The organism is Pontibacter harenae, from assembly GCF_020907245.1.
GTDB lineage: Bacteria > Bacteroidota > Bacteroidia > Cytophagales > Hymenobacteraceae > Pontibacter > Pontibacter harenae.
This window is the reverse complement of record NZ_JAJJWH010000004.1, coordinates 1-188,426: the sequence shown is the minus strand read 5'-3', so window position 1 is coordinate 188,426 and position 188,426 is coordinate 1. Positions and strand designations below refer to the sequence as shown.

Genomic DNA, 188,426 nt, shown 5'->3' with positions numbered 1-188,426 from the left:
ACACCTGCTTTTTTATCCAAACAAATAAAAACAGCCTCTAAACCTTTAAAAGATAAACAGATTGAAAATTTAATATCTGCTTTCAAAAAGCACTTATCTCTTTACAAAAGAAGATAAAATATTACAGCTATATCTCCTCAGAAAACATAGCTAATTTCCTTAAAATCAAAGTGTTTGAGTTCTTTATCAATTTCCACGGCCAGTCGGCCATCTTCGGCAACTCCCGCTATACATCCTTTTACCCGCTGGTTTTCTACCTCGAACACATGCACCTCTTGGTAGCGGTACAGCGCCTGTAGGTACTCATATTTCAGCTTCGTCAGTTTGTTGTTGCGTAATTCCAGGTACCGCTTTTCTAATATTTCGAGCAGGCGCACAGTAACCCTTTCCAAACCAAGTGGATTTTTAAGAATCTTTGCCAGCGATGTTGCCGTAGTATAGCCGAAATCTTGTTGATTTACATTTAAACCAATCCCAACTATACTATGTTGTATGGATTGACTATTTATGGTGTTTTCTATTAGAATCCCACCAAGTTTCTTATCTTCAAAAAATATATCGTTCGGCCATTTTACCTTTGCCTTGTCTGCGCCAAATTCGTGCAGCAGGTCAAGTACAGCCAACGATACAGCCATGTTCAGGTAAAACTGTTGCCTGACAAGCAGAAAAGACGGTGACAGAATTACAGAAAGCGTAATGTTCATACCAGGCTCCGCCTCCCAAACGTTACCACGCTGTCCACGTCCTTTCGTTTGCTCCTTCGTTATGACGGTGCAACCTTCTGTGGCTTCATTTTTGTTAAGAAGCAAGTGGGCCTCTGTGTTCGTAGATTCACAAACTGGCAGAAAATATAGCTGCTGGCCTACAAAGAGCGTATTAGGCACCATACATTAATAGAGAATTTAATACTTTTGTACATCAAATTTAAAGATCACAAATGAAACAAAGCAAGGTTGAGGCAAATTCAGACATATTGGCAGAGCTTGTTGTAAAAGGCATGAAGGAAAGAAAAGCCACCGATATTGTCGTATTAAACCTTAAATCACTTAAAAACGCCGTCTCAGACTACTTTGTAATAGCTTCAGCCAGTTCCGATACTCAACTCGACGCCATAGCTACCTCTATAGAAGAAGAAGTTTTTAAAGCTATTCGCCAAAATCCTTGGCAGAGTGAAGGCCGCATGAACAAAGAATGGGTGTTGTTAGACTATGTAGACGTAGTAGCACATGTCTTTTTGAAAGAAAAAAGATCATTTTATGCGTTAGAAGAATTATGGGGCGATGCTAGCATCCAACACGTAGATTCTGAAACCGCACGATAAATCACACCCGAACATTTAGGGAGGGTTTATGTTTCTTATATGTTTGAAACTTAATTATACATGGCAGAAAATAAAAATAAAGGGAATAACAAGAAGAAAAAGCCAATGATCCCGACTACGCCTCCACGGCCAACTATGCAGTTGTGGATGCTAGCGGTGCTGATTCTGCTTATTTTCGGTTTAACCTGGTTAAACACCAATAATGCGTCTGTTAACATTACGCAGCCTCAGTTTGAGGAAATGTTGCTTAGCAACGATGTTAGGAGATTGTCGATTGTAAATGAAAAAACGGTGGAAGTGTACATGAAAGAGGACGCACTTCAGAATGATAAGTATAAGGGTCTGTTGGATAACCGTGGGTCTTTGACCATGGATAATGGTCCTCAGTTTCACTTTCAGATTATCTCTCCAGAAATTTTTAAAGAAGATTTAGACAGCCTGCAAGAGAATGTGCCGCGTGACCAGCGCGTAGCATACGAAGTAGTTTCGCGCACTGGCTTTGCAGATTTCTTCTTTCAGTGGGGCTTTCTGATTCTGTTGTTGTTTGGTTTCTGGTTCCTGATGCGCCGCGTGACATCAGGTGGTGCAGGTGGCCAAATCTTTAACATCGGCAAGTCTAAAGCAGCGCTTTTTGATGCTGAAAACAAGGTAAAAATCACGTTCAAAGATGTGGCTGGCCTTGAAGAAGCGAAAGAGGAAGTACAGGAAATTGTAGAATTTCTGAAGAACCCAACAAAGTTTACCATACTTGGTGGTAAAATTCCTAAGGGAGCTTTGCTTGTAGGCCCTCCAGGAACAGGTAAAACCTTGCTTGCTAAAGCAGTTGCAGGCGAAGCAGACGTGCCTTTCTTCTCGCTTTCAGGTTCTGACTTTGTGGAGATGTTTGTGGGTGTGGGTGCTGCCCGTGTACGTGACTTGTTTAAGCAGGCGAAAGCCAAGGCTCCATGTATTATCTTCATAGATGAGATTGATGCCATCGGTCGCCACCGTAGCCGTGGCCAACAGCCAGGCGGAAACGACGAACGTGAGAACACGCTGAACTCCCTGCTAGTGGAGATGGATGGTTTCGCAACGGATTCAGGTGTTATCATCTTAGCCGCTACTAACCGACCTGATACGCTTGACTCTGCCTTGCTTCGCCCAGGCCGTTTCGACCGCCAGGTAAGTATAGACAAGCCAGACATTAACGGACGTACCGAAATATTTAATGTGCACTTGGGCCCTATTACACTGGCTCCAGATGTAGATGCTAAGAAATTGGCAGCGCAGACTCCTGGTTTTGCAGGTGCCGAAATTGCTAACGTTTGTAACGAAGCTGCTCTGATAGCTGCTCGTAGAAACAAGAAAGCAGTTGACCAACAGGACTTCAACGATGCCATTGACCGTGTGATTGGTGGTCTAGAGAAGAAGAACAAGATCATTTCTCCAGGAGAGAAGAAGATTGTTGCTTACCACGAGGCTGGTCACGCCATTGCAGGCTGGTTCCTAGAGCATGCCGATCCGTTGGTAAAAGTAAGTATCGTGCCGCGTGGTGTAGCTGCGCTGGGTTATGCACAGTATCTGCCGAAAGAACAGTTTTTGTATACAACTGAGCAGTTGATTGATGAGATGTGTATGGCACTTGGTGGCCGTGCAGCCGAAGAACTAGTTTTCGGCAAAATCTCTACGGGTGCTTTAAGTGACCTGGAGCGTATTACAAAAATGGCTTACAGCATTGTAACCATGTATGGTATGAACTCTAAAATCGGTAACGTATCGTTCTACGACTCAAAGCAGTCTGATATGACGTTTAGTAAGCCTTATTCTGAGGCAACAGCCGAAACCATAGACCAGGAAGTAAGAAGCATTATTGAGGCGGCTTATATCCGCACCAAGCAACTGCTTACCGACAAACGTCATGAGTTAGAGCTTGTATCGCAGGAACTGCTTGATAAGGAAATTCTGTTCCAAAGTGATCTGGAGCGTTTAGTAGGTCCTCGCCCGTTTGAGGAGCTAACAACGTATCAGGCGCACACTGCAGGTACAGACCGAAGCAAAACAAAAAGTGAAGTAGATCCGCAGTTTCCAGTAGAGCGTGGCCTTACACAGCATCCTGAACAGCAGGAAGGCAACGTGCCAGGCACACCACTGGGCGGCGATACACCATCAGAACCAAATAATTCACCAAACTCTAGAATTGCCTAATTACACGTATGTACGAGGCCAAATCTAAAGAAATAGTATTAAGAAGAGTTAGAGAGGCGCTGGCTAAGTCAGCGCCTTTTCTGCCTCCTACTCCTGATTTTACCTCGCCGTTGCACCCCGAACTTACCGATGACATGTCTATCTTGTTCGCGGAAAGCTTTGTAAGAAACAGCGGCACTTTTATTTACTGTGAGAATGAAGAAGACTTCTTCGATCAGCTTTTTACATACAAGAAGGAGCAGAACCTGGAAAACCTTTTTGTGTGGGAGCAAAATCTGCAGAACATTTTATACCATGCAGGTATAGATTATAAAGCAGATGAAGAAAACTTTATACAAAAGGCTGATGCTGGTTTAACTACCTGCGAAGCACTTATTACACGCACTGGCAGCATCTTAATAAGTTCAGCTAATGCAGGAGGCCGCAGGTTAAGCATTTACCCCGCCACCCACATAGTGGTGGCCAAGGCAAGCCAGTTAGTACCCGATATAAAAGATGGACTACTGATTGTGAAAAACAGGCATAAAGAGCGTTACCCCTCTATGGTTTCGCTGGTGAGTGGCCCCAGCCGCACCGCCGATATTGAAAAAACGCTTGTAATGGGCGCACATGGCCCCCGACAGCTTGTATTATTCTTAATTGATGACCTTCCGCATTAACCAACTTGCACCAGGCAAGAAAGTATATTTTGCCTCCGATTTCCATTTAGGAGTACCCAATGCCGAAGTTAGCCGTGCCCGAGAACAGAAAATAGTCCGTTGGCTTGATATGGCCAAGCAAGATGCAGCTGCAATTTTATTGGTTGGCGATATTTTCGACTTTTGGTTCGAGTACAAACATGCTATTCCAAAAGGATATGTGAGGTTGATTGGGAAACTAGCAGAAATAACGGACGCAGGTATACCAGTACTATTTTTCACGGGAAACCATGACATGTGGATGTTCGATTACTTCACAGAAGAGCTTAACATCCCGATTCTGCGCCATCCTATTTCCACCACCATCAATGGGCAAAGCTTTTACATTGGCCACGGCGATGGCCTTGGCCCTGGCGACCATACCTATAAAGTACTAAAGAAAGTGTTTGCGAACAAAGCCTGCCAATGGCTCTTTGCACGTATCCACCCAAATTTAGGTATCGGCGTAGCAAATATGTGGTCAAGGAGAAGCCGCATCAGTAACCAGAAAAAGGATGAATCCTTTTTGGGAGAAGATGAGTGGCTGATGCAGTACAGCAAAGAAGTAGAAGCTAAGCAGCACCACGACTATTATATCTTCGGGCACCGCCACCTACCGCTCGATTTGCCCGTAGGAGGCAACAGCCGCTACATGAACCTGGGAGAATGGGTCAATTTTTGCACGTACGGGGTATACGACGGTGCAACCTTAAAATTAGAGACCTTTGAAGGCTAAGCAATACCTTTTATGCCTGCTGCTACTATGCCTGCTGCAGCCATTAGCAACAACTGTTGTGGCTCAGGAGCAAGCACAGTTAACTTATAGCCACAGCACTCCTATCACTTCCGCTTCAGCTATTTCACAAGACCGCAACGGTAATTTATACCTGCTAGACGCAAAGCGTAACCTCTTGCGCTTGGATGCACAGGGCCGCCCGCTGGATACCTATTCACCACGAACGCGTGGCAGAATAACAGCCATCGAAGCATGGAACCCTATGAAGATCATGCTGTTTTACCAAGACAGGCAGGAAGTAGCACTATTGGACCGTTTTCTGCGCCCAATTACCAGCACAAGGCTTTCAGACTACGACTATACAGGAATGGTAAGGGTCGCCTCTATTTCTTCTGACGATAACCTCTGGCTCTTTAACGAAACAGAGTTTACCCTCAGCAAGCTTGATATCCAGAGAGGTTCTAAAGCTATTGAGACTTCCTTAGAACTGATATTGGATAGGGAACAGTTTGATGTGCGCCAACTGCGTGAATACCAGAACATGCTTTATATGCTGGATGCCAACGCAGGCATTTATGTGTTCGATAACCTCGGCAACTATAAGCAAAAGCTTCCTTATGAAGGTATAAACTACATAGGCTTCAGCGACAACGAACTATACTTTGTAAAAGAAGATAAACTGCACTTCCGCAATCTCTATCAGCAACAGGAGCAGGTTATCAAACTCCCAGCGGCGAAACAATATACTGCAGCGTTAGTCAGCAATGAATATGCTTACCTATTTTCGCAGAAGCAGCTAGATGTGTACACCCTGAAGCGGTAGCCTAGTTTGCCTCCGAAAAGAACTTCAAGCCCACTACACCTGCTATAATCATCAGCAGGCAAAGTATACGCATCAGGTCTTTTGGCTCGTTCAGGAAAACAATACCCAAAATAGCTGTCCCTGCTGCCCCTATTCCCGTCCAAATAGCATAGGCTGTGCCCAAAGGCAGTACCTTCATGGCTTGCGACAGCAGCATAAAGCTCAAAATCATAACAATTACAGTAACTAAGCTTACCCATGGTTTACTAAAGCCTTCACTATACTTTAGCCCAAAAGCCCAGCCTATCTCACAAAGTCCTGCCAAAATCAGGTAAAACCACGCTGTATTCATTTTCTATTTTTGTCGTTTCAGGTATAATTTTTAGTCTAGCGGCAATAACATCTCGTACTGCTGCAGCACTTTTGTAAAATGTCGCCTTTCCAAAAAATTAATTAGGGTTGTTGACCTAACATCAACATTAATAAACAACATACTGGCAGACGCACTTAAGCGCATTGCCTCCTGCAACAGCACTGTTCCTACGCCCTCATTTCGTTTAGTTTGATCTACTGCAAACTGCACTACGGCACCATTGTGCGGAAAAAACGCAATGTATCCGACTAATTCCTGCTGCGCAACATGTGCCTCTAAAACAACCGTTCTTTCTATGCTTCTTTTGATAGACTGAGACGTGTTCTGCCACGTTGGCATCGCATCCCAAAAGCAATGGTAGGGATTCCAGTTGGGGCTAGCCACTTCCACTATAGTTATACCCTCTGGAAAAGCTTCTTTTGACAGTAAAATTTCCTCCTTCACACCACGGAAGCAGTCGAGCAACCGTGTTTGAGTGAAGCCTACTTTTTGGTAAGAACTAAGAGCTGGTTCATTCCCTTTTATTACCTCCAGTAAGCATTGCTCTACACCACTCTTGCGCAGCTTAGGTAACAAGAAGCTGTACATCTGCCGTGTTAGTGCCTGCCCACGGTAAGCAGGCAACACACCTGTACCTGCATTATAGGCAGTAGGCTTACCCTCCCACTCTCCTAAACCTGTCAGTATAAAACCGACAATCTCAGCACCTGCATACGCTGCTACACAGAAAGCAGGCTCAACACCTTCTCGCTTCAGCTTTGCCTTAAACTGCTCTCGGTTTAGCTTTATGGGCACTACATAATCTGCAAAAGCAGCCATAAAAGCATCGTGCAGAGCAGGTACCTCTTTTTCGCTTAAAAAGGAGAAATGAATCTTTTCCATAGTGTTAGGTTTGTATGTACAGTAGTTTATTGCCTGCAAAATTAGGAGTTACTGTAGCGTTTTCTCTATTTATTCTACGGTCAATTTAGAAATCGCGTCCATAGCAAGAAGTTACCTTAGAAAGGCTAAGCAGAAATAACCTATGCTGACTCTACCACCCTAACCTCTTTCTGTAAACTAAAAACACACCTACAGCTATAAGTCCTGCAGCAGCTGTTATGTTTACTTTATACCAAAACGCAATATCCATCAGCATATAAACTGAGCAAAGAGCCACGATAATAAGCACAAGCCACAGTCCTGGGTAATAAGGAGCCATTGCCAATTCTCTGTACTCCTTCAGCATGTACCCAGCAAAGCCCATGTACATAAGAGCAGCAAAAGTGGTAAAGGCCGCCGCCTCAATTCCCCATATGGGTACAAGTATAAAGTTCAATACAATGTTGCCCGCTGCCGCCACTCCTGATATTTTCCAGAGCTTTCCTGTAAACTCGTGGTAGGTAAGGAAATTAATGACGGCTGTATACAAAGGCCTGAAATTGTACCCCATCAAAATAATAATAGCTATAGGATATGCCTGCTGCAGTGCCTCGTTCCTGATCAGAAGCACGAAAATTTCCTTCATCCATAAACAGATGCCTGTAGTGGCTAGCAAAAAAAGCAACTGCATGGCAAAGGTCATGTTACGGGCCTGTATGGCCGCGCTCTTGGTGCGCTGTGCATAGTAACTAAAATAGAAAGGAGAAGCAGCCTGAACAATAGCACCAGAGGCAATCATAAAGTATCCGCCAAAGCTGGAGGCAACATTGTACAAACCAATCCTTCGCAGTGGCACACCCAGCACATCCATAACCAACCTGTCTGAGGTATCCAGAAAAATAAACGACAAGCTATGTGGCACTACAGGCAAAGACACCTTTAAAGAACTAACTATGCGATGCCACCTAAAATTAAAGATAGGCCAAAGCTTTTCCCTTACATAAACGTAGTAGCTGTTGAGTAAGAAACCAGATGCCAACGAGAAAAAATGGGCATAAAACCAGCCCATATAGCCCAGTTTTAGGTAAGCTATGGTATAAAGATTTAGACTTACGCCTACCGCGCCTACCACAAAAGAGCGAAGTGCTATAGGGAACGGCCGCTGCGACAACTGGTAAAAAAGACTTGCCTGTGTTTCGGTGCTGCTGAAGAACATAATGGGCAAACAGTACAGTAATGCAATCTGCAGGCGGTGCGCAGCAGCCTCTTCAGGAACAAGAAAGAAAATAACAACTCCCATCAGCACCCCATAAAGCAGCGCCCACACCGAGATAAACCCGTACAACTGCCGCCAGATCCATCGGAAACGGGTTGGGTAGCGAGAAAAGCTATTTACCAGCACTACCGAAAGCCCCAGCGACTGCAGCATGGCTAAAGCAGACACATAAGCGAGCACAACGCCAGCCACTCCGTAATCGGCAGGCGTTAGGTATTGGGTAATAATCGGAAGCACCAGCACGCCTGCCATCCGTGGCATTTGTGCCGCCAACCCATAAATAGCCGCATGCGATATTAACTTCCGAAGCATTGCCTAAAATTATACTTAAATTTTCAGCAATGCTCTACACCACTTGTTTTTATCGCGTTATGCATGTTTAGCCTCCGTTTTAACAATTATATCGCACTAAAAACGCAATTTGCGTGTTGCCACAAAACCTAGGCTACAGCAGAAGCCTAAAAAATTATTATATTTGTTAATTAACTAAATTGAAAACCAGACATTAGTCTAGCTATATAAGGAGATAAAACTGTGGGATGTAGTTCGTGTTCTAGTGGCGGATGTGGCACCAAACCTGGTGGCTGCAAAAGCAACGGCGGATGCAGCACGGGAGGCTGTAACCGTTTAAATGTATTCGACTGGCTCAGCGATATGGAATTACCCGTTTCGTTTGAGGAGTTTGATATAGTAGAAGTTCGTTTTAAAGGAGGTCGCAAAGACTTCTTTCGTAATATAAACAGGCTCGACCTGACAACTGGAGATGCCGTGGTGGTGGACGTGCCAAATGGACATCATATAGGCCATGTTTCCCTTAAGGGAGAGTTGGTGCGTTTGCAAATGCTTAAAAAGAAAGTAGATAACAACGAAGAGATTCGCACCATCTACCGCATTGCCAACGAAAAGGACATGGAGAAGTTTAACGAGGTGCGAGACCTTGAAAGCGGCACCATGTACCGTAGTCGAGAAATTGTACAGCAGCTCGGGCTTAGGATGAAGCTTTCGGATGTAGAGTATCAGGCCGATAAGTCGAAAGCTACGTTCTTTTACTCTGCCGATGACCGTGTTGACTTCAGGGAGTTGATTAAGAAACTGGCAGAAGAGTTTAAAGTGCGTATTGAAATGCGCCAGATAAGCCTGCGCCACGAAGCTGGACGATTAGGCGGTATAGGTTCATGCGGAAGAGAGCTTTGCTGCTCTACCTGGCTCACCGATTTTAAGAGCGTGTCTACCACAGCGGCCCGTTACCAGAACCTGTCGCTTAACCCGAGCAAGCTTTCGGGGCAGTGTGGCCGCCTGAAGTGCTGCCTGAACTATGAGTTGGAGACGTATATGGATGCGCTGAAGGACATACCAACCGTAAGCCGACCGCTGCAGACAAAGATGGGAGACGCTTTCCTGCAAAAAACCGACATCTTTAAGAGAATGATGTGGTTTGGCTTTAGGGGCGACAATAACTGGTACCCAGTACCAGTAGAGCGTGTGCAGGAAATTCTGGAGCAAAACACCAAAGGTGTAGCCGTAGAATCATTGGTATTGGAGGCCCCAGCTGAGCCAAAGCAGAATGAATTTGTAGCACAGGTAGAAGGAAGCTTAGAGCGACTCGACGACAAATTCAAGAAAAAGAAAAAGAAGAAAAAGAAGCCTAACGCAGGTGCTAATGCCCCCGCTCAGCAACCTGCACAGCAGGCTAGAGAAAACAAGGCAGCAGCCACTGCTACAGAAGCTAGGCCGCAGGAACAAAGGCCGAGAAAGCCAAAGCCTTTCAAAAATAAAAATAAGGAGGGCAACGCTAACGCAGGTTCTAGGCCAGCACAACCAGCAACGGCAGCAGTAAGCCAGGCACAACCTAATAATAGCACTGCGGAGGCTGGAGGCGCACAGCAAGGGCCTAAGAAAAACAAGTCGCGCAGACCATTTAAAGGGAAAAAGCCTGACCAGACAAAGCCACGGAACGATGCTTAGAAGTGTAGTAATGCTGGCAGTGGCTTTGCTACTGCTTACCAGTTGCGATCCTCAACGCATTTTTGAAGAAAATGTAGATTTAGAAGAAGGGAATTGGGCTGTAGATAATGCGCCCGTGTTCTCTTTCGAGATACAGGATACGACGCAACAGTATAATATTTATTTTAATGTGCGCTACAACCTGGAGTACGAGTTCTATAACCTATACATGCGGCACCAACTCATAGGCCCAGACGGCAATGTAATGTCCTCTCAGCTGCATGAGTTAGATCTGATGGATTCTAAAACAGGTAAACCCCTCGGGAAGGGCTCTAGCGATATTTTCGATTTACAGGCACTTGCTTTAAAAAATGTGACGTTTCCCAAAACAGGTACTTACCAACTAAAGCTTACGCAGTACATGCGCCGCGATCCGCTTGCAAACATATTGTCGGTAGGTGTGCGAGTGGCCACGCCTGAATAAGCTTCAGTTATATTTATAAACAAAAGCCCCGCCTTCACAAAGAAGGCGGGGCTTTTGTTTATAAATATAATTTTTCACCTACAGCCTATCTTTTACGTAGCTATAGATAATTCAAACGGCTTGGTTATCTCGGCACCCTAGCCTAAGCCATTCATATTATTTGTAGTTAATTATAGCATGAAGTTCACCCTCATCATATTAGGTTTTGTACTAACCGTTTTTTCATTCTTGCCTCTGATAAAATCGCCACAGTGGTGGATCAGGGTTCTGGATTTTCCGCGTTTTCATGTTGCGCTTATCTTAACAGCTGTTCTTGTGGCATATGTGGCCTTGTTTAGTGCTGGCAGTACCCTTGAGGTTGCCATGCTTGTATTATGGGCTTTGGCTATCCTCAACGAGGTTAGGTTCATCATTAATTTCACACCTATTGTTAAAGTAGAGGCGCTACGAACAAAGCAGCAGAAGCCTGCCAACGCATTTACTTTAATGATTGCGAACGTAAGGATGTCGAACAAAAAACATGAGAAGTTCCTGAACCTGGTGCTGCAGGAAAACCCTGACATGCTTGTGATGAACGAGCCGAATGAAGCATGGCATCAGAGCGTAAGAAAAAAGCTAGATAACCTTTACCCGTACGCCATTAAGAAGCCGCAGGAAAACACCTACGGCATGATGCTCTACAGCAAGTTTAAATTAATAAACAGCGAGATACACAACTTGATTGAGGATGGTATTCCCTCCTTTTACACCATAGTAGAACTACCAAGTGGTAAAAAGTTCGATCTTTTTACGGTACACCCGCAGCCGCCAAGGCTAATGCAGAACACCGAGACAAGAGAAGCAGAACTTTTGCTTGTGGCTAAAAAAGCCAAGGAAACGCCTTATGCCAGTGTTGTAGCAGGCGACCTGAACGATGTAGCCTGGTCTAAAACAACAAAGCTGTTTAAGCAGATCAGCTGTATGATAGACCCACGCGTGGGTCGTGGCTTTTACAATACCTATAATGCCTTTGTTCCAATCTTCCGCTATCCGTTAGACCATGTTTTCTATGAAGCAGAATTCCGTTTAGTAAGTCTTCGGCGCTTGCCAAAGTTCGGGTCAGATCATTTTCCGATAGCTATAACCCTTAATTATGAGCCGCTGCACGAGAGAGAGCAAAAACACCCAATGGCTGATAAAGAAAGCTATGAGGAGGCTGAGGAACTGATTGAAGAAGGGATGGAAAAAGGAGAAGAGAAAAATAAAGAAAAGACCGAGGATGATATAAAGTAAAAAAACCCGCTCTGGGCAGAGCGGGTTAAAATAGAAGGAATGAGTACCTGGCGGTAACTTATATCTTGAACAAAAGAAATTAGATTTTCTCTACGTTGATAGCATTCAATCCTTTTTTGCCATCTTTCACTTCGAAAGACACACGGTCATTCTCACGTATCTCGTGGATCAAACCAGTCTGGTGAACAAAGATGTCTTGGTTTGTATCGTCAGCTACGATGAAGCCGAAGCCTTTAGATACGTTGTAGAATTTTACTTTACCTGTTTTCATGATAATGAATTTATAATAACTAAAGCAAAGGTAATAATTACTTTGGAATAAACTCATTATCACATAAAATAGTGAAAATAAACCTAAAAAAATTAAATTTAACCTCTAAAAACAGCTTTCAACTTGCTTTATATCAAGGATATAGGCAAGTTGAAAGCCCCCAAGTAAGCTCTACAAGCAACAGCCTCAGGCACCTCTTACACCCTCGCATTTTACCAGATTCAGAACTTAAGGCTCTAGCTGTTTTTCTCCGCTATCGTATGTAGTAAGCTTGCTGTACCAGCACTTGTTAAGCACTTATCCAACTTCACCAAAAGGTGAATTTTAACCCAGATGTTTAGCACAAAACCCCAGTTGTTCTCAAACAAAGGTGCTTAAAACTGACACTGATACACAACAATATAGCAATAACCCTCCCTCCCACGGTTCGTATAGTTAAAAACAGTTAACCCCACAAACTAAGGAGGACAAACACCTATTTCTGATGTGTCTTAACCTAATTTATATAGCTACACAACTACACTTCCAACCTTAAAAAAAGGTGCAATTAACTATTAACAAACAAAATTTAGGAGATCTTAACTATGAAAGAAAACGAAAAAAATCAAAACACAGATCAAACGAGCAATAATTTAAGCTCGGGCGATTCTTCTAATACAACATCAAGTACAGATTCCAGTACCTCAAATACTCCAACCGCCTCTGCTACATCTTCTAACTCAGGAAGTAGTAAAGCAACAGATTCTACAGCAAAGTCTTCTACTACTAAGGCAAGCACTTCTTCTTCAAGCACATCTGCTAAAAAAGAAAGTAAAACACCTGACAAAGAAGGAAAGTCAACCGACTCTAAGAGTTCAAAAGCATCTAAGGCGTCTAATGGCATAACAGCCAGCACCTCTAGTAACAATACTAGCGACAACGACAGCGATGATAACAACAAGAGTTTAGACAGAAGCAGCCAGCGAAGCACAACAGGTAACTACGGTTCTCTGAGCAGTGGCGGCGGCGATTCGGATAACAACAACCAGAATAGCTGGAGTAGCCAAGGCAGCCAAAGCGGCTATGGCTCACAAGGTGGCTATGGTTACGGCTCTCAGAACAGCAACTATGGCGGCCAGAGTGGCTATGGCTATCAAGGCGACTACGGTTCTTCTTCGCAGGGTGGTAACATGCAAAGAGGTTATGGCACCAGCAATGGCTTTAACGAGTCGCAGCAAAATGATTATGGCGGTGGCCAAAGCGGAAGCTATGGTGCAAGCCAGGGTAACTATGGCAGTGGCCAGGGCTCTTTAGGCGGCTTTAACTACGGCAGTCAGGGCGGCATGGAAGGCAACCGTGTAAGATACCAAGACCAGGATTTTGGAGCTAGTAGGGGCGGCCTGCAGGGAGGTTATCAAGACCGAGAAGGCGACCGCCAGGGCGGTATGATTTCTGGTGGCACATCTGGTGCTTTCGGCACACAGGGTAATTCTTCGCAAGGCAACTATGGCAGCTACCAAAGCGGCACAAGTAGCAACTACGGCAACTATGGCGGTGGCTACAGAGCAAGCACAAGAGGGTACGGCGACCAAGGCTTCCAAGGTGGCGGCAATAACTACAGAGACCAAGGTGGCTACGGCAACCAAGGCGGTTATGGATACCAAGGCGACTATGGTTCTTTTGCTTCAAGAAACGATGATTACCGCACCATGAATGATCAGGGCGGTGTTTATAACCAAAACCGTGGCGGCTCTTTCAGAGATGAAAACGACCATGGAAGATTCGGTAGCTACGGCGACTATGGAACAGATTACGGTACAGAACGCAGAAGAAACCCAAATACTGGAGACTCAGGAAGATCTGAAAACCAAGGCCAATATGGTGGCATTTCAGGCCGTTACGGCTCTATGGGCTACGGTTCGTCTAGAGGCATGGGCGAATACGATCGTGATGACTATGGCTCACAAAGAGGCTGGGATTCGCAAAGCTCTATGCAGGGCGGTTACGGTTCGCAAGGTGGTTATGGCTCCAGAGGTGGCTCTTATAACGATGGGTACGGTTCTTCAGACCAAGGCTCCCGTGGAAACTACTACGGTTCTTCATCCCAGGATCGCCGTATGGGCTACGGAGACCAAAGCTCGCAAGGTGGTTATGGTGACAGCAACTATAGCCGTGGCATGAGTGGCGGCTATGGTTACGGCAGTGGCTCTGGAAACTCAGACCGCAGCAACTTCGGGCAGAACACCTATGGCTATGGCCAGAACTACCGCGAGGGTGGTTATAACCAGGGAGGCCGTGGAGGCGACAACAGCCGCTACGGTTCTATGGACAGCAACACGTCTTACTACAGCGATAACCAAGGCTCTAGCTCACGCGAGAACTATCGCCGTGGCCAAGATGATAGCGACAATGATGGCTACGAAAGCCGCAGAAGCGACCGCTACAGAGATATGGACTAAGTGCTTCTCCGAACTAAAGACAAGGAATCAGGATTAGAAAAAACCTGTTAATTTCAAAGGTAGAGCCTATTCCGAAATCTAATTTGTTCGTATACTAGTATAGTCCGACATAAAAATAAAAGGCGCTACTCCAAATCGGAGTAGCGCCTTTTATTTTCCTAAAAACACTAAAGATTCCTGTTGAATGGTGATATTAGTGTTTAGATGCCAATTTTATAGTTGAGAGCACTTTTCAACTTTCTAACTCTCAAACTACCCCAACTCTCTAACTACTTAAAGCTTTCCTGATAATCCTGAGCAAACTCTCGGAAAGTATGAGGTTCTGAGCCTGTAATCTGCTTTACTGTATCTGTGGTAACTCCGCCATAACCTGCTTTATACATTTCGTTAAGCTCCTGTATACAATTTGTCTGCCATTCAGGTGCCCCCTGCGACAGCATTGCCTGCCTTACTGTATCTTCTGGCAAGTCCACATATTCAATTTCCTTGCCTGTTACCTGGCTCAATATCATAGCAATCTCTTTATAAGTTAATGCTTCATCACTTGTCAGGTCATAGGTTTTTCCTTCGTGGCCATCTCCTTTAAGCGCTTCCACTGCCACGGAAGCAATATCACGTACATCAATGTAGCTTACTTTGGCATCGCCTAAAGAGCTATAAAATTTACCTTCTTCCCTGATGCTATTAGCATGGTAGTGCACTATGTTTTGCATGAATGAAGTAGGACGGAGAAAAGTATACGCTATACCGCTTTGCTTAATATACTCCTCTGCCTCTCGGTGCCAGCGTCCTAATTGTATACCTGGTTCGGCATCTGCCCCCATAACTGATAAGCGTACAATATGCTTCACTCCTGCCCGCTTTGCCTCATCCACCAGCACCTTTGCCATCTCTACCTGGTCTGGCGTAAAAGGCGTTAATAAAAATACTTTTTCTATATGTGTAAAAGCAGCATGCAGAGAATCAGGGTTTTTGAAATCTATTTCTGCCACCTCCACATTGGGTAGTCGTTTTAGGTTTTCGCCCCTGATGATAGAGTGTACTCCTGCACGTACTTTTCCGTCTCTTACGGCTAATTGCTTTATTACTTCGTGGCCTACCGTGCCCATGGCACCTGTTACCAGAACTGTTCCTTCCATAGTTATTCTTTTATTTTGATACTGTACTCTAACTATAGCCATAGAAAAAGGTTATAGTTGTGCATTGCCCATGGTATAAAACACCAGCGACTACCTCCGTAGAAGTAGCCGCTGGTTTACATATGAAGGATGAACTAATGGTAGATCTTAATTTTGCCAGTTTAACTTTTTCTGCAGCCCTTATTCGTATTTCCAAGTCTCGCCAATCAAAGGTTTTGCCCTCGCTCATAGCCACAAATATTCCCTGGACCATAGCACCCCAAGTTATCAACAGTACAAAAGGGGGAGAAAGTAAAGAATTGCTACATATTGCTTCTTTATGTTTTAAATTCAACAGCAAGATTAAGCAATAAATATTACCACACTGTTACGTCTAAATCATTAAAACATCATCTGGAAGTTTCTTGTATATCAAGCAGCGAAGCAGCTCTATAACAAGACTTACCACTGCTAGTTTTTATAGGATAATGAGTAAAGATATTGTTACCGCTCCTCCAGCGTCACCAGGTAAAATTTCCCGTTTTCGTTCGTGATGAGCAGTTGCGTGGGCGATAGGTATAGCACGGCCTCAGCCTGGCCAGTTTTGCCTATAGGTAGGCAGCTGCGTTTGCCGCTAAAGCTCACCTGCCCCTCCTCCATCTGAAACAGGTATAACCTGCCGTAGCCTAGCAAGGCAAATTGGTCTTTAGCATCAGAAATATCAGCACCTGTTATAGCCGATTTCACACGCAGTTCCTCTTGTGGCTCCAATGTATAATTTCCTTCGGATGTTGGTAACCTATAGTGGCGGGTAATGGTGTGGCGCAAGGCACGGCTCTTGGTGAAAAGGTGCAGGCTATCAGCGTGGTAAAAGAAACCTTCAAGATCGTAGTGGCGATCTTGCAATGACGGCGGTGGAAATTCTGTTTGATCTGCGTAGCGGAAGCGGATGGTGTTTTCTATAATTCCAGTTTCCTGCCGCAGCTGGTGTACTTGCAGGTTCTGACGGTTATTCTCGTTATTGCCAAAGTCGCCGATGTAAAGCTCCCCTTGCTCATCCTGCGCCAGGTCTTCCCAGTCCTGGTTCTTTAGCTGTAGCGGCAAAGTCTGCAGCAATTCGCCTTTCAAGTTGAACAAGTAAAATTCGCTGGGAGAACCGCTATCGCCATGCGTCCAGAAGCTACTGTCGGAGGCACGGGCTAGACCAGAGCTTTCAGGTATATTGGAATTCAGTTTCCCAATGCGCTGTACCTTCACTTTATAGTTCTTCCGTAGCCTGACGAAATCGCTGTTCCGCCTGTCGGAGCCACAGCCGCAGAGGGCCGCCTGCAGGTATACATAAAGGGTGAAGAGTTTGATGAGCAAAACTGTAGGAAGTTAGAGGGTTGGAGAGTTTAGGAGTTAGAGGGTTGGGGAGTTAGAAAAGTAGAAAGTTTAGGGGTTATAGTATAGTTCGCTTTGGCAGAGAAGCTATGGTGGCTTTTTATACATTCTACGTGCATTTTCAACATAAAATTGGCTTTAAGTTTTACTAAAACTTGTGCTTGTAGTTAGAAAGACACGACCTGCAGCTGCAGTTTTCCTTCTACACTGGCGCGAATCTCCAGATTCGTGACTTTGTTATGATGTGGAGTCTGCGACTTTACGGGCTCACAGAGCCCAACAAAGGCTGCTCCGTCTGCTGTGCCTCCTGCTAAATGAAAGTAGCTTCTGATCCTACGTGGATTCTGGATACACACTTATACTTCCTATAAGATATTTCTTACGCCTTTTTGGCAATTGCGTACTGTACTCTTCTAGCTGGTCGAGTCACAGACTCGACCTTGTAAATAGGCACGGGAATGATTCCCGCGCAAGTACGCAAATTATTTACCGCCTACCGCTCCACATCCAGCCGCTGCAACACCCGCTGCTTGTCTTCCCAAAACTGGCGGGTGTATACTTTCTGGTACGGCCAGTTGCGTTGCCGAAGCAGTTGTGGCAAATCGGCGTGGGAGTGGCGCACGGAGAGGTGACTATAGTATAGATCGTCATCCGTAAGTACCACACCTTTGTATTGCTGCCCCTGCACCAGTGTAAGATCAGCGAACGGCACTTGCTGCTGCAATAGGTTAATTTCCTGCTCTAGTTGCTCTTTCAGCAGCGGCACCTGTGTTGGCATGGCTTCTCTTTTAGGCTGATACTGAAACATGTCTTGGCTTACCTGCTGCGCATACTGTAAGTATAGCTTAAGTAGTTTTGGGCCCTGGTGCAGCGTGTTCTCTACCTGCAATTGCTCTGACTTAATACTGCTCATTACAAACACCTGCTGCTTGGCACGGGTAATGGCCACGTTCAATCGGTTCTCGCCACCTGCTTGGTTTAGGCTCCCGAATTGCATCGTCAGTTTTCCTCTGCTATCAGGTGCGTAACCTACCGAAAGTATAATTACCTCCTTTTCATCGCCCTGCATATTTTCGATGTTCTTCACCAGCACTGAATTGGGAAGTTCTATATTTTTCTGCTGCGCGGCATCCTCCAGCAGGTCCTGCACCAGCATCTGCTGGTTATAGTTAAACGTGATCACGCCTACATCCTGCTGTCCTGCTTTTAGCAGTTCCAGCACTAGCTGCACTACTTTCTCTGCCTCGGGCACGTTTACATTCTCCTGCCACAGCCCCCGCACCTGCACATATTGTATGGCGGGTTTACCAGCATTTACGTCCTGCAGGTCAGGTATAAGCTCCAGCTTTTCGCGGTAAAAATGGTGGTTCGAAAAGGCAATCAGTTCTGGGTAGCGGCTGCGGTAGTGTTGCATCAGCACCGTCTGCGGCAGGTACAAACCGCACAGCTGCAGCAACGACTCTGCCGACAGCTCCTCCACTTCATCCTCCTCATCGGCAGTCCAGCGGGTGCGGTACAGGTCCGACGGTTTCAGCTGCTGCGCATCGCCTGCCACCACCACCTGTTGCCCCCGCAGCATGCTCGGTATACCTGTTTCGGCAAAGCACTGCGAGGCCTCGTCAAAAATCACCAAATCAAAACAGCGTTCCAGCGGCAGCACCGCCGATACCGTTTCAGGCGAAGCCAGCCAACAAGGCACTAAGTCTAACAGCTCTGCAGCGAACAAAGAGAACAGCTTGCGCAGCGGGTACAGGCTACGCTTTTTACTTACCTGCGCATGCAAACGGCGGTAGGTTACCACATTGCCCAAGCGGTTTGTTTCTAGGTGGCTGTAAGTTTGCTCCCGCAGCTTCGATAGCACAATCTCCTGACTCAGTTGCTGCTTCTGTTGCAGGTGGCCTTGCAGTTCCGCTTCCACTCGTTCCAGTTCGCCACTCGATGGCATCCGCAGCTCAGGGTTTTGCGCCTCCAATTCGTAAATCCAAGCCAGGTACAAGCTGTTCAGAAAAAGTTTTTCCACCTCGTCGGCAGAAGCTATGCCCTGCGCCAGCAACTGATCGGCCACTTCCTTCTCTGCAGTCGAAAAAGAGTGCACTAAAGCGTCGTGCGCCACCAAAGGCTCAAAATGCTCCTGCAACGCATGCAGTAGTTTCTGCCCGTGCGCTTCGTCATCTAGCAGCTTTTGCACCTGTGTCTCGGGCAGCCTTTGCAGCCATTTGCTGTTATCTTTGCTCAGCGAATCGACACAATATCTCAGCGCCTCCAACTGCTCCAGCAGGTCTGTCTCGGGCAGAAATTTTTTATGCAGTACCTTTTCCTTCTGAAGCTTAAGCAGCAGCTTTTGCGTCTGCAGGGCCAGCTCCACCACCTTCAGCTTTTGCAGCATCGGCGTTGGCTGGTCTTCAATGTTAAGGTTAAAACTGATGTGGCTATTAATGATGCTGATCAGTTCTTCGGCTTTGTAGCGCAACTCCAGCCGTTGCTGCAGTTTGCCGATGTTGGTATCGTTTAGTTCGTGCAGGTTATACTTTGCCAGCGCCTCCTCCAGTATTTTCTTTTTAGGCGAGAACGTCCAGCCTAAACTTTTAATCAAGTTGCCGCGCTGCTGCTCGTATGTAGCTACCGCTGCCTTTACGGCCGCTAGATTTGTAACAGGTATGGCGGCATCGGGCGCAGGAGAAACCAGGTACAGCTCCTGCAAAGCTTTTACCTGCTCCTGCAAATCCTTTGGCTTTACCTGTTCCTGCTGCAGTTGGTGCAGCACAGGTAGTACCTCCTCTTCCTGCAACAGCTCCTGCGCCTCGGCTATAGTTGACAAAGCACTTCTAAAGTTTGGCAGATCATCTAACGAGAAAGTATAGCCGCTGAGTTTGCTTATACTTCTCTGCAATTCTTTGTACTTCTCGGGCAGCTCATGTATAATTTGCTCCAGTTCCTGCCGCTGCGGCCAACCATAGTTTTTAAAGCTTCGACGCTCCTTCAGCACAAAATCATCCTGCTCAAAAACGGCGGCAGAATGGAGGTAGTAGCGCAGGCGCGGCAGAAAATCTGCTACTGTTGCAGCGGTAAAGTTTTTATAGTTTGCCAACTGCAGATGCGGCTCCTGCAGACTACTGCGCAGATATAGTTCCTTGGCTGACCAACCGCAACGGCTGGTATCGAACAGCGCCTGCTTAAACGCCGACAGTTGCTGCATACAGCGGTTAATTCCTCGGCTTGCTTCCAGGAAAGTGCGGTCGGTGTAAATACTGTTGAGGGCGAGGTTCTGCTTTTTATACTCGTCTAGTTGGTCTATCTGCTGCCTGATCTGCTCAAAAACAGCTTTCCTGTCGGCGTTCATGTCGTGCACGATGGCTGCAAAACTGTTCAGACCTTTCGATGCCAGCCGCTGATGCACCACATCCAGCGCTGCTCGCTTCTGGCTTACAACCAATACCTTTTTGCCCCGCGCCGTAAAATCCGACACCAAATTACAGATGAGCTGCGATTTACCTGTGCCAGGCGGCCCCTGCACCACCAACGATTTCCCTTGCTTAACCTGCTGCAATGCCGCTTCCTGCGAGGCATCCATGGCAAAAGCCGTAAATGTTTGCTGCGCCTGCACTGCATGGTTTATACTTGCCTTGGTAAAAGAAAACAGGTCTTCCATTTCTTGCAGCTCGCCCCGCTCCAACAACTCATCGAAATCGGCTAGTAAATAAGAGGCTGTCTGCGGATAGATTCCCAGTACGGCCTCCTGCTCCAGGTGCAGTTGCCCTGGCTTCAGTGTTTCCTCAAACTCAGCTTTTTTATAGTCGCGGAACGGTTTTACTTTATCGGCAAAGAACTCACGCCCCACGTGCACGGCCAGTTGGTGCTCCTTCATCAGTTCGTACACTTGTGTGCGGAACTCCAGCGAGTGGCTCGACAACGTGCTCAGATCCAGCTCTAGCAGTTGCTCAGCGAGCGGTGTGCCCATGTAGTGCGCGTAAGCCAGTAAAAAGCTTTGGTTAAAGTGCGGCGGCTGCGTTTCGTCAGGTGCTAGCTCCCACTCCTGCCTGCCGTTTATTTGCAGCTGCACAGGAAAAAACAGCAGTGGGGAACGCACCGCTGTACCATCCGAAAACTTACCATACACAAACGGCCAGCCCAGATACAGCTCTCGCGTACCACGTTCCTCAAACACCATCTCCGTTTTACGTCTGATGTTGCGCAACCTGCGGCTAACAGGTGCCACGGGAGCGTAGCGGCTGTCGGCGTAAGGGCTGACAGGAATCCGTCTTTTGCCAGCAATCAGCTGTTGCACAATGGAAAAGGCAGGATCGTGTATCAGAAAATCCAGCTCCTCGACATCCAGGTGCCACTCCTTCGACAAGCGCAACAGCAGCAAAGCCCTGTTGCTGGAGCTCAGGTTAAGTAGTCGGCGGCGGTAGTTCTTGAGGATAGACTTCATAGTACAACGTTCCGTTAACGTGCAGTTAACATGAACAGGTTTCTAAGAAGGGGCAATTTAGCACGATTTGCACAGAGTTAGAAACGCAGGTGTGTGAGGATATTTGTATATTGTATAGTTCTTAGCATTTGCGTCAGATGGTAGCCACTATTATTTCTGCTGTTGTATTTCTTCTTATAGGAGCACTTTTTCCACACAAGACAAAGCCTATCCAAGACTATGAAATGCTGGTTTCAATCAACAAGAGGAAGTACATGCTCTATGAGGCTTTATCTGTCATCCCGCTTTTTTTCTTTGTTGGTATCATCTGTTACGGTATCTATTTACTTGGTAACGATATACAGGAGATATACTTGCGTGGCCGTGAAACAGATTTTGCCATTTACCCACCTGATACGTTTTGGCTAGCGCCAGGGCTTTGTTTCGGCTTTGGGCTGATTTTACGGCCTATGGAGTTTCTATACTACCTGCTCCTGCGAGAAGAGTATGATGTGTATATTGAGTATACCAACAGGAAACATGGCATAGACGGTTATAAAGTAATGCGCCCTCTATGTGCTATTTGTGTTGTAGCAGGAATTGTGGTTTCGTTTTTGGCACTTGGCTGGTACAAAGAAATCAAAGGTGACAAAATTGTTATTGATGATTTTACTTCGCTAACGCCACAGGAGTATACCATTCAAGATATAGTATCAATCACACATTATGAACAACAACTTAATGCTGAAGGAGTTGCAAGAACAGATCCGTACTATAAAATAGCTTTCACAGACGGCAGAGTATGGGACACTTCATACAACTTTCATGAGGTAAGTGATGAGAAAGCGGATGCCATCGTAAAATACTTCACTTCGAGATCAAAGCTTCAGGTAAGGTGTGAGATAATGGAAACAGTGCAGGAGTAAAACCGATTTTCCTACAAACTACAGGAAGGTTGGTCTGACCTTAAAATCGATAAGATCATATTTGAAAAAGAGGGTTTACAGGAATTATTCGCTCTTCCATATTGATGGCTTTTCTGGATATTCCTAAATAGCTATATCTTTAGCTTTCGTTTAACGTATTGAATTAGCTTAAGGTATAGCACCCATGTTAAAACTACCTTTTGCAATCAAACAGTCTCCAAAGCGTTGTGAAACTTAGTCCAGCAGCCGCTGTTTCACAAACACGAACGTTTATACTAAACATGAAGCGAACGAACATCATCTTGAGCAGTCCTATTCGCCTACTCATTTCCATAAGCGTGTTGGTAACTGTCTCCTTTAGCTCCTGTCGTGAGAATAAGAACTTTCCTATTCCTCCGATTGAGCGCATGCAGGAATATACCACTTCTAAGCAGTATCCTGCTACGTTTGCAGCGGAAAGTATAGAGGAATGGCGAAAACAAATTCCTGAAGTTCAGAACATAGCTATAAAATCTACTGCCGACGGACAGGTGGACTCCGCTTTGTACTTTGCTTCCGAATCTGACAGAAAAAAACCTTTACTGGTGGTACTGCACAGCTGGAGCAGCGAGTTTTTGCAAGAGGTAAGCTTGCCTTATGCACATTGGGCCAAGAAGTATGATTGGGCTTTCATCCAGCCAAACTATAGAGGCGCTTTCGAAACACCTGAGGCCATGGCCTCTGATGTTGCTATTCAGGATATAGTAGATGCGGTGCATTATGCCATGGAGCATGACCATATAGATTCTTCGCGTGTGTATTTGGTTGGCTCTTCTGGAGGCGCTATGACGGCCCTGGTAGCAGCTAGCAGGCACCCCGAGCTTTGGGCAGGAGTAATGGCTTGGGTACCCGTGTTTGATATTGTAGATTGGTACCAGTTTAATCTTAATTACCCTCATAGGCATTACAACGATCAGATTTGCGCTGCCCTTGGAGGTGAACCTTTGCCTGACACTGAAGTTGCCAAAGAAGCAAAACAACGTAGCCCCAGTACACAAATTCACCAGGCTAAAGACGTACCTATTTTCCTGGCGCACGGCATCAATGACTTGCTCGTGCCGCCCAGCCACTCCATCCGTGCTTTTAACATACTAGCTGCCCCCGAAGATACTATTTCTCAGGAGCAAATGGATTACATTGTTGCGGAACAGGCCCTGCCGCCAGGGTTGGATAGCACCGCTACCGATAAATACTTTGCACAAGGCGATCCTCCTGTTGTGTTCGAAAGATCATCAAACAACGTTAAGCTGATTCTGTACAAAGGTGTGCACGACATGGCCTACAACCCTAGTCTGCTCTGGCTGAACGACCAGCGGAAGCGCCAGTAAAACTATACTTGCTGTTCTGCTGTACTTACTGGTAAACCAGTATATCTACTCATGCCGCAACAACAGCTACCACTCTTTCCTGATCAGCCGAAGCCACCTGTGCTGGAGCAGGTATCGGCAGGCGGTGTTGTTTACAGAATATCGGCAGCGGGTTTAGAAGTGGCACTGATCTCGGCTGGAAAGCCCGCACGCTGGCAGCTGCCCAAAGGCATCTTAGACCCAGGCGAAACCCCAGAAGTTACTGCCCTGCGTGAAGTTCGGGAAGAAGCAGGTATAGCAGCAGAGCTCATCAAGCACATCCAAACGATAGAGTACTGGTACGTTGGCAATAAGGGAAAGCAGCGTGTCCGTTTCCAAAAGTTCGTGCACCTTTTCCTGCTCCGCTACAAATCTGGCGATGTGCAAAACCACGACCATGAGGTAAACGAGGCGCGATGGGTACTTTTACCTGAGGCGAAAAAGATGCTTTCCTTTAAAAGCGAACGGCAAGCACTGGAGAAGGCAGAGCAGTTGATTAGGGAGCTTTAAATTTAAGAGGCTATCATTCATTAGATGATTAGCTTTGGTAATATTACAACTTCAAAAGAAGAACATACATGAAAGTAGGATTTATAGGATTAGGTATTATGGGCAGTCGCATGGCGGCTAACTTACAGAAAGCAGGCCACGATCTGGTGGTATACAACCGCACGCAGTCTAAAGCTGATGAACTGGTGGAGCAGGGTGCCACACGGGCTGAATCGCCTGAGGAAGTGGCTCAACAGTGCCGCCTGGTAATTACAATGCTCTCTACTCCAGAGGCGGTGGAAGAAGTGGCTTTGGGAACAGACGGTTTTCTGAAGTCGCTGCCTGGCAACTCGCTGTGGGTGAACTGCAGCACCGTAAACCCTTCTTTCACCATTAAAATGGCGCACCACGCCAAAAAGATGGGGCAGCGCTACTTAGATGCCCCTGTGTCTGGCTCGCTTGTTCCAGCCGAAAAAGGCGAACTGATCTTTTTGATTGGCGGCGATGCGGCTGATGTGGAACAGGTGCAGGAACTGCTGGACGTGATGGGAAAGGAAACAGTGCACGTGGGCGATCACGGCCAAGGGGCCAGCATGAAAATAGTGAACAACATGATGCTTGCCCAGGCTATGGCCTCTTTTGCCGAAGCGCTTAAGTTGGGTACAGCTTTAGGTATATCAGAAGAAAAGCTTTGCGAAACGTTACTCGGTGGACCTGCCGCGGCACCATTTCTGAATCTGAAACAAACCAAAATCCTGAAGCGAGATTTCTCGCCGCAGTTCCCGCTGGAGTGGGCCCATAAAGACCTGCATTTGGCTGGCGTTACGGCTTATGAGCAAAACGTAGCCTTGCCTTCGCTCCATGCCACCAAAGAACTTTATGCCCAGGCAAAAGAAAAAGGCTTTGGCGAAGAAGACCTTTCGGCGGTGTATCGTGTTTTTCTTTCGGAGGGGAAGTAATTATACGGCCTTTGCCACAGGCACTCACAGGTCTGGAAGACGCTGTGAGTGCCTGTTATGCAGGCGTTAAAGCGTGAGGTATGGTTTTAGCTTCTCGAACAAATCTTTGCTTATCAGCTTTACTTGCTGTACGTCTTCTACTCTTTTGTATAGGCCGTGCTGCTCGCGGTAAGCAACTATAGCACGGGCTACGTTGGATGAGATATACGGGTGTGCCTTTAGTTCATCGGCTGTAACTGCATTTAGCGGTAGCTGCTGCGGCGCATACACATCAGGCACAAAGGTATACTTCTGCAGGCTATCTACTGTTTCGGGTTGCAGGCCATATACCTCCTGCAACTGCCTCATACTATGAAAGCCTCCCAAGCCATCTCTGTACTTCACGATACGGGCTGATAACTTGCTGCCTATGCCTCTGATCTGCTTCAGTTGCGTAGTATCGGCGGCGTTAATATTAAAAGGAGCTAGTATGAAGCGCTCGCGTTTGTTCGTGTTCCAATTAGGGTTTGGCTCAGGGCGTGGTGAGTTATTGCCTGCTATACCTTCGCGGCGATTATACTTATCAGGCTTGTTCTCGGGGAGTTGTATGTAAGGGTACAGCCTTTGAAAAATAGAATCGGGCAGGCCGTAGATTTTGGCTAGTTCTGCTTTGTAAGTTAGATCGCCTACTTTACTGCGATAATTAAGGATGCGCTGAGCCAGGTACTTGGGTAAACCGAATGCCTGCCACTGCTCTACTGATAGCTCATTAGGGTTAAAGGGCCGCAGCGCCACCGTTGGCACCGTTTTATAGTTGCTATAGTTACCCTTTTCAGGCTGCTTTGCCTCTAGATGGGCTACCAAGCTATCCAGCGTTTGTTGGTCCTGAGGGCTCCCGAAAGAAGAATTATCCGAAGCATAAAACTTCTGAAAAAGAAATGGTGCTGCCGTAAGCAGCACCATTAGGCTTATCAACACCAGAAATCCGTTTGTTTCACGCTTCGAAAAGCCAAAGTAGCGTCTGATCCAGTGTTTTATCTTTTTCATTTATACTTTATCGGTTCGGAACCTGCCGCTCCGCCTCATCATCGTTGTCGAGGTAAGAGTCAGGTTCTGGCTTCGGAGGCGTGGTTATCACCTTCACGAAAAAAAATATCATTAGTCCAGTTACCAGCGTCATCGTGGTAAGCATGATAACAAGTGCAGATGTATTCATAGTTTCCTAAATTCTTCCTTCTCTAACTCTTTTTTTATAAGCAACATACACCAACAGGGCCAAAGTAAGCCATACTGTCAATAACAGGATGCGAGACGCGTTTACGAAGAACATTTGATTTTGAAGTTCTTCTATCACGGTTGGGTCTGTTGCTGCTGCAATCTGTTCTTTCAGTCCACTATTCTTAAGCTTATTTATGATTGAGCCATTGTCGAGCTCCCAGTTTCCTCTGAAAGCAGCACCCCAGTCTCCACCTTTCGGTGTAAAAACAGAGCCCAAGAATACCCACAGTAACAGTACGGGGGTGATAAACTTAATGATAAACCTATAAACGCCTGGCACTTTAATATCAGCCCCAGAGGTAATTTCGCGCCAGCCTTTTTTCATGCCAAATACCCACGCGAATAGGATCGTTTCCAATAAGGCAAAAACTACCAGCGATACTGTTCCAGCCCAATAGTCGTATTCATCGAACACGCCGTACCTAAAGAACAGTACGGTTGGCATACCTAAAATCAATACGATTAGGCCAAAAGACCAGGCTGCACTTTTGCGATTCCAGTTAAACTCGTCTTGCAGGAAACCAATCCATGGCGTACCCATCGCCAGAGACGAAGTAATACCAGCAAAGAACAACAAGCCAAACCACATAACGCCTGAGAAAGCTCCTAAGGCATCCCCCCATTGGTAGAACAAATACGGTAAGGTTCTGAAAGCAAGTCCCAATCCTCCACTCTGCACCATCTCCGTTACACGGTCTATACCTAAATAACCAATCGAGATCGGGATCAGGATGGCACCACCTAATACTACTTCCACAAATTCGTTCATCCAACCCGCTGACATCGCATTCAGGGCAACATCATCTTTAGGACGAACATAAGAAGCATAGCACTGCACAGTACCCATACCCACAGAAAGTGTAAAGAAAATTTGGCCAGCGGCAGCCAGCCATACAGACGGTGACCAAAGCTGATCAAAGTTCGGTGTCCAGAGGAAATTTAGACCAACTGAACTGTCGTTGATAGCACCGTTTTCTCCTGCAGTAATGGTAAAGCCTTTGAAAGCAAGGAAAGCACCAAACAAAAGTAGCATTGGCATACCAATTTTAGCCACACGCTCTACACCAGAAGCCAAACCTTGGGATAGAATCCAGGTGTTCAGCAACAAGCATATTACATAAAACACAATTGGCTCGTAAGGAATACCTAATGTAGACTTACCTAAGCTTACATAAGTAGCAAAGAAATCAGAAATAGCCTCTTGGTCTAAGCCGCTGAACGTACCAAGGATGGAGTGGAACACATAAGAAAGCGTCCAGGACTCAAGGTAGCAGTAATAAGCAGCTACAGCAATGTTTGTCCAGAGGCCGAATACCCCGATGTACTTCCAAAAGCGATTCTTGCCCATAGAATCCACTATAAACGGTGTGGAGTGGTGCCCGAACTTGCCGCCGAAACGCCCCATAGACCACTCAATCCAAAGTAGCGGTATACCCATCACAAGGAAACAAACCAGGTAAGGAATGATAAAAGCGCCGCCGCCGTTCTGCACAGCCTGTACTGGAAACCTCAGGAAGTTTCCGAGACCAACTGCATTCCCAGCCATGGCTAGAATGAGACCTACACGCGAGCCCCAGGATTCTTTGTTAGCACTCATAAAAAAGTTAAAGTAGATTAGTTTAGCTTGGGTGAATGTGTTTAGTTGCTAATTAAAGCATCCAATTTATAAAATGCTTTTGATTAAGCAGCTAAAAATTAGATATATTAATACTCAAACATACAAAATCCCTATAATCTGGCATTGACTAGGCAGAAGAGGCAATGGAAGGATTTAATAAATTGCCAAAAGCATATAGCAGCCAAGCGCCGTACAAAAGTATATCCCCTTCTAACCTAAGCCAGCAGGGGATAAAGTATTATGAATAGCTGCTATACCAACTGCTAGGCCTCGGCTTCTGCCTGTTCTGCTACCATTTGGATGCCCTCCATAAAACTATGAGGAGCGTAGCCTAATTTAGTTTCTGCCTTAAAAATATTGAAGCCAGTGCGTGGCGGGCGTTTCGCAGGCTGTGAGAATGTAGAACCATCCGCTTTATCAATCAAAGACTTGTCGAGTGCGAAGAAATCGGCTACTTGCATGGCCATATCATAAGGTGTCAGCATTTCTTTGCCAGATATGTTATAGATGCCCTCTGCGTCTTTTTCGGCTGCTAACCAGCAACCCATCGCTAAGTCCTCAGCTAACGTTGGCGTACGGAACTGATCGGTTACTACTTTGATCACTTTTCCAGCTCTTAAGCTGTCGCGCACCCATAGCACAATGTTGGAGCGGCCATAGTTATGCGCTACCCCATATACCAGCACCGTCCGAAGTATAGCCCATTTGCAAGATGCTTTTTTCACAATCTCCTCTGCCAAGCGCTTCGTTTCGCCATAGAAGTTTACGGGGTCCGCCTCTGCCTCTTCCGTATAAGGGCCGTCTTCGCCGTCGAAAATAAAGTCTGTAGACACATGAATCAGGTGCACGTTATACTTCTCACAAGCGTCTACTAAGTATTGTACAGCATCACGGTTCTGAAGCAAGGCTCCTTCTCTGTCGCTCTCACATTGGTCCACATTGGTCATGGCAGCGGTATGAATCAGGTGCGTTGGCTGAAAATCCTTTACCACCTCGTCTACCTGTTCTGGGTTGGTTACATCCATCGCACGGAAAGACAGTGTCGGAAAAATTTCGGCTAGTTTATTCTCGCCACGACTGGTAGCCAGCAGTTCCACATTGGCATTAGGCAGCAGCAGCTCCGCTAGTTTCTGCCCTAGTAGGCCATTAGAACCTGTTAGAAGTATTTTTTTCATGTTAGCTTGCAAGTGTCTGTGTATTATAGTTGTAGTTGTACTTCTTAGATACCTTCTTTTTCTTCACCTTTTCTACCTTCACATCCATCTTCACATCGGTTAAGGGTCTGTCGCGGCCATCTGTAGGCTGCTCGGCAATTTTATCAATCACATCCAAGCCATCTACTACCTGCCCAAAAACGGTATAAGCCTCGTTTAGCATGGGTGTGCCGTTGTGGTTCTCTACGATGTAAAACTGAGAGCCACTAGAGGCTTTGGTTGGATTTACATAATCCCCTTGCCTGGCTGCCGCCACGGCTCCACGTACGTGTTTATGTGCTGGAATGATTTCGGCAGGCACTTGGTAACCTGGGCCGCCCGCACCGTCGTTACGCGGATCTTCGTCTTTTGTGTTAGGATCTCCGCCCTGAATCATAAAGCCGTCGATTACCCTATGAAAGGTGGTGCCATCGTAAAATCCTTCCTTTGCCAACTTCAAAAAGTTTTTTTTATGCTGTGGGGTATCATCAAAAAGGATCAGCTTAATTTCACCTTGCGGTGTGGTAATGGTTACAAGTTGGTCTTTGCCCTTCGGCTTTTGTGCCAGCAGAGTAGCTGGTAACAATAATAGAGCGGCTGCGGCAACAAATATAAACTTCTGCAGTTTCATAAAAATATTGTATTGAGCGTATTTAACAAGATGAGTGTTCTACTCAAATATCAAATTTAATTCTTTTTAGTACTGATTTATACTTTTCTGCATTTTTCTGGCAAGAGTGTCTTTTATACATATCTAAATGTCTGACTACGCCACTATACCAACTTAACCTTACAGCACGCACCTAACGGTTAAATTATATTTTCATAATTTATACTTATAAAAATAGACTTTCTACAAGCCTAATGCACAAAATATAATATTACATGTTTTTTATATAACTAATAGACGCAAAATGCTTCAAAACTTTAGAAAAAGGCTATATTTTGCTATCTTAAGGGAAATCACCAACTTTATATAGTTTAATGAAAAGATCTTTCCTTAGTTTACTAATCTTTCTACTACCCCTTACCAGCCTTTTTGCACGTGCTCCCAAAGCAACTATTGACGAGCAAATTGAGTCTGCTATCGCCCCTTCCGCACAAGCCATATCAGAAATCGTTTTTTATGAACTTCCGATCTCAGACACGATGGGAATACCGCTCATATTAATATGGCTCCTGCTGGGTGCCCTGTTTTTCACTTTCTACCTAGGCTTTATCAACATCAGAGGTTTTAAACATGCCATTGATATTGTGCGTGGCAAATATAATCAACCAGGTGCCCCAGGCGAGGTTTCTCATTTCCAGGCATTAACAGCTGCTGTTTCGGGTACTGTAGGCCTTGGTAACATTGCTGGTGTAGCCATTGCTATATCCTTAGGCGGCCCTGGCGCTACTTTTTGGATGATCATGGCAGGTTTGCTAGGTATGTCATCTAAATTTGTTTCCTGTACGCTAGGCGTAAAGTACCGCACCGAACACGCTGATGGAACCGTATCGGGTGGACCGATGCACTACCTGAACAAGGGCCTCAGTGAAAGAGGTTTTGGAAAAGTAGGTAAATTTCTGGCGGCGTTTTTTGCTTTAATGTGTATTGGAGGAGCTATAGGAGCTGGTAACATGTTCCAGATAAACCAGGCTACGCAACAGATTATTAGTGTAACTGGCGGCGAAGCCTCTTTTTTCGGAGGCGGTAATGCCTGGATCTTCGGCCTGATTATGGCGGTGCTGGTCGGACTTGTTATATTAGGCGGCATGAAGAGCATTGCACAGGTAACCGAAAAAGTGGTGCCTTTAATGTGCGGTGTTTACATAGTGGCGGCCATTATTGTACTAGCAGTAAATATTACGCAGATCCCAGCTGCTTTTGCCGCCATTTTTGAAGGTGCCTTTACAGCCAGTGCCATAGGAGGCGGTGTTGTGGGCGTCATGATTCAGGGTTTAAGACGCGGTATGTTCTCTAACGAAGCTGGTATAGGTTCTGCCTCTATCGCACACTCTGCCGTTAAAACCAATGTGCCCGTAACCGAAGGCTTTGTGGCTTCTCTGGAGCCATTTATTGATACGGTTATAGTATGCACCATGACAGCTTTGGTTATTGTGGTAACAGGCGCTTACACTTTAGACTCTGGTGATGGCATTGCCCTTACCTCTGCTTCGTTTGCGACTGTTATCAGCTGGTTCCCTATGGTGCTGGCAGGTGCCGTTATTCTTTTCGCCTTCTCCACCATGATTACCTGGTCGTACTACGGCCTGAAATCCTGGACTTACCTTTTCGGAAATAACAAAATAGCTGATATCAGCTTTAAAATCATTTTCTGCGCTTTTGTAGTGCTTGGAGCACCAATGCAGTTAAATAGCGTGGTAGCTTTTTCGGATGCCATGCTATTTGCCATGAGTATACCGAACATGATCGGCCTTTATATGTTAGCGCCTGTTGTAAAAAGCGATATGCAAGCCTTTTTGCAATATGCCCGTTCTTCTAATAAGCAGCCCTTAACAGAAGAAGCCGTTCAGGCTAAAGTAGAAAAAATATAAGTAAATCTCTTAGTCCTCGTTCATAAAAAAGCCTCTGCGCAGTTTATCTGTCAGAGGCTTTTGCTTTATATAAAGCTTATTTAGCACACGTAGTACGTATTGAGTAGCCTAATTAGCTAACAAACACTTGAGTACATCAAAATCTGCGCTTTATCAGATACGCCAGTATAAGCGAACAACAAATAACGAGCAACGATTAGCAATACTACGCCCTTTGCTCTTTGATGCTTTTCAGTATCTGATCGCCACCTTGGGCAAGTATAGTTTTAGCCAGTTTTATGCCTAGCGCATCGGCCTCCGCGGCTGGAGCTGTCATGGTTTCTTGTAATAGCGTTTTACCGTCTAGGCTTACAATACCACCGTGTATACTTACTGTACCGTCCTCCAAATGAGCCAGCGCAAACGACGGAATACTACAGCCACCTTCCATTGTTCTTAGAAAAGCACGCTCGGCCAAAAGGCAAGTATAGGTTTCGGTGTGGTTTAGTGCCTCTTTTATGCTTTGCTTCAGTTCAGGCTCCAGGTCTTTCGCACATTCAATAGCCACACTTCCTTGTCCTGCAGCAGGCACAAACTCTTCTGAAGGAAAGTCATGCACAATTAAATTGTCATAGCCCATACGGTACACACCAGCGTAAGCCAGCATCAGAGCATCAAACTGCTTATCTTCTAGCTTTTTCAGGCGCGTCTGCAGGTTCCCTCTTGACTCTGCAGTCGTAACATTAGGATAGTACTTTTTAAGCAAGGCTCTTCTACGGGTAGAGGAGGTACCTATCACCACTTTACTATCGCGCTCAAGCTTAAAATTCGGGTCGAACGAAAGAATAACATCATGCACCTGCTCGCGCTCCATAAATGCCAGCAGTTCCAGATCAGCAGGTATACTCGACTGCACATCTTTGGCGCTGTGTACAGCAATTTCGATACTCCCATCGCGCAGGCTTACTTCCAGTTCTTCCGTAAACACACCTTTAGAGCCAATCTTATCCAGGGATTTATCCAGTACCTGGTCGCCTTTGGTGCTAATAATCACCAGCTCTGTTTTCAGGCCTGCCGCCTGCAGTTTCTCCGCCGTATGCTCTGCCTGCCACAAAGCAAGTTTGCTACCGCGCGTACCAATTCGTATGGTTTTATCTTTTATATTTTCTTCCAAGGATTTGCTCTTTAAGAATTATGAATCAAAAATTATGAATGGCAAAAACAGCACAAATTACCCACAACTTTAACCAGTCAGGTATTAATTTTTACGCATATAACCTGCCAACTGGATAGAGCTATCCACAAAAATCATTTTAGGATTAGCGTTGCGTTCTATATAATAATGAGCTTGGCTAAGTTCTTCCGTCACCTCCCCTGCATTCGAGCCTGTAATAACTTTCGAGAACTTCTGTACAAAGTCTAGCTCGTTTGGTGGCAAGTAAGTTATCAGAGAACTATCTACACCAAAAAGCACTACTTTTCGCAAAAGGTTTAGCGCGTACAGCAGAAAATTCTTCTGGTTTTCGCGCCCTAGCGTCTGAAACTTCTCACTCATGTCCACCACCTCAGTAAATTTATAGCTATAGCAAGCGCGCATCCATTCTGTAAAAAAAGCAAAATAGTCGCTACTAATTTCGTTTGTAAGTTTTGCCGCCGAATTCAGGCTACCTTCCGCTAACTGCGATATTTGGTAAGCTGTATCCCGGTCCAGGTTATGCTTCTCCTGTAGATATGTTACTACTTCCTGCTCCGTAAAATTACGCACCTGCACAATCTGGGTACGGGAGGTGATGGTTGCCAGAAGCTTCTCTGCTGATTGCGACACTAATAAAAACAAAGTTTTGGCAGGCGGCTCCTCCAGCAGTTTCAGCAGGGCATTAGCCGCAGTGGAATGCATCAACTCTGGTAGCCAAATCAGCACAATCTTATAATCTCCCTCAAAAGCCTTCAGCGAAACAAGTTTTACCAGTTGGCGGCTTTCTTCTTTTGAGATGTTGCCTTGCTTATTTTCTGCCCCAATATACTGCATCCACTCATTCAGCCCCTGGTACGGGCTCGCCAGCACAAACTCGCGCCACTCTGCCAGAAATTTCTGGCTTAGCACATCCTTCGTTACACTTTTTGTGCTGGTTACGGGCATCACAAAGTTAAAATCGGGGTGCACCAGCTTGTTCATTTTCACACAGCTGTTACATGTTCCACATGAATCGTTGGGCTGTTTGTCCTCGCAGTTGATGTAGGTGGCGTACGCCAGCGCCAGCGCCAGGTTTGCACTTCCCTCCTGCCCCAAAAACAGCTGCGCATGCGCCACATGGTTATGCTGCACCGACTTTAGCAGCAGCTGCTTTGCTTCGTTATGGCCTAATATCTGTGAGAAAAGCACGATTTGAGGAATTAAGAATTAGCAATTATGAATTTGTTTGTTTTAGCCTTTCAATCATCAAACATTTTTATCCCAGGCTCTTAGGTCGTCGCTATAGTCGTAGATGGTTTTGAGTATGGCTTTTTCTTTGTCGCACAGTTCTATGCCACGGCGGGCCATTACTTTTTCAGCAACTTCAAAGGCTTTCTCAATTTTATAAGTTTCGAAGCCAGCTGCACCACCCCAGGAGAACGACGGCACAAAGTTACGCGGGAAACCAGCACCATAAATATTTGCGCTAACGCCTACCACGGTGCCTGTATTAAACATGGTGTTAATGCCGCATTTACTATGGTCTCCCATCATCAAGCCGCAAAATTGCTGTCCTGTATTTTTGAAACCGTTTTTAACATAACTCCATAGCTTTACCTGCGCATAGTTGTTCTTCAGGTTAGAGGTATTTGTATCTGCTCCCAAGTTACACCATTCGCCAATTACAGAGTTTCCTAAATAGCCATCGTGGCCTTTGTTGCTATAAGCAAACAAAACAGAAGCGCTTACTTCACCACCAATTTTACAATACGGTCCTACCGTTACATCGCCACGCACTTTGGCGCCCATGGCTACCTGGCTGTTTTCGCCAAGTGCAAAAGGCCCCCTAATCAAAGCCCCCTCCGATACCTGTGAATTCTTGCCTAAATATATCGGTCCATCTTCAGCATTCAGCACGGCTGCGCGAATCTTAACACCCTCTTCTATAAATATATTCTCTTCGTTGTAAACAATGGTATGTTTGTCGCCTACTGGTTGGCTTTTGCGGCCCTTCGTTAGCAATTCGAAATCGCTTCTGATCTGCTCGCCATTAAATTGGAATATTTCCCATACTTCTTTTACAATGGTACAAGTCCCGCACTCCTGCCTTTTGCTAGCAGCATAGTCTACCAACTGATCTACTGTATGAAGCTCCAGGTTATCGCCATGCAGCGCCACCAACAAGTCGCCATGATATAAGGCTTCGCCCATTTTTAGTGCCTTTATAGCATTCACCAAGCCTTCGTTCGGGCACACAGCACCGTTAATATAGATATTCTTGTTTCCGAAATGCAGCGCAAATTTCTCCTGCAAATAAGGTTGTGTCAGAAAAGAAACTGCTTCGCCTGTATATTCGCGCCACTTATCGGATATTGTTAAAATACCCACACGTATTTCAGCCACTGGCCTGGTAAAAGTAAAAGGCAACAGCGCTTTGCGTATAGTAGGTTCGTCGAAGAGGATAATGTTCATAGGTACAAAAATAAAAAAGTCTCCCCGAAACTTCCGAGAAGACTTTGCTATTGAAACGTTTTAACCGTGTAGAAACGCTTTATTTTTTGATATAGCGCTTGTTGAATTTCTCCACACGACCCGCAGTGTCAACAAAGATGTTTTTACCTGTGTAGAATGGGTGCGATGCAGAAGAAACTTCCACTTTGATTACAGGATACTCTTTACCGTCTTCCCAAGTGATAGTCTCTTCAGAAGTCATAGTAGAGCGGGTGATAAATTTAAAATCACTCGTCATGTCCTGGAATACCACATCTCTGTATTCTGGGTGAATGCCTTTTTTCATTATTATAAACGTTTATTAACCTTAATTCTAAATCGGACTGCAAATTTAAGGAATATTTTCAAAAGTAAAACCTTCTTAATCAAATTATTTTACAGAAAACGTAAAAGATGCAGTGCCTTTAAATATTCTTTTAAATTTGCCAATGCTGCAGCAAGCAGTTTCTGGCCAACTATAGCTTTTTACCATGACATACCCACAGCAAAACCTGATATTAGACAAAGCACAAATCCAGCAGAAAATTATTCGGATGGCTTACGAAATTTATGAGCAGAACTTTGACGAGCAGGAGCTTATATTGGCTGGTGTCTATCCGAACGGATACGTTATGGCCGAAATGTTGGCACAGAAACTCGACTCTATAGCGGACATTAAACTTGACCTCCTTCAGGTGAAACTTGATAAAACCGCTCCTCTTCAGAGTCCTATTCAGTTATCGCCTGACACATTTTCTTTATCTGGCAGAGTGATTATATTAGTAGATGATGTACTGAACACGGGTAAAACACTAGCTTATACGTTAAACACCTTTCTGCAGCAAAACCCTAAAAAGGTAGAGGTTGCCACATTGGTAAACCGCCACCACACGCTATACCCAATTGCCTCCACTTATACGGGCTATTCATTGGCCACTACCCTACGGGAACGAGTAGATGTGGTGCTGGAGGAAGACGAAGTAGCTGCATACCTACATTGATTTTATCGACTCTTACAGGATTGGCTTCCGTTTATAAAAAATGAAGCATGAACAAACTTGATCAGAAGTTTATTGAGCAATGGTCGAAGCAGGAAGAGAAAGGCATGCTCCGAAATGTACTTTCTTTTGGAATACTATGGGGGGCATTTACCTCCATTTTTTCCAACCTTTTCAGGCTTAGAGACAACACTTTATCTGAGATATACCTATCCACAGACTTCCTGCTAAGATTAGCAGTTTTTACAATTGGAGGTTTACTATTGGGAGCAAACAAGTGGCGTAAAAACCAGAAAAGGTACAGACAGCTTATAAACGAAAACGCTTAGCCTGATAAATCCTTCATCAGCATATTAATAATTAATCGAATAGCACATTAACTCACTCCCATGACAGAACTTTGCTTTGCAACCAATAACCGTAAAAAACTGGAAGAAGTAAGCCAGATGCTCGAGGGCAAGTATAAATTGCTTACCCTACAAGATATTGGCTGCCACGAAGAGTTAGCCGAAGACCAGGACACCTTAGAGGGAAACTCGCGGCAGAAGGCGGAGTATGTGTGGCAGAATTATAATATCAACTGCTTTGCCGACGACACAGGCCTGGAAGTGGCGGCACTAAACGGTGCGCCAGGCGTGTATTCGGCCCGATATGCTGGCCCACAGCACAGCGATACCGATAACGTTCAACACCTGCTCCAGAACCTAGAGGGCAAAGAAGACCGCAGCGCCCGCTTCCGCACATACATTACCTTATATTTAAACGGACAGGAGCATCAGTTTGAAGGCATTGTAAACGGCCGCATCACCACAGAGTGGCAAGGCGACAAAGGTTTTGGTTACGACCCAGTGTTTGTACCAGAAGACTATAACCATACTTTTGCACAGATGAGTTCTGCCGAAAAAAATGCCATTAGCCACAGGGGGCGCGCTATTCAGAAGCTGGTGGCGTTTTTAAAAGCTCAGTAGAAATTAAAAGGCAAGCATAGTAGTCTGATACTGTGTAATCTCTTAATTTTGTGGCCTGAAACCATTAGCTTCCTATGCAAAAGCCATTTATCGTCGGGATTACAGGAGGTAGTGCTTCAGGAAAAACAACTTTTTTGAACAAGCTACTGTCATCGTTTGCCCCTGAGAACATTTGCCTTATCTCTCAGGATAATTATTATAAAGCCAAAGAACACCAGTCAACAGACGAGAACGGAGTAGTTAATTTTGACCTTCCCTCTTGCATTGATGGCGAAGCCTACGCACACGATATTCTGAAAGTGAGCAGAGGCGAGACAGTTTACCGCACCGAGTATACCTTTAACAACCCCAATGTTGTACCTAAGCAACTGGAGTTTAGGCCAGCACCTATTGTAGTAGTAGAGGGTATTTTTGTTTTTTACTTTGAGGAGGTAGCCAACCTGCTAGACCTGAAAGTGTACATAGACGCTAAAGAGTATATTAAACTGCAGCGCCGCATTCTTAGAGATAAAATTGAGCGAGGCTACGACTTGGACGATGTGCTGTATCGCTATACCAACCATGTGGCTCCTACTTACGAAAAATATATCAAACCTTATAAGTACGATGCAGACATCATCATTCCGAACAACAACCATTTTGAGCACGGGCTGGAGGTGCTAACAACATACCTAAACGCTAAGATTAAATAAGCATGAGGCACAAATTTGCAGTAATTGGTCTGGGTATATTCGGCAACTCAATTGCCCGAACATTGGCGGAGCGCGGCGCAGAAGTGCTAGCCATTGACAACGATGAAGACCATGTAGAGGCTATCAAAGACGAGGTAGCCTATGCTGTAGCCTTAGATGCAACCGACATACGTGCCTTGGAGGCCCAAAATATCCAGGATATGGATGCTGTGGTAGTGGCCATTGGCGAAGATTTTGAGGCACTTCTTATTACAACTGCCAATATACAGGAACTGAATGTGAAGCGGGTTATTACCAGAGCTTCGAACAAGCAGCAGCGCCGTATTCTGGAGAAGATGGGTGTGCAGGAAATACTATCGCCAGAGGGTGAGGTTGGTAAAACTGTAGCCGAACGCCTGCTGCAGCCAAGCATACGCACGTTCCTTCCACTACCCGATAATTACGAAATTGTGGAGATAAATGCTCCGCGTGGCATCGCCAACAAGAGTCTGGCAAAAATTTCGCTACGTGAGAAGTACAGCATCAACATGATTACCATAAAGCGCTTTTTTGAGGAGATACAAGACGGAAAGCCTACGCAGGTAGAGCATATTATTGGTGTACCGAAAGCTGAAACAGTTATCTATCCTTCTGATATCCTGATTCTAATAGGAAAGAAACACGACATCAAGCGTTTTATCGACATAAATCGCTAATAATTTCCTTTTTAATAAAAAGCGCCTACATTTGTAGCTACGCATGCCATACAATAGCAATATACGCAACCATTTCAGACTCTTTCTGATGTCTGTTACCCTGCTCTGGGCACTTATGCTCAATGGGCAAGAGGTGGTAGCCTATGCTTCCCCTGCACATAGCAAAACGGTATCCTGCGTAGTAAATTCACCTGAAAAGGAGCACAAAACAGTTGTAAAGCAAAAGGTATCGTTAGAGGCTACTACCTCTTTTGTTGCTTTAAACCTGCAGCAGGCATTAGAGCCTGTTCCTTTCCCAAGTTTTGCAGCTCCAACTGATGAAGTCTTACCTAACAAAGCCATTCTGTCTCCAGGCGCTGGCTTTGCGGCACAGCTTTTCCCTATCACCATACAGCCCAACGCCCCCTAGTTGCGGCTAGCTACCTGTTTCTGTACAGGTTCTGACTTTATTTCTTACTTCTGCCAGGTATAAAACTACCTAAAAAAGGAACACTTGGCAGCTTATATCGGTTGCCTGTTTAGGTGAGCGGTAGTTCTATACTTGTAAATCAACCAACTTTATATTTTTTCATTAACCAACAATGCGGAATAAAACGTTAATTATTGTTCTGACGGTTATCGTATCGGCACTCTGCCTTTACTATCTGTCATTCTCGCTGGTTTCCCGAAATGTGCAGAAAGATGCAGAAGCTTACGCTACTGATGCACAGGGCAACGTAGACCTTACAAAACAGCAGGCTTATCTGGATTCGGTATGGAAAGAGCCTGTATATATGGGCTATACTTACCAGGAAGTAAAAGAAAACGAGCTAAGCCTTGGTTTGGACCTTAGAGGCGGTATGCACGTGGTACTAGAGGTTTCTCCTGTAGAAATCATCAAGTCAATGTCTGGCAACAGCAAAGATCCTAATTTCTTGAAAGCACTGGAACGTGCACAAGAACTTCAGAAAAACAGCCAGGCAAGTTTTACAACACTTTTTGGCGAAGCTTACCGTGAAATTAGCCCTGAGGGCCGCTTAAGCAGAATTTTTTCTAATACTGCAAACCGTGGCAAAATCAGCTACGAATCTTCAAATCAAGAAGTGCTTGATATAATTGATCAGGAGGTTGAAGATGCAATTGACCGCTCTTTTAACATCCTGCGCACGCGTATAGACAAGTTTGGTGTTAACCAGCCAAACATTCAGCGCCTGAAAGGTACAGCCAGTGGCCGTATTCAAATAGAACTTCCTGGTGTTGATAACCCTGACCGTGTACGTAAACTGTTGCAGGGTATGGCTAACCTGGAGTTCTGGGAAGTATGGTCTCCTCAGGAGTTCTCTCCGTACTTTATGCAATTAAATGAGTATCTGGCACAGCAAGAAAAGGCTGGTAAGCTTAACCTGAACACTGCTAGCTCAAACGAGGATGCTTTAACACAGGCAGCAGGCAACCAGGCAGTAGTTACAGACGCTACAGATGATGTATTGGCAGCAGCCGCTGCTTCAGATTCTTCTGCTATCGACTCTACTGCCATCGCTCAGGCCGACACAGCAACAAACCCATCTACTTTAGACTCTTTAGCAGCTAACCAAAGCAGCGTATTAGCACGCTTGTTTACGCAAATGCCTGGTGGCCTTGGAGCGAACGTACGCGACACAGCAAAAATCAACGAAATTTTCAACAGACCTGAAGTTCGCTCTATCTTCCCTCCAAATATGAGGTTCTTATGGGGAGTGAAACCTTTGGTAGGTGATAACCGCCAGGAGTTTGTAGAATTTTACGCTATCAAAAAAGGCCGTGACGGAAAGGCGCCTATGACAGGTGATGCTGTAAACGATGCGCGTGGTGACTTCGGCCAGAATGGCCAGCCAGAGGTTAGCATGAGCATGAATCCTACAGGCGCCAAGAAATGGGCTCGTTTAACAGAAGAAAACGTAGGCCGCCAGATCGCTATCGTACTTGATAACTATGTATACTCTGCTCCAAACGTAAACGAGGCGATTACAGGTGGTCAGTCTTCTATCAGCGGTAACTTTACAATTGAAGAAGCACAAGACCTTGCCAACATCCTGAAGGCTGGTAAAATGCCTGCTCCTACTCGTATTGTGGAAGAAGCAGTAGTTGGTCCTTCTCTTGGTCAGGAAGCCATTAACCAAGGCCTAATCTCTACACTGGCAGGTTTAGTATTAGTAGTAATCTTCATGATTGCTTACTATAGCCGTGGTGGTTTCATTGCCGACCTTGCCTTGTTGTTCAACGTGTTCTTTATCTTGGGCGTGCTAGCTCAGTTTGGTGCATCGCTTACGCTGCCTGGTATTGCAGGTATTGTGCTTACTTTGGGTATGGCAGTGGATGCGAACGTACTTATTTTTGAACGTATGCGCGAAGAGGCCAGAAACGGTCTGAGCATGCGTGAGATCATCAACAAAGGTTATGATAAGACGTTCATGACTATTTTGGATGCGAACGTAACTACCTTCCTGGTAGGTTTTATACTTTACTTCTTCGGATCTGGTCCTGTAAAAGGGTTTGCCATTACGTTGATGATCGGTATTGCAACTTCTTTCTTCACGTCTATCTTTATTACAAGACTTTTTGTAGAAGGTACTTTTAAGAAAGGTGGCAAACTGTCGTTCTCTACTTCGTTGGCAGACAAAATGTTCAGAAACATCAAGTTTGATGTAATGAAGTACAGAAAAGCAGCTTATGCATTCTCTTTAAGCGTAATTGTATTTGGCTTTGTAGCCATGTTTATCAACGGCGGTCCCAACCTAGGTGTTGACTTCAGAGGTGGACGTTCTTATGTAGTAGAATTTAGCGAGTCTGTATCTGCATCTGAAGTTCGTTCTTCGCTTATCGATGACTTTGGCAACGAAGGAACTGAAGTGAAAACATACGACGCGCCAAACCGCTTGAAAATTATTACTAGTTACCTGGCTGATGATGAAAGCACGCAGGCCGATGAGCAAGTAAGAACTGCTTTATTGGGCGGTTTAGAACAATACAGCAATCTTAACCCTGAGGTGCTAAGTTCATCTAAAGTAGGAGCTACCATGGCAGATGATATTCAGCAGACGGCGTTAGTTGCTATCTTGCTTGCCTTAGTAGGTATCTTCGTTTATGTAATGATCCGCTTTGCTAAATGGCAGTTCAGTTTGGGTGGTGTTGTAGCCTTGCTACACGATGCCCTGATGATTATTGCAGTGTTCTCTATACTTGACCTAATCGGGATTTCATATGAAATGGACCAAGTGTTTATCGCCGCGGTTCTAACAATCATTGGTTTCTCTATTAACGATACGGTTGTAATCTTCGACCGTATTCGTGAATACATGAGAAACAACCCACGTCAGAGCATTAGAGACGTTGTGAACCCAGCTTTGGTTAGCACTTTCAGCCGTACCATTATTACTTCCCTTACTTTATTCTTAGTGGTAGTAATTCTGTTCATATTCGGTGGTGAGGTTCTAAGAGGCTTCTCTCTTGCCATGATTATAGGTGTGGCTTTCGGTACTTATTCTTCCCTGTTTATCGCTGCTCCAATTGTAGTGGATACAGTTAAAGAAGAAAACACGCCAGTAGCTAGCGCGAAAGTAGCACAGCAAGCTCGCTAAGCGTAAGCTTATATAAAACAAGAAAGCCCCAGGCAGTTGCCTGGGGCTTTCTTGTTTTATATAATATTCCATTCCTGTTCCTGATTAGCTAATCTGTACAGGAGTAAGATATTTGACTGTTGGAGCAACACCAGTGAATGAGAGTAAATTCTAATCAGCGAATGTTCTTGTTTGAATATTAGATACGGCTCTGGAATAAAGTAACTCAAGACTGATAGAAAGCAAAAGGCCAGGCTTCGAGTACTCGAGCTTGGCCTTTTGCTATTTAATCTTTCTATAAAATGCTTACACAGTTACACCGTCAGCAACTACTTCTGTTACCTCTGGTACCATACGCTTTAGTAGGTTTTCGATACCAGCCTTTAGTGTTACAGTTGCAGATGGGCAGCCACTGCAAGAACCTTGCAAATGTACGGTTACCACACCATTATTATACGATTTGAATGTGATGTTACCACCATCTTGCTCTACTGCAGGACGCACATAATTTTCTAGCAAGTCTATTACCTTCTGAGAAATGGCAGCATCTTCTGCTGTTGCCTCTCCAGCATCTGCTGTTTCAGTCTTTTTATTTGCCTCGAATCCTTCGTTAAAGGCAGGTCCACCAGCTTCTATATAAGACTTCAGGAAAGTGCGCAGCTCTGGAATAAGCTTTACCCACTCCAAACCAGAATCTTTTGTAACTGTTACAAAATTGCTGGCAATAAAAACACGTGACACATAATCGAAGTTAAAAAGCTCCTGTGCTAACGGCGACTCAAGTGCGCTTTCCAAGTTTGGATAATCAACGCTCTGCCCTTCTGGCAGTAGCTGCACGTTCATCACGAACTTCATCGACTCTGGGTTTGGGTTGGCCTCAGCATATACCGAAACCACTTTTTCTTTATTATCTATCATAGTGATGTCTATTTTAATTAAAACTAGTACTTATGTCTTTAAGTTTCCAAAATTAATCAATAATTCTGAAAGTAGTTAAACCATGCCTCACCCAGGGGGAAAGCAGCGTTTTACTAACTAGTTTAAGGTATAGCAAAAATCATTCTAAAATAGAAACAAGACGCTCGTTAAGGTTGAAAACCCAAAAATACTTTCTTTTATCCCCTATTGTCTTTAGCCACACCCTTGGCACACTTAAAGAACGGATAAAATGACAGTCTTCACCAGTCCTTCCTTCAAATACTACCTCCTCCTGACCTACAGGGTAAAGCTCTCATTAAAAGCTTCGTAACTATGTTTAACAAGTTTTACACTTATGCAGATAATCAAATGAATGTTACAACCACATCCAGAACCAGTCTCCAGACTTAGTAAATTAACTCAGAAAATGTAACTTTGCGGTGCAGTTAAAATCTTGTACTGACAAATACCGCAGTGTAACATGCCAAACAATTATATCTTACTGGTGCAAAACCAGCACGCCGCTCCAGGCTTTCTAATTATTCCCTTTCTTATACTAATTGCAATGATAGCCAGTGGCCCTGTGCTTTTTGGGCACTTCTGGGAGCACAACTATAAAAAAGTAGCAGTTACTTTAGGCCTTACCGTACTGGCTTACTATCTGTTTGTTTTGCATGACGTGCACATGCCAATTCACACGTTCTTTGAGTATGCATCATTTGCCGTACTGCTCAGTTCACTTTATATAGCAGCTGGTGGCATTTATATAAATATCAATGCCAGAGCCACTCCGCTTATGAACGTGGCGCTTGTGGCAGTAGGAGCCGTATTGGCAAACTTAGTGGGTACAACAGGTGCGTCTCTACTTTTGATCAGGCCTTTTATACGCCTTAACGTGCACCGCATTAAGCCTTACCAAATCGTTTTCTTCATTTTTATAGTAAGTAATGCGGGTGGTTTGCTTACTCCTCTTGGCGATCCACCATTGTTCATCGGCTTCTTGAAAGGTGTACCGTTTTTCTGGACACTACAGCATCTATTTGTTCCTTGGGCGCTGGCTATTGCTGTTCTTTGCCTTATTTTCTTCATTATAGATAGCCGCAACAAAGAAACTGCATTTACTCCGAAACCTGAGGTAGTAGCAAAAAACGATGAAAAGACAGAGTTTTATGTTACAGGTAAACGTAACCTTTTCTGGTTAGCTATCATTATTGGGGCCATTTTCCTGGACCCTAACGTAATTGACACATTACCACACATTTACTACGACGGCAATAAGTTTTCATTCCTGCGTGAGATCATTCAGCTAGGGGCTGCATTCTTTTGCTACCGTAACTCCAGCAAAACAGCCTTGGCTGGAAACCAGTTTAACTTCCACCCTATTCTGGAGGTTGTGTTCCTGTTCTTCGGTATCTTCTTTACGATGATGCCAGCATTACAGCTTTCTGCTGAAATAGCTTCATCACCAGAGTTCTCTGCTTATATCACTCCAGACTTCCTTTACTGGGCAACTGGTTCACTTTCTGGCTTCTTAGATAATGCGCCAACTTATGCTAACTTCCTGTCGCTGGCTATGGCCAAGTATGACATGGCACAGAACAGCGTAGTAGAGGTTAGGCAGTTTGCAACTGGCACTGGTGCTGATCCTGGAACACTTATTTTGCTAGAGGCCATTTCAATAGCTGCTGTATTGTTTGGAGCCTTCACCTACATCGGTAACGGACCGAACTTCATGGTAAAGGCCATTGCTGAAAGTGCTGGTATTAAAATGCCATCATTCTTCGCTTACATCCTGCGTTACTCTATTCCGTTCCTGTTACCAGCGCTTGTGCTGATATGGTTCCTGGTGGTTCATCTGCATCTGTTTTAAAATAAAGACTATTTAAAGCAAGAAGGCCGCTCCTGTTTCAGGGGCGGCCTTCTTGCTTTATATCTAAACTTCTACTTTTTTACAGGTATACTTAGGTTTACTCTGACCATGTTACACAGGCACTAAGTAAGCAGCACAACTATACTTAGTGCCTTTTTCTACAACATCTAAAAGCCTTTCAACCTATATAGAAATTAAATCTTATTTGCCTGCTGGCGCATCAGGAAATCAGCCAGCACCAGCGCGGCCATGGCATCCACAATAGGCACTGCACGTGGCAGCACGCATGGGTCATGGCGTCCTTTGCCCTTCAGTTCTATATCTTCTCCAGCATCATTTATGGTTTGCTGTGTTTGCAGAATAGTAGCCACAGGCTTAAAGGCCACACTAAAGTATATGTCCTGGCCATTGCTTATACCGCCCTGAATACCGCCAGAATGGTTCGTACGGGTACGAATATTACCTTCTTCATCGGTGTAAAACTGATCGTTGTGCTCAGAACCTCTCATCTTCACGCCTTCAAAGCCACTGCCGTATTCAAAGCCTTTCACAGCGTTGATGCTCAACATGGCTTTTCCGAGCTCTGCATGCAGCTTATCGAAAACGGGCTCTCCTAAACCTGCTGGCACACCTTTCACCACACAAGTCACCACACCACCAATAGTATCCAAGCTATCACGTGCATCTTCTATCAGCGCTATCATACGAGAAGCCACCGCACCGTCTGGGCAGCGTACAATGTTCGCATCAATCTGGTTCAGGTCTAGCTCCGTGTAAGGCTTCTGCACTTTTATACTTCCCACCTGCGACACATACGCCTGCACGCTAATGCCATACTTCTGCAGCATTTTAGCAGCCAAGGCACCTGCTGCCACACGTGCTACTGTTTCGCGGGCAGAACTGCGTCCGCCGCCGCGGTAGTCACGGATGCCGTATTTGGCCGTGTAGGTATAATCTGCATGCGATGGCCTGAAGGCATGCTCAATATGGCTGTAGTCGTGGCTTGCTTGGTCTTTGTTGTTTACCACCATGGCTATAGGCGTACCTAAAGTCTTGCCCTCAAAAACACCTGAGAGTATGGTTGCCTTATCCTCCTCTTTACGGGGAGTAGTGATTTTAGACTGGCCAGGGCGACGGCGATCCAGCGCATGCTGTATTTCCTCTACCGATATTTCAACGCCTGCAGGGCAGCCATCTACTATAACACCAACAGCCGCACCATGCGACTCGCCAAACGTAGTAATTCGGAAAAGTTTTCCGTAGGAGTTGCTCATTGTTTTTTACTTCTGATGAATACAAAAGATGAGATAGCCAAAAGTACAACTAAAATTATATTCGTGTACCGCTTTATATCATTTACCTGATGCAAACTCTGCAGCGTGGCATCTTCATTGTCTATTATTTTATAAAAAGGCCCTAAATCCCGAGAAAGAATCATGGCATTGTTATCGCGTTGGCCTACCACACTGGCTGTCAGTTTTGCCTGTAAGGTATCGTAAGTAGCAGTGGTGGGGTTAAAATAGATCCACTCTACCACATCGCTTAAGTTATAGTTACCAGGCTCTCGTGCCAATACATGATAGGTGAAAGTTTTTGCACCAGTAACACGGCCTGCACGCTTGGTTATATCTTGCCTTATATCTGGAGGGTAAAGCTCCAAAGCCGCTGGTGGTGTAGGAGTAGGTGATACTATGGCTGCCAGGTTCCCCTCCCCTTCTATCTGAAAGAGGTAATTGAAGCTTTTATTTACAGGGACTTTACGGCTAGATAAGCTTTCGCGCAGCCTGTAGTTACCTACTGGCACCATATTTCGGAGCGGATGTGGCGGCAACTCTTTCACCAGCACCTCACGCTCGCGGGCAAAGTATGTTTTATAGCCTTCCTGCCGATCCTCTGTCAGCAGACTTGGATTTTTAGCTACTTTATACTTGATCATCTGCAACGATAAAGCAGGAAACTTAATCGGGTTTGAATTGATAGGGTACAGCACAGCCTCATACAACTTAAAACGAAGGTATGGGTGCCCCTGCACTGTTATATGCTCTGGCGTTACTTCCGTAAAGTCAAAAGCCTCCTCCCATACATTGGGCTGTTTTAACTGCCGCAGAAGTGTCGTTATCTGCTCCTCGAAATTATAAAACTCCAAAAGCCGCTGGTCTTCTTCGGCCAGATAAAAGTATAAAGCAACATTTACTCCCTCTCCAACATACACTTCCTCCTTGTCAAGGTAAAGCGTTAGAAAGGCATTATCATCTTTGTTGATAAACTCTGGCTCTGTTATATCCTCTTCTGCCTCTTCTACGGCCTGCTCATCATCCTCAACCGCGAAGTCTGACACAACCATAGGCGTAATCTTTAATACCATCCTTTTTGTTTGCACGGTCTGCCCATTTACCTTCATGCTGAAGGGTTCTATCTCGTACTCGCCTTCATCCAAGGCCGCATAATTTTGAGTGATGGTGTAAATTATTGTTGTTTCGCCTCCCGTAATGATTGTTTTGGTAGAAGAAAACTTGCTACTCTTCTTAAACCCTTCAATTTCAGGAAAGGGAGTATAGTCTTTTATTGGCTGGTCTTGCGCACTAATGGAAACAGTGAAGTACTGGTTTATGGGAAGCGGGCTTTTACCTAGCCCAATGATTGCTTGCTGCGCCAGGGCGGGCACTACAAACAATACAAAAAGAAAGGTTAAGATAGATAAAAGACGCATAAAAAACATTCCGCAACAACAGGTGCATGTATGAATACCAAATTTAAGAATTTCTAACACTAACACCCCTATCAGCAGGCATTATACATGTGGCTATTCCATCTTAACCCCCTTTTTATTACGTGCTCAAGCTTCTGCAGCAAATTTGCCTAATCTAAAAGCCTATTTAACCTTATTTAGTTATAATACTACAGAGTCATTTAAGCACCAAAGAAACCTTAGAAGAATAATCCAATAAAACACACTAATTCAACAACTACTACTTAGTATTACTTACCAAGAATCCCGACCTTATTGCACTTCTATCTATATCATACTTAATAATTTAGCAATGCAGAGGCAGCAATAGGGTAACATACCCGCAGTAATATTGCAGTACAAAATATGTAAAAATCAGAAAAATTACTTGTAAGTGACTACTTACTTTTTTATTTTTACAACGTAAAATGCAACAGATAAAATCACCAATAGTTCTTTTCATGCAATGCTAGAATACGTAAAAACCATTTTATTAAAGGTAAGCTTTGATAAGGTGCTGTTTGAGAAAGAGTTAAAAAAAGCTCTGAAAGTACTACTCACCGACGAGTTAAAGCAGCTGGAGCAATGGTGTTACCAGCAATTTTCTGGAATGTATCTTCGCATTCTAAACAAGGTCTTCATTAAATCCGCTGCTTGAAGCTAACATTACTCATTTAGGCCTCCTTCCACAAAGCGTATATTACGCAGGAGGCCATTGTATCCTGTCCGCTTCACAGCTGACTTCTTGAACAGCTGAGAAAAAACCTCGTGTGTTAATTCTTTCCAGTCTTGGGTTTTCATCTTGTGGAGCTGCCCATTAGGCGTGAAAGCGGGTTCGGTGTGCGGTTTACTAAATCGATTCCACGGACATACATCCTGGCAAATGTCGCAGCCAAAAACCCAATTGCCGAATTTGCCATTCATTTCCTGTGGCAGTTGGTCTTTTAGTTCTATGGTGAAATAAGAGATACACTTACTGCCGTCCACAACGTAGGGCTCTGTAATGGCTCCCGTTGGACAAGCATCTAAACATCGGGTGCACGAGCCGCAGTAGTCTTTTATAGGTCCATCGTACTCCAACTCCAAGTCTATAATCAGCTCTGCTATAAAGTAAAAGCTACCGACTTGGGGAGTGATCAGGTTGCTGTTTTTGCCAACCCAGCCTAAGCCGCTCTTCTTGGCCCATGCTTTATCCAGCACAGGAGCCGAATCTACAAAGCAACGCCCTCCTACTTCTCCTATTTCCTCATTGATGTACTGCAGCAGCTCCTTCAGCTTGTCTTTTATCACAAAGTGATAGTCGGTGCCGTACGCATACTTCGATATTTTATAGGTATCTTCTTCCGACTGCTTCTCTTCAGGAAAATAATTTAGCAAAAGCGACACGACAGATTTAGCTCCATCTACAAGCAACCTTGGGTCCAGGCGTTTGTCGAAGTGGTTCTCCATGTAGCGCATCTGCCCGTGCATGTTTTGGTTCAGCCAACGTTCTAGCCGCGGCGCCTCCTCTTCCAGAAAATCTGCTTTGGAAACTCCACAGTACATAAACCCCAATTCTTTGGCCTTCTGCTTTATCAGGTATGTATATTTCTCTTTGCTCAAACTATAAAAACTACGCTAAGTTGGTAGGTAAACAAAATTAAGTTAAAATAAATCCAACCACTGCTTTTTGAAGGATTCTTTGGGCTGCAAAGGTTTCAGGTGGGTGAAGCACCACTTCGCTTTCTGTCTGCTGCTCTCATAGCACAGGAAAATAAAAAAGCAGGCCGAAAGCCTGCTTCTTAAGTATTTCACAAACAGTAAACTTATTCAGATTGATTGAACAGCCCACCTGACAACACCTGCTGCGGCGGTATCTTGCCAAGGTGGCGATAGGCCAGTTCTGTTGCCTCTCGGCCTCGGGCTGTACGTTTTATATAGCCTTCCTGTATCAGGAACGGTTCGTATACCTCTTCTATTGTTTCAGCTTCTTCTCCACAAGCTGTGGCTATAGTTGATATTCCGACAGGTCCGCCTTTATATTTATCAATAATGGTGGCCAGTATGCGATTGTCCATATCATCAAGACCATTAAAATCTACATCCAAAGCGTTCAGAGCAAACTTAGCAATCTCAACAGTTATGGTTCCATCGCCCTTTACCTGCGCAAAATCGCGGGTACGGCGTAGCAGGTTGTTGGCAATACGTGGTGTACCACGGCTACGGCGTGCAATTTCGAAAGCGGCATCGGCATGTATCGGTGAACCTAACAGTGTAGCTGAACGCTTAACAATAGAGGTCAACAGTTCTGCGTCGTAATACTCCAAGCGTGCGTTTATGCTGAATCGGGCACGCAGTGGAGCCGTTAGTAAGCCAGAACGTGTGGTTGCTCCAATAAGCGTAAACGGGTTCAGGCTGATTTGCACAGAACGGGCATTCGGACCTGAATCGAGCATAATATCGATTTTATAGTCTTCCATGGCCGAGTACAGGTACTCTTCCACAATCGGGTTCAGGCGATGAATCTCGTCAATGAACAATACATCGTTCGGGTCGAGGTTGGTAAGCAAGCCTGCCAGATCGCTTGGCTTATCCAACACAGGGCCAGAAGTCATTTTTATACCTGCATCCAGTTCAGAGGCTATAATATGCGAAAGGGTAGTTTTACCCAAACCTGGAGGACCGTGCAACAGCACGTGGTCTAAGGCATCGCCTCTGCGCCTGGCCGCCTGCACAAATATTTTCAGGTTCTCCACTATCTTCGCCTGCCCAGTAAAATCGTGGAAGCTAAGCGGTCGGAGCGCCTTATCTATATCGCGTTCGGCTGGCGACATGTGTTCGTTATCGCCAGTGAGATAATCTTCTCTCATGTTAATTTGTATGCTATTTCCTCAGCTTTTGCTGTTCCTAAAGATAACAGTTACAAGCGTTAATTCGCTCCAAAAGCACACACGAAGTTACTATTTTTGCTAATTATTTTATAGTATTCATTTATAAATCTAATTACATTAGCAATACATGTATAAAGGTTTCAGGATGTAAGGCCATAACCATTTTGCATCAACAATTATAAGCTGCAAAAAAACTCGTTAGTTAACCAAAAGATAGTTAACACCTTAATCTGCTTTAAGTTTTTGCTCTAGTTCCTCCAGTTCTTTTATAATTGGCTCGTACAGTTCTTTGTGGCGAAGCTTACTATAGTACAGAGAAAGGCCTCCAACCAACACCATAACAGCTACCAGACCCAAATTCATCAAAAGGCGAAATTTCCAGCTCTCATTCCAGAAGATATCCAGGTAAATCAAGTTAAGGCCTATGGTAGAAACAACCATTTGTATGGGTGTGATTAACTTGATGGAGGTCTGCTGGAAGCGAAAGCTTTTGAGGGAGTGGCTGATGTAGGCGCGACTGTCAAGATCCGCTTTCAGGTTTTTCCAGGGCACGGACTTTAGCCATGTAGCCAGGGCAGAAAGTAATATAGCCCCAAACATAACCACCATACCTACATCGAACCAGCGCGTATTAGGTGTAAAGGTGCGCCTCAGAATAAATATAAATGCAGCGGCAGTAAGGCACAGCACTACTGTCATCAGAATATTGGTCCAGAGTGTTTTTACCTGCAAAGCCTTCACTCTGTCTTTCAGTAAGGTTTGTAGAGGCTTGTTGTTTGCTATATCTGATAGCTGAGGTGCCTGCTGCATCTGCCAGCTTTTTTGCATTTCCTCAAAGTCCATAGTTCTTAGTTTTAACTGTTCTAACTTCTTTACCATTCCCCTGCTCCATTAGAGTAGCTAGTTTCTGCTTGATGCGGTTTATTTTCACGCCCACATGGCTCACCGTCAGCCCTAGCACCTCTGCAATCTCCTTATAAGGCACCTCCTCCAGCACAAGCGAAATTATCAGTCGGTCTTGCTTTTCGAGGCAACTGATGCAGTAGTGTAATTGCTGCAGCAACAACTCCTGTTGCTGTTTATCGGCAGTTTCGACAGCGGAGTCGGGAAGGTCTATAACATGGTGAGGCAAAGGCAACGCATACCTATTTTGCTGCTTCTTGTGCAGTATAGCTGTATTCAGGGCAATGCGATAAAGCCAGGTGCTCAGCTTTGCATCACCCCGAAACGTATGCAGGTTCAGCCAGATCTTTACCAAGATATCCTGATAAAGATCGTTCGCATCATCACGACCTGGCAGGCAGGCCCGACAAATGCGGTAGAGCTTATCCTTGTTCTCCTGCACAACCTGTTCAAAAAGTTTCTCCTGCTCAGACACTGGCTACGTCCTTTTGTGGTTGCTGAAAAGCCCCTGCTGCTGGCTGCAATAATTGTTTGTGTGTAGAGATTTTCATATCAACAAAAGCTATAAGAGATTGTAAGAGAGGCTGGCTTTGGCACCAGTTTAATACTTAGAGCAACAATGAAGACTTTTATTACAGCCAGAAGCAAAATATTTTTTACCTCATAAAAAAGGCAGTTACTCCCGTAACTGCCTCACATACTTTACCTCCAGAATTATGAACCTAGCTTACTTAAATGCAGGAATACCTGTGATATCGGCACCAGTTATAAGCAAATGAATGTCGTGAGTGCCTTCGTAGGTAATTACAGACTCTAAGTTCATCATGTGGCGCATAATCGGATAATCGCCTGTTATGCCCATGCCACCGTGAATTTGTCGTGCCTCACGGGCTATGTGCAGCGCCATGTCTACATTGTTTCGCTTGGCCATAGATATTTGCTGCGTAGTGGCTTTGCCCTCGTTTTTGAGCGTGCCCAATCGCCATGCCAGTAGCTGTGCTTTTGTAATCTCTGTCAGCATCTCGGCCAATTTCTTCTGTGTGAGTTGGAATGCACCTATCGGTTTATCGAACTGAATGCGCTCTAAGCTATATTTTCTTGCTGATTCATAACAATCTATCGCAACGCCTATAGCACCCCAGGCAATGCCATAGCGAGCAGAATCGAGACAGCCAAGCGGCCCGCGTAAGCCTTCCACATTTGGCAAGAGGTTCTCCTTCGGCACTTTTACGTTATCGAACACCAGCTCTCCTGTGCAGCTAGCACGCAAGCTCCATTTATTGTGTATGGGTGGTGTGGAAAAGCCTTCCATTCCTCGCTCTACGATCAAGCCTTTTATGCGGCCTTCTTCATTTTTCGCCCATACTACCGCCACCTGGCATTCTGGTGAATTAGATATCCACATTTTAGAGCCGTTGAGCACGTAATAATCTCCCATATCTTTTATGTTCGTTACCATACCGCCAGGGTTAGATCCAAAATCAGGCTCTGTAAGGCCGAAGCAGCCTAACCACTCCCCACTTCCCAGCTTAGGCAGGTACTTCTTGCGCTGTTCTTCCGACCCATAGGCATAGATCGGGTACATCACCAGCGAACCTTGTACCGAAGCTGTAGAGCGCATGCCCGAATCGCCCCGTTCTATCTCCTGCATAATTAGTCCATAGCTTATGTAGTCGAGGCCACCGCCGCCATATTCTGCTGGTATAGTTGGTCCAAAGGCTCCTACATCACCAAACTTCTTCACTATCTCCGAAGGGAAATGTGCTTCTTGTGCCCATTGCTCGATGTTCGGGGATATCTCTCGCTTTACAAAATCGCGCATAGTTTGGCGGATAAGCTTATGCTCTTCCGTTAGCAGATCATCAATATTATAGTAGTCAGGTGCTCCTGAAGATTCGTAAGCCATAGATAGAAATGTTTTGGTACAGGTATTACACAAATATAAGATTTTCTTCGAATGCAGCTACTCAGGTTATAAAACACTAATCAGGCATGCAACACCAAGCAAAGCATTTTTTCAAAAATGGCATAAACAAAAAGAGCTCCACCAAAAGGCAGAGCTCTTAAAAACAACTTTAGCTAAACTACTTTAAAATTTAAGCCCTACCGAAAGCAGGAAGTTGCGGGTAGCCTGCGGATAGTAGAAATTTTCGGTTATCTGCGCGCTGTCGTAGATATAGCTATAGGTATAGCCGTTGGCAGCATACTTTTCGTTAAAAATGTTGTTCACCAATAATCCCAGTTCAAGCCCTTTTAGCACATTTTTGAAACCGACATTGTAAAGCAAACGCAGATCGCCTACTTGGTAGGCAGGTATAATACGTTTCTCGTTTTCAGTGTTATCCAGATACTGCTGGCTTACAGTTTTATAGATAAAAGCGGCACTTAAACCCTTCAGCACTTCTACTTCCAGTCTGCTTGTCGTTACCAGGTCAGGCGAAAAAGCGATGGTTGTTTTGTCGTAGGTATTTCTCACCTGCTCCCAAGTAGTGTAATCATCTATAAATTCTTCAAAACCATTTATCTTGTTTTCGCTGTATGCTATGTTCGTGCTTAAAGTCGCTTTGCCACCCAAACTAAGCGCACCAGCCAACTCTACTCCTTGTCTATAGCTGTTGTCAATGTTCGTGCGGGTGTAGCCGCCTACATCATTTATCTGCCCCGTTAGCACCAGTTGGTTTTTGTAGTTCATATAGAAGTAGTTCAGCTCAGTGTGTGCTGCTAACGGTAGGCTTCCTATATTTCCTAAGGCAATGCGGCCACGATACCCTACTTCCAGGTTACGAAGCGTTTCATGCTCGGGGCGGCTGGCTGGTGTAGATTCTGTGAAATCGTTACGTACAGGTTCACGGTTGCCAATGGCATAAGAAGCATACACCTGGTTCTCAAGATCAAACTGGTAAGTTAAGCCTGCTTTAGGATTGAAGAAGGTATAAGCAGCATCCTGCTCAATGTTGCTCAGGTCATTGTCGAAGCCAAGGAATGAGTAACCCACTTTACGCACTTGCAAATCGCCAAAGGCAAACAACTTATCTGTTAAGCCATAGTTAGCTTTAGCATACACGTTGAAGTCTGTTTTTTCACCATCGTTTTCATAGTACCTGTCGCGGATGTTAGAATTAGAAGCAAAACGCGCCCATATAACCTCACCGAAGTGACGGCCATCGTATCTGTTCAAGGCACCGCCCAAAGTAGCATTGAAACGGCTATTTGGCTGGTATTGCAGTGCATAGGTTGCACCATAAAAATCGTTGTCCAGCCAACGGCGGCGGATAATGTCTGATGTTGAGATGGTTTCATCTCCTATCACAACGTCTGCCAAGCCATAATCTGCCAGATCATCATCGGCACGAAACTGCTCGTAATAACCTCTGCCATAGGTATAATGCAAGGCTCCTGAAAAAGTCAGAACAGAAGAGAAGTCGTGCGACAGGTGCAACTGGTAGTGGTCCTGCTGGTAGTTGTCTGTTTCATTGTCGTAGGTGTAGTAGTTATAGCGGCGGCCAGCGGTGCGAAGGTTCTCCAGGTCTGCCCCTTCGATGCCGTTACGGTCTATGTATGCCTGCAAATCAGCTTCATTGCCATATACCAGCGCCTCAGGTGTACCGTACCAGGCTTGATATGTTTGCTCCTGACCAGAGAAAGCTACAAACTTAACCGATGTTTTGTCGCCAAAATAGCCACCAGAAAAGTAGAAAGATTTCAGGTCAGAAGAAGCACGATCTATATAACCATCCGACTTTATGCGGGACAAACGACCATCGAAAGCAAACTTACCGTTGATAAGGCCTGTTCCGAAGCGCACATTATTACGCAAGGTGTTAAAGGAACCATAGGTATGGTCTGTCTCGGCATAAGCCTCGCGTCGTACATCCTGTGTCTGTATGTTGATGCTGGCACCAAAGGCACCTGCGCCGTTTGTAGAGGTACCTACCCCGCGCTGCACCTGTATATCCTGCACCGATGAGGCAAAATCTGGCATGTTCACAAAGAACACACCGTGGCTTTCGGGGTCGTTGATCGGAATACCGTTAACAGTTACGTTAATGCGGGTAATATCAGAACCACGAATACGGATACCAGTATAGCCTACTCCTGCACCTGCATCGGAGTTTACAACCACAGAAGGAATTTGCTCCAGCAGGTAAGGCAAATCCTGCCCAAAGTTGCGCTTATCTATCTGCTCCTGAGTTACGTTACTATAGGTCGTGCCTGTTCGCTCGTTGGCTCTGGTAGCAGAAACCACCACCTCGGCGGCACGCAGGTTAGCTTGGGCAAGCGTAAAGTTTATCCGTGTGTCTGAATTAACGACCACCTGACGCTGCACGGGTTCGTAACCCAAATAGCTTACACGCAAGGTATAAGTACCTGCAGCCAAGTTACTGAACTCATAATAGCCAGCAGTATTAGTGGCTACACCAACTTCTGCACCTTCAAGCACAAGGTTTGCTCCTGCCAACGGAGTGCCTGCAGTAGCATCTGTTACTTGCCCGCTTAAATTGTACTGGGCAAATAACTGTAACGGCAACAGCAAAGCAGCCATCACGATTAAAAAATTTTTCATTAAATGTTAAATGAGATATTGAAACTTACAGGACTACCAGGGGATGTATCCTGTTACTATTGTTTCCCTCGTTTTTCCCTTCGCCAGCATTACCAGGATCAGGTTCAATGGGTATAATCTCAGCCCGTTATTATAAGGCACCCCTAAACTGCCGCAAAGGTAAGCCCGTTTTATTTCAATTCAAAAGAGCAAAAATCAATTATTAGCAAAAGCATAGTTTTAGCCATAAACACAATTTCATTTTTTTAAGCAAAGGGAAAAACCAGAGAGGCCAAAAGTACGTTGTAAATTAATAAGAGGCAGGCTTTTTAGCAGTCGGCTAGCTGACACTAATTGTAAGAATTTGCCTGCTTAAGAGATTAGAATTAAAAAGAAGAAATGTGATGATGATCAGCGTATTGTATACTTTAGCACTATTAACCATACTGGCATACTATGCCTTTGCACCACGCAGAAAACATCAAGGCCCACCTTCTACAGACAGCGATGATGAGGGAGGAGAGCCGCTTGGAGATGATCTGCCTGATTTAGACCTACCACCAGGCGTTTCATTACCCATAAATGATTATGAGCCAATTTATGATCTCAAAAGAGTGAAATTTCCGAAGCTCCCTGAGCCTTCGCTCAACTGAACTTTACTGACATTCAATTTTTGACATGCTGCCCACACCAAGGCGGCATGTTTTGTTTTAGGGCAAATTGATTTGAAACTTTGACACTGATACGCCTGCACAGGCTAGCCAAGATAAAAAGGAGTAGCAGATTACAGCCACCTGCTACTCACTTGAGCTTGTTTTATCAATTTACAGTGAATATGTAACTGCGTTCAAAAATCTGACTCGGCGCAAGCTTTATCATACCTTCCTTCTCCTCCAGTTCACCTGTGTCGCTGGCACGACTGGCAATGCCACACCAAGGTTCTATACATACAAAAGGCGCATCACCTGGTTTTGTCCAGATACCAAGGTATGGGAAGCCTTCAAAATTCACTTCTATACTTCTGGGCCCTGTTTTACTTGCAAGCCTCACTTTCTGAGAATGCAGGTCTTTCAAAACAATTGCGTCTTTATCAAAATATTCGTGACGCAGTGGCAGAATGGTATTGTCTGTCAGCATGATTTCGGTTTCGCCCGTCTGCAAACCTGCATTGTCGAGCAGGTACCTGTTCAGCGTTTCGGCCTTCTCAAACTCTATGTAATAATCGTTGTACTGCTCATTTGGGTAGAGCGGAACGTTAAAACCTGGGTGCCCTCCGATAGAAAACAGCATCGCATGGTCATCTGTATTGGTAACCTGGTATACAGTTGCAAGTCTGTTTCCTTCTAATGTATAAGCAATAAAGAGATTGAACTTGAAAGGATACTGCTCCAGTGTTTGCTCGTCATGCTGCAGCTCAAACACCAGCTTGTTTTTTCCCTCCTCTACTAGTTTAAACTCTTTTCTGCGGGCAAAGCCATGCCTAAGCATGTGGTAAGTTTTACCCTGGCAAGTATATTGCTGTTGCGGCAACTCCCCAACTATAGGAAAAAGATTAGGCGCATGTCCTGCCCAAACAGAAGAATCACCACCCCAGATCAGTTCCAGGTTTTCGTCCAGTTTTATAAAATGCTGCAGTTCGGCGCCCAAACTCTCGACACCTACTCTGTAGCTCTCGTTTTCGATATAGTGTAGCATAAATGTTATCAAATTAAAGAAGTTCGTGCTCCTGAAGCAGCTCGTTTACATGGCTTATAGCTTTTTGTAGCCGTGCCTGGTGTAAGCCCGTAACCTCTACAAATGGCACCTGCATAGCAAGCAGCTCTTTTTTATATAAGTCATAAAAATATTCACGCAAGTGCGGGTGCTCCCGCTGCGGATCAGGTTCCCAGGGCAAATCAACGCCCATCAGCAAATAAAGGTTATACTCCTGCCTTTGCAACTTCTCCAGAATTAAGGAAGGGCACTGACTAAAAGCATGCTCACTCCATATTTTAAGCACCAGCAAATCGGTATCAGAGAAAAGAAGCTTGTTTGCCTGCCCCATATACTCCTGTTCAAGCGCCAGCTGCCCTTCAGCAATAGCCTCCAAATCGGTTAAGGTATAAGGTTCCTGCAAATTGCCCACATAGGTGCGGGCAAACTCTGGCACCCAAACCGTGTTGTAATGAGCAGCTAAACTTGCTGACAAGGTAGACTTACCTGTGGACTCTGGACCAGTAATAGCAACTTTTAACATTTTATGATAGCCGCTTCTATTTTGCAGCGCATAAATATAGCCAAAGTAAAATTATTGCTTCGGGCTGCATTGCTGCGGCATTTATAGAAAAATAAAGTAAAAGACAGGAATATATATTGAAGAAACCCACTCTAGCTTCCTAATAGAGAGACTAGAGTGGGAATTAACTAAAAGGAGATACTTCTAAATCAAATGGAGGTAATAAAAAATGCATCGCTACTAAATAATGTCAATAGTTATAAAGGTTTAACACTCGGAAAAACTGTATCCATAAAAGTTATAAACCTCAACAATTTTAGCCTTCTTATTCCCGTACTCTCTGAAAGGAATTTTTTTAGGACGTTCATCAGGCGATTCGTACCCCCACTTTAAGCGATTCTCATACTTCAGCTCATCTGGCAACTCGATCTTGTTATTTTTCATAATAGCATCCGATTTGTTAGGGTTGAACAAACATGCTCTTTAATTCAGCATGCACAGTTGGGAGATAATTCTCTTACGTAGCCGTCCCTTCTTCGGATTGCAAAAGTCGAATTATAGCTGTTTTTAATTCTTCGCCTAACCCAACTGAAGCTCTTTTTGCTTTTGTGCCCTTCTCTTCCATTCCACTAGTCCCGCAAAAGCCATAATGAGTAGTATAAGGTAAAAGACTGAGGTAAACACCAGGCCTTTTACAAAATAAAGCGGCACAGAGGCAATGTTAGTGGCTATCCACCAATACCAGCTCTCAACCTTCTTTTTTGCCATAAGCCACATACCTGTATAAGCGGTAGCACTGGCAAAAGCATCGCCCCACGGAATAACGCCTTCATAAAATGCTTCTTGCAGGTAAACCAGGCAAAAATAGATGCCCACATAAAGTACTGCAAAAAACACAAGTTGCTGCACCCATTGCTTCTTGTTTGAGAAGGCTATATGCAGCACATGCTGCTCCTGCCGATCTTTTCGGGTCCACAATATCCAGCCGTAAATACTCAGAATGGTATAATATACATTCACACTTGCCTCGCCTATTAAACTATATTTAAAACTCAGGTATACATAGATGGTGGTGCTAATGAGGCCAACCGGGTAGACAAGAATGTTTTCTTTCCTGGAGTACCACACGCTCAAGATTCCTGCGAACACTGCAATATACTCCAGCCACGAAGTCTGCAGCATGCCTGCCCTAAATTGCTCCCAAAGTTCAGAAGCACCGCCTGTTGCATCCATCAGGAGCAGCAATTTTAAATCTGGCAGGGCACCTATGGCCATTTGCAGTAATCCTATGGAGTAGCACCAGCATTTTGCCACTGGTTCTCCTGTAAAAAAAAGTATATCAGACATTATTCGCTTTAGCTACTTATTTGAAGCATTTGCTAAGTTTGCAATTTGAAACCTAACTACCAAAGTTGCGCTGCAACTGCAGCATGAAAGCCATGGAAGAAATAACAGTGCAAGAGCTAAAGGAGAGGCTGGGGCGGCATAATAAAATGCAATTGCTAGATGTACGCGAGCCTGAGGAGTTTGAAATATGTAACCTCGGTGGCGAACTTATACCCTTAGGGGAACTCACTAGACAAGCTGGCCGCATACGCCGCGATGTGCCTGTTGTTGTTATCTGCCATCATGGTTTTAGAAGCGCCCAAGCCATTAATTACCTTACCCAGCGCCTCGGCTACGAAAACCTGCTCAACCTAAAGGGCGGTATACATGCCTGGGCTACACAGATAGATACCACCATGGCAGTTTACTAAGTTAGAGGGTTGGGGGAGTTATAGAGGTAGAAGGTTAGAATGTGAAGAGGGGGAAGTGCTTGCAAAACATAACATTGCTTACCAACTTATACCTAAAAGACTGCTAGCAGCTTTACCCATAGTTAAAGCTTTTTCAGCTGTAGAATTGCTGGGTAAAATCAGGTTTAAAAAAAATGATTCTACTATAACAGAACATATTGGAATAATTGTTGTAATTTTACGCGGCAAATAAGGACCCCTAAATTATTTGCTATGATCTCAGATCAATCTAAGATTCTTTTTGAAGCACTTACCTACGACGATGTGCTTTTACTCCCGGCTTACTCCGAGGTATTACCCAAAGACACCGACACTTCTTCTCAGCTTACCCGCAATATACGCATCAATATTCCGCTTCTCTCTTCTGCCATGGACACCGTGACAGAAGCTGATTTAGCTATTGCAATGGCACAAGAAGGCGGTATCGGCATTATCCATAAAAACATGTCCATTAAGAAGCAGGCCGAGCAGGTACGCAAGGTAAAGCGTTCCGAGAGCGGCATGATCATGGACCCTATTACGCTTGAAGACAGCGCTACCTTAGGCGATGCCGTTCAGATTATGACCGAGCATAAGATTGGTGGCATACCTGTAGTAGATGGCGAAGGCAAACTAACGGGTATCATCACCAACCGCGATCTTCGCTTTGAGAAAGACCTGACGCAGAAGGTTTCGTCTATCATGACAAGCAAGAACCTGATCACTGCTGAAAAAGGCACAGACCTGGCTAAAGCCGAAGATATTCTGCAGCAGTACAAAATAGAAAAGCTGCCGGTAGTAGATGAAAACCAGAAACTGGTAGGCCTTATCACTTACAAAGACATCCTGAAGAAGAAAGACCGCCCTAATGCTTGCAAAGATGAGTATGGCCGCTTACGAGTAGGCGCTGCAGTGGGTGTTACACCAGATGTATTAGACCGCATTAAAGCACTGGTAGATGCTGGCGTTGATGTAATCAGCGTTGATACTGCTCATGGACATTCTAAAGGAGTATTGGATAGCGTAAGAAACATAAAGCAGCACTTCCCTGACCTGGATGTAATAGCTGGCAACGTGGCTACCGCTGAAGGAGCCAAAGCTCTTGCCGATGCGGGTGCTGATGCTGTAAAAGTTGGCGTTGGGCCAGGCAGTATCTGCACTACGCGTGTTATTGCGGGTATAGGCGTGCCACAGCTTTCAGCTGTGTTAGAGGCTGCTAAAGGACTTGAAGGCACAGGTGTACCGATAATTGCCGATGGTGGCATCAAGTTTTCGGGCGATGTGGTGAAAGCATTGGCTGGAGGAGCTAGTACTGTGATGGTTGGCTCTTTGCTAGCTGGTACTGAAGAGGCTCCTGGTGAGGTTATACTTTATGAAGGCCGTAAGTTTAAAACTTACCGTGGCATGGGCTCTGTAGAGGCTATGGAAGAAGGCTCAAAAGACCGTTACTTCCAGGGTGCTGAAACAGATGTGAAAAAACTGGTACCTGAAGGTATTGTAGGTCGCGTGCCTTACAAAGGCCTGGTGGCAGAAGTAATTTACCAATTAACTGGTGGTATAAAAGCTGGCATGGGCTATTGCGGCACCCCAACAATAGAGAAACTGCAGACAGCAAAAATGGTGAAGATAACAGGGGCTGGTTTACGCGAAAGCCATCCGCACGATGTGCAGGTGGTGCGTGAGGCACCTAACTACAGCCGTTAGAAGCTAATAATTTTTAAGAATGAAAGAAGTTGGTTAACTTAGGTTAACTAACTTCTTTTTTTTGCGTTATGCAAAGGTGCTTTACTAAATACAAGTGCCACTCCATAACCGAAACCAAAAAAATACTTACCTTACACCCAATAAGTGCCTCAGGTAGACTACATACCACCACTGCAAAAACTCCATGCGGTTTTCCGTTTTATGCTGTATAAGACAAACGCGAAATCTTTATTAGTTACTGCCGCCTTTGTTAGTTGGGCGTTGCTTCTGGCTAATATCCTTTTAGCTGCTGAGAGTACTCGGCAGGGTGGAGGACCTATGTTAGCCTTTCCTTATATCCACAACTTCCTGACGGTTATCTTTATTGCCTCAGTTTTTCTGTACCAGCGGCTTAGCGCAGAGAACTTAAAAGGAATTGATTTTATAGGCTACCTCTGGAATCTTTTCTCTAAGGCAGGCATAGCTGCTTACCTGAGCGTGGCGCTCTTCTTGGCATACAGGCTTACGACAGACTATGCCAACCTTACCTCTACCCTGCTGCTGCACATTGTATACCATGTCAACTTTGGGTTGTTGGTGCTTTTCCTGGCTAAGGCATTTTATATATGGCGGCAGTTGCTGCTATACCATAAAAACAAGTTTCTGCAAATTGCCTGGGATTGGTTCGAGCTGTTGTTGGGAGCCACCCTCCTGCTAACGCTATTTAACTTTAACTACACCAGCTATGTATTTCTGCCACTGCTGGCTTTACTGGTGTTTTATATTCTTTTTCTTTGTACCAACCTTAAGTGGGTGGCTTACCTCACCTTCAATAAAAAGAGTCGCTCGCTGGTGCTGTTGGGCGCTATTTTGCTTAGCTGCTACATCTTTGCCAGGTTCTTTTGGCAGTTTACCGATAGCAAAGAAATTTTAGTTGACTATACCGATGTGGGCTTTCTGCTACTGGCTATGCTCTTTGTCGGTTTGTATACGTTGGCGGCCTTTCTGGTTTCGCTGTTCAGCCTTCCTACTTCTAGCGTGTTTGAGCAAAAGAGCGAAGATCTGCTCAACTTCCAGCGCCTGAGCCAATCTATACAACAAGGGCAGAGCGAGGCGCAGGTGTACGACACGCTGTTTGAAAGTACAGTTAAGGCCTCTGACGCCAGCGCTGCCTGGTTAGAGGTTTCCAAAAACAACAACATGCAGACGTCGCACCTGCTCAATATCACACATGAGCAGATCAAAGCCATTAGCCACCTTTTACAAGCTTACAAGCTCCATAACATCGATTATATAAATAATAACCTCGACCGCAATCCTGGCTTCAAAGAACTGTCCTTGCCGTGGAAGTCGTTTATTATTTTACCCATTAAAACGAGTACAAGAACTTTCGGGATACTGTACTTGCTAAAGGACATTGAAAATGGCTTCGATCGTGAAACAATAAACGTATTGCGTACTTTCACAAACCAAACCATTTTAACAACAGAAAACCTTCGCCTTGTAGCTGAGTCCTTACAAAACGAACGTTATAAGGAGGAGCTTAAAATTGCGAGCCAGGTACAGGATAGCTTGATTCCAAAAACCTTCCCTGTTGATAGCTGGTTTGAGATAAGTACCCATGCTATGGCAGCAAAAGAAGTGGGTGGCGACTTTTATGACTTCCTGCAGCTGAGCGAGTCCAGGATAGCTATTATTATTGGCGATGTATCGGGCAAGGGTATCTCGGCGGCCTTCCATATGGCACAAATGAAGGGTATATTTCATGGCCTAATGCAACAGGACATGCCTCCGAGCGAATTTATGAAGCAGGCGAACAGTGCTCTGAGCCGCTGCCTTGAGAAAACTTCTTTTATCACTTCTGCGCTATATATCATAGATTACCGTATGAAGGGATTTATGTTTGCCAGAGCTGGGCACTGCCATACCCTGTATTACAACGCGATGATGGACGATGCCTTCTATTTTCAAACAGACGGCTTAGGACTTGGGATTATTCGCGATAAGAGCTACAGCAACCATATCCGAGAGATGTACTACGATTACAACCCTGATGATGTGATGGTTATCTACACAGACGGCATCATAGAAGCGCGTAGTCCAGAAAACGAGGAATATGGAGAAGATCGCTTGCAATACATGTTAAAGCAAACTTATCATCTAGAAGCTGACGATATAAAACATGCTATTATCAATGACTTATTGGATTTTACGGGTCCAGATAATCTGTACGATGACCAAACATTGCTCGTAATAAAGTTCAAGGACAGTCAACCAAACATATAGTTGCGACGTAAAGTATGCCCATGAAAATCACAAGAGAAACGAAAGACAACACCATCATTATTACCCTGGACGGTGAATTAGATGCCAGCTCATCGGTAGCGCTAGACGAAGAATTGTCTGATCCAGAAATTATGGCGCACAACAAGATTTTGGTAAATTGCGAAAATCTTAATTATATTTCCTCTGCAGGTTTAGGAGTGTTTATTTCACATCTGCAGCGTTTCGAGGATGCGCAAATCAAGCTTATCTTTTTTAACATGCAAGATAAGGTTCGCAACGTTTTCGAAATATTAGGTTTGGACCTGCTAATGACAATCGTATCAAACTACGAGGAGGCAATGACTATTGCTGATGAATAATCTGGTTAAGGTAAGTTGCTCTAAAAAAAATCTTAAGCTAATACGAGACTTTGTATCAGAGTATCTGCAGGCGCTTGCGCTTTCTGATATTCTGATGAACCAGATCGTATTGGCCGTAGATGAGATTTGCGCCAACCTGATTATTCACGCAAATAAAGAGGACACTTCCAAATATATTACGCTTTCAATTATAAAGAAAAAAGATGGTCTGGAGTTTCATATTTCAGACCACGGCATTGCTTTTCAGCGCTCCAACTATAAAGAGCCTAACATACAAGACAATGTTAAAACTGGCAAAAAAGGTGGTGTAGGCATAGCCCTTGTAAACCGTATAATGGACAGGGTGGAGTACACTTCTGACGGAGAAAAAAACACATGCCTGCTCTACAAAAAAATTAAATAAACTCTCACTACACACTTTTCTTTCTTACTGCCCGTTATCTGGAACAAAATCTGGAGCAATAGTATTATAGATATACTTTTTGACTCATCTGTCAGAAAATTTAAGTAAAATTGCACAGTCTGGCTTGTTCAGATCTACTAAGAGTTTGTTTTTAAATTATATATGCGCAGTAAACACCTACTTGTTGCGGCTGTTACGCTAGCCTTAGCTGGTTGTACCGCATCTAAGAAGTCCAACACCCAAGAACCTGTTCTCGCTACAATTGGCAACAAGCCTCTTTATGCTTCTGAATTCCGCTATGTGTATGAAAAAAACAACAGCGGTAACGAAGATGCCTACACCAAGAAAAGCCTAGAAGAGTACCTGCAGCTCTATACCAACTATAAATTGAAGGTAATGGAAGCTGAGCGTCAGGGCCTGGATACGGTTGTGTCTTTCAAGAGAGAGTTGGAAGGCTATAAAGAGCAATTGGCACAGCCGTATTTAACAGAAACAAGCGTAACCGACAAACTGGTTCGTGAAGCCTACGAGCGCCTGCAGAAAGAGGTAAATGCATCTCATATACTTATAAACTTGCCGCCTGATGCTGCTCCAGAAGACACGTTGGCGGCTTACAATCGTGTCTTAGCACTGCGTGAGCGTGTAGTGGCAGGAGAAGATTTCAGCAAGCTGGCCAGAGAATTTTCAGAGGACCCATCCGCAGCTGATAATGGAGGTAGCTTAGGCTATTTTACTTCCATGCAAATGGTATATCCTTTTGAGGATGCTGCCTATAAAACAGATCCTGGCCAAATTTCAATGCCTGTTCGTACGCGCTTTGGCTACCATCTTATTAAAGTAAATGATGTACGCAACGCTCTTGGCGAGGTAAAAGTGGCCCACATTATGGTGCGAGCTAACCCTGGTATTCCAAAGGCGGACTCTATTGCCGCAAAGCAACGCGTTGATGCAATTTATAAGCGAGTACAGCGCAATGAAGATTGGAATAAACTGGCATCTGAATTTTCTGAAGATGCTAGCACAGCGCCTAACGGAGGTGAACTGCCTTGGTTTGGTACAGGCAGAATGATTCCTTCGTTTGAAGAAGCTGCCTTTACGCTTCAGAATACAAACGAGGTAGCCAAACCTGTATATACTCCTTATGGCTGGCATATAATTAAACTGCTCGATAAGCGTGGCCTGCCATCTTACGACAGCATGGAGCAGAACCTTCGAAACAAAATAGCGAAAGACTCTCGTTCGGAGCTTAACAAGACAGCTTTTTTGAAGCGCATCAAAGTTGAGAACAATTTCGCAGAAAATTCTGCAACCAAAGAAGCAGCGTTAAGCAAGGCAACAGACGATCTACTGCAAGGCAATTGGAGCTACGATGCCAACGACAAAAGCTTAGCTGCCTCATTGTTCACAATACAAGGTAAGCCTTATTCTGTAGCTGATTTTTATGCATTTGCTAAAACAGCGCAGCGCCCGCGCGCCACTGGTACAGCGCAACATGCCATGACGTTGCTGTATAATGATTTTGTAAACAAAAGCTTGCTGGAGTACGAGAAGGAAAACCTAGAGAACAAGCACGAAGATTATCGTATGTTGGTGAAAGAGTATCATGATGGTATACTTTTCTTCCAACTTATGGGCGATAAAGTATGGACGAAGTCGGCGGAAGACTCTGTTGGCCTGCAGGCATACTTTGATAAGAATAAAGAAAAGTATAAGTGGGGAGAGCGCGTAGAGGCAACTGTTATTAGTGCTTCCGACAAACAGGTACTGCAACAAGTTCAGGAACAATTAGCCAATGGCCGCTATCTTGTAAATTCAGGTAAACCAACTGATATACTTTTCAAGGCAAACAGTTCGGCTTTGACTAAGGAGGCTACGGCTAAACTAGATGAACTAGCAGCTCGCCTTAAATCAAATCCAGAGTTAAGTGTAGATGTAAATGGACATGCAGACGCACGCGAAGCAGCTGGCAAAATCGATTTTTCGGCACAACGTGCACAGGCTGTGATGACATACTTAGTAGCGCAGAAAGTGCCGATCAGCCAGTTCCGTACCAACGTGCTGCAAAACAGCAAACAAGCTGGTCCAGACAATTCAGAAACAGGAAGAGGCCGTAACCGCCGCGTTTCTTTTACGCTATATTCTTCTAATCTGAAGACTTTGGCGAATAACCTGAACACCGACAATCCGTTGGCAGTACAAGTTTCTCAAAAGAAATTTCAGAAAGGAGAAAACAAAACTATTGATGCTGTTGCCTGGGAAAAAGGCACTTATACTATAACCCAAAACGGCAGGGAGTATTTAATTGTGATACACGATGTGCTTGCGCCTGCTTACAAGCAATTAAGTGAAGTGCGTGGCGCTGTTATATCAGATTACCAGAATTATCTGGAGCAAGAGTGGGTAGAAGAGCTTCGCAACAAATACTCGGTTAAGATAAATGAAGAGGAAGTAGAAAAGCTTATCAGAAACTAAGCAATTTTACATTTACTCTTCTTTGCAGCCACAAAATCAGAATAAAGCATTAATTTGTGCGTTTAATGAGCAGTACGCACCTGCAAAACATATTACAGACATTGAAGAAGATACAACATATTTCCAGAACTGCCTTTTTAGCCCTCTTTTTCACTTTTGCGACTGTAGCAGCTTTTGCGCAGGCTCCAGTGCAAAACAGAATAGACGGCATTATTGCAAAGGTAAATAACAACGTTATTCTGAAGTCGGACTTAGAGTTTGGCTATCAGCAGTATGTAGCGCAGCTACAGCAGCAAAAGCAGCAGCCTAGCCCTGACTTAAGGTGCCAGATACTGGAATCTATGCTACAGGATAAACTGCTTTTGGCTCGTGCCGAAATAGACTCTATCGTGGTAGAAGATGCTATGGTAACAGGCGAACTAGAACGAAGAATAAACTACCTTGCCTCGCAAGTTGGAGGTGTAGAACGCCTGGAGGCATACTATAACAAGAGCGCCAGACAACTGCGAGAAGATTTGCGTAAATCTGTACGTGAGCAATTAGTGGCTCAGCGAATGGAGCAGGACATTACTGCTAAAGTGTCTGTGACACCAAGAGAGGTACAAAACTATTTCAATGCCATTCCGCAAGATAGCTTGCCTTACTTCTCAAGCGAAGTTGAGTTAGGGCAGATTGTTAAAATAGCACAGGTAAGCAAGCAGCAAAAGCAAGAGGCACGCCAGCGGCTGGAGGCAATCCGTGCTCGTATTCTGGCAGGTGAAGAGTTTGCCGCACTAGCACGCCAGTTCTCACAGGACCCAGGTTCTGCTGCAAACGGCGGTGAGCTTGGCTTCTTTAAAAAGAGAGAACTGGTACCAGAGTATGAGGCAACAGCCCTTAAACTACAGCCTGGCCAGATATCTAATGTAATAGAATCTCAGTACGGCTTTCATATTATTCAACTGATAGAGAAGCGTGGTCAGGAGTTTAACACGCGCCACATTCTTATAAAGCCAGCTACAGCCACCATGGATATACAAGCTTCTATAGCTGAATTAGATAGTGTCCGTAATCTGATTATAAACGACAGCATCGCTTTTGCCAAAGCTGCAAAGGAGTTCTCTGAAGACAAGGAAACGCAGAACAACGGCGGTATGATTATCAGCCCAGCCACTGGTGCTACTTATACACCCATGGACCAGGTTGACCCAGCTATTTTCTTCTCTATTGATACACTACAGGTAGGCGAAATAACACGACCAATTACTTTCACAACGCCAGATGGAAGAGAGGCGGTAAGAATTATTTACCTAAAATCTAAAACAACTCCTCACCTGGCCAACCTGAAAGACGATTACCAGCGTATTGCTAATGCCGCATTGGCACAGAAAAGGGCAAAAGCTGTAGATGAATGGTTCCGAAAAAATCTGAATACCGTATACATCGAAATTGACCCAGCGTACAACGACTGTAACGTACTCCAACTAACGCAATAGCAAAAAATGGCGCAATTTTCCTCTGACAAAGAAGCAGCAGACGTTCTTTACCGATCTTACCAGGAACTGACTTCCGAAATTTCGAAAGTAATTGTAGGGCAGGAAGACGTAATAAGATTAGTACTCACAGCTGTTTTTTGTCAGGGGCATTGCCTTCTAGTTGGTGTGCCTGGTTTGGCGAAAACCTTGCTTATACATACCATCGCATCATCTTTGGATATGTCTTTTAACCGGGTGCAGTTTACGCCAGACCTAATGCCTTCTGATATAGTTGGCGCAGAAACCCTGGACAAAGACCGTAACTTCAAGTTTGTGACAGGCCCTGTTTTTGCTAACATTGTACTTGCCGACGAAATAAACCGTACACCACCTAAAACACAGGCAGCCCTGCTTGAGGCCATGCAGGAACATGCGGTAACGGTGGCTGGCAAACGCTACGACCTGCCAAAGCCTTTCTTTGTATTGGCTACGCAAAACCCTATCGAGCAGGAAGGAACTTATCCTCTACCAGAGGCACAGCTAGACCGTTTCATGTTTAACATCATGCTTGGCTACCCAAGTTATGAATCGGAGCTTCAAATTGTTAAAAACACAACGGGGGCAGTAAAATCTAGTTTAAACAAAGTTTTACATGCTGATGACATACTTGCTTTTCAGCAGCTGGTTCGCAGAGTGCCAGTGGTTGACAATGTAGTAGAGTATGCCGTAAAGTTGGTGCACAAAACAAGGCCTAACTCGCCAATGGCATCTAAACAAGCTAATCAGTTCTTGGAGTGGGGCGCAGGCCCTAGGGCATCTCAAAACCTGATAGTTGCTGCTAAGTGCAACGCACTTATAAACGGCAAGTATACACCAGACATTGAGGACGTACAGGCTGTAGCTTTACCTATACTTCGTCACCGTATTGTACGCAACTTTAAAGCTGAGGCAGAAGGCATTACAGTAGAGCAGCTTATTCAAGACCTGCTGTAATTTCTCCGCTTATACTTGCTTTGTGAGCGTTTGGTAATCAAACAAAATAGCCAATAAGGCTCAGCACATTGCAAGTAAGCCAAATTGGTGTATTTTTGTGCCTATAAACCTTTCAAGTAAACATATGGAAGCGGTTGCCCTTTTCTCACGCTTTAAAGACAATTTAGATCTTATAGTTTATGCCTTCAACTCTAAGTTAGAGGTACGCACAATGCCTTATAATACTTCTGTTCCGCTAGAGATTAACCTGCTAGCTGACATACTTCGCCTGCATGGCTTAGAGTATACATCTAACACACCAGGAGCTTTGGCTGTTAATGGTTTTCAGCAGTGGCTTTTACAAAACGAGGCTGCCGTTAGCGATGTAATGCAGCGTGTGCTGAACGATAAAAAAGCCTATATGAGAACACAGCAGGGCGTTGTACTGCAAAAAGAAATGTTGATCAGAAGGCTGGAGTTCTTTAACGAAACAGCACATACCCTTGCTGTTATGATTAAGCAGCAGAACCTGGCTAGTCCACGTCACTTTAGCTATCCTTTATTGAACGGATAAAGAAATCAACTTGCATAAACCAAAAAGCGCCAATAGTTATCAGCTATTGGCGCTTTTTGGTTTATGCATTTATGAAGAGAGATGCTAGCAAAGGTTTAACATCCTTAACCATACTTGCTGTTTCTCTTAAAGCATGTTGCTTAAGCAGATTCCCTGATAGTAGTATGCCCGTCTTTAGCATGTTTCAGGTCTAAGTTGCCCTCTGGTTGCTCTTTCATAGAATCATCTGCTTTGCCTCCCATAGGTCCTTTGGCAATTGTGATGCCACCATCTACCATATAATGCGAGCCCGTAACAAAAGAAGCCTCGTCAGAAGCCAGGAACAGGTAAACATTGGCGACCTCTTCTGGTGTACCTCTTCGGCCAACTAGGTTAGCCTGCGTGTTCATCTTTTCCATCTCTGCATCCATCGGGCCTGTCTCCTTGTGCGTCCAGGTGGTATCTATTGGGCCTGGACCTACAATGTTTGCCCGCACGCCAAACTGTGCCTGTTCGGCAGCAATACCTTTGGTAAAGGCTATGTTGAAAGCTTTGGTGCCTCCGTAAGGTGTATTCTGAGGTATACCTAACACACCAGCCTCTGAGCCCGCCGTCACGATGTTTCCTTTTGTTTTCTGCAGTTCTGGCAGCGCCGCCTTAGACATGGCAAAGGTAGTTTTACAGTTGTTCTTAAACATATAGTCAAAGGCTTCCTCTGTATAGTCGGTCACAAGGTTTGTTTCTGGAAACACACCTGCGTTGTTGATAAGTATATCTAGCTTACCGTATTGCTTTACAGCAAGGTCTACACAACTTTTCGCGTTAGCCTCCAAAGACAAGTCTCCAGTAAAAGCAATAGCCGTATTACCAGCTTCCTGAATCTCTTTGGCAACGTCTTCTACAGGGTCTTCTGGAAAGCCAGCCACTACCACTTTGGCTCCCTCTTGAGCAAATTTCTTACAGATGGCTTCGCCTATACCTGCGCCACCGCCTGTTACGATGGCTACTTTTCCTTCTAGTCGTTTCATAGCTTTTGGTTAAATTAATGTCACTACATTAAAAACGGCAGAAACAGTAGGCTTGTTGGCAAAAACTGATTTAAGTGGTTAACTGTACATTTTTTTCCGTTTAGCGTATGAAGAGAAAAGGAGCCTCGGCTACAGAATTTTGAATCTATTTTTATGAACCTACTTTACAACACTTTCCTACCCTCTATCGAAAGCCAAATCAGCACCGAAAATTTATTGCTGAGACCGTACCAGGAAGGCGATGAGGGAAAGTTTATGCAGCTATTGCATGAAAACACAGAAGCACTGACACCTGCCTTTGTTGGAAGATTAGGCCGAGTAAGAGTGTTGGAAGATGCGCGGGTACAAGTGCGCCAATTGCAGACCTTTTGGGAAAACAGGAAAGAATTTGATTTTGGAGTTTGGTTAAAAGAAACCGAAAGCTACATTGGCGACATCTGTATTAAGAACCTAGACTATAAAGTACCAAAGGCGGAGGTAGCCCTATACTTTACAGGACTCCCCGAAACACAACAACAGGTACAGGAAGCGCTAAGAGCAATCGTAAAGTTTGCCTTCGATTCACTAAAGCTCAACAAGCTTTACATGCGTTGCACGATCACAAATAAGTTTTATGGAGAACTTGCCCAGGCAACTGGCTTCCAGAACGAAGGGCTGTTCCGAAACGATTTTAGAGGAACTGATTCAGACGAGCTGCTAGACGTAAGTTACTACGGCATCACGCGCAGCGATTATGAACAATCAGTGGAACAACAAGCAAATATAAATTCTGAAGCCCTAGCTTAAGGCCTATCTCTAGAGTATACTTGAGTTTGATCTTGTTTTTGCTAGTAAAGCTTCAAAACCAGAGTAAGGCAAGCACCTTTAATGACAACTTGCTCTTAAGCTCATGAAACAAAGTATAAGCTTTTGTATTTAGCTCAACGCTTATCTTTTGCCAAAAAGAACTCTGTGTTAAAGTTTAGGTAAAAAGAATTGGAAAACTCTAACTGAGGATCGTTAAAGTCTATGAAAGGCTCTAGCCTTAGCGTCAGGAACAGGTTATCCAGAATTTCAATGTCCTTCATAAAGCGCAGAATCAGTAGCCTGCGTTCCTGCTCTATATAATCAGGGTTTTTGTAAGTAGTAGAAGCTGATTGATATAGCCGCCCACCAAGCTGATTGACATAGCCACTACCCTGCCAGTAGCTTAGCATAACGTTCTGATATTTTGTGTCTACGCCAGCATTTAAGTACAAGCCGCTACCCTGCGAAAACGGAAGCTGGAATTCATTTGAGAAATCTTTAAAACCGAGCAGGTAGTTCTTTGTGTACAGCCTGTGCAGAAAGTTCTGGTTGTACTCCTTTTCCAACTCCAGGCCCACAGCAACATTTACCACCGTAAGCAATGGCAAATCCGAAGCGTCGATCTGACCACCTTTATGCTGTGCCGTAAACTGCAAAGGCAGCGCTACACGCACAGTATCTTCTTCGCTTTTTCTGCCTACCCGCTCCAGCAGCGCAATAGTTGAACTTATACCTCCATTAATAACCTCCCGCTCTGGATCAGCTCTGTAAATCATCTTGTTCCAATCAATCCAGGCATCCATGCGTAAACGATCTGTATTTAAAAGAAACTGCATCCCGTTCTCAAGCCTATTATTTATTAATCGTTCAAAATCGTAGAGCGGCTCTATGTAACCATGGCTCAGGTTGCCCTCTAATGTACCAAATAATAAGGCCCAGTTGTTCTGCTCTATTTTAGCAGTAAAAGTAGGTGCTATTTGTTGGTAACCAGAGCTTCCGAAATCTTTCCACATAAATGCTCCTGCCTCTACCCGTACAAAAGAAGCAGGATAATATATAAGTTTCGGGTTAAGGTGGTACCCAAATAAAGTGTAGCCATCAGCTATACTGTTGAAGTACTCGTTATTTTTGCTGAACCCGAAAACATTGACACCAAATCTAATTTCATTAGCATTTTCCTCATTTACAGGTATATGCCACTGAAGTGCATCGTTGTTAAGTTGGGCACTAGCCAAACCACTGCTAAACAATACATATAGGCAAAAAAGGAGCTTAAATAACTTCATAAAAAAGAGGAGATAATGGCACAAAAAAGCAGTAGTAGATGTTATAATCAGACAGCGATAATCAACTAAAATAATTAGCAAAATAGTTGCTAGCTTTTTTGCAAGTTGCTGTTGAAAGTCGTAATTTCACCTTCAATATAAAGCTATATAATTTAACACACATGAGCGTAAGCAACGAAAAACTTAAGGCCCTACAGCTAACGATTGACAAGCTTGACAAGACCTACGGTAAAGGCACAGTTATGAAACTGAGCGATAACCACGTAGAAGATGTGCCAGCTATCTCGACAGGCTCACTTGGGCTTGACATTGCGTTGGGCATTGGCGGTTTGCCAGCAGGGCGTATAGTTGAGATCTACGGCCCAGAATCTTCTGGTAAAACAACGCTTACTATGCACGCCATTGCAGAAGCACAAAAAGCAGGTGGCTTGGCAGCTTTTATCGATGCGGAGCATGCGTTCGACAAAGCATACGCCAGAAAACTTGGAATTGATACAGAAAACCTACTGATCTCTCAGCCAGACAACGGTGAGCAGGCGCTAGAGATCGCTGATCACCTGATTCGTTCAGGTGCTATAGATATTATTGTTATTGACTCTGTTGCCGCACTTGTTCCAAAAGGCGAGTTAGAAGGCGACATGGGTGATAGCAAAATGGGTCTGCAGGCACGTTTAATGTCGCAGGCGCTTCGTAAGCTTACTGGTACCATCAACAAAACAGGATGCTGCTGTATATTCATCAACCAGCTGCGTGAGAAAATCGGTGTGATGTTTGGTAATCCAGAAACTACTACTGGTGGTAATGCACTTAAATTCTATGCGTCTGTACGTCTGGATATCCGTCGTATTGGCCAGATAAAAGAGAGTGCCGACAACATTACAGGTAACCGTACCCGTGTGAAGGTGGTGAAAAACAAAGTAGCGCCTCCTTTCAAAGTTGTAGAGTTTGATATAATGTACGGTGAGGGCATCTCTAAAGTAGGTGAGATTCTGGACCTTGGTGTTGAGCTGGGCATTGTACAGAAATCAGGATCTTGGTTCTCTTACAACGGCGATAAATTAGGCCAGGGCCGCGATGGTGTTAAAAACATCTTGCAGGACAACCCAGAACTGATGGAAGAGATTGAGGGCAAAATAAGAGCTCTTGTAAAAGGTGAGCCAGAGAAAGTAGCTGCCGCATTAGAAGACACTACAGGAGAATGAACCTTGTTCCCAAACCTTAAGTAATAAAAAAGGTGCCTTACATAAGGCACCTTTTTTTATTTATAACAAGTTGAAATACATAGTTAAACTTGCTACTTTAAAAGTGCGAGAGCCAGTTGGTATAAAACTTGATAAGAGTTAAGGTGAGCGAACCTTAAACAGAGATGTAGATGAGAAAGATATTACTTGTAGCTGTATTAATTGTGCTGGTGGTGTGCGGTTTTGCAACGAAAAGCACTGTTAGCAATAGACAGAATGAAAGTTTTACAACAGGCGAAGTTCTGAAATACAAAGTTCATTATGGCATTATTACAGCAGCTGAGGCAGTAATAGACACCTCTCCTACCATTTATTATGTAAATAATAGGCCTTGCTACCGTGCCACTGTGCACGGCAAAAGCAACAGCTCTTTTGACTTCTTTTTAAGAATACGCGATACCTGGCAGTCTTACATAGACACCGCAGCCCTTATACCACAGCGCTCATTCCGCAACATAGAAGAGGGCAAATATCGCAAAAAAGAGACAGCAACTTTCAACCACTACAACAATACTGTTTTGGTAGAAACACAAAAAAAGTCTAAAGACAAGACATTTGAAAATTTTAAGGTACCAGCAGACGTGCAGGACATTGTAAGTGGGTTTTACTATCTACGCACCTTAGATTATCAAAAATATCGCATAGGCGACGTCATAAAAGTAAAGGGCTTTTTTGACGATGAAGTGTTTAATATGGATGTAACCTATAAGGGTCGCGCTACAGTAAGCACCTTGGCTGGTGATATAAAAGCCATAAAACTTGTTCCTAAAATGCCTAGCAATAAACTCTTTAATGGTGAAGACGCCATCATAGTTTATCTGTCAGACGATAAAAACAAGATACCAGTGCTTATACAGGCCCAGATGTTTGTAGGCTCTGTTAAGGTAGACCTGTACGAATACAAGAACCTACGGCACAAGATGTACTTAGCAAACAGATAAAAAGAGAAGGGCCAGCAAATGCTGGCCCTTCTCTTTTTATCTGTTCAATGTTAAGAAAATATTATGATTTCATAACCTCAGTTTAAAATGAAACATAGTACTTTATCTTTGTAGTAGCAATATTGATAGTAGCGTAGGATTCTGAGAGCAAAAGCTAAAGCCTTAACAAAAAATATTAGTTTTAAGAAAGCCAGGCCTTGTTCAAAGTTAACCATAACACACTTAATCCTCATATCGTGCAACCTTCAACAAATTACAAAATTTTAGTAGTAGACGATGACTCAGACATTGTTGAACTACTGCAGTACAACCTGACCCGGGAAGGCTATGAAGTAGCACAGGCAGACAACGGCAAGAAAGCTATTACTGTAGCACAGCATTTTAAACCCGACATTATATTAATGGATGTTATGATGCCTGTAATGGACGGCATTGCGGCATGCAGACAGTTACGGGAAATGAACGAGTTCCGCAACACGCACGTCATTTTCCTGACGGCACGGGCAGAGGAGTTCTCCGAAGTGGCCGCCTTTGACGCTGGAGCAGACGATTTTATAACTAAGCCCATAAAACCACGCGCCTTACTTAGCCGCTTAGCAGCGTTTACCCGTCGTGAGGCACAGAACGAAGAACAGGAACAGGTAATAGAAATCAGTGGCCTGCGTATTGACCGCACCAGTTTTGCCGTGTACAAAGGCGAAGACAAAATTACATTACCTAAAAAAGAATTTGAATTATTATCTTTCCTGGCTGCTACGCCAAACAAAGTTTATACAAGAGAAGAGCTTCTGAATAATGTTTGGGGTAACGATGTATATGTTATTGCCCGAACGGTGGATGTACACATCAGAAAAGTGCGGGAAAAAATAGGAGAAGATAATATTAAAACCATAAAAGGTGTCGGTTATAAGTTTAACACCGACTAATGCATGAATTTAAACTCGCGTACGCTTGCTCTTTTAATATCACTGGCGGTAGCACTTGTGCTTACCGCCTTTCTTGCTTTAGCCAGATACTTCTCCTTCGAGGGAATTATAGTTGCGCTGGCGATAGTGTTTATCGCATGCTTTCTGCTGATACATTTCTCCTATGAGGCACTGGTTTTCCGTGAAATAAAAAACATATACTCCAGCCTTGAGAAAATAAAGAAGCAGGACTACAAAAGGGCGGAAAGCAAGTCCACATTTACCGCCGACCCGCTTAAAAGGATAAAGGATGACATTTACCAGATAGCCGAGCGCAAGCAGCAAGAGATAGACGAACTAAAGCACTTACAAGACATGCGACGGGAGTTTTTGGCCGATGTATCGCATGAACTGAAAACACCTATTTTTGCTGCCCAGGGCTTTATACATACCTTACTAGATGGCGCCATGGACGACCCAAATGTGCGCGATAAGTTTCTGCAGAAAGCTGCCAAGAGCCTTGACGGGCTAGATGCTCTGGTGCAAGACCTGATCAGTATCTCTCAGTTTGAGAAAGGGGTGGTAAAGATGCAGAAGCGAAACTTTGATGCTGCTCAATTGATACGTGAAGTTTTCGAACAGTTGGAGCAGAAAGCAAGCATGCACCAAGTAACACTGCACCTTGAAGCTACTCCTGACGAACAAATTATGCTCTATGCAGACCCTAACCGTATGCGGCAGGTATTTATCAACTTAATAGATAATGCTATAAAGTATGGAAGAAAGGGAGGCAACATCTGGGTTACGTTTGATGAGGGCCGCAAGAAGTATACTATTACCGTAAAAGATGACGGCAAAGGCATAGCACTGGAGCACATAAACCGTATTTTCGAGCGCTTTTACCGTATCGACAAAAGCCGCGCCCGCGACACTAGCAGCACTGGTTTAGGGCTTGCCATTTGCAAGCACATTGTGGAGGCGCACCGATCTTTTATAGCTGTAAAAAGTGTGGTGGACAAAGGCACTACTCTTCGCTTTAAACTTCTGAAGGCAAAGAAGGAGTAGCACCATGATAGAGCATTCTTCTTGAAACCTGATGACTGGAGAACAGGATGAAAATTTCATTTCTTGTTTAGCCACAGGTATTTTATATATTCAAACTTACACCTGTAGTTGCTGCATATAAGATGCCCCAACGGGTACACAATTCCCTCTTATACACACCTGGTGGCGTTCTATCTTTTCTACTTTGTCTTTAGCGACAATATAAGAACGGTGCACACGGGAGAACCTATCAGTTGGAAGAAGTTCACACACTTCACTTATTGTCATCCGGGTTAAAAGCTTTTTGCTTTCCAGCACAAAGGTGATGTAATTACCAGCAGCCTCTAAGTATAAGATTTCATCATAAAGCACCTTTACCTGCTCGTAACCTACTTTTAGAAAGATATTATCTTTTGGAGCAACCGATGCACTTCGTAGCTGCAACAGCTCTTGTGCTTTGTTGCAGGCTTTCACAAACCTGGCCAGTGAAAAAGGCTTCAGCAGATAATCGGTGGCATCTAGCTCAAAACTGACAACTGCGTGTTCGGAATAGGCGGTGGTAAAAATGACCAGTGGCTTTTTCTGCAGGCTCGTCACAAATTCCAAACCTGTAATATCAGGCATCTTAATGTCCAGGAAGAGCAGGTCTACAGGCTCATGCTGCAAATACTCCAGCGCTTTAAAGGCGTCCGTAAAGCAAGCCTCTAGTTCCAGGTAAGGTACTTTGGCAGCAAGCGACCGTACCACCTCCAGCGCCATTGGCTCATCATCTATCGCAATTGCTTTCATGTTCTTTGTCCGTTTGCAAGCTTAAGATACACCTTTCCACCATATTTACCACCTACTGTAAATGCTTTACAACTGCAGCGTCAGGTGCACAAAATACTCTTCGGATGTTTCTCTTATCACTAACTCGTGCTTTGCAGGGTACAGCAAAGCCAGGCGCTGCTTCACATTCTCCAATCCTATACCCGACTGATCCTTTTCTGGGTCTTGCTCCTGCTTAGGATGCGTGCTGTTATATACATCGAAGTACAGGTTGTTATCCTTGCAGTGCAGCGTTATTCTAATCCAGGACTTATGCTTTAAACTTATACCGTGCTTAAAGGCATTCTCTACAAACGGAATGAGCAGCATCGGCGCTATAAACTTCTCTTCCAGCACATCTTCTATTTTAGCCTCAATGCTGATATCTGGCGATGTAGATACCCGTAGCGACTGCAACTCGATGTAGTTTCGCATGTACTCTATCTCACGCGAAAGCAGAATTTTCTGTTGGTGGTTTTCATGAATCATAAACCGCATCATGTCGCCGAGCATTTGTATACCTTGTGCGGTGCGTTCGCTGTTTTCTTGCAAAGCAGTACCGTACAGCGTATTGAGGGCATTAAACAAAAAGTGCGGGTTAATTTGAGAACGCAGAAACTGAAGATCTGCCGTAGTTTGCCCGAGCTCTTTCTTTAAAGTAACAATTTGGTTCATTTTCTTTTTACCTGCTCTGTGAACCAACCATGACAACGTACCAATTACAAACAGTTGCCCAATCCAAAATATAAAAAATATTTCTTCTTCAAAGTTGTTTATGATAGCACAGAAAACGAGCACGAAAGGAATGATAAGCAACAACGAATAAGAAAGTAACTTAACCAAGTATGGCCAAAGCAGCTTGCTATTCAGTTCATATTCTGGCAAAAGTATATACCTGTTCAAGGCGTATAAGAAATAAGCACAAGGTACCATTGTAAACCAAAATGCCCATACATCTTCGTCATACGAAAACGTAATTAGCAGCAATACACCTATCCATATGCTTCCTACTATCTGCACATCCCGCTTTACATCAGGCATAATACCTTCAACACTTCTTTCATGAAGCATGTAGTACTTCTTGGCTGCTTCTTTTATAAAAATGTATAGCGTGTAGCCTCCAAGTAGTACAATTATCAGCACCAGGTTTTTAAAGAAGAAGTAACCAAACCCCACCTGCATATATCCTTTGTACCAAGTGTCGGTAACTGAAAAAGAGATAACAACACCAAAGTAAACCAGCAGCCCGAGGAGTACCATTAAGGTATAGTCCTTTTTCAGGTAGAGCTTTGGATAAATATAAAAATTAACGATCAGAAAGGATAGGTATACTGTGAGGTAATAAGCCAGCAATGGGTAAGTATGGTGCTGTAGGTAATCGAAGCGCAGGCCTCTTTCTAGAAAGTGCTGGCCGTAGTATTGCATGTCATAGTTATCGTAGCGGCTAAGAATACTTGCCGCCTCCTGCACAAAGCTGAAAATGATAAAGATAAAAACCCCTGTTATTACCCAAAACTCAATTTTTCTGTAACGCATCGTCGTGTTTTTGTTTTGATACAATCTTACAGGTAAGTTCTAAAGCAGAAAAATAAATGTGATGAAGATGGCAAAAGATGTGATGAAACGGGAGAAACCGCTTAATGTAAAGTGATGAACAGGAATGAAAATACAAGATCGCACATCAACCGCTGCAGACAACAGAGCACGTAAAAATTCAGTATCTTTGCAAAATAAACAGCTGTAAACCTTAGCTGTAACTGAATTTATAGTATAAGTAGATGAAATATCCTGTCTTTAAAGACCTAATCATATTTGAGAATGATGAGTACCTGGTGGTGAACAAGCCGCCTTTTCTGGCTACGCTGGAAGACCGCACGCCGAACACGACCAACCTTCTTAAACTTGCAAAGCAGCACAACCCTGACCTTCAGGCCTGCCACCGTTTGGATAAGGACACCTCGGGTTGTTTGGTGTTTGCCAAAAGCCCAGAGACGTACCGCCACGTGGCCATGCAGTTTGAGGCGCGCGAGGTGTATAAAGTATACCATGCCGTTGCCAACGGTATCCATAAATTTGAGGACGAACTGGTGAACAGGTCTATTTTTCCGAGTGCCAAAGGCGTGGCGAAACTTACGCCAAAAGGAAAACCTGCTGAGACGTACTTTACCACCCTAGAGAACTATAGCCGCCATACGTTGGTGGAGTGTATGCCTGTAACAGGCCGCCTGCACCAGATACGCATACACCTGTCTTTCCTGAAAGCTCCTATTGTAGGCGACGAACTATATGGCGGTGAAAACGTGTACCTGAGCAGCCTGAAACGAGGCTTTAACCTAAAGCAGCAAACGGAGGAACAACCGCTAATCAAGCGTTTTGCACTCCACTCCCAAACTATCGGCTTTACGCTATTAGACGGTGAGAAAGTAAAAGTAGAGGCTCCTTACCCTAAAGATTTTGCTGTGCTGGTGAAGCAGCTACGAGCACATTCTTAACTCTGGTAAAAGAACTAAAAGGCAAAAGACAAACTTGCACTTCTCTTTTGTCCTTTGCCTTTTAGCCACCTTGATAAATTGCCAACTGTACCTCCGCCTACTTATCTTTTGTCATTCAAAAGACTTTTGTCAAGCCTCAACCTACCCGCAGCACAATTTTGCCTATATTCTTGTTCTGCTCCATGTACCGATGCGCCTCGGCTACATCTTTCCAATCAAATACAGAATCAACGACAGGCTTTATATCGCCACTTTCGAAGAGAGGTAAAGCAAAAGCGCTCATTTCCTCCGTCAGTTTTACCTGGTATTCTCTAGAGCGGGAGCGTAAGGTGGAGCCAATTACCTGCAGCCGCTTCGCCAATATTTTGCGCAAATCCAGTTCATCTATCTTCCCGCCGCCAAGTGTAGCCAGCATTACCAATCTACCGTCGGTGCGGAGACAGTCGAGGTTCTTTTTGAAGTAGGGCCCTCCTATAAAATCCACGATTACATCGACGCCCTCTGAGTTGGTATGTGCCAGCACGGCATCATCAAAAGATACATCTTTATAGTTTATAGCTTTGTTTGCTCCTAAATCGAGGCAGGCCTGTAATTTATGTTCAGATGCTGTTACCAGCACCTCCGCATTTAGCGCGCGCGCCAGCTGTATCGCAGCCGTACCTACGCCACTGGCTCCTGCATGAACTAACACGTGCTCTCCTGCCTGTAGCCTTCCAAGCCACACCAACGCCTGATAAGCCGTTAGAAACACTTCAGGTATGGCAGTTGCCTCTTCCATGCTTAGATGGGCAGGTACAGGCATGGCCATGGCTTCGCTTATGATGGCATACTCTGCGTAGCCACCGCCTGGTAGCAAACCAAATACCTTGTCGCCTTTTTTAAACCTGCTGCAGTTTATACCTGCCTCTACCACCTCCCCTGCCATCTCCAGCCCCAGTAGCGGACTCGCACCCTTTGGCGGCGGGTACTTACCTTCACGCTGTAGTGTATCAGCTCTGTTCAAGGCAGTGGCATGCACCCGCACTAACAGTTCGTTAGAGTTCGGCAGAGGCTGCTCATATTCCCCTAGTTCCAGCTGCTCTGGTCCGCCAGGTTGTTTTACAAGTATCGCTTTCATTCGTAAGATTTTAGAAGTTAGAGATTAGATGTTAGACTTCTAATAATAGACGCAAGATAAGCTGGTAAAGATATTTTAACAGCCACCACGCCTTTTTCTGGGTTAATGAGCATCCATAAGTTCATGATAATAAATATTTTAAAATATCCTCCAAGCGCATTGACTTTATTACGAAATATTCGTAATTATACGGAAATATCGTAATACTATGGAAAAGTTAACACAACAGGAAGAGGAGGCTATGCAGATAATCTGGGAGTTAGATGGCGGGTTCATCAAGGATTTTCTGGAACGGCTGCCTGAGCCGAAACCGCCTTACACCACACTGGCCTCTACTGTAAAGAACCTTGAGAAAAAGGAATACCTCTCCAGCGAGAAGTTTGGGAACACCTACCGCTACACGCCTATCATCAAAGCCGAAGACTACAAAAAGCGCTTCATGAAAGGCTTTGTAGGAGACTACTTTAAAAACTCCTACAAAGAACTCGTGGCCTTTTTCGCTAAAGAAAAGCAGATAAGCGCAGCCGAACTGAAAGAGATTATTGACATGATCGAAAACAAAAAAACAGAATGATATGCCAAGCCTGATCTTATACTTGCTGAAAGTAAACGTAGCCCTGGTACTATTTTACCTGGCGTACTTCTTTGTGCTGCGCAGGCTTACTTTCTATACTTTAAATCGCTGTTTTCTGATTTTTGGAATAGCTTTTTCTACGGTTTATCCTTTTATAGATCTTTCTAAATTGATGGCAGAAAACAAGCAACTAACCCAAAAATTGGTTGCTGTATCGCCTGAATGGTATTACATAGAGCCGCAACCTAAACAGGCTCCTGCTGCTTTTGATGTATGGCAATTGCTCATACTAATTTTCTGGTTTGGAGTGGGCGTGCTACTTGTACGTTTTGCTCTACAGCTGCTATCGCTGTATAGGCTGTATCTGCAGTCGAAAAATGCGCAGCTGCATGGCTTTAACTATAGGCGGGTACAGCAGGACATCAATCCCTTCTCCTTCTGGCGGTCAATCTTTCTAAATCCTGCCAAGTATCAGCCAGAAGAACTGGTGCCTATACTTCGGCACGAGCAGGTGCATGTAAAAGAGTGGCACACACTGGATGTGCTGCTGTCGGAGCTGAGCACGGTTTTCTACTGGTTTAACCCAGGCGCCTGGCTCATGAAACTCGCTATAAAACAAAACCTTGAGTTTATCGCCGATAGTAAGGTACTGCAAAGCGGCCTCGACAGCAAAGCTTACCAGTACAGCCTAATCAGGGTCAGCGGCCTATCTCAAGGCTCAGCAATTGCCAATAACTTCAATTTTTTAACTATAAAACAACGCATAGCTATGATGAACAAGAATCCGAGTACCAAAACAAACCTGCTCCGATTTCTGGTGGTAGTACCTGTTGCTACTGCTCTTGTGCTTGCTTTTAATGGTGTGGCTCAAACTAAAGAACAATCTGCGGTGCAAGACCAAAAAATTACAAGAGTTGTCACTGAAAAAAGAACAAATAATACAGCAGAATATATAGAGGTTGCCCCAGATGTTTATGTGAAGAACAACCTTGACCTCGAATATACCAGTTGGTCTGCGCCAAACACATTGGTGATTAAACTCAGAAATGGAAAAGAAGAAACCTATCTATTAAATAACGAACAGGATTTAGCAGACGCCAACAGAAGGTATGGCGTAAAGTTGACTTCTAACGATAAAGGCGAGTCATCTTCGGAAGACACAGCTCAAGGTAAAACAGCCACTCCCAATCCTTATAGCAATTATGTTATAACAAACCCAGTAGGGAGCTTTGAGGAGAAGCGGGTGATTTCAGGTGACAAAATTACGATTAAATCAAAGTCTGGTGATACAGAAACTTACAATTTAAAAGACAAGCAAAGTGTAGATGCGCTTGAAAAAAAGTATGGTAAGCTGCCGCCACACATCAAAACCGGCCTACAAGATCCACAGCAGCAAACGCCCAGCGTACCAAAGCATGTAAGGGAATTTCTGGAGAAGAACCCTACTGTGGAAAACCTGCATTGGGAAGAAGGCAAAATTGTGTTGCACCTGAAATCTGGCCAAAAAGAAACATATGATTTTAAGGATAAAGAAAGTATAGCTGCGGCCGAGAAGAAATACGGAGCTTTGCCATTACCTCCACCGCCGCCGCCCGCTCCACCAGTACCTGCCGAGGCACCGCTACCCCCTCCTCCACCGCCAGCGTTGCCTGCGCCGCCGCCTCCTCCACCTGCACAACAGAATAAGCAGCAGGACTTGCGTTCATCCAGAGACTATCAAACTTTCCTAAAACAGAACCCTTCAGTAAGTGATATTTCCTTGCTATCGGGCGGGAAGGTGGTTGTCAAACTGAAATCAGGAAAGGAGGAAATATACCAACTAAACGATAAGCAAAGTATAGCCGGAGCTGAGAAGAAGTATGGCAGACTGCCCGATTCGCCACCAATCGTAAAGCGAGATAAAGAAATTAAGAAGTACGCTCCGCCAGTGGTAAAACGAGATAAACAGGTAGAACCTCCATATATTCCAGACGAAGCCAATCAAACAGAAGAATACAAGTCATTTTTAAAACGGAACCCAAAAGTGCAGCAAGTAGGCTGGACTTTAAGAAATGAAGGCGAAAACAAAATACGCCTCATTCACTTATACCTTAAATCGGGCACAGAAGAAGTTTATAACCTGTACGACAGCAACAATGTTACTCAAGCAGAGAATAAATATGGTGAACTTCCTCCTCTTCCTCCTCCGCCACCTCCTGTGAGGATAAAAGAAGAGTAAAGTTAATTCTCAAACAAATGTCTCTAAAGGTGACCGACTGTGTCTTTAGAGACATTTGTTTGAGAATAATACAAATTAACAATCACTTTAACTTACTATTTCCCTGTTACACAGTATATTTCTACACAATCTATTGCATATCAAAAAAGTATATTGTATCTTTGTGACCATTTTTCGAGAACCGAAAGAAATTAATAGTTAAATAAAAACCGCTTACAACCACTAAAAATGGATCATTTAAGTTACAAGACCTTGCACATCAGCAAAAAGTCAGCCAACAAAGGCTGGGTGATTGTTGATGCTGGACAAGGAAACTTGGGTCGCGTGGCGTCTGAAATCGCCAAGATCCTGAAGGGCAAGAACAAGCCCTCATACACGCCTAATGCTGACTGCGGCGACAACGTAATCGTTATCAACTCTGACAACGTACGTTTCTCTGGCCGTAAGTGGGATCAGAAGTACTACCTGACGCACACTGGTTACCCAGGTGGTCAGAAGAAGACTTCTCCACGTGAGCTTAAGGCTAAATCATCAACGCTGCTTGTAGAGCGCGCGGTTCGTGGCATGTTGCCTAAAGGACCACTAGGTCGCGAGCTTTTTAGAAATCTTCATGTTTTTACAGGAAGCGAGCATCCTTTTGCAGCTCAGCAGCCTAAAGAATTAACCCTCAACATTTAATTAATTAATGGAAGTTATCAATACATCTGGTAGAAGAAAAACCTCGGTGGCGCGCATCTATATGACGCCTGGGCAAGGGAATATCACTATTAACGGTAAAGATATCAAAACGTACTTCCCTAGCGAAGTACTGCAGACTATAGTGAATCAGCCGTTTAGAACCTTAGAATCAATTGGCAAGTACGATGTTACTGCTAATTTAAAAGGTGGTGGTGTAAGCGGCCAGGCTGAAGCGCTAAGACTTGCAATATCTAAAGCACTGGTAGTAGAAAACGCCGAGACTAAGTCTGTACTTAGAAAAGAAGGCTTCATCACGCGTGACCCACGTATGGTAGAGCGTAAGAAGTACGGTAAGCGTAAGGCGCGTCGTTCATTCCAGTTCAGTAAACGTTAATATTAAAGGTGTATCAACAACATGGCAAGTACTAATTATAAAGAATTACTTGAGGCAGGTGTTCACTTTGGCCACCTTACCCGCAAGTGGGATCCGAAAATGGCTCCGTATATCTTCATGGAGAAGAACGGGATCCACATCATTGACCTGAACAAAACGCTGGTTGCGCTTGATGAGGCTACTGCTGCTATCAAGAACATCGCAAAGTCTGGCCGTAAGATTATGTTCGTGGCTACTAAGAAGCAGGCACAGGACATCGTTACGGAAGAGGCGAAGCGTCTTAAAATGCCTTACGTTACCGATCGTTGGTTAGGCGGTATGCTTACTAACTTCGCTACAGTGCGTAAGTCTCTTAAGAAAATGTCTACTATCGATAAGATGGTTAAAGACAACACAGCTTATGCAGCTATCGCAAAGCGTGAAAGATTAATGCTTACACGTGAGCGTGAAAAACTGGAAAGAGTATTGGGCGGTATCGCTGATCTTTCTAGACTTCCTGCAGCGCTTTTCATCGTTGACGTGAAGCGTGAGCACATCGCTGTGAAAGAGGCTCATAAATTGAACCTGCCAGTATTTGCGGTTTGCGATACTAACTCTAACCCAGAGTTGGTAGACTACCCAATTCCTGCAAACGACGATGCTTCAAAATCAATCTCTCTTATCGTGTCTATCATGGGTAAGGCTATTGAAGAAGGCTTGTCTGAGCGCAAAGTAGACAAAGAAGAAACTGAGCGTAAGCGTTCTGAAGAAGAAGGCATCAAAGAAAAGCAAGAAGCTGACGAACAATAAGCTTTAGTTTATATTGAAAAAGAACAAACTGAACATTGGGCCCAGCTGCTTCAATGTTCAGTTTGTTTTAGGGGAATGAGAAAAGATATTAGAACCTAGGCATTAGCTTTTAAACTATAGCTAAAGGCATAGTTCTTATATTCCTTTGATAATTTCTAATTCATAATTTCTAATTTATAATTATAGAAAAAATGGCTATTACAGCACAAGACGTTAACAAACTGCGCCAGGAAACTGGAGCTGGTATGATGGACTGCAAGAAAGCGCTTACTGAAGCAAACGGCGATTTCGAAGCAGCTAAAGATATTCTGCGTAAGGCAGGTCAGAAAATCGCTAACAAGCGTGCTGACAATGAAACTTCTGAAGGTGCAGTACTTACTCAAATTTCGGAAGACGGTTCTACTGGCGTAGCAGTAGCTGTTGCTTGCGAAACAGAGCCAGTATCTAAAGTGGCCGATTTCCAGGAGCTGGCACAAAGAGTTCTCTCTACAGCCGTTTCTACAAACGCTGCCTCTAAAGAAGAATTGTTAGCGGCTCCTCAGGCTGATGGTCGTCCGTTACAAGACCACCTGACAGATTTGATGGGTAAAATCGGTGAGAAAATTGACGTTGTTTCTTACGAGACTGTGAAAGCTGATAAAGTTGTTGCTTACAACCACTCTAATGGCAAATTAGGTGTATTGGTAGGCCTTAACAACACTAGCGGTACTGACGTAACTGAGGTTGGCAAAGATATCGCGATGCAAATTGCAGCTATGAAGCCAATCGCTTTGGACAAAGACGGTGTTGATGCTGCTACTGTTCAGCGTGAGATTGAAGTTGGTAAAGAGCAAGCGCGTGCTGAAGGTAAGCCAGAAGCAATGCTTGAGAAAATTGCTCAGGGTAAACTGAACAAGTTCTACAAAGAAAATACACTGTTGAACCAGGAGTTTGTAAAAGATTCTTCTCTTACTATCGCTCAGTTGCTTGAGAAAACAAGCAAAGGCTTAACAGTAAACGAGTTCAAGCGTGTAGCTATCGGTTAATTAGCCGCTGCTAACGTAAAAGAAAAAGCCCGCTTTCAGCGGGCTTTTTTTATGCCTGTTGTTAACACTAATTCGATTCTATATAATTAGAATCAAATTAGTATTAGCCTTTCGATTCATCAACTTTTTGCCTCTTTACCTCGATTTCTGGTTTTCCCTTGTAGATTTTACCTGCCTTGGAATCTACACGATACATGTAATATCTGTGGGCATCATAGTCAATATAGTACCCAGTTTCAGGGTCAAGAACTTTACCAATGTTCGTATAATGCCATAAGCCTGATTCAGGGTCTTCAGTATGCGTCTTTGTAACATCGATAGGGTTTGGCATTGGTATCGAATGGGCAGCGCTTTCAGAAGCATCAGGTGACAGAGTCCAACTCATTTTAGCGTATGGAGTTTCCTTAAAAGACTCAAATTTCTTTAAAAATGCTTGTTGTCCATTTGACTGAGCATATGCTCCAAAGCTAAGCAGAACTACTACTGTAGCAAGAATGTAGTTAAGGGATTTCATATGAACAATCTTTTAATGTGTATAATAAACGGTAGTGTACTAAAAGTACTTAAATCTCATTCCTAATTTTAATTTCTAATTTTTATATAGCGAAATACTACACTTTCAGCTACTTAAAGTATAAAAATTAACGCTGTTCCCAAAACAGAACCGCCTTTATTTCTGCTGGTGCAGAAATAAAGGCGGCATAAAAGTATGTTCTATTGTAGAAAAGTGGCAGCGGTTTTAACCGTTCCGCCTCATGGTAGAGACAAAGGCATTGCGCATATCGGTGAAGCGATTTGAGACAGCTTCTAAAAATTCTTCGTCTAGCAGGGCCTTAGCGCCTTCGTCTCCTATCACGTTCATTTCGCTTATCTTATAGGTCTGTTCAAAATCCCCTTTCTCCAGCTTCAGTAAATACTTCCCGTTCCAGGCGAGTAAGGTGATTTTCATACTTGAGTGTGGGATGTCGGCTACGGTTCTCATGGGCTTAATGTGCTAATTGGTTAATGTGCTGATGTGATAATTGAGTAATATACTAATGAATTGATTAGTTAATGAGGTGAGAGCTAATTCAAGTTGAGAAAAGCAAAAGCAGAATAAATACTGAATACTGCTCCTTTGTCTTTTGTCAAGGCTTTATCAGGAACGCTCCATCTCTATGCCCATCAGTTGCATGAGCTTGCTGGCGTTAAAGCTTCGGCAAACACCTCTTTGCAGCTTGTAATCAAACTTAATCTCGTCGCCAATGATGTCGCTGTTGAAGCTATAGTTGTATACGCTGCCTGGCAGTTCCTGCTCCATCGCACCCAGCTCCAAATCGTGGGTGGAGATGAGGCCAGAGGCATTGCGCTTGTGCAGCTGGCGTATCAGGGCCATTGCGCCGTGATGACGATCGCGGGAGTTGGTGCCTTTGAGTATCTCATCCAACAGGTAAAAAACAGGTTGCCCTTGCGCAGTAAGCTCGAGCAGCACCCGTAAGCGTTTCAGTTCTGCATAGAAAGAGGAGGTGTTTTCTGCCAGATTATCTACGGTGCGCATGGCTGTATATACCTGAGCGGGCGCCACCGTAAAACCTTCAGCACAGGCAGGAGCACCCGTAAAGGCCAGCACCATGTTTATACCTACCGTGCGCAAGAAAGTGGTTTTCCCCGACATGTTGGAACCTGTTATGACCATCGTATTGCCAGCGCCTGCTATTTCAAAATCGTTGGCAACGGGATTAACTGAAAAAATAAGCGGATGCGCCAAGGTCTTCGCCTTCACCTCGAAGGGTTGGACGCTTAACAAAGGTACTGTGTAGGCAGGATGCGCATGTTGAAAAGCGGCTATACTTGCCAGCGCCTCAAACTCCGCCAGCACATCTATAGCATTGCCCACCTGCTCCAGGTGCTTCTCTTTCCAGTTCTCTAATCTGTATATCCAGAAGAAATCCCACATCAGGATGGTGTTCAGGAAAAAGCTCATGAGTGCACTCAGTCGCCACGAAAAGAAATCGATGATGGTGGACAGCTTACCTACAGCAGCAGAGGCATTGGTATTGTGCTGCAGCAGCTGGCTCTGTAGCTGCTGTAACTTAGCACAAGCGAACTGGTGTTGCTCCAAGTGCTGCAATTGGCGTGTATAGCTACGCATGGCATCGTACATACCCACGCTATTCTCATAATACTCATCCCGAACCACTGCAAATTTATAGCTCAGCAGGTACTGTACTAACAGAAAGAACACTGGTATATAGCCACTGTAGCCGTAAATCCAGGCTGCAATAGCAGCCAACGTAATAACGGGCAGTATAAAAAGAAGCACTTTAAGAACGGAATGCTGCGTAAAGAAAGTACGCTCCCGCAGCCAAAGTATAAATTCGTTTGCTGGCTCTTTGTCGTGCTTGTAGTGCATGGGCAATGCCAGTAGGTGCTGTAGCCAATCGAGTTGCGTAGGGCTTGCCATTTCCGCCACCGCCTCCTGCCGCTGCACAACCTCGTCGGGTTTGGCTGCGGCTTGTAGCCAGCCAGCCAGTTTAGCTCTGCCTATCGTTGTAACAGAGCGGTTCAGCAGCTGAAAAAGCGAGTTCTGTCCAAATATATCTAAATCTGAAGTATAAGGGTGCTGCGCATTTATGAAGGTATCTCCGCCGTCAAACTGCTGTAGCCTGCCGTGCAGCCGCTCTACCTCAAACTCGTTTACTTTGCGCTGCAGCACCAGGTGCTGGTACTTGAAATCGAGACGGCTGTGCCAACGCATAACCACCAGGAACATGATGTAGGAACCAAGTATAGCCATCGCACCAGCCACATTGTTCCCGCTGCTAAAGAAGTAGTAAGCCGCAGCAACACCTGCCAAAAACACCACCACCCGCAGCCACGACACCACGCCAGATTTAGAGGAGGCACCTTTTTCCTGTTCGGCAAAGCTTTCTGCCCGCTGTTTGAATAGATTTTCTCTTTGTTCAATCACTCTTATCTAAGTTTAGTATTTACCGCTAACATGACGGCTCATTTTCATTTTGCAATGCTTAATGAAAATAATTCACCTTTAGTTGCACACTTCAGTAGTACTTCTAATTCGTCAATCTTCCCTCCAAACCCTTTTTGCTATAGTAACATCTTTTCCCTTGAGGGTTCTTTCAATTGCGCTATATATTGCAATTTTTGCCTATTCTGCTAAAGATACAAAACAACAAGCTTTTAGATGTTGTTGTTTCTCATTTAACACTACTAGCATTTATATCACATGAATTGGATCATAGTAAAATCTAGCTTTAGTTGTTTTCGGTAATTGTCTGTCAATACTACTCAAGCATTAACAGACTATCATCCAAACATTGTTTTGTCCCTCGTTATCGAGGGACAAAAGCTAAGATAGATCTTGAAAGAAGTAATCAGGTTATTAAACTAACTTTGCTCTTTATACTAAATTTAATTTATTAAAACCTTTAGTTATTAGTAAGACTACCCATTATGCGTGCTCCTTCTACATTATATAGAACAACTATTTTATATATTTTTCTTTGTCTGTTTGTTGTAACTGTCGAAATGCGTCCTGGAAGGGTTTATTATTTACTGCAAATGCTGTTGTTCAGAAACAGCGTTGCAAACTTAGCCTTATACCTTATTATTTTTGGACTAACTGTTTGGGGTTTACAGATTGTTTTGTTTAACAAGAACAAAACTATACGGATTGCTTCTGCAGCAGTATGGCTACCGCTTTTATTCATAAGTCTAGTGTACCGCTTTATTACAGGCTACAACTATACCTATGCTGATGCACACACTGCTATTAATAACACTCATCTATTGTCAGAAGCCTTCAATAATTATACTTTACCTCTAGTGTTTGCCTTGGCCGGAACCATAGCAACTGGAGCAGCGCTTTGCTTTGCCAATAAAAGAATAAAACATGTGTATAAAACAGGATATACTCTTGTTTTACTCCCCTTGATAGTTCTTAGTTACTGGTACATAAACAGATCGTTGGGCGTAATAGACGACTTGCCAGTTTTTTACAGGGTACCATTAAGCACCATTTTAGCCTACAACCACACCTTACCTAACACCTCAAGAACACCTGTTCAAATTAGTCCTGAACAGGCTGGTGTAAAGCACCTTTTCCTTATAGTAGACGAGAGTATTACCGGAGGTGCGCTTTCTATTAATGGCAACAATTCAAACACTACACCATTCCTTAAGAGTGTGAGTGATCAGCTTCAAAATTTTGGCATCGCATCGGCTTATACTAATTATAGCGCAGGTAGCAATATTGCACTCATGAGCGGTCTTAGGAGCCAGGAACTACCAGATAAAGAAAAGCAGGCACTTAAAAAATCTAACATTTTTCAGTATGCAAAGCAAGCTGGTTACACTACCTACTTTATTGATGCACAAATTGGACGAGGAATGCTTCAGAACTTTGTGTCCTCACAAGATTTAAAGAGCATCGACCATTTCGTACAAGTAACAGAAGAGCAGCTAGAACAGCCATATTACAAAAGAGACTTTGTTATTGCTGACTTACTGCTGAAGTTATCAAAGTCTAACAATAAGATATTTGTTTATGTAAACAAGGCTGGTGCACATTGGCCTTATGCCAGAACATATCATCCAGATTCAGTATTTTTTAGCCCTGTTCTTTCAGAAAGAAGTATGTTGAAAGATAAAGAAAAGTCTATCAACGCTTACTATAATTCGATAAGATGGACGGTAGATGGGTTTTGGAGGAAGCTTATTCATAATATCCAACCGCAGGATAGCACCTTTATTGTATATACTTCAGATCATGGACAAGATCTTTCAGGAGATGGAATAAGTATTACACATGCCAGTACAATAAATACACTACCAATTGAAGCAAATGTTCCGCTGTGGATTCTTGATAAGACAGGCTACGCCCAATCTTTTACCGTGCCTTCTCCTAACCAACAATCACACGCTCAAATCTTTCCGACTTTATTGTTGTTACAAGGATATAATGAAAAATACATCAAAAACAACTATGGCCCTACTCTTTATGATACTAACTTGCCCAAAATTAGATATTTTCTCAGTGGAGACATATTTGGACGAGGTCCTAGTACTTTGATAGAATTTAAACTTGAATAATTTTAGGACAAAAGCAAAAAGGACCAGCGAATGCCAGCCCTTTTGCCTCAAAACAATTATCACAAACAACCTTAAAATGTCTTAGCTATTCTAGTTCGCAAACCTCACATCATCGAACTTGGATACAATTGTAACGGTACCTTTAGAAGCAGCAGAACCTAATTTGCCTTTATACTCTGCAGAATGCATATCCTGGCCTTGGGAGGTGACGTTTACACGGGATTTATCATACTTGAAATCAGCAAACTGTACTTTCACATCAAAGTTAACAGACGAGTTATCTTCGAAATTAATAGTGATAGGGCAATAACTACCGTCCACGATAATCTTCTGCACATCCCTGCTGACGTTGGCAACATTCAGTGAGCCATACTTTATGTCCAGATCCAGTACATCCTGCACATTACCTATTTTGAAATCGCTGTACTTAGAGGAGCACTGAATCTGGTTTGCACCGTCAATCACCAAGGTGGAGTACATCACATCCACAACACCTTTGTTCATGTAGCTGATAGAGCTGTGCCTGCCTGAACCATGCACCAGTTTTATAGAGTTGGACTCGTTGCTCAATCGCTCTGCCTTTAAAGAACCATGCTGAATTTCAAGCGTCGCTTGTCCTTTAAAATCGGGCAGGTAAACATCTCCGAATTTGTTCTTGATGTTGATAGCATTGCTTTCTGGCATATAAACAGTGTAGTTTATTTCCATTCCTCTGTTTCCTGAGCTTTGCGTGGAGCCAATATTGGTTTTAAGGGCCAGGTTGTTTCCCTCCTTGCGTTCAGCAATATTAATTGAGTTCAGCAGTTCCTGTGCCCGCTGCTCGTTGCTGGCTCTGGCTTTAATATCCACCCGCACCCGAACCTCATTTTTGTTCCAGGTATTCACATGCACTCTGCCAAACTTGTTATCAATAGAAAGCATATCGCGGCTGTCTACCTTGTAAGTCTTGTCGAAAGTCTTCTGTGTTTCGGCCTCAAAAGTGGTGCTTGCACAGTCTACTTTAACATCTGGAATAATTATGTTTATGTCGCCCAAACTTTTCAAGCTGCTCAAGCTTCCCAGACTACTCAGGCTAGCTAAGGCCGATAGTTCTTCCAGCTTCGCCAGCTGATTTAGGTTTGCTAGGTTTTCGAGCTTTTCCAAATTCATGATAGCTTGCAAGGCGGGTTCAGGCACTTTGCCTAGCCTAGTGCCCTTGGGCTGGTCTTGTGCCCATACTACAGCGGGTGTGAGTAGTAAAAGTATAAAGGCGTAGCATTTCAGGTTATAGTATAGTAGCGGTTTCATCATGTTTTGTGTCAGTAGTTTCATTTTGTTGTAGTCTTTCTATTTTCTGGAGTACCTCCAGTTGGCGGTTCAACACCTCAATTCGTATCTGCAGGTTCTGAATCATGGCGTCTATTACCAAGTCTTTATTCGGTGTCGTGTACAGTTGCTTTTTTAGTTGGCCGTACGTGCTGTCCAGGCGCATCAGCTCACGGTCTATGCTTTGCTGTTCATCTAGCCCTAGCACCTTTACATCGTAGTTACTCAGCTGGCTCTTTTTGCTGTTAATCTGGCTGGTGTAGTACGCTTCTACCTCTATCATTTCAGGGGCTATCGTGTTTAAAGCAGGCGCCTCTGTTGCGGTAGCCACAGCCATGGCTCCGTCAGAGCCTGAACTGCTTTTTTTAGCCGCTAAAAAGGTAAGGCCGCAACCTAAGAGCAGCAACGCTGCCGCTGCTATGCGCATAAACATAAAGTCGGCGCTGAACTTTAAACGTTCTCCGTAGTTAAAGCTTATTACTTTTACCTCTTTCCTCAGAGGCGGAATTTCCTGACATATCTCCTGCCACAGTTCCTGTCTGGGTTCAAAAACATCGAATTCGTCCCGATGCTCATTTACAAATCCTTTTAATTTATCTTCCATATCAGTTAATTGTACTGATTTCTACACCTCATAAGCCGCAAACGCAGGCTCATGCAATATTTCCAAAAGCTTTTTTCTGGCGCGGCAATACTGCGATTTAGAAGTAGACTCCGTTACGCCCAGTATCTCGGCTATCTCGGCATGGTCGAATCCTTCTAGCAAGTACAAACTGAGCACGACGCGGTAACCGTCTGGCAGCTTTTGGATGGCCCGCCTTACTTTCTCTACCTGCCACTCTGTTTCGTCTTCGTATACTTCGTCGGCTACAGTTTCAGCCATTCTGTCTTCTATAGGCACCAGCTCCGCTTTTCTCTTTCGGATAGAGTTGATGGCAGCGTTAACCACAATCTTTTTCAGCCAGCTGCCAAAGGAGGCTTCGCCTTTATAGGCATGTATGTTTTTGAAGGCGCTGATAAAAGCCTCCTGCAACACATCCTCGGCCTCGGCATAATCGTTAGTGATGCGCATGCTCACGTTGAACATAGCTTTGGCATAGAGCTTATACAACTCGTACTGGGCACGGTTGTCGCCTTCCCTGCAACGTTGGACCACGTGCATGTTCTCGTCCTGGTAGGTGAGCGTTTCCAAATGACTCAAATGAAGTTATTATCCGAATACAGGTGATGGCGTTAGTACTCTGTTGTTTTCTCTATGCTTTCTCTCCTTCTCAAATCCATACTAAAGACAACAGCAAATGCGGGAGGTTGCATCAAGTTGCAAAATATTTCCTTCTTTTTTTTGATCGTCTACTCTGTGCCTGAAGTGCTGCACTAAAAACTGCGGTTCGTTTGCCAAGTACAGTATTGCAGGGCACAGTACATCAGTTGCTTACAAACAGGAAAAGCTGACTTTCTAAGCCAGCTTTTCCTGTTTGTACTACTCTCAAAATTTTAGGCTGATGCCGTTGTTGGTGAGAACACGCAACAACGGCAAGAGGTACTGCTAACTAACACATTAGCATATTGCCTCATTAGCACATTAATCAATCAGCACATTAAAATCAATCCATGATATCGAAGCGAATGCCCTGCGCCAGTGGCAGTTCACGGCTGTAGTTGATGGTGTTGGTTTGGCGGCGCATGTATACGCGCCAGGCATCTGAGCCAGACTCACGACCGCCGCCTGTGTCTTTCTCACCGCCAAAGGCACCGCCTATCTCAGCACCAGATGTGCCAATGTTTACATTGGCAATGCCGCAATCGGAGCCCCAGTGACTAAGGAAGGCCTCTGTCTCCAACAGGTTACTAGAGAAAATAGCCGACGATAAACCCTGTCTTACGCCATTCTGTAACTCGATAGCGTTTTCTACATCGCCGCTATATTTGATCAGGTACAGGATTGGTGCAAAAGTCTCTTCCTGCACTGTTTCGTACTCGTTCTTCGCCTCTACAATAGCTGGCTTAACGTAGTTACCGCTTTCAAAGCCTTCGCCTTCCAGTACTTCGCCGCCTGTTAGCAAAGTGCCGCCTTCAGCTTGCACGCGCTCCAGCGCTTGCTGAAATGCCTTTACGGCCTCCTTGTCAATTAACGGACCAACCAGCGTTGTGCTGCTTAGCGGATGACCGATGGGCAGGTTCGGGTATACTTTCAGCAGGCGCTCTTTTACCTGCTCATAAATATTTTCGTGAATGATGAGGCGACGTGTAGAGGTGCAGCGCTGGCCACAAGTGCCAACCGCCCCAAACACAATAGCCCGAAGCGCCATTTCCAAGTCGGCATTCTCGGTAAGGATAATAGCGTTGTTGCCTCCCAACTCTAACAACGATTTCCCTAAACGAGCTCCCACAGCCTCCCCTACTTTCTTGCCCATGCGCGTAGAACCTGTAGCAGAAACCAACGGCACACGCCCATCATGGCTCATCAGGCTACCGATTTCAGCATCGCCAATAATTAAATTGAAGATTCCTTCTGGCAGCTCATTGTTTACTAACACTTCTCTAATAATATGCTGACAAGCCAGTGCCGTAAGCGGTGTTTTCTCCGAAGGCTTCCATACCACCACATCGCCACAAACGGCAGCCAACATGGTGTTCCAACTCCACACCGCTACAGGAAAGTTAAAGGCCGAGATAACACCAACAATGCCAAGCGGATGGTACTGCTCATACATGCGGTGCTGTGGGCGTTCGGAGTGCATAGTATAACCGTGCAGCTGCCGCGACAATCCAACTGCAAAATCACAGATATCGATCATCTCCTGCACCTCGCCCAGGCCTTCCTGCAGAATTTTACCCATCTCGTAACTTACAAGCTTACCGAGCGGCTCTTTGTACTCGCGCAGCTTATCACCAATCTGGCGCACAACTTCTCCACGCTTCGGGGCTGGTGTTTTGCGCCAACTTTTAAAAGCCTCCTGCGCCGTGGAAATAACCTGCTCATAATCTTCGGGCGTGGCCATGTTTACAGAGGCTATTTTGTTGCCATCCGCAGGAGAATGTATGGCTTTTGTATTTCTGTTTTCCTTACCTCCCCATACTAAACCTGTACTGTAGGTAGGGTTCAGGTCTTTTATGCCTAGCTGCTGTAGCACGTCTTCTATGGTTTTGGTTAGCGGTAGCTGATCTATAGTCTGTTTCATGGTTTTATTTTTAATGCTTTAAATTTCTGAATCTGGATTTACAGGATTAGAGGGTGATCAGGAATTTTATACCTGTAGTAAATTAAATTTGCGCCTCTGGCTACTTGCCAGATTGTAACTTTAACCTATACCTGCCCCATTACAAAAGCGCCTCTTTACAAAGCTAACAAAACAAAAAAGCTTCTACAATGCTGTAGAAGCTTTCCTGAATTTATACGATGTGTTGCTATTAACCTTTGCCGATTGGGTAGAAAGCTCTTAATCCGTCAGGATAAACACCTTCTACGTACACCACGCCACCTTCTAAATCTTTCAAATACTTTTCGATATCTGAAGGCTGGTTAACGGCATATCTGTCAATTTTAGTGATGATGAAACCATCTTTTATACCTGTTTCGCTGAACTTGCTGTTCTTGATTTCAGTAATTTTTGCACCACCGTTTATACCTAGCTTCCTCATTTCTTCTTTAGAAACAGGTTGGAAAGTAGCTCCCTCAAAAGTGATAGCCTTTGCATTGCTGCGTTTTACAAGCTCTGTGCTGTTGTTAGCATTTTTGAAGGTAACGTTAGCAACACGCTCTTTACCATCGCGCAGGTAAGTTACTTTTACTTTATCGCCAGGACGGTAGCGGGCTACCTGCTCTAGCAACTGAGAGTTTCTGTTTACAGCTGCGCCATTGATAGCAGTAATAATATCACCAGACTGAATACCAGCATCTTTGGCAGCGCTGTTTTCTGTTACTTCTGATATATACACACCATTCAAAGTCTTAAGACCTTTTTCTTTGGCAAAATCAGAGCTGATGTCCATTATTCTGGCACCTAACAAGGCTCGCTGTACTTCTCCATACTTCAGAAGGTCATCAACTACTTTACTTACAATAGAAGATGGTACTGCAAAAGAATAACCAGCGAAAGAACCTGTTTGCGAAGCAATGGCTGTGTTTATACCAACCAAGTCACCGTTTAGGTTTACAAGAGCACCACCGCTATTACCAGGGTTCACTGCCGCATCTGTCTGTATAAAAGACTCGATGCTCATTTCTCCTGCACTTGAGCGAAGGATATCGATGCTACGGCCTTTGGCGCTCACTATACCAGCTGTAACGGTAGAAGTTAAGTTCATGGGGTTGCCAACAGCCAATACCCACTCTCCTACATTCAGATCGTCGGAGTTACCATAGCGCATAGCTGGTAGGCTCTCGCCGTTAATCTTAAGCAGGGCAATATCGGTGGTTGGGTCGGCACCTACTAGCGTTGCCGAAAAAGTACGCTTATCGTCCAGCACAACTTCAATCTTATCTGCTTTATCAATAACGTGGTTATTCGTTACAATATAGCCGTTAGAGGCAATAATCACACCTGAGCCTGAACCACGCTGCGGACCTCGGGGAGCACGCTCGCCAAAACCATCGCCGAAGAACTCTCTCAAAAACGGATCCATCTGGCTGCTGTAGCGGTCAGAACCACGGGAGCTATACTCCGTTTTCACGTGCACCACTGCAGGAGTAGACGCTTGTGCAGCGTTTACAAAATTTAGCCCCTCAGGTACTACAACATTGCTACTCCGCATATCGCTGGTATACCTTACGGTAGGATACTGCTGCTCCTGGGATTGCGTCATGCCATGATTTTCTTCCTCCAGCAGCTTGTAGCTACCTACAGCCACACCGCCACCTAATACGGCTGAGAGCGTTAAGCCAACTATAAACTGTTTTGTCTTCATGTATTTTTAACTAAATAATATGTTAAAGGTATCTTGATTACTAATATATTAATTGTAGGCTATATTATAAACTATAACGCTATTTGTTATACGAAATTACACTCAGCCACGACTACTTTAAATGTTGTAAAGAGCAATGTTTTAGCTTTAAAACTAATTTAAACCACTATCTCCCGTTATACCCTGACTATAACAAAAAAGGGGCCAAAAATCTGGCCCCTTTTTTATGCTTTAGTTACGCATGTACTTCTTTACCGTTTTCGGAGGTGGCCGTGGCTAGCTTAGCAGTGCTTTTACCTTTTCCTACCGATGCTTTCTGAGTTTCTGTACCAGAGCTGATGCTAATCTGGCGTTTCTTTGTTTTGTTTTCATCTTTCGGAACTGTTACCAGCAGCACACCATTATCCAGCTGCGCTGAAATCTGATCTGGGTTTACCTTATCAGGCAAATAGAAGCTTCTGCTAAACGAGCCATACTGCGTTTCAAGCATATGGTAACGTCTACCTTCTTCTTTTTTCTCTAGCTTGCGCTCGCCGCTTATCGTTAGCTTGCCTTCCTGAAAATCGATGGAAATATCTTCTTTCTTCACTCCTGGCAATGCCAGTTCAATTTCAAAACCTTCTTCAGTTTCGCAAGCATCTACATGTGGCGTAAAGCCTGCAAAGTTTCTTGAATTCACAGACTCGTTAAAGAATCTGTCTAACATAGAGCTAAATGTGTTTGGCATTACATCCTGCATGCCGTTATATCTGTTCAGTGCCATAGTTGTAATCTCTTTAAAATGTAGTTAAACATCTTTTACACTAAAGCACTAGTAAAAATTATACCAATCGTAATGTCCTTTTAAATCATGAAATAATGTCATTATATAGCATTAAAATAAATCTAAGTAACTGACAACTTTACAGTTAAGGTTAAATCAATATGAAATACTGGCGGTGTTCGGAGCAATGTTGAAGTTATACTTTATTTCCAGTCCGAATACAGGCGAAACTCTGTTCCGTTTGGTGGTGTAGCCATCCTCCAGCAGCACATCGTTTTCATCATACTTCGGAGGCACCATGGCATAATAGTAGTCGGTTTGCCGCATAAAGTATGGGTTAATTCGTAGCTTTTCCGTCAGTTCATAGTTCAGGCTTAAGCGCAGGCGTGTTCTATCAATACTACGCTCTTCTAAATTATTTCTATCCGTTTCCCCCAACTCTGTTAGCATCATGATTTCGTACCTTATCGAAGGCGTTATATATTTACTTCCGATAGGCAGCCGTTTGCCTAATTCCACCATCAGCCTTACCCGTCCTGCCAAGTCCTGATCTTCTTGGTTTGCAAAATCAAAAGCACCTTGTTTGTTAAAGTACAAACTACCTATATGTCCGTTGTGGCGCAAAAAGAAGGTGTAAAAAGTAATCTTCGGATAATTCTCGATAGCATAACGTACCAGCGCTCCGCCCCGCCAATGCTCATTGGAGGTAAACTCATAACCTAATGTCAGTTCTACCCGCTCAAAGTTGCTAAGGGGGCCGCTGTTTTTGAGGTCGTTAAACCTAGAATCGGTATTAATACGGTATTGGTTTCGGAAGAAGAACAGGCTTTTTTCGCTTACACCATAGCTTAGCTGCAGCTCGGGCCAGATAGCCGTTGGAGCCGTGACTTTGCGCTGTGCCTGACTAAACGCTGGCAATACAACGAGTAAAAAAATCAGGTAAAATTTTCTCATATTTAATTAGCTTCTACTCTCCTGCTCCTTCTCCTTCAGAGCCTTAATCAAACCGAAAAGTACTTCGCTGCCCCACTCGTTATAGTTGATGCGCTTATGTATAGCAGCCTCACTAGATTTATAAATGGCGTAATAGCTCTCAAACTCTTTCACTTCTACTTCTGCCCAAGGCACAAACTGATCCTGATCGGTAAAGTATAAACCATCCTCTTTTAATTTTACCGTCTTTAACTCCAAAGATTGGTTTCTGTTAAACTCCTCCAGTTGCTGCGCCACCAGGTGGTTCAGGTAGTAGCGCCACAGCACATTTACAATCTCTTCATAAATGTCGATGTAGCTTTCATTCTTATCGAAATAGCTCTTGAATTTGAAGGTCTGAATATTTTCGTCTATAGTCCTGAACGCAATCCTGAAGTCGCAGCCTACATAAAACCTGTACCACTGCATCCAGTTCATCTCGTGCCTTACGTCCACAATGTCTTTCTTGCTAATTTTGGTGAGTGACTCCTGCTTTAGAATGCTGCTTTCGAATGCAACAAAAGCAGGAGCAAGCTGCAGTTTGCGTTTCCGCCCCAGCAGCCCCTCCGACAGTTCGTATTCAAAAACCTTTTCTTCTTCCACTTAATCTATAGACATAAGATGCAGGACACAGGACGCAAGACTCCACATTATTCTGTAGTACCTTAAAGCCACCTGCCGTTATTGTTTGCTCTCATTTTTCAGTCAGGCTGTGACTTGATAAAACACAGATTTCTCCTTTCGTCGAAGTGACACAAAATAAATGAACCTGCTGCCTACGGTATTCTTACTAACAACAGGAATAACTTTACGTCTTCACAAGTGCCTTCGCTTGCTGGTAAAAACCACAAAGCAAGAACAAAGGAAATTTATCTACATTTTCCCGCTGAAAAATTACTTTTCTAGCTCCTGCACTGCCAGCCAAGCCATCAGGCCTATACTTGTTTCCAAGGCAGTTTCTTCTATATCGAAGGTAGGTGTATGTACGGAGGACGTGATGCCTCGTTCTTCGTTGCGTGTGCCTAGTCGGTAAAAGCAGGCAGGCACTTCCTGCGAATAATAAGCAAAATCTTCTGCTCCCATCCACAGATCCAGGTCCACTACGTTTTCTGCTCCCAAATACGCTTCTGCTGCTGCACGGGCACGGTTAGTCAGGTTAGGGTCATTCATCAGGAACGGATAACCATTTTTGATGTCAATGTCGCAGCTTCCGCCCATGCTTTCGCAGAGGCCTTCGGCTAGCTTCTTGATGCGTTTATGCGCCTCCTTGCGCCATGCCTCGTTCATTGTTCTAAAGGTGCCTTCTATCTTCACCTCGTTCGGGATTACATTAGTTGCACCCAAGGCCTCTACTTTACCAAAAGAAAGTACGCTTGGCACCTTTGGGCTAGCATGGCGGCTCACAATCTGCTGCAGCGCCACAATCAGGTGCGAAGCAATCAGCACCGTGTCCACGTTCTGCTCAGGCATAGCGGCATGGCCACCTTTTCCTTTTACCGTGATGTAAATTTCATCGGCGCTGGCCATGTACATGCCGCTACGGAAACCGACTTTACCAGCTGGCAGCATCGGGAACACGTGCTGCCCCATAATGCCACTTGGAGCAGGCTGCTGCAGTACGCCTTCTTTTATCATCAGGGAAGCGCCTCCTGGAAACTTCTCCTCTCCTGGCTGAAAAATTAGCTTCACGGTGCCCTCAAAACCTTCGCGCACGTCCTGCAGAATACGCGCCGTGCCCAGCAAAGAAGACGTATGCACATCATGCCCACAGGCATGCATTACACCCGTGTTCTTCGATTTATAAGCTACCTCATTCTGTTCTACAATCGGCAGCGCGTCCAGGTCGGCACGCAGGGCAATGGTGCTCTTGTCAGGATTTCTTCCTTCTATGATAGCCACTACACCTGTGTTTGCCAGCCGCGTCGTTTCCAAGCCATAGCTTTGCAGCACCTGCTCAACGTAAGCTGCCGTATTATGCTCCTCAAACGAAAGCTCTGGGTTCGCATGCAAATGCCGACGCACCTCCACCGTATCATTGGCATAAGCTTTGGCAAGAGACTGTATTTTCTGTAAGATTTGAGACATGGTATGGTTTTATAGTTTGTGCTGTAGTTAAGCACATTTTATTTTAAGCTTTGTCTCATTTCGACCAAGGGGAGAAATCTGCTACAGACAAAAGATTGAAAGAACACAGATTTCTCACTGCGTTCGAAATGACATCAAAGGTTATTAGAGTTTAACAAAGTTTTACTCCTCCCCTCCCACTAAACTAAAAAACGTTGCAACCACTACAAAGTAGTTGCAACGTATCTTTATAGTTAGCTGCAGTTTTACCTGCTGCCTGTGCTTTTCGGGATGTTGATCTGCTCCTGCACAATTTGGGCATTAGGTAGCAAATCGCTAATTTGGTTCAGTACCTGCTGCGCCTCAATGCGGCTAAAGTAGTCGCCTATCTTTAATCGGAAATTTGGCTGGTTATAGGTCAGGTAATCTTTTTCGTCGGGCACGCGCGCAATAATCGTTTTTCGCAGATTCATCACAGTCTGACGCTCAGAGCCATTATAGGCTAGAATACGATATCCTTGGGCATACTTTATGTTTTTATTCACACTTGCTACCGTGTCCATCAGCACTGCCACCTGGTCGTTTACATGGTTAGTGGGTTCTATGCGTGCCGTTGGGGCGGCAGCGTCAGGCACCGTATATTTTGGTCGGTACGCGCTCAGGTCTTCCGTAACCTTTACATTACCTCCTGAACGAGTGCTTTCGGAAGTGGTTCCGCTAGTGGCGGCCCCAGACGAGGACACGCAGGCTGTTGCGAACAACATCGCCAACGATAACAATAAGCTAAAAAATTTATTCATGGTTTATAATCTGGATACTGGCTGAGCACCCTAACCTATCGGCACCCGCCTTGATTAACGCTTCGGCCTGGACAAATGTTTTTATACCGCCAGAGGCTTTTATTTTCATATGTGGCGGCAGCACACCGCGCATTAATTCTATATCTTCTAAAGAAGCACCGCGCGTAGAGAAGCCCGTGGAAGTCTTTACATAATCGGCTCCTGCAGCCACACAGAGTTCGCAGGCTTTCTCAATTTCAGCAGGTGTAAGCAGCGCTGTCTCTATAATTACCTTCAATTCCGCTTCCTTCAGATGGCAGAAGTTGGCCAAATCACTTAATTCGTTTTCCACTGCTTTATAGTCGCCAGATTTGAAAGCGGAGATATTCATTACCACATCTATTTCTGTAGCTCCGTCGGCAATGGCCTGGTGCGTTTCCAGGAACTTTACCTTGTGGTGCTGATAGCCTAACGGAAAACCAACTACCGTTGCTATTCTCACTTCGGAACTTTCCCCTAAAGCCTCTTTAGCCAAAGCTACATAAACGGGAGCCACGCAAACAGCTGCAAAACCATAGGTATTGGCTTCATGGCAAAGCTGGCGCACCTGATCAGTTGTAGCCTCAGGCTTAAGTTGGGTGTGGTCGATGTAGGAAGCTAATTCTTTCTTAGACATTAGACGCTAGACTAAATATTAGACTGTTGACTATAGACGTAACTATACCGCAAGTTTTCAATTTGTGGTGGTCATGCGGCAAGTTTTCAACTTGCGAAACTTGTCTTTCAGTAGTACACGCACGCAAGTTTGAAACTTGCACCATAAAAGCTCCAAGTTGAAAACTTGAAGCAGAGTGCACGATACCACCTGCCTTACAAAGATAAAGGATATAAGCTGAAAGTTTCCTCTCCTCTTATATCCTTTCCTTATTGTTTATGAAGCTGCAGCTGTTTGGCTGCTTTTCCATGAAATGAGAGAAAGTTTTACCTCCCCTCACTTCTGATCTTTATTTCTAATTCGGCGAAGCCACCCTTAGTCTTCTAAAATAACGCAGTTGTTATCCAGCAGATCCTGCTCTACAGTTTTGTACTTCACGTCTTTCACCACACGGCCATCTCTGTACTGTACACTTACACGATCGTTACGGCCTGCTACTTTTTGCGAGTGTGCTGGCATTACCTTCTGCGGCTCTGGTGCCGATTCTTCAGTTTGTCCGTTGCCGCCTTCCAAAGAAGAATGCACTTCCTGCTTCTGCTCTTTCAACACAGGAGCTTTAGGAGCCATAGGAGGTCTTACGGGCTGCTGCACCTGCTCTGGTGCCTGTACAGGAATGAAGGCATGGAACAGGAAGTTAATTGTTTCCTCGTTCACCTTACCGATCATGCGCTTAAACAGCTCAAACGACTCAAACTTGTAAATCAACAGCGGGTCTTTCTGCTCGTACACCGCGTTCTGCACTACCTGTTTCAGGTCGTCCATCTGGCGCAGGTGGTCTGTCCAAGCTTGGTCTATAGTACCCAGCGTAATGATCTTCTCCATGGCACGAAGCAGTTCCATTCCCTTAGACTCGTAGGCCTTCGTCAGGTTGGTAACGGCAGCCAGCTGGCGTTTGCCATCTGTAAACGGCACCGCAACATTCTCAATCATCGGCCCACGGTTCTGGTGAATATCGGTGATGATTGGGTAAGCCTGCTCAGCTGTCTTCCTGTTTTTCTCCAGGTAGTAGTTCAGCGCTTCGTTATACAGTCGCTCAGCCAGTTGGTTCGCGTTTGTACTTCTGAAATTGTCTTCTGTGATTTTTGTTTCTATACCAAACACACGAATAATGTGCAGCTGGAAGTTTTCGTAGTCGTTTATGTTTTTGTAACTAACCACTACATCTTCACTGATATCATAGATCATGTTCCAGATATCCAGTTCCAGGCGCTCGCCGTACAGGGCGTTTCTGCGGCGCTTGTACACCACCTCACGCTGTGCGTTCATCACGTCATCGTACTCCAGCAGGCGCTTACGCTGTCCGAAGTTGTTTTCCTCCACTTTCTTCTGCGCACGCTCAATAGAGTTCGTGATCATGGAATGCTGGATTACTTCACCTTCTTCCAGACCCATACGGTCCATCAGGCGGGCAATACGGTCAGAACCAAACAAGCGCATCAGATTATCTTCCAAACTCACAAAGAACTGAGAAGAACCTGGGTCACCCTGGCGACCTGCACGACCACGCAACTGGCGATCTACACGGCGAGACTCGTGGCGTTCTGTACCAATAATGGCCAGACCACCTGCAGCCTTAGACTCTGGTGCCAGCTTAATGTCGGTACCACGACCAGCCATGTTAGTAGCGATGGTTACCGTACCTGGTTTACCAGCCTCAGCTACAATATCTGCCTCTTTCTGGTGCATCTTCGCGTTCAGCACCTGGTGGTTAATTTTGCGCAGCGTCAGCATACGGCTCAGCAACTCCGATATCTCTACCGATGTGGTACCTACCAGTACAGGTCGGCCTAACTGCGTTAGCTCTACAATCTCGTCTGCAACGGCGTTATACTTCTCGCGTGTTGTCTTAAACACTTTATCGTGCTCGTCTTTTCGCTGGATTGGTCGGTTAGTAGGTATTACTACTACGTCCAGTTTATAGATGTCCCAGAATTCACCTGCCTCTGTTTCGGCAGTACCCGTCATACCAGAAAGCTTGTGGTACATACGGAAGTAGTTCTGCAGCGTAACGGTAGCGTAAGTTTGTGTGGCGTCTTCTACCTTCACATTCTCCTTCGCCTCAATCGCCTGGTGCAAACCATCCGAATAACGACGGCCTTCCATCACACGACCTGTCTGCTCATCCACAATTTTTACTTTGTGGTCTGGCGTTACGATATACTCTGTGTCTTTTTCGAACAAAGTATAAGCCTTCAGCAACTGGTTGATAGTATGCACACGCTTGGTCTTGTCCTGGAAATCAGCAATAAGCTGTTCCTTCGCGTGCAGCTGCTCTTCGTTTGAAAGCGATTTATCGTTTTCAATATTGGCAATCTCAGAACCGATATCTGGTAGAATGAACAGATTCGGGTCTTCGCCCTGACCTGTGATTAGGTCAATACCTTTTTCGGTCAGTTCAATCTGGTTGTGCTTTTCGTCTATAGTGAAGTATAGCGGCTCATCAGCCTCTGGCATCATGCGCGAGTTATCCTGCAGGTAGTGGTTTTCCACCTTCTGCATGATAGCACGGTTACCTGTCTCACTCAGGAATTTAATTAGCGGCTTGCTCTTTGGCAAACCACGGTAAGCACGAAACAGGGGTAAGCCGCCTTCCTGAACATTTCCTTCCTTGATCAGACGCTTCGCTTCGGTTAGGAAGTTATTTACAAGCTTACGCTGCGCCTCTACCAGCATGGCAATACGTGGCTTCAACTGATAAAACTCATGCTCATCACCGCGTGGCACTGGGCCAGAAATAATCAAAGGGGTACGGGCATCGTCAATCAACACGGAGTCCACCTCATCAATCATTGCATAATGGTGCTTGCGCTGTACGAGGTCTTTCGTCTCGCGCGCCATGTTGTCACGCAGATAGTCGAAACCGAACTCATTGTTCGTACCATACGTGATATCGGCACGGTAGGCGTTTCGGCGAGCCTCAGAGTTTGGTTGGTGCTTATCGATGCAGTCGATGCTCATGCCATGGAACTCGAATAGCGGAGCCATCCACTCCGAGTCACGCTTGGCAAGGTAATCGTTTACCGTTACCACGTGCACGCCTCGCTTAGCCAAAGCATTCAGGAAGGCAGGTAAGGTAGCCACTAAGGTTTTACCTTCACCAGTCGCCATCTCAGAAATTTTACCCTGGTGCAGCACAATACCACCAATCAACTGCACGTCGTAGTGCAGCATTTCCCAGGTAATCTCGTTGCCAGCAGCAAACCATTTGTTTGCCCAGATCGCTTTGTCGCCATCCAGTTGCACGTTTGGTTTGCGAGCCGCAATGCTTCTATCCTGATCGTTGGCAGTAACCACCAACTGACCATTCTCTTTCCAGCGGCGAGCAGTTTCTTTTACGATAGCAAAGGCAGCAGGCAGTACTTCCATCAGCACCACTTCCAAGTCTTTGTTACGCGTCTTCTCCAATTCATCAATTTCGGAGAAAATATTTTCCTTCTGCACAATGTTCAGCTCTGTTTCCTCGGCCACACGCTTGTGCAAGGCAGCAATCTGTTCATCTATAGGCTTGAGGCGCTCATCGATGATGCTTTTCACATCCACCGTTTTCTGGCGAAGCTGGTCATCGGTCAGGCTGGCAAGCTGAGCATATTCTTCGTTTATTTTAGATACATAAGGTATAACCTCCTTTATATCTTTGTCGGATTTTGTTCCGAATAGTTTCGCAACGGTTTTACCGAAAAAATCAAACATCTGTATTTTGTTCTTAAATGAAATCCTGTGTTTGCAATATCTTCAAAAGTAAGCTGTTTTTCCGATATTTCATTAATTCTGTACTAAAACAATACCAGATTAAAAGCTTTATAGAATATCTGCCATATTTACCGATATAGTATAGCGGATTTTTTAACTATACCTTCGGGGGCTATTCGGCGGCTAAATACCCATACCGATAGTGGCAATGTGGCAGAGGCCTAACAATTTAAAACTATAGTTTGGGAACAGAAGTTCAGTAAGGTACTTTAAAACAGCTTTTGGAATTCGATTACATCCGTCCAGCCATCAGCAGATAATAGCCATTGTTTGCGCACGCCCACCTGCTCAAAGCCAGCCTTGGAGAACAGTTTTATACTTTGAGGGTTATCAGTAGAAACAGAACAGTATACCTGGTGCAGGTGTAGAATCTGCTGGCAATACTCCTGCAGCAACTCCAGTGCCTCTGCCGCATAGCCTTTACCGCGCCAATCTGCCGCTACTACAATGCCTACAGCGGCACGGCGGTGCAAAGGGTCGTAGTCGTACAGGTCGATGGCCCCAATGGCTTGGTGGTTCTGTGTACAGATAATAAGGCGTAGCTGCTTTACCGTGTAAATATCGAGGGAGGCATTCTGCAAGTACTGCTCCAGCACATGCTTGGAGTAAGGCGTGAGGCTGTTGCCAAAATGCCATACAGAAGCATCGTTTTCGAGGGAGTATAAAAAATTCAGATCAGCAGGCTCTAAGGCACGAAGGTAAATTTTATCGGAGCTTAAGAACATGCTGATCTGAAAAAATGAGTGAGAGGAGCTACAAAGGAACGGAACCTGTGAATACCTGCTTGGCTGGGCCTGTGAGGTAAATATCACTAAAAGTACCAGCAGCCTCTCTTTCAAAGGCCACCTCTAAGTTACCGCCTAACGTTTTTACTTCCACGGGGCTCTGGAAACCCAAGAAATTAGCCACCAGCGCACAGGCTGTTACGCCAGTACCACAAGAAAGCGTTTCGTCTTCTACGCCACGCTCGTAGGTTCGCACAAAAATTTCATTTTCTGAAAGGCGCTGCACAAAGTTCACGTTCGTACCTACCTCTTGAAAGCGGTCGTTGTAGCGGATGGCTTTACCCTCGGTATATACATCCAGGTTCTCCAGATCGTCTACAAAACGTACATAGTGCGGTGAGCCTGTGTTCAGGTAAAAGTCCTCTCCTATGCGCTCTACGCCTGCCACGTCGTTCATCTTCAGGTTGATTAGCTCGCGTTCTACGCTGGCCTGGTGCTCGCCATCGGCAGCCAGAAAATGCGCCACATCCTCAATCACACCTAAATTTCGGGCAAAGCGAACGGTGCAGCGGGCACCGTTTCCGCACATAGATCCCAAACGGCCGTCGGCATTATAGTATACCATCTGGAAATCGTAGTCTGGGTGGTCCTGCAGCAGAATCAGGCCATCGGCTCCTACGCCCATGCGCCTGTCGCATAAATGTTTTACCAATGCCTCGTCTTCGGCAGGAAAAGTAAGTTTACGGTTATCGACCATCACAAAGTCGTTGCCCGTGCCCTGATATTTGTAAAAGTTTATTGCCATATATCTGTAACAATCAAAACGGCTGATACGTGCAATTTTTTAGGTTCGGCTGATTAGTAGTACTTTTACAGCCTGATTGGCGCACAGCCAAATTTAAACGACAAAGATATGTATTCCTTTCTTACAATAGAAAACTGGGCCGACTACGAATTAGTAGATTCTGGAAATTTTGAAAAGTTGGAGCGTTTCGGGCAGTATTACGTGGCGCGACCTGAGCCACAGGCTGTTTGGGACAAGCACCTACCTGAGCAGGAATGGGACCGAATGGCGCAGGCGGTGTTTACCCGTGAAAAAGGCAGCTCGGAGAAGGGCCAGTGGAAGCTGAAGAAAGGAATGCCTGAGCAGTGGTACATCAACTATAAGTATAACGACCTGAGTTTACGTTTCCGCCTGGGCCTGTCTTCGTTTAAGCACGTGGGCCTGTTTCCTGAGCAGGACAACAACTGGACCTTTATTTACGACACTACCCGCAAGCTGAAAACGCAGCAGCCGAAGGTCTTGAACATGTTTGCCTACACTGGCGGTGCCTCGCTGGCAGCCAAAGCCGCAGGTGCCGACATCACGCACCTGGACTCGGTAAAGCAGGTAAACTTCTGGGCCCGCGACAACATGGAAGCCAGCAACCTCGACAACATCCGCTGGATTGTGGAGGACGCCATGAAATTTGCCCAACGCGAGGTTAGGCGCGGCAACACCTACAACGGCATCATCCTGGATCCTCCCGCTTACGGCCGCGGCCCAAATGGCGAGAAATGGCAACTGGAGAACGAGCTGAACGAACTGATTAAGCTATGCCAGCAGATGCTCGACAAAACCGATTATTTCCTGGTGATTAACCTCTACTCCCTCGGCTTCTCTGCCCTTATCTTAGATAACCTAATGCGCCTGACATTCGGGGAGCAAATTCAAAACGAAGAACTAGGTGAGATATACTTAAGTGACAGAGGTAACAGAAAACTGCCGCTGGGCACGTTTTTCAGGTTCTCTTCGGTGGGGAGGTAAACTAGGTTTACCACTAAATCTTGTAACCAGCAATTCCATTTAGCAGATCAGCAGTAAGAACATAGATGAAATACGACCTTCTATACATGGTACATTAAACCCGTTAAACTATTTATACCATAACTTTCTGCTTAGAATAACTCTGTTAGCAACTTCACAAGAGTTTGCCAGCTCCGACTCTTTAGAGGTAAGAGTATTGAATTAAGACTGCCATTTTACGGTATAAAAGTCATTAAATGTTCGTAAACAAGACAACTACTTCAGGACATATTTAACTCATCTTCCAATTTGCAAAACTCCACAAACATAAAAGCCATGAAAAAACGCCTCGCACTTATCGATATGGGCACCAATACTTTTCACCTGCTGATAACAGAGGTAGATGAAAAGGGCAAACGCCACGACCTTGTGAAAACAAAACTGCCTGTGCGCCTGGGGCAGGGCGGCATCAGCAACGGAGCCATCGCACCCGAAGCATACGAGCGTGCCACTAAAACGCTAAAAGCTTTCAGAGCACAAATTGATGAGTACACAGTAGAAACTGTACGTGCCATGGCTACAAGTATGGTGCGTAATGCCACCAATGGAGAGGAGTTTATAAAAGATGTTTTTAAACAAACTGATATACAAGTAGAGGTAATTTCTGGTGCCCGCGAAGCAGAACTGATCTACTACGGTGTTCGCGCAGCGGATGCTCTGGACGAGAAAACAGCCATGATCATGGACATCGGTGGCGGTAGTGTAGAGTTTATCATCTGCAACCAACAGGAGATTTTCTGGAAGCAAAGTTTCGAGATTGGAGCGCAGCGCCTCATGGACCAGTTCTTTCAGCAAGACCCTATACCTGCCGAAAGTATAACCGCTGAAAAAGCTTACTTGCAGGAAACACTACAGCCGCTTTCAGCAGCCGTTGCTGAGTATAAACCTACGGCATTGGTGGGCGCTTCTGGTACCTTCGACACGCTTTGCGACATAAATGCGCTACGCAAAGGCGATCCGTCACGAGTCCAGGCTACTCCTCCTGCCTCTACCCTGACTCTAGAGGACTTTTACCACATCCATCAGCAGCTTCTCAGCAAAAACCACGACGACCGCCTGGCTATACCTGGCATGCTCGAAATGCGTGTGGATATGATTGTGTTGGCAAGTATAGCCGTTGACTTTGTGCTCCAGCAGTATCAGCTACAGGAAATTCGTGTATCGGCTTATGCTTTGAAAGAAGGCGTGCTGCAGCAGGTATTGGAGGGGGAAAGGCTATAGCTGGTCTAACCACCCTAAAAACAAGCGCCAGAAACTAAAAGCCTCTGGCGCTGTAAAAAACATTATCAAAAACAATTTATCCTCTCGCCTGGCGCTTCATCTCTTTCTCGTAAGCTTTTCTTAATTTCTTCAACTTCTTATCACCTTTGGCATAATCGGCGGCCAGCACTTTAGGCGACTCCTCCAGGCCACGTACAATATCTTTAGCTGCCAGCTGCTTGCCCAACTGCTCCTGCACTTTCTTGGTCTTGCCTTTGGAATAGCCCCTGTTCAGCAAGGTATAAAGCAAATCTATCGCAGCCTGTTCCTCCTGCAGTTCGGTATAATAGCTTACCACGGCCGCTGAAAAAGTTAGCTTCTGGTTTTCTTTAGCGAAGTTGAAAAGCGAGATATGGTCTAGGCCGAAGCGGTTGATTTCGTTTAACAGGTAGTGCTTTTCGGCTTCGTTATAAGTTCGGATAGCTTCTGTAAAGCGGCTGCTGGCAACGTAGCGGTTCACCTCTTCCAGCTTAAGCTGGTAAGCCACGGCAGCCTTTATGGCATCTCTTGCATCGGTGGCGTTGAAAGTGGCGATGGCACAATTTGTCTGTGCTGCTGCCGTTTTTATAGCCGCTTCATATGCCTGATCTGCGGCAATGAACTTCCTCTCCCGCTCCAGGCTTTTGCCGTTCTGAAAGTGGTTATCGTAAGCAGCTTGCGTGTTGACACACTCCTGCGTAAAGATGCGCTCGCGCAGCAAATTATACTTATTCTGCACCTCCGTATCATACTGCAGCGCATAACGCGCCTGCATGGCTTCGGCTTTGGCGGCGATGCTTCTGGCATTGGACAGGCGGTTGTTCATGGCTTGCTGATAACCATCGGTAAGGCTATTCAGCAAGACTGGTTTGGCCGCCTGTTTAGCCAGAAGCCCCAGTTCCTGCACAGGTCTGAAGGTATAGCGTTGCTCCATTTCAAGCGCCGTTTCAAACTGGCTGAGGGCTGAGGCATAGTTTTGCTGGCTCATCTGCTGCTTGCCTTGGTCGATATGCTGCAGGTAGTACTGGAACTTCACCTGTGTCTGTAGTTCAGTTGCTTCGGTGGCATTGTGCAGAGCAAAATCATAGTCCTGCTGAAAGCCTAAAGCCTCGGCTACCATTCGGTCTGCTCCTGCCAAATCGTTTCGGGACAACAGGCTTTTACCTTCATCTACCATACTTCGATAAGCACCATAAGCTGCACGACCCTCACCATCGTTTAGGGCGGGCAAGTTGCAGCGCAGGCCACCAATAGTGCTGCATAGTTTACGCGCTTCAGCATAAGAGGCTAAGGCGTTTTGGTAATTGCCACGGCTGGTTAAGGAGTTTCCTTCGTTTATGTAGGCACCGTAGATATCGTGGGCCAGCACCAATGCCAGCTCCTGCGTCTGCGGATCGATGCGGAAACCAGAAATCAAATCTTTTGTACGCGCAGCGGCCTCTGCTACATAACCGTTCATAAAGTCGATGCGAGCCAGTTGCAGGTGCGACGGAGCAAATCTTGGGTTCGCCTCCACCGACTTCACAAAGTAATTCTGAGCTGCCGCCAGGTTACCCCTGTTCAGCAGTTCGTAGCCACGGTTATAGTACTGCTCATCCAGGGTAGCCAGTATATAGTTTATAGTTTTGCGGCGTTCCTGTAGTAGTTGCTCCAACTGGTTTAACTTGCTGCCGAACTTCTGCGGGTCATACTGGTTCAGGTTCAGCTTTTCTTTAAACTGAAGTGCTTTTATACCTGCCAAAGCAGTTTCTATACTTTTCAGGTTGCGGTCCTGATGCAGGATGCGGTCCAGGTCGTTTGGCTGCACGCGCTGTGCATCCTGCAAGGCTTTATTGAGGGTGGCATCCGAAGCGTAATAGCTCTGGATCAGGCTTAGGTGATTCTGCACACGGCTCAGACTATTTGAAGTATAAACCAGTTCAGGACTTTCTACAACTAACTTATACTTGGCCGCGCTGATGGTATCAGGTACCGTCGCTTCAAACACAACGGCTTCGCCTTTTTTAGTGAAAGCTATACTCTGGGTAAAGGTCTTTAGCACCTTCTGGCCATCCAGCAGCTTTACTTTATAGTTCAGCTTCTCTGGCAACAGCACCTCTCCTAGTTCAAAGCCTTTATAGTGCATATCACCTGATACCGCCAGTTTATTTAGCTGTACTTTCAGTTGGAGTTTATCACCAGCGTCGGCTATACGAGCATGCTGCTCGAAGCGCACTACAAATTCAGGTACACGGTTCGGTCTGCCGCCACGCTGCGCCTTTACATCGCTGTTATCCAGCAAAAGAATAATCTTATTGATGTTGGTTTGGCTGCTATTACGGGCTGTATCTTTTTTCATCAGGTACGCCTGCGGAATTGTTTCCTCAAACACCAGCTTTGTCTGTGCCTGTGCTAGCAGCACAGACAGAACAAGTGTAAATGAGAGTATAGCTTTCTTCATAATCGTGTGCTTTAGTAGTATACTTTGGCTGAAGACAAAATCTGTTCCACAATTCAAACATCAAATCTAAAGTATATAAAAAACACGATGTGGATGAAAGGGGCGTTAAGAAACTAACAAAAACATTAGCTGAGGCATTGGCAGGTTATTTTGTTAATTTGCCGCTCAGACTAGAAGAAGCTATTTATGTATCCATACCAACAACTATTCAGCTTTACCCAAGAGGTTTTCCTGCACATGGGCTGCCCGTCTGAAGATGCCAAACTTGCCACAGAAGTACTTTTAGATGCCGATCTGCGTGGTGTAGACTCGCACGGTGTTGCTCGCTTGAGCGGGTATGTGCGCCTTTGGGAAGCAGGAAGAATAAACGTGAGGCCGCAGGTTAAGATTGTACACCAAACGCCTAGCACCGCTACTGTAGACGGCGACGGAGGACTTGGTTTGGTAGTTGCACCTTATGCGATGGAAGTAGCCATGGGCAAAGCTGAGCAAGTGGGCACAGGCTGGGTGTCGGTGCTGAACTCTAACCACTACGGCATTGCAGGCTACCACGCCATGAAGGCCCTGCAACGCGACATGATCGGTATCTCCATGACCAATGCCTCACCGCTAGTAGCGCCGACTTTCTCTACAGACCGCATGCTGGGCACCAACCCGATTGCCGTGGCCGTGCCAACTAAAAACCAGCCACCTTTTGTAGCCGATTTGGCCACCGCCGCCGCTGCAAACGGTAAGCTGGAAATACTGCAGCGCAAAGAGAAAAAAGCTCCGCAAGGCTGGATTCAGACCGCAGATGGCCAGCGTACCACCAACCCGCATGAGCTAAAAGAGGGCGGTGCGCTGTTGCCCCTAGGCAGCGATCGTAACCACGGCAGCCACAAAGGATATGCGCTTTCCTCTGTAGTAGATATTTTCTCGGCTGTGCTTTCGGGTGCCAACTATGGCCCATGGGTGCCGCCTTTCGTAAGCTTCCTCTCTCCTCCCGCCGATCCTGTGGGCAAAGGTATCGGTCATTTTTTTGGTGCGATGCGTATTGATGCCTTCCGCCCTGCCGATGAGTTTAAAGCGCACATGGACAACTGGATCGAAACTTTCCGTAAGGCAAAAGTTAAGAAAGGCGAGAAAGCCGTACTTATACCTGGCGACCCAGAACGCCTGATGACGCAGCAACGCCTGAAGAAAGGAATTCCGTTGCTTGCCCCCGTAGAACGCGACCTGGAAGAACTGGGCAAACGCTTTGGGGTTAAACTATAAAGTATAAAAATGGCAGCATTTTTCAGCACAATCGGCTTAAGTTCGTCCAGACGAAGTATTTCGATGCTGATGCTAAGCTGGTTCCTGAATGTGCTTTGGCTAGGCATTAACTACATGCGCCTTACGCCAATATAATGGTGGGTGTGATTGTAGCGGTTACGCTGCTATACCTCAGTTTCACGCTGCTGCAGGTGGTGGGTTAATTTAAACTTGAATGTTGTATACATACCGCTCTACTTAAAAACAAAAAGCACTGAGAACATTCCCAGTGCTTTTTGTTTTCTGCAGTTACTGCATTGCTAATCTATCTTCTTTCCAGACATGGCTTTCTTAATGGAAATCTGCATCACACGTTCTGCAAACGGACTTGTTTGTGCCTCTAAAGTATCTACAGCGGCATAAATAGCGTCTTTATCGCCTCCAGCGGCCAACACATCTTTCAGGTGCTGTAAGTTTTGGCGCGTCAGCTGTATTTCCTCTTCGGTTAGGTGCTCTCCGTTTTTATCCACAAAGCGCTCTACCTGGTAAATCATCTGCTCGGCTGTTGACCGTGCCTCTATTTTCATACGGGCATCTACGTCTTCTTTGGCATGTGTCAGCGAGTCCATCAGCATTTGCTCTACTTGCTGGTCTGTTAAACCATACTGCGGCTTTACTTCTACTTCCTGCCGTGCACCAGAACGCAACTCAATAGCCTCTACTTTTAATATACCGTCGGCATTGAGTATAAAATTCACATCTACCTTCGGGAAGCCAGCGGGCATAGCGGGTATACCTTTCAAATCAAATTCTGCCAGTTTACGGTTCTCCTTCACCAGGTCTCGCTCACCCTGAAATACAGAGATCTTCATGTTCACTTGGCCATCGATGGAGGTTGTATATTGGCGGCCAGCTTTAGTTGGTATTTTAGAGTTTCTTGGTATGATTGGGTCCATGAGTCCGCCCATTGTTTCAATACCTAAAGTAAGTGGCGTTACGTCGAGCAGCAGAATGTCTTTACGGTTTCCCGCCAAAATATCGGCTTGTATGGCAGCACCCAAAGCTACTACTTCATCTGGGTTAAGCGAATTATTAGCTGGCTTGCCAAAGAACTCCGATACCGCATTGTACACCATCGGTACACGGGTAGAGCCTCCCACCATTATTACGGCATCTATCTGCTCAGACTGTAGCTTTGCATCGGCCATAGCTTGCTTACAGCTTTCTATGGTGCGGGCAACTATCGGCACAATTAGCGTCTCAAAAGTATGGCGCTCCAGGTGGCAATCTATCGTTCCGTTCAGGTTACTTGTGTATACTTCCTGCGAACTCAGCACTTTCTTCGCTTCTTCCGCTTTCAGGCGCAGCTCCTGCGACAGGTTCTTATCTTGGTTCACTGTGTCGGCAATCAGCTTGTTTTCCTGTAGCCAATGGTTAATGATGGCACGGTCAAAATCATCGCCTCCCAAATACGTATCGCCGTTGGTTGAAAGCACTTCAAAAATGCCTTGGTGTATACTCAAGATAGAAATATCAAAAGTACCGCCGCCTAAATCATACACCGCCACCGTCTTCTCCTCATCAGGGTCTATGCCTATACCATAGGCTAGTGCAGCAGCGGTAGGTTCGTTCACGATGCGCAATACTTCTAAACCAGCCAACTTACCAGCATCACGGGTAGCCTGGCGTTGCGAATCATTGAAATAAGCTGGTACTGTAATAACGGCTTTGTTAACAGGCGTCTTCAGCGAATGCTCTGCACGTTCTCTCAACTCCTTCAGTATCTCTGCCGAAAGCCCAATAGGAGAATAGAACTTGTCCTGTACCCTTATTTTCACCAGCCCTTCGCTGTCATCGTCAATAATTTTGTAGCCAAAGTAATCTTTGTGCTCGCCAACGTCCTTATAAGATTTACCTAGCAGTCGTTTTACAGAATAAATGGTGTTGGCTGGGTCTGTGATAAGATAATCTTTAGCCTCAGTACCCACAATAGTATCGCCTTGCTGGGTAAAGTGCACCACAGACGGCACAATGGTACCGCGCCCCTGGTCATTTATCGCGATTGGTTTTTTATCTTCAGGATGTATGTAGGCCACCAAACTGTTGGTAGTGCCTAAATCTATACCTACAATTACCTCTTCTTTTTGAAGAGATCCGGTAGAAAGGTTTATTGCAACTTTTGCCATAGTATCTATATTACGTGAAGCCGCCACTAAAAAGCAGCAGCATGTAGCACAAAGTTACAAAAATTTTGGGGAGGGTATTTTAATAGAAGGTATAGAGGCAAAACCTTACAGCAATGCTGACTTTACGACTTCAATCAGCTTCCACTTACTTTGCAAGGTAAAGTGGTATTGCACACGCCACGGCCCTTCTGGTTGTGGGTATCTTGCTTGCTCATCTTAACAGTACAGCCCACACAAATACCATAACAATTAAAAACAGCATCAATTCTATGGGCCAAGTTATGCTGCAAGATAATTTACTTTTATATTATCAAGAGAGTGAAGGCTACTTGTCTTCCTTCGGCACAATAATGAATACATCCTCGTTCGGGCGCTTCATCAGGTACTTTTCACGGGCAAACTTCTCAAGCAACTCAGGGTTACTCATCAATTCTTTTCGGTCTTTCTGTACCTCGGTTATTTTCTGAAGGTAATACTCCTTATCGGCTTCTTTAGCTCTTAAGGCTTTACTCATTTGGTACTGGGTAATAAAATCATTTGAGTCGAAAAAGAGCATCCACGTCACAAACAGGAAAGTTGTGATAAAGTAGAAATTGCGGAAAAATTTAGGAATGCGCTTCAACATAATCAGAGAAGTAAAAGGTACTATACAAAAATAAGGCTGTGAGTCACAAAACCCACAGCCTTAGCCATAAATATTTTATGGAAATTTATACTAGAACTTCTTACCTGGGAAGTAAGCTATTTCACCAAGTTCTTCTTCAATGCGAAGCAATTGGTTATACTTAGCCATACGATCAGAACGAGAAGCAGAACCAGTTTTAATTTGGCCTGTGTTCAAAGCAACTGCAAGGTCAGCAATTGTGTTGTCCTCAGTCTCGCCAGAACGGTGGCTCATTACGCTCTTATAACCGTGGCGTAAACCAAGGTTAATCGCGTTGATAGTCTCAGTAAGAGAACCAATCTGGTTTACCTTGATCAGGATAGAATTAGCTATACCTTGGTCGATGCCCTGCTGCAGGCGGTTTACGTTTGTTACAAACAAGTCGTCACCTACTAACTGTACTTTATCGCCGATAGCTTGCGTTTGCTGCTTCCAGCCATCCCAATCGTCTTCTGCCATACCGTCTTCAATAGAGATAATCGGATATTTGTTTACCCAATCAGCCCAGAAGCTAACCATTTCAGAAGAGGTCAGCTTATCGCCAGTAGACTTCTTGAAATGATACATACCAGTTTTCTCGTCGTAGAACTCAGAGCTAGCTGCATCCATTGCAATCATAAAGTCATCTCCTGGCTTGTAACCAGCAGTCTCAATAGCTTGCAATACTACTTCTATAGCCTCTACGTTAGAAGCGATGTTCGGAGCGAAACCACCTTCGTCACCTACGTTAGTAGAAAGACCTTTTTTCTTTAGTACGTTTTTAAGGTGGTGGAATACTTCAGAACCCATACGAAGTGCTTCTGAGAATGAAGGCGCACCAACAGGCATGATCATGAATTCCTGGAAGTCTATAGCGTTGTCTGCGTGGCTACCACCGTTCAGGATGTTCATCATCGGAACTGGAAGTGTATTTGCATTTACACCACCTACATAGCGGTAAAGCGGCATGTTCAGTTCTTGTGCAGCAGCACGAGCAATTGCCAGCGATACGCCAAGTATAGCATTGGCACCTAAATTACCTTTGTTTGGCGTGCCATCCAGCTCAATCATGATCTTGTCAAGCAAGTTCTGATCATATACCTGGAAACCTACTAGTTCGTCAGCAATTTTCTCGTTAACATTTTTAACTGCCTGCAGTACACCTTTACCCATGTACATGCTCTTATCGTTATCACGAAGCTCTACTGCTTCGTGTACACCAGTAGAAGCACCTGATGGTACTGCCGCACGGCCAAGAACACCAGTTTCCGTTGTTACATCTACTTCTACAGTAGGATTTCCTCTTGAATCAAAAATTTGTCTTGCTTTGATGTCTGTAATTAAGCTCATCGATTTTTGTTTTATAGTTTTACTTTATTTACTCTTTTCTAATATGGCAACAAACTCATCAAAAAGATAAGTAGAATCGTGTGGCCCTGGCGACGACTCAGGGTGGTATTGTACAGAGAAGGCTGGTTTAGACTTCATACGTATACCTTCAATAGTGTTATCGTTAAGGTTTACGTGAGTTACCTCAATATTGGGGTGGCTTTTTAACTGTTCAGCATCCACCACAAAACCATGGTTCTGGCTCGTAATCTCACTACGTCCTGTAATCAGGTTCTTAACAGGGTGATTCAACCCTCTGTGGCCATTGTGCATTTTGTAAGTAGCGATACCGTTAGCCTCTGCTAATACTTGATGGCCTAAGCAAATACCAAACAACGGCTTGTTCTTCTCCAGCATCAACCTAACATTTTTTACAGCATCCGTAGTAGCTGCAGGGTCACCAGGGCCATTAGAGATAAAGTAGCCATCAGGGTTCCACTTTTCCATCTCTTCAAATGAAGTATTGTACGGAAAAACTTTTACCTCGCAACCTCTGCTTACAAGGTTATTAATGATGTTCTTTTTGATACCCAAATCAAGAACTGCTACGCGGTATTTCGCATCCTCAGGCTTTAACTCATAAATGGCAGCCGTACTTACATGGGAAGATAACTCAAGGCCAGCCATAGAAGGAACACTATTTAGGTAGGTTTGCAGTTCAGCCACATCTGTTATTTCAGAAGAGATAACAGCATTCATAGCACCTTTATCACGAATATGGCGAACTAAAGCACGAGTATCTATTTCGCAAATACCCACAACTCCTGCCTTTTCGAAATACTCTTGCAACGATCCTTCAGCTGTCTTTCTAGAGAACTGGTGCGAAAAGTCTTTACACACCAACCCTCTTATCTGAATATTTTCAGACTCAACCTCTTCCTGCTGCACGCCATAGTTACCAACATGAGAAACTGTAGTAATAACAATCTGACCGAAATAAGAAGGATCAGTAAAAATCTCCTGATATCCAGTCATGCCTGTGTTAAAACATAGCTCACCGCCAGACGTACCGATTTTGCCTAAGCTTTGGCCTCTATAAATTGTTCCGTCTTCTAAGAGTAAGACTGCCTCTGTTGTTTTTTGGTTTTTCATTATCAAAATAGAAGATTTAATGCAAAAATAAAAAAGGGACACGACTTACGTCATGTCCCTTTAAAATATTTCCTAAATAAGCTTACTCTGCATCTTTAGTTTCATCTGTAGAAGCTGGTGCATCAGTTGTAGCTTCTGTAGTTTCAGTAGCTGTTGAAGCCTCAGTATTCTTCTTTCCACCACGACGACGAGTTCTCTTAGCAGGTGCACCAGTTGTACCAGTACCAGAAACTAGATCCTCGTTATAGTCTACTAACTCAATAACACACATTTCTGCGTTATCACCAAGTCTGTAACCAGTCTTAAGGATACGTGTGTATCCACCAGGTCTGTTGGCAATTTTGCTAGCAACCTCATCAAAAAGCTCTTTAACAGATTCTTTATCCTGAAGATAAGCGAAAACTGTTCTTCTTGAGTGAGTTGTGTCGCTCTTAGACTTTGTAAGAAGAGGTTCTACATATTTACGAAGCGCTTTAGCCTTCGCAACTGTAGTAGATACTCTCTTATGAAGTATAAGAGATGCTGCTAGGTTAGACAACATCGCTTTTCTGTGGGAAGCAGTCCTACCTAAGTGATTTATTTTTTTACCGTGTCTCATTATTGTAATTGTGCACGTGCATACCGTCGATCAACCAACAAAGGGATCGGGAATTATGCCGTTGATTATTAATCTTCGTCTAATTTATACTTAGAGAGGTCCATTCCAAAGGTTAAGTTCTTCTCCTGAACTAGGTTTTCTAATTCTGTCAAAGACTTTTTACCAAAGTTTCTGAACTTCATCATGTCAGAGATATCCAACTGCACTAGGTCACCAAGCGTTTTGATGTCGGCAGCCTTCAGGCAGTTATAAGCTCTAACTGAAAGGTCCATGTCTTGCAAAGAAGTTTTTAGAACCTTACGCATGTGAAGCATTTCTTCGTCTACAGCCTCTTCTTCTTCTGGCTTCGCTGTCTCAAACGTCATTGTGTTGTCAGAGAACAGCATGAAGTGTTGAATCAGAATGTTGGCTGCACCTTTCAATGCATCTTCCGGATGTATAGATCCGTCTGTTTGAATATCAAGAACTAGCTTCTCATAGTCAGTCTTTTGCTCAACACGCGTGTTTTCAACACTAAACTTCACGTTTTTGATTGGTGTGAAGATCGCATCGATAGAGATCTGACTGAAAGCTTGATCTGCTGGCTTGTTCTCATCAGCAGGAACGTAACCACGTCCTTTCTGAATTGTAAGCTCAACCTCAAGAGATATGCTAGTATCTAAGTTACATATTACAAGCTCTGGATTAAGAACCTCAAAGCTAGAAGTAAACTTGTTTATATCACCAGCTGTAAATGTATCTTGACCACTAATAGTAACGGTTATTTTATCATCAACGATTTCGCTAACTTTTTTGAACCGTACCATTTTAAGGTTAAGAATGATATCAGAAATATCCTCAACCACCCCTTCAACAGACGAAAACTCGTGCAGTACACCAGGTATGCGAACGCTCGTAATAGCATATCCTTCTAGAGAAGATAATAAAATTCTTCGCAGAGCATTACCGATGGTTACACCGTAACCTTTTTCAAGCGGCTTGAATTCAAATAAACCATGAAAGTCGTCGGCTTTTTCCATTACAACTTTCTCTGGCATTTGAAATGCTAATATTGACATACTTGCAGTGTTAAAGGTTAAAAATTGATTAACTGATTACTTAGAGTAAAGCTCGACGATTAGCTGCTCCTGAATTTTCTCAGGGATTTGCTCACGCTCAGGCGTAGCAATAAATTTACCAGCAAAATCAGTTGCGTTCCACTCTAACCAGCTAAACTGACGGGCATTACGTACAGATAAGCTTGTCGTAATTGCTTCAAGAGATTTTGACTTCTCTCTTACTGCAATAACATCACCTACTTTTAAACTATAAGAAGGAATGTTGACAATTTCACCGTTAACAGTGATGTGCTTATGAAGTACTAATTGGCGAGCAGCTCTTCTTGTTGGAGCAATACCAAGACGATAAACAGTGTTATCTAATCTTGACTCAAGCATAGCCAACAAGTTTTCACCTGTAATACCACCTTTTCTGTGTGCTTTATCGAACAAATTAGCGAATTGTCTCTCTAAAACACCATATATGTATTTAGCCTTCTGCTTTTCTGCAAGCTGAACTGCGTATTCAGACTGCTTCTTACGACGGCCACGTCCATGCTGTCCTGGAGGATAGCTTTTCTTTTTTAATGCTTTGCTTGGGCCAAAAATCTCTTCACCGAATTTTCTAGAGATTTTACTTTTAGGACCAGTATATCTTGCCATTTTATTTTACCTAAATTAAAATTAAACTCTTCTGCGTTTTGGAGGACGACATCCGTTGTGTGGTAGAGGAGTAACATCTTTGATAGTTGTTACTTCGATACCTGCATTTTGCACAGTACGTATGGCGGACTCTCTACCTGCACCAGGGCCTTTAACAAAAACCTCAGCTTTACGCATACCTAAATCATAGGCAACTTTAGCGCAATCTGAAGCTGCCATCTGAGCAGCGTAAGGAGTGTTCTTTTTAGAACCTTTAAAACCCATTTTACCAGCAGAAGCCCAAGATATAACTTGACCTGTATTGTTGGTTACTGAGATAATTATATTGTTGAAAGACGCTTTTATGTGTACTTGACCAGTTGCTTCTACAACTACTACACGCTTTTTAGCTTTATCTTTTCTTTTCTGAGCCATGATCAAAAATTATTTAGAAGCTTTCTTCTTATTTGCAACTGTTTTACGCTTACCTTTTCTAGTGCGTGAGTTATTCTTCGTACGCTGTCCACGAACAGGTAAACCTTTACGGTGTCTTAATCCACGGTAGCTACCAATGTCCATAAGACGCTTGATGTGCAACTGTACTTCTGATCTTAAAACACCTTCTGTTTTATGCTCAGCTGCAATGATATTTCTGATCTCACCGGCTTCTTCGTCGGTCCACTCTTTCACTTTTTTGTCAAGATCCACCCCGGCCTTTGTAAGAATTGCTTGAGAAAGCTTACGACCTATACCATAGATATAGGTAAGGGCTATTTCTCCTCTTTTGTTATCCGGAATATCTACTCCTGCTAATCTAGCCATATTGAATTTAAATTATCCTTGTCTTTGTTTATATCTTGGATTCTTCTTGTTGATGACATAAAGCTTTCCTTTGCGTCGGATCACTTTACATTCAGCACTTCTTTTCTTTACTGATGCTTTAACTTTCATTGTATTTATTTATATCGATAAACAATTCTACCTTTCGTTAAATCATAAGGTGACATCTCTAACTTAACTCTATCACCTGGCAAAATCTTAATGTAGTTCATTCGCATTTTGCCTGAAATATGAGCAACCACCTGATGACCATTTTCTAGCTCTACCCGGAACATGGCATTAGATAGTGCTTCAACTATAGTTCCGTCTTGTTCAATAGAGGACTGCTTCGCCATGTATTATTTTTTTGCTTGTTCTATGAATTTGAATGTTGTTAAAATTTCAGCCTTATCTTTTCTTACAACAACTGTATGCTCAAAATGAGCTGAAGGCTTATTATCTCTTGTGCGAATAGTCCAACCATCATCTTCCTGCACAATATGACGTGTGCCTAAATTGATCATTGGCTCAATTGCAAGAACAAGCCCTTCCTGAAGCTTTACACCTTGTCCTCTTTTGCCATAGTTAGGTACCTCAGGCGACTCATGTAGATCTTTTCCGATACCATGCCCCACCAGCTCCCTAACAACACTATAGCCTTTGCTTTCAGCATGTTGTTGAATCGCGTGGCTAACATCACCCATTCTTGCTCCTACAACTGCCTTTTCAATACCTACATACAAAGATTCTTCTGTAGCTTTTAATAAGGCTTTAACTTCGTCAGAGACGTTACCTACTGCATGTGTATAGGCGCTGTCACTATGGAAGCCTTTGTATTTAACTCCTGCATCAACAGAAATAATATCACCATCGTTCAAAACGTAGTCACTTGGCATGCCATGTACTACAGTAGAGTTAACAGAGATACATAAACTATAAGGAAAACCATTATAGTTTTTGAACGAAGGTACTGCATTAAGATCCTTAATAAACTCTTCAGCGCGTTTATCAAGTTCTTTTGTCGAAACACCTTCCTTTATAAGCGAAGCTATTTCGCCATGTGCCTGACCTAAGATCAAAGCACTCTGGCGAATTAGCTCAATTTCTTCTTCAGATTTGTAAAAAATCATTTATATCTAGGATGCCATGGCTATGTTCTCGGACCTTCCACGCAATTTACCTGTTTTCATCATTCCGTCGTAGTGTCTCATCAACAAGTAGCTTTCAATTTGTTGTAGTGTATCAAGCACCACACCTACCATGATGATAAGAGAAGTACCTCCGAAGAACTGAGAGAACTCTCTTGTTACTCCTAAAAGCAGAGCAATAGAAGGGAAAATTGCTACTAGGGCAAGATATATAGCACCAGGTAACGTTATTCTAGTTAAAATTTCATCTATATAATCAGAGGTAGCTCTACCTGGCTTTACACCAGGAACAAAACCACCACTTCTTTTTAAGTCATCAGCAATCTGGTTTGGATTAACACTTATAGCAGTATAGAAATAAGTGAAAATAAGAATTAATAACCCAAACACAACATTGTACTGCCAAGATGTAAAGTCTGAAAATGTTGCCCCTATATAACTAGCAGTTTCACTAGTATCAGCCCAAATAGAAGCTAACATAGAAGGCAAAAACATTAACGACTGTGCAAAAATGATTGGCATTACACCTGCAGCATTAACTTTCAAAGGAATAAACTGACGCTGTCCACTATAAAGGGAGCTTCCTCCAACTTGTTTAGCATATTGTACAGGTATTCTCCGAACAGCCTGTGTAAGCATTACAACAGACATTACTACGAAGAACAGCACAGCTAACTCGAACAGGAATAATAGCGCACCATTGAGTTGCTTAGACAATGCTTCGGCTACAATGGCACCTGGGAAACGGGATATAATACCAATCATGATCAACATGGAGATACCGTTACCAATTCCTTTGTCAGTTATTCGTTCACCAAGCCACATACAGAAGATAGTGCCTGCTGTGAGGACTATCATAGATGTGATGGTGAATAAAGTAGTATTCACAGCAATAGCTTCAGCATTTATAGTGGCCGTAAAGGCAAAAGACTGAGCAAGCGTGATAATAATTGTCAGAACTCGGGTAATCTGGTTGATTTTCTTTCTACCAGACTCCCCTTCCTTCTGCATTTTCTGAAAATAAGGAACAGCTATGGTTAATAGCTGAAGCACAATAGAAGCTGATATGTAAGGCATTATACCTAACGCAAAGATCGAGGCGTTGCTAAATGCACCACCAAGAAATGTATCTAACAAACCAAGCATACCTTGTGTGTTTGCTTGAAGTAGGTTAGGATCAACGCCTGGAAGAACAACATAAGAACCTAATCTAAATATTGCTATAAACCCAAGGGTATTTAATATTCTGACCCTTAGATCATCAATAGCAAAAATGTTCTTAATTGTTGTTATAAACTTCTTCATACTTGTTAAATAGCAACTATTTTACCCCCTGCTTTTTCTATTGAAGAACTAGCTGTTTCAGAGAAAGCGTGAGCATGTACTTCAACAGCACTGTTGAGCTCTCCTCTACCTAAAATCTTCACTTTATCGTTTTTAGAAACTAATCCATGTGCTTTGAAGAAAGCAAAGTTAAGAACTGTTTCATTAGTACTCTCAGCCAAAGACTGGATTACATCTAGGTTGATTCCTTTATATTCAACTCTGTTGAAGTTTTTGAAACCAAACTTAGGAACTCGTCTTTGAAGTGGCATCTGGCCACCTTCGAAACCGCCCTTTTGAGAGTAGCCTGAACGAGATTTAGCACCTTTATGACCTCTTGTAGAAGTACCACCTCTACCTGATCCAGTACCTCTACCTATTCTTTTTCTGTTTTTAACAGAACCTTCTGCAGGTTTTAATGAGTTAAGATACATTTTAAATATTGTTTACTTCTACAAGATGATTCACCTTCTTCACCATACCAGCAATCTGTGGAGTGAATTCAAAAGTTACTGATTTATTGATCTTACCAAGACCTAAAGCTTGAATAGTAAGCTTTTGGTTTTTAGGCTTATCAATAATGCTTTTGATTTGTTTTATTGTAACCTGAGCCATATCAATTAACCGTTAAATACTTTGTTAAGATTTACGCCACGCTGCTGAGCAACAGCCAAAGGATCACGCATTTTTGCTAAAGCATCGAAAGTTGCTTTAACCACGTTGTGCGGGTTAGAAGAACCTTTAGACTTGCAAAGTACGTCTTTGATGCCAGCACTATCTAACACAGCACGCATTGCACCACCAGCAATAACACCAGTACCTGCTGCAGCTGGTTTGATCAATACATAACCACCAGAGTATTTTCCTTCTTGAGCATGAGGAACAGTGCTATGATAAACTGGAACTTTCACCAGGTTTTTCTTAGCATCATCTATACCTTTAGCAATAGCGTCTGTTACTTCGTTAGCTTTACCTAAGCCGTAACCAACAACACCATTTCCATCACCTACAACTACAATGGCGGCGAAGCTAAATCTTCTACCACCTTTTACAACCTTGGCAACACGATTGATGGCTACTACTTTCTCTTTTAGCTCAATTTCGCTAGCCTTAACACTACGTATATTATTCTTTAGCATAATTATTAGAATTTAAGGCCAGCTTCACGAGCGCCTTCTGCCAATGATTTAACTTTACCATGATAAAGGTAACCAGAGCGGTCGAACACTATCTGAGTTATACCTTTCTCGAGGGCTTTAGCAGCAATGTCTTTACCTACTCTGTTAGAAGTATCTACATTTGCTTTTGCATCATCAAGCTTAACAGAAGAAGCAGCAACTATAGTATTTCCAGTTGAATCATCAATCAATTGTGCATAGATAGCTTTATTGCTTCTAAATACAGACAATCTTGGTCTCTCAGCTGTCCCAGAAATTTTGTTTCTGATGCTTTGTTTTATTCTAAGTCTTCTTGTTACTTTCTTAGTAGACATGATGATGATTATTTAGACGCTGTTTTACCAGCTTTTCTTCTTACAACTTCACCAACAAATCGTATACCCTTACCTTTGTATGGTTCTACTTTGCGTAGTGATCTAATTTTGGCAGCAACCTGGCCGATCAATTGCTTGTCGTTACTTTCTAAAGTAATAACTGGAGCCTTACCTTTTTCAGTTACAGCAGTAGCAGTTACTTCATCAGGAAGTGTCATGAAAATATTGTGTGAGTAACCCAGAGACAACTCAAGAATTCTTCCTTGCGTTGTAGCTTTGTAACCTACACCTACTAATTCAAGTTGCTCTTTGTAACCTTGGCTAACACCTACAACCATGTTGTTGATCAAAGATCTGTACAGACCGTGCATAGCCTTATGACGCTTCTGCTCAGTAGGACGATCAACAACTACTAAGTTGTCTTCGCTCTTAATGATCATATCTTTATCAACAGGGGTAGTTAAAGTACCTTTAGGTCCTTTAACAGTTACCACGTTGTCTGCGCTTACAGATACTTCTGTATTAGCTGGTAATTCGATTGGCAGTTTTCCTATACGTGACATAGTCTCTCCTCCTTTTAGTAAACGTAACACAATACTTCGCCACCCACATTCTGTGATCTAGCTTCTTTTTCTGTCATTACGCCTTTAGAAGTTGACAATATAGCGACACCTAAACCATTCAATACTCTTGGTAGGCTCTCACTTCCAGCGTACTTACGAAGCCCTGGCTTACTAACCCTCTCAAGTTTCACAATAGCAGATTGCTTAGTGTTAGGGTTATATTTTAGAGCTATCTTGATCGTACCTTGTACAGAAGAGTCATCAAATTTATAACTTTGAATATACCCTTTATCGTACAATACTTTTGTAATCTCTTTTTTTATCTTGCTAGATGGTATCTCAACTATCCTGTGGTTCGCTTTTATAGCGTTACGCACTCTAGTTAAATAATCTGCTATTGGATCTGAGTTCATTATTATTCACTTAAAAAATGAATTGCTATATCTAAAGCGAGCCGCAAAGATACGAATTCTTCTTTAGTTTCTTAAATTTTAAAGAAAAATTTACCAGCTCGCCTTTGTTACACCAGGAATTTTACCAGCAGAAGCAAGTTCTCTGAAGGTAACACGAGAAATACCGAATTTTCTCATGTATCCGCGTGGCCTTCCTGTTAACTTGCAACGATTGTGTAATCTTACAGGAGATGCATTACGAGGCAACTTATCAAGTGCCTCATAATCTCCTTTGGCTTTTAATTCAGCTCTTTTAGCAGCAAATTTAGCTACTAACTTTTGTCTCTTAAGCTCTCTTGCTTTTACTGATTCTCTTGCCATTTTATTTATTTCTTAACATTAGTAAAAGGCATACCAAAAGCTTTTAATAGCTCATAACTTTCTTCATCTGTCTTAGCAGTAGTAACAAAAGTTATATCCATGCCAGAAATAGCCTTTACTTTATCTATACTGATTTCAGGGAAGATGATTTGCTCTTTAACACCTAAGGTATAGTTACCTCTTCCGTCAAAGCCTTTATCACTTACACCTCTAAAGTCTCTTACACGAGGAAGAGCAACAGTCAGCAAGCGGTCTAAGAATTCGTACATTTTCTCACCTCTAAGCGTAACACGGGCACCGATTGGCATTCCCTCACGCAGCTTGAAGTTAGACACAGATTTCTTAGCAATAGTTGCAACAGCTCTTTGGCCAGTTATTGTTGTTAATTCATCAACACCAATATCAACCAATTTTTTATCTGCTACAGCTGCACCAATACCTTTGTTGATAGAGATCTTAGTGATCTTAGGCACCTGCATAATATTCTTATACTGGAACTTCTCCTTCAGGGCAGGTACAACCTCCTTCTGATATTTGTCTTTCAATCTTGTAGTTGCCATGTTAGATTACTTCTCCTGTTTTTTTAGAATACCGCTCAGTTTTACCTTCGCTGTTTTTTCTGCTGCCAACTTTAACTGTTTCACCTGTAGTAGGATCTACAAGTGCTACATTGCTTGCATGTATAGGAGCTTCTATCTTAGTGATGCCACCTTGAGGATTTTGAGCACTAGGCTTTGTATGCTTCGTTACTAAATTTAATCCTTCAATAGTTACTCTTTGCTTTTCTATATTAACAGCTGTAATGCGGCCTGTCTTACCGCGCTCATCTCCAGCAAGTACTTTAACAGTATCGCCAGTTTTTACATGAAGTTTTTTCTTATTCATCTTAATCTGAATTAGGGGTTATAGAACTTCAGGCGCTAACGATACAATTTTCATGAATTGCTTCTCACGAAGTTCACGAGCTACTGGTCCGAAAATACGAGTACCACGTGGCTCATTGTTCGCATTTAGTAGAACTGCAGCGTTATCATCAAAACGGATATAAGATCCGTCTTTTCTTCTGACTTCTTTTTTAGTTCTTACAATAACTGCTTTAGAAACAGTTCCCTTTTTAACGTTTCCAGAAGAAAGGGCAGACTTAACAGTTACTACAATTTTATCGCCGATTGAAGCATACTTTTTACCTGTACCGCCTAATACGCGGATACAAAGTACTTCTTTAGCACCGCTATTATCAGCTACGCTTAATCTTGATTCCTGCTGTATCATTTTATTTCGCCCTTTCTATTATTTCAACTAAACGCCAGTTTTTGTTTTTGCTTAGAGGACGCGTTTCCTGAATGCGCACGGTGTCACCGATGTTGCACTCATTGTTTTCGTCGTGAGCCATGAACTTATTGGACTTTGTTAAAAACTTCCCGTACATAGGGTGTTTCATTCTGCTTTCAACAAGCACCGTGATAGATTTGTCCATTTTATTGCTAACAACCTTACCACTTCTTTCTTTTCTAAGATTTCTCTCTTCCATGATGATATTATGTATTAAGAGTTAGCTTGTAATTCACGACGACTAATTTCGGTATTAAGACGAGCGATCGTTTTTTTCGATTCTCTGATCTTCATCGGATTCTCCAGCGGAGATATGGCGTGTGCAAAACGCATGTTCTGCATATTTGTGCTCTCAGCTGCTAGCCTCTCTTTCAGTTCTTCTAAAGACAAAGCTTGTATCTCTGAATTTTTCATATACTATTTCTCAACGTAATCTCTACGTACTACAAATTTTGTTTTTACTGGAAGCTTCTGAGCTGCTAATCTTAAGGATTCTTTAGCTACTTCTAAAGAAACTCCATCAGATTCAAACATGATAGTTCCTGGCTTAACAACGGCTACCCAATATTCAGGAGAACCTTTACCTTTACCCATACGAACCTCTGCAGGCTTCTTGGTAATAGGTTTGTCAGGGAAAATTCGGATCCATACCTGACCCTCACGTTTCATTGCTCTTGTCATGGCAATACGAGCGGCCTCAATTTGGCGGCTGGTAATCCATGTTGCTTCAAGAGATTTTATTGCAAATGTACCAAATGAAATAGTACTGCCTCTATGAGCCAGACCTTTCACGCGGCCTTTTTGCATTTTTCTATATTTAGTCCTTTTTGGCTGTAACATGTTCTAACACTTAATAATGTTAAAGATCAATTATTGACGACGCTTACGCTTTGGAGCACCACCATCTTTCTTATTACGGTTGCCACCACGTCTGTCACCAGAAGGAGCACCACCAGGTCCTTTGCCGCCATCAAGGCCTGCATTAGGAGTAAGATCTTTCTTGCCGTATACTTCGCCTTTGAAGATCCATACTTTAATACCTAGTTTACCATAAACAGTCTGTGCTTCAGACAATGCGTAGTCGATATCAGCACGAAGTGTATGCAAAGGAGTTCTTCCTTCTTTATAATGCTCCGTTCTTGCCATTTCAGCACCGCCTAAACGGCCTGATACCTGCACTTTAATACCTTCAGCACCTACACGTAACGCAGAAGCAATTGCTTGCTTCATAGCACGGCGGAAAGAGATACGAGCTTGTAATTGCTGAGCAATAGACTCACCAACTAACTTAGCATCTAACTCTGGACGCTTAATTTCAAATATGTTAATTTGAACGTCTTTGTTAGTAAGCTTCTTAAGCTCTTCTTTGATTTTATCTACTTCCTGACCGCCTTTACCAATTACAACACCAGGTCTAGCCGTGTTGATTGTAATTGTGATACGCTTTAGCGTTCTTTCAATAATGATCTTAGAGATACCGCCTTTAGGAATACGGGCTAAAACATACTTGCGGATTTTTTCATCCTCAATCAGCTTCTCAGCGAAATCTTTGCCGCCATACCAGTTCGAATCCCAACCCTTAACGATGCCAAGTCTCAGACCAATTGGATTTACTTTCTGTCCCATAATTCTTACTTCGTGGCTTTTTTAGATTTCTTTGATTGCTGCTCAAGTTGCTCTTCTGTCATGCTGTCGATTATAACAGTAACATGATTCGATCTTTTTCTGATGCGGTGTCCTCTTCCTTGCGGAGCTGGACGTAAACGCTTCAGCATTTTACCTTCATCAACAAAGATCTCTTTTATATAAAGATTGGCATCTTCTATGCGTGCATCTTCATTTTTCTGCTGCCAGTTAGATAGAGCCGATAGAAGGAGCTTTTCTAATTTTGGTGCGCCAGAGTTTGCTTCAAACTTAAGTAAACTCAATGCTCTTGATACGCTCTTTCCACGGATCAAGCCTGCTACTAATCTCATTTTGCGAGGAGAAGTAGGCACGTTATTCAATTTTGCTACTGCTTCCATTCTATCGCTTACCTTTATCTTTTTTAGCTATGTGACCTCTAAAGTTTCTGGTTGGAGCAAACTCTCCGAGCTTGTGTCCTACCATGTTCTCTGTCACATAAACTGGAATGAATTTATTACCGTTATGTACTGCGAATGTATGTCCAACGAAATCAGGAGAAATCATAGACCTTCTTGACCAGGTCTTGATAACAGCTTTTTTTCCTGAATCATTCATCGCTGTCACTTTATTCTCGAGCCTATAGTCAATGTAAGGCCCTTTTTTTAATGATCTAGCCATTTATTTCTTCTTTCCTCTATTAACTATAAGTTGCTCTGAATACTTCTTAGGTTTTCTAGTCTTAAGACCTTTAGCGTATAAACCTTTACGTGATCTTGGGTGACCACCTGAAGATTTACCTTCACCACCACCCATAGGGTGATCCACCGGGTTCATGGCAACACCACGAACTCTTGGTCTCTTACCTAACCAACGGCTACGTCCAGCTTTACCAAGCTTCACGTTCATGTGGTCAGAGTTTGATACTGTACCTACTGTTGCATAACAGTTAACCAGTACCATTCTAAGCTCTCCAGAAGGAAGTTTGATAGTTGCATATCTTCCTTCGCGTGCCACTAACTGAGCGTAAGAACCAGCACTACGTGCTAAAGTTCCACCGTTACCTGGCTGAAGCTCGATGTTGTGGATGATAGTACCTAGAGGAATATCAGATAGAGGAAGACAGTTTCCTACTTCAGGAGCAATACCTGGTCCTGAAACAATCACTGAATCAACCTGTAAACCAGCAGGAGCAATTATATAGCTTTTCTCTCCATCTACATAATAAAGAAGTGCTATACGTGCTGTTCTGTTTGGATCATATTCAATTGTCTTAACAGTAGCCGGTACACCGTGCTTTGTTCTTTTGAAGTCTATTAATCTGTACTTTTTCTTATGACCACCGCCAATATAGCGCATCGTCATCTTTCCAGATTTGTTTCGTCCACCAGATTTTGAAAGGGGTGCCAACAAAGATTTTTCTGGTGTAGCTGTCGTCACTTCATCAAAAGCGGGAGCTACTCTAAATCTTTGACCTGGTGTTGTTGGTCTTAACTTTTTTAAAGCCATTTTTATTTAATTATATGCCGCTATAAAAGTCTATCATTTCACCCTCTTTCAGGGTTACTATTGCTTTTTTAATAGAAGAAGCACGGCCAGAAACAGCACCAGACTTAGTGTATCTGCTCTTTAATTTACCTTGCGTTCTCATAGTTGCCACCTTCTCAACAGTAACGCCATATAGCTTTTCTACTGCCTTCTTGATTTCAACTTTATTGGCTTTTTTATCTACCTCAAAAGCATACTTACCAACTTCATTCATGGCAGTATATTTTTCTGTTACCAGCGGTCTCTTTAGAATAATCATTATTTTTCGCTATAGAGGTTTTCCAATACATTAACTGACTCTTCTATCAAAAGAACCTTCTCTACATTCAAAAGATCAAACGTGTTCAAATCTTTAGCAGTAGATACCTTTACTTTAGGCAAGTTTCTACCAGATAAAACAACATTCTTGTCTAGTGATGGCAATACAACCAATGTCTTACCAGTTGATTGCAAGTTGCTTAAGATGCTCTTGATTTCTTTTGTTTTTGGAGTTTCGAAAGTAAAAGACTCTACTAACGCTACTCTGTTATCACGAGCAAGTAAAGAAAGAGCAGATAAACGTGCTACTTCTTTTAGCTTCTTGTTCAGTTTAAAGCTGTAGTTTCTAGGCTTTGGTCCAAATACTCTACCACCACCAATAAAAACAGGAGACTTGATGCTACCCGCACGGGCGCCACCTGTTCCTTTTTGCTTCTTGATCTTTTTAGTTGAGCCAGCTACTTCGTTTCTCTCTTTAGCTTTGTGTGTACCTTGTCTCTGATTTGCCAGGTACTGCTTAACGTCAAGATACATTGCATGCTCATTTGGCTCAACACCAAACACAGCATCAGAAAGTGTTACCTTTCTACCTGTATCTTCGCCTTTTATATTTAATACAGAAAGCTCCATTTTATTTCTCAATTAACACGTAAGAATTTTTGGCACCTGGTACAGAGCCACTAACAACTAACAGATTTTTTTCTGCGATAACTCGTACAACCGTCAGGTTTTCTATCTTCACTCTGTTACCACCAGTTCTACCTGCCATGCGCATTCCTTTGAATACACGTGAAGGCCAAGAAGCAGCACCGATCGAACCTGGGTGCCTTGCTCTGTTGTGCTGACCGTGAGTCTGGCCGCCAACACCGGCAAATCCGTGACGTTTAACAACACCTTGGAAGCCTTTTCCTTTAGATGTGCCTACTACATCGATGAATTCTCCTTCAATGAAAAGGTTTACATCTACTGTATCTCCTACAGATGGTGCTTCTCCTTCAATCGTGAATTCAGCAACTTTTTTCTTTGGAGACGTATTAGCTTTTTTGTAATGTCCAGCTTCCGCCTTAGTTACTCTTTTAAGCTTTTTCTCACCATAGCCCAGCTGTACTGCTGTATAGCCATCAGTCTCTACTGTCTTCACCTGAGTAACTACACAAGGGCCTGCTTGAATAAGCGTAACTGGCGTGTATTTACCATCTGATGTGAAGAGGCTTGTCATTCCGATCTTTTTACCGATAATTCCAGGCATTCAACTTATTTTTTATAAGATGGATATATTTATTTAACCCCCTCAGATTTCGCTAAGGGAGTGCAAAGTTAATAAAAATATTTTTGGTATAGCAAATAATGTGTAAAATATTCTTTATCAGCACGTAAAAAAAAAGGAGAACTTGTGAGTTCTCCTTTTTTTTAAGCTTTAAGTTTATCAAACTTTGATTTCTACATCAACGCCACTTGGCAATTCCAGCTTCATCAAAGCATCTACAGTTTTAGAGCTAGTAGAATAAATATCTACCAAACGCTTGTAAGTGCACAGTTGGAACTGCTCACGAGCTTTCTTGTTCACGTGTGGTGAACGCAATACAGTATATTTATCCTTCTCTGTTGGAAGAGGAATTGGTCCGCTTACGATGGCACCAGTGGCCTTCACAGCTTTCACGATCTTCTCAGAAGACTTGTCTACCAAGTTGTGATCGTAAGACTTTAACTTTATTCTTATTTTCTGATTCATTATCTTATACTACTTATTTAGCAGTTCCTTTAATTTTTGCAATGATTCCATCTGCCAGGTTTTGTGGTACTTGCTCATAGTGAGCGAAAGTAAGCGAGGCAGTTGCTCTACCAGAAGTAATGGTACGTAAATCAGTTACATAACCGAAAAGTTCAGAAAGAGGAACATCAGCTTTAATTACAGTTGCCGTTCCTTTTGTATCCATACCTTTCATGATACCTCTTCTTCTGTTCAAGTCACCTGTTACCGGACCAGTGTATTCATCTGGCGTAACAACATCAACAGCCATAATTGGCTCAAGCAGTTTTGGAGCACATTGCTTTCCTGCTTCTTTAAAACCTTGACGTGCAGCTAATTCAAAAGATAATGAGTCAGAGTCAACATCGTGGAATGAACCGTGAAATAAACGCACTTTCATCGAATCGATTGGGAAGCCTGCAAGGATACCGTTCTTCATGGCTTCTTCGAAACCTTTCTGAACAGCTGGTATAAATTCTTTTGGAATAACACCACCCACGATACCATTTACAAACTCTAGTCCTTGTTTACCATCTTCACGTGGTCCCATTTCGAACACGATATCGGCAAACTTACCACGACCACCTGACTGCTTCTTGAATACCTCACGGTGCTCAATACTCTTAGTGATAGTTTCTTTGTAAGCCACCTGAGGAGCACCTTGGTTCAGTTCAACCTTGAACTCTCTCTTCATCCTGTCGATGATGATCTCCAGGTGAAGCTCGCCCATACCTCTTAAGATAGTCTGACCAGTTTCCTCATCAGTATTAACCTGTAGGGTTGGATCTTCTTCAACAAGCTTGGCAATAGCCATACCCATCTTATCCGAGTCAGCCTGTGTCTTTGGCTCAATGGCATAACCGATAACTGGCTCAGGGAAATCCATCGATTCAAGAATGATTTTAGAGCTTTGCTCACACAGGGTATCTCCTGTTTTGATATCTTTAAAACCTACTACCGCAGCAATGTCACCAGCAGCCAGTCTTTCGATCTGGTTTTGCTTGTTGGCGTGCATTTGGAAGATACGTGAAATACGCTCTTTATTTCCTGAACGTGTATTGAATATATATGAACCTGACTCCAATACACCAGAATATGCTCTTACGAAGCAAAGGCGTCCTACATAAGGGTCAGTAGCAATTTTAAAGGCAAGACCTGCAAATGGCTCTTCTTCGCTAGGCTTACGAGATACTTCAGCACCAGTATCAGGGTTGATACCTGTGATTTTATCTCTGTCCAGAGGAGAAGGACAAAGTGCCATTACATAATCAAGCATTGTCTGTACACCTTTGTTCTTAAAAGAAGAACCACAAAGCATAGGAACAATAGCCATGTCTATAGTTGCAGCACGAAGCGCAGCGATAATTTCACCTTCTGTGATAGACTCTGGATCTTCGAAGTATTTCTCCATCAAAGTCTCATCATATTCTGCCACAGCTTCTAATAATTTCTCTCTGTATTCTGCAGCTTCCTCAACCATATCATCAGGAATTGGAACTTCGGTAAAGGTCATACCTTTATCTTCTTCGTTCCAGATGATACCACGGTTGTTTACTAAGTCAACTACACCTTTGAAGTTATCTTCACCACCAATTGGTAACTGAAGTGCTACAGCATTGCTGCCCAGCATTTCTTTTACTTGACGGCATACTGCTAAAAAGTCTGCTCCAGAACGGTCCATTTTATTAACGAAACCGATACGTGCTACTTTATAGTTGTCTGCTAAGCGCCAGTTAGTTTCTGACTGAGGCTCAACACCGTCAACAGCACTAAATAAAAACACCAGACCATCCAATACACGCAGTGAACGGTTTACTTCTACAGTAAAGTCCACGTGTCCTGGAGTGTCAATAATGTTTATATGGTAATTATCGCCTCTGTAAGGCCAGCTAACTGTTGTAGCAGCTGAAGTAATGGTAATACCTCTTTCTTGCTCCTGCTCCATCCAGTCCATAGTTGCGGCACCATCGTGTACCTCCCCTATCTTATGGCTTACACCAGCATAGTATAGAATACGTTCCGTCGTTGTTGTTTTACCAGCATCGATGTGCGCAGCTATACCTATGTTTCTTGTAAATTTTAAATCTCTTGTTGCCATAATTAGAATCTGAAATGTGAGAATGCTTTATTCGCTTCTGCCATTCTGTGGGTATCGTCTTTCTTCTTAACAGCAGCACCTTCACCCTTTGCAGCAGCGATGATTTCACCAGCTAGTTTATCTTTCATGGTTTTCTCTCCTCTCTTACGAGAGAAAGAAATCATCCACTTAATACCTAGAGATACTCTGCGGTCTGGACGAACCTCAGTCGGCACTTGGAATGTAGCACCCCCTACCCTACGGCTTTTCACTTCTACGCTAGGCATGATGTTATTCAGTGCCTTCTTCCAAGTTTCAAGACCGTTTTCTTTTGTTCTTTGCTCTACTAGATCTACAGCATCATAGAAGATTCCATAGGCAACACTTTTCTTACCATCTTCCATCAGATAGTTCACGAAACGTGTTACTAATGTTTCTTTGTATTTAGGATCAGGAAGGAGAACTCTACTTTTAGGCTTTGCTTTTCTCATTGTATTATTACGCTATCAATTATCTTTTCTTACCACCTTTACCTGCGGCAGCTGGAGCCTGACCTGGTTTTGGTCTCTTAGCACCATATTTTGATCTACTCTGTAAACGTCCGCTCACACCAGCAGTATCCAATGCACCACGTACGATGTGGTAACGAACACCTGGAAGGTCTTTTACTCTACCACCTCTGATTAACACAATAGAGTGTTCCTGTAGGTTGTGGCCTTCTCCTGGAATGTATGCGTTTACTTCTTTACCGTTTGTAAGTCTTACCCTAGCTACCTTACGCATAGCTGAGTTTGGCTTCTTTGGCGTTGTTGTATATACTCTTGTACATACACCACGACGCTGTGGGCATGAATCTAAGGCAGGAGATTTAGACTTAGAAGTTAACTTCTCTCTTCCTTTTCTTACTAATTGCTGTATAGTAGGCATTTACAATCTGTTAATTATAGATTTTTCCACTTTTAAAATTGGACTGCAAAGGTATAAAATTCACCTTGCATTTTCAAAATTTTAATTCATTAATTATTAGCACTTTATGCTTCTCCAACTGTTCCTCCAAAATTCATGGGGAAAGATGGTGCTTCCTGTGCCTGTTTTATATCGCCAAAGCTTGCTTCAAACTTCTGAATATTATCTGCCAGAGCAGCCAAAAGTCTTTTGGCATGCTCTGGTGTGATAATAATTCTTGATTTAACTTTTGCTTTTGGCACTCCTGGCATCAGTCTTATAAAATCGATAACAAATTCACTGCTGGAATGTGCAATCATGGCCAGGTTTGCATATTGCCCTTCTGCCACCTCTTCCGTTAATTCAATGTTAATCTGATTTTGCTTTTGCAGGTCTTCAGCCATTGCTATTATCTATTTTGTAGTTCCTGCTGCTTAGAGCGTGAAGAAGTTTTCTTCGACTCTACCAGCGAATCATACTCTTCCTGGTTTCCAACGATTAGTTTTTGGTACTCTCTTAATCCTGTACCTGCAGGAATTAAGTGTCCAACGATCACGTTTTCTTTCAGTCCAAGTAGTTCATCAGCTTTACCTTTTATAGCAGCCTCACTTAGTACTTTCGTTGTCTCCTGGAACGACGCAGCCGATATAAAGCTTTGCGTACCTAAAGATGCTTGTGTAATACCTTGTAAGGTTGGTCTTGATACTGCAGGTGATGCATCACGCACTGTAACCAGTTTCAAGTCTCGGCGCTTCAAGCTAGAGTTTTCGTCTCTTAGCCTTCTTGCCGTCACAATCTGGCCTGGTTTCAGGTTGGCCGAGTCTCCAGCATCCTCAACAACTTTCATGTCGATGATTCTGTCGTTCTCTTCCATGAAGTTCACTTTATCTACAACCTGGTTCTCCAAGAAGCTTGTATCTCCTGCGTCAACCACTACAACTTTCTGCATCATCTGGCGAACTACCACTTCAATGTGCTTATCGTTGATCTTTACACCCTGCAGTCGGTATACTTCCTGTATCTCATTTACCAGGTACTCTTGCACAGCACCAGGTCCTTGAATGTTCAGGATATCTGTAGGTGTAATTGCACCGTCAGACAATGGCATACCTGCACGTATAAAGTCGTTATCCTGTACCAGAATGTGCTTAGAAAGCGGAACCATGTATTTCTTCTTCACTCCGTCTTTCGACTCGATAAAGATTTCACGGTTACCACGTTTCACGCTACCATAAGTAACAACACCATCAATTTCAGACACAACCGCTGGGTTAGATGGGTTACGAGCCTCGAATAATTCCGTCACTCGTGGAAGACCACCTGTAATATCGCGTGTCTTACCAATAGCACGAGGAATCTTAACCAGGATCTGACCTGCTTTGATTTTCTCGCCGTCTTCTACTGTTAAGTGTGCTCCTACTGGTATGTTGTAACCTTTTGGCTCACCATTTTTCGGATTTACAACTATAGCAGGGTTTTGTGTCTTATCTTTTGTATCGATAATTACCTTTTCACGGTAACCTGTCTGCTCATCCGACTCTTCACGGTATGTTACACCTTCAATAATCGACTCGTATGAAATCACACCGTCGAATTCTGAAAGGATAACCGCGTTGTATGGATCCCAGCTACAAAGTTTTGCGCCTTTTTCTACAGTGTCTCCTTCATTTACAGTTATGAATGAACCGTAAGGAACGTGATTACTGATGAACACTTTTCCAGATGCAGGATCAACTACTTTCACCTCACCAGAACGTCCCATCACCACTTTCACAGGCTCTCCTTCGTTGTTGATCGTATCTACTGTACGAACATCTTCGAACTCGATTTTACCTCCGAACTTAGCAACTATTGTAGCATCTACTGCAATGTTAGATGCAGTACCACCCACGTGGAATGTACGAAGTGTCAGCTGAGTACCTGGCTCACCGATGGACTGCGCGGCAATAACACCAACAGCCTCACCTTTCTGCACCATAAATCCACTGGCAAGGTTACGTCCGTAACACTTAGCACAGATCCCTCTCTTCGACTCGCATGTTAATACTGAACGTATTTCTACAGCTTCGATAGCAGTTGCCTCTATAGCTCTTGCTACTTCTTCTGTAACTTCAGATCCAGATTCAACAATCAAGTTGTTTGTTATTGGATCATATACATCATGCACTGTTACACGACCTAGGATACGCTCAGAAAGCGATTCTACAATATCTTCGTTGTCTTTCAGTGCACTTACCTCCAGACCTCTTAGAGTGCCGCAGTCTTCTTCGTTCACGATCACGTCTTGAGAAACGTCCACGAGACGACGAGTCAGGTAACCAGCATCGGCTGTTTTAAGGGCCGTATCGGCAAGACCTTTACGAGCACCGTGTGTAGAGATAAAGTACTCGATTACATCCAGACCTTCCTTAAAGTTAGAAAGGATTGGGTTTTCGATAATCTCACCCACAGAACCCTGCAATGATTTCTGAGGCTTAGCCATCAGACCACGCATACCACCTAACTGACGTATCTGCTCTCTTGAACCACGGGCTCCAGAGTGCATCATCATATAGATGGCGTTAAAGCCTTGGTCATCGTTCTCCAAGCGGCGCATCAACGTTTCCGTAATCTGGTTGTTGATACGTGTCCAGATATCAATTACCTGGTTGTAACGCTCGTTATCCGTGATAAGACCCATTGAGTAGTTCTGCCAAACAGAATCTACCTCTTTCTTAGCCTGGCCAACTAGTATATCTTTCTCCGCTGGAATGTTGATATCACCCAGACCCATTGAAAGACCACCTTTATAGGCAGACTGGAAACCTAATGTTTTGATATCATCCAAGAAGTGTGCTGTACGAGCCATTCCTGTCTCTTTGAACACTCTTGAGATGATCTGCTGTAACTTTTTCTTTGTTAGAAGTTCGTCGATGTAACCAACTTCTTCAGGTACGAACTGGTTGAAGATAACACGGCCAGCAACCGTTTCGATCAGCTTGTATTCTAACTCACCGTTCTCGTTCTTTATCTTTGTTCTTACATTAATATAAGCATGCTTGGAAAGGATGCCTTCGTTGATAGCTATGATTACTTCCTCCGCAGAGTAGAAGCTCATGCCTTCACCTTTGATAGACTCAGCTTCTGTGCTACGCTTTCCTTTAGATACATAGTATAAACCAAGTACCATGTCCTGAGAAGGTACTGCAATTGGAGCACCATTAGCAGGGTTCAGGATGTTGTGCGAAGCAAGCATTAGCATAGAGGCTTCCAAAACAGCAGCAGGTCCTAGTGGAACGTGCACCGCCATCTGGTCACCGTCAAAGTCAGCGTTGAATGCAGTACACACCAATGGGTGCAGCTGGATTGCCTTACCTTCGATCAGCTTTGGCTGGAATGCCTGAATACCTAATCTGTGTAGTGTAGGAGCACGGTTAAGGAGTACTGGGTGGCCTTTCAGCACATTCTCCAGGATATCCCAAACAACAGGATCCTTACGGTCTACTATTTTCTTAGCAGACTTTACAGTCTTAACTATACCTCTTTCAATAAGCTTGCGGATGATGAACGGCTTAAAGAGCTCAGCTGCCATGTTCTTAGGCAGACCGCACTCGTGCAGCTTCAATTCAGGACCAACCACAATTACTGAACGGCCAGAGTAGTCAACACGCTTACCAAGTAAGTTCTGACGGAAACGTCCTTGCTTACCTTTCAGCATGTCAGAAAGCGACTTCAGTGCACGGTTACCTTCTGCACGAACAGCGTTCACTTTACGTGAGTTGTCGAACAGGGAGTCAACTGCTTCCTGTAACATACGCTTCTCATTACGAAGGATTACTTCAGGAGCCTTGATCTCGATCAGACGCTTCAGGCGATTGTTACGTATGATTACACGACGGTAAAGATCGTTCAAGTCGGAAGTAGCGAAACGTCCACCATCCAAAGGAACAAGCGGACGAAGTTCTGGCGGAATAACAGGCACCATGCGAATTACCATCCACTCTGGTCTATTCTCAATTCTTGTTGTAGCATCACGGAAAGCCTCAACTACGCGCAGACGCTTCAACGCTTCTGCTTTACGTTGCTGAGATGTTTCGTGCGCAGCAGCGTGACGTAACTCGTATGACAGGTCATCTAGGTTAGTACGCTCCAACAGCATTTGCAATGCTTCTGCACCCATTCTCGCGATGAACTTATTAGGATCGTTATTATCCATCATCTGGTTCTCGCGTGGGAGCTTGTCAATCATATCCAGGTATTCGTCTTCAGTTAAGAAGTCCAGTCTGTTAACACCGTCTTCTTCTAAAGCACCTGGCTGAATAACTACATATCTCTCATAGTAGATGATCTGATCAAGCTTCTTTGTAGGTAAGCCTAACAGATATCCAATCTTATTCGGAAGTGATTTGAAGTACCAGATATGCGCTACAGGAACTACTAGTTCGATGTGGCCCATGCGCTCGCGACGCACTTTTTTCTCAGTCACCTCTACACCGCAACGGTCGCAGATAATGCCTTTATATCTAATTCTCTTATACTTTCCGCAGTGGCATTCCCAGTCCTTTACAGGTCCGAATATTCTTTCACAGAATAAACCACCCATTTCAGGCTTATAGGTTCTATAGTTTATGGTCTCAGGCTTTGTTACCTCTCCGTTCGAACGCTCCAGAATTGACTCTGGAGAAGCTAGACTTATTGTTACTTTAGAGAAGTCCTGAGTTAGCTTTTTATTTTTCGCAAATGCCATATTATTATAATAATGTCAATACAATGAATATGCCTTACAGCTTTTATTTAAAGTAAACGCTAAGCGCCTCGGCATTTGCCTAAGCGCTTAGCGTTTACTTTATTACTCTAACGTGATTTCCAAAGCCAGGCCTCTTAGCTCGTGAATTAACACGTTGAAGGATTCTGGGATGTTTGGTTTCGGAAGCACGTCGCCTTTCACAATTGCTTCGTAGGCTTTCGCACGACCGATCACGTCGTCTGATTTTACTGTAAGTATTTCCTGTAGTACGTTCGATGCACCGAATGCCTCCAACGCCCACACTTCCATTTCACCGAAACGCTGACCACCGAATTGTGCTTTACCACCAAGTGGCTGTTGCGTAATCAGCGAGTATGGTCCGATTGAACGGGCGTGCATCTTATCATCCACCAAGTGACCCAGTTTCAGCATATAGATAACACCTACCGTTATAGGTTGGTCAAAACGATCTCCTGAAAGCCCGTCGTATAGGTATGTACGGCCAAAGCTTGGCAAGCCAGCTTCTGCCAGTTCTGCCTGCACCTGACTTTCTGTAGCTCCATCAAAAATTGGTGTTGCATACTTTCTTCCAAGTTTCAGACCAGCCCATCCAAGTACTGTTTCATAGATCTGACCGATGTTCATCCTTGAAGGTACACCAAGCGGGTTAAGCACGATGTCCATAGGAGTACCGTCTTCTAAGAACGGCATATCTTCTTCACGAACGATTCTTGCAACCACACCTTTGTTACCGTGACGCCCTGCCATCTTATCACCCACTTTCAGCTTACGCTTCTTAGCGATGTATACTTTGGCAAGTTGTACGATACCTGCTGGTAACTCATCTCCAACTTCTAATGTGAAACGCTCACGCTTAAAGTGTGCAGAGATAATATTACGACGCTTAGTATAGTTTTTCACCAGCTCCACCAACATGCTGTTGGTTTTTTCGTCATCCGTCCAGTTCTCCAGAATAAGGTCTTTGAACATGTTCACCTCTTCTGGAACCGCATAGTTACTTTCGTCCTTATATGGGTTCTTCTCAGGGAACAGCGCTTCAATGATGTTCTTTCTAGCGAACTTAGAGCCTTTTGTCAAGATCTCATCTCCAAACTTATGTTTGATACCGTTAGTAGTTTTACCTTCAAGTAATTCCACCAGCTTATCAACCATCACGTTTTTGATAGAAGTAAGATCTCTGCTATATTTTACTTTAAGCTCTTCAACCTCTTTCTTAGACTTAGCACGAAGGTTTTTGTCTTTTTTAGGTCTTGAGAAGAGTTTAGTATCAATAACCACACCATTTAATGAAGGCGGTGCTTTAAGCGATGCATCTTTTACATCACCAGCTTTATCTCCGAAGATTGCACGTAGAAGTTTTTCCTCTGGTGTTGGATCAGTCTCACCTTTTGGTGTGATTTTACCAATCAGAATATCTCCTTCACGAACCTCTGCACCAATTCTGATGATACCGTTATCATCTAAGTTTCTTACTGCTTCTTCGCTTACGTTCGGGATTTCAGAAGTAAGTTCTTCTTCTCCACGTTTTGTCTCACGAACCTCCAGCTCAAACTCTTCAATGTGAATCGATGTGAAAATATCATCACGAACAACTTTCTCAGAAATTACGATAGCATCCTCGAAGTTATATCCTTGCCATGGCATGAACGCAACCTGCATGTTTCTACCAATGGCTAACTCCCCTTGATTGGTTGCATAACCTTCGCAAAGTGGCTCACCTTTTGTAACACGCTGTCCCTTCTTCACTATCGGAGTCAGGTTGATGCTTGTATCCTGGTTAGTTCTTCTGAACTTGATCATGTCGTAGCTTATATACTCTGCATCGAAGGAAACCAGTTTCTCTTCGTTTGTCAGGTCGTATTTTACAACAATTTTCTTCGCATCAACATAATCAATAACACCGTCACCTTCTGCAATCACTAACGCTCTTGAGTCGATGGCTGCTCTTCTTTCCAAACCAGTTCCTACAATCGGAGCTTCTGGTTTTAATAAAGGCACTGCCTGACGCTGCATGTTTGATCCCATCAGGGCACGGTTAGCATCGTCATGCTCTAGGAACGGAATAAGAGACGCTGCCACAGATACAATCTGGTTAGGCGCAACGTCCATATAAGTATATGTTGTTGGTGCTTCTACTGGGAAGTCACCCTCAAAACGTCCTTTAACAGTTGGGTTAACAAAGTTACCGTTATCATCAATCACAGCATTCGCCTGTGCGATGTGGTGCGTATCTTCTTCCTCTGCTGTCAAATACTCTACTGTACCGTCTACATTTACTTTACCTTCTATTACCTTGCGGTAAGGTGTTTCGATAAAGCCCATGCTGTTTACACGTGCGTGTACACAAAGAGAAGATATCAGACCAATGTTCGGACCTTCTGGTGTCTCAATTGTACACAGACGGCCATAGTGCGTATAGTGAACGTCACGTACCTCGAAACCTGCTCGCTCTCTTGATAGACCACCTGGCCCCAATGCTGATACACGACGCTTGTGCGTCACTTCAGCCAGCGGGTTCGTCTGGTCCATGAACTGAGAAAGCTGGTTTGTACCGAAGAAAGAGTTAATAACAGAAGATAATGTACGCGCATTGATCAAATCAACAGGCTTGAAGTCTTCGTTATCGCGTACGTTCATACGCTCTTTTATAGTACGGGCCATACGAGCAAGACCTACACCGAACTGCGCATAAAGCTGCTCACCTACTGTTCTTACACGACGGTTACTCAAGTGGTCAATATCATCCACCACAGCTTTTGAGTTGATCAAACCGATCAGGTACTTCACGATAAGAACAATGTCTTCATTCGTTAATACTTTCGCTTCCCAGTTTGTATCAAGACCTAGCTTTTTGTTAATTCTGTAACGACCAACTTCACCAAGATCATAACGCTTATCAGAGAAGAACAGCTTCTGGATAATATCTCTTGCTGTTTCAACATCTGGCGCCTCAGTATTTCTCAACTGACGATAGATCTGCTCTACTGCTTCTTGCTCAGAGTTAGAATTATCTTTCTGAAGCGTGTTATATATGATAGCGTAGTCTGCAATATTTACATTCTCGCGGTGCAGGATAACAGACTGTACACCAGAATCAACAATAATATCGATGTCTTCTTGTGTTATTTCTGAATCACGCTCCAGAAGTACCTCGTTACGGTCGATCGATACAACCTCACCAGTATCTTCATCCACGAAATCTTCAGTCCATGTTCTTAGCACACGTGCAGCAAGCTTTCTACCAGCTACATCTTTAAGTGCTGCTTTGGTAGCAGGTATTTCCTCAGACAATCCGAATAAATCAAGAATGTCTTTGTCTGTACCATAACCTATAGCGCGAAGCAGAGTAGTTACAGGGAATTTTTTCTTACGGTCGATGTATGCATACATTACGTTATTAACGTCTGTCGCAAATTCAACCCAAGATCCTTTGAAAGGAATAATTCTCGCTGAATATAGTTTTGTTCCGTTTGTATGCTTACTTTGTGCAAAGAACACACCTGGTGATCTGTGCAATTGTGATACAATCACACGCTCAGCTCCGTTGATTACGAAAGAACCTTTTTCAGTCATGTATGGGATGTTACCCAAGAACACTTCCTGCTCGATTGTCTCGAAATCTTCGTTATCTTCATCATTACAGATAAGGCGAAGCTTTGCTTTTAGAGGAACAGAGTATGTCAGACCTCTATCTATAGATTCATCAACTGAATATTTAGGAGGGTCAATATGATAATCGATAAACTCCAAAACGAAGTTCTCTCGAGAATCTGAGATAGGAAAGTTTTCGGCAAACACCTTGAACAGTCCTTCTTGGGCTCTATTTTCAGCGGCAGTTTCCAACTGAAAGAAATCCTGGAAAGACTGGAGCTGAACATCTAGGAAGTCAGGATAGTCTATTACAGGACGAATAGAGGCAAAATTGATTCGCTGTGTCGTTTTATTCTTAGCCAAAGCTTTGGAATTTTAACGTTTAAAATATATTTATGGGCAAAAACTGTTACATAACAGAATTGGCCAAAAAAGGATTCAATTTGAATCCTTATACAAACAGGAAAAGACCTGACGAAATTGCCAGGTCTACCTGTGTGCGGTATGTTGATAAAGCGGGATTATTTAACCTCCACTTCAGCACCAGCTTCTTCCAAAGACTTCTTAAGCGAATCTGCTTCGTCTTTTGCAACACCTTCTTTAAGGGCTTTAGGAGCGCCGTCAACTAGTTCTTTCGCCTCTTTCAGACCAAGACCAGTAAGCTCTTTTACCAGTTTTACAACTGCTAATTTAGAGGCACCTGCTGACTTAAGGATTACGTCAAAAGAAGTTTTTTCTTCTGCAGCAGCTCCTCCTTCAGCACCTGCACCACCACCTGCAACCATTACTGGAGCTGCAGCAGCTGGCTCGATACCATACTCATCCTTAAGAATAGTAGCTAGTTCATTAACCTCTTTCACAGTTAAGTTTACTAACTGCTCAGCGAATGCTTTCAAATCTGCCATTTTTATTGAAATTAAAAGTTACTTATTGATTACGTTTTTATAAATTATTCTTTTTCTGATAATGTTTTCAGGATACCTGCCAGCTTGCCGCCACTGCTCTGAAGTGCAGAAACAACATTTTTCGCTGGAGACTGTAGTAAGCCAATGATATCACCGATAAGTTCGAACTTAGACTTGATGTTAGTCAGAGCATCTAGTTGGTCATCACCAACATAAACACCTGCATCAATATAGGCTCCTTTCAGCAATGGAAGCGGATTGCCTTTTTTCCTAAAGTCTTTTATCAACCTAGCTGGTGCATTACCTGCTTCAGTAGAAAACACTATACCAGAAGAACCTTTCAGAACATCTTCAAGTGCAGTAGTATCAGCATCTAAAGTGTCTAAAGCCTTTTTGATGAGTGAATTTTTATACACTTTATACTCTAAGCCTCTTTCGAAGGCCAATCTCCTGAACTGGTTGATGCTAGCTACTGACATAGTAGAGGCATCTGTAATATAGAAGTAGTTTGTGTTAGCAAACTTCTCGCTCAGGTCTCTTACAATTATTTCTTTCTCTTCCCTGGTCATTTTTAGATAGCTGTGTTCTTGTCAATGATTACGGCAGGGCTCATTGTGCTAGACAATGTAATACTTCTGATGTATGTACCCTTTGCAGAGGATGGCTTTAACTTGTTCAATGTCTGAAGCACCTCGCTTGCATTTGCAGCTAACTGCTCAGCAGTGAAAGATACCTTTCCAACACTTGTATGGATGATACCATACTTATCAACTTTGAAGTCGATTTTACCAGCCTTCACCTCTTTTACTGCCTTTGCTACATCCTGTGTAACAGTACCTGACTTAGGGTTTGGCATTAAGTTTCTAGGACCTAAGATTCTACCTAAACGACCTACTTTTGCCATTACAGCAGGCATCGTGATAATCACGTCTACGTCTGTCCAGCCTTTTTCAATCTTTTGGATGTAGTCGTCAAGTCCTACAAAGTCAGCACCAGCGTCTTTTGCTTCCTGCTCTCTGTCAGGAGTTACAAGCGCTAATACTCTTACGTCTTTACCAGTACCGTGAGGAAGTGTAACAATACCACGTACCATTTGGTCTGCCTTACGTGGGTCTACTCCTAAACGCACGTCAATATCTACAGAAGCATCAAACTTGGTGAATGTGATATCTTTAACAACTGAAGCGGCATCTGTTAAAGAATATTCTTTTGTAAGGTCTGCCTTTTCAAGGGCTGCCTTTCTCTTTTTGCTAATTTTTGCCATTATCCTTTAACTTTTATTCGTTCCACGGAGCATCACCCGAAACTGTTATACCCATGCTTCTTGCTGTACCAGCTACTTGTCTCATAGCGGCTTCTAGTTTGAAAGCATTTAGATCTGGCATTTTAGTTTCTGCAATCTCTCTTACCTGATCCCATGTAACTGAACCTACTTTGTTACGGTTTGGCTCTTTTGAACCTCCCTTGATCTTAGCAGCATCCATTAACAATACTGGAGCAGGCGGCGTTTTAATAACGAAGTCGAAGGACTTGTCTGCATAGATTGTAATCAACACTGGTAACACTTGTCCAGGCTTATCTTGTGTTCTAGCATTAAATTGCTTACAGAACTCCATGATATTAAGACCTTTAGAACCAAGTGCAGGTCCAATCGGTGGCGATGGGTTCGCGGCACCTCCCTTTACCTGAAGTTTCAGGTAACCTTTTATTTCCTTTGCCATTATTTAGTTTACTACGATTCTTTTTCTACTTGCATGTAATTCAACTCAACTGGTGTATTTCTTCCGAATATCTTCACCATAACGTTAAGCTTTTTACGCTCTTCAAACACCTCTTCTACAGTACCTGAGAATCCGCTGAAAGGACCATCCATCACTTTCACTGTTTCTCCAACTATAAATGGCGTTTCCAGTACTTCTGTTTCCTCTTCAGCCTCATCTACTGTTCCCAGTATTCTGTTAACTTCTGATTGACGAAGTGGAACTGGCTTTTTATTTAAAGCACCTTCGTTAGAACCAAGGAAACCAATTACACCAGGTGTGCTAATAATAATATGCTCTGCCTCACCATGGGAAAGGTCTGCATGAACCAACACATATCCTGGAAAGAAGTTTCTTTCTCTGATCCTTTTTTTACCTCCTCGCATCTCATACACCTTTTCTGCAGGTATAAGCACTTGAGGAACATACTCTCCTAAATTCTGTCTTACGATTTCATTTTCAAGATAAGCTTTCGCTTTTTTCTCTTGTCCACTTACCGCCCGAACTACATACCATTTTAAATCAGCCATAGCTATTATTTAGAACTGGTTGTAAAACCAAGACAGTGTAGAATCAAAAACAAAATCCATTGCACCAACAACAAGAGCAAATACTAAAGACCCTATCAGTACAAGTACAGAGCTACTTTGTAACTCTCCATAAGAAGGCCATGAAACTTTATCCTTCATCTCCTCTACTGTATTGCCTATATAGTTGCTTACTTTACTCATCGCTTTGCTTTAACAGAAAGTTTTAATTGCACGGGTGGAGAGACTCGAACTCCCAGCCAATGGTTTTGGAGACCACTACTCTACCAATTGAGCTACACCCGTAAAAAAATGCACACCAATCTGAATTGGAGTGCAAATGTATTCAAATCTTTTATAAAAACAAACCCGTTTCCTAAAAAGTTTAAGAAAACGGGTTTGTAATATATTATTTACTAGTCAAGGATTTCAGTTACCTGTCCAGCACCTACTGTTCTACCACCCTCACGGATAGCGAAACGTAGACCTTTCTCCATAGCTACTTTGTTGATCAACTTCACAGTGATAGTGATGTTGTCACCAGGCATAACCATTTCTACACCTTCTGGAAGAAGTATCTCACCAGTTACGTCTGTAGTTCTTAGGTAGAACTGTGGACGGTATCTGTTGAAGAATGGAGTGTGACGTCCACCTTCTTCTTTAGAAAGAACGTAAACCTCAGCTTTGAATTCTTGGTGAGGCTTAACAGAACCTGGCTTACAGATAACCATACCACGACGGATATCAGATTTTTCAATACCACGTAGCAATAGACCTACGTTGTCACCAGCTTCACCTCTGTCTAGGATTTTGCGGAACATTTCAACACCAGTTACTACTGACTTCATGTTCTCAGCACCCATACCCAAGATATCAACTTGCTCACCTGAGTTGATTACACCACGCTCGATACGGCCTGTAGCAACAGTACCACGACCAGTGATTGAGAACACGTCCTCAACTGGCATCAAGAATGGAAGGTCAACAAGACGCTCTGGAAGTGGAATCCAAGAGTCAACTGCTGCCATTAATTCTTCAATAGTTGCAACCCACTTAGCATCGCCGTTAAGGCCACCAAGAGCCGAACCTTGGATAACTGGAATGTTATCACCATCGAATTCATAGAAAGAAAGTAGTTCACGGATTTCCATCTCCACAAGCTCAAGAAGCTCAGGGTCATCCACCATGTCCACTTTGTTCATAAATACAACAAGCTGAGGAACACCTACCTGACGAGCAAGAAGGATGTGCTCACGAGTTTGTGGCATTGGACCGTCAGTTGCAGCAACCACAAGAATAGCGCCGTCCATCTGAGCAGCACCAGTTACCATGTTCTTCACATAGTCAGCGTGACCTGGGCAGTCAACGTGTGCGTAGTGACGATTCTCAGTAGCATATTCTACGTGAGAAGTATTGATAGTAATACCTCTTTCTTTTTCTTCTGGAGCGTTATCGATAGAGGAGAAGTCGCGTAGCTGAGCAAGACCTTTATTTGCCAACACTGTTGTGATAGCCGCAGTAAGAGTCGTTTTACCGTGGTCAACGTGACCAATAGTACCGATGTTTACGTGCGGTTTGGAACGGTCAAATGTTTCTTTAGCCATTGTATAATAATTAAATTAAGGTTAAAACGTTAAGTTTATGTTGCGTTTTGTAATTATACGTAACTTACTGTGAGCCAACGATGGGAATTGAACCCACGACCCCTTCCTTACCAAGGAAGTACTCTACCCCTGAGCTACGTCGGCTTTAAGCCCGAAAGAATTACAAACCCTTATTTACACTAATAAGGAAATCCATGCATATGAAATTCCTTCTAGCAATACCCATAAGTGTAACAAATCTTTCAATTGAGCGGGAGACGAGGGTCGAACTCGCGGCCTATAGCTTGGAAGGCTATCGCTCTACCAACTGAGCTACTCCCGCTTTTACCAATTTTAAGCAACTAAATTTTGAAGAAATAAACACCTCTTCAAATTTTAGTTGCTTAGCCTGTGGGGAGAGCAGGATTCGAACCTGCGAAAGTTTACACTAACGGAGTTACAGTCCGTTCCATTTGGCCGCTCTGGAATCTCCCCAATCACTATTTTGCAGAACTTTTCTCCTTAATCCTTCTGGCGTTGTGCGCTGTTCGTTTTAAGGAGATGCAAAATTAAGCGCTTTTTCATATAAGTCAAACAATCCCTGTAAAAAAAAATAAACTTTTTCTCCTATCGCTGATTTACAGACCGTTATACATATTCAGTGCGCGAGGATCTTTTTCGTTTGCTTTAATTTCCTGTATCAGTGCCTGCACTTCTGGTTTATCAGAGAGTATAAATAGAGCTTGATAGGCTGATGCGCGTACATAATATTGGCTATGGTTGCGTGCTATATCAGCTAACAAGTCTATCGCTTCAGACGTGTTTGCCTGCGGGTTGGCAGCCAAATAAGCACCAAAGCTCTGTAACATATAGTACAACACACTGCCGTTTCCTTCTTTTACATGTTGCACAAACCAACCATACTTATCAGGACCTCCCTGCAATGCGTAATAATTAGCAAGGGCAAGAACTACTTCTTCGTTTTTCTCCTGATCAAACTTGGCCAGCCTAGCTTTTACATCAGGGGCACCCGTAGAGGCATAAGCCAAAATAGATGCAGCCGTTGCGACATAAGAACTGTCGTTTAGGCCCTGCTCATAAATAGCTTTATACTTACCGCGTCCCCAGCCTGCCAAGAGCAAAATTGCATCGGCACGTACTGCACCGCGTTTGTCCTGTACTGCTAGCCTCTTTATCTCTTCCTCTACTTTACCTCTATCCGCCTCTTTTAGGTTATCCAGAGCGCTTACAGCTGCGCTTCTAACTACCCAATAGTTATCCTTCAGAGCCGCCTGCATCATTTTTAAAACTTCTGGATTATCAACTTTTTCTTCCAGCTCTTGCATTGCCTCCAGCTTTGGTGTTAAATGCTGTGCATTGTAAAACTGATAAAGCAACTCCTGATCAGTTTTCTGATGTTCTATAGTTCCCAATAATTGCTGCTCAGCATCTACAATTACCAACTGGGGCTGTGTTGCCACTGGGAACGAAAAAGTCTGTTCTGCTTTATCGATGACAATAGGGTGTGTGGTCTTTTGGCCGTTTGCCCATACTGCTATTTGCAAAGGCAAACGATAAACTGGCTGATATACGGTGTCCTGGGTTTGCACCACGTGCAAGTTAAGTTGTCCGTTGCTATAGTTCTGTTCTACCTTTAACTCAGGGTGCCCAGGCTGCATAAACCATTGATCGAAGAACCACATCAAATCCTGCCCTGTCACGTCCTCAAAGGCAATACGCAACTCTGCTATCTCCACAGCTGAAAACTTATTTCTGGTAAGGTAGGTGTTAAGGGATGTAAAGAATGCCTCGTCGCCTACCAGCTTGCGGAGCATGTGCAGCACTCGTCCTCCTTTAGCATAAGAGTGGCTATCGAACATTTCTTCCCTATCAGCATAATGATAGCGGATAATCGGCTCCCGCTTTGTTTGTGCCTCATTCAGGTACTGGCCCAACTCATCCATCTGGTGGTAAGCTGCCTCATCTGCACCATACTTGTACTCATTCCAGAGATATTCAGAATAGTTGGCGAAAGACTCATTCAGTGGCAGATTGGCCCAAGACTCTGTAGTTACATAGTCGCCAAACCATTGGTGAAACAGCTCGTGCGCAATAATGTTATCCCAATGTTTATCAAGCAGCTCGCGCTCGTTTAGCTGCACATCCTCCATAAAAGTAGAGGCAGAAGTGTTTTCCATGGCACCTGAAACAAAGTCGCGCACCACAACTTGTGCATACTTATCCCATGGATAAACTACACCTAACTTTTTGGAGAAGAACTCCATCATTTCTGGCGTATGACCGAATATCTTTTTAGCTGTACCTTCATAGGCTGGTTCCACGTAATAGTTCACGTCTTTGTCGCGCCATTTATCTTTCACCACAGCATACTCCCCTATGGCCATCATAGCTAAATAAGGTGCGTGCGGCAGGTCCTGCTTCCAATAGTCGGTTTTGGTGCCATCTGCATTCTGACGGGAGTAAACGAAAGAGCCATTAGAAAGCGTGGTAAACTTCGGATCTACAGTAATGTAAATTTCCTGCGTCATGCGCTCGTTTGGAGTGTCAGCAGTCGGAAACCAGGCAGAGTTTGCTTCTGTCTCTCCCTGTGTCCAGATTTGGCGTGGCTTGTTAGGCTCTTTGCCCAGCGGGTTGATGAAGTATAAGCCTTTGTCCTCCGTAATGGCGTCGCTGCCACCTTTAGGCAACTCGTTCGGCTTGGCAGCATAGTCTATCTCTACCACATACTTTTCCTCGCGGTTGTAAGTCTTGTCAAGCACTATTGTTAGCTTCTGCCCATCATACTCGTACTTCAGCGGGGTGCCGTCATAGCCTTTCATCAGGTTTACGCCATGTATATCGAAACCTTTGGCATCTAAAATCAGTTTGTTCTGCGGGTAGAAGTATGGCTTTGCTGTTATCTCGACCAAACCTAAAAGATGCTGCTTTTCCCAATCAAAGCTTACTCTAAGTTTTGTATGCAGGATGTCGTTTTCGAGTGTGCGGGAGGGGTTAAACTGATGCTTTTTGGGTGCCCAGGCAGGTACAGAATCCGCTACTGTAATAGTTTGCGTTGCTACAGGCACTGGGGTAGTGCTAGATTCAACTACTGGTTTACTAGTACTACAAGCTGTTGCAAACGCCATGGACGCCGCCATACCAACTACACTCAAAAACCTATGATTCATGATGGATTGTTTTAATTTTGAGGTCAAGTTCTAAAAATACTTTGAGAAATCAATTAACTTTAAGGTCGAAACCATAGATACCCCGAGATGCTCCAGGTAAAAACCACTAACGACAAAACATGGCAAGTGGATATTCAGAAAGACGCAATTCTTGTGAATGGCGCTCCTTTTAGCTGGGATATCTCTCCTATCGGCCCCAATACTTTCCACATCATTAAGGACAACAAGTCGTACACAGCAGAACTGGTGCAGGCCGATTACCAAACTAAAAGCTTTACCATAAAACTTAACGGCAGTATTCATACCTTAAGTGTAAAAGACCGCTTCGATTTACTGCTGGACCAACTGGGCATGGGTAATGCCAATGCCCAGAAGATAAACGATGTAAAAGCTCCAATGCCAGGACTTATACTTGACATAAAAGTAAAGCCAGGGCAAGAGGTGAAAAAAGGCGACCCTATTATGATTTTGGAAGCCATGAAGATGGAGAACATCCTTAAGTCTCCAGGAGACGGTGTGGTGAAGGAGATAAAAGTTGCCGTAAAGCAGAACGTGGAGAAAAACCAGGTGCTAATCCTTTTTTAATTTTTTGTGTTGCCTTGTGGGCAGCACTGCCCATTTGCTGTAACACTACCAATCAGAAACAAACACTAACATAAAGTATAGATCGTGAAGTATAAAAGAATATTGTTGAAGCTAAGCGGTGAGGCGCTAATGGGAGAACAGCAATACGGTATCGACTCTAACAGGCTGATACAGTATGCAGAAGAAATCAAAGAAGTAGCTGCTCTGGGCGTAGAAGTAGCTGTGGTAATAGGCGGCGGCAACATTTTTAGAGGTGTGCAAGCCGAGCAGGTGGGTCTCGATCGTGTACAGGGCGATTATATGGGTATGTTGGCAACTGTTATCAACAGCATGGCGCTGCAGAGTGCTCTGGAAAAAATCGGTGTTTTTACCCGCCTCTTGTCTGGCATCAACATTCAGCAGGTTTGCGAGCCTTACATCAGACGCCGCGCAGTGCGCCACCTGGAAAAAGGACGTGTCGTGATTTTTGGCGCTGGCACAGGCAACCCGTACTTCACGACTGACTCAGCGGCTTCTTTACGCGCCATCGAAATTGAGGCAGACGTTGTATTGAAGGGGACTCGCGTGGATGGCATTTACTCTGCAGACCCAGAAAAAGACCCTAACGCTATTTTCTACTCAAACATCTCTTTTAAAGATGTTTTTGAAAAAGGCCTGAACGTAATGGATATGACCGCCTTTACGCTTTGCAAAGAAAACGAGCTGCCTATTATTGTATTTGACATGAACAAAGGCGGCAACCTTAAAAAGTTGGTGCAAGGTGAAAAAATAGGTACTCTCGTATCGATGGATGATGTTATAGAGTCGCTGTAAGGCACTCACAATCTTAGTCTATCAGCAAAGTCTGACAAAAATTAGTACTTTTGCACCAAAAAAAAAGTATTTGAACGAACCTTATTAAGCTATAATTGATATGACGGAAGAAATTCAGTTTTACCTCAGCGAAGCAGAGGAGTCTATGCAAAAAGCGGTACAGCATACTAGTGCTGAACTTCTTAAAATTCGTGCAGGCAAAGCCTCTCCTGCCATGGTAGAAGACCTGCGCGTGGATTACTATGGTACACCTACACCAATTTCTCAGGTTGCCAATGTTGCTACTCCAGACGCACGCACTTTGCTTATTAAGCCTTGGGAAAAGAATATGGTAGCTGAGATTGGTAAAGCCATCAAGAACAGCGACCTGAACCTTAACCCACAGCACGAAGCAGATGCTATCCGTCTTAACATTCCACCATTAACCGAAGAGCGCCGCCGCGATTTGGTTAAGCAAGTGAAAAACGAGACAGAGAACGGTAAGATCAGCATTCGTAACATCCGTAAAGATGTAAACGACTCGCTGAGAAAACTGCAGAAAGAAGGTACAGCCGAAGACGCTGTACGTGACGCTGAAGCTAAAGTACAGAAGCTTACGGATGCTCACATTGTGAAGATAGATGAGCTTTTGGCCAAGAAAGAGGCTGAAATCATGACAGTTTAAGTTTTTAAGCGCAAAACCTTATATACAAAAAAGAGCCTCATTGGATATCCAGTGAGGCTCTTCTTTGTTCTGTACTATGCACAAAACATACTAGCGCTTGTGGAACTAGCTTGCTTTTAATTGCTAGAAGGACTTAGGTTCACATCTTCAATAGACTCATCGTTCTTCTCCATCAACTGCTTTAGCTCGTCTTCGATAGGCGTACTTTTTAAGAGCGCGTAATACACTGCAGTAGGTTCTACTGCCCCAGAGAAAGCCATATTCGAAGAAACCACTTTCCATCCAGCTTGTGCTAACTCGTTCAGGCTTGTTTCAAAAGCCTCTGCAGAAGTCACCTGTACTACTTTATACTTTCTCATAGTGTCAGATACGTAAGAGAAACGAATTTATACGGAGCCATGAGCAGAAAAATTAACTACTGGTACAGCTTATGCACCTGAATATATTCTGCCACATCGTTCGGTACCATATATTTTATACTTTTTTCCTCCCGAATACACTGCCTGATAAAAGTGGCCGAAATATCAAGTATAGGCGCTTTTATAAAAGTCATGTTCGGAAGTGCAGTCGCTTCGGAGGTTATAGAGCCTGAGCGCGGGTACACATATACCTGATGATACTCCAGAATGCGCTCTGAATTCTTCCACTTCGGGAACAATGGCACGTTATCCTCCCCCATAATTAACACAAACTCATAGCTCGAATACTTTTCCTGCAGGTACGTTAGGGTATCAATCGTATAGCTAGGTTTTGGCATACCAAATTCAATATTTGATACACCCAAGTTCGGATTGTCGGCTATAGCCAATGTTACCATCTGTAGTCTGTCGAACTCGTGCACCAGCGTATTGCTAGGCTTAAACGGATTCTGCGGCGACACCACCAGCCATACTGTATCCAGATCGGTGTTGGTAGCCATGTAATTGGCCAAAATTAAGTGCCCGATATGAATTGGGTTGAAGGAGCCGAATAGCAGCCCTACTTTCATGCTTTGGTGTTTTCGGCTTCCAAAAATTCGTTTACCAGCTTTTCTGCATTTGCGAATGCCTCTTCCAGGTTATCATTCACAATCACTTTATCAAACTGGTCTTCGAAACTTAGCTCAAACTTTGCCTTGAATACTCTGCTAGAGATGCTAGAGGAAGAATCAGTGTTACGCGCTGTCAGGCGTTTTGCCAACTCTTCTACAGAAGGAGGCCTTACAAACACTGCCAAGGCACGATCTTTATAAAAATTCTTAACGCTGAGTCCGCCTTTCACGTCAACATCTAAAATAACGTGCTTGCCGCTTGCCCAAATACGGTCTATCTCAGATTTGAGCGTACCATAAAAGGCTCCTTCATATACCTCTTCCCACTCTACAAACTCGTCGTTTGCAATTTTCTGCTTAAAATCTTCTGGCGTGATAAAGTAGTAATCTTTTCCGTTTTCCTCGGTTCGGCCGCGCTTGTCGCGTGTACAAGCTGAAATGGAGAAGCTCAGGTTTGGATTTACGCTGAGCAGATGCTTTACTATAGTAGTTTTGCCAGCTCCAGATGGGGCTGAAAAGATGATGATTTTGCCTTGCATTAGGTTGTTAAACGGTTTCTTGAATCTTGGTCTTAATAGAAAGTGCCAGAGTTTCTGGTACAATTACACGCTTAAGATGACCGCAAACAAGATTTTTCAGAAGCTTCTGCTTTTGATGCGATTCCAGGCAAGGTACGCAGCTCTCGATATGCTTGTTAAAGAACTCCTGTTCATCGGATGAGGCTTCTCCATCGACAAGGGAATCCAGGATATGGGCTACTTTTTCACACTCTGTGTCGTAGCAGTCTTCCGACTTTTTCTGATAAGCTTCTGTAAATTTCGATTCCATCTTAACTCAAACTCTTAGTTATTCACCATTATAACCCATGCTTTTAGCATATTTTTCCAACTTCTCTTTTAAAGAATTTCGAGCACGGTGCAGTCTTGAACGCACTGTACCAATGGGGATGTCCAAGATCTTGGCCATTTCCTCATAAGTAAAACCTTCTAGGTCACAAAGTATAATGACGGTTCTAAAATCTACAGGCAACGCATTCAGGGCACTCGCCACTTCATCGCCTATCAAATCCTGCACACTTTCAGTACGCATATCGGTGGTGGTGGCCACGCCACTCTCGCCCTCTACGTCTTCGGTGTTGTAATAACCTTCTACTTCGCTATAATCTACCTTAGCAGGTTGTTTGCTCTTTTTTCGGAATTCGTTTATGAACGAGTTCTTCAGGATTCGGAACAGCCATGCTTTTGCATTAGTTCCTTGTTCAAAGTAATCGAAAAAGCGGTAGGCTTTCAGATATGTCTCCTGTACCAGGTCGTTCGCGTCGTCTTCATCCAAAGTGAGCCTATATGCAAAGTTATACAGAGGATCAAGCACAGGAAGCAGCTCGGCCTCAAACCTTGCGTCTTTCTCCTCTTTACTCATCTGTTTACCTGTTTGCTCGCTCATGTATCTTCTTTTTGTACTTTTGATAAAGTATACGGTCGCGTGTTATACGCAAATATATAAATTTAAATTACATACAGGGCTAACTTGCCTAGGGTTGCATCGTGCATCTAATAATTAAGCACACCATGCGCCTGCAAAAGCCCTTGCTGCTTTATACGCTGATAAAAGAAATCTAATTGCTTTTACTTAAATTTGCCGCTACCCTTGCCCCTGCGCATATAATTTGAGAGCGCTTCCAGATGCCAAATAACATATCGGTAACCGTACTTACAAAGAACAGCCAAAAATATTTGAGCCGCTGTCTCCATGCCTTGCAGCCCTTTCCGGAAGTGGTTGTACTTGACAATGGCTCTACCGATGATACACTTACTATTGCAGTTTCTTTTCCGAACGTTCGGGTAAAGACTTCTCCTTTTATAGGCTTTGGACCTCTTAAAAATTTGGCCGCCAGCTACACCACAAATCCCTGGGTTTTATCTGTAGACAGCGACGAAGTATTAACAGAGGCGCTGGTGCAGGAACTGCTAACACTGGAATTACAGGATACACAAAAAGTTTACAGTGTGGAACGGGACAACTATTACGCTGAAAAACTTATTAAAGGCTGTGGCTGGGGCAATGATGTAGTGCCAAGGCTCTACAATAAACTCAGAACAGGCTTTTCAGACCTGCAGGTGCATGAGTATATTATAACAGAGGGTTTAGAGGTTTTAAAGCTGAAGCACAGAATAAACCACTTCCCTTACGACAGTGCCTCTCAGTTAGTGCAGAAGATGGACAAGTATACGTCGCTGTTTGCAGAAGAAAAGCGCTTCCGCAAGAAGTCGTCACCTGGTTTGAGCATAGGCAAATGGGCTTTTTCGCTTTTCCGAAACTATGTGCTGCAGCGAGGCTTTATGTTTGGTTACGAAGGTATGCTCATTTCCTTCACCAATGCCAATGCCACCTATTACAAGTATATGAAGCTGTACGAGCAGAACAAGCAATTCAATATTTCACTTGTAGTTGTTGCCAATTCCTCTCCTACTGAACTAACCACAGCTCTGCAAAACCTTTCGACCAGGTATATAGCAAATGTAATCGTTGTAGGTTCAGCCTCTTCAGGCACAAAGGCTCCCCAAGTACCTGTAACTTATTTACCCAAAGCTAAGGGCGTGCTTTACCAGGCGTTGGCTGCATGCACAGGAGAATATGTAATTGTTGCAGAGTTGCAGCACCTCCAGAACGCGCTGCTGTTGGCGCATAAGCAAAATGCTTGGCACAACTGCTTTGTAGCAGACAAACACCAAAATTCGGTATCGTTTTGGCGGAATGATTTAACTGCCGTTCCCTCTAGCTCGCAACCCCTACAGCCTGCCGCCTCTACCATAAAAGAAGTTGCTCGCCAACTACAGGCGCAAGGCCTTGAACTAAAGCAGATCCAAAAATAAGAATCCCCATTTCCAACACCTGCTTTCTGCTATTTATTCGCTCACTAAACAAAGTGAGGGCTTGTCTAAAAATTTTTATACCGTAACAAAGAAACAAAATTTTCTTTTTAGAGTACTACATACCGCTATTCCTGTTTCATGTTATATTCTGCTTATCTTGCGATCATCCTCTTTATATGGTGTTTTAGCTTTCAGCGCTCAGTTATTTGTGTTGCTGCTAATAACCTCTTACACTAGTGCTCAGCAGCATAATTTCAGAAACTGGTCCTTAGAAGACGGCCTTCCACAGTCGCAGGTTAATCATATCATTCAAGATCGTATTGGGCAGCTCTGGCTTGCTACACGTGGCGGCGTCAGCAAGTTCGACGGAACATCGTTTGAAACCTACACTAAACAACAAGGGCTTAGCAGCAACAACATCAGGCAGCTTTTCCTGGACAGCAAAAACAGATTATGGGTTGGCACCTATAACCATGGGCTCGATCTGATTACGGGCGGAAAAAGTATAGTAAGTTACGGCAGCAAGGAAGGTATAGCAGAAGGAGCAGGCGTTTATAAAATCGACGAGGACCAGGCAGGTCGTATTTTGGTAGCGACAGACAGTGGTGTTTACTACCTCGCTAAAAACATGTTTGTTCGTGCTTCTCAATTTCCTAAGCAGGTTTATACTTCTTTAAGCTGTGCTAAAACAGGAGCCATCTGGGCAGGAAGTGCATCCAAAGGTCTTTATAGCGTACAAAATAACCAGACGAAGCATTATACTACCCAAAACAGCCCCTTACCAAGCAACAATGTTACAACCATAACGCAAGGTAAATCGGGTAAAATTTGGATCGGAACAAGCAACGGCGTCGCGACCTATGTTGATCAAAAACTTAACCTGTTCGCTTTAACACAGAACCTGAACCAAGCGCATGTAACCAGCATAGTGCAAGACGGCTATAACAGCACCTGGATTAGCCTTCGCAACAATGGGCTTATAAGATATTCTAAAGGCCACTTTACCCACCTTACCCGCTCCAATGGCCTACTTACAAATCAAGTTCTTTCCCTACTGCCAGATAAAGAAGGGAATCTTTGGATTGGCACAGGAGGTTATGGATTACAGCAGCACAGTAATCCCTCTTTTGTACATTATACGGCATTAGGCAACCATACCACTTCTAAGGTTACCGCACTTACCTGTGATGCCGCAGGTGATATCTGGCTTGGAACAGACAATGGTTTTGTCGCTCGCACAGAAGGGGATATTCTCAAGTGGACAGCTCCCGCAAAGTGGCCCGAAGAAACTATCATCCATAACATTATGGTGCGAAGTGAGGACGATGTATGGCTAAACACAAACAATGGCGTCTGGCACATCCTGAACAAGAAGATTAGCAAGCATTATGTTACTGCAGACGGACTACCATCCGCTGAAGTATACTATAGCCTTACCGATCGAGAGAACAACATCTGGTTTGCAACAGCCAACGGAGTAGCCATATTCGACAATGAAAACTTTAAGACAGTGCCTGCCACAGCGGCTGTTGGAGCAGCCTACGAAGTGCTACAAGACTCTGATAACATAATATGGGTTGGCAGCCAGACAGGAATTTTCAGATATGAGTCTGACACCCTTACCAAAGTTAAAGCAGCAGAGGAACATGACTTCAATGAGATTGTCTCGATAGAAGAAGATAAACTAGGAAACTTATACTTTGGTGGGTTTAACCACGGTCTGTTAGTTTATGATAAGCGCAAAAACAAGTACACCAAAATTGCAGCTGCTGATGGTTTGCGTGATGAAGGTGTTAGGAGCCTTTTGTACGACGCCAGCAATAACCTTTGGATAGGAACAGGTCGAAGTTTGCTAAAACTAAATTTAGCGCCCTTTCAACAAGAGGGCAGTATAAAATTTACCACCTATGGTAGAAAAGATGGTTTCAAAGGACTTGAGGTGTCGCAGAACTCCATTGCCCAAACACCAGATGGAAGCATTTGGATAGGAACAGCAAGAGGTGTTACCAAACATGTTCCTGAGCTAGAGCGGCAAAACAAAGCGCTTCCTAAGCTAATTTTAACAGATATCAGGCTTTTTATGCGGGAAACCGACTGGGAAGAACATGGCCAACGTGTAGACACTACCACAGGCCTGCCGAAAGACCTTAAGTTGCCCTACAACCAAAACCACCTGACTCTCGATTTTTACGGCTTAACCTTAACCAACCCTGAAGAAGTAACATACAGGTACAGGCTAGAAGGTTTAGAAGAAGAGTGGTCGGAAGCAACGGAGCAATCTTACGTTACTTATGCAGGTCTTGCCCCTGGCACTTATACCTTCCACTTAATGGCAAGCAACAGCGACGGCATCTGGAGCCCTAAGCCGCTCACCTACAATTTCTCCATAATGCCTCCTTTCTGGCGCAGAGAATGGTTTGTAGTTATGGTGTTACTATTGGTAACAGGTGCTGTTATAGGCATTGTAAGACTACGGGAGCAAAGCCTTATCAAGATGAATAACTTACTTGAAATGCGGGTGCAGCACCGTACCGAACAACTAGAAAAGAAGAACTATGAAAAAGAAATACTTTTAAAAGAGATACACCACCGCGTAAAAAACAACTTACAGATAATTATAAGTATGCTCAATTTGCAGGCACGTAGCGTTAAAGATGTCGTGGCCTTAGACATGATGCGTACTATCCGAAGTAGGGTGCGCTCTATGGCACTGCTGCACGAGCACCTATATCAGCACGTAGATTTATCTAGTATAGATCTTGATGATTATTTTAGAGGTATATGCGAAAGCCTTTATGCCTCTTACGGGATAAGCACTAAGCAAGTGAGCCTTGAACTAGACGTGCCCCACATGAAAGTGGACATTGATTCTGCTATTACTCTTGGTCTGATTGTAAACGAATTGGTGTCTAACGCTTTGAAATACGCATTTCAGGATAGGCCAGGAAAACTACAAATCGTTTTAGATAAGCACGACAACCAACATTGTACATTAACAGTAAGTGACAACGGGAGAGGCTTGCCTCCTGACTTTTTCCTACGCGAGAAGAAGTCGTTTGGCCTACAGTTAGTATCCTCCTTAAGCAAAAAGATTAACGGAAGCATCAACCACGAAAGTAATGGTGGGACAAAATCAACATTATTTTTTGTTTTGCCATCAGAATATTAAATTACACGTATGAACCTAATGCTATGACAAAACCCAAGATCCTTATCTCTGAAGACGAGGTGATTATTGCAGAAGACATTGCGGCGAGCCTGGAAGAGTTAGGTTATGAAACGTGTGCAATCGACTCTGGCGAAGATACCCTAGATATGATTCGGGAAACCAAGCCCGACCTTGTATTACTTGACATTAATCTGCGTGGAAAAGCCGACGGTATAGAAATTGGGGCTCACATAAGAGAAGAATTTAAGATTCCTTTTATTTACCTGACCGCCTACGCCGATAGGGTAACGATAGACAGAGCAAAGAAAACGCAACCTGATGGTTTTCTGGTTAAGCCTTTTGAGGGAAAAAGCTTACGCTCAGCTATTGAAATCGCTTTATACAAGCACAACAATAATACGGCAGAGGTAGAAAAGGCAGCAGAAGAATTCCTGCCAGAGCAGAATGGCCATAAAGAACAGGAAATGTCTGCAGACTACCTGTTTGTAAAGGTAAAGCACCGTATCATAAAAGTACTCTACAACGATATTTTGTGGGTAGAAGCCTACGACAATTACTCTTTTATCGTAACATCAGACCAGAAGTACTTGGTTAGTTCTACGCTAAAAGATATGGAAGGCAAACTGCCACAGCAGAACTTTGTGCGCGTACACCGCTCTTACATCGCAAACCTAGATAAAGTAGAGGCCCTCGAGGAAAACTCTGTTGTTTTCCCCAAAGGAGATGTGCCTATTGGGAAGTCTTATAAAAAAACACTCATGTCTAGATTCAATATCATCTAAAAGCTAGTACAAAGATCTTTAAAACAGCCACCTATTTACACACATCATGTAAATAGGTGGCTGTTTTGCTTATGAATACCTCGGCACTTCTACTTCAAATCGCACTATTTGTGCAGCCCTTTTGGCTAGTCCGATCCTAAAGCAGCATAGACTGCGTTTTTGTAGTATTCCCATCTTGCACAAGCGCATCAAAATCATTTTTTTGGATGATTTATATCATTCATAAGCGCCTGGCACTCCCATACCTTTGAGCTGTATTAAAACCCCAGAGGTATGAACACAACTAAATTTTTAAAAACAGCAGCTGTAATGGGAGCTCTTTTGGTTTCCAGTTTTACGCTAAATGCCCAGGCACTGTACCGCCTTTCAGGTAAAACAGAGCTAAAGGTAAAAGGAACCTCTACCCTGCACGACTGGGAAATGACCTCTACTACAGCTACTGGCAAAGCAGAACTTACTTTAGATGGACAGACGGTAAAGTCAATAAAGTCGGCTGAAGTGAGCATGAAAGCAGAAACTTTGAAAAGCGGGAAAGAGCAAATGGATAACATTGCTTACAAATCTCTTAAAACAGAGAACAACCCCACTATCAGTTTTAAGTACGCTTCTTTTAAAAGCCTGAGCAACAACAACCTACTGGTAACAGGCCTTCTAACCATAGCTGGCACTACAAAACAGGTAACTTTTAAAGTGCAGCCTCAGGTAGAGGATGGCGTGCTGCAGCTTAAAGGCGAAACAGCCATCAAGTTTACAGACTTTAACCTTTCTCCGCCAACCGCCATGTTTGGCACCATTAAAACTGGCAACGAATTAACCTTACTTTTCAAAACTAGCTTCCACCCAATTAACATTTAATAAAATGAAAAACTTTTTACTTCCCCTTGGCTTACTGTTAGGAATACAGCTAAGCGCAAGCGCTCAGGTTACCTTATCTGATATGCAGAACTGGAGACCGAACGATAAAAGAGGGATCAATGTGTTTGAAACTGCTAAAGGCGACACGACCTCATTCGATGGTTTGAAAGTACGGTTAGGCGGAAGCTTTACGCAGCAGTTTCAGATGCTTGAGCACAGCAACAAAGCTACGCCACTATACGATGCCAGTGATAGAAACCTGAACCAGCTAATGAAAATTGGTAACGGCTTTAACCTGGCTACCGCTAACCTAAACCTGGACGTTGCCCTGGCCGATGGCATCAGATTAAACCTAATCACTTATCTTTCTTCTCGCCACCACCCAGAAACTTGGGTAAAAGGCGGCTACATACAAATAGACAAGCTAGGATTCTTGAACAGCCCTATAGCTGACAAGATAATGGAGAACGTGACGCTGCGTGTAGGCCACATGGAAATTAATTATGGCGATGCCCACTACCGCAGAACCGACAATGCACAGGCGTTTTACAACCCATTTGTAGGAAACTATATCATGGATGCTTTCACAACGGAGATTGGTGGTGAAGTAATTTACCAGAAAAACGGCTTCCTCGCTTTGGCAGCCATAACAGGCGGTGAGATACAGGGAGGTGTAACAAAGCCTGACCAGCGCAAACCGTCTTTCTACGGCAAAGTAGGCTACGACAGTTACCTGAACGAAGACCTAAGGGTTCGTTTAACTGGCTCTGTATACACTACTAATGGCTCTGTAAACAACACACTCTACGGTGGCGACAGAGCAGGCTCCCGCTACTACCTGGTGATGGAGAACCAACTTGCTACCACAGCCGCTCAATTTACTTCTGGCAGATTTAACCCTGGCTTTGGAGACAAAATAACAGCAGTTGTCATCAACCCTTTTGTTAAATACAACGGGCTGGAGCTATTTGCTAACCTAGAGCGTGCTACTGGTCAGTCAGCAACCGAAACAAGCAGCAGAACCTGGGACCAAGTTGGTGTAGATGCTGTGTACCGTTTTGGTGGCGCAGAAAACCTGTACGTGGCAGGTCGCTTCAACAAGGTTAATGGCAAGTTGCCAGTTTTAAACAGAGCGGTAACTATAGAGCGCACCCAGTTTGGCGCAGGCTGGTTTGTTACTAGAAACGTACTGGCCAAGCTTGAGTATGTAAACCAGCAATACTACAATTTTGCTGAGACAGACATCCGCCATGGAGGCAAGTTCGATGGCCTGATGGTAGAAGGCGTAATCGCGTTCTAATACCTTACAATTTATGCCACTTTTACGTCTGGTGCTGAGTGCAGTATTTATGATCGCTGGCTTAATTCCAAAAAGCGAGTTTGTAGTAGTAAGAGGAGAGAAAGTACGAGTGCAGGCAAATACCAGTATAGGAAGTATAAACTGCACCTACAGTAGCGCTGGAAAACGCGACACACTTTTTTTGAACAAGGCCATACTGAAGCAGGACAGACTAAGCATAGCCATACCTGTTAAAAAGTTTAGTTGCGGCAACATTCTTCTGAACAAGGATTTTCAGCACACACTTAACGCCCAAAACCACCCTTTTGTGCAGGTAGATGTGCTGGAGCTTAACAAGCATAAAAACACCATTACAGGTACGCTGCTGCTAATGTTGGCAGGAAAATCGAAGGTACTAAAAGACGTTAGCTTTTATGTAATAACAAACAGCAAAGCACAGACCTTGGCTACAGACCTCTGCCTTAGCTTTACCGATTTTGAGCTGGCAACACCTAAAAAAATGGGCGGAATGGTAAAAGTGGATGATGACTTGCAGATTTCAGTCGAACTGCAGCTATGTGCTGAATAAAGTCAGGTAAAACAAGAAAGGCGATGCAAATGCATCGCCTTTCTTGTTTTAATCTTAAAGACCTAGAAATTAGTATCTGTAATATTCTGGCTTAAACGGACCTTCTACTTCCACGCCAATGTAGCGCGCTTGGTCAGGAGAAAGTTCATCCAACTCAACACCAATCTTGCTTAGGTGCAAGCGAGCTACTTTCTCATCCAGGTGCTTAGGCAAAGTATAAACCTTGTTCTCATAAGCATCTGCATTTGTCCAAAGTTCTAGCTGCGCCAGTGTTTGGTTAGAGAAAGAGTTAGACATTACAAACGAAGGGTGACCAGTAGCACAGCCTAAGTTTACCAAACGGCCTTCGGCAAGTACAATGATGTCTTTCCCGTCGATGTTGTATAGGTCTACCTGTGGCTTAATCTCGTCTTTCGTATTGCCGTAGCTCTTATTCAGCCAAGCCATGTCAATTTCGTTGTCGAAGTGGCCGATGTTACACACGATGGCTTTATCCTTCATAGAGCGGAATTCACGCTCCGTAATGATGTCTTTGTTGCCAGTAGCAGTAACAATAATGTCAGCCTCTTTTACGGCGTCTACCATTCTCTTAACAGCAAAGCCATCCATAGCAGCCTGCAGTGCACAAATAGGGTCGATCTCGGTAACAATAACACGGGCACCTGCACCTCTTAAAGAAGCAGCAGAACCTTTACCCACATCACCGTAACCAGCCACTACAGCCACTTTACCAGCCATCATTACATCGGTAGCACGACGGATAGCATCTACTAAAGACTCTTTACAGCCATACTTGTTATCGAACTTAGACTTGGTTACTGAGTCGTTTACGTTAATGGCAGGCATGGAAAGCGTTCCGTTCTTCATGCGCTCGTACAGGCGGTGTACACCTGTTGTAGTTTCTTCAGAAAGGCCTTTGATACCTTCAGCTAATTCTGGGTAGTTATCCAGCACCATGTTAGTCAGGTCACCACCATCGTCCAGAATCATGTTCAGAGGCTTACGGTCTTCACCGAAAAATAGCGTTTGCTCAATACACCAGTCAAATTCTTCGGCTGTCATACCTTTCCAGGCATAAACAGAAATACCAGCAGCGGCAATAGCAGCGGCAGCATGATCTTGAGTAGAGAAGATATTACAAGAAGACCAAGTTACTTCGGCTCCCAGTTCTACCAGTGTTTCGATCAAAACAGCTGTCTGAATTGTCATGTGAAGGCAACCTGCAATACGAGCACCCGCCAAAGGTTTGCTTGGGCCATACTCCTCACGGATTGCCATCAGGCCCGGCATTTCTGCTTCCGCCAATCTTATCTCTTTGCGGCCCCAAGCGGCCAGCGATATATCTTTTACTTTGTATTTAAGCTGTGTATCAATCATATAATTTATTTTTCAAATGAAACCCAAAAATACGCAAATTGTTGCGCAACATCAATTTATTTAACTTATACGTAACTCAGAGCCTGTAAAGCCTAAAGTTAGACTCTGGCTAATGTTATATTAAATTGTATCCTTCAGCCTGTAGCATGAGGTAGAGTCTATAAAGTGGGACTTTCAGAGGAGTTGCCTAAAAACCTTATCTTTGGAGCAAATAAAATGACTACTTAGACAACAGATTCGCCTGGCATGCGCATTTTTACCCAGCAAGAGAAGCAGTTTATACAAGAGCACAAGGAGCAGGACACTTCATCTCTTATGTTGCAGGCCAGCCGCTATCCGCAATTACCTGTGCTGGAACTGGTGCAGCAAATTCAGGCTTTACAAAAAGCATCTGCCAAGCTTCCTACCTGGGCTTCTCATCCTGACATCGTTTTCCCAGCCATACTTTCGGTCGAGCAAACTTCATCCGAAGCTACTGCAGCTTACAAAGCTTCGCTTGTAAGTGGTAAGCTGCTGATAGACCTGACAGGCGGCTTTGGCGTAGATAGCTTTTTCTTTTCTAAAAGCTTTGAAAAAGTGATACACGTAGAGCAGCAATCAGAGCTATCTGAAATAGCGGCTCATAATTTTCGTGTTCTTCAAGCTGATAACGTTGAAGCGATAAACACCACGGCCGAAGCTTTTTTGCAACAGTTCGAAGGCAAAGCCGATGTTATTTTTCTGGACCCCGCCAGGCGCAGCGAACAAAACCAGAAGCTGCACTTTCTGCAGGACTGTGAACCAGATGTACTTCAGCTACTGCCACTGCTCTTCTCCAAAGCCGATGCCGTACTGCTTAAAACTTCGCCTATGCTAGACATCGACCTGGCGATAAACCAACTACAGCAGGTGGCGAAAGTATGGGTGGTAGCGGTGCAGAATGAGTGTAAAGAAGTGCTGTACCTGTTGCAATCTAAACCATCCGAAACAGTAGAGCAAGTAGCCATCAACCTTTTGCCAAACGCCACCTCACAGGTTCTGAGATTTAATCGAGAGGAAGAGGAAAGTATAAAACCTGCTTTTTCTGATCCGCAGGAATACATTTATGAGCCCAACGCCGCTATTTTGAAAGCAGGAGCCTATAAAGCAGTTGGCGAGGCATATAACCTGAACAAGCTGCACCCTAACAGCCATCTGTATACATCAGATAATTTTGTAGAAGGTTTTCCTGGCCGTTCGTTCCGCTGCCTCGACACCTGCCGTTACAGTAAAAAAGAAATGCTGCGCAGGCTTCCTCAGAAGAAGGCCAACATCACCGTCCGCAATTTCCCTGATACAGTAGCCACCATACGCAAAAAAACAGGAATAAAAGAAGGAGGAGACACTTACCTATTTTTTACAACTGATATGCACCAGCAGCCAATCGTGCTAATTTGCCAGAAGGTTATCTTGAACTAAGAATGTAGGATACAGGGCACAAGGCTTTTCGTTGCCCGACGTTTTATAGCAACTCCTATCCCCTTGCATCTTTGTTATAGTAATCTCCCAAGTCAACTGCTTGGCTGTGGTCTCGTACACAAAGTATAAAATTCAGTTTAACTAAGACCACAACTACTATGAAAGCAGATAAAGATCAAAACCAAGGAAAAGAAAGTACCGCAGACACAAACGCTTCTTACGACAGAAACGCTGAAGAACTAAGAAACAGTGCTACCTCTTCTCAAAACAGCGCTACTAGCTCCAACAATGTAGGGGTAGGAGGTGTGGGCTTGCAAAGCAAACCAAACACTGAGGGCAAGCTCGACATGAAAGATGACAAGTAGCAGAACAAGGATAAGCAGTAAATCTTTCTATTTATAAAGCTGTAATCGATTAACTCTTTATGATTTACTGAACAGCATGCCTTTAGGAGCCGTAAAAGAAGTGTGTCTGTTAAACAAATAGCCACTATGCACGAATAAAACTTATGATAGCAAATGACAGACAATAAAAATAAAAGACAAAAGCAGCATAAATCAATCAGCAATTCTGATAAGTCTGTTGATGCTGGAGGTAAAGGAGTCAAGTTATCTACCGCTCTTGATAGCCTACAGACTAATACGTTGAACGGCTCCAAAATTGTAAATGATGGAGACTTATCCAATGCTGGTAATTCACGTAAAGATATATAGTACATCTTTATAATTAACTGATTGGCCTATATAGCCGATCGCTGAAAACAATCTTATAACTTAAATTGAAGAACGATGAATAACGAACAAAATAAAAATCAGCAGTCTGATTTAACAGACAAAAACAAAGACACTAAAAATGATATCACGAATAGCTTGGAGCGCGACGCTGTAGGCAAATCTGGTAGCCGAAACCAAACACCTCAGAACCGTACTGACAACGAGCAGGACGCGGAAAGAAAGAAGCAGTAGTAACATACTTTCTTGATGAAAAAGGAGCAGCCACAGCAGTTTTTGTTGTGGCTGATCCTTTTTATAAGTGTACCTTCAGATACTGCAAACCCACCCCAACTCCTCAAAAGAGAGGAATCATTCCAGCCAATCTACTTGGCTCGAATCTCTAAATTCTTAGACACTCACTGCCTTTAAGATAATTCCGCGCCAGGAATTGCTTTAGTAAAATGGAGCTATTACTTCCCCTTCCTGCTCACCCACTTATTGCCTTTCAGCCAAAAACGCCAGGGCAGCAGGGCATCTTCTTCAGCATAATCTACACCAATACGTGGGCCTATGGCTATACTTTCGGCTGGCACTTCTATACCTTTATCTTCTATCCAAACGGTATTTCCTGTAAGGTCGGCACCGTAGAGCTTTTTGTTTATGCCCATGGCTATACTTAGCACACCAGGCCCCGCTGTTAAATTCGGTTTTATAATTGGCATATTGCGCCGCAGTAGCATTTCTGCTATACCTTCTTCTGGCGTAATGGCCCTAACCAAAACAGCGTCAGCACTACCTGCTCTATTGGTGACAATATTAAACAAGTGGTAAATACCGTACACCAGGTATACATAGGCCACACCGCCTTCGTGGTACATAATTTCCGTACGCTGCGTGCGGCGGTTCAGGTGTGAGTGGCAGGCCTTATCATTTACTCCTGAATAGGCCTCTGTCTCCACAATCATCCCACCAGTAAGTATCCCGTCTATGCTCGTGTACAGGTATTTCCCTAGTAAGTCCTGCGCTACCTGCACTACATTGGGTCGTGTATAAAAAGATTTCTCCAGCTTCAAGGTTGTTGTTCGTGTTTCATTATTCGTGTTTGGTGTTTCGATACGGGCACATTAGCCTTTCCGTTGGGAATGCAGGCTTAGTTCTGCCACATGCTATTTCTGATTTTAATTTATCATTTCTTCATTCGTAACTCGGAACTCGTAATTCATAATTAATTACCTATCTTTGCGGCCAGATTGGTGGCTGTTGCTGCTTCCGTAGCAATAGTCTTAAAAGGGAAACAGGTGAAATGCCTGCGCTGTACCCGCAACTGTAATCTTCATAAAGGGCTAGCCCATTACCAACGCCACTGTACTATAGTATGGGAAGGCGGGCCAGCTGAAGAGAGCCAGGAGACCTGCCAGTCCGACAATGATTGTCGTGTGCTTTCGGGTGAAAAGCTGTTCGGCCTCCGCTATTCCAGCGTTAGCTGTTCCAGCCTTTTTGCCTCAAAAGCATGCTTCGGGAAATAAGCTTGTTAGGTGCGTAAACTTTATTTTAGATTTTTCTTTTTACTGACTGCCTTGGCAGGTACAACTGCTGCTGCGCAACAGGCGGATTCGTCGCGGTACCAGCTGCAGACAGTGAATGTGTTTGGCAAACCTGCCGAGGTATATGCCGCAGGCAGCCGTGTGGTTACACTTGATAGCTCCTACCTCAGCATTTACAGCGGTTCTTCGCTGGCTGAGGCTTTGCAGACACGCACACCCCTGTACTTCAAAACCTATGGTGCGAGCGGTATTTCCTCCGTCTCCTTCAGGGGCACCAACGCTTCTCAGACCGCTGTGCTTTGGAACGGACTAAACATTGCGCTGCCAACACTAGGCCAAAGCGATTTTGCCACCTTACCGTTAAGCGGGATTGGAGAAGTATCGGTGCAGCATGGGGCAGCAGCGGCAACTTACGGTAGTGGCGCCATAGGCGGAGCTGTTTTGCTAAGCTCTCCTACCTACGGCCGTAAAGGTTTGAGTAGCGAGCTGCAGCAGGAGGCGGGCAGCTTTGTCCGCTACTTCAGCAATGGCAGCATCAGCTATAGAGATGAAAAAGTAACTATTGGCACGAGTGCTTACCACCGCACAGCCGAGAATAATTTTAAGTATAGCGATCTCTCCCGCTTCGGTGCTCCTGAGCGCAGGCAGGAGCATGCTTCGCAAAAAGTGTATGGCTTTACGCAGGACCTTGCCTGGCACATCACCCCAAAAACTAATATAGCCCTACACAGTTGGTATACTTACGCCGACCGCAATTTGCAGCCTGCCATGGGCTCTGCCCATAATAATGCCAAACAGGAGGACGAGAACCTGCGCCTGTTAACTGAGCTTACCCACAGCAGCCGTTTTGGACAGTCAAGTATAAAAGTAGCTTATTTTAAAGATTACCTGAAGTACACCGATAACAGTAACAACTCGGTAGCCGATGTGCATACGTATCAACTGCAGGCTGAGCAGACTTATAACCAGGGCAAGAACTGGAGTTTGCGCGGTGGCCTAAACCTGCAGCAGTTTCAAGCTGAGAACGATGGCTATGCAGGTGAAAAAGAAGAAACTAGAACCTCGCTCTTCGCCCTCTTCCGCTACGACCCGCTGGATATACTGGACTTGAGCCTAAACCTGCGCCAAACCTTGGTGAAAGGCTATAATCCTGTGCCTACACCAGCACTGGGTTTCAACCTGAAGTTTTACCAGCAGCAACACCACCAGCTTTCGCTGAAAGGCAACGTATCGGGCAGCTACCGCATTCCTACGCTTAACGATCGGTTCTGGACTGGTGCTGGCAACCCTGAACTTAAGCCAGAGCAAGGCTGGAGCTACGAAGGGGGCCTCCGCCACCTTTACGTGCTGGGCAACGAGCTTTTATTAGAAACTGAAGCCACTTACTACCACATGCTCATCGATGATTGGATTCAATGGGCACCGAGCAGCGCTGGAACTTGGGTTCCGAGCAACCTCCAGAAGGTACGCTCCAGGGGTGTGGAACTGAGCAGCAGCTTATCAGCTAAAATAGGTGATGTAAACCTGAAAGGCACCGCAGGCTATACCTATACTTCGTCGGAACAGGTAGAGGCTTATATAGGTGAGGGAGAAACAGGCAAGCAATTGATGTATGTACCACTGCACAAGGCTATTCTTTCGGCAGAAGCTAACTATAGCGGCTGGTCTTTGCTCGGCAACCTGAACTATACAGGCCTCCGCTATACCACCAACTCCGAAACCTCCAGCTTAGATGATTTCCTACTGCTGAACCTGGCCCTCAGCAAGAAAATACAGCTGCGCCAGAACACCCTTATACTTACGCTCCGCTCCGATAACGCCACCAACAGCGTTTACCAAACCATGGCTTATCGGGCTATGCCGCCACGCGGCTATACCTTCAGCTTACGCTTCATCATTCCTTAATTATAATTACACTTAAACTATACAATGAGAAAATTCAACTACTTCCGCAGTCTGTTTCTGGCTGTAACGCTTATTACCAGCTCTCTCGCCTTCACTAGTTGCGATAATGACAATGATGGCCCTAGCGGCGCTTATGCCGAGGATGGCGTATTTATGGTGAACGAAGGAAGCTTTGGCACTCCAAATGGCTCTATCTCCTACTATAACAACCGATCGCAACAAGTTCAGAATACAATCTTCCAGAATGAGAATGATCGTTTGTTGGGTGATGTTATTCAGAACATGGTCATTCACGGCGACCGAGCTTTTATAGTTGCTAACAATAGCAACAAAATTGAGGTGGTGAACGCCAATACGTTCAACTCACTTGGCACAATTGAAGGGCTGGAAATGCCGCGATATTTTGCTGCACTGAACGAAGACAAAGGCTATGTAACTGAGATAGTCAGTTACAACGGCTCTCCTGGTCGTGTATCGGTTATTGATCTGAACACTTTTACAGTTAGCAAAACGATTGAAGTCGGTGTGCAGCCGCAACAGTTGGTAATAGCTGGAGGCAAGGTTTATGTAGCTAACTCTGGAGGCAACACTATTACTGTTATAAACTCTTCTACTGATGCAGTTGAATCAACTATTACAGTTACAGAAGGACCTAACAGCCTTGTTATAGACCGAAACAATGCATTATGGGTAGCGAGCAGCGGCGTGAAAGTCGGCTGGCCTGTAAGCGAAGAAGAGAGCTCACCTGGTGCTCTTTCTAAAATAAACTTGGCTAGCAACACTGTTACCAGCACCTTAACTTTCAATCAGAATGCTCCGTCTCCTAGTAAGCTTACTACAAATGGCAATAGAGATAAGCTGTACTACGTGTTCAACAGAAAAGTATATCAGCAAGATGTAAATGCTACCACCCTCAATACAATGCCATTGATAGACCGTGGCACTTACATCGAGTATGGCTTTTATGGCTTGGGAGTAGATCCTGAGACTGGCTACATTTACGAAGGCAAGGTTAATGATTTTACCTCCAGCAGTTGGGTTATACGCTACAGCCCAACTGGCGCACCAGTAGATTCATTCAGAGTAGGTATAGCCCCTAACGGATTCGTGTTTAAATAACAGGCATCTAACTTCTTTCAAACAGAAAGGGCCACCTCATAAGGTGGCCCTTTCTGTTCTATTCTAGTAATAATTTTACTGTTGCGCTTCATCAATACCTGGATCGTCAAGCTGTCCATCGCCTGCATGTACAGCGCCTCCGTCTGTATTATCACCATGGTTTTCATGATCTGCGTGGTCGTAGTGCCTTTCAAGGTTACTGGTATCCCTGTACGCTGGATCCTGATCTGCCTCTGAATGTTCTGTATCTACTATTTCACTTCTTTCTACATTTGTTTCGCCTGCCTCTGTTCCTTTGTTGCAGGATGTGAATCCAAAACCAACAATAGTACTAAAGGCCAGCGCCATCATATAATTTTTTATTTTTAGCTTATTCATGGATGTTTTTCTTTAAATTAAACTTGCAGCCACTGTGCTTTTAAAGCATAACAGCTCCTTACATGTACGACTGTTGGCTTTATAGAGTTAAAAACCTACCATCTTAAGTATGCTTCGTAAGTATAGTATAAACTAAACTAAGCAGCTATGAAACAGAATAAAGACAAAGAGCCATTGAAAGAAAACACCAAAACTATGTCCTCGGATAAAGAGAAGATAGAAGGCAGCAGTCAACCTTCACAGGCACAGAGCAGCGATAACGGCAAAGCTTCGTCAGAAGACGCTGAAGCAGAAAAAGGACATGCGTAAGCTAGAATTCTGTTTTTCTATGCTTTACCTTTGTGCATAAATCATCAGGTATGAAGAAAATAGGTATAAACCCAAAACTTAAGAGGCAGCTAAAAGTTATAGCCATCATGAGCCTTTTAGTGGCTTCGGCCATTGAGTTATATACGTTTGGGTTGGCTTCTGACTTTTTGCTACGTTGGTTCCGAGCCTTTTTTGTAGTGTTTTTACTCGTATCGGTAACAGCATTAGCCATTGTACCTTTTGTAAATTTTGTTACAAGCAAGATGTTCCGAAAGTAAAAGAGTAAAATCTATAGACGCAAAAAGGCCTGTGACAGAACCACAGGCCTTTTTAGTATTTAAAAGCTATTGAAACTCTTTTATTATAGTTCTACCGTCATGGTAGCGTACACCTTAAAGACTAGCGTAGCAGCTACTGGAGTGCTCGAAGAAGAGCCTTCCAACTGAAAGGTTACGTTGCCCCCAGCTTGCATCAGGCTAGCCAACTCTTTCTTAGCGGTTTCGTCCGCCAATGCCACGGTTAATTCCTCGCCGCTTGCGGCCAAAGCACCAAGGTTAGCGTTGCTTACAGTACCAAGTATTTTAAAAGCAGTTGTACCTTCTGCGGCAAACATTAAATCACCAGTAAGGGCTGGTGCACCTGTGCCCGTATAGTCGCTAACTGTAAAAACCACTTTGCTTATCTCGAATTTGTTTATATCGTCTTTGTAGTTCTCTACTTCATCAGAACCAGTACTTACATTAGATGACACAGCAAATTGCGGCGAAGTGTTTTCCGCACGTTCTATTCTAAGAGAGAACTCCTGCGGTACATCAATGTTTTTTTCGAACAGAGAACAGGCAGCAGCCATGATCAAAAGCGCCACCATCACAACCATTTGTATGTTCTTTTTCATTTTTAATGAAGAATTATAAATTCAGCAAAACAATATATATAATTATATAAATATTTATTTGACCGAATTTACGCCTCTCCAAATATAAGGTTACAGCTTCAACAATATTTTTTATGAAAATTTTCACACATTAAAAATTTAAGCTGCCCTTAGCCTTTGAGTAGCTCATTTGAACCCGATGTCGTCATAGTCTGTTCATAAACTGCCACGGCTATAGAATTAGCTACAGAATCTATACTTTTGTCTTCTGTGCCGATTGGCCAACTCATTTTTAAACTGATTACTGCTTTGGAAAAGCCAAACATACTGCTCCTGACTCCCCCGCTTACACAGCTGAACACGCCCTACCCTGCAACGGCCTACATCAAAGGATTTCTAAAAAGCCAGGGCTATAGCGTAACGCAAGCTGACATGGGCATTGAACTGGTGCTGAAGATGTTTTCCAAAGCAGGCCTGCAACGGATTTTTGCCGAGATAGAGCAGGGCGATTACGAAATGTCTGATAACGCGCTGCGCATGCTGCGCCTGAAACGGGAGTACTTGCATACCATTGAGCCCGTTATTCGTTTTCTGCAGAACAAAGACAATACGCTGGCGCAGCAGATCAGCTACAGCCGCTACTTACCCGAGGCTTCCCGCTTCGATCAGATCAGCGAAGACATAGACTACGCCTTCGGCAGCATGGGCATCACCGATAGAGCCCGCTACCTTGCTACCTTATACCTAGAAGATTTGGGTGATTTGATTAAAGAGACGATCTGCCCCTACTTCGCCTTCAGCCGCTATGCCGATAAGCTGGCGATGTCGGCCACTTCGTTCAATCCGATGGAGGAAGCCTTGCAGGAAGCGCCCAACCTGGTGGACCAAATGTTGCTGGAGCTACTGGATGAGCAACTGCAGCAGGCACAGCCAGATGTAGTAGGCTTTTCAATACCTTTCCCTGGCAACCTGTACGGCGGCCTACGATTGGCGCAGTACATCAAGCAAAAGTACCCTCATATTAAGACTATGATGGGCGGCGGCTACCCAAACACAGAATTGCGCAACCTACGAGAGCCGCGCCTGTTTAAGTACATCGATTTTGTAACGCTGGATGACGGCGAAGGGCCGTGGCTGAAACTACTAGAGCACCTGCAGGGGCAGCGCCAGCTTGATTTCCTGCAACGTACCTTCCTGCTGCACAATGGGGAAGTGGAGTACATAAACGGCTGCCTCGATAAAGACATTCCGCATACCGAAGTCGGCACGCCTGACTATAGCGATTTGCCGCTGCAGAACTACTTATCTGTAATTGATGTGGTGAACCCGATGCACCGCCTTTGGAGCGACGGCCGCTGGAACAAACTGACCATAGCCCACGGCTGCTACTGGAAACGCTGCTCCTTCTGCGACATCACGTTAGACTATATCAACCGTTACGAAGTAGCGCCTGCCACTTTACTTGTAGACCGCATTGAGCAAATTATTGCCCAAACAGGCCAGACAGGTTTTCATTTTGTAGATGAAGCTGCCCCTCCTGCCCCACTCCGCGACATGGCAATCGAGCTTATCCGCCGTGGTGTAAAAATATCGTGGTGGGGAAACATCCGCTTCGAAAAAACCTTTACGCCTGATTTGTGCCGTCTGCTGGCTGAATCGGGTTGCATAGCAGTTTCGGGAGGTTTAGAAGTAGCCTCTGACCGTTTGCTGACACTCATGGAAAAAGGTGTGAGTATAGCCCAGGTAGCCCGCGTTACCGACAGCTTTACGCAGGCTGGTATTATGGTGCACGCTTACCTCATGTATGGCTTCCCAACGCAAACAGCCCAGGAAACGATAGATTCGCTGGAAGTGGTACGACAACTGTTTCAAAACAATGTCATTCAGTCTGGCTACTGGCACCGTTTCAGCATGACGGCGCACAGCCCTGTGGGTAAAAACCCTGCCAAGTATGAGGTAGTGAAAGTAGGCCCCGAAGAAGGAGATTTTGCAAACAACGACCTCTGGCACGACGACCCCAAAGGCACCGACCATAGTTTGTTTGGAGAAGGACTGGCAAAAGCGATTTACAACTACATGCACGGCGTAGCATTAGAGGAACCGCTTTCATTCTGGTTCGATTTTAAAGTACCGCGCACCACGCTAAAACCAAACCTGATTGCCAGCGCCATAGAAGCCCCTCAACGCTCCGATAGCACCCGCATGAATGCACGCGTACTGTGGTTAGGCAACCAGCCCGAAATTGAGTTTACCATGATCGCTAAGAAAGGGCAAACGATAGAGCGTTGTGTGCTTACGTTCTACGAAAAAGCTGAGGATTTCGAAGTAAAGACAACCGCCAACATAGGCCATTGGCTGTTTGATGTACTACAGAAAATAACACCCCATGCCACCGAAACGGTAACGTTGAAACAACTGGAGGAAACTTATCCGCTGGATGCACACCTGAATTTTGCTGAGTTTTTGAACTCGCCTACTTGGTTTGATTTAAGGGAGAAGGGACTGTTGCTGTTATAGGGCAGCTGCTCTCATGTGTCAACTGCCCCAGCATTTTCTTGTGTTTTAGAAGTCTTTACTTTAAGCGGCTGAATTCCAGATCGTGAAAATCATAGCTAAAATCTGTTAAGGGGGAAACAGCTTTCATAGTAATACCAGCAGCTTTTCCCTCTGTGTCTAAAGAGAAATTAACGAACGCGTCTGCATCCATAGTTCTGTTAAGCCATTTTACCACAAAACTGTTGCCTTTGTACGGAAATAACTCGCCACTAAGCTTAGGAGAACGCTTCGATTCGAACCACAGCTTACCATTCTTAGCCGAGATCTCTACATCGCCGAACCAAGCATCATGATAAACACCTGTATAAACAGCAAGTTCAGTTTGGGTATTATTAGCTTTCTGAACAGCGGCAATCTCTTTCCATACCGACTCGGTTAGCTTATTGGCCTGCTCCAACTGTTGCTTTCTTGCAGTAGCATACTGCGTAACCCTGTCTGTGCCGCTCATATTAAAGTAGCCATCTTTTATCTGATCTGCAATAGATCGGAATGCGCCCCCTTCCTGCTGATTCGTGAGCACAATAATGCCTAGATTCAGTTCAGGTATCATCGTAATCTGAGTTACCATGCCTACTGTGCCACCTGTGTGGTTTATTTGCTTATATCCATTTACATCGCTGATATTAAAGCCAAGGCCGTAAGCGGAAAAGTGGGTATTATAAGCACCTGCGCTACGCACAGGAATAATTGTTTGAGGTGACCACATTTCTTCATGTACTTCCTCTGAAAATAAAGTTTTGGTTTGCCCCTCTCCATATTTGCCGTGTGTCAGTTGAAGTATCACCCATTTGCTAAGATCTGCTACACTCGAATACATACTTCCAGAGGCACGGCTGTATCCACTGCTGTGGCGGCTTACCTTTTGCAGTTTACCATCCACCACTGCATGCGGATCTGATACATTGGATTTGTCTTTCAGTCGATTAAATGCAGCCGCACTACGATTCATGCCCAAAGGCTTCAGAATTCTCTCTTCTACAAAGCTGTCCCAACTCTGCCCACTGGCTCTAGTAATCACCTCTCCCGCAATTACATAAAGCGTGTTGTCATAGTCGTATTTAGAGCGGAATCCAGAAACAGGCTTCAGAAAGCGAAGGTTATAAATCACGTCGTTAACTGTAAAGTCAGAAGAGTCTGGGTAAAACATCAAATCACCTGCACCTAGCCCCATGCCGCTTCTGTGTGTCAATAAGTCGCGAACAGTAAATTCTTCTGTTACATAAGGATTATATAGTTTAAGTTCAGGAATGTAATCCCTTACCTTATCATCCCATTCCAGCTTTTCCTCGTCTACTAAAATTGCCAACGCAGCGGTTGTAAACGCTTTCGTATTGGAGGCTATCCCGAACAAAGTATGCTCATTTACTTTTTCCTTTGTTTCCAAAGAACGTACTCCATAGCCTTTCGAATGAATAACCTTTCCATCCTTTATAACTGCTAACGCAATTCCTGGCACATCAAAAGCCTTCATGGAACGCTCTACCAGCAAGTCAATTTTCTTACTGCTCAATGGCTGAGCGTGGCTAGTAGCGAAAACAGCAATAAGTACAAGTGTTAAGAAAATTCTTCTCATTTATTGAAAAAGAGTATGTTTAGTAGATTTGTTTTAGAAAAGGAGAAGCAGAAAGATATTTCTCATTCTGAATAAGCGTCACTTAGCTGTTAAGCAGCGTTTCATCACTTATATTACACAATATAAGTGATAAACAGAATGTTTTTTCAGTATTTATCCTACGACTGTACCTACGTCAATTCGTAGTTTAGTTATTTCACATTCATACAATTATAGAGCGCTTCAGGCCTCCTCCGCCTTAACTTCTGCAGCGTAAACAGTTAAACTTCTTTTAGGAAGTACCCTGCCACTCCCACCTTTCAAAAAACAAAATATTTTTTCAACCCCATGCAACCCTGTGCCGCGAATCCACATCTTGTATATAGAAAGCCGCAAAAACACGCTTTCTGCTACCTACCACTACCTATTAAAACTATGAAAAAGTACCTGGTCCTGCTCTGGCTCCTACTGTGGAGCTGGGCAGGATTTAACCAGCGCCTCTGCCTACAGGACTAAGAAAGTTTTACGCTTCTCGCTGCATGTACAAATCACGCTGCACATCCTGCCCTAGTATAAACTCCAACTCTCCTATTTCCTGAAAATTATATTTTTGATAAAAACGCATAGCCCGTATGTTATGCTCCCACACTGTCAGCCACACTACATCGTGGCCCTGTGCTTTGGCTTTATCAAGCGCAAACTGCATCAGCAAATCACCTAAGCCTTTACCTGTCCACTTCTGGGAGATGTATAGGCGGCTGATCTGCAGTGGGTGCTTTGCTTGTATGGCTGCTGGCGCTCTATCAGAATTTAACTTTATGTAGGCTACAGCTTCTCCTGCTGCTTCCGTTATAATAAACTCTGTGTTAGGGTCGGCTAATTCAGCGGCTTGTAGTACGGGTGTATACATCGTTGGCCTGAAAGCGGCCATATCTTCTGGTTTGTTGTAGGCGGCAAAGGTTTCATCGAAAGTGCGCCAGCCTAATTCTGCCAGTAGTTCAGCATCAGCAAGTGTTCCTTTTCTGAAATGAAATTCTGCGGTATCTGTAGGTAACATCTTTTAAAATATAAATGGCCACGAAGATAGCCACTTCTGTGGCTATGGTTGTAGCACTACAAACAAAAAAAACGCTGCTGTCTTGGGTAAAACAGCAGCGGCTTATGTACAATACGATTAATATTTAATCCCTTTTTGTCTTCAGCAACTTGCGCAGCTCTGCCAATTCATCTCTGTACTTGGCAGCCTGCAGGAAGTCAAGATCTTTGGCGGCGGCTTCCATTAGCTTCTCTGTCTTCTTGATGAGTTTTTCTAACTCATCGCGCTTCATAATCTGCACCACTGGTTCTGCCGCGATAGATACCTCTTCAGCACCAGCATACATCTTCACTTCTTTCTTTTTAGAATCGGCAACAGAAGTCTGGGCGTTTATCTCATCCGTAGATTTAAGAACGGTACGCGGTGTAATGCCATGCTCCTCGTTGTAGGCCATCTGTGTAGCACGGCGACGGTTCGTTTCGTCTATGGCGCGTTGCATGGAGCCTGTTATCCTATCGGCGTACATAATTACTTTGCCTTTCTCGTTACGGGCGGCACGTCCCATCGTCTGTATCAGGGAGCGCTGGTCGCGCAGGAAGCCTTCTTTATCGGCATCCAGAATAGCTACTAAGCTCACTTCTGGCAAGTCGAGGCCCTCACGCAGTAGGTTCACTCCTATCAGCACATCAATCAAACCTAAGCGCAGTTCGCGCAGTATTTCCACCCTATCCAGCGTTTTCACCTCGGAGTGCAGGTATTTTACCTTTATATTGAGGCGCTCCATGTACTTTGCCAGTTCCTCTGACATACGTTTGGTAAGTGTAGTTACTAGCACACGGGCACCCGCTTTTATGCGTTCATCCACCTCATCCAGCAGGTCGTCTACCTGGTTGGCACTTGGGCGTATTTCTATCTCAGGGTCGAGTAGGCCAGTTGGTCTGATGATCTGCTCTACAATAACACCTTCTGATTTCTGCATTTCGTAATCGCCTGGTGTGGCACTTACAAAAACCACCTGGTGCATCACACTCTCAAATTCGTTGAACGTAAGTGGGCGGTTATCCATAGCGGCAGGTAAACGGAAGCCATACTCCACTAAGGCTACCTTACGCGATCTGTCGCCACCCCACATGGCGCGCACCTGCGGCACAGTTACGTGGCTCTCGTCTATCACCATCAGGAAATCGTCTGGGAAATAATCGAGCAAGCAGAAAGGTCTAGCACCTGGTTCACGACGGTCGAAGTAGCGGGAGTAATTTTCTATACCAGAGCAATAGCCCAATTCGCGAATCATCTCCAGGTCAAACTCGGTACGCTCTTTTATACGTTTGGCTTCTACAGGGCGGTCTTCTTTCAGAAAATACTCGTGCTGCGCCACCATGTCGTACTGAATTTCATGGATGGCCTGGTTCAGCGTATCTTTTCCTGTCACGAAGAGGTTGGCAGGGTACAGCGTTATCGCCTTCTCATCCGAAAGCTTTTTGCCAGAGGCTGGATCGATGCGGTGAATTGCCTCTAGTTCGTCTCCAAAAAAGTACAGCCTGTAGGCAAAGTCGGCATAAGCAGGGAATATATCCACGGTGTCGCCCTTTACCCGAAATGTTCCACGTGTGAACTCGGCCTCCGTGCGGCTGTAAAGTATCTGCACAAAAGTATAAAGCAAGTTATTTCGGCTATACTTCTGTCCTGGCGCCAGTTGAATCACGTTCTTTCCAAACTCCTCGGGGTTACCGATACCGTAAATACAGGAAACTGAAGCTACCACAATTACATCGCGCCTACCCGAAAGCAGGGCAGAGGTAGTGTGCAGGCGCAACTTCTCAATCTCCTCATTAATGGCCAGATCTTTCTCGATAAACACATCGGATGAAGCAATATAGGCTTCTGGCTGGTAATAGTCGTAGTAAGAGATAAAGTATTCTACGGCATTGTTGGGGAAGAACTGTTTGAACTCACCGTACAACTGCGCGGCAAGTGTTTTATTATGGCAGAGCACCAGTGTTGGCTTGCCTACGTTTTTTATAACGTTGGCCATGGTAAAGGTTTTACCTGTACCTGTAGCTCCTAAAAGCACCTGCGACGGCTCACCGCGCAAAATGCCGTCGGTTAACTGCTCTATGGCTTTAGGCTGGTCGCCTGTTGGTTGAAATTCTGATGTTAACTGAAAATCCATTCTTTCGTTTTCGGATTATATAGTAAAGATAAGCTATAACATTGAAAAGCGGCAGTAAGTTTAGCTTCTGCCAATTATTACCTACTGCTACAACAGTTAAAAAGGTGCTAAAAGAAAAAGCCTACCGAACAACGGCAGGCTTTTAGGAGCGAAACACTCTTCACAATCAAAAACAACAATTTTACATTTGTGGAGCTCTCTATGGCTGTGTTACATCGTTGCTGCTACACACTTTCTTTACTCGAACCGCTGGATACATGACTGCAACAGTAAGGCATCTGGGGCTGTACTCGCCGTTAAGTTCTACAGCCAAATCCAGTTTTGCGCCTGTTGCCTGGTATTGCGCTGGCAGGTTGTCTGTTGTTACATATCCACCCTGAATCATGCCAATGTACGCATTACTTTGGCCAGCTATAGCAGTCTTCTCTTCCAATTTCAGAATATACCATCCAGCCTCGCAATCACCGCCTACCACCTCTGCTTTTATACAGGATGGTGGGGCGTTTTGTCTTGGCAACTAATTATTAAAACAGACAGGCACACATAAAGCAAGGCAGTGATTAAAGTACTTTTCATAGCTGTGTTTTGTACTAATGGCTTTTTACAAAACTTTGAGGGCCTCCTGATAAGTGCATGCGAAAATTTTGTACCAGGTAAACCCAAGATTCAACTTACTGGAAGAGATAATAGGTGTCTGTAAAAACAGCTCCAGGATCTCTTCCAGTAAAAGAACATTTCAATATTAACTTGTTGAATTTTGACTCTAATATTTCGAAGCGCCCAGACCAAGCTGTGTTCGACAATACAAAGACACCAGGCCTTGTGTATTCTACTTTAAACCGCTCTACTGCTATCCGATTGGTGGTTAGGTTGGCTTTCACCAGCTCGGCACTATCGGCTCTAAACTCAAAATAGTCGGTGGTGCTGCCCCTGTAGTTTGTTGTGTTGCACACCCTATTCTTGCAAAGTTCATAATCTACTTTTTCAATAGACCATCGCCCTATCACAACCTGCTTTGTGGCATCGGTACTCAGCATCGGGTTAACTTCTTCTACCTCGCAACTTGTTAGAATTATCGAAAACAGAAAAAGAGCCAGCAACACATACCACCCCGATAGGTTATCTTTACAAAGGGCTACAACATCATGTAGATTAGCTTTTAGTTCAAGTAAGGCTTTCATTTTTATAGTGTTTGAGGCTGTTCTTCTCTTTAACCTCATCTATAACCATGACCCTACAACTACAGCAGCGGTTGCATACGCTATAAAATTATTTCTTCCCGATCAGGTAGTTGACACCCATATTCACACCAATGGTGTAGGGCTTGCTTTGCGTTGTCAGGGCTTCGTCTGGAGCCGATAACATAGACGAGAAGAAGTGTCGGAACTCTGGCCCCACCACCACTTGCATAGACTTAGAAATGCGCTTGCCCACGCCTAAACCAATGTTACCTGAGAATTGCACCCGTCTGAAGGGAGATTCATCGCTGAAGCCGTATCTCACATCCTCCACCCTGTCAGTTGCAGCCACTACCTCTGTTTCTATCAGAAAGTTGGCAGCTACCCCCGCAGCACTGTACCAGAACCAGTCTTTTGCTATGTCACCTTCGTACTGCAGCCCTAGTGGCAACGAAAGCAGGCGGTAGCGGTAATTAACTGAAAACGGATCTGTCTGTGCCACGCTAAGCGAATCTGTAGAGAAGTTGTTGTTCAGCGAAGGCAGAAAGATTGTTGTCGGGTTAAGATCGTAGCGCTCGTTGGTTGATGGCCTGAACCAATACTGCTCCAGCACATAGCTTGTTTTAGTTTTAGCCGTGTTCTGGCTGTAGCCTACGCCCGTCAGCAGTTTAAACTTCTTCCCAATTTTGAAGCCCGTTTTCACCTCCATAGAATAAGAGAAAGCGGCATTAGTATTTTCATCGAATTCCTCACGTGCCTGCTCCATGTTATCAGAAGATTGTCTGGAAGCAGCAGGCCCTTGCGGCACAAAGCTACTGTAGGCAACAGCTCCCATCATCTGGTTAGGCAGGTTTATATTTTGGTTGAAGTAAGACGGCATATAGGCCATATCCACACTCCAGCGGCTGTTGAACTCCTTGCTATTATCGCCGCCGCCTCCTTGTTTGCTTTCGCTGTTCAGGGCTAGTGTAAGCGCTTCTACCTGCTTGTTTTGTAAACTTTCTGATTGCTCATCTGTCTGTTCTTTCAACAGCTGCGCCAGCGAACTTTGGCCAGGTGTACGCAGCACCAATGGCTGCACTATTTCGGATGCTCCTGCCTCATTACCAGCACCAGCCCTTGTAATCGCGTCACGGGCCTTTATGTAAAGCGGTATCTGAGGGGCTCTAGCCGAAATGGCCCTGGAAGCTGGTTGCTCCAGCTCTTCTGCGGTTCTATCAGTTGTTGAAGTCATAGCCATAGTTCCTGTAGCTATGGAAGTTCCTGCAGCGCTTGATGTATTTTCGCCTGCTACGGCTTTATAGCTCTCACCGCTGTTATTATCTGTCGGTTTCTGCATTGCCATAGCCTGAGGCACTGCACTGCCAGCAGTTGATCCAGTAGCTTCTAAACCATTTACAGAAGGCTCTGCTGTGGCAGGATTTGCATCAGCGGCAGCTATAGTTACATCTTTAGGTGTGGCAGTTGTTGCATCACCAAGTGCTATTCCATTACCAGCACTTGTGTTAGATCCTGCCAAAGGAGTAGTTGAATTGTCGCCATTTTCGGCAAATTGATACGTCAGAAGCGCTCCAGCCAACATGAACAGCACAAAGCAGGCAGCGGCCAGTTGCCTATACAGCACAAAACGCTCTTTGTACTTTTTGTTCTCCATCACCGTAAGGTCATGGTCTATCCGAGCCCACAAATCTGGCGAAGGGGTCGCTTCAGCATCGTGCATGAGGTGCCGAAACTCTTCTTCTAGCTCTCCGTGCTTTTTATCTCTTGCTGATGACATGCTCTTGATATGATTTATCCTGACGCGACAGCATACTTTGCAGTATAGCCCTGGCACGCGAGTATTGTGATTTAGATGTACCTTCCGAAATGCCTAGCATTTCACCTATTTCTTTATGGTTGTAGCCTTCTATAGCATAGAGGTTAAATACCATGCGGTAGCGCGGGGCCAGACTTTGTATGGTGCTCAACAATTCATCCATACTAAAACCTGACAAGCTAAAGCTGTCTGAACTGATATTGACAGCTTCTTCCGCCTCGTGCGACACTGTCAGCAGCGATTTTTGACGCAAATGTTTCAGCGCTGTATTGATCATAATACGCCTAATCCAAAACTCCAGCGGACAATCTTTTTTAAAGTTCTGGACATTGGCAAACACCTTTACAAACCCCTCCTGCATAATATCTTCGGCTTCAAAATTTGTGGGAGCATAGCGCAGGCAAACCATCATCATTTTTTTGGAGTACAGGTCATAGAGGAGCCGTTGCATGGCGCGTTCGCCCGCAATGCAGCCTTCTATCAGTCTGTCCTCTTCTGATTTTGGTTTTGTAAAAAGCTTCAAGCGCTTATATATTTTATGCATCCACACCTATGATTCTAAATCAGGGGCAATGGTTGCAAGCCATCAAAAATATTTTTAGTTGTGGTTCACAATGTATGATGTTTGCATTTTT

Annotated in this window: 185 protein-coding genes, 4 tRNA genes and 2 riboswitches; of the genes, 68 read left to right on the top strand and 121 right to left on the bottom strand. The window is 44.1% G+C overall.

Annotated features, from left to right (window positions below; all coding sequences use genetic code 11):
• Positions 1–137: 137 nt before the first annotated feature.
• A complete protein-coding gene (locus LN893_RS03975; RefSeq protein ID WP_229968502.1) occupies positions 138–887 on the bottom strand; it encodes a biotin--[acetyl-CoA-carboxylase] ligase in 750 nt (249 codons plus the stop codon).
• A 50-nt stretch (positions 888–937) separates the two neighbouring features.
• Here LN893_RS03975 and rsfS point away from each other — a divergent pair, with 50 nt between their 5' ends.
• Genes rsfS through LN893_RS03950 form a run of 5 tightly spaced genes read left to right on the top strand, consistent with a single transcriptional unit; the run spans position 938 to position 5,741 of the window.
• Entirely contained in the window at positions 938–1,321 is a 384-nt protein-coding gene (gene rsfS / locus LN893_RS03970; protein WP_229968501.1) for a ribosome silencing factor, read from the top strand.
• Between the two features lie 60 nt (positions 1,322–1,381).
• Positions 1,382–3,505 (top strand): ATP-dependent zinc metalloprotease FtsH, encoded by a 2,124-nt coding sequence (gene ftsH / locus LN893_RS03965; RefSeq protein WP_229968500.1) that lies wholly within the window; start codon positions 1,382–1,384, stop codon positions 3,503–3,505.
• Between the two features lie 8 nt (positions 3,506–3,513).
• Positions 3,514–4,164, top strand: coding sequence for a LutC/YkgG family protein (locus tag LN893_RS03960; protein ID WP_229968499.1), 651 nt, complete (start codon positions 3,514–3,516; stop codon positions 4,162–4,164).
• Positions 4,148–4,918, top strand: a complete 771-nt coding sequence (locus tag LN893_RS03955) for a UDP-2,3-diacylglucosamine diphosphatase (protein ID WP_229968498.1) — start codon at positions 4,148–4,150, stop codon at positions 4,916–4,918. The genes LN893_RS03960 and LN893_RS03955 overlap by 17 nt, the downstream gene beginning before the upstream one ends.
• Positions 4,908–5,741, top strand: a complete 834-nt coding sequence (locus LN893_RS03950) for a hypothetical protein (RefSeq protein ID WP_229968497.1) — start codon at positions 4,908–4,910, stop codon at positions 5,739–5,741. The genes LN893_RS03955 and LN893_RS03950 overlap by 11 nt, the downstream gene beginning before the upstream one ends.
• Position 5,742: 1 nt before the next feature.
• Here the strand turns inward: LN893_RS03950 and LN893_RS03945 are convergent, their stop codons facing one another.
• From LN893_RS03945 to LN893_RS03935, 3 genes are all read right to left on the bottom strand, one after another.
• On the bottom strand, positions 5,743–6,072 hold the full coding sequence (locus tag LN893_RS03945) for a DMT family transporter (protein ID WP_229968496.1): 330 nt from the start codon (positions 6,070–6,072) through the stop codon (positions 5,743–5,745).
• 30 nt (positions 6,073–6,102) lie between these two features.
• On the bottom strand, positions 6,103–6,975 hold the full coding sequence (locus LN893_RS03940; protein WP_229968495.1) for a GNAT family N-acetyltransferase: 873 nt from the start codon (positions 6,973–6,975) through the stop codon (positions 6,103–6,105).
• Between the two features lie 151 nt (positions 6,976–7,126).
• A complete protein-coding gene (locus LN893_RS03935; RefSeq protein WP_229968494.1) occupies positions 7,127–8,542 on the bottom strand; it encodes a lipopolysaccharide biosynthesis protein in 1,416 nt (471 codons plus the stop codon).
• A gap of 222 nt (positions 8,543–8,764) precedes the next feature.
• Here LN893_RS03935 and LN893_RS03930 point away from each other — a divergent pair, with 222 nt between their 5' ends.
• The 3 genes from LN893_RS03930 (at position 8,765) to LN893_RS03920 (ending at position 11,930) form a co-directional block, all read left to right on the top strand.
• Positions 8,765–10,195 (top strand): PSP1 domain-containing protein, encoded by a 1,431-nt coding sequence (locus tag LN893_RS03930; protein WP_229968493.1) that lies wholly within the window; start codon positions 8,765–8,767, stop codon positions 10,193–10,195.
• Positions 10,188–10,658, top strand: a complete 471-nt coding sequence (locus tag LN893_RS03925) for a gliding motility lipoprotein GldH (protein ID WP_229968492.1) — start codon at positions 10,188–10,190, stop codon at positions 10,656–10,658. Before LN893_RS03930 ends, LN893_RS03925 begins: the two co-directional genes overlap by 8 nt.
• A gap of 177 nt (positions 10,659–10,835) precedes the next feature.
• Positions 10,836–11,930 (top strand): endonuclease/exonuclease/phosphatase family protein, encoded by a 1,095-nt coding sequence (locus LN893_RS03920; protein WP_229968491.1) that lies wholly within the window; start codon positions 10,836–10,838, stop codon positions 11,928–11,930.
• Between the two features lie 79 nt (positions 11,931–12,009).
• Here the strand turns inward: LN893_RS03920 and LN893_RS03915 are convergent, their stop codons facing one another.
• A complete protein-coding gene (locus LN893_RS03915) occupies positions 12,010–12,201 on the bottom strand; it encodes a cold-shock protein (RefSeq protein WP_229968490.1) in 192 nt (63 codons plus the stop codon).
• A gap of 584 nt (positions 12,202–12,785) precedes the next feature.
• On the opposite strand from LN893_RS03915, the gene LN893_RS03910 reads away from it, so the two are divergent.
• Positions 12,786–14,639, top strand: coding sequence for a hypothetical protein (locus tag LN893_RS03910; protein ID WP_229968489.1), 1,854 nt, complete (start codon positions 12,786–12,788; stop codon positions 14,637–14,639).
• 269 nt (positions 14,640–14,908) lie between these two features.
• On the opposite strand, the gene LN893_RS03905 is transcribed toward LN893_RS03910, so the two are convergent.
• Complete coding sequence (locus LN893_RS03905) at positions 14,909–15,778, bottom strand: SDR family oxidoreductase (protein WP_229968488.1); 870 nt, start codon at positions 15,776–15,778, stop codon at positions 14,909–14,911.
• A gap of 122 nt (positions 15,779–15,900) precedes the next feature.
• Here LN893_RS03905 and LN893_RS03900 point away from each other — a divergent pair, with 122 nt between their 5' ends.
• Entirely contained in the window at positions 15,901–16,131 is a 231-nt protein-coding gene (locus LN893_RS03900; RefSeq protein WP_229968487.1) for a hypothetical protein, read from the top strand.
• A 130-nt stretch (positions 16,132–16,261) separates the two neighbouring features.
• Here LN893_RS03900 and LN893_RS03895 read toward each other — a convergent pair whose 3' ends face one another.
• Both LN893_RS03895 and LN893_RS03890 read right to left on the bottom strand, forming a co-directional pair.
• Positions 16,262–17,122, bottom strand: coding sequence for a hypothetical protein (locus LN893_RS03895; protein ID WP_229968486.1), 861 nt, complete (start codon positions 17,120–17,122; stop codon positions 16,262–16,264).
• 511 nt (positions 17,123–17,633) lie between these two features.
• Positions 17,634–21,572: an AAA domain-containing protein gene (locus LN893_RS03890; RefSeq protein ID WP_229968485.1), complete on the bottom strand. Its 3,939-nt coding sequence runs from the start codon at positions 21,570–21,572 to the stop codon at positions 17,634–17,636.
• A gap of 137 nt (positions 21,573–21,709) precedes the next feature.
• On the opposite strand from LN893_RS03890, the gene LN893_RS03885 reads away from it, so the two are divergent.
• The 4 genes from LN893_RS03885 to LN893_RS03870 all read left to right on the top strand — a co-directional run bounded on the left by LN893_RS03885 (position 21,710) and on the right by LN893_RS03870 (position 25,310).
• On the top strand, positions 21,710–22,477 hold the full coding sequence (locus LN893_RS03885; protein WP_229968484.1) for a hypothetical protein: 768 nt from the start codon (positions 21,710–21,712) through the stop codon (positions 22,475–22,477).
• A gap of 281 nt (positions 22,478–22,758) precedes the next feature.
• Complete coding sequence (locus LN893_RS03880) at positions 22,759–23,844, top strand: alpha/beta hydrolase family protein (protein WP_229968482.1); 1,086 nt, start codon at positions 22,759–22,761, stop codon at positions 23,842–23,844.
• A 51-nt stretch (positions 23,845–23,895) separates the two neighbouring features.
• A complete protein-coding gene (locus tag LN893_RS03875) occupies positions 23,896–24,372 on the top strand; it encodes an NUDIX hydrolase (protein ID WP_229968480.1) in 477 nt (158 codons plus the stop codon).
• A gap of 68 nt (positions 24,373–24,440) precedes the next feature.
• Positions 24,441–25,310, top strand: coding sequence for an NAD(P)-dependent oxidoreductase (locus LN893_RS03870; protein WP_229968478.1), 870 nt, complete (start codon positions 24,441–24,443; stop codon positions 25,308–25,310).
• A gap of 66 nt (positions 25,311–25,376) precedes the next feature.
• Here the strand turns inward: LN893_RS03870 and LN893_RS03865 are convergent, their stop codons facing one another.
• From LN893_RS03865 to LN893_RS03845, 5 genes are all read right to left on the bottom strand, one after another.
• The gene (locus tag LN893_RS03865) at positions 25,377–26,336 is read right to left on the bottom strand and encodes a ComEA family DNA-binding protein (RefSeq protein ID WP_229968477.1); all 960 of its coding nucleotides are present in this window, start codon (positions 26,334–26,336) and stop codon (positions 25,377–25,379) included.
• Positions 26,337–26,343: 7 nt separating this feature from the next.
• Positions 26,344–26,505: a hypothetical protein gene (locus LN893_RS03860; RefSeq protein WP_229968475.1), complete on the bottom strand. Its 162-nt coding sequence runs from the start codon at positions 26,503–26,505 to the stop codon at positions 26,344–26,346.
• Positions 26,506–26,511: 6 nt separating this feature from the next.
• On the bottom strand, positions 26,512–28,164 hold the full coding sequence (locus LN893_RS03855) for a sodium-dependent transporter (RefSeq protein ID WP_229968473.1): 1,653 nt from the start codon (positions 28,162–28,164) through the stop codon (positions 26,512–26,514).
• Positions 28,165–28,448: 284 nt separating this feature from the next.
• Entirely contained in the window at positions 28,449–29,360 is a 912-nt protein-coding gene (locus LN893_RS03850; RefSeq protein ID WP_229968470.1) for an SDR family oxidoreductase, read from the bottom strand.
• 1 nt (position 29,361) lies between these two features.
• Positions 29,362–30,009 carry a peptidylprolyl isomerase gene (locus LN893_RS03845; protein ID WP_229968468.1) on the bottom strand — a complete coding sequence of 216 codons (648 nt, stop codon included), beginning with the start codon at positions 30,007–30,009 and terminating at the stop codon, positions 29,362–29,364.
• 353 nt (positions 30,010–30,362) lie between these two features.
• On the opposite strand from LN893_RS03845, the gene LN893_RS03840 reads away from it, so the two are divergent.
• A complete protein-coding gene (locus LN893_RS03840; protein WP_229968466.1) occupies positions 30,363–31,916 on the top strand; it encodes an alanine/glycine:cation symporter family protein in 1,554 nt (517 codons plus the stop codon).
• A 205-nt stretch (positions 31,917–32,121) separates the two neighbouring features.
• Here the strand turns inward: LN893_RS03840 and hemC are convergent, their stop codons facing one another.
• The 4 genes from hemC to LN893_RS03820 all read right to left on the bottom strand — a co-directional run bounded on the left by hemC (position 32,122) and on the right by LN893_RS03820 (position 35,866).
• On the bottom strand, positions 32,122–33,069 hold the full coding sequence (gene hemC / locus LN893_RS03835; RefSeq protein WP_229968464.1) for a hydroxymethylbilane synthase: 948 nt from the start codon (positions 33,067–33,069) through the stop codon (positions 32,122–32,124).
• 84 nt (positions 33,070–33,153) lie between these two features.
• On the bottom strand, positions 33,154–34,278 hold the full coding sequence (locus tag LN893_RS03830) for a DNA polymerase III subunit (protein ID WP_229968462.1): 1,125 nt from the start codon (positions 34,276–34,278) through the stop codon (positions 33,154–33,156).
• Positions 34,279–34,335: 57 nt separating this feature from the next.
• Positions 34,336–35,541: a GlmU family protein gene (locus LN893_RS03825; RefSeq protein WP_229968460.1), complete on the bottom strand. Its 1,206-nt coding sequence runs from the start codon at positions 35,539–35,541 to the stop codon at positions 34,336–34,338.
• Positions 35,542–35,620: 79 nt separating this feature from the next.
• On the bottom strand, positions 35,621–35,866 hold the full coding sequence (locus LN893_RS03820) for a type B 50S ribosomal protein L31 (RefSeq protein ID WP_229968458.1): 246 nt from the start codon (positions 35,864–35,866) through the stop codon (positions 35,621–35,623).
• A 184-nt stretch (positions 35,867–36,050) separates the two neighbouring features.
• Between LN893_RS03820 and LN893_RS03815 the strand changes: the two genes are divergently transcribed.
• The 7 genes from LN893_RS03815 (at position 36,051) to secDF (ending at position 42,508) form a co-directional block, all read left to right on the top strand.
• A complete protein-coding gene (locus LN893_RS03815) occupies positions 36,051–36,560 on the top strand; it encodes a phosphoribosyltransferase family protein (protein WP_229968456.1) in 510 nt (169 codons plus the stop codon).
• Between the two features lie 47 nt (positions 36,561–36,607).
• Positions 36,608–36,886, top strand: a complete 279-nt coding sequence (locus LN893_RS03810) for a hypothetical protein (RefSeq protein ID WP_229968455.1) — start codon at positions 36,608–36,610, stop codon at positions 36,884–36,886.
• 60 nt (positions 36,887–36,946) lie between these two features.
• The gene (locus tag LN893_RS03805; RefSeq protein ID WP_229968452.1) at positions 36,947–37,525 is read left to right on the top strand and encodes a non-canonical purine NTP diphosphatase; all 579 of its coding nucleotides are present in this window, start codon (positions 36,947–36,949) and stop codon (positions 37,523–37,525) included.
• A 74-nt stretch (positions 37,526–37,599) separates the two neighbouring features.
• Positions 37,600–38,217, top strand: a complete 618-nt coding sequence (gene udk / locus LN893_RS03800) for a uridine kinase (protein WP_229968450.1) — start codon at positions 37,600–37,602, stop codon at positions 38,215–38,217.
• A gap of 2 nt (positions 38,218–38,219) precedes the next feature.
• Positions 38,220–38,912, top strand: a complete 693-nt coding sequence (locus LN893_RS03795) for a potassium channel family protein (protein ID WP_229968448.1) — start codon at positions 38,220–38,222, stop codon at positions 38,910–38,912.
• A 43-nt stretch (positions 38,913–38,955) separates the two neighbouring features.
• A complete protein-coding gene (locus LN893_RS03790; protein ID WP_229968446.1) occupies positions 38,956–39,321 on the top strand; it encodes an RNA methyltransferase in 366 nt (121 codons plus the stop codon).
• 172 nt (positions 39,322–39,493) lie between these two features.
• Positions 39,494–42,508 (top strand): protein translocase subunit SecDF, encoded by a 3,015-nt coding sequence (gene secDF / locus LN893_RS03785; RefSeq protein ID WP_229968444.1) that lies wholly within the window; start codon positions 39,494–39,496, stop codon positions 42,506–42,508.
• Positions 42,509–42,793: 285 nt separating this feature from the next.
• Here the strand turns inward: secDF and LN893_RS03780 are convergent, their stop codons facing one another.
• The gene (locus tag LN893_RS03780; RefSeq protein ID WP_229968442.1) at positions 42,794–43,405 is read right to left on the bottom strand and encodes a NifU family protein; all 612 of its coding nucleotides are present in this window, start codon (positions 43,403–43,405) and stop codon (positions 42,794–42,796) included.
• Positions 43,406–43,886: 481 nt separating this feature from the next.
• Here LN893_RS03780 and LN893_RS03775 point away from each other — a divergent pair, with 481 nt between their 5' ends.
• Positions 43,887–45,275 (top strand): sodium:proton antiporter, encoded by a 1,389-nt coding sequence (locus LN893_RS03775; protein ID WP_229968439.1) that lies wholly within the window; start codon positions 43,887–43,889, stop codon positions 45,273–45,275.
• A gap of 194 nt (positions 45,276–45,469) precedes the next feature.
• Here the strand turns inward: LN893_RS03775 and aroC are convergent, their stop codons facing one another.
• From aroC to LN893_RS03730, 8 genes are all read right to left on the bottom strand, one after another.
• Positions 45,470–46,549: a chorismate synthase gene (gene aroC / locus LN893_RS03770; RefSeq protein WP_229968437.1), complete on the bottom strand. Its 1,080-nt coding sequence runs from the start codon at positions 46,547–46,549 to the stop codon at positions 45,470–45,472.
• Positions 46,546–47,985, bottom strand: coding sequence for a BatD family protein (locus LN893_RS03765; RefSeq protein WP_229968435.1), 1,440 nt, complete (start codon positions 47,983–47,985; stop codon positions 46,546–46,548). Before LN893_RS03765 ends, aroC begins: the two co-directional genes overlap by 4 nt.
• Positions 47,986–48,669: 684 nt before the next feature.
• A complete protein-coding gene (gene queG, locus LN893_RS03755; RefSeq protein ID WP_255709866.1) occupies positions 48,670–49,605 on the bottom strand; it encodes a tRNA epoxyqueuosine(34) reductase QueG in 936 nt (311 codons plus the stop codon).
• A gap of 203 nt (positions 49,606–49,808) precedes the next feature.
• A complete protein-coding gene (ruvB, locus tag LN893_RS03750) occupies positions 49,809–50,852 on the bottom strand; it encodes a Holliday junction branch migration DNA helicase RuvB (protein WP_229968431.1) in 1,044 nt (347 codons plus the stop codon).
• Between the two features lie 246 nt (positions 50,853–51,098).
• A complete protein-coding gene (locus tag LN893_RS03745; RefSeq protein ID WP_229968429.1) occupies positions 51,099–51,716 on the bottom strand; it encodes a hypothetical protein in 618 nt (205 codons plus the stop codon).
• Positions 51,706–52,251: an RNA polymerase sigma factor gene (locus LN893_RS03740; RefSeq protein ID WP_229968427.1), complete on the bottom strand. Its 546-nt coding sequence runs from the start codon at positions 52,249–52,251 to the stop codon at positions 51,706–51,708. The genes LN893_RS03745 and LN893_RS03740 overlap by 11 nt, the downstream gene beginning before the upstream one ends.
• A 252-nt stretch (positions 52,252–52,503) precedes the next feature.
• Complete coding sequence (locus LN893_RS03735) at positions 52,504–53,682, bottom strand: acyl-CoA dehydrogenase family protein (RefSeq protein ID WP_229968425.1); 1,179 nt, start codon at positions 53,680–53,682, stop codon at positions 52,504–52,506.
• A gap of 183 nt (positions 53,683–53,865) precedes the next feature.
• Positions 53,866–56,340: a TonB-dependent receptor gene (locus LN893_RS03730; protein ID WP_229968422.1), complete on the bottom strand. Its 2,475-nt coding sequence runs from the start codon at positions 56,338–56,340 to the stop codon at positions 53,866–53,868.
• 57 nt (positions 56,341–56,397) lie between these two features.
• A riboswitch (TPP riboswitch) is annotated at positions 56,398–56,495 on the bottom strand.
• A gap of 228 nt (positions 56,496–56,723) precedes the next feature.
• On the opposite strand from LN893_RS03730, the gene LN893_RS03725 reads away from it, so the two are divergent.
• Complete coding sequence (locus LN893_RS03725) at positions 56,724–56,972, top strand: hypothetical protein (protein ID WP_229968421.1); 249 nt, start codon at positions 56,724–56,726, stop codon at positions 56,970–56,972.
• Positions 56,973–57,138: 166 nt separating this feature from the next.
• On the opposite strand, the gene LN893_RS03720 is transcribed toward LN893_RS03725, so the two are convergent.
• The 4 genes from LN893_RS03720 to pnuC form a co-directional block, all read right to left on the bottom strand.
• Positions 57,139–58,014, bottom strand: a complete 876-nt coding sequence (locus tag LN893_RS03720) for an aldose 1-epimerase family protein (RefSeq protein WP_229968420.1) — start codon at positions 58,012–58,014, stop codon at positions 57,139–57,141.
• Between the two features lie 13 nt (positions 58,015–58,027).
• The gene (locus tag LN893_RS03715; RefSeq protein ID WP_229968419.1) at positions 58,028–58,555 is read right to left on the bottom strand and encodes an AAA family ATPase; all 528 of its coding nucleotides are present in this window, start codon (positions 58,553–58,555) and stop codon (positions 58,028–58,030) included.
• 246 nt (positions 58,556–58,801) lie between these two features.
• Positions 58,802–58,978 carry a hypothetical protein gene (locus LN893_RS03710; protein ID WP_229968418.1) on the bottom strand — a complete coding sequence of 59 codons (177 nt, stop codon included), beginning with the start codon at positions 58,976–58,978 and terminating at the stop codon, positions 58,802–58,804.
• Between the two features lie 135 nt (positions 58,979–59,113).
• The gene (gene pnuC, locus LN893_RS03705; RefSeq protein WP_229968417.1) at positions 59,114–59,881 is read right to left on the bottom strand and encodes a nicotinamide riboside transporter PnuC; all 768 of its coding nucleotides are present in this window, start codon (positions 59,879–59,881) and stop codon (positions 59,114–59,116) included.
• A 92-nt stretch (positions 59,882–59,973) separates the two neighbouring features.
• On the opposite strand from pnuC, the gene LN893_RS03700 reads away from it, so the two are divergent.
• From LN893_RS03700 to LN893_RS03660, 9 genes are all read left to right on the top strand, one after another.
• Positions 59,974–60,291 (top strand): rhodanese-like domain-containing protein, encoded by a 318-nt coding sequence (locus tag LN893_RS03700; protein WP_229968416.1) that lies wholly within the window; start codon positions 59,974–59,976, stop codon positions 60,289–60,291.
• A 252-nt stretch (positions 60,292–60,543) separates the two neighbouring features.
• Positions 60,544–62,013 (top strand): IMP dehydrogenase, encoded by a 1,470-nt coding sequence (guaB, locus tag LN893_RS03695; RefSeq protein ID WP_229968415.1) that lies wholly within the window; start codon positions 60,544–60,546, stop codon positions 62,011–62,013.
• 201 nt (positions 62,014–62,214) lie between these two features.
• Positions 62,215–64,278 (top strand): GAF domain-containing SpoIIE family protein phosphatase, encoded by a 2,064-nt coding sequence (locus LN893_RS03690; RefSeq protein ID WP_229968414.1) that lies wholly within the window; start codon positions 62,215–62,217, stop codon positions 64,276–64,278.
• 20 nt (positions 64,279–64,298) lie between these two features.
• Positions 64,299–64,637, top strand: a complete 339-nt coding sequence (locus tag LN893_RS03685) for an STAS domain-containing protein (RefSeq protein ID WP_229968413.1) — start codon at positions 64,299–64,301, stop codon at positions 64,635–64,637.
• Entirely contained in the window at positions 64,630–65,040 is a 411-nt protein-coding gene (locus tag LN893_RS03680; protein WP_229968412.1) for an ATP-binding protein, read from the top strand. The genes LN893_RS03685 and LN893_RS03680 overlap by 8 nt, the downstream gene beginning before the upstream one ends.
• Before the next feature lie 162 nt (positions 65,041–65,202).
• Positions 65,203–67,512 carry a peptidylprolyl isomerase gene (locus LN893_RS03675; RefSeq protein WP_229968411.1) on the top strand — a complete coding sequence of 770 codons (2,310 nt, stop codon included), beginning with the start codon at positions 65,203–65,205 and terminating at the stop codon, positions 67,510–67,512.
• Between the two features lie 101 nt (positions 67,513–67,613).
• On the top strand, positions 67,614–68,987 hold the full coding sequence (locus tag LN893_RS03670; protein WP_229968410.1) for a peptidylprolyl isomerase: 1,374 nt from the start codon (positions 67,614–67,616) through the stop codon (positions 68,985–68,987).
• A gap of 6 nt (positions 68,988–68,993) precedes the next feature.
• Positions 68,994–69,959, top strand: coding sequence for an AAA family ATPase (locus LN893_RS03665; RefSeq protein WP_229968409.1), 966 nt, complete (start codon positions 68,994–68,996; stop codon positions 69,957–69,959).
• A gap of 124 nt (positions 69,960–70,083) precedes the next feature.
• The gene (locus LN893_RS03660; RefSeq protein ID WP_229968408.1) at positions 70,084–70,512 is read left to right on the top strand and encodes a hypothetical protein; all 429 of its coding nucleotides are present in this window, start codon (positions 70,084–70,086) and stop codon (positions 70,510–70,512) included.
• 140 nt (positions 70,513–70,652) lie between these two features.
• Here LN893_RS03660 and LN893_RS03655 read toward each other — a convergent pair whose 3' ends face one another.
• Positions 70,653–71,519 (bottom strand): SDR family NAD(P)-dependent oxidoreductase, encoded by an 867-nt coding sequence (locus tag LN893_RS03655; protein WP_229968407.1) that lies wholly within the window; start codon positions 71,517–71,519, stop codon positions 70,653–70,655.
• A gap of 153 nt (positions 71,520–71,672) precedes the next feature.
• On the opposite strand from LN893_RS03655, the gene LN893_RS03650 reads away from it, so the two are divergent.
• Positions 71,673–72,305: a GNAT family N-acetyltransferase gene (locus LN893_RS03650; protein ID WP_229968406.1), complete on the top strand. Its 633-nt coding sequence runs from the start codon at positions 71,673–71,675 to the stop codon at positions 72,303–72,305.
• A gap of 134 nt (positions 72,306–72,439) precedes the next feature.
• On the opposite strand, the gene LN893_RS03645 is transcribed toward LN893_RS03650, so the two are convergent.
• Positions 72,440–73,540 carry a lipid A deacylase gene (locus LN893_RS03645; RefSeq protein ID WP_229968405.1) on the bottom strand — a complete coding sequence of 367 codons (1,101 nt, stop codon included), beginning with the start codon at positions 73,538–73,540 and terminating at the stop codon, positions 72,440–72,442.
• Positions 73,541–73,752: 212 nt separating this feature from the next.
• Between LN893_RS03645 and recA the strand changes: the two genes are divergently transcribed.
• From recA to LN893_RS03625, 4 genes are all read left to right on the top strand, one after another.
• The gene (gene recA / locus LN893_RS03640; RefSeq protein ID WP_229968403.1) at positions 73,753–74,793 is read left to right on the top strand and encodes a recombinase RecA; all 1,041 of its coding nucleotides are present in this window, start codon (positions 73,753–73,755) and stop codon (positions 74,791–74,793) included.
• A 170-nt stretch (positions 74,794–74,963) separates the two neighbouring features.
• Positions 74,964–75,773, top strand: coding sequence for a DUF3108 domain-containing protein (locus tag LN893_RS03635; protein WP_229968401.1), 810 nt, complete (start codon positions 74,964–74,966; stop codon positions 75,771–75,773).
• A 236-nt stretch (positions 75,774–76,009) separates the two neighbouring features.
• Entirely contained in the window at positions 76,010–76,699 is a 690-nt protein-coding gene (locus tag LN893_RS03630; RefSeq protein ID WP_229968399.1) for a response regulator transcription factor, read from the top strand.
• A gap of 3 nt (positions 76,700–76,702) precedes the next feature.
• The gene (locus LN893_RS03625; protein ID WP_229968397.1) at positions 76,703–77,743 is read left to right on the top strand and encodes a sensor histidine kinase; all 1,041 of its coding nucleotides are present in this window, start codon (positions 76,703–76,705) and stop codon (positions 77,741–77,743) included.
• Positions 77,744–77,839: 96 nt separating this feature from the next.
• On the opposite strand, the gene LN893_RS03620 is transcribed toward LN893_RS03625, so the two are convergent.
• A complete protein-coding gene (locus LN893_RS03620; RefSeq protein ID WP_229968395.1) occupies positions 77,840–78,511 on the bottom strand; it encodes a LytR/AlgR family response regulator transcription factor in 672 nt (223 codons plus the stop codon).
• Positions 78,512–78,577: 66 nt separating this feature from the next.
• On the bottom strand, positions 78,578–80,065 hold the full coding sequence (locus LN893_RS03615; RefSeq protein WP_229968394.1) for a histidine kinase: 1,488 nt from the start codon (positions 80,063–80,065) through the stop codon (positions 78,578–78,580).
• A 242-nt stretch (positions 80,066–80,307) separates the two neighbouring features.
• On the opposite strand from LN893_RS03615, the gene LN893_RS03610 reads away from it, so the two are divergent.
• The gene (locus LN893_RS03610) at positions 80,308–81,021 is read left to right on the top strand and encodes an RluA family pseudouridine synthase (RefSeq protein WP_229968392.1); all 714 of its coding nucleotides are present in this window, start codon (positions 80,308–80,310) and stop codon (positions 81,019–81,021) included.
• 136 nt (positions 81,022–81,157) lie between these two features.
• Here the strand turns inward: LN893_RS03610 and LN893_RS03605 are convergent, their stop codons facing one another.
• Complete coding sequence (locus tag LN893_RS03605) at positions 81,158–82,138, bottom strand: NAD(P)H-quinone oxidoreductase (protein ID WP_229968390.1); 981 nt, start codon at positions 82,136–82,138, stop codon at positions 81,158–81,160.
• A 208-nt stretch (positions 82,139–82,346) separates the two neighbouring features.
• Between LN893_RS03605 and LN893_RS03600 the strand changes: the two genes are divergently transcribed.
• The 6 genes from LN893_RS03600 to tsf all read left to right on the top strand — a co-directional run bounded on the left by LN893_RS03600 (position 82,347) and on the right by tsf (position 87,816).
• Positions 82,347–82,712 (top strand): BlaI/MecI/CopY family transcriptional regulator, encoded by a 366-nt coding sequence (locus tag LN893_RS03600; protein ID WP_229968387.1) that lies wholly within the window; start codon positions 82,347–82,349, stop codon positions 82,710–82,712.
• A gap of 1 nt (position 82,713) precedes the next feature.
• Positions 82,714–84,930, top strand: coding sequence for a M56 family metallopeptidase (locus tag LN893_RS03595; RefSeq protein ID WP_229968385.1), 2,217 nt, complete (start codon positions 82,714–82,716; stop codon positions 84,928–84,930).
• 228 nt (positions 84,931–85,158) lie between these two features.
• Positions 85,159–85,608 carry a 50S ribosomal protein L13 gene (rplM, locus tag LN893_RS03590; RefSeq protein WP_229968383.1) on the top strand — a complete coding sequence of 150 codons (450 nt, stop codon included), beginning with the start codon at positions 85,159–85,161 and terminating at the stop codon, positions 85,606–85,608.
• Positions 85,609–85,615: 7 nt separating this feature from the next.
• Positions 85,616–86,002, top strand: a complete 387-nt coding sequence (gene rpsI / locus LN893_RS03585) for a 30S ribosomal protein S9 (protein WP_229968381.1) — start codon at positions 85,616–85,618, stop codon at positions 86,000–86,002.
• A 21-nt stretch (positions 86,003–86,023) separates the two neighbouring features.
• A complete protein-coding gene (rpsB, locus tag LN893_RS03580; protein ID WP_229968379.1) occupies positions 86,024–86,791 on the top strand; it encodes a 30S ribosomal protein S2 in 768 nt (255 codons plus the stop codon).
• 191 nt (positions 86,792–86,982) lie between these two features.
• On the top strand, positions 86,983–87,816 hold the full coding sequence (gene tsf / locus LN893_RS03575; RefSeq protein WP_229968377.1) for a translation elongation factor Ts: 834 nt from the start codon (positions 86,983–86,985) through the stop codon (positions 87,814–87,816).
• Positions 87,817–87,919: 103 nt separating this feature from the next.
• Here the strand turns inward: tsf and LN893_RS03570 are convergent, their stop codons facing one another.
• The 3 genes from LN893_RS03570 to LN893_RS20660 form a co-directional block, all read right to left on the bottom strand.
• Entirely contained in the window at positions 87,920–88,330 is a 411-nt protein-coding gene (locus LN893_RS03570; RefSeq protein WP_229968375.1) for a hypothetical protein, read from the bottom strand.
• 225 nt (positions 88,331–88,555) lie between these two features.
• Entirely contained in the window at positions 88,556–88,798 is a 243-nt protein-coding gene (locus LN893_RS03565; protein ID WP_229968373.1) for a hypothetical protein, read from the bottom strand.
• Positions 88,799–88,954: 156 nt separating this feature from the next.
• A complete protein-coding gene (locus LN893_RS20660; protein WP_229968371.1) occupies positions 88,955–90,766 on the bottom strand; it encodes a MutS-related protein in 1,812 nt (603 codons plus the stop codon).
• A gap of 503 nt (positions 90,767–91,269) precedes the next feature.
• Between LN893_RS20660 and LN893_RS03555 the strand changes: the two genes are divergently transcribed.
• The gene (locus tag LN893_RS03555) at positions 91,270–92,907 is read left to right on the top strand and encodes a sulfatase-like hydrolase/transferase (RefSeq protein WP_229968368.1); all 1,638 of its coding nucleotides are present in this window, start codon (positions 91,270–91,272) and stop codon (positions 92,905–92,907) included.
• 90 nt (positions 92,908–92,997) lie between these two features.
• Here LN893_RS03555 and LN893_RS03550 read toward each other — a convergent pair whose 3' ends face one another.
• The 14 genes from LN893_RS03550 to dapF all read right to left on the bottom strand — a co-directional run bounded on the left by LN893_RS03550 (position 92,998) and on the right by dapF (position 109,693).
• A complete protein-coding gene (locus LN893_RS03550; protein ID WP_229968366.1) occupies positions 92,998–94,218 on the bottom strand; it encodes a hypothetical protein in 1,221 nt (406 codons plus the stop codon).
• On the bottom strand, positions 94,172–94,816 hold the full coding sequence (locus LN893_RS03545; protein WP_229968364.1) for a hypothetical protein: 645 nt from the start codon (positions 94,814–94,816) through the stop codon (positions 94,172–94,174). Before LN893_RS03545 ends, LN893_RS03550 begins: the two co-directional genes overlap by 47 nt.
• Before the next feature lie 21 nt (positions 94,817–94,837).
• Entirely contained in the window at positions 94,838–95,404 is a 567-nt protein-coding gene (locus LN893_RS03540) for an RNA polymerase sigma factor (RefSeq protein ID WP_229968504.1), read from the bottom strand.
• A gap of 412 nt (positions 95,405–95,816) precedes the next feature.
• A complete protein-coding gene (gene amaB, locus LN893_RS03535; protein WP_229968362.1) occupies positions 95,817–97,394 on the bottom strand; it encodes an L-piperidine-6-carboxylate dehydrogenase in 1,578 nt (525 codons plus the stop codon).
• A gap of 229 nt (positions 97,395–97,623) precedes the next feature.
• Entirely contained in the window at positions 97,624–99,120 is a 1,497-nt protein-coding gene (locus LN893_RS03530; RefSeq protein ID WP_229968360.1) for a Do family serine endopeptidase, read from the bottom strand.
• 235 nt (positions 99,121–99,355) lie between these two features.
• Positions 99,356–99,883 carry an Hsp20/alpha crystallin family protein gene (locus LN893_RS03525; protein WP_229968358.1) on the bottom strand — a complete coding sequence of 176 codons (528 nt, stop codon included), beginning with the start codon at positions 99,881–99,883 and terminating at the stop codon, positions 99,356–99,358.
• A gap of 156 nt (positions 99,884–100,039) precedes the next feature.
• A complete protein-coding gene (locus LN893_RS03520; protein WP_229968356.1) occupies positions 100,040–100,837 on the bottom strand; it encodes a DUF2490 domain-containing protein in 798 nt (265 codons plus the stop codon).
• 6 nt (positions 100,838–100,843) lie between these two features.
• Complete coding sequence (locus tag LN893_RS03515; protein WP_229968354.1) at positions 100,844–101,458, bottom strand: hypothetical protein; 615 nt, start codon at positions 101,456–101,458, stop codon at positions 100,844–100,846.
• 291 nt (positions 101,459–101,749) lie between these two features.
• On the bottom strand, positions 101,750–102,940 hold the full coding sequence (locus tag LN893_RS03510; protein WP_229968352.1) for a M20 metallopeptidase family protein: 1,191 nt from the start codon (positions 102,938–102,940) through the stop codon (positions 101,750–101,752).
• A 245-nt stretch (positions 102,941–103,185) separates the two neighbouring features.
• Positions 103,186–103,719, bottom strand: a complete 534-nt coding sequence (locus LN893_RS03505; RefSeq protein ID WP_229968350.1) for a sporulation protein — start codon at positions 103,717–103,719, stop codon at positions 103,186–103,188.
• Positions 103,712–104,374: a deoxyribose-phosphate aldolase gene (gene deoC / locus LN893_RS03500; protein ID WP_229968348.1), complete on the bottom strand. Its 663-nt coding sequence runs from the start codon at positions 104,372–104,374 to the stop codon at positions 103,712–103,714. The genes LN893_RS03505 and deoC overlap by 8 nt, the downstream gene beginning before the upstream one ends.
• 354 nt (positions 104,375–104,728) lie before the next feature.
• A complete protein-coding gene (gene secA / locus LN893_RS03495) occupies positions 104,729–108,103 on the bottom strand; it encodes a preprotein translocase subunit SecA (RefSeq protein ID WP_229968346.1) in 3,375 nt (1,124 codons plus the stop codon).
• Positions 108,104–108,372: 269 nt separating this feature from the next.
• Entirely contained in the window at positions 108,373–108,888 is a 516-nt protein-coding gene (locus tag LN893_RS03490; protein ID WP_229968344.1) for a GNAT family N-acetyltransferase, read from the bottom strand.
• Between the two features lie 28 nt (positions 108,889–108,916).
• Positions 108,917–109,693 carry a diaminopimelate epimerase gene (dapF, locus tag LN893_RS03485; RefSeq protein ID WP_229968341.1) on the bottom strand — a complete coding sequence of 259 codons (777 nt, stop codon included), beginning with the start codon at positions 109,691–109,693 and terminating at the stop codon, positions 108,917–108,919.
• Between the two features lie 108 nt (positions 109,694–109,801).
• Here dapF and LN893_RS03480 point away from each other — a divergent pair, with 108 nt between their 5' ends.
• Together LN893_RS03480 and LN893_RS03475 are read left to right on the top strand one after the other, a co-directional pair.
• A complete protein-coding gene (locus LN893_RS03480; protein ID WP_229968339.1) occupies positions 109,802–110,695 on the top strand; it encodes a class I SAM-dependent methyltransferase in 894 nt (297 codons plus the stop codon).
• A 315-nt stretch (positions 110,696–111,010) separates the two neighbouring features.
• Positions 111,011–111,955, top strand: a complete 945-nt coding sequence (locus LN893_RS03475) for a Ppx/GppA phosphatase family protein (protein WP_229968337.1) — start codon at positions 111,011–111,013, stop codon at positions 111,953–111,955.
• A gap of 76 nt (positions 111,956–112,031) precedes the next feature.
• Here LN893_RS03475 and LN893_RS03470 read toward each other — a convergent pair whose 3' ends face one another.
• Positions 112,032–114,413, bottom strand: coding sequence for a tetratricopeptide repeat protein (locus tag LN893_RS03470; protein WP_229968335.1), 2,382 nt, complete (start codon positions 114,411–114,413; stop codon positions 112,032–112,034).
• Positions 114,414–114,599: 186 nt separating this feature from the next.
• On the opposite strand from LN893_RS03470, the gene LN893_RS03465 reads away from it, so the two are divergent.
• Positions 114,600–115,667: an Ldh family oxidoreductase gene (locus tag LN893_RS03465; RefSeq protein ID WP_229968333.1), complete on the top strand. Its 1,068-nt coding sequence runs from the start codon at positions 114,600–114,602 to the stop codon at positions 115,665–115,667.
• Positions 115,668–115,676: 9 nt separating this feature from the next.
• Positions 115,677–115,802, top strand: a complete 126-nt coding sequence (locus LN893_RS20470; protein WP_255709863.1) for a hypothetical protein — start codon at positions 115,677–115,679, stop codon at positions 115,800–115,802.
• A gap of 164 nt (positions 115,803–115,966) precedes the next feature.
• Here the strand turns inward: LN893_RS20470 and dnaK are convergent, their stop codons facing one another.
• The 52 genes from dnaK to LN893_RS03205 form a co-directional block, all read right to left on the bottom strand.
• Positions 115,967–117,832, bottom strand: a complete 1,866-nt coding sequence (gene dnaK, locus LN893_RS03460) for a molecular chaperone DnaK (protein WP_229968331.1) — start codon at positions 117,830–117,832, stop codon at positions 115,967–115,969.
• A 325-nt stretch (positions 117,833–118,157) separates the two neighbouring features.
• Entirely contained in the window at positions 118,158–118,457 is a 300-nt protein-coding gene (locus LN893_RS03455; RefSeq protein ID WP_229968329.1) for an FtsB family cell division protein, read from the bottom strand.
• A 90-nt stretch (positions 118,458–118,547) separates the two neighbouring features.
• Positions 118,548–119,825 (bottom strand): phosphopyruvate hydratase, encoded by a 1,278-nt coding sequence (eno, locus tag LN893_RS03450; RefSeq protein ID WP_229968327.1) that lies wholly within the window; start codon positions 119,823–119,825, stop codon positions 118,548–118,550.
• Positions 119,826–119,849: 24 nt separating this feature from the next.
• Positions 119,850–120,956 (bottom strand): glutamine-hydrolyzing carbamoyl-phosphate synthase small subunit, encoded by a 1,107-nt coding sequence (gene carA / locus LN893_RS03445; protein WP_229968325.1) that lies wholly within the window; start codon positions 120,954–120,956, stop codon positions 119,850–119,852.
• 82 nt (positions 120,957–121,038) lie between these two features.
• Positions 121,039–121,554, bottom strand: coding sequence for a 50S ribosomal protein L17 (gene rplQ / locus LN893_RS03440; RefSeq protein WP_229968322.1), 516 nt, complete (start codon positions 121,552–121,554; stop codon positions 121,039–121,041).
• A gap of 68 nt (positions 121,555–121,622) precedes the next feature.
• Complete coding sequence (locus tag LN893_RS03435; protein ID WP_229968320.1) at positions 121,623–122,612, bottom strand: DNA-directed RNA polymerase subunit alpha; 990 nt, start codon at positions 122,610–122,612, stop codon at positions 121,623–121,625.
• 36 nt (positions 122,613–122,648) lie between these two features.
• Complete coding sequence (gene rpsD / locus LN893_RS03430; protein ID WP_229968318.1) at positions 122,649–123,254, bottom strand: 30S ribosomal protein S4; 606 nt, start codon at positions 123,252–123,254, stop codon at positions 122,649–122,651.
• A 21-nt stretch (positions 123,255–123,275) separates the two neighbouring features.
• Entirely contained in the window at positions 123,276–123,668 is a 393-nt protein-coding gene (gene rpsK / locus LN893_RS03425) for a 30S ribosomal protein S11 (protein WP_229968316.1), read from the bottom strand.
• 9 nt (positions 123,669–123,677) lie between these two features.
• On the bottom strand, positions 123,678–124,055 hold the full coding sequence (rpsM, locus tag LN893_RS03420; RefSeq protein ID WP_229968314.1) for a 30S ribosomal protein S13: 378 nt from the start codon (positions 124,053–124,055) through the stop codon (positions 123,678–123,680).
• 12 nt (positions 124,056–124,067) lie between these two features.
• Entirely contained in the window at positions 124,068–124,184 is a 117-nt protein-coding gene (gene rpmJ, locus LN893_RS03415) for a 50S ribosomal protein L36 (RefSeq protein WP_007654264.1), read from the bottom strand.
• A 5-nt stretch (positions 124,185–124,189) separates the two neighbouring features.
• Complete coding sequence (gene infA, locus LN893_RS03410) at positions 124,190–124,408, bottom strand: translation initiation factor IF-1 (RefSeq protein WP_025609076.1); 219 nt, start codon at positions 124,406–124,408, stop codon at positions 124,190–124,192.
• A gap of 3 nt (positions 124,409–124,411) precedes the next feature.
• A complete protein-coding gene (map, locus tag LN893_RS03405) occupies positions 124,412–125,182 on the bottom strand; it encodes a type I methionyl aminopeptidase (RefSeq protein WP_229968312.1) in 771 nt (256 codons plus the stop codon).
• 6 nt (positions 125,183–125,188) lie between these two features.
• A complete protein-coding gene (gene secY / locus LN893_RS03400) occupies positions 125,189–126,505 on the bottom strand; it encodes a preprotein translocase subunit SecY (protein WP_229968309.1) in 1,317 nt (438 codons plus the stop codon).
• 5 nt (positions 126,506–126,510) lie between these two features.
• The gene (gene rplO, locus LN893_RS03395) at positions 126,511–126,957 is read right to left on the bottom strand and encodes a 50S ribosomal protein L15 (RefSeq protein WP_229968307.1); all 447 of its coding nucleotides are present in this window, start codon (positions 126,955–126,957) and stop codon (positions 126,511–126,513) included.
• A 1-nt stretch (position 126,958) separates the two neighbouring features.
• Positions 126,959–127,138 carry a 50S ribosomal protein L30 gene (rpmD, locus tag LN893_RS03390; protein WP_229968305.1) on the bottom strand — a complete coding sequence of 60 codons (180 nt, stop codon included), beginning with the start codon at positions 127,136–127,138 and terminating at the stop codon, positions 126,959–126,961.
• A 5-nt stretch (positions 127,139–127,143) separates the two neighbouring features.
• Positions 127,144–127,662 (bottom strand): 30S ribosomal protein S5, encoded by a 519-nt coding sequence (rpsE, locus tag LN893_RS03385; RefSeq protein WP_229968303.1) that lies wholly within the window; start codon positions 127,660–127,662, stop codon positions 127,144–127,146.
• Positions 127,663–127,667: 5 nt separating this feature from the next.
• The gene (gene rplR, locus LN893_RS03380; RefSeq protein WP_229968301.1) at positions 127,668–128,015 is read right to left on the bottom strand and encodes a 50S ribosomal protein L18; all 348 of its coding nucleotides are present in this window, start codon (positions 128,013–128,015) and stop codon (positions 127,668–127,670) included.
• An 8-nt stretch (positions 128,016–128,023) separates the two neighbouring features.
• On the bottom strand, positions 128,024–128,578 hold the full coding sequence (gene rplF / locus LN893_RS03375) for a 50S ribosomal protein L6 (RefSeq protein WP_229968503.1): 555 nt from the start codon (positions 128,576–128,578) through the stop codon (positions 128,024–128,026).
• A gap of 14 nt (positions 128,579–128,592) precedes the next feature.
• Positions 128,593–128,991, bottom strand: a complete 399-nt coding sequence (gene rpsH, locus LN893_RS03370; RefSeq protein WP_229968299.1) for a 30S ribosomal protein S8 — start codon at positions 128,989–128,991, stop codon at positions 128,593–128,595.
• Positions 128,992–129,081: 90 nt separating this feature from the next.
• Complete coding sequence (gene rpsN / locus LN893_RS03365; protein ID WP_229968297.1) at positions 129,082–129,351, bottom strand: 30S ribosomal protein S14; 270 nt, start codon at positions 129,349–129,351, stop codon at positions 129,082–129,084.
• Positions 129,352–129,356: 5 nt separating this feature from the next.
• On the bottom strand, positions 129,357–129,911 hold the full coding sequence (gene rplE / locus LN893_RS03360) for a 50S ribosomal protein L5 (protein WP_229968296.1): 555 nt from the start codon (positions 129,909–129,911) through the stop codon (positions 129,357–129,359).
• A 1-nt stretch (position 129,912) separates the two neighbouring features.
• Entirely contained in the window at positions 129,913–130,236 is a 324-nt protein-coding gene (gene rplX, locus LN893_RS03355; protein WP_229968294.1) for a 50S ribosomal protein L24, read from the bottom strand.
• An 18-nt stretch (positions 130,237–130,254) separates the two neighbouring features.
• Complete coding sequence (gene rplN, locus LN893_RS03350; RefSeq protein ID WP_229968292.1) at positions 130,255–130,623, bottom strand: 50S ribosomal protein L14; 369 nt, start codon at positions 130,621–130,623, stop codon at positions 130,255–130,257.
• Between the two features lies 1 nt (position 130,624).
• Entirely contained in the window at positions 130,625–130,882 is a 258-nt protein-coding gene (gene rpsQ / locus LN893_RS03345) for a 30S ribosomal protein S17 (protein WP_229968289.1), read from the bottom strand.
• Positions 130,883–130,896: 14 nt separating this feature from the next.
• The gene (rpmC, locus tag LN893_RS03340; RefSeq protein WP_229968287.1) at positions 130,897–131,097 is read right to left on the bottom strand and encodes a 50S ribosomal protein L29; all 201 of its coding nucleotides are present in this window, start codon (positions 131,095–131,097) and stop codon (positions 130,897–130,899) included.
• Between the two features lie 3 nt (positions 131,098–131,100).
• The gene (rplP, locus tag LN893_RS03335; RefSeq protein ID WP_229968284.1) at positions 131,101–131,523 is read right to left on the bottom strand and encodes a 50S ribosomal protein L16; all 423 of its coding nucleotides are present in this window, start codon (positions 131,521–131,523) and stop codon (positions 131,101–131,103) included.
• Positions 131,524–131,553: 30 nt separating this feature from the next.
• Positions 131,554–132,309 carry a 30S ribosomal protein S3 gene (gene rpsC / locus LN893_RS03330; protein WP_229968282.1) on the bottom strand — a complete coding sequence of 252 codons (756 nt, stop codon included), beginning with the start codon at positions 132,307–132,309 and terminating at the stop codon, positions 131,554–131,556.
• Positions 132,310–132,314: 5 nt separating this feature from the next.
• Entirely contained in the window at positions 132,315–132,707 is a 393-nt protein-coding gene (gene rplV, locus LN893_RS03325; RefSeq protein ID WP_229968280.1) for a 50S ribosomal protein L22, read from the bottom strand.
• 1 nt (position 132,708) lies between these two features.
• Positions 132,709–132,987 (bottom strand): 30S ribosomal protein S19, encoded by a 279-nt coding sequence (rpsS, locus tag LN893_RS03320; protein WP_229968278.1) that lies wholly within the window; start codon positions 132,985–132,987, stop codon positions 132,709–132,711.
• Positions 132,988–133,815 carry a 50S ribosomal protein L2 gene (gene rplB / locus LN893_RS03315; protein WP_229968276.1) on the bottom strand — a complete coding sequence of 276 codons (828 nt, stop codon included), beginning with the start codon at positions 133,813–133,815 and terminating at the stop codon, positions 132,988–132,990.
• 10 nt (positions 133,816–133,825) lie between these two features.
• Entirely contained in the window at positions 133,826–134,113 is a 288-nt protein-coding gene (gene rplW, locus LN893_RS03310) for a 50S ribosomal protein L23 (RefSeq protein WP_229968274.1), read from the bottom strand.
• Positions 134,113–134,742, bottom strand: coding sequence for a 50S ribosomal protein L4 (rplD, locus tag LN893_RS03305; protein WP_229968272.1), 630 nt, complete (start codon positions 134,740–134,742; stop codon positions 134,113–134,115). The genes rplW and rplD overlap by 1 nt, the downstream gene beginning before the upstream one ends.
• A 1-nt stretch (position 134,743) precedes the next feature.
• Entirely contained in the window at positions 134,744–135,361 is a 618-nt protein-coding gene (gene rplC, locus LN893_RS03300) for a 50S ribosomal protein L3 (RefSeq protein ID WP_229968270.1), read from the bottom strand.
• A 177-nt stretch (positions 135,362–135,538) separates the two neighbouring features.
• Positions 135,539–135,844: a 30S ribosomal protein S10 gene (gene rpsJ, locus LN893_RS03295; RefSeq protein WP_229968269.1), complete on the bottom strand. Its 306-nt coding sequence runs from the start codon at positions 135,842–135,844 to the stop codon at positions 135,539–135,541.
• 13 nt (positions 135,845–135,857) lie between these two features.
• A complete protein-coding gene (gene fusA, locus LN893_RS03290; protein ID WP_229968267.1) occupies positions 135,858–137,960 on the bottom strand; it encodes an elongation factor G in 2,103 nt (700 codons plus the stop codon).
• 2 nt (positions 137,961–137,962) lie between these two features.
• A complete protein-coding gene (gene rpsG, locus LN893_RS03285; RefSeq protein WP_229968265.1) occupies positions 137,963–138,430 on the bottom strand; it encodes a 30S ribosomal protein S7 in 468 nt (155 codons plus the stop codon).
• Positions 138,431–138,449: 19 nt separating this feature from the next.
• Positions 138,450–138,866 (bottom strand): 30S ribosomal protein S12, encoded by a 417-nt coding sequence (rpsL, locus tag LN893_RS03280; RefSeq protein WP_229968263.1) that lies wholly within the window; start codon positions 138,864–138,866, stop codon positions 138,450–138,452.
• A gap of 104 nt (positions 138,867–138,970) precedes the next feature.
• Positions 138,971–139,288 carry a DUF3467 domain-containing protein gene (locus LN893_RS03275; protein WP_229968261.1) on the bottom strand — a complete coding sequence of 106 codons (318 nt, stop codon included), beginning with the start codon at positions 139,286–139,288 and terminating at the stop codon, positions 138,971–138,973.
• A gap of 5 nt (positions 139,289–139,293) precedes the next feature.
• Positions 139,294–143,610, bottom strand: coding sequence for a DNA-directed RNA polymerase subunit beta' (gene rpoC / locus LN893_RS03270; protein WP_229968259.1), 4,317 nt, complete (start codon positions 143,608–143,610; stop codon positions 139,294–139,296).
• Between the two features lie 102 nt (positions 143,611–143,712).
• Positions 143,713–147,585, bottom strand: coding sequence for a DNA-directed RNA polymerase subunit beta (gene rpoB, locus LN893_RS03265; RefSeq protein ID WP_229968257.1), 3,873 nt, complete (start codon positions 147,583–147,585; stop codon positions 143,713–143,715).
• 158 nt (positions 147,586–147,743) lie between these two features.
• Entirely contained in the window at positions 147,744–148,127 is a 384-nt protein-coding gene (rplL, locus tag LN893_RS03260) for a 50S ribosomal protein L7/L12 (RefSeq protein WP_229968256.1), read from the bottom strand.
• Between the two features lie 44 nt (positions 148,128–148,171).
• Positions 148,172–148,696 (bottom strand): 50S ribosomal protein L10, encoded by a 525-nt coding sequence (gene rplJ / locus LN893_RS03255; protein WP_229968254.1) that lies wholly within the window; start codon positions 148,694–148,696, stop codon positions 148,172–148,174.
• Positions 148,697–148,698: 2 nt separating this feature from the next.
• Positions 148,699–149,391: a 50S ribosomal protein L1 gene (gene rplA / locus LN893_RS03250; protein ID WP_229968252.1), complete on the bottom strand. Its 693-nt coding sequence runs from the start codon at positions 149,389–149,391 to the stop codon at positions 148,699–148,701.
• Positions 149,392–149,404: 13 nt separating this feature from the next.
• Positions 149,405–149,848 carry a 50S ribosomal protein L11 gene (gene rplK / locus LN893_RS03245; protein ID WP_229968250.1) on the bottom strand — a complete coding sequence of 148 codons (444 nt, stop codon included), beginning with the start codon at positions 149,846–149,848 and terminating at the stop codon, positions 149,405–149,407.
• 11 nt (positions 149,849–149,859) lie between these two features.
• A complete protein-coding gene (gene nusG, locus LN893_RS03240) occupies positions 149,860–150,417 on the bottom strand; it encodes a transcription termination/antitermination protein NusG (protein WP_229968247.1) in 558 nt (185 codons plus the stop codon).
• Positions 150,418–150,426: 9 nt separating this feature from the next.
• Entirely contained in the window at positions 150,427–150,618 is a 192-nt protein-coding gene (gene secE / locus LN893_RS03235) for a preprotein translocase subunit SecE (RefSeq protein ID WP_229968245.1), read from the bottom strand.
• Between the two features lie 29 nt (positions 150,619–150,647).
• Positions 150,648–150,720 (bottom strand) — tRNA-Trp (locus LN893_RS03230).
• Positions 150,721–150,830: 110 nt separating this feature from the next.
• Entirely contained in the window at positions 150,831–152,018 is a 1,188-nt protein-coding gene (tuf, locus tag LN893_RS03225) for an elongation factor Tu (RefSeq protein ID WP_229968243.1), read from the bottom strand.
• A gap of 72 nt (positions 152,019–152,090) precedes the next feature.
• Positions 152,091–152,162: transfer RNA gene (locus LN893_RS03220), tRNA-Thr, on the bottom strand.
• A gap of 105 nt (positions 152,163–152,267) precedes the next feature.
• Positions 152,268–152,340 (bottom strand) — tRNA-Gly (locus LN893_RS03215).
• 69 nt (positions 152,341–152,409) lie between these two features.
• A tRNA-Tyr gene (locus tag LN893_RS03210) sits at positions 152,410–152,492 on the bottom strand.
• A gap of 143 nt (positions 152,493–152,635) precedes the next feature.
• Positions 152,636–155,185, bottom strand: coding sequence for a M1 family aminopeptidase (locus LN893_RS03205; protein WP_229968241.1), 2,550 nt, complete (start codon positions 155,183–155,185; stop codon positions 152,636–152,638).
• Positions 155,186–155,272: 87 nt separating this feature from the next.
• Here LN893_RS03205 and LN893_RS03200 point away from each other — a divergent pair, with 87 nt between their 5' ends.
• From LN893_RS03200 to frr, 3 genes are all read left to right on the top strand, one after another.
• Positions 155,273–155,770, top strand: coding sequence for an acyl-CoA carboxylase biotin carboxyl carrier protein subunit (locus LN893_RS03200; RefSeq protein WP_229968239.1), 498 nt, complete (start codon positions 155,273–155,275; stop codon positions 155,768–155,770).
• Between the two features lie 84 nt (positions 155,771–155,854).
• Complete coding sequence (gene pyrH, locus LN893_RS03195; protein ID WP_229968237.1) at positions 155,855–156,583, top strand: UMP kinase; 729 nt, start codon at positions 155,855–155,857, stop codon at positions 156,581–156,583.
• Between the two features lie 100 nt (positions 156,584–156,683).
• Positions 156,684–157,247 carry a ribosome recycling factor gene (frr, locus tag LN893_RS03190; protein ID WP_229968235.1) on the top strand — a complete coding sequence of 188 codons (564 nt, stop codon included), beginning with the start codon at positions 156,684–156,686 and terminating at the stop codon, positions 157,245–157,247.
• Between the two features lie 116 nt (positions 157,248–157,363).
• Here frr and LN893_RS03185 read toward each other — a convergent pair whose 3' ends face one another.
• The 5 genes from LN893_RS03185 to LN893_RS03165 are packed head-to-tail and all read right to left on the bottom strand — an operon-like array spanning position 157,364 to position 159,720.
• Positions 157,364–157,606, bottom strand: a complete 243-nt coding sequence (locus tag LN893_RS03185; RefSeq protein WP_229968233.1) for a hypothetical protein — start codon at positions 157,604–157,606, stop codon at positions 157,364–157,366.
• Positions 157,607–157,662: 56 nt separating this feature from the next.
• Positions 157,663–158,235 (bottom strand): nicotinate (nicotinamide) nucleotide adenylyltransferase, encoded by a 573-nt coding sequence (gene nadD / locus LN893_RS03180; RefSeq protein WP_229968231.1) that lies wholly within the window; start codon positions 158,233–158,235, stop codon positions 157,663–157,665.
• The gene (gmk, locus tag LN893_RS03175; protein ID WP_229968228.1) at positions 158,232–158,816 is read right to left on the bottom strand and encodes a guanylate kinase; all 585 of its coding nucleotides are present in this window, start codon (positions 158,814–158,816) and stop codon (positions 158,232–158,234) included. Before gmk ends, nadD begins: the two co-directional genes overlap by 4 nt.
• A 7-nt stretch (positions 158,817–158,823) precedes the next feature.
• Positions 158,824–159,105 carry a zf-HC2 domain-containing protein gene (locus LN893_RS03170; RefSeq protein ID WP_229968226.1) on the bottom strand — a complete coding sequence of 94 codons (282 nt, stop codon included), beginning with the start codon at positions 159,103–159,105 and terminating at the stop codon, positions 158,824–158,826.
• An 18-nt stretch (positions 159,106–159,123) separates the two neighbouring features.
• Complete coding sequence (locus LN893_RS03165; protein ID WP_229968224.1) at positions 159,124–159,720, bottom strand: sigma-70 family RNA polymerase sigma factor; 597 nt, start codon at positions 159,718–159,720, stop codon at positions 159,124–159,126.
• A gap of 239 nt (positions 159,721–159,959) precedes the next feature.
• On the opposite strand from LN893_RS03165, the gene LN893_RS03160 reads away from it, so the two are divergent.
• From LN893_RS03160 to LN893_RS03135, 6 genes are all read left to right on the top strand, one after another.
• The gene (locus tag LN893_RS03160) at positions 159,960–161,150 is read left to right on the top strand and encodes a glycosyltransferase family 2 protein (protein ID WP_229968222.1); all 1,191 of its coding nucleotides are present in this window, start codon (positions 159,960–159,962) and stop codon (positions 161,148–161,150) included.
• A 208-nt stretch (positions 161,151–161,358) separates the two neighbouring features.
• Positions 161,359–164,319, top strand: coding sequence for a two-component regulator propeller domain-containing protein (locus tag LN893_RS03155; protein WP_229968220.1), 2,961 nt, complete (start codon positions 161,359–161,361; stop codon positions 164,317–164,319).
• Between the two features lie 23 nt (positions 164,320–164,342).
• Positions 164,343–165,101: a LytR/AlgR family response regulator transcription factor gene (locus LN893_RS03150; RefSeq protein ID WP_229968218.1), complete on the top strand. Its 759-nt coding sequence runs from the start codon at positions 164,343–164,345 to the stop codon at positions 165,099–165,101.
• A 273-nt stretch (positions 165,102–165,374) separates the two neighbouring features.
• Positions 165,375–165,956: a YceI family protein gene (locus LN893_RS03145; RefSeq protein WP_229968216.1), complete on the top strand. Its 582-nt coding sequence runs from the start codon at positions 165,375–165,377 to the stop codon at positions 165,954–165,956.
• A gap of 4 nt (positions 165,957–165,960) precedes the next feature.
• A complete protein-coding gene (locus LN893_RS03140) occupies positions 165,961–167,256 on the top strand; it encodes a hypothetical protein (RefSeq protein ID WP_229968214.1) in 1,296 nt (431 codons plus the stop codon).
• A 13-nt stretch (positions 167,257–167,269) separates the two neighbouring features.
• A complete protein-coding gene (locus LN893_RS03135) occupies positions 167,270–167,824 on the top strand; it encodes a YceI family protein (protein ID WP_229968212.1) in 555 nt (184 codons plus the stop codon).
• Between the two features lie 69 nt (positions 167,825–167,893).
• Here LN893_RS03135 and ahcY read toward each other — a convergent pair whose 3' ends face one another.
• Positions 167,894–169,201, bottom strand: coding sequence for an adenosylhomocysteinase (gene ahcY / locus LN893_RS03130; RefSeq protein ID WP_229968210.1), 1,308 nt, complete (start codon positions 169,199–169,201; stop codon positions 167,894–167,896).
• 246 nt (positions 169,202–169,447) lie between these two features.
• Here ahcY and LN893_RS03125 point away from each other — a divergent pair, with 246 nt between their 5' ends.
• From LN893_RS03125 to LN893_RS03110, 4 genes are all read left to right on the top strand, one after another.
• Positions 169,448–170,638 carry a THUMP-like domain-containing protein gene (locus LN893_RS03125; protein WP_229968208.1) on the top strand — a complete coding sequence of 397 codons (1,191 nt, stop codon included), beginning with the start codon at positions 169,448–169,450 and terminating at the stop codon, positions 170,636–170,638.
• Between the two features lie 158 nt (positions 170,639–170,796).
• On the top strand, positions 170,797–171,003 hold the full coding sequence (locus tag LN893_RS03120) for a hypothetical protein (RefSeq protein WP_229968206.1): 207 nt from the start codon (positions 170,797–170,799) through the stop codon (positions 171,001–171,003).
• Positions 171,004–171,156: 153 nt separating this feature from the next.
• Positions 171,157–171,351, top strand: a complete 195-nt coding sequence (locus LN893_RS03115) for a hypothetical protein (RefSeq protein WP_229968204.1) — start codon at positions 171,157–171,159, stop codon at positions 171,349–171,351.
• A gap of 75 nt (positions 171,352–171,426) precedes the next feature.
• Positions 171,427–171,603 carry a hypothetical protein gene (locus LN893_RS03110; RefSeq protein WP_229968203.1) on the top strand — a complete coding sequence of 59 codons (177 nt, stop codon included), beginning with the start codon at positions 171,427–171,429 and terminating at the stop codon, positions 171,601–171,603.
• Between the two features lie 218 nt (positions 171,604–171,821).
• Here the strand turns inward: LN893_RS03110 and LN893_RS03105 are convergent, their stop codons facing one another.
• On the bottom strand, positions 171,822–172,424 hold the full coding sequence (locus LN893_RS03105; RefSeq protein ID WP_229968201.1) for a DNA-3-methyladenine glycosylase: 603 nt from the start codon (positions 172,422–172,424) through the stop codon (positions 171,822–171,824).
• Positions 172,425–172,585: 161 nt separating this feature from the next.
• A riboswitch (cobalamin riboswitch) is annotated at positions 172,586–172,784 on the top strand.
• Positions 172,785–172,886: 102 nt separating this feature from the next.
• On the opposite strand from LN893_RS03105, the gene LN893_RS03100 reads away from it, so the two are divergent.
• Together LN893_RS03100 and LN893_RS03095 are read left to right on the top strand one after the other, a co-directional pair.
• Entirely contained in the window at positions 172,887–174,800 is a 1,914-nt protein-coding gene (locus LN893_RS03100) for a TonB-dependent receptor plug domain-containing protein (RefSeq protein WP_229968199.1), read from the top strand.
• A 24-nt stretch (positions 174,801–174,824) separates the two neighbouring features.
• Complete coding sequence (locus LN893_RS03095) at positions 174,825–175,919, top strand: YncE family protein (RefSeq protein WP_229968197.1); 1,095 nt, start codon at positions 174,825–174,827, stop codon at positions 175,917–175,919.
• A gap of 75 nt (positions 175,920–175,994) precedes the next feature.
• On the opposite strand, the gene LN893_RS03090 is transcribed toward LN893_RS03095, so the two are convergent.
• Positions 175,995–176,297: a hypothetical protein gene (locus LN893_RS03090; protein WP_229968195.1), complete on the bottom strand. Its 303-nt coding sequence runs from the start codon at positions 176,295–176,297 to the stop codon at positions 175,995–175,997.
• A 147-nt stretch (positions 176,298–176,444) separates the two neighbouring features.
• On the opposite strand from LN893_RS03090, the gene LN893_RS03085 reads away from it, so the two are divergent.
• Positions 176,445–176,606 (top strand): hypothetical protein, encoded by a 162-nt coding sequence (locus tag LN893_RS03085; protein ID WP_229968193.1) that lies wholly within the window; start codon positions 176,445–176,447, stop codon positions 176,604–176,606.
• A 50-nt stretch (positions 176,607–176,656) separates the two neighbouring features.
• Positions 176,657–176,884, top strand: a complete 228-nt coding sequence (locus tag LN893_RS03080; RefSeq protein ID WP_229968191.1) for a DUF2798 domain-containing protein — start codon at positions 176,657–176,659, stop codon at positions 176,882–176,884.
• A gap of 83 nt (positions 176,885–176,967) precedes the next feature.
• On the opposite strand, the gene LN893_RS03075 is transcribed toward LN893_RS03080, so the two are convergent.
• Complete coding sequence (locus tag LN893_RS03075; protein WP_229968189.1) at positions 176,968–177,501, bottom strand: hypothetical protein; 534 nt, start codon at positions 177,499–177,501, stop codon at positions 176,968–176,970.
• 288 nt (positions 177,502–177,789) lie between these two features.
• On the opposite strand from LN893_RS03075, the gene LN893_RS03070 reads away from it, so the two are divergent.
• A complete protein-coding gene (locus tag LN893_RS03070) occupies positions 177,790–179,997 on the top strand; it encodes a B12-binding domain-containing radical SAM protein (RefSeq protein WP_229968188.1) in 2,208 nt (735 codons plus the stop codon).
• A 55-nt stretch (positions 179,998–180,052) separates the two neighbouring features.
• On the opposite strand, the gene LN893_RS03065 is transcribed toward LN893_RS03070, so the two are convergent.
• The 7 genes from LN893_RS03065 to LN893_RS03035 form a co-directional block, all read right to left on the bottom strand.
• Positions 180,053–181,609, bottom strand: a complete 1,557-nt coding sequence (locus tag LN893_RS03065) for a serine hydrolase (RefSeq protein ID WP_229968186.1) — start codon at positions 181,607–181,609, stop codon at positions 180,053–180,055.
• A 502-nt stretch (positions 181,610–182,111) separates the two neighbouring features.
• On the bottom strand, positions 182,112–182,645 hold the full coding sequence (locus LN893_RS03060; protein WP_229968184.1) for a GNAT family N-acetyltransferase: 534 nt from the start codon (positions 182,643–182,645) through the stop codon (positions 182,112–182,114).
• A gap of 124 nt (positions 182,646–182,769) precedes the next feature.
• Positions 182,770–184,797: an excinuclease ABC subunit UvrB gene (uvrB, locus tag LN893_RS03055; protein ID WP_229968182.1), complete on the bottom strand. Its 2,028-nt coding sequence runs from the start codon at positions 184,795–184,797 to the stop codon at positions 182,770–182,772.
• A 199-nt stretch (positions 184,798–184,996) separates the two neighbouring features.
• Entirely contained in the window at positions 184,997–185,314 is a 318-nt protein-coding gene (locus LN893_RS03050; protein WP_229968180.1) for a hypothetical protein, read from the bottom strand.
• A 154-nt stretch (positions 185,315–185,468) separates the two neighbouring features.
• Complete coding sequence (locus LN893_RS03045; protein WP_229968178.1) at positions 185,469–185,978, bottom strand: hypothetical protein; 510 nt, start codon at positions 185,976–185,978, stop codon at positions 185,469–185,471.
• An 88-nt stretch (positions 185,979–186,066) separates the two neighbouring features.
• On the bottom strand, positions 186,067–187,752 hold the full coding sequence (locus LN893_RS03040) for an outer membrane beta-barrel protein (protein WP_229968176.1): 1,686 nt from the start codon (positions 187,750–187,752) through the stop codon (positions 186,067–186,069).
• Positions 187,733–188,314, bottom strand: a complete 582-nt coding sequence (locus tag LN893_RS03035; RefSeq protein ID WP_229968174.1) for an RNA polymerase sigma factor — start codon at positions 188,312–188,314, stop codon at positions 187,733–187,735. The genes LN893_RS03040 and LN893_RS03035 overlap by 20 nt, the downstream gene beginning before the upstream one ends.
• Positions 188,315–188,426: the final 112 nt, after the last annotated feature.

Excerpts from the sequence above, each read along its gene's own strand:
- LN893_RS03655 (WP_229968407.1), bottom strand. The coding sequence starts at position 71,519 with ATGAAACGACTAGAAGGAAAAGTAGCCATCGTAACAGGCGGTGGCGCA.
- rplL (WP_229968256.1), bottom strand. The coding sequence starts at position 148,127 with ATGGCAGATTTGAAAGCATTCGCTGAGCAGTTAGTAAACTTAACTGTG.
- rpsD (WP_229968318.1), bottom strand. The coding sequence starts at position 123,254 with ATGGCAAGATATACTGGTCCTAAAAGTAAAATCTCTAGAAAATTCGGT.
- LN893_RS03865 (WP_229968477.1), bottom strand. The coding sequence starts at position 26,336 with ATGAAAAAGATAAAACACTGGATCAGACGCTACTTTGGCTTTTCGAAG.
- rplP (WP_229968284.1), bottom strand. The coding sequence starts at position 131,523 with ATGTTACAGCCAAAAAGGACTAAATATAGAAAAATGCAAAAAGGCCGC.
- LN893_RS03060 (WP_229968184.1), bottom strand. The coding sequence starts at position 182,645 with ATGTTACCTACAGATACCGCAGAATTTCATTTCAGAAAAGGAACACTT.
- LN893_RS03455 (WP_229968329.1), bottom strand. The coding sequence starts at position 118,457 with ATGTTGAAGCGCATTCCTAAATTTTTCCGCAATTTCTACTTTATCACA.
- uvrB (WP_229968182.1), bottom strand. The coding sequence starts at position 184,797 with ATGGATTTTCAGTTAACATCAGAATTTCAACCAACAGGCGACCAGCCT.
- LN893_RS03530 (WP_229968360.1), bottom strand. The coding sequence starts at position 99,120 with ATGAAGACAAAACAGTTTATAGTTGGCTTAACGCTCTCAGCCGTATTA.
- LN893_RS03870 (WP_229968478.1), top strand. The coding sequence starts at position 24,441 with ATGAAAGTAGGATTTATAGGATTAGGTATTATGGGCAGTCGCATGGCG.
- LN893_RS03160 (WP_229968222.1), top strand. The coding sequence starts at position 159,960 with ATGCCAAATAACATATCGGTAACCGTACTTACAAAGAACAGCCAAAAA.
- LN893_RS20470 (WP_255709863.1), top strand. The coding sequence starts at position 115,677 with ATGGCAGCATTTTTCAGCACAATCGGCTTAAGTTCGTCCAGACGAAGT.
- gmk (WP_229968228.1), bottom strand. The coding sequence starts at position 158,816 with ATGCAAGGCAAAATCATCATCTTTTCAGCCCCATCTGGAGCTGGCAAA.
- LN893_RS03565 (WP_229968373.1), bottom strand. The coding sequence starts at position 88,798 with ATGAGAACCGTAGCCGACATCCCACACTCAAGTATGAAAATCACCTTA.
- rplJ (WP_229968254.1), bottom strand. The coding sequence starts at position 148,696 with ATGACCAGGGAAGAGAAAGAAATAATTGTAAGAGACCTGAGCGAGAAG.
- LN893_RS03710 (WP_229968418.1), bottom strand. The coding sequence starts at position 58,978 with ATGAAAAATAACAAGATCGAGTTGCCAGATGAGCTGAAGTATGAGAAT.
- rpsL (WP_229968263.1), bottom strand. The coding sequence starts at position 138,866 with ATGCCTACTATACAGCAATTAGTAAGAAAAGGAAGAGAGAAGTTAACT.
- LN893_RS03490 (WP_229968344.1), bottom strand. The coding sequence starts at position 108,888 with ATGTTCTTAAGCTCCGATAAAATTTACCTTCGTGCCTTAGAGCCTGCT.
- LN893_RS03905 (WP_229968488.1), bottom strand. The coding sequence starts at position 15,778 with ATGGAAGGAACAGTTCTGGTAACAGGTGCCATGGGCACGGTAGGCCAC.
- LN893_RS03620 (WP_229968395.1), bottom strand. The coding sequence starts at position 78,511 with ATGAAAGCAATTGCGATAGATGATGAGCCAATGGCGCTGGAGGTGGTA.
- rplX (WP_229968294.1), bottom strand. The coding sequence starts at position 130,236 with ATGAATAAGAAAAAACTTCATGTAAAAACTGGCGATACTGTTAAAGTA.
- LN893_RS03465 (WP_229968333.1), top strand. The coding sequence starts at position 114,600 with ATGTATCCATACCAACAACTATTCAGCTTTACCCAAGAGGTTTTCCTG.
- eno (WP_229968327.1), bottom strand. The coding sequence starts at position 119,825 with ATGAGCTTAATTACAGACATCAAAGCAAGACAAATTTTTGATTCAAGA.
- LN893_RS03080 (WP_229968191.1), top strand. The coding sequence starts at position 176,657 with ATGAAGAAAATAGGTATAAACCCAAAACTTAAGAGGCAGCTAAAAGTT.
- LN893_RS03875 (WP_229968480.1), top strand. The coding sequence starts at position 23,896 with ATGCCGCAACAACAGCTACCACTCTTTCCTGATCAGCCGAAGCCACCT.
- LN893_RS03825 (WP_229968460.1), bottom strand. The coding sequence starts at position 35,541 with ATGAACATTATCCTCTTCGACGAACCTACTATACGCAAAGCGCTGTTG.
- LN893_RS03715 (WP_229968419.1), bottom strand. The coding sequence starts at position 58,555 with ATGTTAAAAGTTGCTATTACTGGTCCAGAGTCCACAGGTAAGTCTACC.
- rpoC (WP_229968259.1), bottom strand. The coding sequence starts at position 143,610 with ATGGCATTTGCGAAAAATAAAAAGCTAACTCAGGACTTCTCTAAAGTA.
- LN893_RS03090 (WP_229968195.1), bottom strand. The coding sequence starts at position 176,297 with ATGAATAAGCTAAAAATAAAAAATTATATGATGGCGCTGGCCTTTAGT.
- rpsH (WP_229968299.1), bottom strand. The coding sequence starts at position 128,991 with ATGAACTCAGATCCAATAGCAGATTATTTAACTAGAGTGCGTAACGCT.
- LN893_RS03810 (WP_229968455.1), top strand. The coding sequence starts at position 36,608 with ATGAACAAACTTGATCAGAAGTTTATTGAGCAATGGTCGAAGCAGGAA.
- LN893_RS03780 (WP_229968442.1), bottom strand. The coding sequence starts at position 43,405 with ATGATAGATAATAAAGAAAAAGTGGTTTCGGTATATGCTGAGGCCAAC.
- LN893_RS03855 (WP_229968473.1), bottom strand. The coding sequence starts at position 28,164 with ATGAGTGCTAACAAAGAATCCTGGGGCTCGCGTGTAGGTCTCATTCTA.
- LN893_RS03505 (WP_229968350.1), bottom strand. The coding sequence starts at position 103,719 with ATGAATAAATTTTTTAGCTTATTGTTATCGTTGGCGATGTTGTTCGCA.
- LN893_RS03735 (WP_229968425.1), bottom strand. The coding sequence starts at position 53,682 with ATGGCTTACGAATCTTCAGGAGCACCTGACTACTATAATATTGATGAT.
- LN893_RS03775 (WP_229968439.1), top strand. The coding sequence starts at position 43,887 with ATGCCAAACAATTATATCTTACTGGTGCAAAACCAGCACGCCGCTCCA.
- rplF (WP_229968503.1), bottom strand. The coding sequence starts at position 128,578 with ATGTCACGTATAGGAAAACTGCCAATCGAATTACCAGCTAATACAGAA.
- LN893_RS03920 (WP_229968491.1), top strand. The coding sequence starts at position 10,836 with ATGAAGTTCACCCTCATCATATTAGGTTTTGTACTAACCGTTTTTTCA.
- frr (WP_229968235.1), top strand. The coding sequence starts at position 156,684 with ATGACGGAAGAAATTCAGTTTTACCTCAGCGAAGCAGAGGAGTCTATG.
- LN893_RS03140 (WP_229968214.1), top strand. The coding sequence starts at position 165,961 with ATGAAAAACTTTTTACTTCCCCTTGGCTTACTGTTAGGAATACAGCTA.
- LN893_RS03720 (WP_229968420.1), bottom strand. The coding sequence starts at position 58,014 with ATGCTACACTATATCGAAAACGAGAGCTACAGAGTAGGTGTCGAGAGT.
- LN893_RS03110 (WP_229968203.1), top strand. The coding sequence starts at position 171,427 with ATGAATAACGAACAAAATAAAAATCAGCAGTCTGATTTAACAGACAAA.
- rpsJ (WP_229968269.1), bottom strand. The coding sequence starts at position 135,844 with ATGAATCAGAAAATAAGAATAAAGTTAAAGTCTTACGATCACAACTTG.
- LN893_RS03700 (WP_229968416.1), top strand. The coding sequence starts at position 59,974 with ATGGAAGAAATAACAGTGCAAGAGCTAAAGGAGAGGCTGGGGCGGCAT.
- LN893_RS03205 (WP_229968241.1), bottom strand. The coding sequence starts at position 155,185 with ATGAATCATAGGTTTTTGAGTGTAGTTGGTATGGCGGCGTCCATGGCG.
- LN893_RS03125 (WP_229968208.1), top strand. The coding sequence starts at position 169,448 with ATGCGCATTTTTACCCAGCAAGAGAAGCAGTTTATACAAGAGCACAAG.
- LN893_RS03975 (WP_229968502.1), bottom strand. The coding sequence starts at position 887 with ATGGTGCCTAATACGCTCTTTGTAGGCCAGCAGCTATATTTTCTGCCA.
- LN893_RS03940 (WP_229968495.1), bottom strand. The coding sequence starts at position 6,975 with ATGGAAAAGATTCATTTCTCCTTTTTAAGCGAAAAAGAGGTACCTGCT.
- LN893_RS03730 (WP_229968422.1), bottom strand. The coding sequence starts at position 56,340 with ATGAAAAATTTTTTAATCGTGATGGCTGCTTTGCTGTTGCCGTTACAG.
- LN893_RS03650 (WP_229968406.1), top strand. The coding sequence starts at position 71,673 with ATGAACCTACTTTACAACACTTTCCTACCCTCTATCGAAAGCCAAATC.
- nadD (WP_229968231.1), bottom strand. The coding sequence starts at position 158,235 with ATGAAAGTAGGGCTGCTATTCGGCTCCTTCAACCCAATTCATATCGGG.
- secA (WP_229968346.1), bottom strand. The coding sequence starts at position 108,103 with ATGTTTGATTTTTTCGGTAAAACCGTTGCGAAACTATTCGGAACAAAA.
- rpmC (WP_229968287.1), bottom strand. The coding sequence starts at position 131,097 with ATGAAAAATTCAGAGATACAAGCTTTGTCTTTAGAAGAACTGAAAGAG.
- LN893_RS03555 (WP_229968368.1), top strand. The coding sequence starts at position 91,270 with ATGCGTGCTCCTTCTACATTATATAGAACAACTATTTTATATATTTTT.
- LN893_RS03605 (WP_229968390.1), bottom strand. The coding sequence starts at position 82,138 with ATGAAAGCGATACTTGTAAAACAACCTGGCGGACCAGAGCAGCTGGAA.
- LN893_RS03725 (WP_229968421.1), top strand. The coding sequence starts at position 56,724 with ATGATGATCAGCGTATTGTATACTTTAGCACTATTAACCATACTGGCA.
- LN893_RS03165 (WP_229968224.1), bottom strand. The coding sequence starts at position 159,720 with ATGAGCGAGCAAACAGGTAAACAGATGAGTAAAGAGGAGAAAGACGCA.
- LN893_RS03610 (WP_229968392.1), top strand. The coding sequence starts at position 80,308 with ATGAAATATCCTGTCTTTAAAGACCTAATCATATTTGAGAATGATGAG.
- LN893_RS03480 (WP_229968339.1), top strand. The coding sequence starts at position 109,802 with ATGTATTCCTTTCTTACAATAGAAAACTGGGCCGACTACGAATTAGTA.
- rpsS (WP_229968278.1), bottom strand. The coding sequence starts at position 132,987 with ATGGCTAGATCATTAAAAAAAGGGCCTTACATTGACTATAGGCTCGAG.
- LN893_RS03075 (WP_229968189.1), bottom strand. The coding sequence starts at position 177,501 with ATGAAAAAGAACATACAAATGGTTGTGATGGTGGCGCTTTTGATCATG.
- LN893_RS03815 (WP_229968456.1), top strand. The coding sequence starts at position 36,051 with ATGACATACCCACAGCAAAACCTGATATTAGACAAAGCACAAATCCAG.
- LN893_RS03945 (WP_229968496.1), bottom strand. The coding sequence starts at position 6,072 with ATGAATACAGCGTGGTTTTACCTGATTTTGGCAGGACTTTGTGAGATA.
- LN893_RS03570 (WP_229968375.1), bottom strand. The coding sequence starts at position 88,330 with ATGAAATCCCTTAACTACATTCTTGCTACAGTAGTAGTTCTGCTTAGC.
- guaB (WP_229968415.1), top strand. The coding sequence starts at position 60,544 with ATGATCTCAGATCAATCTAAGATTCTTTTTGAAGCACTTACCTACGAC.
- rsfS (WP_229968501.1), top strand. The coding sequence starts at position 938 with ATGAAACAAAGCAAGGTTGAGGCAAATTCAGACATATTGGCAGAGCTT.
- LN893_RS03820 (WP_229968458.1), bottom strand. The coding sequence starts at position 35,866 with ATGAAAAAAGGCATTCACCCAGAATACAGAGATGTGGTATTCCAGGAC.
- LN893_RS03625 (WP_229968397.1), top strand. The coding sequence starts at position 76,703 with ATGAATTTAAACTCGCGTACGCTTGCTCTTTTAATATCACTGGCGGTA.
- LN893_RS03545 (WP_229968364.1), bottom strand. The coding sequence starts at position 94,816 with ATGGAAGATAAATTAAAAGGATTTGTAAATGAGCATCGGGACGAATTC.
- dnaK (WP_229968331.1), bottom strand. The coding sequence starts at position 117,832 with ATGGCAAAAGTTGCAATAAACCTTTCTACCGGATCTCTTCAAAAAGAA.
- LN893_RS03910 (WP_229968489.1), top strand. The coding sequence starts at position 12,786 with ATGAAAGAAAACGAAAAAAATCAAAACACAGATCAAACGAGCAATAAT.
- LN893_RS03085 (WP_229968193.1), top strand. The coding sequence starts at position 176,445 with ATGAAACAGAATAAAGACAAAGAGCCATTGAAAGAAAACACCAAAACT.
- LN893_RS03145 (WP_229968216.1), top strand. The coding sequence starts at position 165,375 with ATGAACACAACTAAATTTTTAAAAACAGCAGCTGTAATGGGAGCTCTT.
- secDF (WP_229968444.1), top strand. The coding sequence starts at position 39,494 with ATGCGGAATAAAACGTTAATTATTGTTCTGACGGTTATCGTATCGGCA.
- LN893_RS03685 (WP_229968413.1), top strand. The coding sequence starts at position 64,299 with ATGAAAATCACAAGAGAAACGAAAGACAACACCATCATTATTACCCTG.
- LN893_RS03955 (WP_229968498.1), top strand. The coding sequence starts at position 4,148 with ATGACCTTCCGCATTAACCAACTTGCACCAGGCAAGAAAGTATATTTT.
- rplA (WP_229968252.1), bottom strand. The coding sequence starts at position 149,391 with ATGGCAAAAATTAGCAAAAAGAGAAAGGCAGCCCTTGAAAAGGCAGAC.
- LN893_RS03045 (WP_229968178.1), bottom strand. The coding sequence starts at position 185,978 with ATGAAAGCCTTACTTGAACTAAAAGCTAATCTACATGATGTTGTAGCC.
- LN893_RS03790 (WP_229968446.1), top strand. The coding sequence starts at position 38,956 with ATGCCATACAATAGCAATATACGCAACCATTTCAGACTCTTTCTGATG.
- LN893_RS03600 (WP_229968387.1), top strand. The coding sequence starts at position 82,347 with ATGGAAAAGTTAACACAACAGGAAGAGGAGGCTATGCAGATAATCTGG.
- rplV (WP_229968280.1), bottom strand. The coding sequence starts at position 132,707 with ATGGAAGCAGTAGCAAAATTGAATAACGTGCCTACTTCTCCTCGCAAA.
- rplE (WP_229968296.1), bottom strand. The coding sequence starts at position 129,911 with ATGGCAACTACAAGATTGAAAGACAAATATCAGAAGGAGGTTGTACCT.
- LN893_RS03765 (WP_229968435.1), bottom strand. The coding sequence starts at position 47,985 with ATGCGTCTTTTATCTATCTTAACCTTTCTTTTTGTATTGTTTGTAGTG.
- rplQ (WP_229968322.1), bottom strand. The coding sequence starts at position 121,554 with ATGAGACACGGTAAAAAAATAAATCACTTAGGTAGGACTGCTTCCCAC.
- LN893_RS03635 (WP_229968401.1), top strand. The coding sequence starts at position 74,964 with ATGAGAAAGATATTACTTGTAGCTGTATTAATTGTGCTGGTGGTGTGC.
- rpsQ (WP_229968289.1), bottom strand. The coding sequence starts at position 130,882 with ATGGAAGAGAGAAATCTTAGAAAAGAAAGAAGTGGTAAGGTTGTTAGC.
- pnuC (WP_229968417.1), bottom strand. The coding sequence starts at position 59,881 with ATGTCTGATATACTTTTTTTTACAGGAGAACCAGTGGCAAAATGCTGG.
- LN893_RS03915 (WP_229968490.1), bottom strand. The coding sequence starts at position 12,201 with ATGAAAACAGGTAAAGTAAAATTCTACAACGTATCTAAAGGCTTCGGC.
- LN893_RS03040 (WP_229968176.1), bottom strand. The coding sequence starts at position 187,752 with ATGTCATCAGCAAGAGATAAAAAGCACGGAGAGCTAGAAGAAGAGTTT.
- rplN (WP_229968292.1), bottom strand. The coding sequence starts at position 130,623 with ATGATACAGCAGGAATCAAGATTAAGCGTAGCTGATAATAGCGGTGCT.
- dapF (WP_229968341.1), bottom strand. The coding sequence starts at position 109,693 with ATGGCAATAAACTTTTACAAATATCAGGGCACGGGCAACGACTTTGTG.
- rpsC (WP_229968282.1), bottom strand. The coding sequence starts at position 132,309 with ATGGGACAGAAAGTAAATCCAATTGGTCTGAGACTTGGCATCGTTAAG.
- LN893_RS03510 (WP_229968352.1), bottom strand. The coding sequence starts at position 102,940 with ATGTCTCAAATCTTACAGAAAATACAGTCTCTTGCCAAAGCTTATGCC.
- LN893_RS03120 (WP_229968206.1), top strand. The coding sequence starts at position 170,797 with ATGAAAGCAGATAAAGATCAAAACCAAGGAAAAGAAAGTACCGCAGAC.
- rplC (WP_229968270.1), bottom strand. The coding sequence starts at position 135,361 with ATGCCTGGAATTATCGGTAAAAAGATCGGAATGACAAGCCTCTTCACA.
- LN893_RS03065 (WP_229968186.1), bottom strand. The coding sequence starts at position 181,609 with ATGAGAAGAATTTTCTTAACACTTGTACTTATTGCTGTTTTCGCTACT.
- carA (WP_229968325.1), bottom strand. The coding sequence starts at position 120,956 with ATGAAAAACCAAAAAACAACAGAGGCAGTCTTACTCTTAGAAGACGGA.
- LN893_RS03805 (WP_229968452.1), top strand. The coding sequence starts at position 36,947 with ATGACAGAACTTTGCTTTGCAACCAATAACCGTAAAAAACTGGAAGAA.
- LN893_RS03470 (WP_229968335.1), bottom strand. The coding sequence starts at position 114,413 with ATGAAGAAAGCTATACTCTCATTTACACTTGTTCTGTCTGTGCTGCTA.
- LN893_RS03275 (WP_229968261.1), bottom strand. The coding sequence starts at position 139,288 with ATGGCTGAAGACCTGCAAAAGCAAAATCAGATTAACATTGAATTAACG.
- rpsB (WP_229968379.1), top strand. The coding sequence starts at position 86,024 with ATGGCAAGTACTAATTATAAAGAATTACTTGAGGCAGGTGTTCACTTT.
- rplK (WP_229968250.1), bottom strand. The coding sequence starts at position 149,848 with ATGGCAAAGGAAATAAAAGGTTACCTGAAACTTCAGGTAAAGGGAGGT.
- rpsM (WP_229968314.1), bottom strand. The coding sequence starts at position 124,055 with ATGGCTAGATTAGCAGGAGTAGATATTCCGGATAACAAAAGAGGAGAA.
- rpsG (WP_229968265.1), bottom strand. The coding sequence starts at position 138,430 with ATGAGAAAAGCAAAGCCTAAAAGTAGAGTTCTCCTTCCTGATCCTAAA.
- LN893_RS03185 (WP_229968233.1), bottom strand. The coding sequence starts at position 157,606 with ATGAGAAAGTATAAAGTAGTACAGGTGACTTCTGCAGAGGCTTTTGAA.
- rplM (WP_229968383.1), top strand. The coding sequence starts at position 85,159 with ATGGATCATTTAAGTTACAAGACCTTGCACATCAGCAAAAAGTCAGCC.
- LN893_RS03095 (WP_229968197.1), top strand. The coding sequence starts at position 174,825 with ATGAGAAAATTCAACTACTTCCGCAGTCTGTTTCTGGCTGTAACGCTT.
- LN893_RS03665 (WP_229968409.1), top strand. The coding sequence starts at position 68,994 with ATGGCGCAATTTTCCTCTGACAAAGAAGCAGCAGACGTTCTTTACCGA.
- tuf (WP_229968243.1), bottom strand. The coding sequence starts at position 152,018 with ATGGCTAAAGAAACATTTGACCGTTCCAAACCGCACGTAAACATCGGT.
- LN893_RS03795 (WP_229968448.1), top strand. The coding sequence starts at position 38,220 with ATGAGGCACAAATTTGCAGTAATTGGTCTGGGTATATTCGGCAACTCA.
- LN893_RS03690 (WP_229968414.1), top strand. The coding sequence starts at position 62,215 with ATGCTGTATAAGACAAACGCGAAATCTTTATTAGTTACTGCCGCCTTT.
- map (WP_229968312.1), bottom strand. The coding sequence starts at position 125,182 with ATGATTTTTTACAAATCTGAAGAAGAAATTGAGCTAATTCGCCAGAGT.
- LN893_RS03880 (WP_229968482.1), top strand. The coding sequence starts at position 22,759 with ATGAAGCGAACGAACATCATCTTGAGCAGTCCTATTCGCCTACTCATT.
- LN893_RS03170 (WP_229968226.1), bottom strand. The coding sequence starts at position 159,105 with ATGGAATCGAAATTTACAGAAGCTTATCAGAAAAAGTCGGAAGACTGC.
- LN893_RS03615 (WP_229968394.1), bottom strand. The coding sequence starts at position 80,065 with ATGCGTTACAGAAAAATTGAGTTTTGGGTAATAACAGGGGTTTTTATC.
- ruvB (WP_229968431.1), bottom strand. The coding sequence starts at position 50,852 with ATGAGAGAAGATTATCTCACTGGCGATAACGAACACATGTCGCCAGCC.
- secY (WP_229968309.1), bottom strand. The coding sequence starts at position 126,505 with ATGAAGAAGTTTATAACAACAATTAAGAACATTTTTGCTATTGATGAT.
- rpmJ (WP_007654264.1), bottom strand. The coding sequence starts at position 124,184 with ATGAAAGTTAAAGCATCAGTAAAGAAAAGAAGTGCTGAATGTAAAGTG.
- ahcY (WP_229968210.1), bottom strand. The coding sequence starts at position 169,201 with ATGATTGATACACAGCTTAAATACAAAGTAAAAGATATATCGCTGGCC.
- rplD (WP_229968272.1), bottom strand. The coding sequence starts at position 134,742 with ATGGAGCTTTCTGTATTAAATATAAAAGGCGAAGATACAGGTAGAAAG.
- LN893_RS03845 (WP_229968468.1), bottom strand. The coding sequence starts at position 30,009 with ATGAAACTGCAGAAGTTTATATTTGTTGCCGCAGCCGCTCTATTATTG.
- deoC (WP_229968348.1), bottom strand. The coding sequence starts at position 104,374 with ATGTCTAAGAAAGAATTAGCTTCCTACATCGACCACACCCAACTTAAG.
- LN893_RS03680 (WP_229968412.1), top strand. The coding sequence starts at position 64,630 with ATGAATAATCTGGTTAAGGTAAGTTGCTCTAAAAAAAATCTTAAGCTA.
- LN893_RS03860 (WP_229968475.1), bottom strand. The coding sequence starts at position 26,505 with ATGAATACATCTGCACTTGTTATCATGCTTACCACGATGACGCTGGTA.
- LN893_RS03900 (WP_229968487.1), top strand. The coding sequence starts at position 15,901 with ATGAAGGATGAACTAATGGTAGATCTTAATTTTGCCAGTTTAACTTTT.
- rpsI (WP_229968381.1), top strand. The coding sequence starts at position 85,616 with ATGGAAGTTATCAATACATCTGGTAGAAGAAAAACCTCGGTGGCGCGC.
- LN893_RS03150 (WP_229968218.1), top strand. The coding sequence starts at position 164,343 with ATGACAAAACCCAAGATCCTTATCTCTGAAGACGAGGTGATTATTGCA.
- tsf (WP_229968377.1), top strand. The coding sequence starts at position 86,983 with ATGGCTATTACAGCACAAGACGTTAACAAACTGCGCCAGGAAACTGGA.
- secE (WP_229968245.1), bottom strand. The coding sequence starts at position 150,618 with ATGAGTAAAGTAAGCAACTATATAGGCAATACAGTAGAGGAGATGAAG.
- aroC (WP_229968437.1), bottom strand. The coding sequence starts at position 46,549 with ATGAGCAACTCCTACGGAAAACTTTTCCGAATTACTACGTTTGGCGAG.
- LN893_RS03200 (WP_229968239.1), top strand. The coding sequence starts at position 155,273 with ATGCTCCAGGTAAAAACCACTAACGACAAAACATGGCAAGTGGATATT.
- LN893_RS03960 (WP_229968499.1), top strand. The coding sequence starts at position 3,514 with ATGTACGAGGCCAAATCTAAAGAAATAGTATTAAGAAGAGTTAGAGAG.
- LN893_RS03520 (WP_229968356.1), bottom strand. The coding sequence starts at position 100,837 with ATGAGAAAATTTTACCTGATTTTTTTACTCGTTGTATTGCCAGCGTTT.
- LN893_RS03850 (WP_229968470.1), bottom strand. The coding sequence starts at position 29,360 with ATGAAAAAAATACTTCTAACAGGTTCTAATGGCCTACTAGGGCAGAAA.
- LN893_RS03135 (WP_229968212.1), top strand. The coding sequence starts at position 167,270 with ATGCCACTTTTACGTCTGGTGCTGAGTGCAGTATTTATGATCGCTGGC.
- udk (WP_229968450.1), top strand. The coding sequence starts at position 37,600 with ATGCAAAAGCCATTTATCGTCGGGATTACAGGAGGTAGTGCTTCAGGA.
- rpsN (WP_229968297.1), bottom strand. The coding sequence starts at position 129,351 with ATGGCAAGAGAATCAGTAAAAGCAAGAGAGCTTAAGAGACAAAAGTTA.
- LN893_RS03475 (WP_229968337.1), top strand. The coding sequence starts at position 111,011 with ATGAAAAAACGCCTCGCACTTATCGATATGGGCACCAATACTTTTCAC.
- LN893_RS03595 (WP_229968385.1), top strand. The coding sequence starts at position 82,714 with ATGCCAAGCCTGATCTTATACTTGCTGAAAGTAAACGTAGCCCTGGTA.
- rplB (WP_229968276.1), bottom strand. The coding sequence starts at position 133,815 with ATGGCTTTAAAAAAGTTAAGACCAACAACACCAGGTCAAAGATTTAGA.
- rpmD (WP_229968305.1), bottom strand. The coding sequence starts at position 127,138 with ATGGCTCAGGTTACAATAAAACAAATCAAAAGCATTATTGATAAGCCT.
- LN893_RS03435 (WP_229968320.1), bottom strand. The coding sequence starts at position 122,612 with ATGTCAATATTAGCATTTCAAATGCCAGAGAAAGTTGTAATGGAAAAA.
- nusG (WP_229968247.1), bottom strand. The coding sequence starts at position 150,417 with ATGGCTGATTTAAAATGGTATGTAGTTCGGGCGGTAAGTGGACAAGAG.
- ftsH (WP_229968500.1), top strand. The coding sequence starts at position 1,382 with ATGGCAGAAAATAAAAATAAAGGGAATAACAAGAAGAAAAAGCCAATG.
- LN893_RS03115 (WP_229968204.1), top strand. The coding sequence starts at position 171,157 with ATGACAGACAATAAAAATAAAAGACAAAAGCAGCATAAATCAATCAGC.
- LN893_RS03550 (WP_229968366.1), bottom strand. The coding sequence starts at position 94,218 with ATGAAACTACTGACACAAAACATGATGAAACCGCTACTATACTATAAC.
- LN893_RS03935 (WP_229968494.1), bottom strand. The coding sequence starts at position 8,542 with ATGCTTCGGAAGTTAATATCGCATGCGGCTATTTATGGGTTGGCGGCA.
- rpsE (WP_229968303.1), bottom strand. The coding sequence starts at position 127,662 with ATGCTAAAGAATAATATACGTAGTGTTAAGGCTAGCGAAATTGAGCTA.
- fusA (WP_229968267.1), bottom strand. The coding sequence starts at position 137,960 with ATGGCAACAAGAGATTTAAAATTTACAAGAAACATAGGTATAGCTGCG.
- LN893_RS03840 (WP_229968466.1), top strand. The coding sequence starts at position 30,363 with ATGAAAAGATCTTTCCTTAGTTTACTAATCTTTCTACTACCCCTTACC.
- LN893_RS03885 (WP_229968484.1), top strand. The coding sequence starts at position 21,710 with ATGGTAGCCACTATTATTTCTGCTGTTGTATTTCTTCTTATAGGAGCA.
- infA (WP_025609076.1), bottom strand. The coding sequence starts at position 124,408 with ATGGCGAAGCAGTCCTCTATTGAACAAGACGGAACTATAGTTGAAGCA.
- LN893_RS03660 (WP_229968408.1), top strand. The coding sequence starts at position 70,084 with ATGGAAGCGGTTGCCCTTTTCTCACGCTTTAAAGACAATTTAGATCTT.
- recA (WP_229968403.1), top strand. The coding sequence starts at position 73,753 with ATGAGCGTAAGCAACGAAAAACTTAAGGCCCTACAGCTAACGATTGAC.
- LN893_RS03525 (WP_229968358.1), bottom strand. The coding sequence starts at position 99,883 with ATGGCACTGAACAGATATAACGGCATGCAGGATGTAATGCCAAACACA.
- rplO (WP_229968307.1), bottom strand. The coding sequence starts at position 126,957 with ATGTATCTTAACTCATTAAAACCTGCAGAAGGTTCTGTTAAAAACAGA.
- rpsK (WP_229968316.1), bottom strand. The coding sequence starts at position 123,668 with ATGGCTCAGAAAAGAAAAGATAAAGCTAAAAAGCGTGTAGTAGTTGTA.
- rplR (WP_229968301.1), bottom strand. The coding sequence starts at position 128,015 with ATGTCTACTAAGAAAGTAACAAGAAGACTTAGAATAAAACAAAGCATC.
- amaB (WP_229968362.1), bottom strand. The coding sequence starts at position 97,394 with ATGAAACAGACTATAGATCAGCTACCGCTAACCAAAACCATAGAAGAC.
- LN893_RS03925 (WP_229968492.1), top strand. The coding sequence starts at position 10,188 with ATGCTTAGAAGTGTAGTAATGCTGGCAGTGGCTTTGCTACTGCTTACC.
- LN893_RS03890 (WP_229968485.1), bottom strand. The coding sequence starts at position 21,572 with ATGAAGTCTATCCTCAAGAACTACCGCCGCCGACTACTTAACCTGAGC.
- rplW (WP_229968274.1), bottom strand. The coding sequence starts at position 134,113 with ATGATTATTCTAAAGAGACCGCTGGTAACAGAAAAATATACTGCCATG.
- LN893_RS03675 (WP_229968411.1), top strand. The coding sequence starts at position 65,203 with ATGCGCAGTAAACACCTACTTGTTGCGGCTGTTACGCTAGCCTTAGCT.
- LN893_RS03745 (WP_229968429.1), bottom strand. The coding sequence starts at position 51,716 with ATGGACTTTGAGGAAATGCAAAAAAGCTGGCAGATGCAGCAGGCACCT.